This is a genomic window from Kitasatospora purpeofusca, assembly GCF_000718025.1.
Classification (GTDB): Bacteria; Actinomycetota; Actinomycetes; order Streptomycetales; family Streptomycetaceae; genus Kitasatospora; species Kitasatospora purpeofusca.
Genome location: NZ_JODS01000003.1, coordinates 1 through 228156 on the forward strand (window position 1 = coordinate 1; position 228156 = coordinate 228156).

General features: G+C 73.5%; 201 protein-coding genes, 4 tRNA genes and 2 pseudogenes (1 of these 207 only partly in view). 96 read left to right on the forward strand and 111 right to left on the reverse strand.

Going from position 1 to position 228156, the window contains the following annotated elements; all coding sequences use genetic code 11:
- A partial coding sequence (locus IF01_RS0106025; RefSeq protein ID WP_030392683.1) for a cold-shock protein occupies positions 1-180 on the reverse strand: 180 nt, incomplete at its 3' end.
- A 377-nt stretch (positions 181-557) separates the two neighbouring features.
- Here IF01_RS0106025 and IF01_RS0106030 point away from each other — a divergent pair.
- The 3 genes from IF01_RS0106030 to IF01_RS0106040 all read left to right on the forward strand — a co-directional run bounded on the left by IF01_RS0106030 (position 558) and on the right by IF01_RS0106040 (position 1900).
- Positions 558-782, forward strand: a complete 225-nt coding sequence (locus IF01_RS0106030) for a hypothetical protein (protein WP_030392229.1) — start codon at positions 558-560, stop codon at positions 780-782.
- 215 nt (positions 783-997) lie between these two features.
- Positions 998-1156, forward strand: a complete 159-nt coding sequence (locus tag IF01_RS47375) for a hypothetical protein (protein ID WP_208624287.1) — start codon at positions 998-1000, stop codon at positions 1154-1156.
- Between the two features lie 48 nt (positions 1157-1204).
- Positions 1205-1900: a 2-phosphosulfolactate phosphatase gene (locus IF01_RS0106040; RefSeq protein WP_030392230.1), complete on the forward strand. Its 696-nt coding sequence runs from the start codon at positions 1205-1207 to the stop codon at positions 1898-1900.
- 71 nt (positions 1901-1971) lie between these two features.
- Here the strand turns inward: IF01_RS0106040 and IF01_RS0106045 are convergent, their stop codons facing one another.
- The 4 genes from IF01_RS0106045 to IF01_RS0106060 all read right to left on the reverse strand — a co-directional run bounded on the left by IF01_RS0106045 (position 1972) and on the right by IF01_RS0106060 (position 5474).
- Positions 1972-2916, reverse strand: coding sequence for a hypothetical protein (locus IF01_RS0106045; protein ID WP_030392231.1), 945 nt, complete (start codon positions 2914-2916; stop codon positions 1972-1974).
- A complete protein-coding gene (locus tag IF01_RS0106050; RefSeq protein ID WP_030392232.1) occupies positions 2913-3434 on the reverse strand; it encodes a SigE family RNA polymerase sigma factor in 522 nt (173 codons plus the stop codon). The genes IF01_RS0106045 and IF01_RS0106050 overlap by 4 nt, the downstream gene beginning before the upstream one ends.
- A 144-nt stretch (positions 3435-3578) precedes the next feature.
- The gene (locus IF01_RS0106055) at positions 3579-4925 is read right to left on the reverse strand and encodes an FAD-binding oxidoreductase (protein ID WP_030392233.1); all 1347 of its coding nucleotides are present in this window, start codon (positions 4923-4925) and stop codon (positions 3579-3581) included.
- 165 nt (positions 4926-5090) lie between these two features.
- Positions 5091-5474 carry a VOC family protein gene (locus tag IF01_RS0106060; protein ID WP_030392234.1) on the reverse strand — a complete coding sequence of 128 codons (384 nt, stop codon included), beginning with the start codon at positions 5472-5474 and terminating at the stop codon, positions 5091-5093.
- 117 nt (positions 5475-5591) lie between these two features.
- Here IF01_RS0106060 and IF01_RS0106065 point away from each other — a divergent pair, with 117 nt between their 5' ends.
- The 7 genes from IF01_RS0106065 (at position 5592) to IF01_RS0106095 (ending at position 14080) form a co-directional block, all read left to right on the forward strand.
- Positions 5592-6299 carry a TetR/AcrR family transcriptional regulator gene (locus tag IF01_RS0106065; protein ID WP_244215448.1) on the forward strand — a complete coding sequence of 236 codons (708 nt, stop codon included), beginning with the start codon at positions 5592-5594 and terminating at the stop codon, positions 6297-6299.
- Between the two features lie 78 nt (positions 6300-6377).
- Positions 6378-6809, forward strand: a complete 432-nt coding sequence (locus IF01_RS0106070; protein WP_030392236.1) for a GNAT family N-acetyltransferase — start codon at positions 6378-6380, stop codon at positions 6807-6809.
- Between the two features lie 142 nt (positions 6810-6951).
- Positions 6952-7509, forward strand: a complete 558-nt coding sequence (locus IF01_RS0106075; RefSeq protein WP_030392237.1) for an SRPBCC family protein — start codon at positions 6952-6954, stop codon at positions 7507-7509.
- 121 nt (positions 7510-7630) lie between these two features.
- Positions 7631-9211: a class I adenylate-forming enzyme family protein gene (locus IF01_RS0106080; protein ID WP_030392238.1), complete on the forward strand. Its 1581-nt coding sequence runs from the start codon at positions 7631-7633 to the stop codon at positions 9209-9211.
- Positions 9208-10443: an FAD-dependent monooxygenase gene (locus tag IF01_RS0106085; protein WP_030392239.1), complete on the forward strand. Its 1236-nt coding sequence runs from the start codon at positions 9208-9210 to the stop codon at positions 10441-10443. The genes IF01_RS0106080 and IF01_RS0106085 overlap by 4 nt, the downstream gene beginning before the upstream one ends.
- Positions 10440-12668, forward strand: a complete 2229-nt coding sequence (locus IF01_RS0106090; RefSeq protein ID WP_078879777.1) for an FAD/NAD(P)-binding protein — start codon at positions 10440-10442, stop codon at positions 12666-12668. The genes IF01_RS0106085 and IF01_RS0106090 overlap by 4 nt, the downstream gene beginning before the upstream one ends.
- A complete protein-coding gene (locus IF01_RS0106095; RefSeq protein ID WP_030392241.1) occupies positions 12665-14080 on the forward strand; it encodes a nitrosuccinate lyase in 1416 nt (471 codons plus the stop codon). Before IF01_RS0106090 ends, IF01_RS0106095 begins: the two co-directional genes overlap by 4 nt.
- Positions 14081-14176: 96 nt before the next feature.
- Here IF01_RS0106095 and IF01_RS0106100 read toward each other — a convergent pair whose 3' ends face one another.
- The 8 genes from IF01_RS0106100 to IF01_RS0106135 form a co-directional block, all read right to left on the reverse strand.
- Positions 14177-15592 carry an aldehyde dehydrogenase family protein gene (locus tag IF01_RS0106100; protein ID WP_051754973.1) on the reverse strand — a complete coding sequence of 472 codons (1416 nt, stop codon included), beginning with the start codon at positions 15590-15592 and terminating at the stop codon, positions 14177-14179.
- A complete protein-coding gene (locus tag IF01_RS0106105; RefSeq protein ID WP_030392243.1) occupies positions 15592-16704 on the reverse strand; it encodes a phenylacetate--CoA ligase family protein in 1113 nt (370 codons plus the stop codon). Before IF01_RS0106105 ends, IF01_RS0106100 begins: the two co-directional genes overlap by 1 nt.
- A 17-nt stretch (positions 16705-16721) precedes the next feature.
- Positions 16722-17132, reverse strand: coding sequence for a YybH family protein (locus tag IF01_RS0106110; RefSeq protein WP_037779168.1), 411 nt, complete (start codon positions 17130-17132; stop codon positions 16722-16724).
- Between the two features lie 8 nt (positions 17133-17140).
- Complete coding sequence (locus tag IF01_RS0106115) at positions 17141-17944, reverse strand: arylamine N-acetyltransferase family protein (protein WP_030392245.1); 804 nt, start codon at positions 17942-17944, stop codon at positions 17141-17143.
- A 177-nt stretch (positions 17945-18121) separates the two neighbouring features.
- Positions 18122-20155, reverse strand: a complete 2034-nt coding sequence (locus IF01_RS0106120; protein ID WP_369826086.1) for an anthranilate synthase family protein — start codon at positions 20153-20155, stop codon at positions 18122-18124.
- Positions 20148-20921 (reverse strand): 2,3-dihydro-2,3-dihydroxybenzoate dehydrogenase, encoded by a 774-nt coding sequence (locus IF01_RS0106125; protein WP_030392247.1) that lies wholly within the window; start codon positions 20919-20921, stop codon positions 20148-20150. The genes IF01_RS0106120 and IF01_RS0106125 overlap by 8 nt, the downstream gene beginning before the upstream one ends.
- Before the next feature lie 167 nt (positions 20922-21088).
- Positions 21089-22264, reverse strand: coding sequence for a 3-deoxy-7-phosphoheptulonate synthase (locus IF01_RS0106130; RefSeq protein ID WP_030392248.1), 1176 nt, complete (start codon positions 22262-22264; stop codon positions 21089-21091).
- Between the two features lie 30 nt (positions 22265-22294).
- Entirely contained in the window at positions 22295-22912 is a 618-nt protein-coding gene (locus IF01_RS0106135) for a flavodoxin family protein (protein WP_030392249.1), read from the reverse strand.
- A gap of 304 nt (positions 22913-23216) precedes the next feature.
- Between IF01_RS0106135 and IF01_RS0106140 the strand changes: the two genes are divergently transcribed.
- Together IF01_RS0106140 and IF01_RS0106145 are read left to right on the forward strand one after the other, a co-directional pair.
- On the forward strand, positions 23217-24380 hold the full coding sequence (locus tag IF01_RS0106140) for a transaldolase family protein (RefSeq protein WP_051754974.1): 1164 nt from the start codon (positions 23217-23219) through the stop codon (positions 24378-24380).
- A gap of 394 nt (positions 24381-24774) precedes the next feature.
- Positions 24775-26877: a helix-turn-helix domain-containing protein gene (locus tag IF01_RS0106145; RefSeq protein ID WP_063764152.1), complete on the forward strand. Its 2103-nt coding sequence runs from the start codon at positions 24775-24777 to the stop codon at positions 26875-26877.
- Between the two features lie 73 nt (positions 26878-26950).
- Here the strand turns inward: IF01_RS0106145 and IF01_RS0106150 are convergent, their stop codons facing one another.
- The 3 genes from IF01_RS0106150 to IF01_RS0106160 all read right to left on the reverse strand — a co-directional run bounded on the left by IF01_RS0106150 (position 26951) and on the right by IF01_RS0106160 (position 30435).
- The gene (locus IF01_RS0106150; RefSeq protein ID WP_244215449.1) at positions 26951-28153 is read right to left on the reverse strand and encodes an IS701 family transposase; all 1203 of its coding nucleotides are present in this window, start codon (positions 28151-28153) and stop codon (positions 26951-26953) included.
- 186 nt (positions 28154-28339) lie between these two features.
- The gene (locus IF01_RS0106155) at positions 28340-29188 is read right to left on the reverse strand and encodes an NAD(P)H-binding protein (RefSeq protein ID WP_030392253.1); all 849 of its coding nucleotides are present in this window, start codon (positions 29186-29188) and stop codon (positions 28340-28342) included.
- 56 nt (positions 29189-29244) lie between these two features.
- On the reverse strand, positions 29245-30435 hold the full coding sequence (locus tag IF01_RS0106160) for an acyltransferase family protein (RefSeq protein ID WP_030392254.1): 1191 nt from the start codon (positions 30433-30435) through the stop codon (positions 29245-29247).
- 232 nt (positions 30436-30667) lie between these two features.
- On the opposite strand from IF01_RS0106160, the gene IF01_RS0106165 reads away from it, so the two are divergent.
- From IF01_RS0106165 to IF01_RS0106190, 6 genes are all read left to right on the forward strand, one after another.
- The gene (locus IF01_RS0106165; RefSeq protein ID WP_030392255.1) at positions 30668-31651 is read left to right on the forward strand and encodes an NADPH:quinone reductase; all 984 of its coding nucleotides are present in this window, start codon (positions 30668-30670) and stop codon (positions 31649-31651) included.
- Positions 31652-31718: 67 nt separating this feature from the next.
- Positions 31719-33179, forward strand: a complete 1461-nt coding sequence (locus IF01_RS0106170; protein WP_051754975.1) for an MFS transporter — start codon at positions 31719-31721, stop codon at positions 33177-33179.
- Positions 33180-33238: 59 nt separating this feature from the next.
- Positions 33239-34024, forward strand: coding sequence for an alpha/beta fold hydrolase (locus IF01_RS0106175; protein WP_030392257.1), 786 nt, complete (start codon positions 33239-33241; stop codon positions 34022-34024).
- Positions 34025-34225: 201 nt separating this feature from the next.
- The gene (locus IF01_RS0106180) at positions 34226-34792 is read left to right on the forward strand and encodes a hypothetical protein (protein WP_030392258.1); all 567 of its coding nucleotides are present in this window, start codon (positions 34226-34228) and stop codon (positions 34790-34792) included.
- Between the two features lie 169 nt (positions 34793-34961).
- A complete protein-coding gene (hrpA, locus tag IF01_RS0106185; RefSeq protein WP_375340971.1) occupies positions 34962-38951 on the forward strand; it encodes an ATP-dependent RNA helicase HrpA in 3990 nt (1329 codons plus the stop codon).
- Positions 38952-39097: 146 nt separating this feature from the next.
- Positions 39098-39171: transfer RNA gene (locus IF01_RS0106190), tRNA-Asp, on the forward strand.
- Positions 39172-39579: 408 nt separating this feature from the next.
- Here the strand turns inward: IF01_RS0106190 and bldC are convergent.
- Both bldC and IF01_RS0106200 read right to left on the reverse strand, forming a co-directional pair.
- The gene (gene bldC / locus IF01_RS0106195) at positions 39580-39786 is read right to left on the reverse strand and encodes a developmental transcriptional regulator BldC (protein WP_014137253.1); all 207 of its coding nucleotides are present in this window, start codon (positions 39784-39786) and stop codon (positions 39580-39582) included.
- A 542-nt stretch (positions 39787-40328) separates the two neighbouring features.
- Complete coding sequence (locus IF01_RS0106200) at positions 40329-41231, reverse strand: DUF8083 family protein (RefSeq protein WP_244215450.1); 903 nt, start codon at positions 41229-41231, stop codon at positions 40329-40331.
- Positions 41232-41518: 287 nt separating this feature from the next.
- Here IF01_RS0106200 and IF01_RS0106205 point away from each other — a divergent pair, with 287 nt between their 5' ends.
- Both IF01_RS0106205 and IF01_RS0106210 read left to right on the forward strand, forming a co-directional pair.
- Positions 41519-42634 carry a Glu/Leu/Phe/Val dehydrogenase dimerization domain-containing protein gene (locus tag IF01_RS0106205; protein ID WP_233290105.1) on the forward strand — a complete coding sequence of 372 codons (1116 nt, stop codon included), beginning with the start codon at positions 41519-41521 and terminating at the stop codon, positions 42632-42634.
- A 373-nt stretch (positions 42635-43007) separates the two neighbouring features.
- On the forward strand, positions 43008-43268 hold the full coding sequence (locus IF01_RS0106210; protein ID WP_030392262.1) for a DUF3073 domain-containing protein: 261 nt from the start codon (positions 43008-43010) through the stop codon (positions 43266-43268).
- Between the two features lie 246 nt (positions 43269-43514).
- Here IF01_RS0106210 and purM read toward each other — a convergent pair whose 3' ends face one another.
- The 3 genes from purM to IF01_RS0106225 form a co-directional block, all read right to left on the reverse strand.
- On the reverse strand, positions 43515-44600 hold the full coding sequence (gene purM / locus IF01_RS0106215) for a phosphoribosylformylglycinamidine cyclo-ligase (RefSeq protein ID WP_030392263.1): 1086 nt from the start codon (positions 44598-44600) through the stop codon (positions 43515-43517).
- A gap of 80 nt (positions 44601-44680) precedes the next feature.
- Entirely contained in the window at positions 44681-46264 is a 1584-nt protein-coding gene (gene purF / locus IF01_RS0106220; protein ID WP_030306023.1) for an amidophosphoribosyltransferase, read from the reverse strand.
- Positions 46265-46557: 293 nt separating this feature from the next.
- The gene (locus IF01_RS0106225) at positions 46558-47319 is read right to left on the reverse strand and encodes a diacylglycerol kinase (protein WP_244215451.1); all 762 of its coding nucleotides are present in this window, start codon (positions 47317-47319) and stop codon (positions 46558-46560) included.
- A 327-nt stretch (positions 47320-47646) separates the two neighbouring features.
- Between IF01_RS0106225 and IF01_RS0106230 the strand changes: the two genes are divergently transcribed.
- Together IF01_RS0106230 and IF01_RS0106235 are read left to right on the forward strand one after the other, a co-directional pair.
- The gene (locus IF01_RS0106230) at positions 47647-48930 is read left to right on the forward strand and encodes an adenylosuccinate synthase (protein WP_030392265.1); all 1284 of its coding nucleotides are present in this window, start codon (positions 47647-47649) and stop codon (positions 48928-48930) included.
- A 136-nt stretch (positions 48931-49066) separates the two neighbouring features.
- On the forward strand, positions 49067-49669 hold the full coding sequence (locus IF01_RS0106235) for a GNAT family N-acetyltransferase (protein ID WP_030392266.1): 603 nt from the start codon (positions 49067-49069) through the stop codon (positions 49667-49669).
- A gap of 140 nt (positions 49670-49809) precedes the next feature.
- On the opposite strand, the gene IF01_RS43600 is transcribed toward IF01_RS0106235, so the two are convergent.
- Complete coding sequence (locus IF01_RS43600) at positions 49810-50226, reverse strand: ATP-binding protein (protein WP_051754978.1); 417 nt, start codon at positions 50224-50226, stop codon at positions 49810-49812.
- A 185-nt stretch (positions 50227-50411) separates the two neighbouring features.
- Between IF01_RS43600 and IF01_RS0106250 the strand changes: the two genes are divergently transcribed.
- The 4 genes from IF01_RS0106250 (at position 50412) to metG (ending at position 53760) form a co-directional block, all read left to right on the forward strand.
- Entirely contained in the window at positions 50412-51308 is an 897-nt protein-coding gene (locus IF01_RS0106250; protein ID WP_030392268.1) for a helix-turn-helix domain-containing protein, read from the forward strand.
- A 2-nt stretch (positions 51309-51310) separates the two neighbouring features.
- Positions 51311-51511 carry a DUF397 domain-containing protein gene (locus IF01_RS0106255; RefSeq protein ID WP_030392269.1) on the forward strand — a complete coding sequence of 67 codons (201 nt, stop codon included), beginning with the start codon at positions 51311-51313 and terminating at the stop codon, positions 51509-51511.
- Between the two features lie 34 nt (positions 51512-51545).
- Entirely contained in the window at positions 51546-51737 is a 192-nt protein-coding gene (locus IF01_RS0106260; RefSeq protein ID WP_030392270.1) for a DUF397 domain-containing protein, read from the forward strand.
- 292 nt (positions 51738-52029) lie between these two features.
- Entirely contained in the window at positions 52030-53760 is a 1731-nt protein-coding gene (gene metG, locus IF01_RS0106265; protein WP_030392271.1) for a methionine--tRNA ligase, read from the forward strand.
- A 118-nt stretch (positions 53761-53878) separates the two neighbouring features.
- On the opposite strand, the gene IF01_RS0106270 is transcribed toward metG, so the two are convergent.
- Positions 53879-54367, reverse strand: coding sequence for a MarR family winged helix-turn-helix transcriptional regulator (locus tag IF01_RS0106270; RefSeq protein WP_341845476.1), 489 nt, complete (start codon positions 54365-54367; stop codon positions 53879-53881).
- A gap of 116 nt (positions 54368-54483) precedes the next feature.
- Between IF01_RS0106270 and IF01_RS0106275 the strand changes: the two genes are divergently transcribed.
- The 3 genes from IF01_RS0106275 to IF01_RS0106285 all read left to right on the forward strand — a co-directional run bounded on the left by IF01_RS0106275 (position 54484) and on the right by IF01_RS0106285 (position 55683).
- Complete coding sequence (locus IF01_RS0106275) at positions 54484-54867, forward strand: DMT family transporter (RefSeq protein ID WP_030392273.1); 384 nt, start codon at positions 54484-54486, stop codon at positions 54865-54867.
- A 51-nt stretch (positions 54868-54918) separates the two neighbouring features.
- Positions 54919-55239 carry a DMT family transporter gene (locus tag IF01_RS0106280; RefSeq protein ID WP_030392274.1) on the forward strand — a complete coding sequence of 107 codons (321 nt, stop codon included), beginning with the start codon at positions 54919-54921 and terminating at the stop codon, positions 55237-55239.
- A 105-nt stretch (positions 55240-55344) separates the two neighbouring features.
- Entirely contained in the window at positions 55345-55683 is a 339-nt protein-coding gene (locus IF01_RS0106285; RefSeq protein ID WP_030392275.1) for a DUF6087 family protein, read from the forward strand.
- A gap of 31 nt (positions 55684-55714) precedes the next feature.
- Here IF01_RS0106285 and IF01_RS0106290 read toward each other — a convergent pair whose 3' ends face one another.
- Positions 55715-56653: a class I SAM-dependent methyltransferase gene (locus IF01_RS0106290; RefSeq protein ID WP_030392276.1), complete on the reverse strand. Its 939-nt coding sequence runs from the start codon at positions 56651-56653 to the stop codon at positions 55715-55717.
- 29 nt (positions 56654-56682) lie between these two features.
- Positions 56683-57696 (reverse strand): NAD(P)/FAD-dependent oxidoreductase, encoded by a 1014-nt coding sequence (locus IF01_RS0106295; RefSeq protein ID WP_037779172.1) that lies wholly within the window; start codon positions 57694-57696, stop codon positions 56683-56685.
- A gap of 208 nt (positions 57697-57904) precedes the next feature.
- Here IF01_RS0106295 and IF01_RS0106300 point away from each other — a divergent pair, with 208 nt between their 5' ends.
- Entirely contained in the window at positions 57905-58963 is a 1059-nt protein-coding gene (locus IF01_RS0106300; protein ID WP_030392278.1) for an aldo/keto reductase, read from the forward strand.
- Positions 58964-58997: 34 nt separating this feature from the next.
- On the opposite strand, the gene IF01_RS0106305 is transcribed toward IF01_RS0106300, so the two are convergent.
- Positions 58998-59921: an NAD(P)-dependent oxidoreductase gene (locus tag IF01_RS0106305; RefSeq protein ID WP_030392279.1), complete on the reverse strand. Its 924-nt coding sequence runs from the start codon at positions 59919-59921 to the stop codon at positions 58998-59000.
- A 157-nt stretch (positions 59922-60078) separates the two neighbouring features.
- Here IF01_RS0106305 and IF01_RS49715 point away from each other — a divergent pair.
- A pseudogene (locus tag IF01_RS49715) lies at positions 60079-60288 on the forward strand (winged helix-turn-helix transcriptional regulator); the annotation flags it as partial.
- Positions 60289-60428: 140 nt separating this feature from the next.
- Here IF01_RS49715 and IF01_RS49720 read toward each other — a convergent pair.
- On the reverse strand, positions 60429-60851 hold the full coding sequence (locus IF01_RS49720; protein ID WP_030392281.1) for a DUF350 domain-containing protein: 423 nt from the start codon (positions 60849-60851) through the stop codon (positions 60429-60431).
- 176 nt (positions 60852-61027) lie between these two features.
- On the opposite strand from IF01_RS49720, the gene IF01_RS0106320 reads away from it, so the two are divergent.
- Genes IF01_RS0106320 through IF01_RS0106330 form a run of 3 tightly spaced genes read left to right on the forward strand, consistent with a single transcriptional unit; the run spans position 61028 to position 64531 of the window.
- Positions 61028-61429 carry a hypothetical protein gene (locus IF01_RS0106320; protein WP_341845477.1) on the forward strand — a complete coding sequence of 134 codons (402 nt, stop codon included), beginning with the start codon at positions 61028-61030 and terminating at the stop codon, positions 61427-61429.
- Positions 61430-61435: 6 nt separating this feature from the next.
- Positions 61436-62665: a glutathionylspermidine synthase family protein gene (locus IF01_RS0106325; RefSeq protein ID WP_030392283.1), complete on the forward strand. Its 1230-nt coding sequence runs from the start codon at positions 61436-61438 to the stop codon at positions 62663-62665.
- 51 nt (positions 62666-62716) lie between these two features.
- Complete coding sequence (locus IF01_RS0106330) at positions 62717-64531, forward strand: NHL domain-containing thioredoxin family protein (RefSeq protein WP_030392284.1); 1815 nt, start codon at positions 62717-62719, stop codon at positions 64529-64531.
- A 122-nt stretch (positions 64532-64653) separates the two neighbouring features.
- Here IF01_RS0106330 and IF01_RS0106335 read toward each other — a convergent pair whose 3' ends face one another.
- Positions 64654-65967 (reverse strand): M18 family aminopeptidase, encoded by a 1314-nt coding sequence (locus IF01_RS0106335; protein ID WP_030392285.1) that lies wholly within the window; start codon positions 65965-65967, stop codon positions 64654-64656.
- Between the two features lie 304 nt (positions 65968-66271).
- Positions 66272-68101, reverse strand: coding sequence for an acyl-CoA dehydrogenase (locus tag IF01_RS0106340; RefSeq protein ID WP_030392286.1), 1830 nt, complete (start codon positions 68099-68101; stop codon positions 66272-66274).
- Between the two features lie 227 nt (positions 68102-68328).
- On the opposite strand from IF01_RS0106340, the gene IF01_RS0106345 reads away from it, so the two are divergent.
- Entirely contained in the window at positions 68329-68835 is a 507-nt protein-coding gene (locus IF01_RS0106345) for an SseB family protein (RefSeq protein ID WP_030392287.1), read from the forward strand.
- A 141-nt stretch (positions 68836-68976) separates the two neighbouring features.
- On the forward strand, positions 68977-69936 hold the full coding sequence (locus tag IF01_RS0106350) for a pirin family protein (protein WP_030392288.1): 960 nt from the start codon (positions 68977-68979) through the stop codon (positions 69934-69936).
- Positions 69937-70012: 76 nt separating this feature from the next.
- Here the strand turns inward: IF01_RS0106350 and IF01_RS0106355 are convergent, their stop codons facing one another.
- The 3 genes from IF01_RS0106355 to IF01_RS0106370 form a co-directional block, all read right to left on the reverse strand.
- Positions 70013-70834 (reverse strand): protein phosphatase 2C domain-containing protein, encoded by an 822-nt coding sequence (locus IF01_RS0106355; protein WP_030392289.1) that lies wholly within the window; start codon positions 70832-70834, stop codon positions 70013-70015.
- Positions 70835-71180: 346 nt separating this feature from the next.
- A complete protein-coding gene (locus IF01_RS0106365) occupies positions 71181-71849 on the reverse strand; it encodes a TIGR03086 family metal-binding protein (protein WP_051754979.1) in 669 nt (222 codons plus the stop codon).
- Positions 71846-72763 carry an alpha/beta hydrolase gene (locus IF01_RS0106370; protein WP_063764153.1) on the reverse strand — a complete coding sequence of 306 codons (918 nt, stop codon included), beginning with the start codon at positions 72761-72763 and terminating at the stop codon, positions 71846-71848. Before IF01_RS0106370 ends, IF01_RS0106365 begins: the two co-directional genes overlap by 4 nt.
- A gap of 154 nt (positions 72764-72917) precedes the next feature.
- Here IF01_RS0106370 and IF01_RS0106375 point away from each other — a divergent pair, with 154 nt between their 5' ends.
- Positions 72918-73562, forward strand: coding sequence for a TetR/AcrR family transcriptional regulator (locus tag IF01_RS0106375; RefSeq protein ID WP_030392292.1), 645 nt, complete (start codon positions 72918-72920; stop codon positions 73560-73562).
- Positions 73563-73602: 40 nt separating this feature from the next.
- Here IF01_RS0106375 and IF01_RS0106380 read toward each other — a convergent pair whose 3' ends face one another.
- The 4 genes from IF01_RS0106380 to IF01_RS0106395 form a co-directional block, all read right to left on the reverse strand.
- The gene (locus tag IF01_RS0106380) at positions 73603-74943 is read right to left on the reverse strand and encodes an amidase (RefSeq protein WP_030392293.1); all 1341 of its coding nucleotides are present in this window, start codon (positions 74941-74943) and stop codon (positions 73603-73605) included.
- Positions 74944-74992: 49 nt separating this feature from the next.
- Complete coding sequence (locus tag IF01_RS0106385; protein WP_051740615.1) at positions 74993-75268, reverse strand: hypothetical protein; 276 nt, start codon at positions 75266-75268, stop codon at positions 74993-74995.
- A gap of 94 nt (positions 75269-75362) precedes the next feature.
- Positions 75363-76463 carry an allantoicase gene (gene alc / locus IF01_RS0106390; RefSeq protein WP_051754980.1) on the reverse strand — a complete coding sequence of 367 codons (1101 nt, stop codon included), beginning with the start codon at positions 76461-76463 and terminating at the stop codon, positions 75363-75365.
- Between the two features lie 59 nt (positions 76464-76522).
- A complete protein-coding gene (locus tag IF01_RS0106395; RefSeq protein ID WP_030392296.1) occupies positions 76523-77431 on the reverse strand; it encodes a LysR family transcriptional regulator in 909 nt (302 codons plus the stop codon).
- A gap of 168 nt (positions 77432-77599) precedes the next feature.
- Here IF01_RS0106395 and IF01_RS49725 point away from each other — a divergent pair, with 168 nt between their 5' ends.
- A complete protein-coding gene (locus IF01_RS49725; protein ID WP_030392297.1) occupies positions 77600-78595 on the forward strand; it encodes an LAETG motif-containing sortase-dependent surface protein in 996 nt (331 codons plus the stop codon).
- 103 nt (positions 78596-78698) lie between these two features.
- The gene (locus tag IF01_RS48095) at positions 78699-79757 is read left to right on the forward strand and encodes a hypothetical protein (protein WP_051754981.1); all 1059 of its coding nucleotides are present in this window, start codon (positions 78699-78701) and stop codon (positions 79755-79757) included.
- A 20-nt stretch (positions 79758-79777) separates the two neighbouring features.
- Here IF01_RS48095 and IF01_RS0106410 read toward each other — a convergent pair whose 3' ends face one another.
- On the reverse strand, positions 79778-80431 hold the full coding sequence (locus tag IF01_RS0106410) for an ATP-binding protein (RefSeq protein ID WP_030392299.1): 654 nt from the start codon (positions 80429-80431) through the stop codon (positions 79778-79780).
- A 228-nt stretch (positions 80432-80659) separates the two neighbouring features.
- On the opposite strand from IF01_RS0106410, the gene IF01_RS0106415 reads away from it, so the two are divergent.
- From IF01_RS0106415 to IF01_RS0106460, 10 genes are all read left to right on the forward strand, one after another.
- Complete coding sequence (locus IF01_RS0106415; RefSeq protein ID WP_030392300.1) at positions 80660-81493, forward strand: hypothetical protein; 834 nt, start codon at positions 80660-80662, stop codon at positions 81491-81493.
- A gap of 208 nt (positions 81494-81701) precedes the next feature.
- Positions 81702-82472 (forward strand): YcnI family copper-binding membrane protein, encoded by a 771-nt coding sequence (locus IF01_RS0106420; protein WP_037779175.1) that lies wholly within the window; start codon positions 81702-81704, stop codon positions 82470-82472.
- A 100-nt stretch (positions 82473-82572) separates the two neighbouring features.
- Entirely contained in the window at positions 82573-83253 is a 681-nt protein-coding gene (locus IF01_RS0106425; protein ID WP_030392302.1) for an SCO family protein, read from the forward strand.
- Positions 83250-83753: a copper chaperone PCu(A)C gene (locus IF01_RS0106430; protein WP_030392303.1), complete on the forward strand. Its 504-nt coding sequence runs from the start codon at positions 83250-83252 to the stop codon at positions 83751-83753. The genes IF01_RS0106425 and IF01_RS0106430 overlap by 4 nt, the downstream gene beginning before the upstream one ends.
- 179 nt (positions 83754-83932) lie before the next feature.
- Positions 83933-86014 (forward strand): copper resistance CopC/CopD family protein, encoded by a 2082-nt coding sequence (locus IF01_RS50890; RefSeq protein ID WP_279617251.1) that lies wholly within the window; start codon positions 83933-83935, stop codon positions 86012-86014.
- A 14-nt stretch (positions 86015-86028) separates the two neighbouring features.
- The gene (efeB, locus tag IF01_RS0106440; RefSeq protein ID WP_078879722.1) at positions 86029-87369 is read left to right on the forward strand and encodes an iron uptake transporter deferrochelatase/peroxidase subunit; all 1341 of its coding nucleotides are present in this window, start codon (positions 86029-86031) and stop codon (positions 87367-87369) included.
- A gap of 209 nt (positions 87370-87578) precedes the next feature.
- On the forward strand, positions 87579-88514 hold the full coding sequence (gene pheA / locus IF01_RS0106445) for a prephenate dehydratase (protein WP_030392306.1): 936 nt from the start codon (positions 87579-87581) through the stop codon (positions 88512-88514).
- Positions 88515-89058: 544 nt separating this feature from the next.
- The gene (gene serS, locus IF01_RS0106450) at positions 89059-90333 is read left to right on the forward strand and encodes a serine--tRNA ligase (RefSeq protein WP_030392307.1); all 1275 of its coding nucleotides are present in this window, start codon (positions 89059-89061) and stop codon (positions 90331-90333) included.
- Positions 90334-90387: 54 nt separating this feature from the next.
- The gene (locus IF01_RS0106455; RefSeq protein WP_030392308.1) at positions 90388-91236 is read left to right on the forward strand and encodes an HAD family hydrolase; all 849 of its coding nucleotides are present in this window, start codon (positions 90388-90390) and stop codon (positions 91234-91236) included.
- A 274-nt stretch (positions 91237-91510) separates the two neighbouring features.
- Positions 91511-93349, forward strand: a complete 1839-nt coding sequence (locus IF01_RS0106460; RefSeq protein ID WP_078879723.1) for an LCP family protein — start codon at positions 91511-91513, stop codon at positions 93347-93349.
- 70 nt (positions 93350-93419) lie between these two features.
- Here the strand turns inward: IF01_RS0106460 and IF01_RS0106465 are convergent, their stop codons facing one another.
- Positions 93420-94184 (reverse strand): sporulation protein, encoded by a 765-nt coding sequence (locus tag IF01_RS0106465; RefSeq protein ID WP_030392310.1) that lies wholly within the window; start codon positions 94182-94184, stop codon positions 93420-93422.
- A gap of 263 nt (positions 94185-94447) precedes the next feature.
- Between IF01_RS0106465 and IF01_RS0106470 the strand changes: the two genes are divergently transcribed.
- Entirely contained in the window at positions 94448-95188 is a 741-nt protein-coding gene (locus IF01_RS0106470) for a FadR/GntR family transcriptional regulator (protein ID WP_030392311.1), read from the forward strand.
- A 73-nt stretch (positions 95189-95261) separates the two neighbouring features.
- Entirely contained in the window at positions 95262-96536 is a 1275-nt protein-coding gene (locus tag IF01_RS0106475; protein WP_030392312.1) for a CynX/NimT family MFS transporter, read from the forward strand.
- A gap of 70 nt (positions 96537-96606) precedes the next feature.
- Here the strand turns inward: IF01_RS0106475 and IF01_RS0106480 are convergent, their stop codons facing one another.
- The 6 genes from IF01_RS0106480 to IF01_RS0106505 all read right to left on the reverse strand — a co-directional run bounded on the left by IF01_RS0106480 (position 96607) and on the right by IF01_RS0106505 (position 102290).
- The gene (locus IF01_RS0106480; protein WP_030392313.1) at positions 96607-97323 is read right to left on the reverse strand and encodes an ABC transporter permease; all 717 of its coding nucleotides are present in this window, start codon (positions 97321-97323) and stop codon (positions 96607-96609) included.
- A 91-nt stretch (positions 97324-97414) separates the two neighbouring features.
- Positions 97415-98332: an ABC transporter ATP-binding protein gene (locus IF01_RS0106485; RefSeq protein WP_030392314.1), complete on the reverse strand. Its 918-nt coding sequence runs from the start codon at positions 98330-98332 to the stop codon at positions 97415-97417.
- A gap of 26 nt (positions 98333-98358) precedes the next feature.
- On the reverse strand, positions 98359-99270 hold the full coding sequence (locus IF01_RS0106490; protein WP_030392315.1) for an ABC transporter permease subunit: 912 nt from the start codon (positions 99268-99270) through the stop codon (positions 98359-98361).
- Positions 99254-100300, reverse strand: a complete 1047-nt coding sequence (locus IF01_RS0106495) for an ABC transporter ATP-binding protein (protein WP_051754982.1) — start codon at positions 100298-100300, stop codon at positions 99254-99256. Before IF01_RS0106495 ends, IF01_RS0106490 begins: the two co-directional genes overlap by 17 nt.
- A gap of 120 nt (positions 100301-100420) precedes the next feature.
- Positions 100421-101308 (reverse strand): LLM class flavin-dependent oxidoreductase, encoded by an 888-nt coding sequence (locus tag IF01_RS0106500; protein ID WP_030392317.1) that lies wholly within the window; start codon positions 101306-101308, stop codon positions 100421-100423.
- A gap of 46 nt (positions 101309-101354) precedes the next feature.
- Positions 101355-102290: a serine/threonine-protein kinase gene (locus IF01_RS0106505; RefSeq protein WP_030392318.1), complete on the reverse strand. Its 936-nt coding sequence runs from the start codon at positions 102288-102290 to the stop codon at positions 101355-101357.
- Between the two features lie 86 nt (positions 102291-102376).
- Here IF01_RS0106505 and IF01_RS0106510 point away from each other — a divergent pair, with 86 nt between their 5' ends.
- The 5 genes from IF01_RS0106510 to IF01_RS0106530 all read left to right on the forward strand — a co-directional run bounded on the left by IF01_RS0106510 (position 102377) and on the right by IF01_RS0106530 (position 105303).
- Positions 102377-102922: an RNA polymerase sigma factor gene (locus IF01_RS0106510; protein ID WP_030392319.1), complete on the forward strand. Its 546-nt coding sequence runs from the start codon at positions 102377-102379 to the stop codon at positions 102920-102922.
- Positions 102919-103743, forward strand: a complete 825-nt coding sequence (locus tag IF01_RS0106515; protein WP_030392320.1) for a hypothetical protein — start codon at positions 102919-102921, stop codon at positions 103741-103743. The genes IF01_RS0106510 and IF01_RS0106515 overlap by 4 nt, the downstream gene beginning before the upstream one ends.
- A 94-nt stretch (positions 103744-103837) precedes the next feature.
- A complete protein-coding gene (locus IF01_RS0106520; RefSeq protein ID WP_030392321.1) occupies positions 103838-104521 on the forward strand; it encodes a hypothetical protein in 684 nt (227 codons plus the stop codon).
- A gap of 111 nt (positions 104522-104632) precedes the next feature.
- Positions 104633-104914: a hypothetical protein gene (locus IF01_RS41365; protein ID WP_051754983.1), complete on the forward strand. Its 282-nt coding sequence runs from the start codon at positions 104633-104635 to the stop codon at positions 104912-104914.
- Complete coding sequence (locus IF01_RS0106530; protein ID WP_030392323.1) at positions 104911-105303, forward strand: type II toxin-antitoxin system VapC family toxin; 393 nt, start codon at positions 104911-104913, stop codon at positions 105301-105303. Before IF01_RS41365 ends, IF01_RS0106530 begins: the two co-directional genes overlap by 4 nt.
- A gap of 25 nt (positions 105304-105328) precedes the next feature.
- Here the strand turns inward: IF01_RS0106530 and IF01_RS48100 are convergent, their stop codons facing one another.
- On the reverse strand, positions 105329-105505 hold the full coding sequence (locus IF01_RS48100) for a hypothetical protein (protein WP_157855171.1): 177 nt from the start codon (positions 105503-105505) through the stop codon (positions 105329-105331).
- Between the two features lie 186 nt (positions 105506-105691).
- On the opposite strand from IF01_RS48100, the gene IF01_RS0106540 reads away from it, so the two are divergent.
- On the forward strand, positions 105692-106534 hold the full coding sequence (locus IF01_RS0106540; RefSeq protein WP_030392324.1) for an HAD family hydrolase: 843 nt from the start codon (positions 105692-105694) through the stop codon (positions 106532-106534).
- 33 nt (positions 106535-106567) lie between these two features.
- Here IF01_RS0106540 and IF01_RS0106545 read toward each other — a convergent pair whose 3' ends face one another.
- The 16 genes from IF01_RS0106545 to IF01_RS0106620 form a co-directional block, all read right to left on the reverse strand.
- Positions 106568-107344 carry a phosphate ABC transporter ATP-binding protein gene (locus IF01_RS0106545; protein ID WP_199523273.1) on the reverse strand — a complete coding sequence of 259 codons (777 nt, stop codon included), beginning with the start codon at positions 107342-107344 and terminating at the stop codon, positions 106568-106570.
- A gap of 194 nt (positions 107345-107538) precedes the next feature.
- Positions 107539-108480, reverse strand: coding sequence for a class E sortase (locus tag IF01_RS0106550; RefSeq protein WP_030392326.1), 942 nt, complete (start codon positions 108478-108480; stop codon positions 107539-107541).
- On the reverse strand, positions 108477-110444 hold the full coding sequence (locus IF01_RS0106555) for a phosphate ABC transporter substrate-binding protein PstS (RefSeq protein WP_051754985.1): 1968 nt from the start codon (positions 110442-110444) through the stop codon (positions 108477-108479). Before IF01_RS0106555 ends, IF01_RS0106550 begins: the two co-directional genes overlap by 4 nt.
- A gap of 38 nt (positions 110445-110482) precedes the next feature.
- On the reverse strand, positions 110483-111793 hold the full coding sequence (gene pstA / locus IF01_RS0106560) for a phosphate ABC transporter permease PstA (RefSeq protein WP_078879725.1): 1311 nt from the start codon (positions 111791-111793) through the stop codon (positions 110483-110485).
- An 83-nt stretch (positions 111794-111876) separates the two neighbouring features.
- Positions 111877-112896 (reverse strand): phosphate ABC transporter permease subunit PstC, encoded by a 1020-nt coding sequence (pstC, locus tag IF01_RS0106565; RefSeq protein ID WP_030392329.1) that lies wholly within the window; start codon positions 112894-112896, stop codon positions 111877-111879.
- A gap of 165 nt (positions 112897-113061) precedes the next feature.
- A complete protein-coding gene (locus tag IF01_RS43610; RefSeq protein WP_051754986.1) occupies positions 113062-115797 on the reverse strand; it encodes a hypothetical protein in 2736 nt (911 codons plus the stop codon).
- A 333-nt stretch (positions 115798-116130) separates the two neighbouring features.
- Positions 116131-116730 carry a hypothetical protein gene (locus IF01_RS0106575; protein ID WP_030392331.1) on the reverse strand — a complete coding sequence of 200 codons (600 nt, stop codon included), beginning with the start codon at positions 116728-116730 and terminating at the stop codon, positions 116131-116133.
- Positions 116731-116866: 136 nt separating this feature from the next.
- Positions 116867-117928: a substrate-binding domain-containing protein gene (locus IF01_RS0106580; protein WP_030392332.1), complete on the reverse strand. Its 1062-nt coding sequence runs from the start codon at positions 117926-117928 to the stop codon at positions 116867-116869.
- Positions 117929-117973: 45 nt separating this feature from the next.
- Positions 117974-119014: a substrate-binding domain-containing protein gene (locus IF01_RS0106585; RefSeq protein WP_078879726.1), complete on the reverse strand. Its 1041-nt coding sequence runs from the start codon at positions 119012-119014 to the stop codon at positions 117974-117976.
- A 118-nt stretch (positions 119015-119132) separates the two neighbouring features.
- Positions 119133-120194 (reverse strand): PstS family phosphate ABC transporter substrate-binding protein, encoded by a 1062-nt coding sequence (locus tag IF01_RS0106590; protein ID WP_030392334.1) that lies wholly within the window; start codon positions 120192-120194, stop codon positions 119133-119135.
- Positions 120195-120571: 377 nt separating this feature from the next.
- Complete coding sequence (locus IF01_RS0106595) at positions 120572-120979, reverse strand: hypothetical protein (protein ID WP_030392335.1); 408 nt, start codon at positions 120977-120979, stop codon at positions 120572-120574.
- Positions 120969-121391, reverse strand: a complete 423-nt coding sequence (locus IF01_RS0106600) for a DUF1508 domain-containing protein (protein WP_030392336.1) — start codon at positions 121389-121391, stop codon at positions 120969-120971. The genes IF01_RS0106595 and IF01_RS0106600 overlap by 11 nt, the downstream gene beginning before the upstream one ends.
- A 253-nt stretch (positions 121392-121644) precedes the next feature.
- Positions 121645-123453, reverse strand: a complete 1809-nt coding sequence (locus IF01_RS0106605) for a sensor histidine kinase (RefSeq protein ID WP_078879727.1) — start codon at positions 123451-123453, stop codon at positions 121645-121647.
- Positions 123454-123516: 63 nt separating this feature from the next.
- A complete protein-coding gene (gene cydD / locus IF01_RS0106610; protein ID WP_030392338.1) occupies positions 123517-127056 on the reverse strand; it encodes a thiol reductant ABC exporter subunit CydD in 3540 nt (1179 codons plus the stop codon).
- Positions 127057-127060: 4 nt separating this feature from the next.
- Positions 127061-128086, reverse strand: coding sequence for a cytochrome d ubiquinol oxidase subunit II (gene cydB / locus IF01_RS0106615; RefSeq protein ID WP_030392339.1), 1026 nt, complete (start codon positions 128084-128086; stop codon positions 127061-127063).
- Positions 128087-128117: 31 nt separating this feature from the next.
- A complete protein-coding gene (locus tag IF01_RS0106620) occupies positions 128118-129668 on the reverse strand; it encodes a cytochrome ubiquinol oxidase subunit I (protein ID WP_030392340.1) in 1551 nt (516 codons plus the stop codon).
- Positions 129669-129964: 296 nt separating this feature from the next.
- Here IF01_RS0106620 and IF01_RS0106625 point away from each other — a divergent pair, with 296 nt between their 5' ends.
- On the forward strand, positions 129965-130786 hold the full coding sequence (locus IF01_RS0106625; protein ID WP_030392341.1) for a nucleotidyltransferase domain-containing protein: 822 nt from the start codon (positions 129965-129967) through the stop codon (positions 130784-130786).
- A 35-nt stretch (positions 130787-130821) separates the two neighbouring features.
- On the opposite strand, the gene IF01_RS0106630 is transcribed toward IF01_RS0106625, so the two are convergent.
- Complete coding sequence (locus tag IF01_RS0106630; protein WP_030392342.1) at positions 130822-132198, reverse strand: EF-hand domain-containing protein; 1377 nt, start codon at positions 132196-132198, stop codon at positions 130822-130824.
- Positions 132199-132295: 97 nt separating this feature from the next.
- Entirely contained in the window at positions 132296-133186 is an 891-nt protein-coding gene (locus IF01_RS0106635; RefSeq protein WP_030392343.1) for an oxidoreductase, read from the reverse strand.
- A gap of 57 nt (positions 133187-133243) precedes the next feature.
- Between IF01_RS0106635 and IF01_RS0106640 the strand changes: the two genes are divergently transcribed.
- A complete protein-coding gene (locus IF01_RS0106640) occupies positions 133244-133924 on the forward strand; it encodes a helix-turn-helix domain-containing protein (RefSeq protein ID WP_030392344.1) in 681 nt (226 codons plus the stop codon).
- On the opposite strand, the gene IF01_RS0106645 is transcribed toward IF01_RS0106640, so the two are convergent.
- From IF01_RS0106645 to hisC, 8 genes are all read right to left on the reverse strand, one after another.
- Entirely contained in the window at positions 133902-134513 is a 612-nt protein-coding gene (locus IF01_RS0106645; protein WP_037779177.1) for a Uma2 family endonuclease, read from the reverse strand. The genes IF01_RS0106640 and IF01_RS0106645 overlap by 23 nt on opposite strands.
- 69 nt (positions 134514-134582) lie before the next feature.
- On the reverse strand, positions 134583-136154 hold the full coding sequence (locus IF01_RS0106650) for a sensor histidine kinase (RefSeq protein ID WP_094745480.1): 1572 nt from the start codon (positions 136152-136154) through the stop codon (positions 134583-134585).
- 20 nt (positions 136155-136174) lie between these two features.
- The gene (locus IF01_RS0106655) at positions 136175-136930 is read right to left on the reverse strand and encodes a response regulator transcription factor (protein ID WP_030392347.1); all 756 of its coding nucleotides are present in this window, start codon (positions 136928-136930) and stop codon (positions 136175-136177) included.
- Between the two features lie 273 nt (positions 136931-137203).
- A complete protein-coding gene (locus IF01_RS41370; protein ID WP_051754987.1) occupies positions 137204-137860 on the reverse strand; it encodes a hypothetical protein in 657 nt (218 codons plus the stop codon).
- 16 nt (positions 137861-137876) lie between these two features.
- On the reverse strand, positions 137877-139088 hold the full coding sequence (locus tag IF01_RS0106665) for an ABC transporter permease (RefSeq protein WP_030392349.1): 1212 nt from the start codon (positions 139086-139088) through the stop codon (positions 137877-137879).
- A complete protein-coding gene (locus IF01_RS0106670; protein WP_030392350.1) occupies positions 139085-139843 on the reverse strand; it encodes an ABC transporter ATP-binding protein in 759 nt (252 codons plus the stop codon). Before IF01_RS0106670 ends, IF01_RS0106665 begins: the two co-directional genes overlap by 4 nt.
- Positions 139844-139917: 74 nt before the next feature.
- A complete protein-coding gene (locus IF01_RS0106675) occupies positions 139918-141426 on the reverse strand; it encodes an efflux RND transporter periplasmic adaptor subunit (protein ID WP_030392351.1) in 1509 nt (502 codons plus the stop codon).
- Positions 141427-141728: 302 nt separating this feature from the next.
- Positions 141729-142799 (reverse strand): histidinol-phosphate transaminase, encoded by a 1071-nt coding sequence (gene hisC, locus IF01_RS0106680; RefSeq protein WP_030392352.1) that lies wholly within the window; start codon positions 142797-142799, stop codon positions 141729-141731.
- 333 nt (positions 142800-143132) lie between these two features.
- Between hisC and IF01_RS0106685 the strand changes: the two genes are divergently transcribed.
- The 3 genes from IF01_RS0106685 (at position 143133) to IF01_RS0106695 (ending at position 146675) form a co-directional block, all read left to right on the forward strand.
- On the forward strand, positions 143133-144290 hold the full coding sequence (locus IF01_RS0106685) for a LacI family DNA-binding transcriptional regulator (protein ID WP_078879728.1): 1158 nt from the start codon (positions 143133-143135) through the stop codon (positions 144288-144290).
- 148 nt (positions 144291-144438) lie between these two features.
- On the forward strand, positions 144439-145650 hold the full coding sequence (locus tag IF01_RS0106690) for a metallophosphoesterase (RefSeq protein ID WP_078879729.1): 1212 nt from the start codon (positions 144439-144441) through the stop codon (positions 145648-145650).
- 326 nt (positions 145651-145976) lie between these two features.
- Positions 145977-146675 carry a hypothetical protein gene (locus tag IF01_RS0106695; protein ID WP_051754989.1) on the forward strand — a complete coding sequence of 233 codons (699 nt, stop codon included), beginning with the start codon at positions 145977-145979 and terminating at the stop codon, positions 146673-146675.
- 18 nt (positions 146676-146693) lie between these two features.
- Here IF01_RS0106695 and IF01_RS50895 read toward each other — a convergent pair whose 3' ends face one another.
- Positions 146694-147638 (reverse strand): LysR family transcriptional regulator, encoded by a 945-nt coding sequence (locus IF01_RS50895; protein ID WP_279617252.1) that lies wholly within the window; start codon positions 147636-147638, stop codon positions 146694-146696.
- Positions 147639-147746: 108 nt separating this feature from the next.
- Here IF01_RS50895 and IF01_RS0106705 point away from each other — a divergent pair, with 108 nt between their 5' ends.
- Positions 147747-148139 carry a VOC family protein gene (locus tag IF01_RS0106705; protein WP_030392357.1) on the forward strand — a complete coding sequence of 131 codons (393 nt, stop codon included), beginning with the start codon at positions 147747-147749 and terminating at the stop codon, positions 148137-148139.
- A 112-nt stretch (positions 148140-148251) separates the two neighbouring features.
- Here the strand turns inward: IF01_RS0106705 and thiC are convergent, their stop codons facing one another.
- Positions 148252-150024, reverse strand: a complete 1773-nt coding sequence (gene thiC, locus IF01_RS0106710) for a phosphomethylpyrimidine synthase ThiC (RefSeq protein ID WP_037779179.1) — start codon at positions 150022-150024, stop codon at positions 148252-148254.
- Positions 150025-150378: 354 nt separating this feature from the next.
- Between thiC and IF01_RS0106715 the strand changes: the two genes are divergently transcribed.
- The 7 genes from IF01_RS0106715 to IF01_RS0106745 all read left to right on the forward strand — a co-directional run bounded on the left by IF01_RS0106715 (position 150379) and on the right by IF01_RS0106745 (position 157797).
- Positions 150379-150585 carry an NfeD C-terminal domain-containing protein gene (locus IF01_RS0106715; RefSeq protein ID WP_030392359.1) on the forward strand — a complete coding sequence of 69 codons (207 nt, stop codon included), beginning with the start codon at positions 150379-150381 and terminating at the stop codon, positions 150583-150585.
- A gap of 194 nt (positions 150586-150779) precedes the next feature.
- Positions 150780-152336 carry an SPFH domain-containing protein gene (locus IF01_RS0106720; RefSeq protein WP_078879730.1) on the forward strand — a complete coding sequence of 519 codons (1557 nt, stop codon included), beginning with the start codon at positions 150780-150782 and terminating at the stop codon, positions 152334-152336.
- An 80-nt stretch (positions 152337-152416) separates the two neighbouring features.
- Entirely contained in the window at positions 152417-153430 is a 1014-nt protein-coding gene (locus IF01_RS0106725; RefSeq protein ID WP_030392361.1) for a 3-oxoacyl-ACP synthase III family protein, read from the forward strand.
- A complete protein-coding gene (locus IF01_RS0106730) occupies positions 153427-154167 on the forward strand; it encodes a glycosyltransferase family 2 protein (RefSeq protein ID WP_037779180.1) in 741 nt (246 codons plus the stop codon). Before IF01_RS0106725 ends, IF01_RS0106730 begins: the two co-directional genes overlap by 4 nt.
- Positions 154168-154223: 56 nt before the next feature.
- On the forward strand, positions 154224-155711 hold the full coding sequence (locus IF01_RS0106735) for a class I adenylate-forming enzyme family protein (protein WP_030392362.1): 1488 nt from the start codon (positions 154224-154226) through the stop codon (positions 155709-155711).
- Complete coding sequence (locus IF01_RS50900; RefSeq protein ID WP_063764154.1) at positions 155708-156874, forward strand: cytochrome P450 family protein; 1167 nt, start codon at positions 155708-155710, stop codon at positions 156872-156874. Before IF01_RS0106735 ends, IF01_RS50900 begins: the two co-directional genes overlap by 4 nt.
- Positions 156865-157797: an NAD-dependent epimerase/dehydratase family protein gene (locus tag IF01_RS0106745; protein ID WP_030392364.1), complete on the forward strand. Its 933-nt coding sequence runs from the start codon at positions 156865-156867 to the stop codon at positions 157795-157797. The genes IF01_RS50900 and IF01_RS0106745 overlap by 10 nt, the downstream gene beginning before the upstream one ends.
- Before the next feature lie 59 nt (positions 157798-157856).
- On the opposite strand, the gene IF01_RS0106750 is transcribed toward IF01_RS0106745, so the two are convergent.
- The 3 genes from IF01_RS0106750 to IF01_RS0106760 form a co-directional block, all read right to left on the reverse strand.
- Positions 157857-158057: a DUF5326 family protein gene (locus IF01_RS0106750; RefSeq protein ID WP_030305494.1), complete on the reverse strand. Its 201-nt coding sequence runs from the start codon at positions 158055-158057 to the stop codon at positions 157857-157859.
- A gap of 226 nt (positions 158058-158283) precedes the next feature.
- On the reverse strand, positions 158284-158952 hold the full coding sequence (gene tenA, locus IF01_RS0106755; RefSeq protein ID WP_030392365.1) for a thiaminase II: 669 nt from the start codon (positions 158950-158952) through the stop codon (positions 158284-158286).
- Positions 158953-158989: 37 nt separating this feature from the next.
- Positions 158990-159307, reverse strand: a complete 318-nt coding sequence (locus IF01_RS0106760; RefSeq protein WP_030392366.1) for a cupin domain-containing protein — start codon at positions 159305-159307, stop codon at positions 158990-158992.
- Between the two features lie 103 nt (positions 159308-159410).
- Here IF01_RS0106760 and IF01_RS0106765 point away from each other — a divergent pair, with 103 nt between their 5' ends.
- A complete protein-coding gene (locus IF01_RS0106765) occupies positions 159411-159785 on the forward strand; it encodes a phage holin family protein (RefSeq protein ID WP_030392367.1) in 375 nt (124 codons plus the stop codon).
- Positions 159786-159923: 138 nt separating this feature from the next.
- Positions 159924-160451, forward strand: a complete 528-nt coding sequence (locus IF01_RS0106770) for an NUDIX domain-containing protein (protein WP_030392368.1) — start codon at positions 159924-159926, stop codon at positions 160449-160451.
- Between the two features lie 72 nt (positions 160452-160523).
- Here the strand turns inward: IF01_RS0106770 and IF01_RS0106775 are convergent, their stop codons facing one another.
- The 4 genes from IF01_RS0106775 to pdhA all read right to left on the reverse strand — a co-directional run bounded on the left by IF01_RS0106775 (position 160524) and on the right by pdhA (position 166200).
- Positions 160524-162410 (reverse strand): globin domain-containing protein, encoded by a 1887-nt coding sequence (locus IF01_RS0106775; RefSeq protein ID WP_244215453.1) that lies wholly within the window; start codon positions 162408-162410, stop codon positions 160524-160526.
- Positions 162411-162641: 231 nt separating this feature from the next.
- Complete coding sequence (locus IF01_RS0106780; protein ID WP_030392370.1) at positions 162642-164048, reverse strand: dihydrolipoamide acetyltransferase family protein; 1407 nt, start codon at positions 164046-164048, stop codon at positions 162642-162644.
- Positions 164049-164053: 5 nt separating this feature from the next.
- On the reverse strand, positions 164054-165064 hold the full coding sequence (locus tag IF01_RS0106785; RefSeq protein ID WP_369826094.1) for an alpha-ketoacid dehydrogenase subunit beta: 1011 nt from the start codon (positions 165062-165064) through the stop codon (positions 164054-164056).
- Positions 165061-166200 (reverse strand): pyruvate dehydrogenase (acetyl-transferring) E1 component subunit alpha, encoded by a 1140-nt coding sequence (gene pdhA / locus IF01_RS0106790; protein ID WP_030392372.1) that lies wholly within the window; start codon positions 166198-166200, stop codon positions 165061-165063. Before pdhA ends, IF01_RS0106785 begins: the two co-directional genes overlap by 4 nt.
- A 164-nt stretch (positions 166201-166364) precedes the next feature.
- On the opposite strand from pdhA, the gene IF01_RS0106795 reads away from it, so the two are divergent.
- The gene (locus IF01_RS0106795; RefSeq protein ID WP_078879731.1) at positions 166365-166811 is read left to right on the forward strand and encodes an Lrp/AsnC family transcriptional regulator; all 447 of its coding nucleotides are present in this window, start codon (positions 166365-166367) and stop codon (positions 166809-166811) included.
- An 81-nt stretch (positions 166812-166892) separates the two neighbouring features.
- Here IF01_RS0106795 and IF01_RS0106800 read toward each other — a convergent pair whose 3' ends face one another.
- Entirely contained in the window at positions 166893-167477 is a 585-nt protein-coding gene (locus IF01_RS0106800; RefSeq protein ID WP_030392374.1) for a TetR/AcrR family transcriptional regulator, read from the reverse strand.
- A 289-nt stretch (positions 167478-167766) separates the two neighbouring features.
- Here IF01_RS0106800 and IF01_RS0106805 point away from each other — a divergent pair, with 289 nt between their 5' ends.
- The 3 genes from IF01_RS0106805 to IF01_RS0106815 all read left to right on the forward strand — a co-directional run bounded on the left by IF01_RS0106805 (position 167767) and on the right by IF01_RS0106815 (position 172570).
- Positions 167767-169035, forward strand: coding sequence for a putative hexosyltransferase (locus IF01_RS0106805; protein ID WP_078879732.1), 1269 nt, complete (start codon positions 167767-167769; stop codon positions 169033-169035).
- A gap of 173 nt (positions 169036-169208) precedes the next feature.
- Positions 169209-170909, forward strand: coding sequence for a phenylacetic acid degradation protein PaaN (gene paaN, locus IF01_RS0106810; RefSeq protein ID WP_030392376.1), 1701 nt, complete (start codon positions 169209-169211; stop codon positions 170907-170909).
- Positions 170910-171076: 167 nt separating this feature from the next.
- Complete coding sequence (locus IF01_RS0106815) at positions 171077-172570, forward strand: FAD-dependent monooxygenase (protein ID WP_030392377.1); 1494 nt, start codon at positions 171077-171079, stop codon at positions 172568-172570.
- Between the two features lie 64 nt (positions 172571-172634).
- Here the strand turns inward: IF01_RS0106815 and IF01_RS0106820 are convergent, their stop codons facing one another.
- Complete coding sequence (locus IF01_RS0106820) at positions 172635-173201, reverse strand: CGNR zinc finger domain-containing protein (RefSeq protein WP_030392378.1); 567 nt, start codon at positions 173199-173201, stop codon at positions 172635-172637.
- Positions 173202-173556: 355 nt separating this feature from the next.
- Between IF01_RS0106820 and IF01_RS0106825 the strand changes: the two genes are divergently transcribed.
- The 4 genes from IF01_RS0106825 (at position 173557) to IF01_RS0106840 (ending at position 178116) form a co-directional block, all read left to right on the forward strand.
- Entirely contained in the window at positions 173557-174579 is a 1023-nt protein-coding gene (locus IF01_RS0106825; RefSeq protein WP_157855172.1) for a hypothetical protein, read from the forward strand.
- A 200-nt stretch (positions 174580-174779) separates the two neighbouring features.
- Entirely contained in the window at positions 174780-175247 is a 468-nt protein-coding gene (locus IF01_RS0106830; protein WP_030392380.1) for a VOC family protein, read from the forward strand.
- A gap of 285 nt (positions 175248-175532) precedes the next feature.
- The gene (locus tag IF01_RS0106835) at positions 175533-176465 is read left to right on the forward strand and encodes a pyridoxamine 5'-phosphate oxidase family protein (RefSeq protein ID WP_030392381.1); all 933 of its coding nucleotides are present in this window, start codon (positions 175533-175535) and stop codon (positions 176463-176465) included.
- Positions 176466-176706: 241 nt separating this feature from the next.
- Positions 176707-178116 (forward strand): peptidoglycan-binding protein, encoded by a 1410-nt coding sequence (locus IF01_RS0106840; RefSeq protein ID WP_208624288.1) that lies wholly within the window; start codon positions 176707-176709, stop codon positions 178114-178116.
- A 58-nt stretch (positions 178117-178174) separates the two neighbouring features.
- Here IF01_RS0106840 and IF01_RS0106845 read toward each other — a convergent pair whose 3' ends face one another.
- Positions 178175-178939 carry a TrmH family RNA methyltransferase gene (locus IF01_RS0106845; RefSeq protein WP_030392383.1) on the reverse strand — a complete coding sequence of 255 codons (765 nt, stop codon included), beginning with the start codon at positions 178937-178939 and terminating at the stop codon, positions 178175-178177.
- Positions 178936-179586, reverse strand: coding sequence for a TetR/AcrR family transcriptional regulator (locus IF01_RS0106850; protein WP_051740593.1), 651 nt, complete (start codon positions 179584-179586; stop codon positions 178936-178938). The genes IF01_RS0106845 and IF01_RS0106850 overlap by 4 nt, the downstream gene beginning before the upstream one ends.
- A 103-nt stretch (positions 179587-179689) precedes the next feature.
- Between IF01_RS0106850 and IF01_RS43615 the strand changes: the two genes are divergently transcribed.
- Positions 179690-180346, forward strand: coding sequence for a hypothetical protein (locus tag IF01_RS43615; RefSeq protein WP_051754990.1), 657 nt, complete (start codon positions 179690-179692; stop codon positions 180344-180346).
- Between the two features lie 61 nt (positions 180347-180407).
- Here IF01_RS43615 and IF01_RS0106860 read toward each other — a convergent pair whose 3' ends face one another.
- From IF01_RS0106860 to IF01_RS0106880, 5 genes are all read right to left on the reverse strand, one after another.
- On the reverse strand, positions 180408-182555 hold the full coding sequence (locus IF01_RS0106860; protein ID WP_051754991.1) for an FUSC family protein: 2148 nt from the start codon (positions 182553-182555) through the stop codon (positions 180408-180410).
- A gap of 5 nt (positions 182556-182560) precedes the next feature.
- Positions 182561-183847: an HTTM domain-containing protein gene (locus tag IF01_RS0106865; RefSeq protein WP_157855173.1), complete on the reverse strand. Its 1287-nt coding sequence runs from the start codon at positions 183845-183847 to the stop codon at positions 182561-182563.
- A gap of 47 nt (positions 183848-183894) precedes the next feature.
- The gene (locus IF01_RS0106870) at positions 183895-184554 is read right to left on the reverse strand and encodes a DUF5819 family protein (RefSeq protein ID WP_037779183.1); all 660 of its coding nucleotides are present in this window, start codon (positions 184552-184554) and stop codon (positions 183895-183897) included.
- Between the two features lie 94 nt (positions 184555-184648).
- Entirely contained in the window at positions 184649-184954 is a 306-nt protein-coding gene (locus tag IF01_RS48105) for a hypothetical protein (protein ID WP_030392389.1), read from the reverse strand.
- Positions 184955-185004: 50 nt separating this feature from the next.
- Complete coding sequence (locus IF01_RS0106880; protein WP_063764156.1) at positions 185005-186165, reverse strand: rhodanese-like domain-containing protein; 1161 nt, start codon at positions 186163-186165, stop codon at positions 185005-185007.
- A gap of 266 nt (positions 186166-186431) precedes the next feature.
- Between IF01_RS0106880 and IF01_RS0106885 the strand changes: the two genes are divergently transcribed.
- Positions 186432-189224 (forward strand): ATP-binding SpoIIE family protein phosphatase, encoded by a 2793-nt coding sequence (locus tag IF01_RS0106885; RefSeq protein WP_078879780.1) that lies wholly within the window; start codon positions 186432-186434, stop codon positions 189222-189224.
- Positions 189225-189333: 109 nt separating this feature from the next.
- On the opposite strand, the gene IF01_RS48110 is transcribed toward IF01_RS0106885, so the two are convergent.
- Positions 189334-190101, reverse strand: coding sequence for a hypothetical protein (locus tag IF01_RS48110; RefSeq protein ID WP_157855174.1), 768 nt, complete (start codon positions 190099-190101; stop codon positions 189334-189336).
- A gap of 218 nt (positions 190102-190319) precedes the next feature.
- Positions 190320-192089 (reverse strand): phosphatidylglycerol lysyltransferase domain-containing protein, encoded by a 1770-nt coding sequence (locus IF01_RS0106895; RefSeq protein ID WP_051755023.1) that lies wholly within the window; start codon positions 192087-192089, stop codon positions 190320-190322.
- Positions 192090-192387: 298 nt separating this feature from the next.
- Between IF01_RS0106895 and IF01_RS0106900 the strand changes: the two genes are divergently transcribed.
- Both IF01_RS0106900 and IF01_RS0106905 read left to right on the forward strand, forming a co-directional pair.
- Positions 192388-193101 carry a response regulator transcription factor gene (locus tag IF01_RS0106900; protein ID WP_051740584.1) on the forward strand — a complete coding sequence of 238 codons (714 nt, stop codon included), beginning with the start codon at positions 192388-192390 and terminating at the stop codon, positions 193099-193101.
- Positions 193098-194237, forward strand: coding sequence for a sensor histidine kinase (locus tag IF01_RS0106905; protein WP_030392395.1), 1140 nt, complete (start codon positions 193098-193100; stop codon positions 194235-194237). Before IF01_RS0106900 ends, IF01_RS0106905 begins: the two co-directional genes overlap by 4 nt.
- Before the next feature lie 121 nt (positions 194238-194358).
- Here IF01_RS0106905 and IF01_RS0106910 read toward each other — a convergent pair.
- Positions 194359-194442, reverse strand: a tRNA-Leu gene (locus IF01_RS0106910).
- Positions 194443-194860: 418 nt separating this feature from the next.
- Here IF01_RS0106910 and IF01_RS0106915 point away from each other — a divergent pair.
- From IF01_RS0106915 to pknB, 6 genes are all read left to right on the forward strand, one after another.
- Entirely contained in the window at positions 194861-195736 is an 876-nt protein-coding gene (locus tag IF01_RS0106915; protein ID WP_030392396.1) for an FHA domain-containing protein, read from the forward strand.
- A 13-nt stretch (positions 195737-195749) separates the two neighbouring features.
- Entirely contained in the window at positions 195750-196286 is a 537-nt protein-coding gene (locus IF01_RS0106920; RefSeq protein ID WP_030392397.1) for an FHA domain-containing protein FhaB/FipA, read from the forward strand.
- Between the two features lie 53 nt (positions 196287-196339).
- Entirely contained in the window at positions 196340-198034 is a 1695-nt protein-coding gene (locus tag IF01_RS0106925) for a PP2C family protein-serine/threonine phosphatase (RefSeq protein ID WP_030392398.1), read from the forward strand.
- A 145-nt stretch (positions 198035-198179) separates the two neighbouring features.
- A complete protein-coding gene (locus tag IF01_RS0106930) occupies positions 198180-199649 on the forward strand; it encodes an FtsW/RodA/SpoVE family cell cycle protein (protein WP_078879734.1) in 1470 nt (489 codons plus the stop codon).
- Positions 199646-201103: a peptidoglycan D,D-transpeptidase FtsI family protein gene (locus tag IF01_RS0106935; RefSeq protein ID WP_030392400.1), complete on the forward strand. Its 1458-nt coding sequence runs from the start codon at positions 199646-199648 to the stop codon at positions 201101-201103. Before IF01_RS0106930 ends, IF01_RS0106935 begins: the two co-directional genes overlap by 4 nt.
- Before the next feature lie 300 nt (positions 201104-201403).
- Positions 201404-203566 carry a Stk1 family PASTA domain-containing Ser/Thr kinase gene (gene pknB / locus IF01_RS0106940; protein ID WP_063794943.1) on the forward strand — a complete coding sequence of 721 codons (2163 nt, stop codon included), beginning with the start codon at positions 201404-201406 and terminating at the stop codon, positions 203564-203566.
- Between the two features lie 266 nt (positions 203567-203832).
- On the opposite strand, the gene IF01_RS0106945 is transcribed toward pknB, so the two are convergent.
- From IF01_RS0106945 to IF01_RS0106965, 5 genes are all read right to left on the reverse strand, one after another.
- A complete protein-coding gene (locus IF01_RS0106945; RefSeq protein ID WP_037779186.1) occupies positions 203833-204657 on the reverse strand; it encodes a class E sortase in 825 nt (274 codons plus the stop codon).
- Positions 204658-204691: 34 nt separating this feature from the next.
- The gene (locus IF01_RS49765) at positions 204692-206050 is read right to left on the reverse strand and encodes a class E sortase (RefSeq protein ID WP_030392403.1); all 1359 of its coding nucleotides are present in this window, start codon (positions 206048-206050) and stop codon (positions 204692-204694) included.
- A 5-nt stretch (positions 206051-206055) separates the two neighbouring features.
- A complete protein-coding gene (locus tag IF01_RS0106955) occupies positions 206056-206718 on the reverse strand; it encodes an aminodeoxychorismate/anthranilate synthase component II (RefSeq protein WP_030392404.1) in 663 nt (220 codons plus the stop codon).
- 57 nt (positions 206719-206775) lie between these two features.
- Positions 206776-206955, reverse strand: a complete 180-nt coding sequence (locus tag IF01_RS0106960) for a hypothetical protein (RefSeq protein WP_030392405.1) — start codon at positions 206953-206955, stop codon at positions 206776-206778.
- A gap of 74 nt (positions 206956-207029) precedes the next feature.
- The gene (locus IF01_RS0106965; RefSeq protein ID WP_051740707.1) at positions 207030-207785 is read right to left on the reverse strand and encodes a DUF881 domain-containing protein; all 756 of its coding nucleotides are present in this window, start codon (positions 207783-207785) and stop codon (positions 207030-207032) included.
- Positions 207786-207905: 120 nt separating this feature from the next.
- On the opposite strand from IF01_RS0106965, the gene crgA reads away from it, so the two are divergent.
- The gene (gene crgA / locus IF01_RS0106970) at positions 207906-208154 is read left to right on the forward strand and encodes a cell division protein CrgA (RefSeq protein ID WP_030392407.1); all 249 of its coding nucleotides are present in this window, start codon (positions 207906-207908) and stop codon (positions 208152-208154) included.
- Positions 208155-208516: 362 nt separating this feature from the next.
- On the opposite strand, the gene IF01_RS0106975 is transcribed toward crgA, so the two are convergent.
- Positions 208517-209425, reverse strand: a complete 909-nt coding sequence (locus IF01_RS0106975; protein ID WP_094745481.1) for a rhomboid family intramembrane serine protease — start codon at positions 209423-209425, stop codon at positions 208517-208519.
- 286 nt (positions 209426-209711) lie between these two features.
- On the opposite strand from IF01_RS0106975, the gene IF01_RS0106980 reads away from it, so the two are divergent.
- The gene (locus IF01_RS0106980; RefSeq protein ID WP_149030320.1) at positions 209712-210452 is read left to right on the forward strand and encodes a DUF5324 family protein; all 741 of its coding nucleotides are present in this window, start codon (positions 209712-209714) and stop codon (positions 210450-210452) included.
- A gap of 93 nt (positions 210453-210545) precedes the next feature.
- Here the strand turns inward: IF01_RS0106980 and IF01_RS0106985 are convergent.
- The 13 genes and pseudogenes from IF01_RS0106985 to dnaA form a co-directional block, all read right to left on the reverse strand.
- Positions 210546-210618: transfer RNA gene (locus tag IF01_RS0106985), tRNA-Ala, on the reverse strand.
- Between the two features lie 191 nt (positions 210619-210809).
- Positions 210810-210938, reverse strand: coding sequence for a DLW-39 family protein (locus IF01_RS47395; protein ID WP_014137031.1), 129 nt, complete (start codon positions 210936-210938; stop codon positions 210810-210812).
- A gap of 256 nt (positions 210939-211194) precedes the next feature.
- The gene (locus tag IF01_RS0106995) at positions 211195-211587 is read right to left on the reverse strand and encodes a DUF6191 domain-containing protein (RefSeq protein ID WP_063764169.1); all 393 of its coding nucleotides are present in this window, start codon (positions 211585-211587) and stop codon (positions 211195-211197) included.
- A 140-nt stretch (positions 211588-211727) separates the two neighbouring features.
- A tRNA-Ile gene (locus tag IF01_RS0107000) sits at positions 211728-211804 on the reverse strand.
- Between the two features lie 16 nt (positions 211805-211820).
- Positions 211821-213215: an SAM-dependent methyltransferase gene (locus tag IF01_RS0107005; protein ID WP_030392411.1), complete on the reverse strand. Its 1395-nt coding sequence runs from the start codon at positions 213213-213215 to the stop codon at positions 211821-211823.
- A gap of 284 nt (positions 213216-213499) precedes the next feature.
- Positions 213500-214156 (reverse strand): DUF3566 domain-containing protein, encoded by a 657-nt coding sequence (locus IF01_RS0107010; RefSeq protein ID WP_051740578.1) that lies wholly within the window; start codon positions 214154-214156, stop codon positions 213500-213502.
- 236 nt (positions 214157-214392) lie between these two features.
- Positions 214393-216939 (reverse strand): DNA gyrase subunit A, encoded by a 2547-nt coding sequence (gene gyrA, locus IF01_RS0107015; protein ID WP_051740705.1) that lies wholly within the window; start codon positions 216937-216939, stop codon positions 214393-214395.
- Positions 216940-217061: 122 nt separating this feature from the next.
- Positions 217062-219083: a DNA topoisomerase (ATP-hydrolyzing) subunit B gene (gene gyrB / locus IF01_RS0107020; RefSeq protein WP_030392414.1), complete on the reverse strand. Its 2022-nt coding sequence runs from the start codon at positions 219081-219083 to the stop codon at positions 217062-217064.
- A gap of 261 nt (positions 219084-219344) precedes the next feature.
- Positions 219345-219866 carry a DciA family protein gene (locus tag IF01_RS0107025; protein WP_030392415.1) on the reverse strand — a complete coding sequence of 174 codons (522 nt, stop codon included), beginning with the start codon at positions 219864-219866 and terminating at the stop codon, positions 219345-219347.
- A gap of 173 nt (positions 219867-220039) precedes the next feature.
- Entirely contained in the window at positions 220040-221173 is a 1134-nt protein-coding gene (gene recF, locus IF01_RS0107030; protein ID WP_030392416.1) for a DNA replication/repair protein RecF, read from the reverse strand.
- Between the two features lie 61 nt (positions 221174-221234).
- Positions 221235-222131 (reverse strand): annotated as a pseudogene (gene gnd, locus IF01_RS0107035) (phosphogluconate dehydrogenase (NAD(+)-dependent, decarboxylating)); the annotation flags it as partial.
- A 195-nt stretch (positions 222132-222326) separates the two neighbouring features.
- Positions 222327-223457, reverse strand: coding sequence for a DNA polymerase III subunit beta (dnaN, locus tag IF01_RS0107040; protein ID WP_030392418.1), 1131 nt, complete (start codon positions 223455-223457; stop codon positions 222327-222329).
- Between the two features lie 952 nt (positions 223458-224409).
- Positions 224410-226305, reverse strand: coding sequence for a chromosomal replication initiator protein DnaA (gene dnaA / locus IF01_RS0107045; RefSeq protein WP_030392419.1), 1896 nt, complete (start codon positions 226303-226305; stop codon positions 224410-224412).
- 353 nt (positions 226306-226658) lie between these two features.
- On the opposite strand from dnaA, the gene rpmH reads away from it, so the two are divergent.
- The 4 genes in view from rpmH to yidC are tightly spaced (at most 18 nt apart) and all read left to right on the forward strand, a layout consistent with a single transcriptional unit that may run on beyond the window.
- Positions 226659-226796 (forward strand): 50S ribosomal protein L34, encoded by a 138-nt coding sequence (rpmH, locus tag IF01_RS0107050; RefSeq protein ID WP_030392420.1) that lies wholly within the window; start codon positions 226659-226661, stop codon positions 226794-226796.
- Between the two features lie 18 nt (positions 226797-226814).
- Complete coding sequence (gene rnpA, locus IF01_RS45285) at positions 226815-227243, forward strand: ribonuclease P protein component (RefSeq protein WP_078879736.1); 429 nt, start codon at positions 226815-226817, stop codon at positions 227241-227243.
- The gene (gene yidD / locus IF01_RS0107060; RefSeq protein ID WP_045938903.1) at positions 227240-227611 is read left to right on the forward strand and encodes a membrane protein insertion efficiency factor YidD; all 372 of its coding nucleotides are present in this window, start codon (positions 227240-227242) and stop codon (positions 227609-227611) included. The genes rnpA and yidD overlap by 4 nt, the downstream gene beginning before the upstream one ends.
- Positions 227608-228156: the start of a membrane protein insertase YidC gene (yidC, locus tag IF01_RS0107065; protein WP_030392423.1), read on the forward strand. It continues 621 nt past the right edge of the window; only the first 549 of its 1170 coding nucleotides appear in the window; it begins with the start codon at positions 227608-227610; its stop codon lies off the right edge, out of view. Before yidD ends, yidC begins: the two co-directional genes overlap by 4 nt.

Genomic DNA, 228156 nt, shown 5'->3' on the forward strand with positions numbered 1-228156 from the left:
CTGCGGGCCCTTCTGGCCCTGCGTGACGTCGAACTCGACCTTCTGGCCCTCGAGCAGCTCGCGGAAGCCGTTGGCGTTGATGTTCGAGTAGTGGGCGAACACGTCCGGACCGCCACCCTCCTGCTCGATGAAGCCGAAGCCCTTTTCCGCGTTGAACCACTTCACAGTGCCGTTAGCCATTTAAAAATCCTTCGAATGGGACGTCCGAAACTCACAGGTCGCGAGTTTCGCGTCGCCGCGATGATGACCCACCCGGGAAAAAATGGCCGGGTAACAAAATACGCCTGCGGTCAGAACCAGCAGGCGCACACAAAGTTCATGGGAACCACAACTGCAACTATCACGACTGTAGCAGGGTCCGCACCCCAACGGGGGAGTTCTCCTCGGCGAGTTCGCCGGCGTGGCTCCGGCCTGCGGCGCCGCCGGGCAGTGGCGCCCGCCGGCGGGCCCCCGTGCGCCCGGGGTGCGCACCGCGGGCCGCCTCCGGCGGCCAAGATCCAAAATATCCGGCGGATCAAGCCACCCGCTCCGCCGAAATCAAGCGCATACTGGCCAGGATGACGAATTCAGCCGCGCCCCGGCGCCACCTCCCCACCAGCCCCTTCCGTCGGGCTCCGGCCCCGCCGCCGCCCAAGGTATTCGCTGTCGGAGACCGGGTGACGCACGACGAGTACGGCCTCGGCCGCGCCATCGGTGTCGAGGGCGAACTCGCCGTTCTGGTCGACTTCGGCTCACGAACGGAGCGGATCACTGCACCCTTCGCCAAGCTCTTCCGGCTGTGACCCCTGGCGCCCGGTCGACTCGCACGCCGACCGGCGCGAGGGCGGACAGCCCTCGACCCCGCCCATCAGAAGCATGAGGACGTGCGGCGCCGGTTGACGCCGGTGCCGACGCCGCCCCGCCCCGGAGAGCCCGCTCTCCGGGCCTTCCGCATGTCCGGGACCGGTGGCGGACTGCGCTGACGAGCACTGCCCGGCAGACCCAGGAGACCGCGCGCATGAACCCGGAGCACTTCGCCCTCCTCGACGAAGCCCGCCGGAGCCGGCCCGACGGCACGAAGTACCACCGCCGCGAGGACATCGGGTTCGGCGAGAGCCTGCACATCCCCGAGCCGTTCGGCTTCGACCTGGTCACGGGTGACCTGCTGCCGTACTGACCCGAAAAGGGGTGGGCCGGGGAGGCGGGGGCCGCGATCATGGCGGGCATGGACTCCAGTTTTCTCGCGATCGACGAGGTGGCCGAGGTTCCGGCGGTCGCGGTCGTGGTCGATGTCATGCGTGCGTTCACCGTGGCCGCCTGGGCGTTCGAGCGGGGGGCCGAGAAGATCGTTCTGGCCGGGTCGCTGGACGAGGCGTTGGCGCTCAAGGCCCGGCGGCCGGGGTGGGTGGCGCTCAAGGACGGGGCGGCGGCGCCCGGGTTCGACGCCGTCAACTCGCCGGGACTGCTGCGGGACGTGGACCTCGGCGGGCGGACGGTGGTGCAGAAGACCACGGCCGGGACGGTCGGCGCGCTCGCGGTGAAGGACGCCCCGCTGGTGCTCTGCGCCGGCTTCGTGGTGGCGGGGGCGACGGCCCGGCTGCTGCGGGACCGGGGGTGCGGGAGCGTCACCTATGTGGTCACCGGCGAGGACGGGCGGGCCGAGGAGGACCTGGCGTGCGCCCAGTACATCGCCGGGAGGGCCGCCGGGGACGGGACGCACGCGGACGCGTACCTCCGCCGGGCCGCGGGGTCGCGGGCCGCCGCCGAGCTGGCACAGGGGGTGCGTGAGGGGGCTCATCCCGACGACGTCGCGCTCTGCCTGGAACTCGACCGGTTCTCCTTCGCCATGGTGGCGTCCCAGGAGGACTCGCTGACGGTGCTGCGGCCGGTCGCCGTGCCCGCCGCGCCCGCCGAGCTCTGACCACCACGCCGGCGGGCCCCGGGGAGCGAACTCCCCGGGGCCCGCCGGGTCGGACCGGGGTCAGCGGGCGGTCAGTTCTCCGCCCAGCCCTTCTTGCTGCCGATCAGGGAGCCGTCGGCCGCGTAGAGGCGGAGTTCGGCGGCGACGCCGCGCTTGGCGGCGCCGATCCAGCGGGCCTCGGAGTCGCCGAGGGACAGGATGGCGGGCTCGGCGGTGACGCCGTCGGCCCACTCGATCACGGCCCGGGCGACGCCCGGGGGCACCAGGCCGATGTCCACCTTGGGGACGGTGTACAGCGGGTCGTCGGTGCCGTTCTTGGCCTGGGCGCCGAACCAGAAGTGGCCGAAGTCGTCGTGCGCCGTGCGGTCCGCGTAGAAGAAGCCCACCGGAGTGCCGGGCGGCGCGACGAAGGTCTCGTCGGAGCGCGCGAGCCGCTTGCCGTCCTGGATGTAGTAGAAGACCACGTGGTCCGCGTCCGGCGTCCCGTACCGGGTGACGTACTCCTCGGTGGGCGCGGGCCAGGGGGAGCCGGCGTCGGCGTCCTCCTGCCAGATCAGCCGGGCCTGCTCGCGGATCCGCTCCTTGCCGGGAGCGGGCCACAGGGCCGCCCAGACGCTCCAGGGCTTGCCGTCCTTGGTGCCGGCGAGCACCTGGATCCGGGTCGGGACGAGCGGGTCGCGGGGGGCGCCCGGGGTCGCGGCGGGCCCGCCGGCGGCCGGGGACAGCACCGTCGACACATTCGCGCTCGACGCCACGACCGCGGTGCCGCCGGCCCGTCCGCCGAGCCCGCCGACTCCCCCGTTCACCGCCGCCACGCCGCCGAGGGCGGCGACCAGGGCCAGCGCCATCGCCCCGCCCAGGGACGTCCGCCGCCGGACCACCCGCCTCCGGCCGCCGGCCAGCACCGCCCCGTACGGCGCCGGGCCGGTCTCCATCGTCTCCACCAGCCCGGCCAGGGCCCGGGCCACCTCCTCGCCGCCCGCCACCCCGGTCGCCTGCGCCTCGTCGCGGTTCATGCCGCACCTCCGATGCTCGTCATGGTGATGAGTGAGGAGAGCTCGCGAAGCTTGGCGATGCCCTTCGACGCCTGGCTCTTGACCGTGCCCACCGAACAGCCCATGGCGGCGGCGGCCTGGGACTCGCTCAGGTCCTCCCAGTAGCGCAGCACCACCGCCTGCCGCTGGCCCGGCGGCAGGGTGCCGAGCGCCTCCAGCAGGGCGGCCCGCTCGTCCAGGCGGGCGAAGCCGTCCGGGCCGGTGCGGTCCGGCACGGCGTTGACCAGCTGCTCCGGGACCCTGCGCCGGAAGCGGCGGGCGTGCTCGTTGATGACGATCCGGCGCACGTAGGCGTACGGCTCGTCGGCCTTGGTGACCCTCCCCCAGGCGGCGTAGGTCCGCTCCAGTGCGGTCTGCACCACGTCCTCCGCGAGGTAGCGCTCCCCGGTCAGCAGGAACGCCGTTCGCATCAGACGTGGCCAGGCACCGGTCACGAACGCGTTGAACTCGGCGTCCCGCTCGGCCTTCTTGGCTCCCATGAGTACCTCCTCGTCCACCCAGAGCCCGTACCGGCCGCGAACCGTTGCCGGGGCGGTCCGCGGAGTGGTCCGCGAGGGCAGTCCGAACGGGCAGACGAGGAGGTCAGGAGCTTGGAGGCGAGAAGGCTACAGGGACCGGGCGGGTCAGCCGGCGGGCGGGATGTTGAAGTTGAGCCGGAAGAGGTTCCCCGGGTCGTACACCGCCTTGAGCTCGGTGAGCCGCCGGTGCACGGGCTCCGGGTAGGCGGTGCGCACGACGGCCGGGTCGGCGTCGTCCAGGCCGAAGAAGTTGGCGAGCGCGCCGCCGGTGGACCACGGGCGCAGCCGCTCGTGCAGGGCGGCGTGCGCGGTGCGCAGCCCCTCCAGCGGGACCGGGCCGATCATGCTGGTGGAGAAGGCCAGGTAGCCGGCGTCCCGGCCGCCGACGGCGTTCGGCACCGCGGGCTCGCGCGAGTAGGCGCCGCCCTGGAGCCGGAACTCCACGATCAGCGGGCTGTCGGCGTCCGGTCCGGCGAGTTCCAGGACGGCGTCCGCCGTCGCGGCGGTGAACTCGCGCAGGGCGGTGTTCCGGTCGTACGCGGGGTGCGCGAACGGCGGCTCGTGGTGGATCGTGCCGGCCTCGGTGAAGGGCAGCTCGCGGACGGTGTCGAGGAGCGGGGTGCCGAAGGCGCGCAGCGGCCGGACCCATTCCTCGCCCTGCTCGGCCGGGCCGCTCCAGGCGACCCGCAGCACGACGGCGTAGCGGCCGCGGATCGGCTCCGGTACGGCGTCGATGTCGGGGTAGCCGATCAGCTGGGCGGAGGTGGCGAGCTCCTCGGGGACGGTCCGGCTCCACTCGGCCCAGCCGTGCAGCGCGGCGGCGGCGGATTCGGCGGGGTAGTAGAGGCCGCCGCCGTAGAGGCCGGTGCAGGGGACGAGGTCGATCTCCATCGCGGTGACGATCCCGAAGTTGTCCTTGCCCCCGCGCAGGGCCCAGAACAGGTCGGGTTCGGTCGCGGGGCCGGTCTCGACCAGGCGGCCGTCGGCGGTGACGACCTCCAGTCGGCGGACGTGGTCGGCGGCGAAGCCGTGGCGGCGGCCGAGCAGGCCGATGCCGCCGCCGAGGGTGTAGCCGACGGCGCCGACGTCGGGGTTGGAGCCGCTCAGCGGGGCGAGGCCGTGCGGTGCGGCGGCGTCGAGCACCTGGCGCCAGCGGACGCCGGCGCCGACGGTGGCGGTCCGGGCGACCGGGTCGACGGTGACCTCGTCGAGGGCGGCGGTGTCGATCACCAGCTGGCCGTCGGTGGGGACGGAGATGCCGTGGCCGGTGGCGCGGACGGCGACGGCGAGGCCGTGCTCGGCGGCGTACCGGACGGCGGCGATCACATCGGCGGTGTCGGCGGCGGACACCACCAGCGCCGGGCGGTGGTCCAGCGCGAGGTTGTAGCCGGTCCGTCGGGCGTCGTACTCGTCGTCTCCCGGCCGGTGCACCGGCCCCTTGGTCTCGATCATGCGGGGAGGCTAACCCGCGCGGGGGCGGAGCAATCCCGTCCGTATCCGATCTCTGTCAGGTCGTCGGCGAACGGGTTCTGACGGACGGTCACGGATGCGGAACCCGGCCGCGGCCTCCCCCCGGGGGCCGCGGCCGGGCAGTCGTGGGCGCCGCGCCCGTGGGCGCTAGCGGCTGTCGCCGGAGGCGCGGGTCATGATCTCCAGGTTGTGGCCGTTCGGGTCCTCGAAGTAGGCGCCGCGGCCGCCGAACCAGTCGTTGACCCGACCGGCGTGGCGGTGGAACGGGTCGGCCCAGTAGGTGATCCCGCGGTCCTGGACCCGGCCGAGGATCTCGTCGAACTCCTCGTCGCCGACCAGGAAGGCGTAGTGCCCGGCGGGGACCGGCCCGTCGATCCGCATGACGTCCATCGCGACGTCGTTGGCGAGCCGGACGACGAGGAAGGGCTCGCTGCGCACGGGAGCGGCCAGACCGAGGATCTCGGTCAGGAAGCGCGCGGTCTCCTCGTCGTCCCGTGCCGGGACGATCGTGTGGTTCAGCTGAACGGCCATGGAACGCTTCCCTCCTGGGACTTCCGGACGTACCGACGAGCGTAGGACTTGAAGTCCGCTTCACGTCAAGCATGTCGTAAACTACACGATGTAGTGCACTGCAAGGAGGATTTCCCCGTGACCGAACAGCCCGCCCCGGCCGCGAGACCCGCCGCCCCGGACGCCGACCCGGCCGGCACCCCGGACGCCGCCCCGGCCACCGGGCGCCGCGGCATGCCGGAGAAGCGGGTGGCGATCGCCCGCGCGGCCCGCACCGTGTTCGGCCGCGAGGGCTTCACCCGCACCAGCGTGGACGCCATCGCCGCCGAGGCCGGCGTCTCCAAGCGGACCATCTACAACCACTTCGCCGACAAGGAGCAGCTGTTCCGGTCGGTGATCCTGGAGGGCGCCTCCACGGTGGCCGCCACCCAGGCGAAGATCGCCGACCGCCATCTGCGGAAGATCGTCGACCTGCGCACCGACCTCGTCGACTTCGGCCTGGAGCGGGTCGACTCGCTCACCACCTTCGCCGAGCACTGGGCGCTGGTCCGCACCATCGAGGCCGAGGCGCTGCACATCCGCCCGGCGGTGCTGGAGGCCTGGCAGGAGGCCGGCCCCCGGGAGACCCACCGGGTGCTGACGCACTGGATGGCCGAGTTCGCCGAGCGCGGGCTGCTGGTGGTGCCGGACCCGGCCGAGGCCGCCCGGATGCTCAACCTGCTGACCTTCCTCGCCGTCGCCCAGCCCACCTTCTACGGCGCACTGCCGATGCCGGCCGAGCGGATCGCCGAGGTCGTGGAGCACGGCGTGGCGGCGTTCCTCGCGGTGTACGGCGCACCGGCCTAGCCCGACCACCAGGGACAGCAGGACCAGCAGAACCACCAAGGCCGGCAGGACCACCACGACCGTCGGGGGGCACGGGAGATGGAACTCAGCTTCGTGGACGTCGGGCCGGACGGGCCCGCGCTGCTGCGGGACGTCGCACCGCTGCTGCTGGCGCTGCGCCCGGCGCTCGGGACGGACGGCTTCGCCGCGTTCGCGGCCGAGGCGCACGCCCAGGGGCTGGTGTTCACCGCCGCGTACGACGGGCGGCGGCGCTGCCTGGCGGTGGCCACCCACCGGGTGCTGGCCACCAGCCGGGGGCGGCTGTTCTTCGTCGACGACCTGGTGACCGCGCCGTCGGCCCGCTCGGCCGGGGTCGGCGGGCGGCTGTTCGCGGTGCTCCGGGAGCGGGCCGCGGCGGCCGGCTGCGTCCGGATCGAGCTGGACTCGGGGACGGCCAACCACGGCGCGCACCGCTTCTACCACGCGCACCGGATGGCGGTCACCGCGCTGCACTTCGGCCTCGAGCTCTAGGGACGGCGGGCCACCTCCTTAGCATCCGGCCGGTGGCCCCCGAACCGGTTCCGGGCGCGATGTGTCAGGTCCACGGCCGGACTTGACGGACCCGTCGGCACGCCTTTGACCCTCCCGCGGGCCGCCGCCCAGGATTCCGGCCATGGGAGAAAACACCGCAGAAAACGCCCCGCTTTTCCGTTCCCGGGCCGAGATCCGGATTTCCGCCACCCCCGACGAGATCTATTCGGTGATCAGCGACCTCCCGCGCTGCGGCGAGTGGAGCCCGGAATGCCAGGGCGGCAGCTGGATCTCCGGCGCGCCCGCCGAGGTCGGTTCGGTGTTCCGCGGCGAGAACCTGCGCAGCCCGGACGTGGTCGCCTGGGCGCCGGTGGTCCGCGGCACCTGGTACACCCACGCCGAGGTGGTCGCGGCCGAGCCCGGCCGGACCTTCCGCTGGGCCATGCGGGACACCGGCGGCCGCGCCCAGGACAGCGTCTGGGCCTTCGACGTGGCCCCCGGCGCGGAGCCGGACGCGGACCACAGCGTGCTGGTGCACCACTTCCGGATGGGCGCCGCCACCGAGGGCATCCGCGGCATCACCGCCGGGATGGACGAGGACGAGAAGCGCCGCTTCTTCGCCGAGTGGGGCGAGAAGGTCGCGGCCGACCTCGGGGTGACCCTGGAGCGGATCAAGCAGGTCGTCGAGAAGGACCGCTGAACCGGATCCCCCCCTGGAACTGAATCCGAAAAAGGCTCCTGGCACGAAGTCCCGGCGGCACATCCCCCGGGACGAAACCCCTGAAAGCACAGCGACCCTAATCCCACGAGAGGGCGGAACGGTGCTCCTTCAGCGCATTGCCAACCGGGGAATCCGACTGGGCACGCTCTTCGAGCGGGCCGCCGTCCGGAACGGCGCGAACGTGGTGATCCTCGACCACGACCTCGACATCGCCCCCGAGCTGGGCCGGCGGTCCACCGTCGCCGAGCTCGCCGACCTGGTCGACGACCACGCCTCCCGGCTGTGGGCCGCCGGGGTCCGACCGGGCCGCCGGGTGGTGGTCCACAAGTCGAACAGTTTCGACATCACCCTGCTCGCCTGCGCCACGGCCCGGATCGGCGCCGTCCCGGTGCTGCTCTCGCCCTATCTGGACGGCGCGACCGTCGCCGAGCTGGTCCGCCGCACCGACGAGCCGTTCCTGGTCACCGACGCGGTCAAGCTCGCCAAGGACCTGCCGGCCGAGGTCTTCGAGCTGGCCGCCACCGTCCTGCTGGCCTCCGGCAGCCACCCCGGCGCGGTCGAGCTGGCCGCCCTGGCCGGCTCGCCCCGGGTCGCGCCGGTCACCGCGCCGCCGGACCACCCGACCCTGATCACCCACACCTCCGGCACCACCGGCACGCCCAAGCTGGCCGTGCACACCGGCCGCACTCTGGAGGCCCGCTACCGGCCGCAGGCGCTCGTCCTGCGCCCGGTGGTCCCGGGCCGGGAGACCATCGCCATCCATGTCTCCTTCGTCCACTCCCGGCTGATCACCGCGCTGGCGATCTCGCTGTTCCGCGGCTTCCCGATCCTGGTGCTGGCCCACTCGGAGCCCGGGCACGTGGCCGAGCTGTTCGCCCGGCTGCGCCCCGGGATCCTGGAGGCCCACCCCAACTCCTTCATGGAGTGGGAGGAACTCGCCGGGGACCCGCGCCGCCCGCTGGCCAACGTCAAGCTGTTCTCCTCGACCTTCGACGCGATCCACCCCCGCACCGTGCGGACCATGCTCGCCGCCTCCGCCCGCACCGCGCCGGTCTTCGGCCAGCTGTACGGGCAGAGCGAGGTCGGCCCGGCGGTGGTGCGCTCGTTCTCCCGGCGGCGCGGCGCGGACGCGGACGGCCGCTGCGTGGGCATGCCCTTCCCCGGCTTCACCGACGTCCGGGTGGTGAGCCGCAACGGCCGGCCGCCGTCGGCGGAGAACCCCGGGTACATCGAGGTCCGCAGCGACGGCCGGATCGTCACCTACCTCGGCGAGCAGGCCCGGTACGACCAGCAGGTCGAGGACGGCTGGTGGCGGATGGGCGACGTCGGCTACCGCACCCGCTGGGGCTGTGTGCACCTGCTGGACCGCGAGGTCGACCTGATCGAGGGCTTCGGCTCCACCCTGGCCGCCGAGGACGCGCTGTTCGCCCGCCTCCCCCAGCTCGCCGAGGTGGTGATCGTCCCCGGCGCGGACGGCCGGGCGGTGCCGGTGATCTGCACCAAGGACGACCTGCCGGTGGCACCGGCCGCCTGGCGGGCCGCCGCGGCGGGTCTGCCGCCGATGGCCGATCCGGTGCAGTGGCGGCTGGGCGAGCTCCCGGCCACCGCCACCACCAAGATCAAGCGGCTGGAGCTGGCCCGCCGGCTGGCGGCCGCCGAGGACGACGGGCCGGTCCGGTGACGGCGCGCCACGACGCCCCGGCCACCGTCCTGGTGGCCGGCGGCGGGATCGGCGGACTGGCCGCCGCGCTGGCCCTCGCCCGGGCCGGCCACCGGGCGGTGGTCCTGGAGCGGGCGCCGGAGTTCGCCGAGATCGGGGCGGGCATCCAGATCGCGCCGAACGGCATCCTCGCGCTGGAGCGGCTGGGCCTCGGCGACGCCGTCCGGGCGGCCGGGGTGCACATGGCCGAACTGCGCTTCATGGACGGCGTCACCGGCGAGCACGTCACCAGCCTGACCCTCACCGAGCGCTACCGGCAGCGGTTCGGCAACCCGTACGTGGTGGTGCACCGGGCCGAGCTGCACGGGCTGCTGCTGCGCGCCTGCCGGGACGAGCCGCGGATCGAGCTGCGCGCCGCGACCGCCGTCACCGGCTACCGGCAGGACGCCGGGGGCGCCACCGCGCTGCTGGCGGACGGCGGCTCGGTGCGCGGCGACGTGCTGCTCGGGGCGGACGGCATCCATTCGGCGGTCCGCGCCCAGCTGGTCGGCGACGGCGAGCCGCGGATCTCCGGGATCACCGTCTACCGGGCGGTGGTCCCGATGGAGCTGGTCCCCGAGGAGCTGCGGCTGCCCACCTCGGTGACCTGGTGGACCGGCCCGCACTGCCACTTCGTCCACTACCCGATCGCCGGCGGGGCGTTCCTCAACCTGGCCGCCTCCCGGGACAACGGCGCCACCGAGGCGCTCGCCGGGGTGGCGGTGGACGAGGAGCTGGTCGGGGAGCAGCTGGCCGGTCTGACCGCGCCGAACGCCCGGCGGCTGCTGGCGCTCGGCGAGGGCTGGCGCTCCTGGGTACTGGTGGACCGGGACCCGGTGCGGCGGTGGACGGACGGCCGGGTGGCGCTGCTGGGCGACGCCGCGCACCCGATGCTGCACTACGCGGCGCAGGGGGCCTGTCAGGCGCTGGAGGATGCCGTTCTGCTGGGCGAGTTGATGGTCGAGACCACTGAACTCACCGGCACCCTTGCCAGGTTCGCCTCCGAACGGCAGGCTCGTACGGCGGCGGTGCAGCGTGCCGCGCGGGAATCGATCCGGCTCTGGCACCCCGCGGGCGAGGCCGCGCGGACCAGGAACCGGCTGCTCGGAGCGCTCTCCGAGGGCGACTTGCACGAGCGGGTGGCCTGGATGCACGGCGTCAAGACCTTTTCATCATCGGATGATCACAACTACGATTTCGAGCCGTGGGCATGATCGACAGTCACCTCCAGATCTGCGTCATCGGCGCGGGTCCTCGCGGTCTATCGGTGCTGGAACGACTCTGCGCGAACGAACGGTCCAGCCCCTCCGGGGCCACCGTCACCGTGCACGTGGTGGACCCGGCACCCCCCGGAGCGGGCCGGGTCTGGCGCACCGACCAGTCCCGACACCTCCTGATGAACACGGTGGCCTCACAGATCACCGTGTACACCGACGACAGCGTCCGGATCGACGGGCCCGTCGAACCCGGTCCCAGCCTGTACGAATGGGCGAAGTCGCTTGCCCCCGAGGGCAGTCCCGACCGGGACCCGGACCCGGCCCGGAACGGACCGGGCGGCAACGGACCGGGCGGCAACGAACCAGGCGTCCACGAACCGGCCGGCCGGGGACCGGACGGGCACGGACCGGGCGCCCCCGGCCGGCAGCCGGACGGCCCCGACGGGGCGGCCCTGGCCGAGGCCGCCGCCCTCGGGCCGAACACCTACCCGACCCGCGCCTTCTACGGCCACTACCTGCACGCCGCCTTCCGCGCCGTGGTCGCCGCCGCCCCGCCGACCGTGACCGTCCGGGTGCACCGCTCCCGGGCGGTCGCGATGGCCGACGCGCACGGCTTCCCCGGCGGCCCGCAGGGCGTCCGGCTGGAGGACGGCACCCGGCTGAACCGGCTGGACGCCATCGTGCTCGCCCAGGGCCACCTCCCCGCCCGGCCCACCCCGCGCGAGGCCCGCACCGCCAGCCTGGCCAGGATCCACCACCTCGACTACATCACCCCCGCCAACCCCGCCGACGTCCACGTCACCGCCCGCCCGGGCCAGAGCGTCCTGCTGCGCGGCCTCGGCCTCAACTTCTTCGACCACATGGCCCTGTTCACGCTCGGCCGGGGCGGCCGGTTCGAGCAGACGGACGGCGGCCTGGTGTACCGGCCCTCCGGCGCCGAGCCCCGGCTGTACGCCACCTCGCGGCGCGGCATCCCGTACCACGCGCGCGGCGAGAACGAGAAGGGCGCGTACGGCCGCCACCTGCCCCGGCTGCTCACCACCGAGGTGGTCGCCGAGCTGCGGGAGCGCACCCGCCGGGGCGGTCCGGTGCGGTTCGCCACCGACCTCTGGCCGCTGGTCTCCCGCGAGGTGGAGGCCGTCTACTACGGCGCGCTGCTCACCGCCCGGGCCCGCGGCGCCGAGCGCGAGGCGTTCACCGACCGCTTCCTGACCGCCGAGGACCCGGCCGCCGTGCTCGACGAGCACGGCATCCCCGAGGCCGACCGCTGGAGCTGGGACCGGCTCTCCCGCCCCTACGCCGGGCGGGAGTTCACCGACCGCGCGGACTTCCGCGACTGGCTGCTCGAGCATCTGCGCCAGGACGTCGCCGAAGCCAGGGCCGGGAACCTCAGCGGCCCGCTCAAGGCCGCCCTGGACGTGCTGCGCGACCTGCGCAACGAGATCCGGATGGCGGTCGACCACAGCGGCATCGCGGGCGACTCCTACCGGGACGACCTCGACGGCTGGTACACCCCGCTGAACGCCTTCCTCTCCATCGGACCGCCGGTGGAGCGGATCGAGCAGCTGATCGCGCTGATCGAGGCCGGGGTGGTGGAACTCCTCGGCCCCGGCACCGAGATCCGGATCGACCCGGTCGACCCGGCCTTCGCCGCGCACTCGACCGCCGTCCCGGGCCCGACGGTCCGGGCCACCGTGCTGGTCGAGGCCCGGCTGCCGGAACCCGACCTGCGGCGCACCGACGACCCGCTGCTGCGGCACCTGCTGGACACCGAGCAGTGCGCCACCTACCGGATCCCCGGCCCCGCCGGGACGGGCTACCCCACCGGCGGCCTCGCCGTCACCGAGCGGCCCTACCGACTGCTGGACGGCCGCGGCCGGGCGCACCCGCGCCGCTTCGCGTACGGGGTGCCGACCGAGTCCGTGCACTGGGTCACCGCGGCGGGCATCCGGCCCGGCGTCGACTCGGTGACCCTCGGGGACTCCGACGCCATCGCCCGGGCGGTGCTGGCGCTCTCCCCCGCGCCCGAGTGGCCGACCGCCGCGGCCGGGTCCGCCGGCTCGGCGGAGTCCACCGGGGCGGCCGGGCCCGCCGGGCCCGTGGTGACGGCCGAGCCCAGCGGACCGGCGGTGTCCGCCGGGTCCACCGGGTCGGGGCGGTCCAACGGCTCCGTAGAGTCCGCCGGGTCAGCCGAGTCCGAACCGAGAGGCGTCGTCGTATGACCGCACACCCCAGCCCGCCGGCCCCGGCGGAGCCCGACACCGGCCTGCTCTCCCCCGTCCGGGCCGGCACCCCGGTCGAGGCGGCCGTGACCGACCGCGCCTGGCTCCAGGCCATGCTGGACGCCGAAGCGGCCCTGGCCCGTGCCCAGGCCGGCCTGGGCACGGTGCCGCCCGCCGCGGCCGCCGCGATCACCCGGGCCGCCCGGGCCGAGCGGTTCGACGTCCGCGAGCTGGCCCTGGCCTGCCGGGAGACCGCCAACCCGGTGGTCGGCCTGGTCCAGGCGCTGACCCGGGCGGTGGCCGCCGAGGACCCGGCCGCCGCCGAGTACGTGCACCGCGGCTCGACCAGCCAGGACATCCTGGACACCGGCGCCATGCTGGTCGCCGCCCGGGCCCTCACCCTGATCCGCGCCGACCTCGGCCGCACCGCCGACGCGCTCGCCGGCCTCGCCGCCGAGCACCGGGACACCGTGCTCGCCGGGCGCACCCTCGCCCTGCACGCGGTGCCCACCACCTTCGGCCTCAAGGCGGCCGGCTGGCGCCGACTGGTGCTGGACGCCGACCGCCGGCTCGCCGCCGTCCTCGCGGACGGGCTGCCGGTCTCGCTGGGCGGCGCCGCCGGCACCCTGGCCGGCTACCTCGAGTACGCCCGGCTGGACGGCCCCGACCCGGAGGTGGACGCCGGCGACTACCTGGACCGGCTGCTGGACGCCTTCGCCGCCGAGACCGGGCTCGCCCGGCCGGACCTGCCCTGGCACGCGCTGCGCACCCCGATGGCCGACCTCGCCGCCGCGCTGGCCTTCACCGCCGGCGCGCTCGGCAAGATCGCGGTGGACGTGCAGTCACTGACCCGCACCGAGGTCGGCGAGGTGGTCGAACCGGCGGTGGCCGGACGCGGCGCCTCCTCCGCGATGCCGCACAAGCGCAACCCGGTGCTGGCCACCCTGCTGCGCAGCGCCGCCCTCCAGGTCCCGGTGCTCGCCGCCGGACTGACCCAGTGCCTGGTCACCGAGGACGAGCGCTCGGGCGGCGCCTGGCACGCCGAGTGGCTGCTGCTGCGCGAGTGCCTGCGGCTGGCCGGCGGCGCCGCGCACACCGCGGTCGAGCTGGCCGCGGGGCTGGTGGTCCGGCCGGAGCGGATGCGGGCCAACCTGGAGCTCACCGGCGGCCAGCTGGTCTCCGAGCGGATCGCCGCCCGGCTGGCGCCGAAGCTCGGCAAGGCGGTGGCCCGGCAGCTGCTCACCGAGGCCTCGCTGACCGCCGACCGGGAGGGCCGGCCGCTGGCCGAGGTGCTCGCCGAACAGGACGGGCTGGAGGGGCACTTCACCGCCGCGGAGATCGCGGAGCTGTGCGACCCGGCCGGGTACACCGGCATGGCCGGCGCCCTGGTGGACCGGGCGCTGCGGCACTGAGCGAGCCCGGGAGAACGGAGCGGGGACCTCGCGGGCACACGCCCGCGAGGTCCCCGTCCGGGCCGACCCCGGACCAGCGCCGGTCCGGCCGCTGCTTCAGTCCCGGATGACGGTCTTGGTCCGCATCAGGAACTCCCCCAGGTAGCCGTCGTGCGGCACCCCGGGCCGGATCCAGTACGTCGGGTGGTCGCCCCGGTAGACGTTGCTGATGCTCGGCTCCCGGAGCAGCCGGTCGAACAGCGCGTCGTCCCCGGTGAGCGCGGTCAGCACCAGCGAGTTCCGCAGCGGCGCCACCCCCGCCTCCGGCGTCCACGGCGCCACCCAGACGCAGGGGAAGGCGAGTTCGACGCCGGTCTGGTCGGCGTCCGGCCGGTCCAGCTGGTGCACGGCCGGGCGCAGCACCGCGCTGCCGTCGCCGAGTTCGGCCACCACGCCGTCCCCGCCGAGCCAGGCCCTGGTGCCGGCCGCCCGGCGCAGCAGGTACGCCTCGATCGCCCGGGCCTCGGCCACCGGCTGGACCGAGAGCACCGCCTTCTCGTCCTCCGGCGGCAGGCTCGGGATCCCGGCCAGCCGCTCCGCGATCGCCCGGGCCAGCGGCGCCGGGTCGCCCTCGACCAGCACGGCGGTGGCGTTGATGCAGGCCACGCCGCCCTGGTGGGCGATCGAGTCGACGATGGTGTCCAGGTGCTCGCGCCAGTCGGTGTCCCGGGTGACCAGGATCTTGGACCGGCCGGGGCCCTGCGGCAGCACGGTGCTGCCCGCGTACTTGCGGACCACCTCGTCGCCGCCGTAGACCATGCCCAGGTCGGCGCCGGCCAGGATCTCGTCCGCGGCCTCGTGGTCGGTGGGCAGCAGCATCACCTGGTCGGCGGCGAAGCCCGCCAGCCGCAGCGCGGTGACCAGCCGGTGCGGGGTGAGCGGCTCACGGCGGGAGGGGCGGACGGCGACCCGGTAGCCGAGTGCCAGCGCCTCCAGCCAGAGCCCGTGCGGGCCGGGGTGGTTGCCGGCCGCGTGGACGGCGAAGACCTCGCCGCGACGGGTCCAGACGGCGCTGCCGTCGAGGGTGGCGCCGTCCCGCCAGTCGCTCACCGCGCCGGCCGGGCGGGCCCGGTAGGCGGACCAGCCGGCCTTCTCGGCCGAGTCGGCGATGGCCCGGGTGGCGTCCCGGACGACCGTGATCGGCACCCCGGAGACCCGGGCCACGGCGCGCTCGTAGGACGGGAAGTCCAGGCCGTCGATGGTCTCCGAGGTGAAGATCCGGCCGGCCCGGGCCAGCGCGGCGAAGCGCTCCTCGGCCGGCAGCGACTCGGCCGCGTGCAGGGCGCGCATCGCCCGGGTGACGAACAGCTTCGGGACGAGGCTGAGTTCGGCGAACGGCGCGCCGGTGACGTCGGTCACCTCGGTGCGGCGCCGGGCCCGGAACGGCTCGCCGGGGCCGAGCGCGTCCAGTTGGAGCAGCGGCTGCTGCGCGGGCGGCTCGGACTGTGCGGGCGGCTGCGCGGGCTGCGTCATCAGTACACCCCCTCGATCACGGTCTCGTTGTCGAACTCCTGGACCGGGGCGATGTCCGCCACCGCGTCGCCGAGGTGCCCGGGCAGCGCGGCGATCCGGGTGCCGTGGTCGCGCTCCAGGTTGTTGGGCATCAGCAGGCTCTTGGACACGTGGTGCATGACCACCTGCCCGCGCTCGCCGTACTCCACCGTCCGCCCGGTCTCCGGGTCGATCACGCCGAAGCTCATGTACGGCGAGTACGGGTCGTAGACGCAGGGGTCGTCGTCGGTCAGCCCGTGCCGCTCGCTGGCGTTGCCGAGGATCATGGTCGAGCCGTAGCCGCTGTAGAGCACGGCGTTCGGGAAGACCTCGGTGCGGTAGAGGTGGCGGGTGTCCGGGTCCATCTGGGTGCCGACCCAGTTGATCGCCCGGATCTTCTCGCCGACCAGCTTGGCGAGGCCGTCGCGGCGGGCGATCCGCTCCAGCACCGGTGGGGTGCACATCAGCACGCCGATGTCCTGGGTCTCCAGCAGGTACGCGACCTGGTCGACGATGTGCTCGGCGTACGCGCCGGCCTCGGCGCCCTTGCCGTCGGCGATCAGCCGCTTCACCCAGCGCGGGTCGAGGTCGACGGTGAAGGACAGGCCGCCGCGGTAGGCGGTCTGGGCCTTGATCACGTCGCCGACCATGTGCGGGCCGGTGGGGGCGACCACCAGCCAGTTGACGCCCTGCGGCACGCCGTGGCCGTCCAGTTGGGCGCTGGACCAACCGAGCAGCCGGTCCAGCCAGTCGCGCAGCAGCACGATCCGCTTGGGCGCGCCGGTGGTGCCGCCGCTCTCGTAGACGCCGACCACCTCGGGGCGGTCGCCGTAGCCGCGCGGGATCAGGTCCTCGACCCGGGCGGTGCGCAGTTCGCCGGCGAGGTTGGGGAACTTGGCGAGGTCGGCGTGGGTGCGGACCTCGGTGAGCGGGTCGAAGCCGAGGCCCGCGGCCCGGGCCAGCCAGAACGGCGAGCCGGTCTCCGGCGAGAAGTGCCAGCGCATCGCGGCGCGCAGGTACTCGTCGGGGTCCGGCACGGCGTCGAACGGCAGGTCGAGCAGCGGGTCGGCGGCGGGGTTGGCTGCAGCAGGCACAGCGGTCCTTCCTCGGGTCAGCGGGCGGTGCCGGGCGGGTTGTCGATCGCGTAGCGCCAGCGGCCGTCGGCGCCGCGCCGGGCGACGTCGGTGGCCGTGCCCTCGTCGCGGAGCGGACCGTCCGGGCCCTCGCCCTCGATCAGGTAGTCCCCGATCAGCAGCGCGAGGTCCCCGGCCACGTAGCACTGCCGGACCTCGATCCGGATCGGCAGGCCGAAGGCGAGGAAGCGGCCGGTGGCGGCCCGCCGTTCGTCGCCGGTCACCACCTCGCCGGGCGCGTTGACGAAGACGGCGCCGGGCTCGAAGAGCCGCTCCACGGCCTGCGCGTCACCGGCGTTGAAGGCCGCGGCGAAGACCAGCGGCAGTTGGGCCGGGTCGGTGGGCGGCAGGCCGGCGTCCGGGCCGGTTCCGGTCGTGGGAGTGGTCATGGCGGGGCTCATCCCGTCTGGACGGCGGCGGTGACCCCGCCGGACGGCTGGTCGGGCAGCCGGTCGAGGCTGAACCCGAAGTGGGTCTTGTACGCCTCCAGGACGGCGTCGTCGGTGCCGAACTCCTGGGTGCCGCGCTCTCCGCCGGCCACCGTGGAGAGCTGGTTGCCCTTGAGGGTGATCCGGCCGTCCTCGGTCCGCAGCGAGCAGAACACGTCCTGCAGGAACGGGGATTCGGGCGCGGTGCGGTACCACCAGAGGGTCGGGCGGAAGTCCTCGATCCGCACCGGGCGGTCCTCCAGCCGGTACAGCGGCTTGCCGTTGAGGAACACGTCGAAGCCGCCGCCCTCGACGTCGGCCAGCCGGTACTCGCCGTCCGGGTCCTGCTGGACCTCGCGCGAGGCCAGCCGCAGCGGGTGCCGGCTGTTGCGGCCGAAGCCGGTGTCGACCAGCCACTGCTCGCCGTCGACGGTGACCCGCAGGGCGAGGTGGCACAGGGCCGCGCCGAGGGTGCCGCCGGGGCGGTGGACCCGGCCGGGGAGGATCTCCACCTGGTAGCCGAGGGCGGTGAGCAGGAACGAGAGGGCCGGGTTGACCTCGTAGCAGCCGCCGCCGCGGCGCTGCCGGACGATCTTGTCGAGGACCTGCTCGTCCATGTGGATGGGCTCGTCGAGGTGGTAGCCGAGGTTCTCGAACGGCACGGACAGCACTTGCCGTTCCTGGAGGTGGGTGAGCGCGGCGAGGTCGGCCCGCTCGGGCCGTTCGGCGCCGATCCGGGCGAGGTACGCGTCCACCATGGCGTCGTCCAGCACGGTGATCTCCTCTTGTCGGGTTCCGGTGGTCCGGTGCTGCGGTGGTTCGGTGGTCCGGTGGTCCGGTGCTGCGGTACTGCGGTGGTCAGGTGTTGCGGTGGTCCGGTGCTGCCGCCGGGTTTTCCGGCTCCGGTAATCCTTTTCCGGATGGAACGGTTGTGGGACGTGTACAACCCGTCAGGGGAATTCGGGAGCCCCGGGCGCTATTCGAACGGAGTCCGGCAATCCGAGCGCGTGAGCGATCAGATCACCGGTGATCCGGACTCCGCCGAGGGTGAGCACCGACTCGGCGTGGAACTGCACCGAGGCGAAGCCCGGCCCGCGCAGCGCGTGCACCTCGCCGGTCGCGGCGTCCCCGGCGACCCGGACCGCGCCGCCGCCGGGCGCCTCGAACTCCGCCGGCCCGCCCGGGCAGGCGTCCCACACCGCGGCGAAGGTGTTGTAGAAGCCGACCCGCTCGGCGGCACCGAACAGGTCGACCGAGCGCTGCACCCCCTGGTTGGGCACCGCGCGGCGGACCAGCGGCAGCCCCAGCTCGGCGGAGAGCACCTGGTGGCTCAGGCAGACCGCCAGGAACGGCCGCCGCGCGTCCAGCAACTCCCTTGCCGCCGTGCGCAGATGGGCGATCTTCGGATGGGAGGTGTCGCGCGGGTCGCCCGGACCGGGCCCGAGCACCACCAGGTCGGCCCCCTCGCGCGAGTACGGCTCGTCGAACCGCCGCACCACGACCTCCGGGCCGAGCGCCCGCAGCTGGTGGCCGATCATCGCGGTGAAGGTGTCCTCGGCGTCCACCACCAGCACCCGCAGGCCCGCCAGTTCGGGGCGCGGACGGGCCCGTCCGGACACCTCGGCGAGCCAGAAGCCGGACAGGTCCCGGTTGCGCCCGGCCAGGGCCGCCCGCACCTCGGGGTGCGCGGCGAACCCGCCCCGGCGGCCGTCCACCGGGGTGGACGACCCGGCCGCCCCGGCCCCGCTCGCGGCGAGCAGCCCGGCCGCCTTGGCGCCGGTCTCGGCCACCTCGGAGCGCGGGTCCGAGTGCCGCACCAGGGTCGCCCCCACCCCGATCCCCAGCCGGCCGGTGGCCGGGTCGATGTCGGCGGTGCGGATCAGGATCCCGGAGTCCAGGGAGCGCCCGCCGGCCGTGTCCCGGCCGATCAGCGCGGCCACCCCGCTGTAGTAACCCCGGCCCCCGGGCTCGTACTTGGCGATCACCCGGGCGGCGGACTCCAGCGGGCTGCCGGTGACGGTGGGCGCGAACAGGGTCTCGCGCAGCACCTCGCGCGGGTCCCGGGTGGTCCGGCCCTCGATGAAGTACTCGGTGTGCGCGAGCCGGGCCATCTCCTTGAGGTACGGGCCGACCACCCGGCCGCCGCCCGGGCAGATCCGGGCCATCATCTTGAGTTCCTCGTCGAGCACCATGCAGAGCTCGTCGGTCTCCTTGCGGTCCGCCAGGAACTCCAGCAGCCCGTCCAGCTCCGGCCCCTGCTCCGGGTAGCGGTAGGTGCCGCTGATCGGGTTCATCACCGCCCGCCCGCCGTGCACGCTGATGTGCCGCTCGGGCGTGGCGCCGACCAGGGTCCGCTCCCCGGTGTGCACCAGGAAGGTCCAGTAGGCGCCGGTCTCCCGCTGGAGCAGCCGGCGGAACAGGGTGAGCGCGGCGGCGGTGGTGTCCCCGCCGACGGCGGCGACGAAGGAGCGTTTGAGCACGAAGTTGGCGCCGGTGCCCTCCCCGATCTCCTCGGCGAGCACCCGGCGCACGGTCTGCGCGTACTCCTCGTCGCCGATGTCGAAGGCGCCGCCGGTCAGGTCGACCGGGCCGTCGGGGAGGCGGTCGAGCAGCTCGGCGAGCGGCAGCTCGGACTGCTCGGTGACGGTCAGCGCGAGCAGCGGGGTGCCGTCGTCCGGCGCCTCGAAGCCGCGCTCGGCGATCTGCCGGTAGGGGACCAGGACGAGCAGCTCGTGCCGCTCGCCGCCGGGCCGTTCGCCACCGGAGGGCGGGGCCGCCGCCGGCAGGTCGGCCAGTGGCAGATCGGCCAGCGTGGCAGGCGCCGACACCTCGCCGAGCAGCAGCTCGACGACCCCCGGGCCGGTGGCCTCGGGCCGGTGCAGCAGCGCGAACGCGGGCGGCCGGGCGGCCAGCACCCGGCCCAGCGGGTCCAGCGGGTCCAGCGGGTCCAGCGGGTCCAGCGGGGAAGGGGTCGCGTCACGCACCGAGCCCGGCACCCCCGTCCACCGTGAGGTCGTGCAGGGTGATGTGACCCGCCTCGTCGGACAGCAGGAAGGCGACGGCGTACGCGACGTCCTCGGGCCGGGCCAGCTTGCCGAGCGGGATGCCGACCTTGAAGGCGGAGGGCACCCCGGCGACGGTGGCGGCCCGGCCGTCGACGCCGTCGGCCCACATCCCGCTGAGCATCGGGGTGTCGGTGGAGCCGGGCGCGACCACGTTGCAGCGGATCCCGTAGCGGGCGACCTCCAGGCCGAGGCTCTTGGTGAAGTGGGTGGCCGCCGCCTTGGAGGCCGCGTAGGCGGCCATCTCGGCGCGTGGGGTGAGGCCCGCGTTGGAGGCGACCGTCACGATCGCGCCCCGCCGGCGCGGGATCATCCGGTGGACCACCGCCCGGGAGACCCGGAAGACGCCCTCCGCGTTGATCGCGAAGGTGGTCCGCCAGTCCTCGTCGGTGAGGTCGCGGACCTCGCCGAGCCGCAGCACACCGGCGTTGTTGACCAGGTGGTCGATCGGGCCGAGCTCCCGCTCGGCGGTGTCGACGGCGGCCTCGACCGAGGCGCTGTCGGTGACGTCGGCGGGGACGGCCGCGACCGTGAGGCCCTCGGCGGCCAGCTTGCCGGTGAGTTCGGCGAGGCGGTCGGCGTCCCGGTCCACGGCCGCGACCAGCGCGCCGCGAACGGCCAGCAGCCGGACCACGGCGGCGCCGATGCCGCCCGCCGCGCCGGTGACCAGTGTCACCTTGTTTCTCATGTGCGGACCTCCCTGGGGGACGCGGACCAACAGCTCGGGCCGCGGGTGGGTTGGGGGTGGTGCACGGGTCGGAACGGGATGGTGCGAGCGGTGCAGGGAGTACGGGACGTGCAGGCGGTGCAGGGCATGAGGGGCGTACGCGGCCCGGGCGGCCGCGCGCCCGGCGCTCAGGCGCGCCAGGCGGACACCACCGCGAGCGCCTGGCCCGGGTTGAGCCGCGGGTCGCACAGGCTCGTGTACTTGTCGCCGACCCGGGCCAGCCCGGCCGCGTCGTCGGCGCACTCGGTCACGTCGTCGGGGGTGGTCTCCAGGTGCAGGCCCCCGGCGGCGGCACCCTCCGCCCGGACCGCCCGCTGGAACGCCTCGACCTCCCGGACCAGGTCCGGCACCAGCCGGGTCTTGAGCCCGTCCGGCCCGGCGACGGTGTTGCCGTGCATCGGGTCGCACAGCCAGACCACCGGGTGGCCGGCCGCGTGCACCACCCTGACCAGGCCCGGGAGGACCTCGGCGACGCGGTCGGCGCCGAGCCGGGCGATCAGGGTGAGCCGGCCGGGTTCCCGGCCGGGGTCGAGCAGGGCGCACAGCCGCAGCAGCTCCGCCGGGGTGGTGGTCGGACCGACCTTGCAGCCGACCGGGTTGACCACCGAGGCCAGCAGGGCGACGTGCGCGCCGTCCGGGTCCCGGGTCCGCTCGCCGATCCACGGGAAGTGCGTGGAGGCCAGCAGCGGGCGGCCCCGCGCGTCCCGGCGCAGCAGCGGCAGCTCGTAGTCCAGCAGCAGTGCCTCGTGGCTGGCCCACACCGGCGGACAGGCGACGGACGGGTCGCCCGGGGCGAGCCGGGACAGGTGGTCCAGCACCCGGCGGGACGCCTCGTAGCCCACCGCCAGCCGGCGCGGATCGGGGGTGCGGCGGACCGGGTCGGGTTCCGGGCCGTTGACCAGGTGCCCCCGGTAGACCGGGAGTTCGACGCCGTCGCAGAGCTCGGTGGGGCTGGAGCGGGGCTTGGCGAACTGGCCCGCGATCCGGCCGATCCGGAGCACCGGGCGGTGGGTGGTGAGCTTCAGCCGCCCGGCCAGCAGGTCCAGCAGCGCGGCCTTGCGGGCGGTGTCGCCGGCGGTGCACTCCTGCGGGTCCTCGGCGCAGTCGCCGGCCTGGAGGACATGCGCCTCCCCCCGCGCGACCCGGCCGAGCAGGGCCCGCAGCCGGTGCACGTCGGCGGCCGCGACCAGCGCCGGACGGTCGGCCAACTCCTTCTTCGCGGCGGCGAGTTCGTACGGATCGGGCCAGTCCGGCTGCTGCCCGGCGGGGCGGTCGGCGAGCTGTCCCAGGAGCAGGTGGTCCACTGACGTCTCCCTCCCGGACCGGCGGGGCCCCTACTGGTCGGCGAGGCCGCCGAGCAGTCCGGCCACCCGGACCACCCGGCGGGCCTGGAACTCCACGGCGGCGATGTTCTCCTCGTGCACCTGGCCCGGCACGTTCCGGGACACCGCGCTGGCCCCGTACGGATTGCCGTTCTGCGGGCGGAACAGCACCGGGTCGGTGGAGCCGGTGGCCAGGATCAGCGAACCCCAGTGGCAGAAGGCGTTGTGCAGCGCGAGGATCGCCGTCTCGTGGCCGCCGTGCGGCGCGGAACCCGAGGTGAACGCGGACACCGCCTTGTCTGCCAGCCCGCCCGGGATCGACAGCGGCGCCGTCGCGTCGACGAACCGCAGCACCGGCGCGGCCGGCAGGCCGAACCGCACCGGGGTGCCGATCAGGATGCCGTCCGCCCAGGCCAGGTCGTCGATCGTGGCCACCGGGACGTCCGCGGTGCGGTCCCGCAGCTCCCGCGCGGCCTCCTCGGTGCCCGGTACATAGGTGTCGTCCGGCAGGTCGGCGATCCGGCGCAGCCGCACCTCGGCGCCCGCCTTCCCGGCGGCGTCGGCCGCCGCCCCGGCCAGCCTGGCGACATTTCCGGTGGAGGACCAATAGATGACGGCAATGGTGGTCACAGCGGTGAACTCCTCGGTGACGTGGGCGCGTTCCACTGATCGTTGACCGTGGACGGCCGACCGGCCAACGGAGTTCCCGGCACTACGTCAGGTGGGGCCGCACTCCATCAAATACTCGGCGGCCAGTTCTCCGGGCACCCCGCAATGACCATGCCCGGCATTGACCCCCGCCCGGCCGGGCATTGACCCGGAGCCGACCTGACATTGACCGGGGCACTCACTTTTCCGGGCACGAATTGCTGCCTATCCTCGGCCACGGCACCGTTTTCGGTCCGTCACAGAGCCGAGGAGCAGTGATCCCGCAGTGAAGAAACCGCCGGCCGCCGACCCCAGAACCGGAGACCTGCGGCCGCTGATCGCCGAGGGTGTCTCGCCCTGGCTGGACGGGATCAACCGCGGCCTGGTCACCTCGGGCCTGCTCGGCCGGCTGATCGACCGCACCGGTCTGCGCGGCGCCACCACCAATCCCGCCCTGCTGACCGGACCGATGCGCCACGACCCCGTCTACGCCGAGCAGTTGGCCCGGCTGGCGGAGCACCACGTCTCCCCGGAGGGCTCGGTCTGGGCCGCCACCGTGCACGACCTGCGGCTGGTCTGCGAGGAGTTCCTCGGCGTGCACCGCGCCACCCACGGCCACGACGGCCTGGTCTCGGCCGACCTGGACCCCCGGCTGGCGCACGACGCCGCCGCGACCGTCGCCGAGGCCGTCGAACTGGCCCGCGCGGTGGACCGGCCCAACCTGCTGGTCAAGATCCCGGCCACCGCCGCCGGCCTCACCGCGATCCGCGACTGCGTCGGCCGCGGACTCGGCGTGCACGCCACCGGGCTGTACTCGGTACGGCGCTACGGGCAGGTGGTGGACGCCTACTTCGACGGCCTGGAGCAGGCGCTCGCGGCCGGCCTCCCACTGGCCGCGATCGCCTCGGTGGCCTCGCTCCCGGTCGGCCGGGTGGACCGGGAGATCGACCGGCGGCTCGCCGCGACCGCCGGCCCGGACGCCGCCGCGCTGCGCGGCCTCACCGCCCAGGCGGCGGCCCGGCTGATGTACCGGGCCTACGAGGAGCGGCTCGGCGACGGCCGCTGGCGCACCCTGCGCGCCTCCGGGGCCCGCCCGCAGCGGCTGCTGTGGACCGACTCGGCGCTGGGCGGGGCCGCCGCCCAGGCCCGGTACGTGGCCGGGCTGGTCTCCTGGGGCACCGCGCACGCGATGACCAGGCCGGTACTGGACGAGGCGGTCCGCAAGCTCCGGCTGGAGGGCGACACCCTGCTCGGCCAGTACGAGGCGGCCCGGGCGGTGCTGGACCGGTTGGGCCGGCTCGGCATCGACTACGGCGCGGTCGCCCGGCGGCTGGAGGAGCAGAGCGTCCCGCTGCTGGTCGACCACTGGCTGCGCCTGCACGCCGCCGTCGAGGGGCGCCCGGCCGCCCGGCCCGGCGATCAGGAACCGGCCCGACTCCCCCTCCGCTGAACCCGACTTCCGTTCTGTCGAATCATCCTGATGATCCGTCACTGGCGCACCAAGGGCCCCGCCCGGACGGCCCGGACCTGTTCTTGACGGGAACAACCGCCCCCGCATACCTTCCGGATTGCAGGCCGTCACGCACTCCTTCCGTTCACGGGGTCCGGGCGCGTCTCGTGGATCCAGCCCGGACGAGGCCGCGGCGTCGGGGTGCGTGCACCGCAAGGCGGAGGTAGCGGCACCTCCCGGCCACCGGGCTGGGGGCGGAGCCGCTGCGATGGGGGCACCTCCCGGCCGCAGGGCCGGGGCGCGCGTGCCCTGGGGGTACCTCCCGGCCGACGGCCGGGGGAGCGTCGCGGACCAGGGCCGATCCACACGACACGCCCCAGGGGGAGGGAAGGTCATGACGCGACGGTCCGCCGACTCAATCGCGTTCAACGTCCTGGAACTGCTGGCCAGCGAGGCTCCGGCCGCCCAACTGGCGGAGCTGGTCGAGCAGGCCCGGCGGAGCTGCGAGTCCGCCCCGGAGCGGGAGGCGATCTGCCGGATCGAGCAGCTCGGCCTGTCCATCCGCTCCCGGTCCCAGCAGCGGCGCCGCCGCGAGGCCGGGCTGGCCGCGCTCGCCGACACCGCCCGCGACCTGGCCCTGCCCTACGAACTCGACAGCCTGCTGCGGGTGATCACCCGCCGGGCCCGGCTGCTGCTGGGCGCCGACCTCTCCTGCCTCACCACCGCCGAACCGGCCGGCGGCGACAGCGCCCCCGGACCGGTCCGGATCCGCACCACCGACGGCCCGAGCGCCTCGCTGCGGGTCGGCCTGGCCGTCCCCGACGGCTTCGGCCTGGGCGGCGGCGTACCGGCCGACCCGGGACCGTTCTGGACCCCGGACTTCCTCGTGGACGAGCGGATCCGGCGCAGCCCGGTGGTCGACGGGGCGATCCGCGCCGAGGGGCTGCGCGCCGTGATGGCCGTCCCGCTCGGCCACCGCGCCCGCCCGTTCGGCACCCTGTACGTCGCCGAACGCGCGGTGCGCTACTTCACCACCGACGAGATCTCGCTGATGGCCGCGCTCGGCGACCTCGCCGGGGTGGCGATCGAGAAGGCCCGGCTGCTGGAGCGCGCCGCCCGGACCGCCCCCGCCGCGGCGACCCCGGCCCGCAACGACGACCCGGCCGCCCCGGCCGGCGCCGCCGACCCGGCCGCCGAACTCGCCGAGGCCCACCGCGCCCTGGTCGACCTGGCGCTCTCCGGCCGCGACCCGCACGCCCTGGTCCGCGACGCCGGCCGCCGGCTCGACCTCGGCCTGCGGGTGTACGCGAGCGACGGCACCGTGCTGGCCTCGACCGGCGAACTGCCCGAACTCGACGGGCCGACCGTGGTCGCCACCGCCGTCGACACCCATGCGGCCGGCCGGCCGGTCCGGCTGGCCGGGCCGCTGTGGGCGGCCCCGGTCCGGGCCGGCTCCACCGATCTGGGCACCCTGCTCGCCCGGCCGACCGGCCGGCGGGCGGACCTGGCCGCGGAGTTCTGCCAGAGCATCGCCCAGGCGGTGGCGGTCGCCCTGCTGCTGGAGGGCCAGCGCTCGGCCGCCCCGGTCCGCCTGGTGGGCGACGAACTGCTCGACGAACTGCTGAGCAGTCCGCAGCGCCCGCCCCGCCAGCTCGACGTCCGGGCCCGCCGGCTCGGCATCGACCTGTCCGCGGCGCACGTCCTGGTGGTCGCCCGGCCCGAGGGCGAGGCCCAGGGCAGGACCGCGACCTGGGCCGGGCTGTACGCCCACCGGATGAGCGGCCTCAAACGCGTCCACAACGGCCGGGCGGTGCTGCTGCTGCCCGGCAGCGACCCGGGCCGGGCCGCCCGCGCGGTCGCCGAGGAGCTCACCCCGCTGCTCGGCCTGCCGGTGACGGTCGGCGCGGCCGGGCCGGTCAGCGATCCGACGTCGGTCTTCCACGGCTACCAGGAGGCGCTGCGCTGCCTGGACGCGATGACCTCGCTGGGCGCGGTCGGCCGTGCCGCCTCGGCCCGCGAACTCGGCTTCGTGGGCGTCCTGCTGGCCGACAACCACGATGTCGAGGGGTTCATCGAGTCGGCGGTCGGCCCGGTGCTCGACTACGACCGGCAGCGGCTGACCGAGCTGACCCGCACCCTCCAGGCCTGGTTCGACACCGGCAACAGCCCGACCCACGCCGCCCAGCGGCTGCACGTCCACCCCAACACGGTGGCCCGCCGGCTGGAGCGGATCGGCGAACTGCTCGGCCCGGACTGGCTGAAGCCCGAGCGGTCCTTCGAGATCCAGCTCGCGCTCCGGCTCAGCCGGGTGCGCCGCACCCTGCTCGACCGGGTCGCCCGCGCCGACCCCGGCCGTCCCGGGGACGCGGCGGGCGACCCGACCGGCGATCCGACGCGCGACCCGACGCGCGACCCGACGCGCGACCGGTGGGGCGGTCCGACCGGCAGCCCGACCGACCGCCCGGACCGGACCGACCGGACCGGCCCCGCCGGCTGACCCCGCCGCGCCGCTACAACCGGACAGCACCCCGGTACAGCCGGTCGGCATCCCGGTACAGCCGCTCGCCACCTCAGTACAGCCGGTCGTCGCCGCGGGCCAGCACCGCGACCGCGTGCGCCGCCGAGGCCAGGGTGATGTGCCGGTGCCAGCCGCCGAACGAGCGGCCCGCGAAGTCCCGCACCCCGACCCGGTCGGCGGTCCTGGTGAAGTCCAGGTCCACCCGGTCGGACAGCCGGGCCAGCCGCACCAGCGCCGCCACCGGCAGGTCCACCAGGTCGGTGAGCCACAGCTCGGCCGGCCAGCGCCCGCCGGCCGAGCCCATCCCGAGCAGCAGCAGCTCCCCGCCGCCGCGCCGGCCCCGGCCCTGGCGGGCGGCCCCGGGCCCGGCCGGACGCACCCGGACGGCGGCGACCAGTCCGCCGCGCAGCTCGCCGGACGGGTCGGACCAGACCACCGGCCGGCGCAGTTCCCGGGCCGCGGTGAGCAGTTGGCAGGCGGGCCCCGGTCCGGCCGGGTGGCCGGGCAGCGGCGCGACCGGCCGCAGCGGGAACGAGCCGGAGATCCGGGCCAGCATCGGCAGCCGCTCGCCCCGCATCCGGCGCACCAGCCGCAGCCCGTCGGCGTCCCTGGCGTCCGCGACCACCGGGCGCACCGGCAGCCCCCAGCGGGCCGGCAGGCCGAGCACCGCCTCCAGGGCGCAGTCGCCGAGGCTCTCCGCGTCGACCTCGTCGGGTATCAGCGCCTGGCTGCGCCTCGGCGCGTCCTCCAGCCAGGTCCGCGGCAGGTGCAGCCGCCAGTTGACCGGGCCGCTGAAGCTCTCCGACGCGGCCCAGACGCCCACCGCCTGCTGGGCGTTGAGCACCTGGCCGAGGGCCGGGATGAAGCGGCGGTCCACCCCCACCGAGTGGTCGCCGGCCTTGGGGACGACCATCGGCCGCAGCACGTAGGCCTGCGGCGGGGCGATCCGGGCGAGGTGCTGGGCCAGTGCCTGGCGGACCGGGCCCCAGTCCCAGGTGGAGCTGGTGATGAAGTGGTGCAGGCTCTGCTCGGCGGCCGGGCCGCCGACCACCGTGGCGATGTTGCGGATCGACTTGCGTCCGCGTGCGCCCAGCAGCCCGCGCAGGTACTGGGCGCCCTTGCGCCGCTGGTCGCTGCGCGGCAGCGAGGCGAACAGCACGCCGCACAGCTCCTTGAGCAGCACCTCGTGCGAGGCGTCGAGCAACTGCGCGTCCTCCGGCGGAGCCTGGGGGTCCGTCGGCAGGGTTCGGGTCATGGCCGGGCCGCTCATCGGTCCCCCTCGAATGGCGGATGACTGCGCCGTGCTCACGCTAGGGCGCGCGCGCCGCTCCGCTAAGGTGCGCGGCCCACCCGTCCGGCGCGGACGGTGGTGGCCCGGCCACCGGGGTCCCGACCGCCGGTGCGGCGGGTCCGGATTCCGGTGTGCCGGGCCGGTGCCCGGTCAGGCGGTGAAGTCGGCCACGTGGTCGCGGGCCCACTCGGCGAAGGTCCGGGCGGGGCGGCCGGTGAGCTGCTCCACCGTGTCGGACACCTCGGTCGGGACGCCGTCGGAGTTGGCCCAGTAGCCGACCACCGCGTCCATCACCCAGATCGGGACGATCGGGGCGAGGGCCTCGCGCGCCTCGGCGTCGGTCAGCTCCTCGAACTCCAGCGGTCGCCCGAGCGCCTCGGCCAGGTCGGCGAGCTGCTCGCGCTGGGTGATCGACCGGGGGCCGCTGATGAAGTACGCCCGGTTCTCGTGACCCTCGCCGGTGAGCGCCGCCACCGCGACCGCGGCGATGTCCTTCTCGTGGATCGCGTCGCTGTGCGACTCGGGGTACGGGAAGCGGATCCGCCCCTCGGCCCGGATCGACTCCGGCCAGCCCCACATCAGGATGTTGGTGGCGAAGTTGTGCGGCCGCAGGAAGGTGTACGCGATCCCGGAGGCGAGGACGGCGTCCTCGACCGCGCGGTGCATCTCCACGATCGGCTTCTGCACCGGGAAGGCGTCCACCACGGTCTGCGAGGAGAGCACCACGACGTGCCGCACGCCGGCCTCCCGCGCCGCGGCGAGGAAGCCCGCCGTGCCCTGCGGCACCGCGTAGAGGAACACCTTGTCGACGCCGGCCAGCGCCGGGCCGTAGGTGTCCGGGTCGGTGAGGTCGAGCGCCGCGGCGTCGACCGGGGCGGGCGGTGCCAGCTTCTCCGGGGTCCGGGCTCCGGCCCGGACGTCGGCGCCGGCCGCCAGCAGCTGCGCCAGCACCTCGGCGCCGACCTGGCCGGTCGCCCCGGTGACGAGGATCTTGCCCATGGGTACGGCTCGCTTTCGAAGGTGGGAGGTGGGAGGTGGGAGTCAGGAGGTGGGACTCAGGAGGTGGGAGCGGGGCCGGCCGGCTTGCGGCGCGGTGAGGAGAACCGCTTGGTGATCGGTGCCTCGACCAGCCGGTAGAGGATCCAGGAGAGCAGCACGGTGACGCCGATCGCGAGCAGCAGCAGGCCGATGCCCTCGGGCGTCGAGTACAGCTTGGTGCCGAGCAGGTCGCGCATCTCGGTCAGCACGATGAAGTGCAGCAGGTAGAAGGCGAAGGAGATCTCCCCGAGCCAGGTCATCGCCCGGTTGCGGAAGGGCGTGAACCGGCCGTCCCGGTCGGCGATCGCGGCGGAGGCGACCAGCAGCGCGATCGGCACCACGGTGGTGACCCGCTGCGCGTACAGGTAGGGCACCCAGCGGGTGGCGACGTAGCCGGCCACCAGGAGCAGGCCCGACCACACCATGCCGATGTCGCGCCAGCGGCCGGAGCGCACCGCGAGGGCGACCAGGATGCCGAGCGCGAAGTCCAGCAGCCGCACCGGCGGGAGCACGTAGGAGAACCAGTACTGCACCACCGAGGAGTCGTAGCCGCCGGGGACGCCCGGGGTGTCGGGCAGCACCAGGTAGGCCAGCGCCGGGGTGGCGACGATGGCGGCGACGGTGCCGCCGATCCAGAGGAACAGCCGCTCCGGCCGGATCCGCCGCAGCGCCCGGTGCAGCAGCGGGAAGGAGAGGTAGAAGACCAGCTCGGCGCCGAGCGACCAGCTCGGCGGGTCGACGCTGAAGTAGGTGTTGAAGTCGGGTATCCAGACCTGCAGCATCAGCAGGTTCAGGACGGCCGTGCGGACCGGGGTGTAGGAGCCCGCGAAGAAGATCATGGCCAGCGCCCAGGCGACCACGTAGTTCGGGACGATCTTGACCATCCGGCGCCGCCAGAAGCCGGTGGCGGTGTCGCCCGGGCGGGCCGACCAGGTGAGCACGAAGCCGCTGAGCACGAAGAAGAACGCCACCCCGAGGCCGCCGGCCTGGTCGGCGAGGTCGACGAAGCGGAACTCGGTGCTGTCGTCGGCGAAGAACCGCAGGGTCGGGATCGGCAGGGCGGCGTGGTACGCGAAGACCGCAAGGGCGGCGGGGAAGCGCAGGCCGGTCAGGGACGGCAGACGACTGGCGGAGGGCTGCGTCGTCCGCGCTCCGCTCCCGCCGGCGGGTCTCGGTCCCGGCTGGGCGAGGAGTCGGTCGGTGGCCATGTGGTTCCGTCCTTGGGTGTCGAGCGGTGGGTCGGACCAGTAGCAGGCCGTCCCGACCCGGAGGCCAAGTAAACTACTCCGTGCAGATGAGAGATTGCACCGATCGGTGTAGCATCTATGTCAGGTCGGGGGACACCCCGTCCCCGTCCGGCTTTCCGCCCGAGACCAGGGAGTTGACGAACGATGCCGCGATCCGCCGCCGCCCGTCCGCGCCTCCCGCAGGATCGGCCCCATGCGTGCAGCGTTCATCCCGAGGCTCGGACCGGCGTCGGACATCCGCTACGGCGAGGTGCCCGAGCCGGTCCCCGGGCCCACCGATGTCCTGGTCGACGTGGCCGCCGTCTCGGTCAACCCGGTCGACACCTTCGTCCGCTCGGGGCTCTTCCGGACCCCCCTGCCCTTCCCGTTCGTGATCGGCCGGGACCTCGTGGGCACCGTGGCCCGGGCCGGCCCCGGCGCCCCCCGCTTCGCCCCCGGTGACCGCGTCTGGACCAACAGCCTCGGCCACGACGGCCGGCAGGGCGCGGCAGCCGAACGGGCCGCCGTCCCCGCCGACCGGCTCTACCACCTGCCCCCCGGCGTGGACCCGACGACGGCCGTCGCCGTGGTCCACCCCGCCGCCACCGCCCACCTCGCCCTGTTCACCCACGGCGGGCTGCGCACCGGCGAGACCGTGCTGGTCGGGGGCGGCGGCGGCAACGTCGGCGGCGCCCTGATCGTGCTCGCCGCCGAGGCCGGCGCCCGGGTGGTCACCACCGCGCGGCCCGCCGACGCGGAGCACTGCCGGGCCCTCGGCGCCACCGAGGTCCTCGACTACCGCGCCCCCGACCTGCCCGACCTGGTCCGCGCCGCCTGCCCCGGCGGCATCGACCTCCACCTCGACACCTCCGGCACCAACGACCTCACCACCGCCGTCGACCTGCTCGCCCCGCGCGGCCGGATCGTGCTGCTCGCCGGCGCCCGCTCCCGCCCCGAACTGCCCGCCGGACAGCTCTACATGAAGGACGGCTCGATCCGCGGGTTCGTCATCTCGCACGCCTCCGGCGCCGAACTCGCGGACGCGGCGGTCACCGTCAACCGGCTGCTCGCGGCCGGCCGGCTGCGGCCCCGGGCCCTGGAGGTCCGGCCGCTGAGCGCCGCCGCCGAGACCCACCAGCGGCTGGAGAAGGGCGAGTTGAACGGCCGCCGGGTGGTCCTGACGACGCCCGGCCGGTAGCCGCCGAACGCCACAGCTACGCCGCCCCGTCCCCCGTCCGCTCCCCGACGCCCCCGAAAGGCTCCCCATGTCCCCGTCCGCCGACGCCGAGCAGACCGCCGGGCCACGCCGTTCGGGCCTCCTGCTGGCCCTGCTGGCGTTCGCCCAGTTGATCGTCTCGATCGACTACAACATCGTCTACGTGGCGCTCCCGGAGATCGGCAGCGGCCTCGACTTCTCCGCCCAGAACCTGCAGTGGGTGGTCAGCGCCTACGCCGTCGCCTTCGGCGGCTTCCTGCTCTTCGGCGGCCGCGCCTCCGACCTGTTCGGCCGCCGCCGGATGTTCGTGCTCGGCCTGCTGCTCTACGCCGGCTCCTCGCTGCTCGGCGGCCTCGCCAACACGCCCGGCCTGCTGATCGCGGCCCGCGCCCTCCAGGGCCTCGGCGGCGCCTTCCTGTTCCCCGCCACCCTCGCCCTGGTGGTGCTCAGCTTCACCGAGGGCCGCGAACGCAACCGGGCGCTCTCGGTCTGGGCCGCCGCCGGCGCCAGCGGCATGATCATCGGCTCGCTGGCCGGCGGGGTGCTCACCCAGGCCTTCGGCTGGGAGGCGGTGTTCTACGTCAACGTGCCGCTGGCCGGCGGCGCCGCGCTGCTCGCCCCCCGGCTGATCGGAGCCGACGGACCGCGCGACGGATCCCGCTCGTTCGACCTGCCCGGCGCGCTGACCGCCACCGCCGGGGCCACCCTGGTGGTCTTCACCCTGGTCCAGGGCCCCGCCTCCGGCTGGACCTCGCCGACCGTGCTCACCACCGCCGTGCTCGGCCTCGGACTGCTCGCCGCCTTCGTCGCGATCGAGTCCCGGACCGCCGACCCGCTGATGCCGCTGCGGCTGTTCCGCAACCGCAACCTGTCCACCGGCGTGCTGACCACCTTCCTGTTCATGGCCAGCTTCGGCACCCTGCTGTACTTCCTGACCGTCTACTTCCAGACCGTGCACGAGTACAGCGCGCTGCGCACCGGCGTCGCCTTCCTGATCCCGATGGTCTGCGGCTTCGTCGGCTCCATGCTGGGCGGCCGGCTCGCCACCCGGTTCGGCGCCCGCAACACCCTGATCGCCTCCTACCTGCTCGGCGCGATCGGCACCGCCGCGACCGCGCTGACCATGGCGCCGGACGGCAGCTACGTCGCGCTGCTGCCCGGCCTGGTCGTCCTGAGCCTGTGCCAGGGCGTCATCTTCACCACGATGTTCTCCGCCTCCGCCACCGGCGTGCACCCCTACGAGCAGGGCATCGCCTCCGGCATCGTCTCCACCGGCCAGCAGGTCGGCAGCGCGGTGGGCCTCGGCATCCTGGTGGCGATCGCCAACGCCGGCACCGACGGCCTCACCGGCGAGGCCCTCCGCTCCGCCACCACCGACGGCCTGCGCACCGCCGTCCTGGTCGCCACCGGTGGCATCGTCGCACTCGTCCTGGTCGCGCTCGGCTTCGAGCGCGCCCCCCACCGGGCCGCGGCCGCCGCCGAGAACGCCTCCGCCAAGAGCCTCGCCTGACCCCGACGCTCCCCCGCACCTCCCCCCGCCCCTTCCCCACTCCCGAGGAGAACCACGTCATGCCCTTCGTCGCCAGCCCCAGCGCCCGCGTCTCCTACACCGTGGAGGGCTCCGGCCACCCGCCGCTGGTCTTCGTGCACGGCACCGGCTTCGGCGCCGGGGGCACCTTCGGCCACCTCACCGGCGACTTCACCGACAGCCGCACCGTCCTGCTGCCGGACTTCGCCGGCTGCGGGGACACCGAGGACGACGGCCGCGAGCTGACCCCCGAGCTGCTGGCCGAGCAGATCGCCGCCGTGATCGAGGCGGCCGGCGACGGCCCGGCCGACGTGGTCGGCTTCTCGCTCGGCTCGGTGGTCGCCGCGACCCTCGCCGCGCTCCGCCCGGAGCTGGTGCGCAGCCTGGTCCTCACCGCCGGCTGGAGCCGCCCGGACGACGCCTACCTGCGCAACCACATGACCACCTGGCGGGCCATCAGCGGCGACGCCGAGGCCTTCGGCCGGTTCGGCACCCTGACCGCGTTCAGCCGCGACCACCTGAACTCGCTGGAGCCCGACGCGCTCGAGGGCATCATCAAGGGCAACGAGCCCACCGAGGGCGCGCTGCGCCACATCGACCTCAACCTGAGCGCCGACATCCGCCCGCTGCTGCCCCGGATCACCGCCCGCACCCTGGTGATCGGCTGCACCCAGGACGCCACCGTCCCGGTCGGGCTCTCCCGCGAGCTGGCCGACGCCATCGCCGGCAGCACCTACGCGGAGATCGACAGCGGCCACGTGGTCGTCTACGAGCAGGGCGCCGAGTGGTCCCGGCTGGTCCGCGAGTTCGTCCTCCAGGAGGGCTAGAGCTTTGCCGAGGCGACTTTGCAAAGAGTGACTTTGCAAAGTCCTGGCGCACTTTGCAAAGTCACCTCGGGGCTTTGCAAAGTGCGCGCGGGCACCTCCCCGGTCCCGCCGCGGCACCGCCCCGGCACCGCCCGGTCCCGCCCCCGGTCCCGCCCGCCCCGGGTGCCGACGCCTCGTCACCCGGGTCGTAGGGTGCCCGCCGTGGACGAACTGATATTCCGGGGGCGGGACCGCTACCGCCCGTCCTGGTCGCAGCTGGCGATCGTGCTCGTACTGCTGGTCGCCCAGGGGTTCGCGGCCCTGCACGGGCTCGGCACGGTGGGCTTCCTCTGGCTCGCCGGCTGCACGCTGGCGCTCTCCGCCCTGGGCCTGTGGGTCACGGTCCGCAGCTGGAGCCGGGTCGGCCCCGAGGGCATCACCATCTGCTGGGGCTTCGGGCGCGGCCGCACCTACCCCTGGGACCGGATCCGCTGGATCGACGTCCGCACGGTCGACGCCCAGGGCGGCACCACCTCCCAGGTGCGGATGTTCATCGCCAACGGGCGGCGCCGGACCCTGCCCGGGCTGCTGCACAGCGACCTGTACCCGTCCCCGGACTTCGACGAGCAGTTCCACCGGGTCCGCAACTGGTGGGAGCTGAACACCGAGGCCTCGGCCCGGGTCGAGCCCGGGCGGCGGTTCCGGGACCGGATCACCGTGACCGTGGCCGCCGTCCTCGCCACCCTGGTCATCGCCGCCGTCGGCGCCGCCGTGATCTTCCTCCGGTAGCCGCGCCGACCGGGCCCCTCACCCACCGCGACCGCCCCGATCCGGACGGTTCCCACGGCGTGCCGGACCGCCGTTGGCAGCGGACGGGCGTCCCCTGTGACACTGGAGGCGCTCGAAAACCGAGGTGCGCTCCGCCGCCCCTCCTTGCGAACCTAGAGGGATGCCCGCCGTGAGTTCTCCCGCAGTCCAGTCCGCCGCCGAGCCCGCCCGGAGCGAGGCGCCCGGCATCGGCGAGCTGGCCGCGCGCCTGCCCGAGCTGACCCTGCGCGACCAGGTCCGGATCGGCCGCCGACTGGACGGCGCCCGCCGGGTCCGCAAGGACGAGGCCCGCGCGCAGATCGCCGCCGAGATCGCCTCCGACATCGACAAGGCCGAGCTGCTGGTCGAGCGGCGGCGCGGCGCGGTGCCGGAGATCCGGTACCCCGCCGAGCTCCCGGTCAGCCAGAAGAAGGACGAGATCCTCGCCGCCGTCCGCGACCACCAGGTGGTGATCGTGGCCGGTGAGACCGGCTCCGGCAAGACCACCCAGATCCCCAAGATCTGTCTGGAGCTGGGCCGCGGCGTGCGCGGTCTGATCGGCCACACCCAGCCCCGCCGGATCGCCGCCCGCACGGTGGCCGAGCGGGTCGCCGAGGAGCTGGACAGCCCGCTCGGCGAGGCGGTCGGCTGGAAGGTCAGGTTCACCGACCAGGTCGGCCCGGACACCCTGGTCAAGCTGATGACCGACGGCATCCTGCTCGCCGAGGTCCAGACCGACCGCGAGCTGCGCCAGTACGACACCCTGATCATCGACGAGGCGCACGAGCGCAGCCTCAACATCGACTTCCTGCTCGGCTACCTCAAGCAGCTGCTGCCCCGCCGTCCCGACCTCAAGGTGATCATCACCTCGGCGACCATCGACCCCGAGCGGTTCGCCCGGCACTTCGGGGACGCCCCGATCGTCGAGGTCTCCGGCCGCACCTATCCGGTCGAGGTCCGCTACCGCCCGATCGTGGACGAGGACGAGGACGGCGACACCGACGAGGTCGACCGCGACCGCGACCAGATCCAGGCGATCTGCGACGCCGCCGTGGAGCTCCAGGCCGAGGGGCCGGGCGACATCCTGGTCTTCCTCTCCGGCGAGCGCGAGATCCGGGACACCGCGGACGCCCTCGACAAGCTCAGGCTGAAGCACACCGAGGTCCTGCCGCTCTACGCCCGGCTGAGCTCGGCCGAGCAGCACAAGGTGTTCCAGCGCTCCTCCTCCCGCCGGATCGTGCTGGCCACCAACGTCGCCGAGACCAGCCTCACCGTCCCCGGCATCAAGTACGTGATCGACCCGGGCAGCGCCCGGATCTCCCGGTACAGCCACCGCACCAAGGTCCAGCGGCTGCCGATCGAGGCGATCAGCCAGGCCAGCGCCAACCAGCGCAAGGGCCGCTGCGGCCGCACCTCGGACGGCATCTGCATCCGGCTCTACTCGGAGGAGGACTTCCTCTCCCGCCCGGAGTTCACGGACGCCGAGATCCTGCGCACCAACCTGGCCTCGGTCATCCTCCAGATGACCGCCGCCGGCCTCGGCGACATCGCCGCCTTCCCGTTCCTGGACCCGCCGGACTCGCGCAACATCAAGGACGGCATCAGCCTGCTGCACGAGCTGGGCGCGCTCGACCCGGCCGAGAAGGACCTCCGCAAGCGGCTCACCCCGCTCGGCCGCAAACTGGCCCAGCTCCCGGTGGACCCGCGGATGGCCCGGATGGTGCTGGAGGCGGACCGCAACGGCTGTGTCCGGGACGTCATGGTGATCGCCGCCGCGCTCTCCATCCAGGACCCGCGCGAGCGCCCCGCCGAGAAGCGCCAGGCCGCCGACGAGCGGCACCGCCGGTTCAGCTCCGAGAGCTCCGACTTCCTCGCCTTCCTCGCCATGTGGCGCTACGTGCGCGAGCAGCAGCGCGAGCTCTCCTCCTCCGCGTTCCGCCGGATGTGCAAGGCCGAGTTCCTCAACTACCTGCGGATACGGGAGTGGCAGGACATCTACTCCCAGCTGCGCACGGTCGCCAAGCAGCTCGGCGTCACCATCGAGGAGGCCCACGAGGACGCCGAGCCGGACGCGGACCGGATCCACCAGTCCCTGCTGGCCGGCCTGCTCTCGCACATCGGCCTGTTCGACGTGGAGAAGCGGGAGTACGGCGGCGCCCGGGGCGCCCGGTTCGCGGTGTTCCCCGGCTCCGGCCTGTTCAAGAAGCCGCCGCGCTGGGTGATGTCGGCCGAGCTGGTGGAGACCTCCCGGCTCTGGGCCCGGATCAACGCGAAGATCGAACCCGAGTGGGTCGAGCCGCTGGCCGCGCACCTGGTGAAGCGCAGCTACAGCGAGCCGCACTGGGAGAAGAAGTCCGGGGCCGTCCTGGCGTTCGAGAAGGTCACCCTCTACGGGGTGCCGGTGGTCGCCGCGCGGAAGGTCAACTACGGCCGGATCGACCCGGAGCTCTGCCGCGAGCTGTTCATCCGCAACGCCCTGGTCGAGGGCGACTGGGAGACCCACCACCGCTTCTTCGCGGAGAACCGCAAGCTGCTCGGCGAGGTCGAGGAGCTGGAGAACCGGGCCCGCCGCCGCGACATCATGGTCGACGACCAGACCCTGTTCGAGTTCTACGACGGCCGGCTGCCCGAGGACATCGTCTCCACCCGGCACTTCGACGCCTGGTGGAAGAAGACCCGGCACGAGCAGCCCGACCTGCTCAACTTCGAGAAGTCGATGCTGATCAACGACGCCGCGGGCGGCGTCACCGAGGCCGACTACCCGGACCACTGGGTGCAGGGCAAGCTGCGGTTCGTCCTGACCTACCAGTTCGAGCCGGGCAGCGACGCGGACGGCGTGACCGTCCACATCCCGCTGCCGGTGCTCAACCAGGTCACCGCGGAGGGCTTCGACTGGCAGATCCCGGGCCTGCGCGAGGAGCTGGTGACGGCCTGGATCAAGTCGCTGCCGAAGGCGGTGCGGCGCAACTTCGTCCCCGCCCCGGACTTCGCCCGCGCGGCGCTGCGCGAGCTGAGGAACCACCAGGAGCGCCAGGAGCCGCTGCTGCCGGCCCTGGAGCACATCCTGAAGCGCCTGACGGCGGTCACCGTGCCTCCGGAGGCCTGGGACGAGGAGCGGGTCCCGGAGCACCTCAAGGTGACCTTCCGGGTGGTGGACGGGCGCAAGAAGCTCGCCGAGTCCAAGGACCTGGAGGAGCTGCGGCTGCGGATGAAGCCCAAGCTGAAGGAGACGCTCTCCTCGGCGGCCTCCGGCCGGGGCATCGAGCAGTCCGGGCTGACCGCCTGGCCGGCCGGGCTGCCGGTGCTCCAGCGGACCTTCGAGCAGCGTTCCCGGGGCCATTCGCTGCGCGCCTACCCGGCGCTGGTGGACGAGGGCGAGTCGGTGGGCGTGAGGCTGTTCGACACCCCGGAGGCGCAGCAGCGGGCGATGTGGGACGGCACCCGGCGGCTGCTGATGCTGTCGACGACCTCGCCCGCGAAGTCGATCCAGGGCCGGCTGGGCAACCAGGCCAAGCTGGCGCTGTCGTACAACCCGCACGGCTCGGTCCCGGCGCTGTTCGAGGACGTGGTGGCCTGTGCGGCGGACCGGCTGATGGCCCGGGCGGGCGGGCCGGCCTGGGACGAGGCGGCGTTCGCGGCGCTGCGGGACAAGGTGCGGGCGGACCTGTACGACCTCTCGGCGGACACCACGCTGAAGACGGCGACGGCGCTGATCGCCTTCCACAAGGCGACGACCCGGCTGAAGTCGGTGAGCAGCCCGGTGCTGCTGAACGCGGTGAACGACATCCGGCTGCACCTGGCCTCGCTGGTGCACCCGGGCTTCGTGACGGCGACCGGCTGGCAGCGGCTGCCGGACCTCAAGCGCTATCTGCTGGCGGTGGACCGCCGGCTGGAGGCGCTGCCCAACCATCCGCAGCGGGACGCCCAGCAGCTGCTGAAGGTGCAGCAGGTCCAGCAGGCCTACGGGGAGCTGCTGGCGGCGGTGCCGGCCGGGCAGCAGCCCTCGGCGGAGGTGCTGGCGATCCGCTGGATGATCGAGGAGCTGCGGGTCAGCTTCTTCGCCCAGTCGCTGGGCACCCCGTCGCCGGTGTCCGAGAAGCGGATCCTGAAGGCCATGGAGGCGGCCAGGGCCGCGCTCTGACCCCTCGGCCTCCCTCCGGCCCGCCTGAGCTGCGGACGGGCCGGAGGGGGCGCCCGGGAGCCGGTTCGACCTGGGGGCCCCGCATGGGCTACAGTCTGTCTTGTTCGCAGCGCGGCAAGCGAAGCGGACAGATCAGGAAACACTCTGGTCCTGTGGAGCAGTTGGTTAGCTCGCCACCCTGTCAAGGTGGAGGTCGCGGGTTCAAGTCCCGTCAGGATCGCCGTAGCCGAGAGGCCCGGAACCGTTTGGTTCCGGGCCTCTCGCGTTTCACCGGCCCCTCCTCTATCCCGGAGTGGGCCCGGATCACAAGTGAACGCCCGCGTGACGGTCGTCACGTACCCCTTTCGGGAACCGACCGTTCGGGCACCCTTCCCCCAGCCCGCTAATTTAATATGTAAAATTGTACTGTTATTCACAGTAAATCCCCCCCACCTCCCCACCATCGAATCGTTATCCGGAGTTCAACATTCCGGTGGATCGCGCGAGTACGACAGTCGATCCGACGACCGGTGCGGCCGGTTCGACAGAGCTGTAGAAGAAGTGCGCGGGCACAGAAAAAGGGGCTGCTTACCGGACCCGGCGGAGTCCGGTAAGCAGCCCCTTTCGAAGAGCCTTGAGCGAGGCTCTGTCAGGCCTCGGTTCGCTGGGCCGGAATACCGGCCAGCAGGGCGCGCACCTCCGCCTCACGGTATCGGCGGTGCCCGCCCAGCGTGCGGATGGACGTGAGCTTGCCGGCCTTGGCCCAGCGCGTCACGGTCTTGGGATCCACACGGAACATGGTGGCGACCTCTGCCGGCGTCAGCAGAGGTTCGGCATCGGGGGTACGAGCGGTCATGAGCGGCCTCCTCGGGAGAACCGAACCAGGGCGGTTCTATCCTTCAAATTCTGCACCTTGGCCCGCGATGCCCGAAATGGCATAGACGGGCCGAGTCGGTTATAGGACGAACGGCTTGTCCTGGTGTCTACAACTACACCATCCGTCCAGCCCTATCGACCAAACCGCCAAAATTGACCCCTCACGGGTTCAAGGCCGACGGATGGCGATGGACCACCCCATAACGGGCAGTCACCTTATAGTGACATTCGGTTACGAGAGGACCAGACCCGCCGTTTTCCCGCAAAGCGCACATCGACTCCAGAACCACCCAAAAGTGGGCACGCTCGCGTGAAGTTGGGCTGGTTGTCCCATTTTTGCACATAGGGGTAAGTTCGCGTCAACGGTGAGTAGTGTCACGTTCGGTAGGTATTGACCCGAACCAGGACCTTGGTCATGCGGCTCGGGCCGTAGGACTCTTACAGTCTTACAAGTACCACCGACACCCCCACCGGCCAGCGATGACGCCGCCTCGGCCCGGCCCTCCCACCGGCCCCGGCCGCTCAGTTGGCGTGGCGCAGCGCCAGCACCCGCCGCCAGCGCACGGTCAGCGCCTCGTACGCGCGCAGCGCCTCCGCCGTGTCACCCGCCCGCAGCGCCCGCAGCCCGTCCTCGAGCTCCCCCGCCGAACGGTCGGCCAACAGCCGCTCCGGCCCCAGCAGATGCACCAGCCCCCCGTAGTCCAGTTCCACCAGCGACCGCGGATGGAACTCCTCCAGCCATCGCCCGACCTGCTCCGCCCCCCGCACCAGCTCCCCTTCCGGCACCGCCTCGCGCAGCGCCCGGTACGCCCGGGCCACTCGGCGGCGCGCCTGCGCCATGGGCGTCAGATAGAACAGTGACGCCCCGTCCCCCCGTTCCCCTTCCTCACCCTTCTCCCCCCTCTCTGCGGGAACGAAGCATCGATCCTCGTCCCCGAACGGGAGGAACCAGCGCACCGGCACCTCCCAGCGGTTGGTGAGGATCCACGGCCGGGCGTCCGGGTGCTCGGCCCGCCAGCGCTCCCGGTCCGCCTCCGCCACCTCCCGAGTGGCCGGCGGCAGCGCGGTGTCCAGCAGCGCCACCGGCGCCGCCGCCCGCAGCTCCTCCAGCGCCTGCCAGGTGCGCAGCCTGGTCGCCCAGGGGCAGACGTACAGCACCCCGTCCACCAGCCGGACGAAGGCCCGCTCGGCCTCCCGGTCCGGCAGCGCCCGCGGGGTCCGGCCGATCAGCTCGGCCAGCGCCGAGCGCTGCTCCGCGAGGGCCGCCGCGGCCACCGAGCGGCCCGCCTCGGGCGCGTCGGGACCGTGCTCCGCCGCGTAGGCCTGCCAACGCGCCCGCTCGGGCTCCGGGTAGGCGGCCAGCGGCTCGTAGACCCGCAGGTGCGCGGCGTAGGGCGGCAGCACGGAGGTACGGACGACGGTCACGTCCTGCATCGTCCCACGCACCCCCCGCCGCCCGGGAGCAGTCGGTCGGACCGGTCCGGTGACGGCCCGTTCGCGGACGCACCCGAAGTGCGCGAACGGGCTGATGGCGGCCCTGCCGTCCCAGCATCCGGACAGTGGTACCGAGCTTCGCCAAGGGGGCGGACCGGCGGGGCCCGCGCGACTACGCTTCGCCTTAGGCGCCCGCACCACCGCAGCGGGCCTCGAATACTGGAGTCACCACAGTGACCGACGTACAGACCGCCGCCACCACGCACTCCGCACCCGGCGTGCTCGGCAGGATCTTCGGCAACTCCCAGGACGGCGCCACCGGCGACGGCCACGAGCAGGTCGTGCTCTGCCACGACCGCTCCTCCGGACTGAAGGCGATCATCGCCATCCACTCCACCGCCCTCGGCCCGGCCCTCGGCGGGACCCGGTTCTTCCCGTACGCCTCCGAGGAGGCGGCGCTGGAGGACGCGCTCAACCTGTCCCGCGGCATGTCCTACAAGAACGCGCTCGCCGGCCTCGACCTCGGCGGCGGCAAGGCCGTCATCATCGGCGACCCGAACAAGGTCAAGAACGAGGCGATGCTCCGCGCCTACGGCCGCTTCGTCGAGTCGCTGCGCGGCCGCTACATCACCGCCTGCGACGTGGGCACCTACGTCCAGGACATGGACGTCGTGGCGCGCGAGACCGAGTTCGTGACCGGCCGCTCGCCCGAGAACGGCGGCGCCGGGGACTCCTCCATCCTCACCGCCTTCGGCGTCTTCCAGGGCATGCGCGCCTCCGCCCAGGCCCGCTGGGGCCAGCCGACCCTGCGCGGCAAGCGCGTGGGCGTCGCCGGCGTCGGCAAGGTCGGCCACTACCTCGTCGGCCACCTGGTCGCGGACGGCGCCGTCGTGGTCGTCACCGACCCCTTCGAGGCCGCCGTCAACCGCGTGCGGGCGGCCCACCCGGAGGTGGAGGTCGTCGCCGACACCGCCGCGCTGCTCCAGGCCAAGCTGGACGTCTACGCCCCCTGTGCGCTCGGTGGCGCCCTGACCGACGACACCGTGGCCGCGCTGGGCGAGTTCGGCACCTCGGTCGTCTGCGGCGCCGCGAACAACCAGCTGGCCCACCCGGGCGTCGAGAAGGACCTCGCCGACCGCGGCCTGCTCTACGCCCCGGACTACCTGGTGAACTCCGGCGGTGTCATCCAGGTCGCCGACGAGATCGACGGCTTCAACTTCGAGCGCGCCAAGAACAAGGCGACGAAGATCTTCGACACCACCCTGGAGATCTTCACCCGGGCCGCCGCCGACGGCGTGCCGCCGGCCGTCGCGGCCGACCGTCTCGCGGAGAAGCGGATGCGCGAGATCAGCGCGCTGCGCTCGGTGCTGCTGCCGGCCGCCCGCCGGGGCTGATCCGGATCGGTGTGCGCGGGGGACGGCCGGGTGCCGTCCCCCGCGCATCACAATGTGGAACCGGATTCTCGATTCTGCCTCCGATCGGGTGATCCGAAGCCCCCCTAGGGGGGATAATCGATCCGGGAACAACGGACCCGAGACACCTCCGGACAGCGTGCAGAAAGCCGCAAAACCTCCCCTGACCTGGGACGACCTGGTCGCGGGTGCGGCCGGTGCGCGCCACGTCACACTGACGACGTACCGTCCAGCGGCAGAAACAGGTACCGTTAATGCTCCAAGGGACGGTCCTCCCCATTCGGGCAGGCCGCTCTTGATCATGAACACGTGTCAGACTCGGGGCCGTGAGCCCCATCGTTGAGGGGGTCGACCCATGGGGCGCGGCCGGGCCAAGGCCAAGCAGACGAAGGTCGCCCGCGAGCTGAAGTACAACAGCGGCGGGTTCGACGCCAATCGTCTCTCCAGCGAGCTGGGCGTATCGCCCTCCACCTCCCCGATCGAGCCGGAGCCGATCGAGGAGGACGAGGAGGACGACGATCCCTACGCGGAGTACGCGGCTCGTTACGCCGATGACGACGAGGACGACGACGCCGAGTCGGGTACCGGGCCCTCCCAGGCCCGCCGTCGCGCGTAGTCTCCCAGTCTGACCGGACCGGCCAGGTGCCCAGTGCGCCAGGCCGGTCTTTCGGCGTTCCCGCACCCTCCCGGGCGGCCCCGCGGCCGCCTTCGGGGCGACCTGCCCGGAGCCGGTGGTCCGGCCCGGCAGCCCGCGCGGAGGCCCCTCCCGAGGACACTGCCCCAAGCCCCGCCCGAGGACCCTGTGCGAAGGCCCCGCCGGCCGACTGCCGACGGGGCCTCCCCGCGTTCACGTGCGCCGTGCTCAGCCGGCCACGAAGCCCTCGTAGGCGTTGTAGAGGGCCGCGCCGTCCGTGTGCTCGGCGGTGCGGTCGACGATGTCGCCCAGCACCCAGGACTCCACGCCGCGGTCCTCCAGGACCGACAGCACGGTGTCCACCGAGTGCGCCGGGACGACCGCGACCATGCCGACGCCCATGTTGAGCGTCTTCTCGATCTCCAGGGTGGCCACCTTGCCGACCTCGGCGACGGTCCGGAAGACCGGCAGCGGGGTCCAGGTGCCGCGGTCCAGGCGGGCGTGCAGCCCGGCCGGGATCACCCGGGCCAGGTTGGCCGCCAGGCCGCCACCGGTGACGTGCGAGAAGGCGTGCACCTCGGCGGCCCGGATCAGCGCCAGGCAGTCCAGCGAGTAGATCCGGGTCGGCTCCAGCAGCTCCTCGCCGAGGGTGCGGCCGAACTCCTCGACCTTGCGGTCGAGCTTCCAGCCGGCCTGGTTCAGCAGCACGTGGCGGACCAGCGAGTAGCCGTTGGAGTGCAGGCCGGAGGCGGCCATCGCGATGACCACGTCACCGGCCCGGACGCGCTCGGCGCCCAGCAGCGCGTCCGCCTCGACCACACCGGTGCCGGCGCCCGCGACGTCGTACTCGTCCGGCCCGAGCAGGCCCGGGTGCTCGGCGGTCTCGCCGCCGACCAGGGCGCAGCCGGCCAGGGCGCAGCCCTCGGCGATGCCCTTGACGATCGCGGCGACCCGCTCCGGGACGACCTTGCCGACGCAGATGTAGTCGGTCATGAACAGCGGCTCGGCGCCGCAGACCACGATGTCGTCGACGACCATGCCGACCAGGTCGTGGCCGATCGTGTCGTGCTTGTCCATGGCGGCCGCGATGGCCACCTTGGTCCCCACCCCGTCGGTCGCCGAGGCCAGCAGCGGCCGCTCGTAGTTCTTGAAGGCGGAGACGTCGAAGAGGCCGGCGAAGCCGCCGAGACCGCCGACGACCTCGGGGCGGTTGGCCTTCTTCACCCACTGCTTCATGAGCTCGACGGCGCGGTCGCCCGCCTCGATGTCGACGCCGGCGGCGGCGTAGGTGGCACCGTTCTGGTCGGTAGTCACTGCTGTGCGGCCCTTTCGGGTCTGTGGTGGGGGACGGAACAGCGGTGGGGTCCCGGATCGCGGGACCCCACCGAGGGTTCTTACGGGCGGCGCAGCGCGTCGGCCGCGCCCGCCCCGCCGAGCAGCGACTGGACGCCGTCCAGGTCGCTGCCGCTGGTCGGCTTGCCGCGGACCGCGGGGGCCTGCTGGCCGCCCTTGATCTCGGCCTCCAGCAGGAGCTTGCCGAGCAGCGCCGGGTCGGGCAGCTCCATCGGGTACTCGCCGTCGAAGCAGGCCCGGCAGAGCCGGTCCTTCGGCTGCTTGGTGGCCTCGATCATGCCGTCGATCGAGATGTACGAGAGCGAGTCCGCGCCGAGGGTGCGGCCGATCTCCTCGATGGTCATGCCGTTGGCGATCAGCTCCGCGCGGGTCGCGAAGTCGATGCCGAAGAAGCACGGCCACTTGACCGGCGGGGAGGAGATCCGGATGTGGACCTCGGCCGCGCCCGCCTCGCGAAGCATCTTCACCAGCGCGCGCTGGGTGTTGCCGCGGACGATCGAGTCGTCCACGACGACCAGCCGCTTGCCCTGGATGACCTCGCGCAGCGGGTTCAGCTTCAGCCGGATGCCGAGCTGGCGGATGGTCTGGCTGGGCTGGATGAAGGTGCGGCCCACGTAGGCGTTCTTCACCAGGCCGGAGCCGTAGGGAATCCCGCTGGCCTCGGCGTAGCCGATCGCGGCCGGGGTGCCGGACTCGGGCGTCGCTATCACCAGGTCGGCCTCGACCGGGGCCTCCTTGGCCAGGCGACGGCCCATCTCCACGCGGGAGAGGTGCACGTTGCGGCCGGCGATGGAGGTGTCGGGGCGGGCGAGGTAGACGTACTCGAAGACGCAGCCCTTGGGCTTGGCCTCGGCGAACCGGGAGGTCCGCATGCCGTTCTCGTCGATGGCGATGAGCTCGCCGGGCTCGACCTCGCGGATGAAGGATGCGCCGCAGATGTCCAGCGCCGCCGTCTCGGAGGCGACGACCCAGCCGCGCTCCAGCCGGCCCAGGACCAGCGGGCGGATGCCCTGCGGGTCGCGGGCGGCGTAGAGCGTGTTCTCGTCCATGAAGACGAGCGAGAACGCGCCCTTGACCTTGGGCAGGACGACCTTGGCCGTCTCCTCGATGGAGAGGTCCGGGTGGCCGGCGAGCAGCGCGGTCACCAGGTCGGTGTCGTTGGTCGCGGCCGAGCGCCCGGAGCGGGAGACGTGCTCCTCGCCGGGGAGTTCGGCGACCATGGCCGCCAGTTCGGCGGTGTTCACCAGGTTTCCGTTGTGCCCGAGGGCCAGCGAACCGTGGACGGTCGCCCGGAAGGTCGGCTGGGCGTTCTCCCAGACCGAGGAACCGGTGGTCGAGTAGCGGGCGTGTCCGACGGCGATATGCCCGTGCAAGGACCCCAGGGAGGCCTCGTCGAAGACCTGGGAGACGAGTCCCATGTCCTTGAAGACGAGAATCTGGGAGCCATTGCTCACTGCGATGCCCGCGGATTCCTGACCGCGGTGCTGCAGGGCGTAAAGGCCGAAGAACGTGAGCTTGGCGACCTCCTCGCCGGGAGCCCAGACACCGAAGACGCCGCAAGCGTCCTGGGGGCCTTTCTCACCGGGAAGAAGATCGTGGTTGAGTCTTCCGTCACCACGTGGCACGCCTTCGAGTCTAGGACAGTCGGCCCGGCCTTCCGGACCCCGGGCGGCCGCTGTCGCGCGGGCCGCTCCGGGTAACGCGCGTAGACAAAACCCCTTACCGGGCCCGGATTTCGGCGCACCCGAATTCGGCGGCGTCGCGCTTGCCCTTGTGGTTCGCGCCCGTTGGCGTGTTCCGCGGGCGGCGGGCGCTTCGCCCGGCGTTGGTCCGCCGTTCGCCCAACGTGAGCCTGCTCACCCGGCGCCGCGCGCCGCACGGACGGCCCAGGGGCGGGGCGGGGGTGACTCAGGGCCAGCTACGGGGTGTCCTGGGTGACGGGCAGCAGCAGGCCCCAGCACCCGGCGTGGACCGTCCAGGTGCGGGCCCGCACCGGGCCGACCGCGCGGCCGTCCGCCTCGTAGCCGAAGCCCCGGCCCGCCACCGAGATGCTGGCCGCCCGGGCGCGCAGCAGGGCGCCCGGCGCGCGGACCACGATCTCCATCACGCCCTCGCCCGCGGCCGCGCCGGAGGGCAGGGTCACCTGGACCACCCGGACCGGCCGGTGGACGTCGGCGAGCAGCCGGCCGTCGGCCTCGACCCGCAGCCGGGCGCTGTGCTCGCCGCGGGCCGGCTCGATCCGCTCCGCCCGGCCGGAGGGCCCGCCCCGGCCCGTCCGGGTGCTCCCGCCGGCCCCACCCGCGTCCTCCGGCCCCGTGCGCACCCCGGTCGGCTCCGGGGTGAGTGCGGTCGCCTGCTCGGCCGCAGCCAGTTTCGCCCATAGCGAACGCCACCCGCCCGGACGGCCCACCGCACGCCGCGTCCCGCCGCCCGAGATCCGCACCCCGCCGAGCGCCACCCCGCCGCCGTCGTCGACCAGCAGGTCCAGCTTCCGGGCCGTCCCGGTCAGCACCGCGCGCGCCGCCGCGACCGGCGCGACCGGCACCCCGAGCGCCCGGGCCGCCGCCAGCTCCTCCGGCCGGCCGACCGGGACCAGGCCCACCGGGTCGGCGCCCAGCTCGCGTTGGCGGTACAGCGCCTGGAGCACCCGCTGCAGCGCGAGGTCGGAACCGATCACCACCGGTCGCCTCCGACCCCGGTGCGAAAGCACCCGATCGAGCTCGGAAGGCGTCTCCGGACAGGCCACCTTGACGTCCGTCCCACCGGAGAGAACGTCCTTCGCGATCCGCACCGACTCCCCGTCGGACTGCCGGGCCGCCGGGTCGAGGAGCAGGAGAAGCGGCTCCGGGCCGCCGGTTGCGGGCGTGGACAGGGACGACACAACCGGTCCTTCCTCAGGTAATCTCTCGGTGCAAGAGCCCCTTGCGCTATTGCGCCAGGGGCTTCGTCTATCTCGGGGCAGACTGCGGCCTACGCAGGATGCCCCAACCGGAAGGGGTGTACGCCTGTGCCGGCACTCGTGCTCGTTGGCGCTCAGTGGGGAGACGAGGGCAAGGGGAAGGCGACCGACCTCCTCGGCGGCTCCGTCGACTACGTCGTTCGCTACCAGGGCGGCAACAACGCCGGTCACACGGTGGTCATCGGCGACCAGAAGTACGCGCTGCACCTCCTGCCTTCCGGCATCCTCAGCCCGAACGTCACGCCGGTCATCGGCAACGGCGTCGTGATCGACCCGGGCGTGCTGCTCTCCGAGCTCAGCGGGCTCGACGAGCGCGGCATCGACACCTCCAAGCTGCTGATCTCGGGCAACGCCCACCTGATCACGCCGTACCACCGCACCCTGGACAAGGTCACCGAGCGCTTCCTCGGCAAGCGCCGGATCGGCACCACCGGCCGCGGCATCGGCCCGACCTACGCGGACAAGATCAACCGCGTCGGCATCCGGGTGCAGGACCTCTTCGACGAGTCGATCCTGATCCAGAAGGTCGAAGCGGCGCTGCACGACAAGAACCAGCTGCTGGTCAAGCTCTACAACCGCCGCGCCATCCCGGCCGACCTGGTGGTCCAGGAGTACCTCGGCTACGCCGAGAAGCTCCGCCCGTTCCTGGCCGACACCACGCTCGTCCTGGACGAGGCGCTGAAGGCGAACAAGGTCGTCCTGCTGGAGGGCGGCCAGGGCACCCTGCTGGACGTCGACCACGGCACGTACCCGTTCGTCACCTCGTCGAACCCGACCGCCGGCGGTGCCTGCACCGGTGCCGGCATCGGCCCGACGAAGATCGACCGGGTCATCGGCATCCTGAAGGCGTACACCACCCGCGTCGGCTCGGGCCCGTTCCCGACCGAGCTGCTCGACGCGGACGGCGAGGCGCTGCGCCGGATCGGCGGCGAGCGCGGTGTCACCACCGGCCGTGACCGCCGCTGCGGCTGGTTCGACGCGGTGATCGCCCGCTACGCGACCCGGGTCAACGGCCTCACCGACTTCTTCCTCACCAAGCTGGACGTGCTGACCGGCTGGGAGCAGATCCCGGTCTGCGTCGCGTACGAGATCGACGGCAAGCGCGTCGAGGAGCTGCCGTACAACCAGTCGGACTTCCACCACGCGAAGCCGATCTACGAGAACCTCCCCGGCTGGACCGAGGACATCAGCGGGGCGAAGACCTTCGCCGAGCTGCCGAAGAACGCCCAGGCGTACGTGAAGGCGCTGGAGGAGATGTCGGGCGCCCCGATCTCCGCCATCGGCGTCGGCCCGGGCCGGTACGAGACGATCCAGATCAACTCGTTCGTCTAGGCCTCACGGCTGGGCCTCACGGCTTCCCGAGCAGGGCCCCGCGGGTTCTCCCGCGGGGCCCTGCTCTTGGTCTCGGATGTTTGCACTAAGGCAATAATCCATTGCATCTAGTGCAGTCACGCGTTACCTTTCGATCATGACCGCGAAGCTTCCCTCCCCCACCACCCTCACCGGCCGCCACGTCCGACTGGAGCCGCTGGACCGCCGCCACCTGTCCGACCTGTGGGCCACCGTCGGCCCGGACCCCGAGGTGTGGCGCTGGGTCCCGTTCAGCGCGCCCACGTCGGAGGAGGAGTTGGGCGCGATGCTGGACGTCCGCCTCGGCGAGGTGGCGGCCGGGAGCGCGGTGAAGTTCGCCGTGATCGAGCTCGCGAGCGGGCGGGCAATCGGCGTCACCGGCTACTACGCGTTCCACGCGGGGGACGAGCTCGTCGAGATCGGCGGCACCTGGTACGCGCGGTCCGTGTGGCGCACCGCCGTCAACACCGAGTCGAAGCTGCTGCTGCTCACCCACGCCTTCGACGACCTGGGCATGGGCCGGGTGTTCTGGAAGACCGACGCGCTCAACGACCGCTCGCGCAACGCGATCCAGCGGCTGGGCGCGCAGTTCGAGGGCGTCCACCGGCGCGAGAAGCGGCGCGCCACCGGCGTGTGGCGGGACACCGCGTACTTCTCGATGCTGCGCGAGGAGTGGTCGGCCGCGAAGGGCCGGCTGGAGCAGCGGCTCGCCGCGGGCTGAGCGCTAGGGTGCGTCCTCCCGCGGCGCCAAGTCCCCGCCGCCGGTGCGTCGTTCCCTCGGCTGACGGGTCGCGATGATCTGCGCCACCACCCCGACGAAGACCACCGACACCAACAGTCCCGTCAGCAACACCACGGCCATCAGCGATCGACCGCCGCCACGGCCCAGACCGCCTTGCCGCACACCCCGATGAGTTCCACACCCCAGTCATCGGCCAAAGCGGCGACGAGGTCAAGCCCCCGCCCACACGTTCGAGCCACATCCGGCTCGGGCCTGGCGGGCGCGGTGGTCGATCCGTCGGTGACCGCGATGTAGAGGCGCCCGCACCGGAGTTCGAGCGTGACGCTGGGTGCCCCGTCGCCGTGGAGCAGGGCGTTCGCGAGGAGTTCGGAGAGGATCAGGCAGGGTCCGTCCGGATCGGCGCCGGTCGCCGTCAGCATGTCCCGCAACAGCCGCCGCACCACCCCCACCGTTTCGAGGCTCGCGGGCGGGAAGAGATCGACCCGAAATTCGCGGTCGGGGTCGGCGTCGAGAGGGCGCAGGAGTGGAAGCAACATCGACTGTCTCCAGTCCAGTTGAGAGAAACTGATCAACCATCAGTGACCAGTGCACTACTCAAGGTAGGCTCAGGCCTTCATTAGTGCAACCACACGAATGGGTGATCCTGCGGATCTGCCCTCAGCGGCTGGCGCGGACCCACCCGTGCGCGCAACACTGCCGGTGCCACGGGAAGGAATGGACTTTGGCCCTGCGAGCGCACATCAGCGAGCGGCAGCGACGGTACGGCACCGAGATCCGCCGACTCCGACTGGATGCCGATGTGCCGGTCCAGGTCGCGGCAGCCCACATTGGGATCCGTGGTCCCCAGCTGAACCACATCGAAGCCGCCCGCACCGGCCTCGACGAGGAACGCTTGCGATCGCTCGCAGCCTTTTATGGCTGCACGGATGAGGAGTTTCTCCGCACACTCGCCGCTATCGGAGCCAGCGACGGCAAGGGCTGGTGGAGCCGGCACAAGCGGAAGGTCCCCGACTTCGCCCTCGACCTGGCCGAGCTCGAACACTGGGCCACGGCGGCCTACCTCAATTACGAGACCTTCCTCATTCCGGGCATGCTCCAGACCGAGGACTACATGCGCCAGCTGTTCGGGACCGGCGAGACCCCGCTCTCGCCCGAGGAGATCGCCAACACGGTCCGTTTCCGTCTCGAACGCCAGCAGATCCTCGACACCTCGACCGTGTTCCACTTCGTGGTCCACGAGGCCGCACTACTGATGGCGTTCGCCGGGCGCCATGTCATGCGGAACCAGCTGGCCCACCTCTTGGCCGTGGCGGAGAAACCCAACGTCACGGTCCAGGTCTTCCCGTTCAGCGTCAGGGCGACGCCGCCGTACAGCGGTCCTTTCCTCATCACCGAACCGGCCGCACGCACCCTCTCGACCGTGCTCATCGACACGCCAGGAGTTCCGATCTCCTACGCCCAACCCGAGACGGTCAACACCTTCCGGGGTCGTTTCGACGCCCTCAGCCGACTCGCGCTGGGCCCCGGGAGCGCGGGCACGTCCGCGCTCCCGGACTCCGAACGGGATTCCTGGGGAGTGATCCAACACATCAAGCACGGACTGGAATTGGAAAGGTAGTCATGCCGCGCACCTGGCAGAAGTCGACCAGCAGCTCACAGGACGGCGGGAACTCGGTAGAGGTGTCCACCAACGCCGAAGGGCTGGTCGAGATCCGCGAGTCCGACGCCCCCGAATCGATCGTCACCACCACCCCCACCAAGTTCGCGCTCTGGCTCGAAGGCGTCAAGCGCGGCGAGTTCGACCACTTCACCCACGCCTGACCCACCGACCGAACCCCGAAGGAGCCCGACCCCCATGGACACCACCTGGCAGAAGGCCGCCCCCGGCGGCGAGGGCGAGGACGCCCTCGAAATCCGCACCGTCAACGGCATGGTCGAACTCCGCGACCCCAAGAACGACGCCATCATCGTCCGCACCACCCCCCGCAAGTGGGCCGCCTTCGTCCTCGGCGTGAAGGCCGGCGAGTTCGACCACTTCGTCGCCTAGCAACCCCCTCCTCCCGTAGCCCCCTCGCACCTCGCGAGGGGGCAACGGCCGCGCAGGAAGTCGGCCCGTCCGACTTCCTGTGCGGGTAGGGGTGCTTGGGGGCCCCGGGGAAATGGGGGCGAAGGGGTGGGGGCGGCTTGGATAGGATTGCGCAGCCCACAGTGGAACGTCGCTCTGGCCGGCCGACCGGGAGTCGGCGACTGTGCCCGGATCCCGCCGCCTGCCCAGAGCCTGCGCCTGTCACGGCACTCCGGGACAGGGGTGCGTGCGGGAGAAATCGGAGCATCCGAGGATGGCTCGGCACCTGATCACCAGCGCCCTTCCGTACATCAACGGTATCAAGCACCTGGGCAACATGGTCGGGTCCATGCTGCCTGCGGACGTCTACTCGCGGTACCTGCGGCAGCGCGGCCACGACGTTCTCTACATCTGCGCGACCGACGAGCACGGCACGCCGGCCGAGCTGGCCGCGCAGGAGGCCGGGCTGCCGGTGGCCGAGTTCTGCGCGCGGGCGCACGAGCAGCAGAAGGCGGTGTACGACGGCTTCCGGCTGTCGTTCGACCACTTCGGCCGCAGCTCCTCGCCGCAGAACCGGGAGATCACCCAGGAGATCGCGCGCGAGCTGCACGCCAACGGCTTCATCGAGGAGCGGGCGATCCGCCAGGTGTACTCCAACACCGACGGCCGCTTCCTGCCGGACCGCTACATCGTCGGCACCTGCCCGCACTGCGGCTACGACAAGGCGCGCGGCGACCAGTGCGAGAACTGCACCCGGGTGCTCGACCCCACCGACCTGCTGGAGCCGCGTTCGGCGATCAGCGGCAGCGCCGACCTGGAGGTGCGGGAGACCACGCACCTGTTCCTGCTCCAGTCGAAGCTGACCGGGCAGGTGGAGGACTGGGTCGCCGCGCACGCCGACGAGTGGCCGGTGCTCGCCTCCTCGATCGCCCGCAAGTGGCTGACCGAGGGCCTCCAGGACCGGGCGATCACCCGCGACCTGGAGTGGGGCGTGCCGGTGCCGGCCGATGTGTGGCCGGAGCTGGCGGCCTCGGGCAAGGTCTTCTACGTCTGGTTCGATGCCCCGATCGAGTACATCGGCGCGACCAAGGAGTGGTCGGACGCGGCTCCGGCCGGCGAGCTGCGGGACTGGAAGTCCTGGTGGTACGAGGCCGACGAGACCGTCCGCTACACCGAGTTCATGGCCAAGGACAACGTCCCGTTCCACACCGTGATGTTCCCGGCGACGATCCTCGGCTCGCGCCGGCCGTGGAAGAAGGTCGACTACGTCAAGGCCTTCAACTGGCTGACCTACTACGGCGGGAAGTTCTCCACCAGCCAGAAGCGGGGCATCTTCACGGACGTCGCGCTGGAGCTGCTGCCCGCCGACTACTGGCGCTACTTCCTGATGGCGCACGCGCCCGAGTCGGACGACTCCAGCTTCACCTGGGACCTCTTCGCCTCCGTGGTCAACAAGGACCTCGCCGACACCCTCGGCAACTTCGTCAACCGGGTGCTGACGTTCAGCCGCAAGCGGTTCGGCGACGAGGTGCCCGCCGGGCACGCGGCGGGCGAGGCCGAGGAGCGGCTGGGCGCGCAGATCGCGGAGCTGCTGGCCGACTACGAGACCCAGCTGGAGGCGCTCAACTTCCGCAAGGCGACGCAGAGTCTGCGCGCGCTGTGGAGCGCGGGCAACGCCTACCTGGACGAGAAGGCGCCCTGGCTCCAGGTGAAGACCGACCCGGAGGCGGCGGCGCTGACGCTGCGCACGGCGATGAACCTGATCCACCTGTACGCGGTGGTCTCCGAGCCGTTCGTCCCGACGGCGGCGCAGGCGATGCGCGAGGCGTTCGCGCTGCCGGCCGACGCTCCGGCGCGCACTCTCGACTGGGTGGACGCGGCCGGGGCCCGGGCGCTGGACGCGGTGCCGGCGGGGACGCCGTTCACGGTGCCGCCGGTGCTGTTCGCGAAGATCACGGACGAGGACCTGGCCGCCTGGTCCGCCCGCTTCGGCGGCGGGGAGTAAGCACGGAGCAGTAGCGCAGGGCACGACCGCTCGGCCGTCCCTCCCGTTCGCGGGGGAGGCGGCCGAGCCGCGTTTCCGGGGCGGCGGAGCGGCGGCGGGGGCCGGCCTCGGCCCGGGCTCAGCCCAGGGCGCCGCGCGCGGCGCCGAGCAGCGGAGCCAGTTCGGGGGCACCGACGGCGGCCTCGTCGAGGGCGCCGGTGAGGGCCTCCTCGTAGGTGGCGCGGGCCTCCCGGTGGCGGGTCCGGCCGGCGTCGGTGAGCACGGTGTAGACGCCGCGCTTGTCGTCCGGGCAAAGGTCCCGGTAGGTGAAGTCGGCGGCACCGAGGCGGGCGACCAGCCGGGTCACGGAGCTCTGGTTGAGACCGAGGCCGGTGGCGAGCTCCTGCATCCGCAGCTCGGACTTGGGCGCCTCGGCGAGCAGGCCGAGGGCCCGGTACTCGGAGAGCCCGAGGCCGTGCCGCCGTTGCAGGACGGTGGCGAGCCGGCCCTCGACCTGGGCGTGCAGCGCGGTGAGCCGGTTCCACATCCGGGCGTCGGCCGCGCCGTCGGGAGCCTCGGACGGGGTGACCTCGGGGCCGGGGCCGGGGTCGGACGGGGTGGTGGGCACGGGGGTCCTCCCTTGCCGGGCTGGGTGGTTGACACAAGCTTACTTGTACATGCATGCTCTTGCCCAGCAGAAAGTGCTTGCACATACATGCAACAACTACTCGGGGGGCTCGTCCCATGGCCTGGATCCACCTGCTCGTCGCCGCCGTCTTCGAGGTCGTCTTCGCCCTCGCCACCAACGCCACCCATGGCTTCACCGAACTGGGCCCGTCCCTGCTGACGGCTGCCGCGGCCGCCGGCGGGATCTTCTTCCTCAGCCTCGCGCTGCGCACCCTCGACGTCGGCGTCGGCTACACCGTGTGGACCGGCATCGGCTCGGTCGGCACGGTCGTCCTCGGCACGCTGATCTTCGACGAGGAGATGAACGCCGGGAAGGCCCTCGCCTTCGTCCTCGTCATCGGCGGGGTGCTCGGCCTCAAGCTCGCCGACCGGCTGAGCAGCCGCGGCGCCTCCGCACCGACCGCCGCACCCGCACCCGTGACCGCGTCCGCGTCCGCCTGAATCGCTCTCCGACCCTCCGCACCGGCATCCCCACCAAGGAGTTGAACCGTCATGGCCTGGGCCTACCTGGCAGTCGCCGTCGTCTTCGAGATCGTCTTCGCACTCGGCACCAACGCCACCAAGGGCTTCACCCGCCTCTGGCCCTCCGTACTCACCCTGACCGCCGCCGCGGGCGGCATCTACACCCTGAGCCTCGCCCTGCGCACCCTGGACGTGGGCGTCGGCTACACGATCTGGACGGGGCTCGGCTCGATCGGCACGGTGGTGTTCGGCGCGCTGATCTTCAAGGAGCGGATCACCCTGCCCAAGCTGGTCTCCTTCGCCGCGATCATCGCCGGCGCGGTCACCCTGAAGCTCTCCTCCGGACTCTGATTCCCCTCCACCGGAGGCGTTTTCACCCGATCGTGGAATCGCCCGGCCGGGGACGGATCCGCAAGACTGGCCGTCCCCGACCGACACCCGAGGGAGGCGCGGACGATGGACGCCGAGGAGGGGTCACCGGCCGAGCAGCCGCTGGCCGAGTGGTACGCCGAGCGGGCGCGCCGCCGCCGGGCGCCGGGGACCAGGGACGCGATCACCCTCACTCCCGGCCCCCGGCGCGCGGCGCACCTCTTCCAGGACGTGCCGCGCCTCGTGGTCGAGTGGGACGGCCACGCCTGGCAGCCGGTCGCGGTGGCCGAGAACTACGCCGAGGCCTGCCCGTTGATCGTCCGCCCCGGGGCGGACGCCGTGCCGGGGCCGGTGTTCCCGCAGGCGGACACTCCGGTGCCGCTGCTGCGGAAGGGCACCGGACGGCACCGCAAGCCCGACCGGTGAGGCACCGCCCGAAGGCCCCGCCGAGGAATCGCTAGCGGTCGGCGGCCGCCCGGGCGGTGTGGACGGTGATCGCGGTCAGGTAGAAGGCGTCCGACCGGGCCAGGATGCCGGTGGGCGCCTCCCGGTCCAGCAGGGCGTCCAGGACCGCCCGGTCCTCCGCGTCCAGCTGGGTGTCCAACTGCTCGCGCCGGCGGGAGAGCTGGACGTGCAGGAACTCGCGGGCCGCGGTGTCCAGCGGGGCCGGACGGTCGACCAGGAAGGTCCGGGTGCCGCTCGGCACGAGTCCGGCCTCGGCCAGCATGGCCGGCCAGTCCTCCACCACCGCGACCGCGCCGGGCGTGGCCTCGCGCATCTGCGCGAACACCTCCTCGTGCGCCGCGTCCAGCCGGGCCTGGAGACCGGGACGGCCGAGGCCGAGGTCGCGCGGGAGGTACCGGGCGGGCAGGCCGCGCTCGGCGACGGCCAGCAGGCCGCCGGGGCGCAGCGTCCCGGCCAGGGCGGTCAACGCGGCCTGCTGGTCGCCGAGATGGTGGATCGCGTTGCCGGACCAGATCAGCTCGGCGCTGCCCAGGGTGCCGAAGTCCTCGGGAAGTTCGGCCTGCCGGGTGCCGACGCGGCCGACCGAACGGACCCGGGCCCGCTCCAGCAGGGCGGCCGACTGGTCGACCGCCACCACCTCGGCGGACGGGAAGGCGTCAGCGAGCAGTCCGGCGATCACCCCGGGTCCGCTGCCGACGTCGAGCACCCGCTGGACGGGGGTGCCGTCGAGCAGTCCGCGCAGCCAGTGCGCGGCCTCGGTGACGGCCGGGGACTGGAGGTCGGCCTCGCGCTCCAGGTGGACGGCGAGGGCGTCCCAGTCGAAGTCGCCGTCGTGGCCGTGGTCGTGCCCGTGCTGGTGGTGGTCGTGGCCGTGCTGCTGGGCGTTCTGCTGCCCGTGCTGGTGGCCGTGCTGGTGGGTGTGCCCGGTCATCGGGTACTCCGTTCCTTCGAGGTGGGTGGTCACCGCGCCGGTGCGGCGACGGCGGCGGTGCTGCTGGTGCTGTCGGCGGTGACGGCGGCGAGCGCGCGCTCGGTGTCCTCGTCGACCAGGTCGTGGTTGAGCGCGATGGCGGCCGCGGACCCTGCCCCGGCGGCGGTGATCACCTGGGCGCGCGGGTCGGCGAGGTTGCCCACCGCCCACACCCCGGGTACGCCGGTGCGGCCCGTCCGGTCGGTGACGACCCAGCCCTGCGCGTCCCGGTCGCAGTCCAGGCCGAACAGCGGGGCGTCCCGGGCCACCAGGTGCGGAGCGAGGAACAGCGCCTCGCACGGAACGGCCGAGCCGTCCGCCAGTTCGACGCCGTTCAGCCGGTCGTCGACGACGGCCACCCGCGCGACCTCGCCCCCGACCACCCGGACGCCCCGGGCGCCGAGCCTGGCCCGGTCGTCCGCGGAGATGTCCAGGGTGTGCGCGAGCAGGACCACGTCCGCCGACCACTGCCGCAGCAGCAGCGCCTGCCCGACCGAGCCCGGGTCGGTGCCGAGCACGCCGAGCGGCCGGTCGCGCACCTCGTAGCCGTGGCAGTAGGGGCAGTGCAGCACGTCGCGGCCCCAGCGTTCGGCCAGGCCCGGCAGCTCGGGGAGCCCGTCGCGCAGACCGGTGGCGACCACCACCCGGCGGGCCCGCAGAGCTCGGCCGTCGGCCGGGTGGACGTCGAAGGCGGGGCCACCGGCGTTCGGCACCGGCACGATCCGGTCCACCAGGCCGTCGAGCAGATCCACTCCGTAGCCCCTCAGCTCGGCCCGGCCCGCCGCCAGCAGCTCCCCCGGCGGCACGCCGTCGCGGGTGAGGAAGCCCCGCAGGTGCGCGGCCGGGGCGTTGCGCGGCTGCCCCGCGTCCACCACGGCCACCCGGCGGCAGGCCCGGGCCAGGACCAGGGCCACGCTCAGCCCGGCGGCGCCACCGCCGACCACCACCACGTCGTAGCCGCCCTCGGCGGCCCGGACGCGCACGTCGCTGTGTGTGTCGCTCATCGCGATCACCTCCACCGCCAGGCTGCGCCGAGCACCGCCCGGGAGGCAACTTTCGTTGCTGTTTCAGCAACACCCCTCGCCCTGCGGAGTGAAGTGCCCCTTGCGTTCGAGCGCACTCCAACTCCTAAGGTCGGCACGGCCGACTCGGCACGTCGGACCTCGGCGCGGACCCCCCGCGCCCGCGACGGCTGCACCAGGAGGAACCACCATGCGCTACCGCGTCCTCGGCGGCACCGGCATCGAGGTCAGTACCTACTGCCTCGGCACCATGATGTTCGGCGCCATCGGCAACCCCGACCACGACGACTGCGCCCGGATCGTGCACGCCGCGCTCGACGCCGGCATCAACTTCGTCGACACCGCCGACATGTACTCGAAGGGCGAGTCCGAGGAGATCGTCGGCAAGGCCCTGGAGGCCCGCGGCGACCGCGACGACGTCGTGCTCGCCACCAAGGTGCACTTCCCGATGGGCGAGGGCCGCAACCGGAGCGGCAACTCCCGCCGGTGGATCGTCCGCGAGGTCGAGGAGAGCCTGCGGCGGCTGCGCACCGACCGGATCGACCTCTACCAGGTGCACCGGCCCGACCCCGGCACGGACATCGAGGAGACCCTCGCCGTGCTCGGCGACCTGGTGCGGGCCGGCAAGATCCTCGCCTTCGGCTGCTCGACCTTCCCCGCCGAGGAGCTCGTCGAGGCCCACCACGTCGCGGAGCGGCGCGGCCTGCCGCGATTCCGGACCGAGCAGCCGCCGTACTCGCTGCTCGCGCGCGGCATCGAGCGGGACGTCCTGCCGACCGTGCGGCGGCTCGGCATGGGCGCGCTGACCTGGTCGCCGCTCGCCTCCGGCTTCCTCACCGGCCGCTACCGCAAGAACCGGCCGATCGACATGGCCACCGGTCGCGCCGCCCTGATGCCGGCCAGGTTCGACCCGGCGCTGCCGGTGAACCAGGCCAAGCTGGACGCCGTCGAGGAGCTGACCGCCGTCGCCGAGGGCCTCGGCCGCACCCTGCCCGAACTCGCCCTGGCCTTCCCGCTCGCGCACCCGGCGGTGACCTCGGCGATCATCGGCCCGCGCACCCTGCCCCAGCTGGAGGCGGCCCTCAAGGGCGCCGACCTCGTCCTCGACGACGCGGCCCTGGACCGGATCGACGCGATCGTCCCGCCCGGCACCAACGTCTACCACCCGGACGGGGTCTGGCAGCCCCGCGCGCTCACCGAACCGGCCCTCCGCCGGCGGCCGGAGGCCGACCGCCGGGCGGCCGACTGAGCACCGGAGGGAGCGTCCGGGGGCCAGCCCCCGGTCACCCGCGCAGCAGGTCGACCACTCCGGTGAGGTCCTCGGCGCCGTGGCGGGCGTCGGCCACCAGGCGACGCTTCATCAGGTCGAAATAGGGCGTGAGCAGTTCGGCGCTCACGCCCTGCTCCTCGGCGGTGCGCAGGAAGGTCGGCACGCCCGCCACCTGCATGGCCAGATCGGAGACGACGCCCTCGGTGTAGTCCCCCGCCGCCAGCTGCCGCGCCGTGGTGGCGACCGAGCCGGTCATCGCGGTGAGCCAGGAGGAGAGCAGCGGCGCGAACGCGACCGGGTCGACCGACTCCTCCCGTACCAGCGCGAAGGCGTGCGCGACTCCCGCGAACATCCCGTACATCGCGCTCAAAAGGGCCACGTCGTGCAGCGCGGCGAAGCCGGCGTCCTCGCCGACATAGCGGGTGCCGGCCGGGACGGCGAGGACCTCCCGGTGCTCCTCGAACAGCTCCCGCGAGCCGCTGTAGAACACGTACGGACCGGCCTGCGGGACGCCGATCATCGGCGGGACGGCCATGATGCCGCCGTCCAGGTAGCGGGCACCGCGGTCGGCCGCCCAGGCGGCCCGGGCGCGGGCCGTGCCGGGGGTGCCGGTCACCAGGTCGACGATGTCCTTGCCGGTCAGGTCGACACCGGCCAGGGCCTCCCCGACCGACTCGTCGTCCAGCAGGCAGACCACCACCAGCCGGTTGGCGGCGACCGCCGCGGCCGGGGTGGCGGCGGTGATGGCGCCCTTCGCGGCGAATGGTTCGGCGCGGGCGGCGGTGCGGTTCCAGACCGTGAGCGGGTGCCCGGCGGACAGCCAGGCGTCGGCCAGCGCGGCGCCCATCGCGCCGAGGCCGAGCAGGGTGAGCGGGGCGGGAGCGGTGGTTGCGGAAGGGGTGGATCCGGGACGGGTTGCGGTGTCGTTCGTCGTCATGCCGACCAGGCTCGTCGCACACCCCGGAGGTGCTCAAGTACGCACTTGGGAGTGGGTGGTTACCCTGAGGTGAGCGAGCAGGTCGGCGGAGGGGCGGGGGCAGGACGTGGCGACCAGACCGAGGCCCGGCGCGTACGTGTGCGGGATCGATGCCGCGATGGACGTGATCGGCGGCAAGTGGAAGGTGCTGATCCTCTGGGCCCTGGGCGAGCGGCCGAGCCTGCGCTTCGGCGAGCTGCGCCGGCACGTCCCCGGGATCACCGAGAAGGTGCTCGCCGCCCATCTGCGCGAGCTGGAGGCGGACGGCATCGTGCACCGCGTCTCCTACGACGAGGTGCCGCCGCGGGTCGAGTACTCCCTCACGGCGGCCGGGCGGCGGCTCAACGAGGCGCTGGCCCCGCTGGGCGCCTGGGGCCGGGAGCACGTGCTGGACGGCGCCGCGGAGGCATCCAGCTCCGCGGAAGGCGCCGCGGAAGGCGCTGCGGACCCGTCCGCCCCCGCGGAAGCTCAGGCGATCGAGGCCGACACGATCGCCGCCACCGCGAGGTTGCAGCTGGCGGTCACCCAGACTGCCGGGTGCGGCTCCGGGTCGACCAGGATCGCGCCCAGCTTGCCCGGCGTCAGCACGTCCACCACCCAGAACGCGACGGCCATCAGCACCAGGCCGAGCACCCCGAAGCAGCCCGTGGAGACCAGGCCCTTCCCGAAGTCCTCGTAGGTGTAGAGGATCGCGGTGAAGACGATGCCGCCGATGCCCAGCAGCGCCGAGCTGAGCAGCACGGCGGCGTTGCGGTTGCGCTCCACCCAGATCTGGTGGCCCAGCCGCCCCGGCGTGAGGGCGTCCACCAGCAGGATGCCGAGCAGCAGCAGGACGACGCCGACGCCGCCGAAGGCCGCCGCCGCGCCGAGTCCGTGCAGGATGTCGTTCATGGGTTGTCCAGCCCCCCGGGTCCGTGTCTCAGGTCGCTCCTCGTGGACCGGGCCGCCCGCGTGGGGGCCGGTCCCGCGGTCAAGGATCGGCAAAAGATAACGCATCGGGGCCGGACCGGGCCGGGGAACCGGGGTCCCTCCCGTACCGTCGCGGCCCACGCGTACCATCGGTCGCCATGACGCAGCCGCCGCCCGACAGCCCCGCCCCGAGACCGGACACCGCAGGCTCCGCCGGGCCCGGCACCCCGGCCGGCCCCGGCACCCCGGCCGGCCCCGGCACCCGCCGCCGCTCCGGCTTCGTCGCCCTGGGCATGGTCGGCACCCTCGCGCTCGCGCTCTCCGGCTGCTCGTCCTCCTCCGGCGGCAACCCGCCGAGCCGCTGCGTCGACCCGACCACCCTCAAGGTCCTCGACAGCCACTCCTGCTCCGGCGGCAAGGCCGCCGGAGCCACCGCCGGCCGCTGGTACTACTGCGGTTCCGGTGCCACCAATGCCGTCGGCGGCACCTTCGACAAGGCCGCCACCAAGCGCGGCGGCTTCGGCTGCCCGGCCGGCTCCAGCGGCTCCGGCGGGGGCTGATCCGCCGTGCGCCGCCGTACCGTCGAACCCCGCCCGGACTGGCTGACCACCGTCGAGGGCCAGGGCCTGATCTACGCGATGTGCTCGGACCCCTGCAACCAGGGCGGCCCGCACGCCTACTGGGACGAGTCCGCGTACTACGAGTTCTCGCTGCCCGAGGTGGAGGCGCTGGAGGAGGTGGTCGAGGAGCTGCACACGATGTCGCTGGCCGCCGCCGCCCACGTGGTGCGCACCGGCCGGTTCGCCGAGTACGGCATCACCGACCCCCGGCTCGCCGCCGCCGTCACCGAGTCCTGGCACCGCCGGGACGAGCAGCCCTCCCTCTACGGGCGGTTCGACCTCGCGTACGACGGCACCGGCCCGGCGAAGCTGTTCGAGTACAACGCCGACACCCCGACCTCGCTGATCGAGGCGGCCGGCCCGCAGTGGTTCTGGATGGAGGAGCGGTTCCCGCACGCCGACCAGTGGAACTCGCTGCACGAGCGGCTGGTGGCCGCCTGGGCCCGGCAGAAGCACCTGCTGCCGTCCGGTCCGGTGCACTTCGCGCACTCGCGCGGCGACACCGAGGGCGAGGACTGGATGACCACCCTCTACCTCCAGGAGTGCGCCGAGCAGGCGGGCCTCGAAACGGTCGGCATCGCCATCGAGGACATCGGCTGGGACGGCCTGTCCGGCCGCTTCGTCGACCTGGAGCACCGCTTCGTCCGCTCCGCGTTCAAGCTCTACCCGTGGGAGTGGCTGGTCGCCGACGAGTTCGGCGAGCAGCTGCTGGACGTCGTCGACCTCGGCGGCTCCACCGGCTCCACGCTGTGGATCGAGCCGGCCTGGAAGATGCTGCTCTCCAACAAGGCGCTGCTGGCCGTCCTCTGGGAGCTGTACCCGGGGCACCCCAACCTGCTGCCCGCCTACCTGGACGGCCCGCGCGAGCTCGCGGACCCGGACGGCCCCGGCTACGCCGCCAAGCCGCTGCTCGGCCGGGAGGGCGCGGGCGTGCGGATCGTCGAACCGGGCGGCCGGGAGACCCGGCTCGCCGACTGGGCCGGCGACCCGGACCGCTACGGCGCCGAGGGCCACTGCTACCAGCAGCTGCACCCGCTGCCCGACTTCGACGGCAACCGCCCGGTGCTCGGCACCTGGGTCGTCGACGGCGAGGCCGCCGGCCTCGGCATCCGCGAGACCGACGACAGCCCGATCACCCACCAGGGCGCCCGCTTCCTCCCGCACCTCATCGTCTGAATCCTCGGACGCACCGGAATGCGGACGGCGGCGGTGCTGTTTGATTGGCTCATGGCATCCCGTGCACGTGTACGCGCCCCCGAGCTGGTCGGGGCAGGCGGTTGGCTCAACACCGGTGGCAAGGAGCTCACGCTCGCCGACTTCCGGGGCAAGATCACCGTCCTGGACTTCTGGACCTTCTGCTGCATCAACTGTCTTCACGTCCTCGACGAGTTGCGGGAGCTGGAGGAGAAGCACCGCGACACCGTGGTGATCGTCGGCGTGCACTCCCCCAAGTTCGTGCACGAGGCCGACCACCAGGCCGTGGTGGACGCGGTCGAGCGGTACGAGGTGCACCACCCGGTGCTGGACGACCCGGAGCTGGTCACCTGGAAGCAGTACGCGGTGCGGGCCTGGCCGACGCTGGTGGTGATCGACCCCGAGGGGTACGTGGTCGCCCAGCACGCCGGCGAGGGGCACGCGCACGCGATCGCCCGGCTGGTCGAGGAGCTGGAGGCGGAGCACGCGGCGAAGGGGACGCTGCGGCGCGGCGACGGCCCGTACGTGGCGCCCGAGCCGACCGCCGGGGACCTCAAGTTCCCGGGCAAGGCGCTCCGGCTGCCGAACGGCAACTTCCTGGTGGCCGACTCCGGGCACCACTCGCTGGTCGAGCTGGAGGCGGACGGCGAGACCGTGGTCCGCCGGATCGGCGACGGCGTGCGCGGCCTGGTGGACGGCACCGCCCCACGGTTCAGCGAGCCGCAGGGGCTCGCGCTGCTCCCGGCCGGCTCCGCGTACGACGTGATCGTCGCCGACACCGTCAACCACGCGCTGCGCGGCGTCCGGCTCGCCGACGGCGAGGTGACCACCCTGGCCGGCACCGGTCGGCAGTGGTGGCAGGGCTCGGCGACCGAGGGCGCGGCCCGCGAGGTCGACCTCTCCTCGCCGTGGGACGTCGCCTGGTTCGACGGCCGGGTCTGGATCGCGATGGCCGGCGTGCACCAGCTGTGGGCGTACGACCCGGCCGCCGGCACGGTCGGCGTCGCGGCCGGCACCACCAACGAGGGCCTGGTCGACGGCCCCGCCGCCGAGGCCTGGTTCGCCCAGCCCTCCGGCCTGGCGGTGTCGGCGGACGGCGAGCGGCTCTGGGTCGCGGACTCCGAGACCTCCTCGCTGCGCTGGGTTTCACGTGAAACCAAGGAGGTGCACAGCGCCGTCGGCACCGGCCTGTTCGACTTCGGGCACCGGGACGGCGCGGCCGAGCAGGCGCTGCTCCAGCACCCGCTGGGCGTCACCGTGCTGCCGGACGGCTCGGTGGCCGTCAGCGACACCTACAACCACGCGCTGCGCCGCTACGACCCGGCGAGCGGCGAGGTCAGCACGCTGGCCACCGATCTGCGCGAGCCCTCCGGCGCGGTGCTGGTGGACCAGGACATCGTGGTGGTCGAGTCCGCCCGGCACCGGCTGACCAGGCTGCGGCTGCCCGAGGAGGCGGTCCGGGTGGAGGCGGTGGCGCACCGCACCCGGCGGGCCGCGACCGAGGTGGCGCCCGGCGTCCTCCAGCTGGACGTGGTGTTCCGGGCGCCGACCGGCCAGAAGCTGGACGAGCGCTACGGCCCGTCCACCCGGCTGCTGGTCAGCGCCACCCCGCCCGAGCTGCTGGTCTCCGGGGCGGGCGCGGACTCCGCGCTCTCCCGTGAGCTGGTGCTCTCCGCCGAGGTGACCGAGGGCGTGCTGCACGTCTCGGCGATGGCCGCCTCCTGCGACGACGATCCGGCGATCGAGTACCCGGCCTGCCACGTCCACCAGCAGGACTGGGGCGTGCCGGTACGGCTCACCGCCGACGGCGCGCGCCGGCTGCCGCTGGTGCTGGCGGGCATGGAGTGACCCGCGCCTGAGGGCCCGCGCCACGACCCGCGCGCGGAAGTCCGCGCCACGACCCGCGCGGACGCGGAAGGGCCCGGCGAGCACGCGCTCGCCGGGCCCTTCCGCGTGCCGGGGGGAGGGGCTCAGCCCTCCAGGAACGCCTTGATCGCGCTCGCCAGCAGGTACGGGTCCTCCGCGCCGCACAGCTCGCGCGCCGAGTGCATGGACAGCGCGGCGATGCCGCAGTCCACGGTCTGGATGCCGAGGCGGGCCGCGGTGATCGGGCCGATCGTCGTCCCGCAGGGCATGGCGTTGTTGGAGACGAAGGTCTGCCACGGCACGCCGGCCTTCTCGCAGGCCGCGGTGAACACCGCCCGGCCGACGCCGTCGGTGGCGTACCGGTTGTTGACGTTGACCTTGAGGATCGGACCGCCGTTCGGCATCGGGTGGTGGCCCGGCTCGTGCCGCTCGCTGTAGTTCGGGTGGACGGCGTGGCCCATGTCGGAGGACAGGCAGACGGTGCCGGCCAGCGCCCGGGCCCGGTCCTCCAGGCCGCCGCCGCGCGCGTACACGCTGCGCTCCAGGACGTTGCCGAGCAGCGGGCTCTGCGCGCCGGTGTCCGACTCGCTGCCGGTCTCCTCGTGGTCGAAGGCGGCCAGCACCGGGATGTACGGCAGGGCCGCGCCCTCGGTCTCGGCCGCGGTGGCCACGGCGGCGAGCGCGGCGGTGGCGGCGTGCACGGAGAGCAGGTTGTCCAGGCGCGGACCGGCCAGCAGCTCGCGGTCCCGGCCCAGGTACGAGGCGGGCTGGACGTCGTGGGTCATGAGGTCCCAGCCGCTCACCTCGGCCGGGTCGACCCCGGCGCGCTCGGCGACGTACTCGATCAGCGCGCCCTCGTCGACCGGCCCGAGGCCCCAGATGGGCGTCAGGTGGCGCTGCTTGTCGAGCTTCATGCCCTCGTTGACCTGGCGGTCCAGGTGGATCGCCAGCTGCGGCACGCGCAGCAGCGGCTCGTCCAGCTGGACCAGCCGCCGGCTGCCGTCGCGCAGGGTGATCCGCCCGGAGAGGCCGAGGTCCCGGTCGAGCCAGGTGTTGAGCGGGACACCGCCGTAGATCTCCACCGCGACCTGCCGCCAGCCGGCCGTCCCGGTGTCGGGGATCGGCTTGACCCTCAGGTTGGGCGAGTCGGTATGGGTGCCCACCACGCGGAACGGTGTCTCCGGGCCCGCGCCGGCCGGCACGTACCAGGCGATCAGCGCGCCGCCGCGGACGACGTACCGGCCGCCGGCCACACCGTCCCAGGCGTCCGTTTCCAGTACCTGCCGGAAACCGGCTTTCTCCAGCCGCTCGGCGGCGCTCGCGACCGCGTGGTAGGGCGATGGCGAGGTGCCGAGGAAGGCGATCAGGTCATCGGTGTGCGTCCGGTCGAAGAAGGCCTGGCGGGCGGCGGTCGACATGCTGCTCCTGGGTCGAGGGAGGGCCGAGGCCGAATGGGAATCGGCTTCGCACCTTGAGCATATGCCCGTACACGGACATGACACTCGGAGCATCCCAACGGATGCAGAACGCAGACAGAAACGTGAACTGACGGGATCTGACGGCCCGCCGGGCCCTTCTCGGGCGCCGGCCGGGCCCCTCGGAGCGCCCTGCCGGACCACCCCCGGGACCGCCGGAGGACCCGGTCGCGGGTACACCGAAGGGCCCGGTCGAGGACCGGGCCCTTCGGTGCGAGGGTGGGTCAGGCAGTCGGTGCGGGCGGCGTCAGAACGCCCCCTCCGCCAGGTCCATGATCTCGTTGTCGATGCCCTCGGCGATCAGGCGCTGCGAGGCGACCGTCGGCAGGATGTTCTTGGCGAAGAAGCGGGCGGCCGCGACCTTGCCCTGGTAGAACGGCACGTCCTTCTCGGAGGCGCCGGACTCCAGCTTGGCCAGGGCCACCGCGGCCTGGCGCAGCAGCAGCCAGCCGACCACGACGTCGCCGGAGATCATCAGCAGGCGGGTGGTGTTGAGGCCCACCTTGTACATGTTCTTGACGTCCTGCTCGACCGAGGAGAGGTCGGCGAGCAGCTTGCCGACGACGGCCTCCAGGTCGCCGGCGGCCTTGGCGAGCAGCTCGCGCTCGGCGGCCAGGGCGTCGCCGCCCTCGGCGGAGCCGAGGAACTTCTGGATCTGCTCGGACAGTGCGGTGAGCGCCTGGCCGCCGTCCTTGACGATCTTGCGGAAGAAGAAGTCCTGGCCCTGGATGGCCGTGGTGCCCTCGTAGAGGGTGTCGATCTTGGCGTCCCGGATGTACTGCTCGATCGGGTACTCCTGCAGGTAGCCGGAGCCACCGAAGGTCTGCAGGGACTGGGCGAGCTGCTCGTAGGACTTCTCCGAGCCGTAGCCCTTGACGATCGGCAGGAGCAGGTCGTTGAGGCGCTCGGCGGCGGCGTCGTGCTCGCCGCGCAGCTTGGCGGCCATCATGTCGTCCTGGACGGACGCGGTGTAGAGCACCAGGGCGCGCATGCCCTCGGCGTACGCCTTCTGGGTCAGCAGCGAGCGGCGGACGTCCGGGTGGTGGGTGATGGTGACGCGCGGGGCGGTCTTGTCCAGGAACTGCGAGATGTCGGCGCCCTGCACGCGCTCCTTGGCGTACTCCAGCGCGTTCAGGTAGCCGGTGGAGAGGGTGGCGATGGCCTTCGTGCCGACCATCATCCGGGCGAACTCGATGATCTTGAACATCTGGCGGATGCCGTCGACCTTCTCGCCCAGCAGCCAGCCCTTGGCCGGGTGCTTGGCGCCGAAGGTCATCTCGCAGGTGTTCGAGGCCTTGAGGCCCATCTTGTGCTCGACGTTGGTGGCGTAGGCGCCGTTGCGCTCGCCCAGCTCGCCGGTCTCCCAGTCGAAGTCGAACTTGGGGACGATGAACAGGCCCAGGCCCTTGGTGCCCGGCTTGCCGCCCTCGGGGCGGGCCAGCACCAGGTGGATGATGTTCTCGGACATGTCGTGCTCGCCCGAGGTGATGAAGCGCTTCACACCCTCGATGTGCCAGGAGCCGTCCTCCTGCTTGATCGCCTTGGTGCGACCGGCGCCCACGTCCGAGCCGGCGTCCGGCTCGGTCAGGACCATGGTGGAGCCCCACAGGCGGTCGGTCATCCGCTGGGCGACCTTGAGCTGCTCCTCGGTGCCCTCCTCGGCGACGACGCCGGCGAAGGCCGGGCCGGAGGAGTACATCCAGACGGCCGGGTTGGAGCCGAGGATCTGCTCCGCGAAGGCCCAGATCAGCGAGCTCGGGGTGACCTGGCCGCCGATCGACTCCGGGATGCCCAGGCGCCACCACTCGGCGTCCATGTACGCCTGGTAGCTCTTCCTGAACGCGGCCGGGACGGGCGCGGTGTTGGTCTCGGGGTCGAACACCGGCGGGTTGCGGTCGGTGTCGATGAAGGACGCGGCGAGGTCGTTCTCGGCCAGGCGCGCGATCTCGCTCAGGATGTTCTTCGCGGTCTCGACGTCCATGTCCGCGAACGGTCCGGTGCCGTACACCTGCTCGCGGCCGAACACCTCGAAGAGGTTGAACTCCACGTCCCGCAGGTTGGACTTGTAGTGACCCATGGCCGTTTTCTCCGGTTCGTCGCTTCCGGGAGACCGCCGCGTTCGGGCGCCCCGTACCCACCAGTAGGCCTCATGATGCTACCCAGCGGTAACTTGTTTCAAGCCCCAGCCGGTGAATCCCTCGTGGATTCCGCTATGAACGTGGTCACGTCCCACAAGCCGGGACGGCCACTCCTTGTCAGGATCGACGCCCGCACGGGTGGCCGCGCTCCCGATAGCCTGTCCGTGTGTACGGCTATGACCAGAACGCATACCCGGGCGACCCCTACCAGCAGGCGGGGCCGCAGCCGGGCATGAACGGCATGCCCGGCCCCGGCCCCGGCCCGTACGGCGAGCAGCCACCGGGGGCGCAGCAGTCCCTCTACCCGGAGCCCTCGCCGCCGTCCCTGGCGGACGCCGTCCGGGCCTTCACCACCGGCTCGATGGCGGTGGAGGACTTCCAGGCCATCTTCATCACCTCCAAGGTGCACTGCCCGCGCGGTGACCGGCCGGGCTTCCTGGCGCTGCACAACACGCCGACGCCGGTGATCCCGATGTTCAGCTCGCTCAAGGAGCTGCGGCGGTACGCGGGCAAGGAGTCCAAGTACTTCACCGTGAGCGGCGCCGAGGTCCTCGACCTGCTGCCGACCGGCTACGGCTTCGCGCTGGACATGGAGGGCGAGCACCGGATGGTGTTCGACGCCAAGGCGGTCGAGCAGATGGTCGACTTCACGATGCGCCGGATGTACGGCTGACCGACGATGGGCCGGGGGCCGCCCGGCCCCGCCGTCCGGCCACCCGTACTCACTTGGTTCAAAATTCAACTTGCTTCTAGTTGAGGATTGAACTAATCTCGTGGACGTAGGCCAGAGGAACATCCCCCGAAGGAGGCCGACATGCCCGCCGTGACCGTCGACAACCCGCTGACCCTCCCGCGCGTCACCACCCCGGACCCCGCCGTCACGAGCGCCCGGCCGGTCCTCACGGTGGCCACCGCTCCCGAGGGCTTCGAGGGCGAGGGCTTCCCGGTCCGCCGCGCCTTCGCCAAGATCAACACCAAGTACCTCGACCCGTTCATCATGATGGACCAGATGGGCGAGGTGGACTACGCGGCCGGCGAGCCCAAGGGGACCCCCTGGCACCCGCACCGCGGCTTCGAGACGGTCACCTACATCATCGACGGGACCTTCATCCACCGGGACTCGCACGGCGGCGGCGGCACCATCACCGACGGCGACACCCAGTGGATGACGGCCGGCTCCGGCCTGCTGCACATCGAGACCCCGCCCGAGTCGCTGGTGCGCTCCGGCGGCCTGTTCCACGGCCTCCAGCTGTGGGTGAACCTGCCCGCCGCGGACAAGATGATCGCCCCCAAGTACCAGGACATCCGCGGCGGCAGCGTCAAGCTCCTCAGCACCGAGGACGGCGGCGCCCTGCTCCGCGTCATCGCCGGCGACCTGGACGGCCACCAGGGCCCCGGCAGCACCCACACCCCGATCACCATGATCCACGCCTCGATCAGCCCCGGCGCCCAGCTCACCCTGCCCTGGCGCCCCGACTTCAACGCCCTCGCCTACGGCCTGGCCGGCAGCGGCACGGCCGGCACCGAGCACCGCCCCTTCCACCGGGGCCAGGCCGTGGTCTTCGGCGACGGCGGCTCGATCACCCTGCGCGCCGACGGCAAGCAGGACTCCCGCGACAGCAACTTCGAGGTCGTCCTCCTCGGCGGCCTCCCCATCCGGGAGCCCGTCGCCCACTACGGCCCGTTCGTCATGAACAGCCACCGCGAGCTCCAGCAGGCCATGGAGGACTTCCAGGCCGGCCGCCTGGGAACCATCCCCGCCGACGGCCACTGAGCACGCGTACAAGGGGAGTGGCGGAGCCGGGTTCCCGGCTCCGCCACTCCCCTTGTGCGTTGCCCGCGGACGGGCCCTACAGCAGCGCGTAGAGGGCCGAGGCGTCGTCGTGGGCCTTGCCGCGGGGCCAGCGTTCGCAGGTGGCGTCGGTGCGTTCGACGGCGCGGACCTGGGCGATCAGTTCGGCCGGGCCGGACTCGCCGAGCAGGCGCAGGGCGTCGCCCCAGCTGCCGAGGCCGAAGCGGTCGGTGAAGCGGGCCGCGCCGTCGGAGAGGGCGGCCACCGCGCGCAGTCCGGCCAGCGGGACGAAGCCGGTCTCGGCGTGGGCGGCGGCCCTGGGGCTGGCGGCGGCGATCCAGGGGCCGGTGCCGGAGTTCCGGACGGCGCGGACGGCCAGCGTGTACTCCAGGTGCAGGGCGGCCCGTTCGGCGGAGCCGGGCACCGTCGACCAGACCTGCCGGCGCAGCTCCTCCCCGCCGGGGAAGCGCTGGTTGTCGCCGATCACCCGGGGCGGGCCGTCCGCCGGTTCCAGCACCAGCAGCGAGTCACCGAGCACCAGGTACTCCAGCGAGGCGCCGTGCCGACGGGCGGCGACCACCATCGCGGCGGGCGTGTTGGGGTGGGCGAGGTCGCAGCGGCCGCCGTGCAGGGCGGCCGTCTCCGCGATGGCGTCGGCCAGGCACTCGGCGATCGAGCGGTCCGGGCGGTCGGTGAGCCGGGCCAGCAGGTGGACCCCGAGTCTGCGGACGTACCAGGCGGTGCCGTGGCGGCACCCGGACTCCAGGCCGGTCGGCGAACTCGAACCGTCGAGGAGGACGAGTGCCTCGGAGGTGGCCGCCGCGAAGTCCTCGCTCTCGCGGTCGGGCCGCCGTGCTTCCCCTGCGAGCTGTACCTGCATCCCGACAGTGTGCGCGCCGGGTGCGCCGCGCGCCCAGACCCGTGCACGCGCCGCGCCGCACGCTCCCGGTGGCAGCGCGGGTGATCCGGCCATACCGTCGGAGCACGAGTGGACATTTCGGCCGATCGGGGCCGTCCGGGTTTGGGATCACCTTCGGGGGATCCTCGCCCCCGGCGCTGACGAGGGCGAGGAGCGAGAGATGTTCTGGCAGTTCATCGTGCTGTTGGTCGCGACGATCGGCTTTCCGACCGCCACCCTGCTGTTCCTGATCGGCGGACCGCGCTTCCCGGACGAGAAGCGCGGCGACTGACAGCCGCTCTTTGCAAAGTGGCCACTTTGCAAAGTCCTATCGGGACTTTGCAAAGTCTGTCCGGCCGGCACCTTCCGGATCGGACCGGGCGGCCGCCGACCAGGACGGGTCGCGGCCCAGCAGGGCGAGCGCGCGGGCGAACGGCCCGGTCCCGTCCGGCGCCGCCCGGACGGCCGCGAACGCCCGCCCGGGCCCCCGCGCCCCGGCGGTGGCCGGGACCGCCCCGGCCACCGTGAGCAGCGCCCCGACCAGCGGCGGTTCGGCCTCGACCGCCGCCACCAGCCGGGCCGGCGAGCCCAGCGCGGCCGCCGCGTCCCAGGCGTGCACCAGGGTGTCCAGCAGATGGAAGCCGACCGCCCGGTCGAGCGGGAACGGCCCGCCGTCGCCGATCTCCGGCAGGTGGAGCGGGGCGGGCTCCGCCGCCGCGCCGGCGGTGGCGAGCGCGGCGGTCAGCTGCTCCGCCGACCGCCGGAACGCGCCCGCCGGGTCGCCCTGGACCGGGACGTCGCGCCAGCGCGCGAGGTCCGCCCCGGCCCCGAGGGCGGCCGCGGCGAAGCCCCGGTGCTGGCCCACCGCGTGCTCCAGCAGCCGCCGCAGCGGCCAGCCCGCGCACGGTGTCGCCAGCACCAGCTGCTCCGGCTGCACGGTGTCCACCACGGCGGCGGCCAACTCCAGGGAACGGGTGTGCAGTTCGAGGAGTTTCATACCGCGCCCACCGTCGTCCCCGGTCCGTCCGCGACCCGGCGGCCGGGGCCCGCCCCGGAGTCGGCCCCGGCGGCCAGGAAGCCCGTCACCTGGTCCAGCACGGTCGGCTCGCCGAGGATCCGGCGGTGACCGAGGCCCCGGGTGGCCAGCAGTTCCAGCCGCTCCCCGTACGCCGCCCGGAGCCGGTGGGCGTGCGAGAACGGGACCACGTCGTCCTCCTCGTCGTGCGCGACCAGGATCGGGAGGTCGATCTCCCCGGGCTCGCGGGCGGCGTCGAAGTGGGTGCGGATGTCCGCCACCCCGGGGAACATCGCGCCGCTCGCCTCCCGGCGGCGCAGCTCCCGCTCCACGGTGGCGTTCAGGCCCAGCCGCTCGCAGAACGCGGTCGGCAGCCAGGAGAGCTCGGAGGCGCCGGAGAAGGCGACCAGCCGCTCCGCCCGCAGGCCCTCGCGCAGTGCCAGGAAGGCCGCGTTGACGCCCAGCGAGTGGGCGACCACCGCCTCGAAGCCGCCGTACTGCTCCTGGAGCCGCAGGGCGACGGTCCGGTGGTCCAGCACGGTGGCCCTGCGCCCGCCGGAGTCGCCGTGCCCGGGGGCGTCGTAGCCGACCGCGGTCAGGCCGAGCTCGCGCAGCCGGGGCACCAGGTGCGCGAAGCGGGAGGCACGGGAGCGCCAGCCGTGCATCAGCAGGACGGGCCGGGCGCCGTCGCCCCAGCGGTGGACGACCACCCGCACGTCCCCGTGCCGGAGCGTCCCGGTGACGGCCCGGTCGTGGACCTCGCGCTCGCCGGGGCGGAGCCGGCTGCGGCGCAGGGGGTGGCGGTAGAGCTCGAAGGCGGCGCGACCGGCGAGCCGGGGGGCGGCCAGCGAGGCGGTGTTCAGGGTGGTGCGGATCAGTGCGACGGCGGGGTCCATGCGGAACTCCTGTGGGTGCCGAGGGGCAAGAGAGCCGAACTGGGCGAGATATTAGCACGACCGTTCGTGCTGTTTTCAGATCGGAGGACGCTCCCCGCTACCCTGGCCCCACGGACGGAAAGGCCGGGGAACGGCCGGAGGACTGGGGTGAACGGTGGCCGCATCGACCACGGACGGACGGGTGCAACGCGGCGAGGAGACCCGGCGGACGGTCCTGGGCCGGGCCGTCGCGATCGCCTCGGTCGAAGGGCTGGACTCGCTGTCGATCGGCCGGCTCGCCACCGACCTCGGCCTGAGCAAGAGCGGGGTCTTCGCCGGCTTCGGCTCCAAGGAGGAGCTCCAGCTCGCCACCGTCCGGGCCGCCCGGCGGATCTTCGCCGACGCGGTGCTCGCACCGGTCCGCGACGAGCCCCCCGGCCTGCGCAAGGTCCGGCTGCTCTGCGAGTCCTGGCTGGCCTACTCGCGCGCCCGGGTCTTCCCCGGCGGCTGCTTCTTCTACGAGGTGAACGCCGAGTACGACGCCCGGCCCGGCCCGCTGCGCGACGTCCTCGCCGCCAACTGGCGGGAGTGGCACGCCACCGTGCTCGGCCTGGTCACCGAGGCCCTCGACACCGGCGAACTGCGGCCCGACGCCGACCCGGAGGACATCGCCTTCACCCTGATCGCCCTGCTGGAGAACGCCAACCCGCAGGCCCTGCTGTTCGACGACGACACCCCGTACGACCGGGCCCACCGCGCCGTGCTGCGCCGGCTGCGCTCGGACGCCACCGACCCGGACGGGCCCGCGTTCACCGCCTGAGGCCCGGCGCCCATCACCCCGGGGCGCACCCGGTCCCGCCTCAGGCGCCGTCCAGCACCCGCTCCAGGACGGCAGCCAGCGCCAGCAGCCGCTCGTCCGCCCCGGCCTCGCCGACCACCTGGAGGCCGAGCGGCAGCCCCGCCGCCGTCACCCCGGCCGGCAGGCTGAGCGCGGGCAGTCCGGCGAAGCTCCACGGCAGTGACATCACCGCGCTGCCGGTGCTGTCCAGCCCGAGCGGGGCCGGGCCGGTCGCCGAGGGCGCCAGCAGCAGGTCCACCCCGGCCCGCTGCCGACGTTCGGCGAGCCGCTCCCGGAAGGCCGTCCGGGCACGCAGCGCGGCCGCCCGGTCGGCCGGGTCGACGGTCCGCCCGTGCCGGATGCTCGCCGCCGTCTCCGGCCGGTAGAGGTCGCCGAAGCGGGCGAACCAGTCGGTGTGGCTCGCCGCCATCTCGAAGCGGTTGACCGTCTGCGCCTGCCGCTCCAACTCCTCGAAGTCGGGCAGCAGATCGAGCCTGCGGACCGTCAGCCCGCGGGCGGCCAGCAGCGCCAGCTGCCGGTCGAACGCCTGTCGCGCCTCCGGTCCGGCCCGGTCCAGGTACGGGCCCACCGGGACGCCGAGCACGGGCGCCCCGTCCGCCCACGCCCCTCCGCCCGCCCCGTCGTCCGGCCCGGCCTCGTGGTCCCAGTCGTCGCACAGCAGCGGGGCGGCCAGCGCGGCGCCCGCCAGATCGGCGGTGAACAGGCCCACGGTGTCGAAGCTCGGCGCGTTCGGGAGCACGCCCGCCGTCGGGATCCTCCCGAAGGTCGGCCGGAAGCCCACCACACCGCAGTAGGCGGCCGGGCGGACCACGGAGCCGATCGTCTGGGTGCCGATCGCCAGCGGCACCAGTCCGGCCGCGACCGCCGCCGCCGAACCGCTGCTGGAGCCGCCCGGGGTGTGTTCGGGGCGGTGCGGATTGCGGGTCCGGCCGGGCGCGCTGCCCGCGAACTCGGCGGTCACGGTCTTGCCGGCGACCAGCGCGCCGGCCGCCCGCAGCCGGTCCACCACGGTGGCCTGCGGCCCGGCCAGGACACCCGGGGGCAGCAGCGAACCCCCGTGCGTGGGAAGGCCGTCGACGTGCACGGTGTCCTTGATCCCGACGGCCACCCCGTACAGCGGCGGCGCCTGCGCCGGGTCGGGATGGCGGGCGACCAGCGCCCGGGCCTCGGCCTGCAGCCGGTCGGCCCGGCCCGGTTCGGGGACGAAGGCGTGGATCAGCGGGTCCACCTGCTCGATCCGGGCGCAGAGCCGGTCGACGTGGACGGCCGGGGTCGGCACACCGGCCCGCAGCGAGGCGGCCTCACGGACGAGCGAGCGGGGCCGGACCAGGGACTTGTCCATGGCGCCCACGGTAGCCCCGGGCCCTCCGGGAGCGCGCCGCCGCCCCGGGTCAGCCCGTCGGCCAGCCGGCTTCCGGCTGCTCGCCGGGAGGTCCCGGCCGGTGCTCGTCCCCCAGGTAGGGGGACTCGCGCAGGACATAGGCGCCGCAGGTGTGGCAGCAGAGCTCGGGGGTGTGCCCCCAGTCCGTCGCCTCCCGGGCGGGCGCCGCCGCGTCGATCTCCCGGCCGCACATCGCCGCGTCCTCGCCGCCTCGGACCATGTGCCACAGCCGCACCCCGGCGGACGCGCCGCCGGCGCCGAACTCGGCCCGCATCTGGTGCATCATGCCCCCATCGTCCGGCGGGCCGCCGGACCCGGCAAACGGAGCGCGGCCCGCCGGGCGGCCCCGGGTCGGACCGGGGCCGCCGGACGGGACCGGGTCAGACCAGCCCGCCGTACAGCCGCAACCGGGCGATCCCGCCGTCCGGGAAGACGTCCAGCCGGACATGGGTGGCCGGGCGCGGGGTGTCGACCACCAGCCGGTGCACGGCGTCCGGCTGGAGCCGGGTGCGCGGCACCAGTTCGAACCAGGCCTCGGGGTCGGCGCCCTGCTCGTCCCGGCCCGACAGCGCCGCCCAGCCGGCCGCGTTGCCGACGTAGTAGCCGGTGTCGACCTCCACCGCCCGGACCGCGCCCCGCCCGGCCAGCCGCAGCCGGACCCAGTCGTGGCCGTCGTCGCGGCGCCGCCGGTTCTCCCAACCGTCACCCATCGCACCGGACTTGCCGGGCAGGGCGAGGTTGACCGGGGAGGAGAAGAAGCGGTCCGAGGCGTCCTCGACGGCGCCGCCGTTCTCGACCGCGGCCAGGTCGAAGGTGCCGAGCGCGGCCAGCCAGGCCGGATCCGGACGGGCCTCGCCGTGCACCCGGAAGCGGGCTATGCCGCCGTCCGGGAACTGGCTGAGCCTCAAGTGCGTGAAGCGTCGGCCCCCTTCGACGGCGAAGCCGTTGGCGGCGTGGCCGCGCACCGGGGAGCGGGGGACCAGCGGATGCCACTCGGTCTCCGGGGACAGCAGCTCCTCCGGGCCCGGGGTGCCCGGGAGTTCGGCACCCTCGACGCCGATCTGCTGCGGGTGGTTGCCGCGGAAGTGCGCGGTGTCGACGACCACGCCGTGCACAACTCCCGGCACGCCCAGGCGGATCAGCGCCCAGTCGCGGTCCTCGGCGGTCGGGTGCGGGTGTCCGGCGCCGGTGCCGCGCCGCCGCCTGGTCTCCCAACCGTCCATGATCTGGCCCTTGTTGCCGAAGGTGTGCGGGCGGAACTCGGCCGCGCCCGGCAGCAGCAGGTTCTCCCGCTCGGCGAACAGCTCGTCGTTGGCGGCGACGACCGCGCCGCCCAGCCGGCGGTCGGCGAGGTCGACCAGGCCGGTGAAGGGGAACTCGGCGGAGCGGTAGTCGGCGTAGGGGTTGCCGCCCCCGTACGGCGGGGCGTCGGCGTCGGACAACTGGTCGGGACGGGGGCCTGAGTTCCGTTCGGTGGTCATGCCCCCACCCTCACGCTGCGCAACCGCTCAGGTCCATCACAAAGAACTGAGCGAACCGTTCAGTTCGGCTGAAGGGTCTCGGCGACGGCCGTCAGCTCCGCCAGCACCCGGCGCAGCGGAGGCGTCCGCTCCGTGCCGGCCCGGACCGCCGCCACCACCCGGCGGGTCGGCAGGTCCGCCGGCAGCGCCCGGACGACCGCCGCGCCGCCCCGTCCGGCCGAGGCCAGCCGCGGCACCAGCGCCACCCCCAGTCCGGCCGCCACCATCGCCAGGATCGCGGTCCAGTCCGCAGCGGTGTGCGCGCGCTCCGGGGTGAAGCCGGCCTGGGCGCAGGCCGCCGTGGTGATCTCCCGCCAGGGCCCGGCCGCGCCGTAGATCCACGGCTCCGCCGCGAGGTCCGCCAGCCGCAGCCCCGGCGTCCCGGCCAGCGGGTGCCCCGGCGACAGCGCGACGTCCAACGGGTCGCTGAGCAGCTCCGTCTCGACGAATCCGGGGCCCCGGCCGACCGGTCCGACGGCCAGCGACAGCGCCAGGTCGACGTCCCCCGCCGCCAGCAGCCGGACCGCCTCGTCCGCCTCGGCCTCCACCACCCGCACGGTCAGCCTCGGCGCGGCCTCGCGCAGCCGGGCCACCGCCGGAACCAGCAGCCCGGTGATCGCGGTGGCGAAGGCCCCCACCCTGACCTCGCCCGCCTCGCCGTGCAGATAGCCGGCCAGCTCGGCCTCGGCCCGCTCCAGCTGTCCGAAGACCACCGCCGCGTGACGCAGCACCAGTCGGGCCGCCGGGGTCAGCCGCACCCGTCGGCCGTAGGGCTCCAGCATCGGCGCGCCCACCTGCCGGGCCAGCGCCGAGATCTGCTGCGAGACCGCCGAGGGGGACAGATGGAGCCGCTCGGCCGCCGCCGTCACCGTCCCGCACTCGTCGACCGCCCGCAGCACCCGCAGCCGCCTCAGGTCCCACTCGCCCACCGCACCCATCGCGCCAGGGTAGGCCGTCGCCGAACGCATTCCGGGCCCCCGGGGGCGGACACTTCGCCCACCCTCCGATATGGTGCCGCTCCTGCGACGCGCCGGTGATCACACCAAGGCGCCAAGTCGCCCATATTCGGACAGACTTCATCAAGCTGGAGCAAGACCGTGCGCACTTCCCGCCTTCTGGCCGCGTCCACGCTGATCGCGCTCTCCCTCGGCGCGACGGCCGGCACGGCCACCGCCGGCGCCGCCGCCGTCTCCCCGGCCCCGACCACGGCGGCCCCGACCAGCGCGGCTCCGACGACCGCGGCCCCGACCACGGCGGCCCCGAGCGGCTCCCCGAACGCCGGCGGCACGCCCACGGCGCCCACCTCGCCGAACCCCTCCACCTCGCCCAGCGCCTCCACCTCGCCGTCGGCCACCGCGACGAAGCCGACCACCCACCCCACTCCCCCGGCACCCACGTTCACCAACCGCTGCCAGGGCGGCGTCCACGGGGGTGACAACCTCAAGACCACCGGCACCGGCCTCTGGGGAACCACCCTGGTCAAGGGCGGACCGGCCCAGGAGGTCCAGGTGACCTTCGAGAACACCACCGGTGTGGACCTCGCCAAGTTCTCGTCCAGCATCTACATCACCGACAACGGGAACGAGCGTCCACTGGACTGGCGGACCGACTTCTTCACCGTCCAGCTCCGGCTGCCCGGCTCGGACTGGAAGCCGGCCGAACTGGTCGACCGCGCCATCAACACCGGGACCCACAAGATCGCCAAGGGCGAGAAGCTCACCATCCAGTTCCGGATCGCCGCCAACACCGCCCCCGTCGGCGACTACGGCGGCACCGTGGGCGGTGGCTCCGAGGCCTTCGACAACACGCCGGACCTCCCCAAGCCCGCTTCCACCCTGCCGAACAGCTGCACCCACTACGGCAACTACTACGAGGGCGACTTCAAGGTGGCCGACAAGTCCTCGTCCACCACCGCCGCCGCCACCCCCCTCAAGGCGACGGCCTCGCCGTCCGCGGTGAGCGGCCCCCACCTGGCCGACACCGGCTCCAGCTCCAACACCCTGCCGATCGCCCTCGGCGGTGCCGCCGTGCTCGCGGCCGGTGCCGGGACCCTGTTCGTGCTGCGCCGCCGCAAGGCCGGCGCGCACAGCTGACGCTCCACCGCCGGAACGTCCGAAGGGTCCGTACAACCGTGCGGACCCTTCGAACGTCCCCCATGCGCAAGCGGTTTCGCCCGACCTTCACCGGAGCTCCCCTGTGCGCACTTCCCGCCTGGCGGCCACCGCCACCCTGTTCGTCCTGACCGGCGGCGTACTGGCCGGCGGAACCACCGTCGCGGCCGCCGTCGACGGCAGCCCGTCGCCCTCGGCGAGCGCGACGGCCGAGCCGACGGCGACCGCCACCACCACGGCGACGGCCACGGCCACCACCGGTGAGCCCACCCCGACCGCCTCCGGCACGGCGACACCGTCGGCCTCCGACACGCCCTCGGCCACGCCGACCTCCGCGGCCCCCGGCACCGCGACCGCCACCCCGTCGGCCACCTCGACCCTGCCCGCCGGCTGCGAGTCCGAGTACCAGGTCGCGATGCCGACCCACGCCGTACCGACCGCGGCGACGCTGGTCAGGGGCGGCCCGCCGCAGAACCTCGCCTTCTCCTTCTACAACAGCAGCGACACCGTGCTGACGGACTTCCGGATCACCTACCGGATCGAGGGTCCACAGGGCAGCGCCCCGTTCAAGCCCCTGGTGAGGATCCAGGGCGGCCCCTTCACCCCGGTCGAGCCGAACGACGGCACCGGGACGACCGCCATCGGCTCCTTCCAGGTCCCGGCGCACGAGATGATCACCGCCGAGCTGCAGTTCGCCGACGGTCCGGGCCCGGTCCCCGGGGACTACGGCGTCACCGTGGCCGGTACCTCGGAGGTACTCCCGTACGGGGTGGGCCCGGTCAATGTGAAGTACCGCTGCAACCGGCTGCTCGGCTCGCTGACCAGCAAGCTCACCCTCACCGAGCCGGCCCCGGTCACCACCGCCCCGACCGTGGGCGGCTCCCCGACGGCGTCGGCGACGCCCACCACGAGCACCTCGCCGACCGCGTCGCCCTCACCCTCCGCCACCGCCGCGGGCACCACCCCCGGCACCCCCGGCGGCGACCCGACCGGCCCCCGGCTGGCCGGCACCGGCGCGAGCTCCGGCAACGTGCCGCTCGCCGTCACCGGCGTTGTGGCGATCGCCCTCGGCCTCGGGGCCGTCGTCGTCGCCCGCCGCCGCAACCGGACCGCCACCGCCGCCACCCCCACCACCCGCGACTGACCCCGGCCCGCCCGCCCCGGCTACGAGGCCCGGCGCAGCAGCGCGCCGTCCTGCCACTTGAGGATCTTGTCGAAGCTGACGATCGCCCCCCGCAGCGGATGGTTGCGGAGCTGGACGTGGTCGGTGAGGGCGTGGATCAGGAAGAGGCCCCGGCCGGACTCCGCGGTGAGGTCGGGCAGGGCGTCCAGGTCCACCGGCCGGAAGGTGGGCACCGGGTCGGCGGCGGGCGGCAGGACGTGGGTGTCGTACGGGCGGCCGTCGCGGCGCGGGCGGTGGGCGGTGAGCAGCGAGGCCGGGACGGTGGCGCGGCCGCGCCGGGCCCGGCGGCGGGGCTGCGCCCGGCCCGCCGGTCGGGCGGGCGGTGCTGCGGGGACGGCGGCGGGGGCCGGACGGCGGGCCGGGCGGTCGGGGCAGGGCAGGCCGGGACCGGAGTCGGTCACCTCGATCCGCAGCAGGTCGCCGCTGATCGAGGCGGTGACCTGGTAACCGTCGTCGGGCCGCCCGCACGCGCCGTGCTCGACCGCGTTGGCGCACGCCTCGCTGAGGGCGACGCCGAGATCGTGGGCGATCTGCGGATCGACGCCCGCGGTCGCCATCGCGCCGAGCAGTATGCGGCGCGCGAGCGGCACGCTGGCCGGGTCGCGCTTGAGGTGCAGAGTCCACCAGATGTCCACGGGAGGTCCCTCCTGGCTGCGGCTCCACATATAACGAGGTATCTCCGGGTGGTGCGGAGGTGAACCGTGCCGAGGGCCCGCTACCGCCCGTTCGGCGGATGGACGGGGGGACAGGCATGTGCCGAGCAGCGCACACCGGGGGCCGTGCGCGGGGCCGAACGGGGCATTCGTAGGGATTTCCCACCCTGCCGATCCGGTGGGTGTGGGCGATGAGATGATGTCCCGGCCATGAATGCCCCAGCCGCCGCCCCGCACCCGGGCGCCCCCGCACCGGACGCGCCGGTGGGGGCCGCCGCCTGGGACCTGCGGCTTGCCCGGGCGGTTCCGTTCGCCCTGGTGTGCACGCTGATCGCGGCCGCGGGGCACGCGTTCGCGGCCGGCGGCGAGGTCGCCCTGCCCACGCTCGCGGCCGGGTTCGCGGCCGTACTGGTGCTCGCCACCGTGCTCGGCGGGCGGGAGCGCTCGCTCGGCGCGATCGCCGGGGCGCTGGGCGCGGGCCAGTTCGGGCTGCACCTGCTCTTCCACTCCTACGGCGGCCACGCGGCGGCCGGCGCGCACCACCACGGCGGCCCGCTGGGCTCCGGCCCGCTGACGCTGCCGCAGGTGGCCAGCCGGCTGGTCTGCAACGAGGCCCGCCCCGGCACCCTGCTCGGTCTGCCCGGGAGTCCGACCGCCGAGCAGGTGGTGGCCGGCGCGGGTCTGGACCCGCAGGCGTACGCGGCCGCGCCCTGGTGGCAGGGCGGCGTGCTCGGGATGACGCCGGCGATGCTGGCGGCCCACCTCGGCGCGGCGCTGCTGGCCGGCTGGTGGCTGCGGCGCGGCGAGGCGGCGCTCTGGCGGCTGGTGCGGATCACCGCCTCGGCCGCGCGGAACCGGGCGGCAGAGCCGCTGCGGACGGCGTGCGCGCTGGCCGCGGTGCTGCTGCGCGGTCTGCTCGGCCTGCCCGGCGGACCGGTCCGCCGGTCCCGCGGCCGCGGCGGGGACGACCCGCTGCCGACCGGTGCCGTGCTGCGGCACAGCGTGGTGCGGCGCGGGCCGCCCCTCGGGGCCCTCGCGTACTGACCCGCCCCCCGTGTCCCCGGTGTCCCCCCACCGGTACCGGTCCGGCGGCGGTCCGGAGTACGCGGCGCCGTGCCGCGACCGCCCGATCCGTGCGGTCCCGCGGCCTCCTCCCCCCACTTCTTCCCCCGCCGCGCGGCCCCGCCGAGGCACGGACCCCTCCGTGCCCGGGAGCGGGCCTGCCGAGCCTCCGAACGGAGACACGAACCCCATGCGTTCCCTTCCCGCCCGTCGTACCGCCGCCGTCGCCCTCGCCGCCGCCGCCTCGGTGGTGGCCCTGGCCGGTCCCGCCTTCGCCCACGTCACCGTAAACCCGGGCAGCGCCGAGCAGGGCGGCTACACCGCCGTCGACTTCCGGGTCCCGAACGAGAACGACGCCGCCGGCACCGTGAAGCTGGAGGTCAACCTCCCGCTGGACCACCCGCTGGCCTCGGTCCGCACCCAGCCGCTGCCGGGCTGGACCTCCACCGTCGAGAAGGCCAAGCTGGACAAGCCGATCAAGGTCCACGGCAACGACGTCAACGAGGCCGTCTCCAAGATCACCTGGACCGCCGACGCCGGCGTGAAGGTCGCCCCCGGCCAGTTCCAGGAGTTCCGGGTCTCGCTCGGCCCGCTGCCGACCGACGCCGACTCGCTGGTCTTCAAGGCCCTGCAGACCTACGACAACGGTGACGTCGTCCGCTGGATCGACGAGGCCAAGGACGGCCAGCCGGAGCCGGCCAAGCCCGCCCCGGTGCTGAAGCTGACCAAGGCCACCTCGGCCGACGGCCACGGCGTGACCGCCTCCGCCACCCCGTCGGCCGCCGCCGACGGCCACGGCAGCGGGCACGGCGACGCGGCCAAGAGCGACGCCGCCTCCGACGACAAGGCGAGCGACTCCACCGCCCGGGTGCTCGGCGTGGTCGGCATCGTGGTCGGTGTGATCGGCACCGCCGTCGGTGTCCTCGGCCTGCGCCGCCGCAACGGCGGCTCGGCCTCCTGATCCCAGCACCGGCGGGGCCGCGTCCGGCACCCGTCGCGGCCGCGCCCGCGTCCCGGGCGCGGCCCCGCCGGTGATCCACCGCACACGATCGGACCCTCCCATGCCCCGCTCCGCCCGTACCCCCCGCGCCGCCCGCCTGGCCGGGGCCACCGCCGTCGCCCTCGCCGCCGCGCTCGCCCTGACGGCCTGCGGCTCCTCCGGTTCCGAGACCGCCGGCCCCGCCAAGGTCGTCCAGCAGAAGACCGACTCGCCCTACGAGGGCACCGTGCTCGGCAAGCACTTCGACAAGCCCGACCTCCAGCTGACCGACACCTCCGGCCAGCCCTACGACCTGCGGCAGAAGACCGGCGGCCGGACCACCCTGCTGTTCTTCGGCTACACCAGCTGCCCGGACGTCTGCCCGACCACCATGGGCGACATCGGCGTGGCGATGAAGAAGCTCACCCCGGAGGAGCGGCAGAAGGTCGACGTCGTGTTCGTCTCCACCGACCCGCAGCGCGACACCCCGCAGGTGCTGCGCGCCTGGCTGGACTCGATGGGCAGCGACTTCATAGGCCTGACCGGGGACCTGGCCAAGGTGAAGACGGCCGCCAAGGCGCTCGGCATCCTGATCGAGGACCCGGTGACCAACCCCGACGGCACCGTCACCTCCACCCACGGCGCCCAGGTGCTGGCCTTCCTGCCCTCGGACGACAAGGCGCACGTGCTCTACCTGAGCGGCACCGAGGTGAAGACCTTCGAGCACGACCTGCCGCTGCTCGCCAGGGGAGTCGCGGCATGAAGGGCACCCTCGGCTTCCGCCGGACGGCGCTGGCAGGGGCGGTGCTGGCGACGGCACTGGGCGGCGGCGCCTTCCTGGTCGCCTGCGGGGCCGGCGGCCAGGACGGCGGCGGAGCCTCCGCCGGCGGGGCGGCCCGACTCAGCGTCGCCGACTCCTACATCCCGATGCCGCCGGCCGGCGGCATGGCGGCCGGCTATCTGACGGTGCGCAACGAGGGCGGCGAGGACGACGAGCTGGTCAGGGTCTCCAGCCCCGGCGCCTCCTCGGTCACCATGCACCGCTCCACCGCCAGCACCATGGAGCAGGTCGAGAAACTCGACGTCCCCGCGCACGGCGCGCTGCAGCTCGCCCGGGGCGGCACCCATCTGATGATCATGGGGTGGCAGAAGGCCCCGGTCCTGGGTGACGAACTCGAACTCGACCTGACCTTCACCCGCACCGGCACCATCTCGGTCAAGGTGCCGGTCAAGGAGCTCACCTACCGGCCCGGCCAGCAGTAAGGGATCGCAGGATGCTGATGGGACGGACGCCGAAGGCACGGCCGGCAACGGCGCGGGCGGCGACGACGACAGTACGGACGACACGGACGACCGCGGCGCGGGCGACGGCGGCTCGGACAGCGACGGCTCGTTCAGCGACGGCGCGGCTGCTGGGACGGCGGACCGCCGGGCTGCTCGGCGTGCTCGGCGCCGTCCTCGCGCTGCTGCTCGCCGGCGCCGGACCGGCCTCCGCGCACGCCGCCCTGCAGTCCACCGACCCGGCGCAGAACGCCGTCCTGCCCGTCGCGCCGCAGACCGTCACCCTGACCTTCAGCGAGGCCGTCTCGCTCTCCTCGGACTCGGTGCGGGTGCTCGACCCGGCCGGCCGGGCGGTCGACTCGGGCAGCCCCGCGCACGCCGACGGCAAGGACAACACCGCCCGGGTCGGGCTCGGCTCCGGACTCGCCAACGGCACCTACACCGTCGCCTGGCGAGCCGTCTCGGAGGACTCGCACCCCATCGGCGGGGCCTTCACCTTCTCGATCGGCGCGCCCTCGGCCACCACCGTCTCCACCACCGCCCTGCAGAGCGCCGAGGCCGACGGCCTGGTCGCCGCGCTCTACGGCACCGCCCGGACGGTCGCCTACGCGGCGTTCGCGCTGCTCGCCGGCGCGGCCGGCTTCGTGCTGCTCTGCTGGCCGGCCGGGGCGTCCCGGCGCCCGGTGCAGCGACTGCTGATGACCGGCTGGGTGGCGCTGCTGGTGTCCACCGTCGCGGTGCTGATGCTGCGCGGACCGTACGAGCGGGGCTCGGGGATCGGCAAGGCCTTCGACCTGTCGCTGGTCCGGACCACGCTGGACGAGCGGATCGGCACGGCGCTGGCGGCCCGGCTGCTGCTGCTCGCCGCGAGCGGGGTGTTCCTCTCCCTGCTGGTCGGTCAGCTCGGGCTGCCGCAGGGCGCCGGTGCGAAGGCCGCCGCGAACGGCGGGGCCGGTACGGCCGGGGCCGGCAGGACCGGACCGGGGACCGCCGGGGCCGGGGCGGACGGCGATCCGGAGGAGGCCGAGCTGCGGGAGCTGGAGCGGCGCGCCGCCGAACGCCCGCAGCGCGAGGCCCGGCTGGGCCTCGGGGTGGCCGGACTGGTGCTGGCCGTCGCGCTCTCGGCGACCTGGGCCGGCGCGGACCACGCCTCGGTGGGCATCCAGGTCTGGCTGGCGCTGCCGCTCGGCATGCTCCACCTGGTCGCCATGGCGCTCTGGCTGGGCGGCCTGGCCGCGATGCTGGTCGGGCTGCGCGAGGGGATCGGCGCGGAGGTCGCGGACCGCTTCTCGAAGATCGCGTTCGGCGCCGTCCTGGTGCTGGCCGGCACCGGCGTCTACCAGTCCTGGCGCGGCCTCGGCAGCTGGGGCGCGCTGACCGGCACCGACTACGGGCGGCTGCTGCTGGTGAAGACCGGCTGTGTGATCGCCATGCTCGGCGTCGCCTGGATGTCCCGCACCTGGCTCGCCCGGCTGCGCGCCACCCCGGAGGAGGCGGCCGAGGTCGTGCCGGAGCCGGTCGCGGTCGCCGCGACTCCCGGCCCCGACACCGCGTCCGAGACCGTTTCCGGCGCTGCCTCCGATGCCGCTTCCGACAGCGGCGCGGACACCGAGGACCCGGTCCGCCGGGCCCAGCTGGCCCGTCAGCGGGCGGCCCGGGCGAACGCCGACCGGGACCGGGGGCTCACCCCGACCCGGGCCGGCCTGCGCCGCTCGGTGCTGGTCGAGGCGGCGGTCGCGGTGGCCGTCCTGGTGGTCACCACCCTGCTCACCAACTCCCCGCCCGGACGGGTGGCGGGCGAGGTCGCGGCCGCCGCGGCGAACGGCGCCGCCACGACGTCCGGCGGCACCTCCGGCGGGACCACCGGTGGGGCGCCCGCCCCGCAGACGGTGCCCGGCCGGACCGTGGAGCTCAAGCTCCCGTACGACACCAAGGGCCGGACGCCGAACGCCAAGGGCACCGCGACCGTCACCCTCAACCCGGCCGGCACCGGGTCGAACGAGGTGCACCTGAAGCTGGACGGCGCGGACGGCTCGCCCGTCGAGGTCCCCGAGGTCGAGCTCGCCTTCACCCTGCCGGACCGCGACCTCGGCCCGCTCACCGTCCCGCTCACCACCGAGGGCACCGGCCGCTGGACCGGGACGGCGCAGCTGCCGCTCGCCGGGAACTGGGTGGTGTCGGTGGTGATCAGATCCTCCGACATCGACCAGACCACGGAGATCAAGCAGCTGAAGATCGGATAGGGCGGACCATCCCCATGGAGAGCAGCACCAGCACCAACGCCGACAGCACCAGCACCGGCACCGACAGCGCCGCCGGGGACACCACCGACGGGGGCAGCACCGGGGGCCGTGCCCCCGGCCTGACCCGGCGGACGCTGCTGGGCACCGCCGGGGCCGGCCTGGTGGTCGGCGCCGGGGCCGGGGCCGCGACGGCCCTGACCGTGGAGCGGCGCGACCAGAGCCCGCCCAGGGCGGCGACCGGGGCGGGCCCCGGTCTGGGGCTCGCCGCGGTGGGATTCCACGGCGAGCACCAGGCCGGGATCCTCGAACCCCAGCAGGCCCGGGTCCAGCTGGCCGCCTTCGACCTGGCCGGCGGGGTCGGCCGGGACGGCGTGCGGGCGCTGCTCCGGCGCTGGTCGCGCACCGCCACCCGGATGGCGGTGGGCGAGCCGGCCGACGAGTTCGAGAACCAGATCGCCCTGGACGCCGGGCCCTGCTCGCTCACCGTCACCTTCGGCTTCGGCGCCACCCTGTTCGACCGGACCGGGCTGGCCGACCACCGCCCGGCCGGGCTGGAGCCGCTGCCCGCCTTCCCGGCCGACGCGCTGGACCCGGCCCGCGGCGACGGCGACCTGTTCGTGCAGATCGGCGCCGACGACGCCCTGGTCGCGGTGCACGCGCTGCGGGTGCTCCAGCGCCAGGCGGCCGGGACCGCGGCGCTGCGCTGGCAGATGTCCGGCTTCGCCCGGACGCCCGGCGCCACCCCGAACCCGATGACCGGGCGCAATCTGATGGGCCAGGTCGACGGCACCAACAACCCCCGGCCGGACGAGGACGGCTTCGCGGCCAAGGTGTTCGTCGCCGCCGGGGGCGAGCAGCCGGCCTGGCTGGCGGGCGGCTCGTTCCTGGTGTTCCGGCGGATCCGGATGCTGCTGGACAACTGGGAGGCGCTGCCGGTGGACCGCCAGGAGCGGGTGATCGGACGGCGCAAGTCGGACGGCGCACCGCTCGGCGCGGCCGCCGACGCGGGCGAGCGCACCCCGGTGGACCTCGCCGCGCAGGCGGCGGACGGGTCGCTGGCCGTGCCGGCGGACGCGCACATCCGGGTCGCGGCGCCGGCCGCCAACGGCGGGGCGGCCATGCTGCGGCGCGGGTTCTCGTACCACGACGGCCTGCTGGCCGACGGGTCGCCGGACGCCGGACTGCTCTTCCTGGCCTTCCAGTCCGACCCGCGCAAGGGGTTCACCCCGGTGCAGCGCAAGCTGGCCCGGGGCGACGGGCTGTCCCGCTTCCTGCGGCACGAGGCGAGCGGGCTGTACGCCGTCCCGCCGGGGGTGTCGCCGGACGGGTACGTCGGGCAGAGCCTGTTCGACTGATCCGCCCGTCCGGGCGACCGGGCCGTCCGGGCCGTGCGACCTGCCCGGTGGGCCCGGTCCGCCCGGCGCGTGACCGCCCGCCGTCCACCGGTCGTCCGGTCTCCTCCCACGGAGCGGGACGCGACCACGGGCGGCGCCGGGAGTGGCTAAGGTGGCTTCTTTCGGCGGTCCGCCGAACTCCCGTCGGTCCCGTTCCCCTTGGAGGCGTCATGTCGGCCACCCGCTACACGTACCTCGGGCCGGCCGGGACCTTTACCGAGGCGGCCCTGCGCACCCTGCCGGAGGCGGCGACCCGGGAGCTGGTGCCGATGTCCTCGGTGCAGCTGGTGCTGGACGCGGTGCGGGGCCGCGAGGCCTCGGGCGCGTTCGTGCCGATCGAGAACTCGGTCGAGGGCGCCGTCACGGCCACCAACGACGAACTCGCCTCCGGCGTCCCGCTGATGATCTACCGCGAGGTGCTGCTGCCGATCACCTTCGCGCTGCTGGTGCGGCCGGGCACCGGGCTGGCGGACGTCAAGACCGTCACCAGCCACCCGGTGGCGCAGGCCCAGGTCCGCCGCTGGCTCGCCGCCAACCTCCCGGACGCGCACTGGGAGTCGGCCGCCTCGAACGCCGACGGCGCCCGGCTGGTCGCCGAGGGCCGGTACGACGGGGCGTTCGCGGGCGAGTTCGCGGCCCCGATCTACGGGCTGGACCCGCTGGTCAAGGACATCGTGGACGTGCAGAGCGCGACCACCCGGTTCGTCCTGGTGGGCCGCCCGGGCCGGGTGTCCTCGCCGACCGGGGCGGACAAGACCTCGATGGTGGTCTGGCTGCCGGACGACCACCCGGGCGCGCTGCTGGAGCTGCTCCAGGAGTTCGCGGTGCGCGGGGTCAACCTGATGCGGATCGAGTCCCGCCCGACCGGGGAGGGGCTCGGCAACTACTGCTTCCTGATCGACTGCGAGGGGCACCTCAGCGACCGCCGGGTCGGCGAGGCGCTGATGGGCCTCAAGCGGATCTGCCCGCAGGTGCGGTTCCTCGGCTCCTATCCGCGTGCCGACCGGCAGGTGTCCGGGCACCAGCGGCCCGGCACCTCGGACGCGGATTTCGGTGCGGCCGCGGACTGGCTCTCCCGTTGCCTCGACGGGCGCGGGGACATCTGACGGGCGCGAGAACGGCTCCGGACAGCCGAGGACCGTTGACGACGGCCGAGGACATCCGGGGGACATTCGCCGTCCACTTGTCCTTTTGAAACCGTTTTCTGCACCGCCGGGCGGTCGTCCACAGGGCGGCCGCCCCGGCCCCCGGCTTGTCCACAGGGGCTTCCACTGTCCACAGGCTCGAGTTATCCACAGGCTTGGGGACGAGTCGACAAACCGGTATAGCCACTGCGCACATCGGTCGGATCATCGGTTTGCGTCGCAGAGATGACTAATCGGACCAGAGTCACCCGGGTGTCGGCAAATCACCCGTCCGAGTGCTTCAATTCCCTCACCCGGGAAGGTCAAATAAGGTTTCAAACCCGAATTCCATGGTTCGTTCCGCAGTCCACCGGCGCCGCCCCACGATCCACAGCCCCGGCCGGGAGCCTGTGGATAACCCGGGTTGGGATCGTTTCCCACAAGAGTTATCCACAGGCTGGGGCGAGTTATCCCCAGGGGAAAACCGGTACCGGTGGACGGGCCCCCGCCCGGTAGGCTTGGCCCCGTGATTGACCTTCGCCTGCTCCGTGAGGACCCTGACCGAGTGCGCGCCTCGCAGCGCGTCCGTGGCGAGGACGTCGACCTGGTCGACGCCCTCCTCTCCGCCGACGAACGCCGCCGGTCCTCGGGCACGCGCTTCGACGAACTCCGCGCCGAGCAGAAGTCGCTCGGCAAGCTCGTCGCCAAGGCCCAGGGCGACGAGAAGGCCGCCCTGCTCCAGCGCACCAAGGAGCTGGCCGCCGAGGTCAAGGCCGCCGACGCCGAACAGGGCGAGGCCAAGGACGAGGCCGAGCGCCTGCTCCGCTCGCTGGCGAACCTCATCGACCCGGCCGCCCCGGTCGGCGGCGAGGAGGACTTCGTCACGCTGGAGGAGATCGGCACCCCGCGCGACTTCGCCGCCGAGGGCTTCGAGCCCCGCGACCACGTCGAGCTGGGCCAGTTGCTCGGCGCGATCGACACCGAGCGCGGTGCCAAGGTCGCCGGTGCCCGGTCCTACTACCTGACCGGTGTCGGCGCGCTGCTGGAGCTCGCCCTGGTCAACATGGCGATCGCCCAGGCCACCGCCGCCGGCTTCGTGCCGATGATCACCCCGGCCCTGGTCCGCGCCGCCGCCATGGACGGCACCGGCTTCCTCGGCCAGGCCGCGGAGAACGTGTACTACCTGGAGGACGACGAGCGCTACCTCGTCGGCACCAGCGAGGTCCCGCTCGCGGCGTACCACATGGACGAGATCCTCGACGCCGACAAGCTGCCGCTGCGCTACGCCGGCTACTCGTCCTGCTTCCGCCGCGAGGCCGGCACCTACGGCAAGGACACCCGCGGCATCATCCGCGTCCACCAGTTCGAGAAGGTGGAGATGTTCGTCTTCACCACCCCCGAGGACGCCGAGAACGAGCACCGCCGCCTGCTCCAGTGGGAGAAGGACTTCCTCAACGCGCTCGAACTGCCCTACCGGGTCATCGACGTCGCCTCCGGCGACCTCGGCGCCTCGGCCGCGCGCAAGTTCGACATCGAGGCCTGGGTCCCGACCCAGGGCAAGTACCGCGAGGTCACCTCGACCTCGAACACCACCGAGTACCAGGCCCGCCGCCTCTCCATCCGGATGCGCGAGGACGGCAAGGTCCGCCCGCTGGCCACGCTGAACGGCACCCTGGTCGCCGTTCCGCGCACCATCGTGGCGATCCTGGAGAACCACCAGCAGCCCGACGGCTCGGTCGTGGTCCCCGAGGCGCTCCGCCCCTACCTCGGCGGCCGCACCGTGCTGGAGCCGGTCAAGTAGCACCGGCCCCGCCGGTCCGCAGTGAAGAAGCAACTCCCGGGAGACGCACGGCCCATGAGCACCACCAGCCCCAGCCCCGTCTCCCCCTCGGACGGTGGCGGCCTGCCCTTCAAGCTGGTCGCCACCGACCTCGACGGCACGCTGCTGAGCAGCTCCGAGACCGTCACCGCGCGCACCCGCGCCGCGCTGGCCACCGCCACCGCGGCCGGGGCGCTGCACATCATCGTCACCGGCCGCTCGGCCACCTGGGCCCGCCCGGTCTTCGACGAGATCGGCTACCGGGGCATAGCGGTCTGCGGCCAGGGCGCCCAGGTCTACGACGCCGGCGCGCACAAGCTGCTCACCTCGCTCACCCTGGACCGCCGGGTGGCCGCGCTCGCGATCGAGAAGATCGAGGCCGAGGTCGGCCCGCTGGCGATCGCCGCCAACCAGGACGGCCTGGAGGGCGACGTCCTGGCCGGCCCCGGCTACCGGCTGCAGATCGGCTCCGAGCTGCCGGTCGTCGAGGTCCCGCCGTCCGAGCTGCTCGCCTCCCCGATCAGCAAGCTGTACATACAGCACCACGAACTCGGCGACGACGCCCTCGCCGAGGCCGCCCGCAACGCGGCCGGCGACCTGGTCGGCGTGGTGATGGCCGGCGCCGGTGTGGTCGAACTGCTGCCGCTCGGCCTCTCCAAGGCCACCGGGCTGGCCGTCGCCGCCCGTCGGCTCGGGGTGACGGCCGCCGACACCATCGCCTTCGGCGACATGCCCAACGACGTGCCGATGTTCGGCTGGGCCCGGCACGGCGTCGCGATGGCCAACGCGCACCGGGAGCTGCTCGCGGTGGCCGACGAGGTCACCCTGAGCAACGACGAGGACGGCGTCGCCGCCGTGCTGGAGCGCCTCTTCCCCGCGCTCTGAATCCCCGCGCTCCCTCCGCGCCCGACCCCGAACTCCCACGACCCCGGTGCCGTACCCGCGCCGGGGTCGCGGTGCGTCCGCCGCACGCCGGGGTGAACCCGCCCGCGCCGCCCGCCGGTTCAGCCGTTGGAGTGACCGTGCGGCGGCCCGGTGCGGCGAACGCCCGGGTCGGCGGGGGTGCGGCCCGGTTCGGCCGGGTTCGGCGGCCGGGCGGCGGCGGAAGAGTTTGTATGCTCCCAGGGTTGCCCGCTTCGGTCACTGAGAGGTGCGCGCCATGTCAGTCCAGTGGGACGGGAGCCCGCCGGATCCGGCGGGGCGGGGGCGCGCCGACGGCGGCGTCCGGACCGACGACGCGGTCCGGACCGAGCGGCCCGAGGACGGCCCCGGACGGCTCCCGTCGCCGCGCCCCGGCGGCCGGGCCGAGGCCCGCAGGGCCGCCCGCGACCGCGCCGACCCGGTCCGCCCGGGCCGGGGCGGGACCGCCGAGGGCGGTCGGACGGCCACCCGGGCCGCCCGCCGGGACGCCCCCAGGGAGCCCCGCGCCGAAGCCCGGGGCGGCGGCGCCGGGAACGGGAGGCGGACCGCCGCCGCCCCGGGTTCCGAACGGGACGGCCGCAGCGGCGCCCGACGGCTGATCGCCTGGTCCGTGGCCGGGGTGCTGGTGGTCCTGGCCGGCGCCGGCGGCGCGGTGTACTACAAGCTGAACGGCAATCTCCGCTCCTTCGACGCGGATGCCATCTCCCCGGACCGCCCGCCCGAATCGGCCGCCGACGCGCACGGCAACCGGCCCGTCAACCTGCTGCTGATCGGCTCCGATTCACGCTCCGGGAAGAACAGCGACCTGGGCGGCGGCGACGAGACCGGCGCCCGCTCGGACACCACGATCCTGCTGCACGTGTACGCGGACCACCGGCACGCGGTCGGCATCTCGATCCCGCGCGACGCCCTGGTGACCGTGCCCCGGTGCAAGCTGCCGAACGGCAAGTGGACCCGGGAGCAGCCCGCACAGATGTTCAACTCGGCCTTCTCGGTGGGCAATTCCGAGACCGGAAACCCGGCCTGCACGCTGAACACGGTGGAGCGGCTCACCGGCATCCGGGTGGACCACACCATCGAGGTGAACTTCGAGGGCTTCGCCGCGATGACCGGCGCCGTCGGCGGGGTCGACGTCTGCCTGCCGAACGACATCCACGAGGGCAACATCAACCCCAACCTGGGCCGGAAGGGCAAGGTGGTGCTCGCCAAGGGCCGCCAGCGGGTCTCCGGGCAGCAGGCGCTGGACTACGTGCGGCTGCGGCACGGTATCGGGGACGACTCGGACGTCGGCCGGATGAAGCGTCAGCAGGCTTTCCTGGCCTCCTTGCTGGCGAAGATCAAGAGCAAGGGACTGAGCCCCGGCACCCTGCTGCCGCTGGCCGACGCCGCGACCCGTTCGATGACCGTCGACCCCGGCCTGGACTCGGCCGCCAAGCTGGTGGACTTCGCGCTGACGCTGAAGGGCATCGATCTGCACGAGGTCAAGTTCCTGACCACGCCCTGGCGCTACTCCGGCGCCCGGATCGATCTGGTGCACCCGGCGGTCGACACCCTGTGGCGGACCCTGCAGGCCGATCGGACCATCGACGGCCAGGACGCCACCGGCCAGCAGGAGGCCGCGGGCGAGCCGACGCCCACACCCACGCCCACACCGACACCGAGCGCCGAGCCCTCCCCGGCGGTCGGCGCCGACGGCGCGCCGATCCGGGTCACCGTGTACAACGCCACCAACGCCGCCGGCCTGGCCGCCCGGGCCGCCGAGACCCTGCGGGCGGCCCGGGTCACCGTCGCCGGGACGTCCAGCCGCGGCACCGCGCGGGCGACCACCACGGTCGAGTACGGCACCGGGCAGCGGGCCGCCGCGGAGAAGGTCGCCGCGCTGTTCCCGGGCGCCGCGGTGGCTCCGGGGCAGGCGGCCGGGATCAGTCTGCGGCTCGGCCGGGACTACGCGGCGGGCGGTTCCGCCTCGCCGACCGCCACCGGCCCGGCCGGCAGTCCGGCCCCGCTGCCCACCGAGGTGGTCAGCGAGGCCAGGTCGGGCGACGACGACATCTGCAGCAACGTCTCCTACGGCTGATCCCGGCCCCGGACCGGTGCGGCTCCGAGAGCGGGGCCGCGACCGAACCCGGGGCCGGGGCCGCGCGGCCTCAGAGCGCGGCGCGGATCCAGCCGTCCACCAGCGCCGTGAGGTCCTCGTCCGCCTGGCCGTGGCCGACCACATGGGTGCGGATCACGTCCCCGCCACCGCCGAACAGGCCGCCCCGGCGGTCCGCCTCCAGCACCACCTCGACCTTGTCCGGGGTGGTCACGAAGCTGACCTCCAGCGAGTTGCAGGAGTGCGCGTACTGCGGCGCCGCCGAGTACTCGATCTCCTGGTAGAAGGGCAGGGTCTGCCCGGTGCCGCGGATGTGCCCGGCCTCCAGGTCCGCCGCGCGGAACCGGAAGCCCAACTGGAGCAGGGTCTCCAGGATCCGGTGCTGCACCGGCAGCGGCTCGACCTCCAGCGGGTCCGAGTCGCCCTTGTCGAGCGCGCCCGCGATGTCGACCTCGGTGCGCACACCGAGCTGCATCCCGTGCAGGCGCTGCCCGGCGACGGCGGTGACCGGGGTCTCCCACGGCACCTGGACGGAGAACGGGATCGAGCGGTTCTCGCCCGGCGCCAGCTTCAGCGGCGCGGTGACCGAGAACCGCGCGAACGGGTAGAGGCCGGTGCTCTCGCCGTCCTCGTGCTCGATCTCCACCCGGGCGACCAGGGTCAGCGTGATCCCCCGGATGTCCGCCTCCACCGTCCCGCCGGTCAGCTCGACCGTGCCGGCCATCGTCCCGCCGGGCCGCACGACCGGCGTGCTCAGGACGGTGTCGACACCGGGACCGCCGACGCCCAGGGCACCGAGCAGCTTCTTGAACACCATGCGGACGTTCTCCTCGCATCAGGGGGTGTGGACCGGGCCCGTCCTCCCGGATCCTTCCGGGGCGGTCCGGAGCGCCGGTCGTCCGGAGGAACGCCAGGCCGCCGCGGACGGTTCCCGGGCCGTTCATCCCCAGTTGTAGGATGACCGGGCAAGCAGTTGTAGGATGACCGACGACCGAGCCTCGACACACCGGGCGCTCGACCGCCACGCCCCGACGCACCACACCTCGACCACCGAGCCCGACAGACCGGGAGGAGCCCGCCATGAGCAGCGCGCACAGCGGCAACGACACGCTGCAGACCGCCGGGCGGCGCTCCCTGGTGGACACCGCGATCGACCAGCTGCGGGAGCAGCTGAGCAGCGGCGTCTGGCCGGTCGGCTCGCGGATCCCGACCGAGCACGAGCTCGCCGAACGCCTCGGGATCGGGCGGAACACCGTCCGCGAGGCGATCCGGGTGCTGGTGCACGCGGGCATGCTGGTCTCCCGGCAGGGCGAGGGCACCTTCGTCCGCTCCACCAGCGACCCGGCCGCCGTACTGCGCGGGGTGCAGCGCTCCGGCGTGCGGGACGTCCTGGAGGTCCGGGCCGCCCTGGAGGCCGAGGCCGCCCGGCTGGCGGCGCTGCGGCACACCCCCGAGGACATCGTCCGGATGCGGGCCGCGCTGGCCCGCGAGGCCGAGGTGATCGCCTCGCACCCCGAGCGGGCCGGCCGCGAGGCCACCGTCGAGCACGACCTGGAGTTCCACACCGCCGTCGTCGAGGCCGCGCACAACCCGGCGCTGACCGAGGTGTACCGCTACTTCGGCGCCTCGGTGCGCGAGTCGATGCGGACGGCGTTCGGCGACCACGACATGCCCGAGGTGGTCGTGGCGACCCACGCGGCACTGGTCGACGCGATCGAGAGCGGCGACCCGGACCGGGCCGAACGGGCCTGTCGCGAGCTGCTCGCCGAACCCACCGCGGCCGTCGAGCAGCTCCTCGCCGCCATCGCCGCCCGGAAGTGAGCGGGCCGAGGCCCCCCTTCCGTTCCGTCCGCCTGCCCGGACGCACTCCGAATCCCACGAAAGAGCACCACCCATGGCCGTCACCCGTGCCCAGCAGCCGGTTGTCACCACCGCCGTCCCGCTCCCCGTCCGCTCCCGGCTCGCCCACCCCGCGCTGCTGCTGACCGGCATCCTGCTGGTCGCCCTGAACATGCGCGCCTGCCTGGCGGCGGTGTCGCCGATGGTGGGCGAGATCCAGCGCTCCTTCGGTCTCTCCGCCACCGCGAGCGGACTGATCACCACCGTGCCGGTGCTCTTCCAGGGCGTCGGCGCGCCGCTCACCCCCCGGCTGACCCGGCGGTTCGGCACCGAGCGGGTGGTGCTGGGCGCGGTGCTGGTGCTCGGCGCCGGAGTGCTGCTGCGGGTGCTGCCCTCGGTGGCGGCGCTGTACGCCGGGTGCGTGGTGATCGGGGTCGCGATCGCCGTACTGAACGTCTCGATGCCCGGCCTGGTCAAGCGCGAGTTCCCGGACCGGGCCGCCGCGATGACCGGCGTCTACTCGACCACCATGCTGGTCGGCGCGACCATGGCGGCCGGTCTGTCGGTGCCGCTGGAGCACGCGCTCGGCGGTGGCTGGGAGGCCTCGCTCGGCGCCTGGTCGCTGCTCGCGCTGGTCGCGGCGGTGGCCTGGCTGCCGCAGGTGCTGCGGGCCCGGGCGGCCCGGGACGGCGCGGGTGCCGTCGGTGCCGTCGGTGCCGTCGGTGTGACCAACCCGCCGGTCGCCCCGGTCCGGCCGATCCAGGGGATCTGGCGCTCGCCGCTGGCCTGGCAGATCAGCCTGTTCATGGGCATCTCGTCGCTGCTGGTCTACACCCTGGTCGCGTGGATGCCGACGATCCTGGCCGACCACGGGATGGACCGCGGCGAGGCCGGTCTGGTCTTCGCCTTCTCCAACCTGGTCCAGGTGGCCGGCGCCTTCCTGGTGCCGCTGTTCGCCGGGCGGATGACCAACCAGCGGGCGCTCGCCGTCGCGATGGCCCTGCTCAACGCGGTCGGCATCGCCGTCCTGCTGATCGCCCCGGTGCCCGGCGCCTGGGTGGCGGCCGTCATCCTCGGCGTCGCCCAGGGCGGTTCGCTCGGCCTCGGCCTCGCCTTCATCGTGCTGCGGACCGACAGCGCCGCCGGCGCCGCCCAGCTGGGCGGGATGTCGCAGGCGGTCGGCTACCTGGTCGCGGCGGCCGGACCGGTCGGGGCGGGCGCGCTGCGCCAGGCGACCGGCGGCTGGACCACGGTGCTGGCGCTGATGCTGGTCCTGACCGGCGTGGTCGCCGTCGCCGGCTGGGGCGCCGGGCGGGACCGCACCCTCTGACGCGGACGGAACGGCCCGCACGGCTCGGTGAGCCGTGCGGGCCGTTCGTACGTGTGCTCCGGGAGGTGTCCTACTCCTCCGAGGCCAGGGTGAGCCCGGCCAGCTTCACCGAGGCGAGCACGGTCGCCGCCACCGCGACCACCAGCAGCAGCACGACGGCCGCGCCGAGCGAGACCACCGAGGTGAGCGAGCCCTCGGCGGCCACCGACTCGGCCACCGCCATCCCCCACTGCTGGATGCTCAGCTTGCGGGCGCCCTCGACGAAGTTGCCGATCACCGACTCCCACACCAGCGCGTACGCCAGCCCGGCCACCACCGCGTGCCGGGTCACCACGCCGAGCAGCAGGAACAGCGCGCTGTACGCGGCCCCGGCGACCAGCGCGGCGGCCGTGTAGGCGAGCGCCAGGCCCTCCTTGGTGCCGTACATCAGCAACCCGGACAGCAGCATCGGCACCGCCGAGAAGGCCCAGGTGATGCCGATCGCCACCGTCAGCTTGGTGGTGATGATCTTCCAGCGCGGCAGCGGCTTGGCGAGCAGGTAGACGATCGAGCCGTCGTCGATCTCGGTGGCGATGGCGCCGGTGCCGACGACCAGTCCGAGGATCGGCAGCAGGGTCCCCAGACCGAGCTTGCCGAGGATGTCGACGACCAGGTCGTGGTGGTTCCCGCTGGACGCGGCGGCGAACGCCGAGACGAGCAGCAGCAGGACGGGGACCACCAGCAGCAGCAAGCCGCGGCGGCGGCCGAGCAGGCCGCGCAGCGTCAGCCTGGCGACGGTCGGGTTCATGGTGGGTCGGCCTTCCTGGGGTTCCTGGTCCTGGTGAGGGGTGCCGGTCGGCGGGCGGCGGCATCGGCGGCCCGGGGGCCGGGTGCCGGGGCTACGCGGAGACGAGGTAGGAGAACACGCTCTCCAGCGACTCGTCCGCCGGGGCCACGGTGTACAGCCGGATACCGGCCCGCTGGGCGACCTGCGGCAGCAGGGTGGTGAAGCCCTGGAAGTTCACCGCCTGGATCCGCAGTGCCTTCTCCTGCCAGTCCAGCTCGATGCCGGCCGTCGAGGGGTCGGCGATCAGCGCCGACGCGAGCTTGCGGTCGTCGCTGGAGCGGACCAGGTAGCGGTGCGGGCGGTAGGTCATCAGCCGGCGGATCTTGCGGAAGTCCCCGGACGCCGCGTGCCGGCCGGCCACCACCACCTCGATGTGCCGGGCCAGCTGCTCGACCTCCTCCAGGATGTGCGAGGAGAACAGCACCGTCCGGCCGTCCGCGCCGAACCGCCGCAGCAGGTCCATCAGCTGGAGCCGCTGGCGCGGGTCCATGCCGTTGAACGGCTCGTCGAGCAGCAGCACCGCCGGGTCGTGGACCAGCGCCGAGGCCATCTTGACCCGCTGTTTCATGCCCTTGGAGTAGGTGCCGGTGCGCCGCTCCTGGGCGTACTCCATCTCGACCAGGGCGAGCGCCTTGCGGGCGGCGGCGCCCGGGTGGGGCAGGCCGTGCAGCTCGGCGTTGGCGAGCACGAACTCCCAGCCGGTCAGGTAGTCGTACATCGACTCCCGCTCGGGGACCAGGCCGATCTGCCGGTACACCTCCTGGTTGCGCCAGATCGGCGCGCCGTCCAGGGTGACCGTGCCGGTGGACGGTGCCAGGAAGCCGCTCATCATGTGGATGAGGGTCGACTTGCCGGCGCCGTTCGGGCCGAGCAGGCCCGTGATGCCGGGGCCGATCGACATGCTGACGTCGTTGACGGCGACCACGTTCCCGAACCAGCGGGAGACCTTGTCGATGGTGATGGTGGCCATGACGCCCTCTCAAACGCTCGAAAGATTCAAATGCTTCGGTAGCGGCGCAGCAGCAGCCGGTACGAGCCGGCCACCATCGCGACGGCGACCAGGGTGAACACCAGCAGGCCGAGCCCGCCCGGAGCGTGCATCCGCTCCGGGCCGGTGCCGAGGTCGAACAGCTCGTTGGTCAGGCTCTCCACCAGCCCGCCCGGCGACAGCAGCACCGCCCACTGCGGGTAGGTCGGCAGCGGCTCGTCGAAGCCGACCGTGGTGGTGGCCAGCCCCACCACGACCCCGACCACCGCGGTGGTCACCGCCAGGTAGCCCATGATCGCGGCCACCCCGAAGCCCCGCCGCGGCGTGGTGGCGGCGATCACCACCGCGACCGAGGTCGGCACCAGGGCGTACAGCACGGCGGCCGTCAGACCGTAGAAGAAGTGCGCGGTCTGGTCCCCGAACTTCAGCCCGACCAGCAGCGAGCCGATGTAGAGCACCAGCAGCGGCGCGAGCATCAGCAGCAGTTGGGCGCAGGCCATCGCCCCGAACTTGGCCCGGACGTAGTCGGTGCGGGTGATCGGCCGGGAGAAGTACAGCGGCACGGTGTGGTGGCGCAGGTCCCGGGAGAACAGCACCGGCGCCTGCGAGGCCAGGAAGATCGAGACGACCAGCCCGATCGCGCTCAGGTACTGGGCGTAGTCCACCGGCAGCTTGTCGACCCCGGTGACCACGGCGACCGCGACGATGATCAGGGCGGGCACGGTGGCCACGCCCAGCACCAGCATCGGCAGCACCTTGGACTTGCCGGACCGCCCGAGGCCGTACGCGGCGCGCAGGCTCTGGGTGAACAGCGAGCGGGCGGCGTAGCCCCGGCCGAGCCGGGGCCCGGTGTAGCCGCGGTAGCCGATGTCGTGGATGACGCCGGTGTCGGCCGGGCGGAACTCAGGAGGCAGCGACATCTGCGGTACTCCCCTCGTTCTCCGTGGTCCGGGTGCTGTCGGTGCTGGCACTGCTCTCGGCGCCGTCCGCGTTCGCGGTGAACAGCTCCGCGACCCGGTGCCGCCGCTGCTCCAGCCGGACCAGGCCGAGACCGAGCCCCGCGACCGCGTCCCGGATGGCGTCGTAGGTCTCGTCGCCCGCCAGCCGGACCAGCAGGATCCGCGGCCCCTCCGTCTCCACCGACAGGCCCGCCGCCACCAGCCGCGTGCGCACCGCGGCGCTCGCGTCCAGGCCGTGGTCCTCCGGGTGGTCCGTCACCTCGACCGCCAGGGTGGCCGTCGCGCCGGTGAAGGAGGCGGTCGACGAGGAGCGCAGCAGCTTGCCGCCGTCGATGACCACCAGGTGGTCGCAGGTGCGCTCCAGCTCGCCCAGCAGGTGGGTGGTGACCAGCACCGAGATGCCGAAGTCGCTGTACACGCGGCGGATCAGCGCCAGCATGTCGTCCCGGCCGACCGGGTCCAGCCCGTTGGTCGGCTCGTCGAGCAGCACCAGCTTCGGGTCGTGCACCAGCGCCTGCGCCAGCTTCACCCGCTGCTTCATACCGGTCGAGTAGCCGCCCATCGGGCGGTACCGCTCCTCGTACAGGCCGACGTGCCGCAGCGTGTCCGCCGTCCGCTCCCTGGCGGCGGCGGCCGGCAGCCCGGCCATCCGCGCCATGTGGACCACGAACTCGGTGGCCGAGACGTCCGGCGGCAGGCAGTCGTGCTCCGGCATGTAGCCGACCTGCTCACGGATCGCCGACCCCTGGGTGGCGATGTCCAGCCCGAGCACCCGCCCGGTCCCGGAGGACGCCGGGGAGAGCCCGAGCAGGATCTTGATGAGTGTGGACTTGCCGGCGCCATTGGCTCCCACCAGACCGACCACCCCGGGCTCGACCTCAACGGTCAGCTGATCGAGGGCAGTCACCCGGGGGAACCTCTTGGTGAGGCCGTCCGTCTTGATGACAGTGGACACAGGCTCAACGTAGTGCGCGTGTGCCCTTGTGAACATGGGCTGCGATGACGAGCCCGCCTGCAACTCCGGGATGACACCGCCCCGCCCGTCCCCTAGGGGCCGGCTCCTCGGGACCACGGCCGCGGGCGGCCCGGCACCGCCCGCGCGCCGCTCCCCTCAGCCCAGCTGGGCGAGGCCCTCGGTGGCGATCCGCTCGAACACCGCCAGGTCGTTGGCGAAGATCGAGTCCGGCACCGGCCAGTGCACCACCAGCTCGGTGATCCCCAACTCCCGGTACGTCCCGGCCCAGTCCACGAAGGCGTCCACCGACTCCAGCGGCTTCTCCGCCGTCGAGCCCTGGAGCAGCACCTTCTCCAGCTCGCCGGCGTCCCGCCCGCGTGCCTCGCAGGCCGCCGTCAGCTTCGCGATCTGCTGCGCGACCACGCCGGGCGCCTGCTCCACCGGCACGTCCGCCGGGCCCTTCGGGTCCCCGTACGTCACCCAGCCCTGCCCGAACTCGGCGGCCAGCCGCAGCCCGCGCGGGCCCGTCGCCGCCACGTAGAACGGCACCCGCGGCGACTGCGTGCAGCCGGGGATGTTCCGCGCCTCCACCGCCGAGTAGTAGGCGCCCTCACGCGTCGTCGCGTCGTTGGTCAGCAGTTCGTCCAGCAGCGGCAGGAACTCCCCCAGCCGGTCCGCCCGCTCCTTCGGCGACCAGGCCTCCTGGCCCATCGCCGTCGCGTCGTACCCCGTCCCACCGGCGCCGATCCCCAGCGTCAGCCGCCCGCCGGACACGTCGTCCAGCGTGATCAGCTCCTTCGCCAGCGTCACCGGGTGCCGGAAGTTCGGCGAGGTCACCAGCGTCCCCAGCCGGATCCGCTCGGTCGCGGTGGCCGCCGCGGTCAGCGTCGGCACCGATCCGAACCACGGCTCGTCCCGGAACGACCGCCACGACAGGTGGTCGTAGGTGTAGGCGGCGTGGAAGCCGAGGTCCTCGGCCCGCCGCCAGATCTTCTGCCCCTCGCTCCACCGGTGGATGGGGAGGATCACCGTACTGAGTCGCATGCCGTCGACCCTACGGGAGCCGTCGGCGGCCGGCCCCCCGTCGGACTCAGCGCCGCAGCCAGCTCAGCAGGGTCGTCGCCGTGAACACCGCGACGGACGCCAGCCAGACCGCGCGCGGGGTCAGCCGGACCGTGCGCGGGGTCGGCCACCCGCGGCCCTCCTCCGGGGGCCGGGGCTGCGGGGCCGGAGCCAGCAGCGCGTCCGCGAAGGCCCGGGCGGTCGGCGGCCGGTCCGCCGGCTCGACGGACATCGCGGCCCGCAGCAGCAGGGCGACGTGCGGGGGGAGCTCCGCCCCGGCCGGGAGCTCCGGCAGCGTCGAGGCGGTCGGCCGGTCGGTCATCATGGCCGTGGCGCGCCCGCCCGGGCCGAACGGCTTCTGACCGGTCAGCAGCTCGTAGGCCACCACGGCCAGCGCGTACACGTCGGCCCGGCCGTCGAACCCACCGGTCTGGAAGGCCTGTTCCGGTGCCATGTACGCGGGCGTGCCCGTGGTCACCGTCAGCCCGGACGCGTCGGCCAGTTGCTTCGCGCTGCCCAGGTCCGCCACCAGCACCGCGGCCGGCGCGGGGTCGGTGGCGAGCAGCAGGTTGGACGGCTTGACGTCGCGGTGCACCACACCCGCCTCGTGCAGGACCTGGACCGCGTGGGCCGCCTCCGCGGCCAGCCGCAGGGCCTCCCGCGGCTCGCACTGCCCGACCCGGTCCGCCAGGGTGCCGCCGCGCACGAGGTCCATGACGAAGTAGGGCCGGTCCTCCTGCACCCCGACGTCGTGCACCCGGACCACCCGCGGGCTGGCGATCCGGCGCAGCAGTCGCGCCTCCGCCAGGAACCGCTCGCGCACATCGGCGTTGGCGGCCCAGTTCTCGGCCAGCACCTTCACCGCGACCTCGGTGTCGAGCTCCGGGTCGTAGGCCTTCCAGACCGTGGCGAAGGAGCCGGCCCCGAGCCGCTCCAGCAGGAGGTAACGGCCGAGCTTGCGCATGTGGCAGCATTCTGCCGGAGTCGGGGGGAGTGCGGAACTCCTCTTCGGCGGACGCGATACCGGGCGGGACGGAACGGGGGATCCGGGTGTTCGAGGAAGGTGAGCCGGAACGGCTCGTGGCGGCCGCCCGGGCGGGCGACCCGGGGGCGATGGAGTACCTGCTGGCCAAGCTGCGGCCGGTGGTGCTGCGCCGCTGCTCGCGCTTCCTGCCCCACCACGCCGACGCGGAGGAGGCCGCGCAGGACGCGCTGCTGTCCATCAGCACGCACCTGGGCAAGTACGACGGCCGGGGCTCCTTCCAGGGCTGGGTGACCGTGATCGCCTCGAACGCCGCCCGGTCCACCTACCGCTCGATGCGCCGGCGCGCCGAGGACAGCCACGCCGACCTCCCCGAGCATGTCGACCCGCGCACCACCAGCGTCATCGCCGGGACCAGGCTCGACGTGATGGAGGCGCTGGCCGCGCTGGAGCAGCAGCACCCCGCGCTGGTGGAGTCCTTCGTGCTGCGCGACCTGGGCGACCTGACCTACGCCCAGGTGGCCGAGCAGTTGGACACCCCGATGGGCACGGTCAAGGACCGGATCCAGAAGGCCCGCCGCTTCATGCGCGAACGCCTGGTCACCGGTCCGTGAACGGCGGTCCCGCGGCGGGCGGCGGCGGCCACGCCGTGGTCCGGACCCGGTCCGCCGTCGCCGCCCTGGTGGCGGCCGCCGTGCTCGGGCTGGCGACCGGCCGGTTCGTCCTGCCGCCGCCCGCCGGCGGGGACGCGGGCCCGGCGGGGCGGTCGGCTCCCGCGACGACGACGCCCGGCTCGGCCTCCGTTTCCGCCTCGCCGACCGATGCTCCCGGTGCGCCAGCGACACCCGGTGCGCCCGGGCCGGTGACGACCGCGAACCTGCTGGAACCCCTGGCGTTCCGCCCGGAGGTCGCCACCGGGCGGATCCACGTCACCGACCGGTACGGCGACGGGTTCTACGCCAACTCGGCCTGCAGCGGCGAGAAGACCCTCACCCAGACCCTCGGCGTGCCCGGCGCCCACTTCCGCGGACTGACGACCAGCCTCCGCACCGACCCGGACGACCCCACCTGGGCGACCGACAAGGTCGACCAGGTCGCCCGCGAGGTCGTCGCCGAAGCCCCGAGCCCGTCCCTGGCGCAGGACTTCACCGAGCGCCTGCTGCAGGAGCAGGTGACCTGCCAGGAGCAGCCGCCGGGGCACTGGGTCTACGGAAGGACCACGACGGTGCGGTTCGCCCCGGACGTCACCGCGAGCTGGATGGGCACCTACGAGGGCCTCCTCAACACCACCGGCAGAGCGCCGGAGGTCGAGGAGCCCTGCGGCGGCGTCGCCGTACTGCGCAACGGCAGCCACTACGGGGTGCTGGAGGTCCACACCTGCCTGGGGACGGCCGCGATGGACCGCGTCGTCAGGACCGCTCTGTCACGGCTCTGAAACAGCCGGCCAGGGATCCGACTTTCCCGACCCCGGCGGCATCTCCCCGGTTGTACGAGGACGCAGCGGGCGTCCCGACCACCAGGGGGACCAGATGACCGAGAACCGGGCCGTCCAGCAGAAGTCCGTTCGCCGCAACCGGGTCGCCGCCGCGGCCTGCGTCGCCGCCGCACTGATCGCGGTCAGCGTCGTCGGCACCCGGTCGGCCACCGCCGACGGGGCCGCGCCCAGCGCGACGGTCGCCGCCCAGCCTGCCGCCGTCACGGCCCCCGCGCCCGGACTCGGCTCCGCCGCCCTCGTCCAGAGCGAGGACCAGGTCCAGCAGGGCCTGGCCCCGGTCGGCGCGACCGTCGCGCTGACCGGGCGCCAGGGGCTGTCCGCGTGCTCCGGCGAGCAGACGATGCGCGACCTGACCAAGGGCCGGGCCACCGCGTACGCCTCCGTGACCTGGACCTTCGCCACCGACGGCCTGCTGATCGAGTCGGCCGCGAGCGCCCCCACCGGGCCCGTGGCCGCCACCTGGGAGCAGCAGCTCGTCGCGCTCGTCCAGGACTGCCAGCACGAGCCCGCCGGCCACTGGTACTACGGCGCGGCCCACACCCTGACCGCCGCCGGCGGCACCGCCCACTGGTACCCCTCCTACAACGGCGACGGCGCCGCCAGTGGCGGGGTCGCCGTCCTGCGCAGCGGCACCCGGGTCGCCCTCGTCGAGCTCACCGGCCCCGCAGCCTCGGTCGAAGGCATCACCACCGCGGCGCTGAAGCGCCTCGCCCCCTGAACCGGTGGCCCCGCCCGCGCCGGCGGGCGGGGCCGCCTTCCTCCGTGATCCTCCAGCGACAGCGGGCGGGAGGACCCGCATCGATCACACACGGTGTAATACACTTCTGCCATGGACTCCTCCCGCGCCGGCAAGACCAGAGTCACCAGCGTCTCCCTGCGCGCGGAGACCTTGGAGGCGATCCGCGCGCGGGCGGGGAAGCAGGGTGTCTCCTCGTACATCGAGGAAGCCGTCCAGAGGCAGCTCCAGCGCGAGGCCGTCGACGAGTACATCGCGGCCGCCGAGGCCGAGCACGGACCGGTCGACCCGGCCGAAGTGGCGGCCAGGGCCGACCGCATCCGTGCGCACCACGCCGCCCGTCGCGGAGGCGACGCTCCGGCGGACGCCGCGTGAGCGGCACCCTCGTCCTCGACAGCGAGGCGCTCTCCAAGCTCTCCCGCAGGCACCGCGACATGACCGTGTGGCTGGACGTCGCCCGCACGCTCGATCTCCTGCTGGTGACCAGCGCGGCCACGCTCGTGGAGGCACGCGACCCCAAGGTCCCCCAGGCGGCGTTCGACCACGCCGTCTCCCTGACCAAGGTGCGACCCGTCACGGAAGAGATCGCCCGTGCCGCGAGCAAGCTGCTGGCAGCCGAAGGGCTGCACGGGCACAAGTACGCCGTCGACGCGATGCTCGCGGCCACCGCCCACCTCGAACACGGTGACGTGACCGTCGTGACGAGCGACCTCGACGATCTGCGCCGGCTGTGCCACCCGCGCGTCGCGGTCGAGGAGATCTGACCCGGGACCCGCAGCGCCCCCTGCTTCAGGGGTGCGGCCGCTGGGCGGGGAGGCGGACGGGGTGGGCGGGGGTGGTGCGGCGGGCGAGCTCGGCGAGGGTGTCGAAGAGGATGTCGCCGATCAGGACCGGCTCGCGGGAGGGCGGCGGGGCGTCCTCGGGGGCGGTCGGGGGGCTCTCGTCTCGGACCTGGCGAGTTGGCATGGCTCTTCCTGCCGACGGGGTGGCCGAGGGGAGTCCTGCCCGGTCGGGGGCGGTGGGACACCCCGGGGGCGGGGTGATCGGCCGGAAACCGGTGCGGCCGGGGCCGAAACGTGCCGCAAAGATCGATCCGGGGCCGGGCCGACCACCCCGGTGACCTCGCGGCGGTGCGTGGGCGAAGATGGGTCGGTGACCACACCGCGCACCGCTCCCGCGATCCGGCTGATCGCCACCGACCTGGACGGCACCCTGCTCTGCTCCGGCGGCACCGTCACCGGGCGCACCGCCGCCGCCCTGGCCGCCGCCGAGGCGGCCGGGATCCAGGTGGTGTTCGTGACCGGCCGTCCGCCGCGCTGGATGCAGCAGGTGAGCGCGCACATCGGCGGCCACGGGGTGGCGATCTGCTCGAACGGCGGCGCCGTGGTGGATGTGCGCCGCGGCGAGCTGCTGGAGTCGTTCCCGCTGGGGGAGGCGGAGGCGCTCGCGGTGGTCGGGCGGCTGCGGGCCAAGCTGCCGGGCATCGCGTTCGCCTTCGAGTACCCGGCCGGGTTCGCCCGCGAGCCCGGCTACGAGGTCCGGATGTGGGGGCAGGACGAGAACCACCCGGTCGGTCCGGCGGAGCGGCTGCTGGGCGAGGGCGGGCCGGTGCGCGGGCTGTTCAAGCTGCTCGCCAAGCACCCGGACCTGGACCCGGACAAGCTGCTCGGCGAGGCCAGGGAGGCCGCCGGGGACCTCGCCGAGATCACCCGCTCGGCGCCGATCCCGCTGCTGGAGATCAGCGCGCCCGGCGTCACCAAGGCCAGCACGCTGGCCCGTTGGTGCGCCGGGCGGGGGATCGGCCGGGACGAGGTGGTGGCCTTCGGCGACATGCCGAACGACCTGGAGATGCTGGCCTGGGCGGGTACCGCGTACGCCGTAGCCAACGCCCACCCGCAGGTGCTGGCGGCGGTGGCGCTGCACACGGTGAGCAACGAGCAGGACGGCGTCGCCGCGGTGCTGGAGGAGATCCTCCGGCACCGCGGCGACGAGTAGGCGAGCGGGCGGGCGTGCGAGCGGGGCCGACGGTTACCCGAAGCGGCCGTTGACGTAGTCCGAGGTCCGCTGGTCGCGCGGGTGGTGGAAGACCTGCTCGGTCGGCCCGTGCTCGACGATCCGGCCCGGGGTGTCGTGGGTCGCCAGGAAGAAGGCGCAGCTCTGCGAGACGCGCTGGGCCTGCTGCATGTTGTGGGTGACGATCACGATGGTGAGCTGACCGCGCAGCTCCGCGATGGTCTCCTCGACCCGGCGGGTGGAGGTCGGGTCGAGCGCCGAGCACGGCTCGTCCATCAGCAGGATGTCCGGCGAGACGGCCAGCGACCGCGCGATGCACAGCCGCTGCTGCTGGCCGCCGGAGAGCGAGCCGCCCGGGGCCTCCAGCCGGCCGGCCACCTCGTCCCAGAGGCCGGCCTGGCGCAGGCTGGTCTCCACCAGGTGCTCGCGCTCGTCCCTGGTGACCTTGATGCCGGCGAGCTTGAGCCCGCTGGCGACGTTGTCCTTGATGGACATCGCCGGGAACGGGTTGGGCCGCTGGAACACCATGCCGATGCGGCGGCGCACCTCGGCCGGACGGCGGCCGGGGCGGTAGACGTCGTCGCCGTCCAGCAGCACCTCGCCGGAGAGCGCGGCGCCGCGGACCATCTCGTGCATCCGGTTGAGGATCCGCAGATAGGTCGACTTGCCGCAGCCGGACGGTCCGATCAGGGCCGTCACCTCGCCGGCCGGCATGGTCAGCGAGACCCGCTCCAGCACCTTGCGGGCGCCGAACCAGGCGGAGACCTCGCGGGTCTCCAGCCCGGCCAGCACGGACTCCTCGGGGTAGCCCTGGTAGTGCGCGTCCTGCGGGTAGAGCAGCTGCTGCCCGTCGTGTCCGACGTAGTCGGCGCCCGCGGGGACGGCGGGCAGGGTGATCGTGGTCTCGGCCGGGTCGCCCGGCCCGTGGCTGGGCGGTACGTCGGTCATCGGTGCATCCGTCATCGGTACGGTCCTCCGGGCGCGCGTCAGTAGAGATTGGGCAGCAGGGCGGCGGCGTTCTCGTAGACCGCCCAGAGCAGCGCGCCGACGACCGGCGCGAGGCTGAGGTAGGCGGCCGAGCGGTGCCAGTACCGGGCCAGCACGACGACGGCGACCACCGCGCCGAGCAGTCCCAGCGTCCACAGCTGCAGCGCGGCCAGCGCGCCCTTGTCGGCGGCCAGCGCCTTGTCGTACGGCACGGTGGCGGGGCGCCCGCCGGGGTTGACCACCGGGTCGCCGTCCAGCCGGGCCCCGATCATCACCGTGGACTCCGGGATCCAGTTGGAGTCGCTGGTCACCAGCACCAGCCGGTTGCGGACCGGGTCGACGATCGGGTGGTCCTGGTCGCCGTACACATTGACGGTGTAGGTGAACTTGCCCTGGCCGGTGGTGGCCTCGATCCGGTCGCCGACCCGCAGCTTGTTCAGCTCGCCGAACGGCGCCCCGAAGGTCGCCCCCCGGCCGAACAGCACCGCCACCCCGGTCTGCCCGGGCAGCGCGGTGTCCCGGCGGTGGCCGGGGCCGCGCATGAGGTCCCGGCCGGTGGTGCCCTCCACCACGACCACCTGGTGCAGCCCGATCGCCGGGATGTCCAGCAGCGCGACGGGGGACCCGTCGGCGGCCTTGCCGGTCGGGGCGGTCGCCTTGCCGAGCTGGTCCCGGAAGGACTTGTAGGCGGTGGACTGGAAGTGCTTCTGCTGGACGTGCGACAGCGTGAACAGGTAGCCGACGAAGCCCATGGTGAGCGCCGCGAGCAGGCTCACCGCCCAGGCCGCCTGCAGGAACCTGATCCGCTTGGCGCTCCGGCCGGAGCCGTCCGACCCGGCCGGAGCGGTCTCCGGGGCCGGGGCGGCGGGCGGTGCCGCCTCCGCCGGGGACGGCGCGGACGGCGCCGTCCCGGCGGGCTTCTCCAGGGCGGGCGCCGTCATGACCGGCCGCCCGTCTGCGAGCGCCGGCGCAGCAGCCGGCGGCCGAGCAGCGGCGGGACGATGACGACGGCGAGCAGTTCGAGCGCGGTCAGCGTGCTCAGGGTCCAGTCCTCCGGGCGGCCCGCGACCTCGACCACGTCGGCGGCCACCTCGGTGGCGGTGCCGCTGCCGCGGCCGCGTGCGACCACCTGGCCGGTCTGCGGGTCGACGACCTCCTCGACGCCCTGGCCGTCGGTCCCGTCGGCCGGCGCGTTCGGGTCGGTGCCGGCGGCCGGGGCGTTGGGGTCGGTCGCCACGGCGCCGCCGTCACCGCCGGTGCCGCCCGTGGTGCCGGCCCCGCCGGTGGTACCCGCGCCGCCGGTGGTGCCGGTGGAGCCGGTGGTGCCGGTCCCGGTGGCGCCGGGGGTCTTGGTGGTGCCGGTGCCGCCGGTGGTGGTCTTGCCGGTGGTCCCGGTTCCGCCGCTCGTCGCGGCACCGCCGCCCGAGGCCGCGCCGCCGGAACCGCCGGTCGCCGCGCCGCCCGAGGCCGCGCCGCCGGTGCCGCCGGAACCGCCGGTGGCCGCGCCGCCGGAGGTGGAGCCGCCGGTGCTGCCGGAGCCGCTGGTCGGCTTGCCGTTGACGATCTTGCAGTCCAGCGCGGTGCCCTTGGCGTCGCACTCACTGGGCAGCGGGGCGCTGTCCAGGATGGTGAGCTGGCCCGCCGCGTTGAGGGTCGGGTTGGCGCAGCCGGCCAGGGTGTCCGGGTTGACGGTGCTGGCGTTGCCGGGGATGTGCTGGGTCTGCAGCAGACCGCCGCGGACCAGACCGCGCGGGATGGGCGAGTAGCCGAGGTCGTCCGCCTCGCCCTGGCCCTGGCAGAGCACGTAGGACAGGAAGCGGCTGAGCGCCGAGCCCTTGTCGTTGCTGAACTTCGGCAGTGCCTGGAGCGAGTTGCTGCGCGGCACGATCAGGTAGCTGTAGCTGGACAGCGGGTACGAGCGCTTGTCGGCGTTGGTGTAGACGCCGTCGAGGTTCTGCTGGAGGTAGTTCGGGTCGTCCGGAGAGGTGCTGTCGTCGACGCCGCGGATCTTGGCCGCGGTCAGCGCGACGGCGACGTTGGAGGCGGTCGGCAGGGTGTAGTAGCCGGCCGGGTTGAGGACCTTCACCACCGGCCAGTCGCTGCGCTTGGCGAAGGCGTACTCGTCGTAGCCGATGGTGCCCTCGCCGGAGGAGGCCTTGATGTAGCCGGCGACGACGTCGGAGCCGCTCTGGGCGGTCATCCCGGGGGATGCCGGGAAGAACTCGGTGTACTCGCCGCAGGTGACGCCGTTGACGGACTTGCAGTACTCGTCCCACTGGGCGGGGAAGGAGTGGCTCATCCACCGGGTGAACTGGGCGGTGGCGCCGGAGCCGTCGGAGCGGACCACCGGGGTGATCTTGAGGTTCGGCAGTGCCTTGCCGTAGTCCGCGGTGATCTTCGGGTCGTTCCAGTTGGTGACCTTGCCGGTGAAGATGTCCATCAGGGTCTGCGGGGAGAGCCGCAGGTCGCGGACCAGCTTCCCACCGACCGTCAGGTGGTACATCATCGCGGTGCCGCCGGCCGTGATCGGCACGTAGGAGTAGCCGTAGACGACCCTCTCCACGCCCGCCTGGCCGGACCCCTGGGTCGCCTGGTTGGCACCGGTGTCGATCCGGGTGCGGAACGGCACGTCGGAGGCGCTGAAGTCGTTGCGCCCGGTGTTCCAGTCCTGGCGGCCGACGGCCGAGCCGACGGCGTTGAAGTCGATCTGGATCCCCTGCGGGCCCACGTCCTGGCGCCACTGGTCGATCGCCGGGAAGGCCCAGCTGGAGCCGCTCGCGGTGAGCGCGACGGCCGCGTGCGCCGGGGTGGCCTGGCCCAGGAGCATCGAGCCGGCCGCGAGCAGGGTGGACAGCAACACGCCGAACAGGCGCGTCAGGGGGCGGCGTGCGGCCTCCCGCGACATGGGAACTCCTCTGGTGCGGAGGGTGGTTGTTCGGAACATCAGTGCTCCCCGGTGGCGACGGCCGACCGGAACGGCGCGGCGGCGGACGGCCGGACGGCCGGATCGGCGGGTGCGGCCACGGATGCGGCGACGGGGGCCGCCCCGAAGGACGGCGCGGCGGGCCTCGGGACGGCGGCCTGTCGCTCGGCCCGGGCCATCCGACGCTTCTGCCGGCGGCTCATCTCTCCGGCGGCCCGGCCGCCGAGGATGCGGGCGGTGACGAACAGGATCAGCACCACCGCCATCAGGGTGAGTGCGGCGGCGAAGGCCCGCGCGACCATCTGGTCGACCGGCAGCTTGACGTAGCTCCAGATGTAGAGCGGCAGCGAGATCTGGTGGCCCTCGAAGGGGTTGGCGTTCATCCGGGAGGTGAAGCCCGCGGTCAGCAGGACGGGCGAGGTCTCGCCGACCGCGCGCGCCATGCCCAGCACCACGGCCGTCACCAGGCCGCGCTTGGCGGTCGGCAGGACGACGTTCCACACCGTCCGCCACTGGCTGCCGCCGAGCGCGTAGGACGCCTCCCGCAGGGTGCCGGGGACGAGCCGGATGACCACCTCGGCCGCCCGGGTGACGATGGGCATCATCATCACCGTCAGCGCCAGCGAGGCGGCGAACCCGCTCTTGTCGAAGCCGAAGGTGAGGATGACGATGCCGAGGATGAACAGGCCGGCGACGATCGAGGGCAGCGCGGTCATCGCCTCGACCAGGGTCCGCACCGGGCGGGCCATCCGGCCGCCCACCTCGGACATGAAGACGGCGGCGGCGATGCCCAGCGGCACGGCGAACAGCGTGGCCAGGCCGAGCTGTTCGAGCGAGCCGACCACCGCGTGGACCGCTCCGCCGGAGGTGATCGGCGACAGCGAGGCGGTCCGCTCCATCGTCTCGGTGAAGAAGTTCCCGTGCTGGGCGGCCTCGTAGCCGCGCGAGGCGACGTAGCCGATCTGGTCGGCGATCAGGCCGAGCACCAGCGCACCGGAGCTCCAGGCCACCACGGAGACCAGGCGTTCCCGCACCATCAGCCCGCCCCACTGGAGGCGTCCCAGGCCGTAGTAGCCGACCAGGAAGAGCAGGTACCAGCAGAGCAGGAAGCCGAGCGCGCCGCTGAACGGCAGCACCCGCTCGTACAGCACCCAGTCGAGCCCGAGGGATCCGACGAGCGCGCCGAGGACGGTGAACACGTCCTCGCGGGTGACTCCACCCAGTTTGAGCTTCCGTTCCGGGCCCGTGGCCACCGGTTCGGGGGCGGAGCCCGGCGTCGGCGCGGCGGTCGGCGCGGGCGCCTCGGCGGGCGCCTTGTCCAGGGTGGTCATCGGTGCGTCCCTTCACGGCGGCGGAGCGGTGGCAGCGGCCGGGGCCGGGGGTTCCGGCCGCGGGTTCTCGTAGCGGCCATGAATCAGTCCGCCGTCGCCGCGCCGGAGCGGGAGCGGTTGATCACGAAGCCCGCGCCCACGTTGACCAGCAGGGTGAGCGCGAACAGCACCAGACCGGCCGCCATCAGCGCGGACAGCGACAGCGAGTCGGACTCGCCGAACCGCAGCGCGATCAGGGCGGAGATCGAGTTCCCGCCGTTCTCCAGGATGTGCGTCATCGGCCTGAAGCTCGGCGAGATGATCAGCGCGACGGCGATGGTCTCGCCCATCGCGCGACCGAAGCCGAGCATCACCGCGCCGATCACACCGCCGCGACCGAACGGCAGCACCACGGTGCGGACCATGCCCCAGCGGGTGGAGCCCAGCGCGAACGCGCCCTCCCGCTCGCCCTGCGGCGCCTGCGAGAACACCTCGCGGCTCAGTGAGGTGATGATTGGGATGATCATCAGGGAGACCACCACGCCCGCGATGAAGGTCGAGGAGGTGTACGAGGTGCCGATGTCACCGGTACGCACCTTGAGGAAGGGGATCGCGTCGCCGACATGGTTGCTCAGCCAGCGGGAGAGGCCGATGATCCGCGGCTGGAGGAAGAACAGGCCCCAGAGGCCGTAGACGATGCTGGGGATGGCCGCCATCAGGTCGACCAGCGAGATCAGCGCGGCCCGCAGCCGGACCGGCGCGTACTCGGAGATGAAGATCGCCGCCGCGAGCGCCACCGGAACGGCGATGACCAGGGCGATGAGCGCGATCAGAATGCCGTTCGGCAGCACCGCGGCGATACCGAAGTTGTGGGCCTGGGTCTGCCACTTCTGCTCGGTGAAGAAGTCGAGGCCCACCGCCTTCAGCGCCTCGGCGCCGCGCAGGATCAGGAAGAAGGCGATCAGCCCCATGATCGCGAAGACCGAGAGGCCTGCCGTCCGCAGCAGGCCGCGGAACACCCGGTCGCCGTTGGTGGCGGGGGCGGTGATGGTGCGGGGTACATCGGGATCGGGCTGGCGTGGAGCCTCGGCGTAGGGTGCCGCGGGCTCGGCGGCGGCTGTCATGGTCTGCTCTCCGGCGCGCTCGGTGGAAAGTGCTCGGTCCAGGGATCGGTGGACGGGGGCCGCCGCCCCGGCGCGGAGCGCCGGGACAGGGGTTCCCGCCCCCGGGAAGGGGACTCGGCGGGGCCGGGACAGCGGCCCCGCCGAGTCCTCACCGTCGGGGCGGTGTCAGGGACGGCGGCGGATGCGCGTCCACGCGGTGCGGGCGGCTCCGGCCGCCCGCGCACCCGCGGCGGTGCCGCCCAGCAGGAGCGCGGCCGGACCGCCGACCAGCAGCACCGCGCCGGCGATCAGCGCGATCGGCAGCAGCAGCCGCGCCCCGCCGGACCGGTCCGGCGCCGGGGAACCCGCTGCCACCGGCGCCGCGGCCAGCGGCCCGGCGCTCTGGCCGGGCGTCGCGGTGGCGCCGGGGCCGGCAGCCTGCTTGGCCGGCGTACCCGCCGTGGCAGCCGTACCGCCGGCGGTCGTGCCGGTGCTGCCCGTGGTACCGGTGGTGCCGCCGGTGGTGCCGAGGCCGCCGCTGCCGGAGCTGCTGCTCCCACCGGTGGTGCCCGAGGTGCCAGAGGTGCCCGAGGAGCTCGTGCCGCCGGTGTCGGTCACCGAGGAGGTCCCGGAGGTCGTGCCGGACGTCGTCGCGGAGTTGTCCGTGCCACCGGTGCCACCGGTCGTACCGGTGCCGCCGGTCGTACCCGTGCCGCCCGAGGTGCCCGTGGCACCCGTGCTGCCCGAGCCGCCGGTGGTCTCACCGGTGGAACCGCCGGTCGTCCCGGCCGAGGTGCCGCCGGTGCCGCCCGAGGTGCCGGAGCCGGGCTCCGACGGGTTCTCCCCGCCGCCCGGCTCGACCGGCGGCTTCTGGTTGCCCGGCCACTTGCCGTCCTGCGCCTGGACGTGCGCGATCGCCTCCTGGGCCTGCGTCCGCTGGTCCTTGGTCAGCGCCAGGAAACCGTCCGGCAGCCGGCCCGGCTCCACGCCGTAGAGCTGGCCGGTGGTGGTGACGGAGTTCAGGAACTTGGCGACCCCGGCCTTCTTCTCCGCGGAGAGCCCGCCGGTGGGCGTCATGACGTACTGGACCACGGTCAGCGGGTAGGCCCGCTGCTCCTTGGAGTACGCGCTGCCCGACTGACCGTAGGGCAGCAGCTGGATACCGGTCGCGGCGTCCACCGGCATGGTGTTGACCGCCGCGAGGAGCGAGTCGCGGGACGGCGACACGAATGCGCCGGCCTCGTTCTGGAGCGCCGCCTCGGAGAGGCCGTAGGCCTTGGCCTGCCCACTGTCCACGATCGCGAACAGCGAGCGGGTCCCGAACGGCTGGGACCCGTAGCCGGGGTGGGTGCCGTCGGCCATCGGCGCCGCCTGCTTCGCGGTCACCACACCGTCCTGCAGATCACGGAGCACCTTGTTGAGACTGGTCTGCAGCGGGTTCCACTCGTACTGCTTCCAGTGCTTCAGGTGCTCGGCGATCGGGGGCTGCCCCGCCGGCTGGACCGCGCCGGTGTCGTCCTCCCGGACGAACTGGTCGATCGGGTAACCCTGGAAGGTCGGCACCATGTAGTGGGGGTTGACCTTGGTGCCCCACGGGTCCGGCTCGCCCGCCATGAACCGCGCCGCCGTGGGATCGCTCGCGATCCACGAGGTCAGCCGGACCGTCAGGTCGGTGGCCGTGCCGAGCACGATCGGCAGCGTGTACTCCGGACCCCGGCAGGGCGGCCACTTCAGGCCGCTCGACGCCGGAAGCTGGTTCAGCTGCTTGAACTCCTCGTCCTCGAAGATGCAGAAGGGGTTGCCGTCCACCGACTCCATCTTCAGACCCGGTGCCCGGTAGGTCTGCGTCAGCATCTTGGCCACCAGCCGGGCGTTCAGCCGCATGTCGCGGATCTGCCGGCCGGCCTCCTGGTCGTCCACCCAGAAGACCACCGAGATGCCGGTGGTCGCCAGGGGTGTGTAGACGTACGGCCGCTTGGGCGCCCCCGTGTCCGGGAGCGCGGTCAGACCGAGGTCCACCCGGGTGCCGTTGAGGAAGGACTGGCGGGCCTGCGGCTCGCCACCACCGGAGGAGTACTGGACCCCGAGCGGGGACTTGTCGAGGCAGAGCCCGGTGATCCACTGCTGCATGGCCCGGTTGGCCATCTCCAGACCGGCGGCGACGACATCGGCGGCCACCGTGCCGCACTCGTCCGGCGTGGGCGCGAAGTTGATCCCGACCACGGCCCGCTGCGCCCAGGCGCACATCTCGCCCGCATGCGCGCCGGTCGTCGGGTTGTCGGACCCGTCGATCACGAAGTCCGAGGCGGTGTTGAAGACGCCGTCGAGGTCCAGCATGTGCTCGTTGCAGTCCGGGACACCGCCGCGCATGCCGTAGAGGTCGTTCGCGTCCCCTCCGTAGTTGGGGACGACCGCGATGGAACACGGGTGGGTGGCGTCGCAGTTCAGGGACGGGCTGAGACGCTTCGAGCGCACCTCGAACGCCGCGGTGCCGGAGCCGTCCGTCCCGGTGACCGAGATCCGCATGTTCGACGGGAGGTCCGGCTCGTTCACACCGGCGGGCAGCACGGGCTGCTCGAACCCGAGCTCGGGGTTGCCGCCGTACAGCGAACTGCCGTAGCAGTCGGTGATCTTGGGGTCGAGGCCGCGGCACTGGTAGATCCGCACCGGGTAGAGCACCGTGCTGGAGCGCTGCTGCACGGACTTCGCCGGCCCGCCGCTCAGGTCCACGCTCGGGGTGAAGCCGCTCCAGGAGACCTGGATCACCTGGTCCGTGAGGCTCTCCGTCTGGGAGACGGTGACACTGCCCTCGTCCCCGTACTCCGGGACCTGCCCCGGACGCCAGACCTTCGGCCCCTTCACCGTGACCGACGAGGCCGCGTGCGCCTCGGTCACACCACCCAGCCCGACCGGTACCGTCACCAGGGCACCCACCACGGCCAGGACAAGGGTCAGCGAGGGTAGTCGCCGACGCCACCGCCCTCGCTCTCTCGGTTCGGGTACGCGGAATCTCATGACTGGCACCTCCGGGATTTGCGAACCGCCCCGGAGGGCGGAACGAGGGAATGGTCGCGCTCAGGCTGACGGCTCCGGCTGCCTACTATTCGGCCAGCTCTACATGGCCGGATCAGGTCGACCGGATGTACGAGACGACAACGCGACGACTCCGTACCGGAGTTGGGAACTCCGCATGCGGGCGAGCCCGCGCCTGGGCGCGGGCTCGCCGTCATGCGGGAACAGTCGACTGACGGAAAGTCAGCTGGCGGGGGTGAAGTTGATGGCGAGCGAACCCACCGACTGGCCGCCCTTGAAGAACGAGGTCTTGAGCTTGGTGTCCAGGTACTGCGCACCCGCCGGGTCCACCTGGAGGTCGGTCGAGGTCAGGGTCTGCACACCGTTGGCGCGGGAGACCTGGCTGTCGCCGGCCGGGTCCAGCAGCGCCACCGGGGAGGTGCCGCCGACCGGGACGCCGGTGATCTGCCAGTTGCCGACGCTGAAGTGCAGCTGCTTGAAGGTGGCGCTCTTGCCGGTGAACAGGTTGATGAAGAGCAGGCCGCCACCGAGGTCGATGTCGCCGTAGTAGGCGGGCAGGTCACCGGAACCGCCGGTCACCGGGAAGGTGGTGGTGATGCCGGTGGTGCTGTCGTACGCGGGGTCGGCGGTCGGCAGCGGGATGACGACGATGCCGTTGAGCGCCTGGTCCTTCAGGAAGGTGGTGCTGGAGGTGACCACCGCGCTGCCGGTGGCCGCCGTGGCCGCCGGGGCCGCGTCGGCGACAGCCGCACCGCTCATCCCGGTAACGGCGAGAACGACGGCGGCACTGGTCGCGGCGAGGCGGGCGCGGGTACGGGACATGCTGTACTCCTTGGGAGAGGTGACAGTGGTGCTGGGTGGTGCAGACGGCAGCCGTGTGCGGCGCCGCCTCGACGGCCTGCCGGTCCACGCGATGCCCGGCGTGGACGACCGGCCGAAGTTCTCGGATTCCCCCGGATCAGGCGCGGCTCACGCTTCCGCAGGCGTTCTTCGGAAGCGGGATGAAGCCGTAGTCCGCGATGGCCGCGGCGCCGGCGGCGTTCGTGCAGATCCAGCCCTGGGTCCCGAAGATCGCCTTGAGCGCCGCGGCGTGAGCGTCGCCCGCGTCCCAGTCGGCGCGCCGGACGACGTTGTTGACCACCCGCCCGTAGGTGGTGCCGGCGAAGGCGAGGCTGACCCTGCCGAGCGCCGGATCGATCGGCGCGATCCCGTTGATGCTCCGGATGGTCATCGGTCCCGCGGCGTCCGCACCCGAGGCATGTCCCCGGTACACCTGGCCGGCGTAGTGGCCGACGGAGTACGGGAGGAGGACGTCGTCGTCGTCGAGCCACGGGTCGGTGCCCTGGTCCTCGATCTGATCGGTCCTACTGACCACGCAGGCGCCCGGCACCAGGTCCGTGCCCTGGTTGACCGTGCGCAGGAAGTGGGCCCGGACGGACGAGCCCACGAACGGCAGCCGGGGCTTGATCGTCGCGTCGGGCAGCGTCGGATCGATCTGCCGCCAGTTGGTGACGGTGCACTCGTAGATGTTCTTGAGCTGGGCGGAGGTGAGGTTCGCCGGCGCGTGGCCGGATCCCTTCGCGGCCCAGGACACCGCGTCCTTGGCAAGTGCGACGAAGTTGTTCGCCGAGGTGTCCTCCGGATAGGCGCGCGGGCTGCGCTCCACCCTGGCGAAGTCCACCGTCGCACTGGTGGTGTTCAACAGCGCCCGGAGCCCGGCCTCGGCGCCCAACGGCCGGGCGATCGCCGCCGCCCCGCTCTTGGGCACGATCGGTGACGACCCGACCGCGTCCCAGCTGTACAGCCGCGGCGAGGTGGTGTCGCCGTTCCCGGCGAGAAAGGCGTTGTAGTCCTGCGAGAGCCGGTTGAGCAGCGCCGCCGAGGAGTGCCCGCCGACCCCGACGATGTCCGTCGCGGCGGGAGTCCACGGATCGGCGACGGCCGGAGCGCCGCCGATCCCGACCGCCGACGAGAGGGCGAGAGCCGTACTCGTCAGCAGCCTGACGATGGCCTTGCGCATGTTCAAGGTCCTCCGGGAAGTCGCCGGCCGCGGCCGGACGGTGGGTCAGCTGTGGGTGCTGGAGCCGCAGGCGGCGAGCGGCAGGGTCAGGAAGCCGTGGGTCTTGATGAGCACGGTGGCCACGGAGTTGCGGCAGATCCAGCCCAGGTTGCCGAAGACGTTGCGCAGGGCCTGGCCGTGGGCGTCGGTGGCGGTCCACTCGGCCTGGCGCACCACGTCGTACAGGACCCGTCCGAAGGCGGTCGCGGCGAACGCCGCGTTGATCGTCTGAGCGGTCGTGTTGACCGGGGCGATGCCGTTGACGTTGCGGACCGTGAGCGGGCCGGGCGCGTCGGTGGTGGTCGCGCGGCCGTAGTAGACCTGGCCGACGTAGTGCCCGACCGAGTAGGGGAACACCACGTCGGGGTCGTTGAGGACCGGGTCGGTGCCCTGGTTCTCCTGGGGGCCGGTGGTCACGCACGGCCCGGGGATCGGGTTGCCGATCGCGGCCAGGAAGAACGAGCGCGTTCCGGAGCCCGCCGTCGGGAGGAAGGGCTTGATCGTCGCGTTCGCCAACGAGGGTTCGATCTGGCGCCAGTTGGTGACCGTGCAGCTGTAGATGTTCCTGAGCTGGGCCGCGGTCAGATTGGCCGGGGCGTGGCCGCCGTTCGTCGCGGTCCAGGACACGGCGTCCTTGGCCAGGGCGACGAAGACGTCCGTGGTCGGGTCCCCGCCCTGCGGGCCGCGGTCGGCCCGGACGAAGTCGATGCCGGCGGGGAACACCGAGTTGAAGGCGGCGAGACCGGTGCCGACGTCGTAGGGGCGGACGATCGCCGGGGCGCCCGCCTTGGTGGTGATCGGCGAGGGACCGGTCGAGTCCCAGCTGTAGAGCCGGGGCGAGGTGGTGTCGCCGAGCCCGGTCAGGTACGAGTTGTAGGCGGCCGAGAAGGCGTTGAACAACGGCCCGGTGGTGTGCGAGCCGACCCCGACGATGTCCTGGGGCTGCGGCAGTACGGGCGGGTCGGCGAGAGCCGGGCCGGCGGTGGCGGCCGCCAGCGAGCCGGCGAGTGCGACGACGGCGAGCAGCTTGCCCATGGTCCTGCGCATCGTTCCTCCTGCTGTGCTGGGGGAGCCGTCCGGTGGGCCGGCGGCCACGGGCGCGAGCCCGTGACCGCCGGTCGGTGCAGTTGGTGCGACGTGCGGTCGGTGCGAGGTGCGGGGTGGATCAGATGTGGATGGTGGAGCCGCAGGCGCCGTTCGGCAGGGCGAGGAAGCCGTAGTTCTTGACGATGGTGGAGCCGGCGCCACCGTTGGTGCAGATGAAGCCGCCGACACCGAAGATCGCGCGCAGGGCGGTGGCGTGGGCGTCGCCCGCGTTCCAGTCGGCGCTGCGGACGACGTTGTAGACCACGCGGCCGTAGGTGGTGCTGGCGAAGCCGGACGCGATGGTCTTGTTGACGGTGTCGACCGGCGCGATGGTGTTGACGCTGCGGACGGTCAGCGGGCCCTGGACGTCGCTGCCGGAACCCTGGCCGTAGTAGACCTGGCCGACGTAGTGCGCGACGGAGTAGGGAACGACGGCGTTGATGTCGTTCAGGGCCGGGTCGCTGCCCTGGTTCTCCTGGGTGCCGGAGGTGACGCAGGTGCCCGGGACGACCGGGGTGCCGCTACCGATGGTCTTCAGGAAGAAGGTGCGGGTGCCCGAGCTGGTCTGCGGCAGGAAGGGCTTGATGGTGGCGTTGGCCAGCGAGGGGCTGATCTGCTGCCAGTTGGTGATGGTGCACTCGTAGATGCCCTTGAGCTGGGCGGTGGTCAGGTCGGCCGGGGCGTTGCCACCGTTCTTCGCGGCCCAGGACACGGCGTCCTTGGCCAGGGCGACGAACAGGTCGGTGGTCAGGTCGCCGGTCTGCGGGGCGCGCGAGGAGCGGGCGAAGTCGACCGTGGCGCTGGTGTTGGCGCCCAGGGCCGTGATGCCGGCGCCGGAGCCGTTCGGGCGGGCGATCGAGGTCGCACCGGTCTTGGTGGTGATCGGGGAGGAACCGGTCGCGTCCCAGCTGTACAGACGCGGGGAGGTGGTGTTGCCCGCGGCGGTCAGCGCGGCGTTGTAGCCGACCGACAGGCCGTTCAGGACCGACTGGGTGGTGTCCGAGCCGACACCCACGATGTCCTGCGCGGCCGGCAGGGTCGGCAGGGTCGACGGGTCGGCGACGGCGGTGCCGGCGGCGACGGTGGCGACCGAGGTGGCGATGGCGGCGATGGCGAGCAGCTTGGCAGCGGTCTTGCGCATGTTCCTCTTCCTCCGGTGGGAGAGCAGTACATCGCTGTGCCCGGGTACTGGTGGTCAGTTCCCGGGGCCGGTGGCCACGTCCGCGGTGGCCGCTCCGGCAGTGCCGATCCTGTCGGTCGGCCCGGTTCCGTCGGAAGGGCCGACCGGGGCCGCCGCCGATTGTCGATTTCTCGGTTCGGAGAGGTTTAGCGACAGGTCAGCCCGGCCGCGGAGGGTGGGAAAGTCGCAGGTGGGAGGCCGGTGACGTTCTTCTCCAGGTGGCGACTCGGGGGGTTGCCGGAAACCTGGGCTTCACCGGAAGAGGGGGAAGGGCGGTTCTGGTGCCGGGCCAGCACGAACAGCCGCCCGAAGGCGGCTGCTGGACGGCGGACGGGCCGTCAGAACGGCCAGCTGTCCTCCCGGCCGGGGCGGCGCGACTCCTGCCCCAGGCGCTGGAGCCCGGACAGGAATCCGGTCACGCCGGCCTGGCACTGGTCGCGCCGGAGGTAGCCCCGGGCGCTGCGGGCCACCGGCCCGGCCGCCTCGGCGGCGCCCGGACGGGTGGTGCGGAGCGGCAAATACGCCGTCCACACCCAGAGGCGGGCCTCGGACTGGCCGACGGAGCACCGCAGTGCGGTCCGCTCGATGATCAATTCACGGACCGCGTCGGCGAGTTCCTGCTCGTTGCGATAGGTGCGCACGCCGACGCCGAGCTGTCTGCCGTTCGCCGCGCGCAGCGCCCAGGACAGCGAACGGTCGCCGACCGGGACGGAGAGCAGGCGCGGCCCGCGTCGCTCAGCGGACATCGGTGGTTCTCAACGACGGCCCCCGCTCCATCGGTTCGGGACGTTCGAGGGCCGGCTGTTTCGCCAGCAGCACCACGAAGCGCCGAAAGGCGTTCTGACAGGTGGCGTAACGCTCGTAGGCACGGCTGGACCGCACCTCCGGAAGGTTGCGGGTGCCCGGGACGACCCAGACCCACCCGATGCCGTCCCGGACGTGCGTGATCCGGGCGGTGAGCCCGTCCGCGACGACCCGTAAGCCGTCGAAGCCGCGCTCCGCCTCCGCCGCCGTCTCGTACGCGGCCGCGGTGACCGCGACAACACGCCCGTTCGGCGCCTTCAGTTGCCAGCGGTACCGTCCGTCCGGTGCCCGTTCGGCCCGGAATCCCCCTCGACCTGCCCCTGCTGCGGTGTGACCGCGGCCAGACGCGTCCACTGCTCCCCCACGGTCCGGTTTCTCTCCGAGACGGGAGTAAAGCTATGTGTGCACACGAGAGCGCCGGAAGGCCACGAAATGCACAACTTTCTCCGTTGGCCGCGAAGTTCTCTCTCGTTAAACTTTCACCGACTGCACACCTTCCGCGCGCCAAGCACTCCCGCTGCCGCTGCGCGTCGTTCACCAACCGTTCGAGAATGTCCCGAGTCGCCCCGACCATTCCGACGAGCGGTCAGCCACTTCCGACGGGCACTCAGAGCCGCGCCGTCCAGCGCACCCGGGTGCCCCGGCCGTGCGGCCCCGGCTCGTGCCAGGCGTCCCCGCCGAGCGCCTCGGCCCGCCGGGTCAGGTTGCGCAGGCCGCTGAGCCGCCCGCCCTCGGGGATGCCGACGCCGTCGTCGGTGACGGTCAGCAGGACCCCGGGGCGCCCGCCCCGGTCCAGCGACTCCGGGTCGCCGCCCACGGGCCGGCCGTCGTCGTCCAGGTGCACGGTGGAGTCGACCTCCACGCCGACCCGGGAGGCCCGGGCGTGCCGGGCCGCGTTGGAGAGCATCTCCCGCAGGGCCGCGAGCAGTTGACGGCCGGTCTTCTCGCCGACCAGGCTCTCCACCGGACCGACGAAGGAGACCGAGGGCTTGAAGCCGAGCGCCGCCGCGGCCTGGCTGCACTCGCGCAGCACCCGGGTCCGCAGGGTGTCGGGCGCGTCGCCGTGGTCGTCGTGCTGGAGCGCGTAGATGGTGGTGCGGACCTCCTGGATGGTGGCGTCCAGTTCGTCGACGGCCTCGCCGACGCGGACCTTCACCTCGGGGACGACGGCCCGCCGGGCGGCCCCCTCCAGCATCATCCCGGTGGCGAAGAGCCGCTGGATGACCAGGTCGTGGAGATCGCGGGCGATCCGGTCGCGGTCCTGGAAGACCGCGAGCCGCTGCTGGTCGCGCTGGCCCTCGGCCAGCCTCAGCGCCAGCGCGGCCTGCGAGGCGAAGGTCTCGGCCAGCTGCTTCTCGCCGTCGGTGAACGGCAGCGCCCCGCGCGGACGCCAGACGCACAGCCCGCCGAGCACCCGGCTGGCCGCGACCATCGGCACGGCCAGCGAGGGGCCGAAGCTTCGGGCGAGCCGGATCACCACGGTCGGATCGGTGGACATGTCGTCCAGGTGGACGCTCTCGCCCGCCAGCAGTCGGGCGGCGAAACTGTCCGGCGGCAGCAGTTCGCCGCGCACGAACTCGGCCGCCTCCCCGGAGGCGTGGGCGACCCGCATCTGGCCGTCCACGGTCGGCAGCAGGATCATGCCGAGCGCGGCGTCCGCCAGCTCCCGGACCTGCTCGGCGGCGATGGTCAGCGCCACCTCCGCCTGGTCGGTGGACAGCAGCGCCGTGGTGACGGCGGCCGCGCCGGCGATCCACCGCTCCCGGCGCAGGCCCTCCTCGTAGAGCCGGGAGTTCTCGATCGCGACCCCGGCCGCGGCGGCCAGGGCGTGCACCACCTGCTCGTCCTCGGGGGTGAAGGCGCCGCCCCCGCGCTTCTCGGTGAGGTAGAGGTTGCCGAACACCTCGTCGCGGATCCTGATCGGCTCGCCGAGGAAGGTCTTCATGCCCGGGTGGTGCGGCGGGAAGCCGAAGGACCGCGGATCCGCGCCGAGGTCGGTGAGCCGCAGCGGCTCGGGGCGGTCGATCAGCGCCCCGAGGATGCCCCGGCCCACCGGCAGCTCGCCGATCTCGGCGGCCACCGCGTCGTCGATCCCGACATGGATGAAGTCGGAGAGCCCGTGGCCGTTGGGGGCGATCACCCCGAGGGCGGCGTAGCGGGCGTCGACCAGCTCGGCGGCGCCGGTGGCGATCCGGTGCAGGGTCGCGTGCAGGTCCAGGCCCGCCCCGACCGAGACGACCGCCTCCAGCAGCCGCTGCATCCGGTCCGTGACGGCGGCGGCGGACTGCAGCCGTTCGGCCACCTCGGTGACCAGGGTGTCCAGCCCGAGCGACGAGATCTCGGGCACGCGGTGCGGAGCCTGGTCGGGCTCCGGCTCCGAGGCGGCGAAGGAGGGCAGGTCTGGCGTGGAGTCCATGTCGTTGAGCGTAGTTTGTACGGTTTTCGGCGGTAGGAGCGACGCGACGGACAAGGGCCCGGGCTACCCGACCGCCAGCGGCAGACCCTCCGCCTCCCGCAGCCCCTCCGCCTCCCGCAGACCCTCCGCCTCGAGCTCGCGCTCGCGCATGGCGCGCAGCCGCCCTTCGGGCCGGGCCAGCAGCTCCGACCAGCCGCCCCGCTCGACCACCCGGCCGGCCTCCAGGACCAGCACCTCGTCCACCGTGCCGTCGTCCAGTCCGGCCAGCCGGTGGGTGATCAATACGGTGCTGCGCCCGGCGGTGGCGGCGAGCAGGTCGGCCGTGAGGGCGTCGGCGGTGGGCAGGTCGAGGTGCTCGGCGGGCTCGTCCAGGACCAGCACCGGGAAGTCCGCGAGCAGGGCCCGGGCCAGCGCCAGCCGCTGCCGCTGGCCGCCGGAGAGCCGGGCGCCGTGCTCGCCGACCATGGTGTCCAGCCCGTCCGGCAGGCTCTCGGTGAAGTCCAGCAGCCGGGCGGCGGCGAGCGCGGCCCGCAGCTCGTCCTCGGCGGCGTCGGGCCGGGCGAGACGCAGGTTCTCCCGGAGCGAGCTGTCGAAGACATGGGCGTCCTGCGCGCAGAGCCCGACCACCCGGCGGACGTCCTCCCCCGCCAGCGCCCGGCTGTCCACAGCCTGTGGACGACCGGCCGCGAGCACCACGCTGCCCGCGCGCTGGTCCAGGAAGCGCAGCAGCGTCTGCGCGAGCGTGGTCTTGCCGGAGCCGGACGGGCCGACCACGGCGATCCGCCGACCGGGCCCGAGGTCGAGGTCCACCCCGGCCAGCGCGTCCGCCGACTGCCCGGGGTGGCGGGCGGTCAGGCCGCGGACGGCGATCGGCAGCGGCTGCCCCGGCAGCGCCGCCGGCTCCGCGGGCTCGGCCACGGCCTCCGGCGCCTCCAGCACCTCGGCGAGCCGCGCCGAGGCGGCCAGGCTGCGCCGGCGGGCCTGGACGGCGGCCGGCATCCCGGTGACCGCCTCGAAGGCCGCCAGCGGGGTCAGCACGACCACGGCCAGGCAGACCGGGGCCAGCGCGCCGGACGCCACGCCGCGCAGCCCCACGGCCGCGGCGGCGGCCACCGTGAGGCCGGTGAGCAGGGTGATCAGCCCGGTGCCGAGCGCCGCGGTGGCGGCCGAGCGGGCGGCCAGCCCGGTCAGCGTCGCGTCGGCGGCCCGGACGGCGGCCAGCCGGCCCGGCAGCGCGCCGGCCACGGTGAGCTCGGCGGTGCCGCTGAAGGCGTCCAGGACGGCGGTGGCGAGCCGCCCGCGCGCCGGGGCCTGCCGCCGCTCGGCGTCGGCCGACCAGCGGTCGGCCAGCACCGGCACCACCAGTCCGGCGAGCAGCAGCCCCAGCCCGAGCACCAGCCCGGCGGCGGGCAGGAAGGCTCCCATGGCGAGCGCGGCGGCCGCGGACACCACCACCGCCACCGCGGCCGGGAGCCGCCAGCGCAGGTAGTGGTCCTGGACGGCGTCGACGTCGGCGACCAGCCGGGAGAGCAGGTCGCCCCGCCGGAACGCGGGCAGCGCGGCCGGGGCGAGCACGGCGAGCCGGCGGTAGACGGCGGCGCGCAGGGTGCCGAGGGTGCGCAGCACCGCGTCGTGCGAGACCAGCCGCTCGGCGTAGCGGAAGACGCTGCGGCCGATGCCGAAGGCGCGCACCGCGGTGACGGCCATCATCAGGTGCAGCACCGGCGGCATCTCGGAGGCCCGGGAGATCAGCCAGCCCGAGGTGGCCATCAGGGCCACGGCGCAGCCGAGCGCGAGCGCGCCGAGCAGCACCGAGAGCGCCAGCCGGGGGCGGACGGCGCCCGCGGCGGGGGCCGGCCCGTCCCGGTCCGGCGCCGGCGGTGTCGGACGCCCCCGGTGGGCGAGCACCGGGACGGCCGCCGGGGCGACGGGGGGAGCGGCCGGGCCGGCCAGCCGGACCCGCCGGTCGGCGGCGGCCAGCAGCGCGGGCCGGTGCGCGACCACCAGTACGGTGCGCGCCGGGTCGGCGGCCAGCGCCCGGACGGCGTCGACGACGGCCGCCTCGGAGGCGCCGTCCAGGTTGGCGGTGGGCTCGTCGAGCAGGACCAGCGGGCGGTCGTCGGCGAGCAGCACCCGGGCGAGCGCGAGCCGCTGGCGCTGACCTGCGGACAGTCCGGCGCCGTCCTCGCCGAGGCGGGTGCCCAGGCCCTGCGGCAGCCGGTCGACGAAGTCGAGGGCGTGCGCGGAGCGCAGGGCCGCGCGCTGCTGCTCCTCGGTGGCGCCGGGCCGGTGCAGGGTCAGGTTGTCGGCGACGGTCCCGGCGAACAGGTGCGGGTGCTGCGGCACCCAGGCGATCTGCCGCCGCCAGCTGTCCGGCTCCAGTTCGGCCAGGTCGTGGGTCCGCCCGTCGGCGGCGGTGATCCGGACCGTCCCGGCGGCGGGCGCGGTGAGGCCCAGCAGGACGCCGAGCAGGGTGGACTTGCCGGCTCCGGAGGGCCCGGTGAGGGCGACCGTCTCGCCGGGGCGCAGGGTGAGCGAGGCGCCGTCCAGGGCGGGCGCGCCCCGGCCGGGGAAGGCCACCACGAGGCCCTCGGCGGTGAGGGCGGCCCCGGCCAGGGCGGGCGCGGGGACGGTGCCGCGCGGCGGCAGCGGGGTCTCCAGCACCTCGAAGATCCGGTCGGCGGCGGTGAGGCCCTCGACGCTGGAGTGGTAGAGCGCGCCGACCTGGCGGATCGGGAAGTAGACCTCGGGGGCGAGGACCAGGATCAGCAGCCCGGTCTCCAGGTCGAGGGTGCCGTCGACCAGCCGGAAGCCGACGGTGACGGCGACCAGTGCGACCGAGAGGGTGGAGAGCAGTTCCAGCGCGAAGGAGGAGACGAAGGCGATCCGCAGGGTGCGCAGGGTGGCCCGGCGGTAGTCGGCGGTGATCCGGGCGATGGTGGCGGCCTGGGCGCGGGCCCGGTTGAAGACCTTGAGCGTGGGCAGTCCGGCGACCACGTCCAGGAAGTGGTGCGAGAGCCGGGAGAGCCCCTCCCACTGACGGTCCATCCGGGCCTGGGTGGCCATCCCGATCAGCACCATGAACAGCGGGATCAGCGGCAGGGTGCCGGCGATGATCGCGGCCGAGGTGACGTCGGCGCCGACGATCCGCAGCAGCACCGTGGCCGGGACGACCACGGCGAGCGCCAGCTGCGGCAGGTAGCGGGCGAAGTAGTCGTCGAGCGCGTCGACGCCCCGGGTGGCCAGGGTGGTGAGCTCGCCGGTGCGCCGGCCCGCCAGGTAGGCCGGGCCGAGCGCGGTGGCGTGGTCGAGCAGCCGGCGCCGCAGGGTGGACTTCACCCGGGCGACGGACCGGTGCGCGACCAGTTCGGTGAGCCAGCCGACCAACCCCCGACCGACCGCGGTGAGCGCCAGCAGCGCCAGCGGGGTGCCGAGGCCGCCGAGCCCGGTCCGCTGCTGGAAGCCGCGGACCACGAGTTCGGCGATCAGGCCCGCCTGGGCCACCACCAGGGCCGCGTTCGCCGTCCCCAGCAGGACGGATCCGGCGAGGAAGACCCGGGTGGCGCGGGCGTGGCGGAGGAGTCGGGGGTCGACCGGCTTCATGGCCTCAGCCCTGGTCGAGCGCGGCGGCCGGGTCGTGCCCGGGGATGTGCTGGACGCCGATCCGCTTGCGGAACACCCAGTACGTCCAGCTCTGGTAGAGCAGCACCAGCGGGGTGAACACGGCGGCCACGATCGTCATCAGCTTGAGCGTGTACGGCGAGGAGGCCGCGTTGGTCACGGTCAGGCTCCACTCCGGGTTCAGGGTGGAGGGCATGACGTCGGGGAAGAGCGCCAGGAAGAGCATCGCGACGGCGGCCACGATCGTCGCCCCGGAGAGGACGAAGGCCCAGCCCTCGCGGGCCGCCCGGTTGGCGAGGAGCGCGCCGACCAGGGCGAGCACCGCGATCACCAGGGCGGCCAGGCTCCAGCCGTTGCCGTTGTCGGCCTGGGTCCAGATCAGGAAGACCGCCGCCAGCGCCGCGGCCGCAAGTCCCGCCTTCAGGGCCGCGGCCCGGGCCCGGTCGCGGATGTCGCCGACCGTCTTGAGCGCGGCGAACACCGCGCCGTGGAAGGTGAACAGGCTGAGCGTCACCAGGCCGCCAAGCAGCGCGTACGGGTTGAGCAGGTCCCAGAAGCCGCCGACGTAGTTCTTCTGGGCGTCGATGTCGACGCCGCGGACGATGTTGGCGAAGGCGACGCCCCAGAGGAAGGCCGGGACCAGCGAGGTCCAGAAGATCGCCTCCTCCCAGTTCCGCTGCCAGCGCGGTTCGGGCCGCTTGGCCCGGTACTCGAAGGCGACGCCGCGCACGATCAGGCAGACCAGGATCAGCAGCAGCGGGATGTAGAAGCCGCTGAAGAGGGTCGCGTACCAGTCCGGGAAGGCCGCGAAGGTGGCGCCGCCGGCGGTCAGCAGCCAGACCTCGTTGCCGTCCCAGACCGGGCCGATGGTGTTGATCAGCACCCGGCGCTCGGCGGTGTTCCGGGCGAGCGGCTTGGTGAGGATGCCGATGCCGAAGTCGAAGCCCTCCAGGAAGAAGTAGCCGATCCAGAGAACGGCGATCAGGACGAACCAGACGTCGTGAAGTTCCATGGTGTGTCGTTCCCGTCGATCCTCGGTGGCCTCAGTAGGCGAAGGCGAGCGGCTTGTCGGCGTCGTCGCCGGAGGCGGGGCCGCGCAGGGTCGGGTCCTCGGTGGGCGGCCGCTCGTCGGTGACCGGTCCGGCCTTGGCGTACTTGACCAGCAGCTTGACCTCGACGACGGCGAGGACCGCGTACAGCGAGGTGAAGGTCGCCAGGGCGCCGATCTGGGTGCCGATGCCCACGTTGGGCGAGACGGCGCTGGCGGTGGTCATCAGTCCGAAGACCGCCCAGGGCTGCCGGCCCATCTCGGTGAAGATCCATCCGAAGCTGTTGGCGATCAGCGGGAAGCCCATGGTGAGGATGCCGATCCGCCAGCTCCACTTGGTGAGGAAGGGGCCCAGCTCCCGTTTCGGGGTGAGCATCAGCCTCGGCACCTCGGTGTCCCCGGTGCGGAACTCCGGTGCGAGGAAACGCTTCTTCCTGGTGGTCCAGAGCCCGATCACCCCGGCCACGAAGGAGGTCATCCCGAAGCCGATCATGAGGCGGAAGCCCCAGTAGGTGACGAAGATGCTCGGGATGTAGTCCTTGGGGTCGCCGCCGTACTTGGCGGCCTCGGCCTGGGCGGTGTCGTTGATGCCGGGGACGGAGGAGCTGAAGTCGCTGTTGGCGAGGAAGGACAGTATCCCGGGGATCTCCAGCTCCACCGAGTTGTGGCCCTTGCTGACGTCGCCGACCGCGAAGACCGAGAACGGCGCCGGCGCCTTGGTGTCCCAGAGCGCCTCGGCGGCGGCCATCTTCATCGGCTGCTGGCGGAACATCACCTTGGCGAGCGAGTCGCCGCTGAGCGCGGTGCCCAGGCCGAAGACCACCGCGAGCACCAGGCCGAGCCGCAGCGAGGTCCGCATCACGGCGACCTTCGCCGGGGCGGCGGCGGCGCTCTCCGGCTTGCGCTTGGCCTTCCAGAGGTGGAACGAGGCGATGCCGACCATGAACGCCGCGCCGGTGAGGAAGGCCGCGGTCAGGGTGTGCAGGACGACGGTGACGGTGGTGTCCTGGAACAGCACCTTGGCGATGTCGGTCAGCTGGGCCTTGCCGGTGGCCGGGTCGATCGTGTAGCCGACCGGGTGCTGCATCCAGGAGTTGGCCGCCAGGATGAAGTAGGCGGAGAGCACGGTGCCGAGCGCGACCATCCACATGCAGGCGCAGTGCAGCTTCCGGGGGAGCTTGTCCCAGCCGAAGATCCACAGGCCGATGAAGGTCGACTCGAAGAAGAAGGCGATCAGCGCCTCCATCGCGAGCGGGGCGCCGAAGACGTCGCCGACGAAGCGGGAGTAGTCGGACCAGTTCATGCCGAACTGGAACTCCTGCACGATGCCGGTGACCACGCCCATCGCGATGTTGATCAGGAAGAGCTTCCCCCAGAACTTCGTGGCGTGGAAGTACTTCTCCTTGTCCGTCCGCACCCATGCGGTCTCCAGCCCCGCCACGATCGCGGCGAGGCTGATGGTGAGCGGTACGAAGAGGAAGTGGTAGACGGTGGTGATGCCGAATTGCCATCGCGCGATGGTTTCGTGAGCGATTGCCAGTTCCACGTCGCCCTCTCTCCAACCGACCTCGTTCGAGGTCACATTTCGGACAAACTTCATCTATAGCCGGGGACCGCTGCCCAGGTGTGCATGCTTGCCCGCTTGTGAACGTGAACACGTTCACAAGCTCAGTATCCACCACCCTTACGCGGTGGGAGCGGGCGGGGTGGGGTTCTACCGGCGGCGATGCCGTGCGCACAGTCTGCGAAGCGGGTCACCGGGCCACAACGAGCAGCCGGGAAGGTGGGACAGGAAATGTGGACGGTACGTAGCATTGACACCTACTGCCCTGACAGAAAGGCATGTTCACCGTGCACGCGATCATCGAAGCCATGGCCGACCGGCTGGCAGGGGTGCCGGGCGTCGTCGGCGTCGTGCTCGGCGGCAGCCGGGCCCGGGGCGAGCACACCCCCGGCTCCGACTGGGACCTCGGCCTCTACTACCGGGCCGGCCTCGACCTCGACGCCCTGCGCGACCTCGCCGGCCCCGGCGTCGAGGTGGCCGGACCGGGCGGCTGGGGCCCCTGGGTCGACGGCGGCGCCTGGCTGGACGTCGAGGGGCTCGGCAAGGTCGACTGGATCCTGCGCGACCTCGACCGGGTCGACCGGGTCCGCGCCGACTGCCTCGCCGGGCGCTACGAGGTGGGCGTCCAGGCCGGCCACCCGCTCGGCTTCTGGTCGCCCTGCTACGTCGGGGAACTCGCCCTCGGCGTCGTCCTGGCCGACCCGACCGGGGCACTGACGGAGCGTCGGGCCGCGTACGCGCACTACCCGGAGCCGCTGCGGGCCGCGCTGACCGGCAGCACCTGGGAGGCCGGCTTCCTGCTCGACGGCGCCGCCAAGGGCGCGGCCCGCGGCGACACCCTGTACGTCGCGCTCTGCCTCGCCCGCGCCGTGGGCGTCCTGGTGCAGGCGCTGTACGCGGCCGACCGGCGCTGGTGCCTCAACGAGAAGGGCGCCCTGGCGGTGGCCGAGACCCTGCCGACCGCCCCGCCCGGCTTCGGCCCGCGCGCCCGCGCCCTGCTCGCCGCCCCCGGCGGCGACCCGGCGACCCTCACCGCCACCGTCGCCGCCGCTCGCGGCCTGGTCGAGGACACCGAGGCGGCCCTCCGCGAGGCCCGGTAGGGCCGGGCCGGCGCTTTCGTCGGGCCCGGCAGCCGTCAGGCCCGGCCGAGCAGCTGGGTGCCCGGCGCGGAGGGGGCGCGGGCGGTGAAGTAGTCCACGAAGCCGCGCAGGAACTCCGCCGCGGTGATCACACCGTCCCCGTCGGTGTCCAGCTGCCGGAATCCGTGCGAGAGTTCGGCCGGGTGCACCCGGCGGCCGTCGAACAGCACCCGGTACTCGGCGAAGTCCAGCAGGCCGTCCCCGTCCGCGTCGGCCGCCTCGAACACCGCCCGGAGCGCGGGCAGCAGCCCGCGCTCCAGGTACGCCGGGTCGCGGTCGCAGCCGGCCAGCGTGGCGGCGACGTACTCGGCCCGGGTCACCCGGCCGTCGCCGTCGGCGTCCATGCCCGCCCGCAGCTCCTCCCACCAGCGCTCGAAGGCGTCGTACACCCGGGCCTCCCCCTCCTCGGAGAGCTCCAGCTGCCAGCACACGTTGTGCGCCATCGCCCGGAGGTCGTGGGCGGTGAGATGGCCGTCCCCGGTCTGGTCGAGCACCTCCCGGAAGAACCGGTCCAGCCGGGGCGGCCGGGTGTCCTGCCGCGCCGGCCGCCGGGGCCGGGACGGGGAGCCCGCCCCGGGGGCGCGGTAGCGGTGCCGGTCCGGCAGCCGGGTGACCACCACCCGGGCCCCGCGGTGCAGCAGCAGCGAGAGCAGCCGCCCGCGCCGGGTGGGCACCAGGCCGAAGCGCTCGCGGAAGACCGCCGGGAGGTCCGCCACGGTCAGTTCGGCGGCCAGCCGGCCGGCCACCGCCCGCAGCGCCCGCCAGCCCACCGGGCCGAGGAAGCGCAGCCGGCGCGGGCAGGGCGTCCCGTTCAGCAGGTCGAACAGCAGATGGCGCGCCGTCTCCGTGAACTCCAGCTGCTCGACCACCGTCCGGTGCAGCCGGCCGCGCAGCTCGGCCGCGGTGGCGGGCAGCTCCCCCGGGGGCAGCCCGAACACCGCCGCGATCCCGGCGAACTCCCGGTACGAGGACTCGAGTTCCTCCGCCGTGTACGGCTCGCCGCTCAGCTCCCGCATCGCGACGACGCTCTCGAAGAGGGTGAGCAGCACCCAGGCCCGGGCGGCCGGGTCCCGGGCGTCGTAGCCGCGCCCGTCCTCGGCGGTGCCGCCGATCCGCCGGTGCGCCCGGTCGAGCCGCTGGACCTCGCGCCAGAGCTGCTCCTCGTCGGCCTGGAACAGCCGCCGCCCGCTGGCCATGGTGTGCTCGACCCGGCGCCACGGGTGGCCCCGGTAGGTGGAGTGCTCGGCCATCCCGGCCGCGACCACCGGGTGGGCGGCCTGCAGCACCACCAGCCGCCAGGCGACCAGCACGATCCGCCACTCCGAGAGGTCCCGCCGGAAGGACGCCCCGGAACCCGCTGCTGACGCTGCCATCCGGACCGCTCCTGGGAGTTGGGGAACCTTCGGGTACGGGCGGGGCCCTTCCCGGCGGACCGGCGGGGAAACCAGGAGCGGAATTCATCGGACAGTCCTACTTGTCGGACACCGTCAGCTTCTCCAGCTCCGCGAGGTCCTCGGCGTCCAGCCGCAGCGCGGCGGCGGCGATGTTCTCCTCCAGGTGCGCCGGCGAGGAGGTGCCCGGGATCGCCAGCACCGACGGCGAGAGCGCCAGCAGCCAGGCCACCATCACCTGGGCCAGGGTGGCGCCGTGCCGCTCGGCGACCCGCAGCAGGGCCGGGTGCTCGGGCACCCCGGTACCGCCCAGCGGGTAGAACGGGACGAAGGCGATGCCCCGCGCCGTGCAGTGCGCCAGCAGCCGGTCCTGCTCCGCCGTGCGGTCCAGCACGCTGAACTTGTTCTGCACCGTCACGACCGGGGCGATCGCCTCGGCCTCGGCGAGCTGGGCCTCGTTCACATTGCTGACGCCCAGGTGCCGGATCAGGCCCTCCTCGCGCAGCTCGGCCAGCGCGGCGAAGGGCTCGGCGATCGAGGACTGACTGGGCATCCGGCGCAGGTGGACCACGTCCAGCCGGTCCACCCCCAGCTCGCGCAGATCGCGGTGGACGGCGGCGCGCAGGGCCTCCCGGTCGGCCGGCTCCAGCCAGCGGCCCTCCGGGTCACGGCCCGGGCCGACCTTGGTGGCGATCACCAGGCCGTCCCGGTAGGGGTGCAGGGCCCGCCGGATCAGGCCGTGGGCGGAGACCTCCCGGAAGAAGTAGAACCAGGCGGTGTCGATGTGGTCGACGCCCAGCTCGACGGCCCGGTGCAGCACCCGGACGCTCTGCTCGGGGTCGCAGGCGGGCCCGTGCCAGTCGCGGGAGGGCAGCTTCATCGCGCCGAAGCCCATCCGGGACACCGGCAGGTCGCCGCCGAGGAGGAAGGTGCCGGCGGCGTTGGCGGGGAGTGCGGGAGTCGTCGTCATGGCCCCAAGCCTCGGCCCGGCTCGCCGCGGCCCCGACCGATCTGGCAGTTTGCTGCCATGAGCACCGATCGGATCATCACCCTGCACGGCGAGCAGGAGCTCGTCCAGCGGGCCGGGCACCTCTTCGTCGCCTCCCGCGAGGAGTTCCTGGTCGCCGCCACCGATCTGATGACCTTCTCCGCGGGCGTCAACGCGGCCTTCCGGGAGGGGAAGCGGCCGCACGTCGTCCCCGGCCTCACCATGCGCAAGCTCTACAGCCGCCGGGCCCTCGCCGACCCCGAGTCGCTCCGGCGGCTGCGGCGGATCGCCGCCTCCGGCATCGAGATCCGGATCTCCGACGGCCCGATAGCCCGGGAGGCGATCGTCATCGACCGGCGCACCGCGATCCTGGCCGGCGCCCCGGTGCGGGGAGTGCACACCTACACCGTGGTCCAGGCGCCCGAGGTCGTCGACGGCGTGCGCTCGCTGTTCCGCGCCACCTGGGAGACCGCCACCGCCCTCGCCGACTGCGCCGCCCCGCCGCCCCCGCTCACCGAGCAGGCTCGCGACACCCTGCGCGCCCTCTCCGCCGGCCACACCGACGAGACCGGCGCCCGCCTCCTCGGCGTCTCCCTGCGCACCTACCGCCGCCGGGTCGCCGACCTCATGGCCACCCTCGGCGCCTCCTCCCGCTTCCAGGCCGGCCTGCTCGCCCGGGACCTCCTCCGGGAGGAGGTCACCCCCGCCGCTCCCCGGTGATCCCGGGCCCGAACACGAACCCCTTGGCGGGGCCCTCAGGGACCACGGCGTCCTCGCCGTAGGGGGTCCGGACCGAGGACGCGTAGGCGCCGCGCTCGGGGTCCGGTCCGGAGAGGACGGTGACGGCGCCGCCGTCGTCGTAGTCGTCGATGATCACGTAGACGGGGATGCCGGCGGTGGCGTAGGCGCGGTGCTTGAGGACGAGGTCGCGACGGCGGTTCTCGCTGCCCGGCGACACCGTCTCGACCACCAGGACCACACCCGAGGCGAGCACTCCGAGACCTTCGGGGTGCTCGATCCCGTGGATCTCATCGGGTGCGACAAAAAGGTCGGGAACGGCGACCTTGAGTCCGTGAACGACACTGCCGGCGTAGGCCGGCCCCCAGCCGCTGTCCTGGAGGCGGTCGCACAAGGCACGGAACACGCGCTGGTTCACCTGCATGTGGCGCAGGTCCCCGACGGGGGTCAGCACGATGGCACCTTCACCGATCTCCGCGTGGAATCCCTCGGGCACCTCCAGTGCGGCCCGGGCTTCCCAGAGCCGTTGAGCCACCCACGTGGGTTCGTCGGGCGCCTTACCGGGGTTCATGGCCGCACACTCCCATGCCGATGCCGAGATACCGGGGTGAACGAAGCGGATTCACCCGATCGGTGGGTTTCAGCGCTGGTGGGGGAGTTCCAGGCGGAAGGTGGCGCCGGTGCCGGGGGCGGTGTGGAGGGTGAGGGCGCCGCCGTGGGCGTGGGTGAGGGCGGTGGCGATGGCGAGGCCGAGGCCGGCGCCGCCGCGCTGGTCGTTGCGGCTGCGGGAGGCGTCCACCCGGTAGAAGCGGTGGAACACCAGGGCGGCCTGGTCGGCGGTGAGGCCGGGGCCGGAGTCGGCGACCTCCAGCAGGCAGAGGCCGCCCTCGCGGCCGACCCCGATCCGGACCGGGGTGCCGGGCGGGGTGTGCTTGACGGCGTTGCCGACCAGGTTGGTGACCACCTGGCGGAGCCGGGCCTCGTCGCCGAGCACGGGCGCCGGGCCGGGCGGGCCGCCGCCGGCCGGGCCGGTGAGGGCGACCGGGCGGCTCGGGTCGAGGGCGGTGAGGTCGTGCAGGGCGTCCGCGGCGAGGGTGCGCAGGTCCATCGGCGCGAGGTCGAGCGGGCGCTCCTCGTCCAGCCGGGCGAGCACCAGCAGGTCCTCGACCAGGGTGCCCATCCGGATCGCCTCGTTCTCGATCCGGCCCATGGTGCGCCGGACGTCGGCCTCGGCGGGCAGGGCGCCCATCCGGTACAGCTCGGCGAAGCCGCGGATCCCGGCCAGCGGGGTGCGCAGCTCGTGCGAGGCGTCGGCGACGAACCGCCGCATCCGGCCCTCGGACTCCGCCCGGGCGGCGAAGGCGGCCTCGATCTGCGCCAGCATGCCGTTGAGGGCGATGGAGAGCCGGCCGACCTCGGTGTTCGCCGGGAGGGCCGGCATCCGGTGCGAGAGCTCGCCGGCGGCGATCAGCTGGGCGCCCTCCTCGATCCGGCGCAGCGGCCGCAGTCCGGTGCGGACGGCGAAGAAGCCGAGCGCCGCGATCACCAGCAGGACGACGCCGCCGATCGCCAGGAAGGCGGTGCGCAGCCGGTTGACGGTGGTGTCGATGTCCTCGCGGGAGACGGCGACCATCACGTAGGCGGCGCTGGGCGCGGGCGCGGCGAAGACGCTGGCCGGGGCGCTCGGCCGCTGGACCGGCAGGACGATCGCCCGCCAGCTGGCCCGTCCGCGCCGGTCGGGCAGGTCGACGGGGGTGTCGGCGCCGACCGCGGCCGGGTCGAAGCCGTCCAGCTGCGGCGCCGGGTCGTTCTCCGACATCGGCTGGCGCACCACGAACTGCACCTTGCCGTCGACACCCAGGTACTGGACCAGGTACTGGCTCGGCAGTGCGGCCAGTAAGGGGGTGGCCCGCTTGCCGCCGAGCGAGGGCTGCTGCTTGGGCTCCGCCCAGCTGTTGCGGGTCGGCGCGCGGCGGGCCAGCGGTTCGCCGAAGCGTTCCAGCTGCTCGTCGAGCCGCTGGACCAGCTGGTGGCGGACGGTGCCGAGCACCACGGTGTCGCTGACCACCAGGCCGGTGGTGACCAGGGCGAGCACCAGCACCAGCAGCCGGGCGCGCAGCGACAGCCGACGCAGCGAGAGCCTGCCGAGGCGGCAGCCGAGCGGTCGGGCGGAGGGGCGCGCGAAGGCGCGGCGGGGGAGCGGGAGGGGCATCGGGGCGGCGGGGTCCGGGGTCAGCCCTGCGGGGGGCGGCGCAGGGCGTAGCCGATGCCGCGCACGGTGTGGATCAGCTTGGGCCCGTGGCTGGGCCCGGAGTCGAGCTTGCGGCGCAGGTAGGAGATGTAGGACTCGACGATCGAGAGGTCGCCGCCGAAGTCGTAGGCCCAGACGTGGTCGAGGATCTGCGCCTTGGAGACCACCCGGCCGACGTTGGCCATCAGGTAGTGCAGCAGCTTGAACTCGGTCGGGGAGAGCGCGACCACGACGCCGCCTCGGGTGACCTCGTGGGCCACCGGGTCGAGCACGAGGTCGGCGACGATCAGCCGGCCGTCCTCGGCCGGTCCGCCGGAGCGGCGCAGGATGGCGCGGATCCGGGCGATCAGCTCCTCCAGGCTGAACGGCTTGGTGACGTAGTCGTCGGCGCCCGCGGCGAGCCCCTGGACCTTGTCCCCGACGCCGTCCTTGGCGGTGAGGAAGAGCACCGGCAGGTGGTCGCCGGGGTGGCCGTGGCCGGGGCCGGCGATGAGGCCGCGGCTGGTCTGCTCCCGGAGCCGCTCGACGACGGTGAAGCCGTCGAGGTCGGGGAGCATCACGTCCAGGACGACCAGGTCGGGGCGGTCGACGGCGATCAGTTCCAGCGCCTCGGCGCCGCTGGCGGCGGAGGCGACCCGGAAGCCGGAGAAGCGGAGCGAGGCGGACAGCAGCTCGCGGATGTTCGGTTCGTCGTCGACGACGAGCAGGTAGGCCTCCCCCTGGCCGCCGTTGTTCACCGCCGAAGTTCCTGTCGACACAGTGCCTTGCACGGGGGTTCCGCCTCCCGGTCGGACGATGGCGTTCAGCTTGAGGCTAGCTCGGGGAGGCTAAGGGCCATCGATGAATGTTGGATTAACACCTTATCGGGCGGTTTTGTACGGACGGACCCCCAGGTCGGGCCTCGATGGTGTGCGTACCGCCCCGACAGTACTCCGGCGCAGGTCGGCGGGGGGATGCGCGGCCCGGCCCCCGGAGGAGATCGGGCCGGGCCGCGCGCGTACGGCGGCCGGTCAGCCGCCGGACGGGTTCCGGGTGGCGCCTGCGCCGGCGCCGCCGCCGAAGCCGCCTCCCCCGAAGCCGCCGGCGGCGGCGCCCTCGACCAGCTGGGTCGCGGCGTAGCCCCCGTCGGTCGGGGTGCCGACCACGGTGACGCTCTGGCCGGGCTGGAGGTCGCCGACCTTGCCCTCCTTGTTGAGCTGCACCTTGGTGGAGTCGCCGGTGGTCACCTTGACGGTGTTGCCGCTGGCGTCGGTCAGGTAGACGGTGGTGCCGTCCACGGCCTTGACCGTGCCCCGGGTGAAGCCGCCCTGCCCGCCGCCCTGGCCGCCGGTGCCCTGCCCGCCCTGGCCGCCGCCGTTGCGGCGGTTGCCGTTCTGGCCGGCGCCGGTGCCGGTCGCCCCCGGGCGCGGCTGCTGCGCGCCGCCGCCCGCGGCGACGGTCCGGCCGGAGGTCCGCTCGGGGGCCTGGTCGCGCTGGTACCAGACGCCGCCGGCGAAGGCGGCCGTGGCGATCACCGCGGCGGACAGCACCAGCGGCACCCAGGGCAGCCGGCGCCGCGGCGGCGCGGCCAGCTCGGCGGTGACGTCCCTGCCGTCCGGCGCGGTGGAGAGCAGGACGACCTGCTCGGCGGGGGTGAACGGAGCGGACGGCTCGATCTCGTTGCTCATGGTCTGCGGTCCTTGGTCACTCGTGCCGGAGGGCGTCGATCGGGCGCAGCGAGGCGGCCCGGTTGGCGGGGTAGCTGCCGAAGAACAGGCCGATGGCGACGGCGATCCCGAAGGCGCCGAGCACCGATTCGGGGATCACCACCGGTTCGATGCCGACGATCCTGAAGTGCGAGCCGGCGATCCCGGCCAGCACGCCGAGTCCGGCGCCCACCACCGACAGCAGGGTGGCCTCGGTGAGGAACTGCCCGAGGATGACGCCGCGGGGGGCGCCGAGGGCCTTGCGGATGCCGATCTCCCTGGTCCGCTCGGTGACGGTGACCAGCATGATGTTGGTGATGCCGATCCCGCCGACCAGCAGCGAGATCGCGGCCACGGCGCCGAGCAGCACGGTGAAGGTCTTCGTGGTCGACTCCCGGGCGCTGAGCAGCGAGGTCTGGCTGCTGATCCGGAAGTCCGCCTTGGTGGGGTCGGCGATCGCGTGGGTGCCGAGCAGGATCCGGGTGATCTCGGACTGGGCCTGCGCGGTGCTGTCCGCCGAGGCCGCCTGCACCATGATCTGGTTCACCGAGCCGAAGCCGGTGAAGGCGTTCTGCACGGTCGGCAGCGGCGCGACCAGCACGTCGTCCGGGTCGGTGAACCCGGTGCCGCCCTTGGCCCTGAGCACGCCGACCACGGTGAACGGGGTGCCGCCGACGACGATCTGCCTGCCCACCGGGTCCGCGGTGGCGAACAACTGCTTGGCGGTGGTCGCCCCGAGCACCGCCACCTTGCGGGAGGCCAGCACGTCGTCCTGGGTGAAGTACTCGCCGTGCTCGACCTTCTGGTTGGCGGTCTCGAAGTACGCCGGGTAGGTGCCGACGATCGAGCCGGGGCTGTACGAGATGTCCCCGTTCAGCGCGGTGCCGGCGGCGGTCACCACCGGCGCCACCGAGCGGACGGCGTGCGGGTCGGCCTCGGTGGCCAGCGCCTTGGCGTCGGCGACGGTCAGCTTCTTGGCGCTGCTCGCGGAGCGCGCGCCGCCGAAGGAGGAGCCGGACGTGACGGTGAGCGAGTTGGTGCCGAGCGAGGTGATGGACTCCTTGACCGCGACCGAGGAGCCGTTGCCGACCGCCAGCAGCAGGATCACCGAGGCGACGCCGATCAGCACCCCCAGCATGGTGAGCGCGGAGCGGACCTTGTTGGCGACCAGGCCGCCGGCCGCGAAACGGAGGGTCTGCCAGAGGATCACGCCGGCACCCCCGCCCGGTGCAGCGCGGGCGGCGGCCCGTCCACCGGAGCCTGCCGGAGGTCCGAGACGATCATGCCGTCCACCAGCCGCAGCACCCGCTTGGCGTGCCGGGCGACCTCGTCCTCGTGGGTGATCAGCACGACCGTGCGGCCGGTGGCGTTGAGGCCGTCGATCAGCCCGAGCACCTCCTCGGTGGAGCGGCTGTCCAGATTGCCGGTGGGCTCGTCGGCGAGCAGCATCGCGGGCGCCGTGACCAGCGCCCGGGCCACCGCGACGCGCTGCTGCTGGCCGCCGGAGAGCTCGTTGGGCCGGTGCCCGGACCGCTCGGCCAGGCCGACCAGGGAGAGCGCGGCGAGCGCCCGCCGGCGGCGTTCGGCGGCCCGCACGCCCGCGTAGGCGAGCGGCAGCTCGACCTGGGCGAGCGCGGTGGTGCGCGGGACGAGGTTGAAGGACTGGAAGACGAAGCCGATCTTGCGGTTGCGCACCAGGGCGAGCTGCCCCTCGTCCAGGTGGCCGACGTCGATGCCGTCCAGCAGGTAGCGGCCGCCGGTCGGGACGTCGAGGCAGCCGAGGATGTTCATCAGCGTGGACTTGCCGGAGCCGGAGCTGCCCATCACGGCGACGAAGTCGCCCTGCTCGATGTCCAGGTCCACGCCCAGCGGGCCCCCGGTGGCGGGGTCGTCCGGGCCGCGCAGCGCGTGCACGGTGGCGTCGCCGTGGCCGTAGGACTTGGTGAGGCGGCGGATCCGGATCACCGGGGGCGGTGTGTCCGGGCGGTCCGGCCGTACCGGGCCGGGGCCCGGCCGGGCGGGGAGGGCGCGGCGGGCCATCAGCGGCCACCGCCCCGGGCGGCGCCCGCGCCGCCCGCGGCCGCACCGCCGCCGATCCCGGCCACTCCCGCACCCGCGCCCGCGCCGCCGCCGTTGCGGCCGCCCTGGCCGCCGTTGGCGCCCGGGAAGGAGCCGTTGGGGAAGCCGTTGGACCCGCTGGTGGAGGCCAGTTCGACCTTGTCGCCCTCGTTCAGCCCGGTCAGCACCTGGACCGTGGTGTCGCCCTCGACCCCGACCTCGACGGTCACCCGGTCGGTCGTGCCGTCCTGGTGGACCACGGTCGCGGTACGGCTGGAGCCGGTGCCGGACAGCGCCGAGGTGGGCAGCGAGAGCGCGTTGTCCGCCTCCCCGGTGACCACCGAGACGGTCGCGCTGAGGCCGGTCCGCAGCTTGCTGGTGTCACCGGAGATCTGGAGCGTCGCCGAGTACTGCACGGCCGCCGAACCGCCGCCGGAGCCGCTCACCGGCAGCGGGCTGACCGACAGCACCGACGCGTTGAACCTGCTGTCGGACTGCGCGTTCAGGGTGACGGTGGCCGCCTCGCCCTTCTTGAGCTTGAGCGAGTCCAGCTCGGAGAAGTTCGCGGTGACCTGCATGCCGGTCGGGTTGGTCAGCACGATGAAGCCGCTGGGGGCGGTGGCGGAGCTCCCGGTCGACTTGGTGCCGCCGGTGGAGGACCCGCCGCCGGTCGCGCCGACCGTGTCGCCCGCCTTGGCCGCCACCGAGGCGACCGTGCCGTCCACCGAGGCGGTGAGCGTGGTGCCGGCCAGCGCCGTCTGGGCGTTGGAGAGGTTGGCCTGCGCGGTGGCGAGCTGCTGCTCGGCCTGGGCGACCGCCGCCTCGTCCACCTTGGTGGTGGAGATGGTGGTGGTCTGCGGCTCGGGGACGGCGACCGGCGCCGCCGGGACGGTGGCCTGCGCGGACGGGGCGGTCTGCCCGGACGGGTCGGCCGCGGGGGCGGACGCGCTGCTCCCGCCCGCCCCCCGGCTTCCCGTACCGCCGGTGCCGCCGGTGCCGTTCGCGCCGGAGGTACCGCCGCCGGACGAACCCGAGGAGCCCGAGGAGCCCGACGAGCCGTTGGCCTTGGCCGGCAGCTGCTGGACGGTCGTCGTGGTGACGCCCGCCCTGGCCTTGGTCAGATTGACCGAGGCGGTGTTGAGCGCCGCCTGCGCGGCGTCCACCTGCTGCTGGGCGGCCGTGGTGTCGACGGTGGCGAGCACCTGGCCCTTGGTCACCTGGTCGCCGACGGCGACCTTGACCGCGGTGAGCCGCCCGCCGGTGGTGAAGTCCTGGGCGGCGTCGGTGGGCGAGGCCAGGGTGCCGGTTCCGGACACCGTGGCCAGGACCGTGCCCTTGGTCACGGTCGCCGTGCGGGCGGGGGCCTTGGCGGCCGTGGTGCCGGAGCCGTCGTCCAGCACGGTGTACGCCAGGGCGGCGGCACCGAGCAGGGCCACACCGAGCGCGGAGTTGACGAGGACGGCACCTCGCCGTCGCGGGAACACCTTCATGGCGGACAGCTTCCCGGGGCGCTCTTGCACCGTCCTGGGCGCCGACTGGGAGAAGGCTGACCGGTCGAACCGGGCATTTGCCGCGCTCCGCCCGCCACCGGGACCGGCTTGGCCGGTTCCCGACGATCCGTTGACCGTTCTCCCAGCCGTCTCCCAGAAAACCCCAGGCACTCCTGATCGTCCGCGGGCCGTCCCGGGCCTTGGCAACGGCACGGGAACGGCCCCCGGAACGCGCCGCGGCGGAGCCGGGCGGCCGGTACGGGCCGCCCCGCTCCGCCGCGGGGCCGGACTGCGCGCGGGGGCTACAGCTCCTTGCGGAACGCCTCCGCCACGGCGAGGAAGATCGAGTTGCCCTCGACCTCGCCGATCGAGATCCGCACGCCCTCCGGGAACGGCCGGACGATCACCCCGGCGGCCGCGCACGCGGCCGCGAAGTCCTGCGAGCGCTCGCCCAGCTCCAGCCAGACGAAGTTGGCCTGCGAGTCCGGGATCTCCCAGCCCTGGGCCCGCAGCCCGGCCACCACCCGGGCCCGCTCCTCGACCAGCGCGTCCACCCGGACCATCAGCGCGGCCTCGGCCCGCAGCGAGGCGACGGCGGCGTCCTGGGCGATCTGGACGACGCCGAACGGCACCGCGGTCTTGCGCAGCGCGTTCGCGACCGGCTCGTGCGCGACCGCGAAGCCGACCCGCAGCCCGGCCAGGCCGTAGGCCTTGGAGAAGGTGCGCAGCACGCAGACGTTCGGGCGGTCCCGGTACAGGTCGAGGCCGTTGGGCACCTCGGGGTCGCGGATGAACTCGATGTACGCCTCGTCGACGACGACCAGCACCTCGGCCGGGACGGCGTCCAGGAAGCGCTCCAGCTCGGCGCGGTGGATCACGTTGCCGGTGGGGTTGTTGGGGTTGCAGACGAAGATCAGCCGGGTCCGCTCGGTGATCGCGGCCAGCATCGCGTCCAGGTCGTGGTCGCCGCCGGCGGTGAGCGGCACCGGGACCGGGGTCGCGCCGGCGACCTGGGTGATGATCGGGTAGGCCTCGAAGGAGCGCCAGGCGAACATCACCTCGTCGCCCGGGCCCGCCGTGGCGAGGATCAGCGACTGGGCGACGCCGACCGAGCCGGTGCCGGTGGCGATGTGCTCGACCGGCACGTCGAAGTGCTTCGCCAGTTCGGCGGTCAGCTCGGTGACGGCCATGTCCGGGTAGCGGTTGAGCTTGCCGGCCGCGGCGACCGCCGCCTCCAGCACCCCCGGGAGCGGCTCGTAGGGGTTCTCGTTGGACGACAGCTTGTAGGCGTCGGGGCCTGCCGGCTTGCCGGGCTTGTAGGTGGGAATGCCGTCCAGGCTCGGCCTGAGGCGGGGGCCCTGTGCTGCGGTCACGGTCGGTCTCCTTCTGTCTTTCCGCTGCGTTCGCCCGCCACGGTCGGGTTCGCCGCCGTGCCCGGGCAGCCGGAACGCGTGCGGTTCCACCCCGGTCGGGTGCCCTGAACGATACCGATCGCACTCACCCGTAGGGGTGAGATGCCCGGTCGGGTTACAGACGCGGATCAGCCATTCTGCTGGGTTCCTTTGGCACATGTCCGAGGTAAACCAGCTGGTTTCGTACGGGGATCGAAGGGGCGCACACGGGCTCACTCACGGAGAAACGTATCTCCACAGGCTCCCAATGCGCCGGTCACAGACCCTTGTCAGGAGCCATACGATCGGTCCGCCATGACAGCAGCAGCCAACCAGAGCGGTCGGCGGCCCACCACCTCACGGCGTCTGGAGCGGGCCGGCATCCGGGATGTGGCAGCAGCCGCCGGAGTGTCGATCACCACCGTCTCCGACGCGCTGAACGGGAAGGGCCGCCTGCCCGACGAGACCAGAAGCCGGGTGCGCGAAGTCGCCGAGCGCCTCGGATACCGCCCCTCGGCGGCGGCCCGCACCCTGCGCACCGGACGGTCCGGCCTGATCGGGCTGACCGTCACGACCTACGGCGAAGAGCCGTTCACCTTCACCGAGTTCGCCTACTTCGCCGAGATGGCCAGGGCCGCCACCAGTGCCGCCCTGGGCCGCGGCTACGCCCTGGTGGTACTGCCCGCCTCGTCCCGGCACGACGTCTGGGGCAACATCGCCCTGGACGGCACCGTGGTGATCGACCCGCCCGACCAGGACCCGCTGGTCAGCGAGCTGTACCGGTCCGGCGTGCCGGTGGTCAGCGACGGCAAGCCGGGGAACTGCCCGGTCACCGCCTGGGTCGACAACGACCACGAGGCCGCCGTGCTCGGCATCCTCGACCACCTCTCCGAGGCCGGCGCCCGCCGGATCGGCCTGCTCACCGGCACCAGCACCGACACCTACACCCGGCTCTCCACCGAGGCCTACCTCGGCTGGTGCGCCAAGGTCGGCCAGGAGCCGGTCTACGAGACCTACCCCGCGCACGACCCGGCCGCCGGCGCCGTCGCCGCCGACCGGCTGCTCGCCCGCCCGGACCGGCCGGACGCCGTCTACGGCCTGTTCGACCCCAACGGCACCGACCTGCTCGCCGCCGCCCGGCGCTACGGCCTGCGGGTGCCGGACGACCTGCTGCTGGTCTGCTGCAGCGAGAGCGACGTCTACGCGACCACCGAGCCGCCCATCACCACCCTGTCGCTCAAGCCCCGGCGGATCGGCACCACCGTGGTGAACCTGCTGATCGACGCCATCGAGGGCGTGGACTCCGGCACCGGCGTGGACATCGCCCGGCTCTTCCCGCCCCGCTTCCGCACCGCCGGCACCGGTCCGCCGCCCGGCACCCTGATGCCGACCGAGCTCATCGTGCGCGCCTCCTCGCAACGGCGGAGCCCGCGCACCACGGTCAGCCCGCCCCGCCCGCCGGGTGAGGTGTGACGCCCGCGACCGCACCCCAGCCGGCTGTGGTCTGGACCATGCCGAGTCGGGACAAAACGGACCTGACGGACCGCCCGGCTGACGCTCCGGAGGATTGGATACCCACCAGGTGACGACGCCGGGAGAGTGGTCTTCCTATGATGGGCGAATGACACCCGAGGACCGCTTCCCCGGGCCTGAACACCCGGACTCAGGCCCACGCCACCAGCCGGACCTCGACGTGCTGCCGTACGGCACCTATTACGAACCGGACCCCAACGGGGGGTACTCCGCGACCGGCTACGAGGCCGAGACCTACAGCGGCTACGGCGGCGCCCGGTACCTCGAACAGCACTGGCCGGCCACCGGGCCCGATCAGGGCCACACCGTGCACGCCCAGAACGGCCCCCACGAGCAGGCCGGTTACGAGCCCACCCTGCCGGACCACCCCTCCCCCGCCCACGGCGGCCACCCGGGCCCGCAGAGCGACGACCCGCCGACCATCGAGCTCGGCCCCCCGCTCGCCGAACCCGGCCAGCCCTACCACCCGTACCCGGCCCCCGGCCCCGGCGAGCCCCCCGGCCCGCTCTACGTCGTCGGCGACGTGCACGGCTACCTCGACGAGCTCCGCACCGAGCTCCGCCACCAGGGCCTGATCGACGCCGACGGCCACTGGTCCGCCGGCCGGTCCCGGATCTGGTTCCTCGGCGACTTCACCGACCGGGGCCCCGACGGCATCGGCGTCATCGACCTGGTCATGCAGCTCGCCGCCGAGTCCGCGGCCGCCGGCGGCTACTGCCGGGCCCTGATGGGCAATCACGAACTGCTCTTCCTGGGCGCCGCCCGCTACGGCGACGAGCCCGTCCAGTCCACCGCCGGCACCGCCTCCTTCCTCGCCGCCTGGCGGCTCAACGGCGGACAGCAGAGCGACCTGGAGCGCCTGGAGGCGCACCACATCAGCTGGCTCTCCCGGCTCCCCGCCATCGCCCTGGAGGACGGCCACCTGCTGCTGCACTCCGACACCACCGCGTACCTGGAGTACGGCGAGTCCATCCCCGAGGTCAACGACGCCGTCCACGACCTGCTCGCGGACGAGGGCGTCGACGAGTGGTGGGACTGCTTCCGCCGGTTCACCAAGCGCTTCGCCTTCCGCGGCGACTCCGGCCCGACCGCCGTCCGCGAGCTGCTCGACACCTACGGCGGCACGCGCGTCGTGCACGGCCACAGCCCGATCCCGTACCTCACCGGCGCGGTGCACGCCGACGACGGCATGCCGCCGCACGTCCCGGGCCCGTACGTCTACGCGGAGGACCTCGCCGTCGCCATGGACGGCGGGGTGACCATGGAGGGCCGGCTGCTGGTCTCCCGCCTGCCGATCTGAACCACCGGCGCGGCGACCCCGGGGCCGGACCGCACGCGGTCCGGCCCCTCCGCCGTGCCGGAACACCCTCCGCCGCCCGGAAACAGCCTCGCCGCCCCGGAACACCCTCCGCCCACGGCAGGTGACGGACCGTCGACCGAACGCGCGTTCCCGGCGCCCGCGCGGTCGCGCACGCGCATCCAGGGGCGCGAAATTCCGGAAAGCCACTGTCGACCCGGCCGCACCCACCCCTACCATCGGGGACACACCACACCCGGCCGCCCCACCGGCGGCCCGACTCCGCGCCCCGCCCCGTGCACGTCGGGACGGAGAGCGCGGGGGTCCGCATGAACGGGGTCCCCATGAACGACGCCCCGCACCTGCTCGCCGAGGACCGCCCGGACTTCGAGCGCCTCCTCGACGCGGCACTGCGCGACGACACCCTCCGCACCGTCCTGCGCGCCCCCGGCGCGCCACCCTCCGACGACCTGCGCGCCGACGCGCTCGCCTCGGCCGACCGCGTCGCCGCCCCGGCGGCCACCGAGTACCAGCACTACCTGCGACTGCGCGAGAACCTCCGCGCCACCCCGCCCGCATTTGGCGAACCCACCGCGCCCGGACTGCTCACCCAGCTGCGCTCGGCGAACGGCGGCGCCGGACTGCTCCCGGTGCTCACCGTCCTCACCCCGATCCTCGCCTGGACGGCCGCCCTGGTCCTGCTGCTGCTCGGCTACGCGCTGCGGGCCGCCGACGCGGACAGCGCCCTGGCCCGCTCCCTGCTCACCGCGGGGTGGCTCGCCCTCGCCGCCGGGGTGGCCGCGATGGCGGTCGGCATCGTCGGGCTGATCCTCACCGCCCTGCGCGACGGCTCGGCCCCGCCCACCGTCCCCTTCCCGCCGGGCACCGACCCCGAGCTCGCGGCCGAGCTCGACGACGCCCGGCGGGACTGGCAGCGCGCCCTGCGCGAGCGGGCGCTCGTCCCCCACCTCACCGCCGCCGCCCGGGCCGGCAGCGCCCCGGCCCTCACCGGGCCCGACGACAGCTGACCGGGACACTCCGCACGGTCAGGGCGCGGCCGACGCCGGGGCCGCTGCCGCCGAGCCGGCCGCCGATTCCGCCACCGAGTCGGCCGCCGCCCGGACGAACTCGCGGACCCGCTCCGTGGTGTTCCCCTCCCGCCAGACCGGACCGCGCTCGATCAGCGGGGCGTCCTCGATCGGCACATAGGCGAGGTCCGGACGCGGGTGGTACCGCAGCGAGAGCTCGCCGACCGGCAGCACGCCCCGGCCCAGCGCGACCAGTGTCAGCATCTCGGAGAAGGTCGCGCCGACCGGTCCGGGCTGCACCGGCCGCCCCGCCGGGGTCCGGTCCGGGGTGCGGTCCCGCTTGAAGGCCGCCGAGGTCACGGCCGGGTACTGCACCACCGGGTGGTCGCCCAGCACCTCCAGCGACACCGAGGCAGCCCCCGCCAGCGGGTGCCCGGCCGCCACCGCGAGCACCCGGCGCTCGGTCATCAGCACCGGGCCGTTCGCCATCCCGTCGAACGGGAAGGCGGCGATCAGCACGTCCACCGAGCCGTCCAGCAGGCTGGACCGGGTGTTCGCCAGCTGGGCCTCGCGGACGTCCACCCGGCAGTCCGGGTGCCGCTCGTTGAACAGCGCGACCGCCCTGAGCAGCACCGGCGCCGTCCCCTCCCCGAGGAACGCCACCCGCAGCTCACCGGCGACACCCCGGTTCGCCTCGGCCGCCCGGCGCACCGCCACCGTGATGCCGGCCACCAGCGGCGCCAGCTCCTCCGCCAGCCGCAGGCCCACCGGGGTGATCCGCACCGACCGGCTGGTGCGCTCGAACAGCGCACCCCCGAGCCGCCGTTCGAGCTGCCGCACCACCTGGCTCACCCGGCCGGTGCTGAGCCGCAGGCGTTCGGCGGCGCGGCCGAAGTGCAGCTCCTCCGCGAGCGTCAGGAAGACCTCGATCTCCACCCGTTCCAGCACGTCCGCCCCCTCCACCGTTTACTCCGCCTCAATGATCGTTGACCGATGCCGTCTTGATGACACCGGCCGCCTGGCGGATCGTGGAACACGTCACCGGCAGCACCCCTCCCGACTGGAGCCACCATGACCGCCATCCGTGTGAAGGCCTTCGACCACCTCGTGCTCAACGTCCGCGACATCGAGCGCTCGCTGGAGTTCTACGGCGGCCTGCTCGGCCTGGAGCCGGTCCGGGTCGAGGAGTGGCGCGCCGGCAAGGTCTCCTTCCCGTCCCTCCGGGTCACCCCCGAGACGATCATCGACCTGATGTCCCGCCCCCGCGGCGAGTCCAACGTCGACCACATCTGCCTCACCGTCGACCCCCTCGACTGGCAGCAGGTCATCGACGCCGGGATCTTCAAGGTCCTGGAGGGCCCCGTCCCCCGCTACGGCGCCCGCGGCAGCGCCACCTCCATCTACGTCCAGGACCCGGACGGCAACACCGTCGAGCTCCGCTGGTACCCGGAGGACGCGGCCTGACCGGCACCGCCCCCGGCCGGACGGCGGGCGCGGCAGCGCCGCACGCGAGCACGGGTGCGCCGGGCCGGGAGGCCCCCTCCACCCCCCGGTCCGGCGCACCCGTGCGGCGTGCTCAGTCCGCCAGCGGCAGGTAGACCCGGTTGCCCTGGGCGGCGAACTCCGCCGACTTCTCGGCCATCCCGGCGAGCGCGTCGGCCCCGTAGCCGGACTCGACGGCGCTCGAACCGTCGCCGTGCTCCTCGCGGATCTTCTGGGAGATCTTCATCGAGCAGAACTTCGGACCGCACATGGAACAGAAGTGGGCGGTCTTCGCGGGCTCGGCGGGGAGGGTCTCGTCGTGGAACTCGCGGGCCGTCTCCGGGTCGAGGGCCAGGTTGAACTGGTCCTCCCAGCGGAACTCGAAGCGCGCGTCGGAGAGCGCGTCGTCCCAGGCCTGGGCGCCGGGGTGGCCCTTGGCCAGGTCCGCGGCGTGGGCGGCGATCTTGTAGGTGATGACGCCGGTCTTCACGTCGTCCCGGTTCGGCAGGCCCAGGTGCTCCTTGGGCGTGACGTAGCAGAGCATCGCGGTGCCCCACCAGGCGATCATCGCGGCGCCGATGCCCGAGGTGATGTGGTCGTAGCCGGGCGCGACATCGGTGGTGAGCGGGCCCAGGGTGTAGAACGGGGCCTCGTCGCAGATCTCCTTCTGGAGATCCATGTTCTCCTTGATCTTGTGCATCGGGACGTGGCCCGGGCCCTCGATCATCACCTGGACGTCCTTGGCGCGGGCGATCCGGCCCAGCTCGCCCAGGGTCTGCAGCTCGGCGAACTGCGCCTCGTCGTTGGCGTCCGCGATCGAGCCGGGGCGCAGGCCGTCACCCAGCGAGAAGGTGACGTCGTAGCGCGCGAGGATGTCGCAGAGCTCCTCGAAGTTGGTGTAGAGGAAGTTCTCCCGGTGGTGCGCCAGGCACCAGGCGGCCATGATCGAACCGCCGCGCGAGACGATGCCGGTCTTGCGGCGGGCGGTCATCGGCACGTAGCGCAGCAGCACGCCCGCGTGCACGGTCATGTAGTCGACGCCCTGCTCGCACTGCTCGATGACCGTGTCCCGGTAGACCTCCCAGCTGAGGTCCTCGGCCCGGCCGTCGACCTTCTCCAGTGCCTGGTAGAGCGGCACGGTGCCGATCGGCACGGGGGAGTTGCGCAGGATCCACTCACGGGTGGTGTGGATGTTGCGGCCGGTGGAGAGGTCCATGACGGTGTCGGCGCCCCAACGGGTGGCCCAGGTCATCTTCTCCACCTCCTCCTCGATCGAGGAGGTGACCGCGGAGTTGCCGATGTTGGCGTTGATCTTCACCAGGAAGTTGGTGCCGATGATCGCCGGCTCGACCTCGGGGTGGTTCACGTTGACCGGGATGACGGCGCGGCCGAGAGCCACCTCGTCCCGCACGTACTCGGGCGCCAGGCCCTCGCGCAGGGCCACGAACTCCATCTCGGGGGTCACGATGCCGCGCTTGGCGTAACCGAGCTGGGTGACCGCGGCGTCGCCGCGGCCGCGCAGCGGACGGCGCGGGCGGCCGGGGAAGACCGCGTCGAGGTTGCGGAGGTTCCCGCCGCGCGGCGAGGTGTGCTTGATGCCGTCGTCCTCGGGGCGCGCCTCGCGCCCGTCGTACTCCTCGACGTCGCCGCGCTGGCGGATCCAGGAGTCCCGCAGCGCGGGCAGCCCGCGCCGGACGTCGGGCTCGTAGGCCGGGTCGGTGTACGGCCCGGAGGTGTCGTACAGCGGGACGGTCTTCTCGTTGGTCAGCACGACCTCGCGGTACGGAACGCGCAGGTCGGGACGGGACCCCTCGCGGTAGGCCTTGCGCCAGGCGGGGGTGGGGTAGCCGGTGCCGGCGCTGGTCACGGCGGCGCCGTGCCCGGACGGCGACTGGGCAGACTGCGGCTGTGCCTCAAAGGTGGTCAACGGACCTTCAACTCCCTACGCCGGCATTACCCGGTCAGGTTCCTGCGGTCGACGCAGCCTCCGGTCCGTCGTCCGACGTCCCGTTCAGCGCCCTCTCAGCCCGGTGCTCCGAGCTCCCGCGTCCGCAGGCGGTGTTGCCCGCGCATGACGTCCAACACCGTAGCGAGCCGACCGCCGGAGGTCCAGAGGGGGTCGGCGCGGGAGAACGGCGAGGTCCGGCGGGTGAACGGTGGGGCGCGGAGGCCTCCCGGCGGGCAGACTGGCTTCGGAGCCGACGAGTCGAGGGAGGCCGACGTGATCGGGAGCACGGGGCGGGTCACCGGAGCGGTGGGTGCCGGGCTGGTCGGCGAGGTGATGGTGCACGTCCCGGAGCGGCGGGGCGCCGAGGCGTTCCTCGCCTACCTGGCCGTGCCCGGGGACCGGCTGGTGGTGGGGACGCCGGTGGTGGTGATCGAGTACCAGCCGCCGCGGACGGTCTACGTGGCGCCGATCGGGCCCTGACGCCCGGCCGGCCGTCGGGCGCTCCGCCGGTCGGCCGGGTCGTCCACCGGTCGACCGGCCGGCCTGTGACGATCCGCGGACCCTCCCGTGACGACCTTGTGACGGTGCGTCACGTCACTTCCCTTTCCCTGCGACCCACCCGGGCGGACAATCCATTTCGGCGCATCTCCTGCGCCGGAAGGGGGAGTTGAACCATGGGACTCGTCATCGCCGGGGCGGTCGCCGCGGCCGTGGTGGTCATGATCACGCTCTTCAAGCTCATGTGGCGGGTGGCCGAACCGAACGAGGCACTGATCATCTCCGGTTCCCGCCACCGCACCGAGGGGGTCGGTGACGGGCTGGGCTTCCGGATCGTCACCGGCCGGGGGACCCTCGTCACGCCGGGCCTGCAGGGCGTCCGGCGGCTCTCGCTGGACCTCAACGAGGCCGAACTGAACGTCGAGTGCGTCACCACGCAGGGCATCCCGGTCCGGGTCAAGGGCGTGGTCATCTTCAAGGTCGGCGACGACGACGTCTCCATCGCCAACGCCGCCCGCCGCTTCCTGGACCAGCAGAAACTGATCAGCCAGCGCGTCCACAACGTCTTCGCCGGACACCTGCGGTCGATCGTCGGCGGACTCACCGTCGAGGACATGATCCGCGACCGCGAGCGGCTCACCGGCGAGACCAGGGCCGCCTCCGGACTGGAGATGGAGAAGCTCGGGCTGATCATCGACACCCTGCAGATCCAGGAGATCATCGACCCGACCGGCTACATCAAGAACCTCGCCATCCCGCACGCCGCCGCCGTCCAGCGGGACGCCAGGATCGCCCAGGCCGCGGCGGACCGGGTCGCCACCGAGGCCGAACAGGAGGCCGCCGCCCGCAAGGCCGAGGCCACCCGCAACAGCGAGATCCAACAGGCCTCCTACCAGGCCGAGATGGACACCGCGACGGCCCGCGCCCGGCAGGCCGGACCGCTCGCCGACGCCGCCTCCCGGCAGGAGGTGGTGGTCCAGGAGACCCGGGTCGCCGAACTGGAGGCACGGCGCAAGGAGCAGCAGCTCCAGATCGACGTGCGCAAGCCCGCCGACGCCCGCGCCTACGACACCCGCACCACCGCCGAGGCGGCCCGCGACGCCCGGATCTCCGCCGCCCAGGCGCAGGCCCAGGAGACCGAACTGGCGGCCGCCGCCGAGGCCGGCCGAGTGCGGATCGCCGCCGAGGCCGACGCCGATGCCACCCGGGTGCGCGGACTGGCGCAGGCCGAGGCGACCACGGCCACCGGGCGGGCCGAGGCCGCCTCGGTCGAGGCCCGCGGCCTGGCCGACGCCGCCTCCGCCCGGGCGGTCGCGCTGGCCAGGGCCGAGGGCATCAAGGCCCGGGCCGCCGCCCTCGCCGAGAACCAGGAGGCGGTGGTGGCCCAGGAGTTGGCCGAGCAGTGGCCGCAGATCGTGCGGGCCGCGGCCGAGTCCTTCGGCAATGTGGAGCACATGGTGCTGCTCAACGGCGCCGACGGGATGGGCGAGCTGTTCGCCAAGGCGCTCGCGATGGGCGGCACCGGGCTCGGGCTGGCCCGGCAACTGCTGTCCACCGTCGGCCCGGACGGCGCTCCCGGCGCTGCCGCTCCCGCGGCCGGTGCTCCTTCCGCCGGTGCTCCCGCGGCCGCGGCAACCGTCTCCGTCCCGGTACCGGTGGACGCCGTGCCGGCCGGATTCCTCCCCCGCGACGGCGCGGACCGCCGCGAGGACGAGGAGTCCGAGCAGGACTGACCCGGTCCGAGTAGCCCGGCGGCGCCCGCCTGAGTACCCGTACTCAGGCGGGCGCCGCCCGTCCGCCGCACGATGGGGCCATGCACCCAGCAGCCACCGCGCGGATCGGCATCACCGCCGTCGGATCCCAGCTCCCCGCCCGCCGACTGACCTCCCGGCAGCTCCAGGACGAGATCACCGCCGGCGGCCGGCTGCGCCTGCCGGAGCGGACCTTCGAGAAGGCCACCGGCATCGTCACCCGGCACTTCGCGGCCGACGGCGAGTACGCCTCCACCCTCGCCCTCGGCGCCGCCCGGCGCGCCCTGGACAGCCGCGGCCTGGACCCGCTGGACATCGACCTGCTGCTGTTCGCCTCGGCCACCCGGGATGTCGCCGAACCGGCCACCGCGCATCTGGTGCAGTCCGAACTCGGCTCGCGGGCACACGCGTTGGACGTCAGCAACGCCTGCAACAGCTTCCTCAACGGGATCGACCTGGCCCGTTCGACGATCCTGGCCGGCCGGGCCCGGCGGGCCCTGGTGGTCACCGGCGAGACGCCCAGCCGGGCGATGCGGCGGGACCCCGGCGGGGCGGAGGAGTTCCGCGCGGGCTTCGCCGGCTACACCTTCGGCGACGCGGGCGCCGCCGTCGTGGTCGAGGCGGTGGAGCGCGGCGGCATCCTCGACGTGGAGACCGAGACCGCCTCCGAGCACTGGCGGACCGGCGGCATCCCGGGCGGCGGCTCGCGCCACCCGCGCGGCGACGAGTACAGCTACTTCCGCGGCGGCGGCACCGAGTTGCGCGGCGTCTTCGAGAAGATCGGCCTGGACATCCTGACCCGGGTGGCCGCCCGCACCGGCCTCGGCTGGGAGGACTACGCCCGGGTGCTGGTGCACCAGGTGACCGTCCCCTACCTGGAGCGCTTCGTGGAGGCCACCGGGGTGCCGGAGGAGAAGCTGGTGGTGACGGTGCCCGAGCTCGGCAATGTCGCCAGCGCCACGATCGGGATCCAACTCGACCGAATACACGAGGAGTTGGACCCTGGCGACAAGGTACTGATGCTGGGCCTCGGCGGCGGCGTGAGCCTGATGGCGATGGTCTGGGAGGCGTCGTGACCGCGCTCTGGGTGGTCGTCCCCGCCTACCGGGAGGAGGCCAGGATCACCGCCACCCTGAACGCCCTCGCCGCCCAGCGGGACCTGGAGTTCACCCTCCTGGTCGCCGACAACGGCTCCACCGACGGCACCGTCGGGGCCGTCCGCGCCTTCGCCGCCCGGGCACCCTTCCCGGTCGAGGTGCTGGTCGAGCCGGAGAAGGGCGTCGGCTCGGCGGTCGACACCGCGTTCCGGCACGCCATCGCGCACGGCGCCACCCTGATCGCCCGCACCGACGCCGACTGCCTGCCCGCCCCCGGCTGGACCGCCGCCGCCCGGGCCGCGCTGGTCGACGGCGGCGGACTGGTCTGCGGCCGGGTCACCGCCCGCCGGGACGAGCACGGACCGGCCGGACGCGCCGTCTTCCTGGTCCTGGTCGCACTCGGCGCGTTCTTCGGCCGGATCCGGCCCGCGCACCACCGTCGGCACGGCTACCTCACGCCGTACCGGATGCACGCGGGCAACAACATGGCGATCACCGCCGAGCTGTACCTGGCGGTCGGCGGCATGCCGCGCCGCCCCTCGCCCACCGACCGGCTGTTCATCAACCGCGTCCGCCGGCACACCACCGCGATCACGCACCGCCGCGACATGGTGGTGCAGAACTCCACCCGCCGGATCCGCGCCTACGGGGTGCTCGGCACCGCCCGCTGGTACCTCGAACGCGGGCCCGGCACCCGCGCCGTCGACGTCCGCTGACCGCTGACCGCTGACCGCCCGAAGCTCACCACCCGCCGCAAACCCGAGGACACCCCGTGCTCGACCGGCTCGCCCACGACCTGCGCACCCGGCACCCCGACCGCCCCGCCGTCCTGACCCACACCCGGCTCGGCGGCACCCGCGTCCGGATCCGCCGGGGCGAACTCGCCGCCCTCGCCGACACCTACGCCGTCGCCCTGAACGCCCGCGGCCTCGGCGAGGACACCACCCTAGGCCTCGCCCTGCGCCCCGGCCCGCGCGCGCTCGCCGTCATGCTCGCCGCGCACCGGCTCGGCCTGCGCATCGCCGTCCTCGACCCGACCGCGGGCCCCGACGTCCTGGCCGCCCGGCTCGCGCTGGCCCGCCCGGACCTGGTCCTCGCCGACGCCGCCGCCCAGGCGGTGGCCGGCTGGGCCCGGCCGCTGGCCCGCCGCGCCGACCTCGCCCTGCCCCCGCTGGAGGTGCTCGGCCCGGTCGCCACCCTCGGCCGCCGACTGCCCGGCTGCGCACCCCGGCTGCGGGTCGGACGCTTCGGCGCGTCGGTGCCGAGCATCCCCGGCTCCGACGCACCCGCGCGCGACACCGACGCCGTCATCGTCTTCACCTCCGGCACCACCGCCCGCCCGCGCGCCGTGGTGCACTCCCGGGGCGGTCTGGCCGCCGGTCTGCGCACTGTCGGCGAACTGGTCGACCCGCGCCCCGGCTCCGTCGTCCTGGGCGGCACCTTCTTCGTGCTCGTCCCCGCATTGAGCGCCGGGGCCGCGGTCGCCCTGCCGGCCCGCGAACCGGCCGCGCTGGCCCGCCAGCTCGCCCGGCTCACCCCCGCCCACACCTACCTCACCCCGCCCCAGCTGCGCGCCGCGCTCGGCGCCGGGGCCCGGTTCACCGGCCGGGTCTGGACCGGCTCGGCACCCGCCGACGCCACCCTGCTCCGCCGGGTCAAGCAGGCCGGGGCGGAACAGGCCTGGGGCGTCTACGCGCTCACCGAGCTGTTCCCGGCGGCCGCCGTCGAGGAGGCCGAGAAGAGCGCCTTCACCGGGCCCGGCGACCTGGTCGGCACACCGCTGCCGGGTGTGCGCACCTCGCTCGCGCCGGACGGCGAACTGCTGCTCGGCGGCCCGGGCGCCCGGCACCGCTACCTCGGCGAGGAGCCCGACCCCTGGGTGCGCACCGGCGACCTCGCCACGCTCGACCCGGACGGCCGGATCGTGCTCGGCGGGCGGCTCAAGGACATGGTGCTGCGCCGCGCCGAGAACATCTATCCCGGTCTCTACGAACCGTCCCTGCACCTGCCGGGCGTCGAACTCGCGGTGCTGGTCGGCGTCCCGGACGGGGACGGCGACGAACGGCTGGTCGCCCTCGTCCAGCCCTCGCCCGGCACCGACCCGGGACGGCTGCGCGCCGCGCTGGCCGGACCGCTGGCGCGGATGGGCTCGGCCCGCCCGGACGCGGTGCTGTTCGGCCGGGTGCCGCTGGCCGGGCGCTCCCGCAAGCCGGACCGCGCGGCGGCAGCCGCCCGGTGCGCCCGGGAGCTGGCCGGATGAGCGGGAACGCACGCGCGGCGGACCACTCGGCACCGGTACCGGCCGTGCACCGGGCCGCCCGCCGCCGGGACCGCCGGGTCTATCTGCGCAGCCACCCCCTGCTGTTCGCGCTGCTCGCGGCCACCCGCCGCCGCCCGGTCGCCCGGCTCGGCCGCACCGTGCTGGTGCACGACGCCGAGGCCTACCGCACCGCGCTCACCCGGATCCCGCTGGACCGCACGGCACCCGGTACCACCGGCGGGGCCGCCGCCGAACTCACCTCCGGCGGACTGCTGTTCGACCAGGACGGCGCCGAACACCGGTCAGCCAGGCGCGCGTTGGCGGTCGAGCTGGACGCCTCGGCGGTGGACCGGATCCGCCCGTCCTGGCAGGCGGTGCTCACCGCGCGGATCCCCGCGCTCGCTACCGGCGATCTCGAACTCGTCTCCCTCTCCAGGGAGTTGGCCGGAGTCACGGCCGCCGCACTGACCGGGACGGCGGCCTGCCCGAGGACTCTGGCCGGTGCCGCCACCGAGGCCGCCGCGGCCGCCGCCCGCGACCACCTGCCCGGCCTCCGCCCGCCCGGCGCCGCGCGGACGGCCGCCGCCCGGGCCGCCGAACTCGCCGCGCTGCTGCCCGACGCCCGGGACGCCATGGTCGCGGTCGCCGCCGTCAACACCAGCGTCGCCGCGCTCCCCCGGGCCGCCGCCTGGTGCGCGGACGCCGGGCTGTGGTCCTCGGCCGACGCCGCCGGCGCGCCCGCACTGGCCGCCGAGCTGCTCCGGCTCACCGCACCCTCGCCGCTGCTCCCCCGGGTGGCCGCCGCCGACGCCGTGCTGGCCGGGCGACGGGTCCGGGCCGGGGACCGGCTGGTCCTGGTCGCCCGGCACGCCGCCGGGGCGCACCGGTCCGCGGCCTCCCCGGGACCCGCCGCCACCCAGGCGGTGTTCGGCGCCGGGCCGCACGCCTGCCCGGGCGCCGGGGTGGCCCGCGCCCTGCTCGCCGAACTGCTGCTCGCGCTCGCGCCGTACCGGCCGGTGGTCGTCCGGGCCCGGGTCGACCGGCGGGCCGCGCTGCCCGGCTGGGCCGAACTCACCCTGCGCGCCACCCGAAGCCCCGAACAGCACCTCACCGGACCACGCCCCGCCGGACCAGGACCCACCGAGGAGACCCGATGCGGATAGCCGTCACCGGCGCGAGCGGCTTCTGCGGCTCCCACGTCGTCCGGGCCGCCCTCGCCGCCGGTCACGAGGTGCTCTGCCACGGCCGCCGCCCCGGACCGGCCGGCCGCCACGTCCCCTGGGACGCCACCGCCGGGGAGCCCGACTTCACCGGCGCCGACGCGATCGTGCACTGCGCCGCCGCCGTCGCCGACCTGCCCCGGGGCACCGGGGCCGAGGCCGCCCAGCACGCCGTCAACGTCGCCGGTACCGAACGGCTGCTGCGGGCCGCCGGGGACCGGCCGCTGGTCTGGGTCTCCAGCGCCAGCGTCTACGACCCGAGGGCCGACCGCGGCTCCGTCGGCGAGGACCACCCCACCGAGGCCGGGCAGCTCAACGCGTACGGGCGCACCAAGGCCGCCGGCGAGCGGCTCGCCCTCGCCGCGGGCGCCGTGGTGCTGCGCCCGCGCGCGGTGTACGGGACCGGCGACCCGCATCTGGTGCCGCGGCTGCTGGAGCGGGTCCGGCGGGGGCGGCTGCTGCTTCCCGGCGGCGACGTGCGGCTCAGTCTCACCGCGGTGCAGAACCTCGCCGACGCCTGTCTGTCCGCGGTCGGCGCGGGCCGTACCGGCGACCGGCCGTGGACGCCGGTCGCGTACAACATCGCCGACGCCCGCCCGTACCGGCGCGACGAGGCGGTCCGCGCGGTGCTGGCCGCGCACGGCGTGACCGCGCGGATCCACCATGTGCCGGCCCCGCTGGCCCGGCTGGCCGCCCGCAGCGGGCGGCTCCCCGGTCTGACCCCGTACGCGGTGGACCAGCTCTCCCGCGACGTCGTGCTGGACCTCACCCGCGCCCGTACCCAGGGCTGGCGGCCGCACCGGGACCTGGACGCCTTCCTCCGCGAGACCGGCGCAGGCGCCGCCCGTCCGGCGTCCCGCCCGTGAACGCCCGACGCCCGCGCCCCCGGGGGAGGGGACGCGGGCGTCGGGGCAGGTCCGGGGCGCTAGTTCCTGGCGGCCTTCTTGACCAGGATCACCACGGCGGCGGCGATACCGACCACCACCAGCGCCTTGACGGCGAAGGCCAGCAGCGCGCCGACCACACCGAAGACGAACATCAGCAGGTTCCACGCCAGGATCAGTACCAGTACCGGAACAACGATGTTCCGCACCCACGAGGGCAGCGACTTCCAGAGCTCAGCCATGTCCGTTCCTTCTCTCCCCTTGGGGTCGGCTGCCGTCCGGTGCCGCATCCCGCTCGCTTTCGTACTTCGATCGTACGGCGGCCGGAGGGACGGAACGAGGGCCAACGGCCCCGAGAGAACCCGGAGATCACCCCGACCCCGGACCCCGGGTGAACCCGGCCCCGACCTCGGGGAACGACCCCCGACCCCGGCCCGCCCCCACCTCGTGGACGCCCCGCCGCGGGCCTCAGACCGGCCAGGACTCCCGGCGCCAGGCGGCGTCCCAGAACATCCACTCGTACCGGGAGGTGGTGACGAAGTGCTCGACCACCCGGCGCCGCTCGGCGGGGGAGATCTCCTCGCCGAGCCGGTCGGTCAGCGCCAGCACCCGCCGCACCACCGACTGGAACGCCTCGTCGCCGTAGGTGGCGATCCACTTCGCGTAGAGCGGGTCGGGGGAGCCCTCGGCGAGCAGCCGCTCGCCGACCCGGGCGTAGATCCAGTAGCAGGGCAGCACGGCGCCGACCGCCTCCGCGAAGGAGCCGCCGTAGACCGTGGCGAGCAGGTAGCTGGTGTACGCGCGGGTGGTCGGCAGCACCGGTTCGGCGGCGGCCTGCTCCGCGGTGTCGCCGAAGGCGTCCAGGAACTCGGCGTGCATCCCCTGCTCGGCGGCCAGCGCGCCGATCGCGTCGTCCGCGAAGGCCCGCACCTCCTCCTCGCCCGGGGCCCTGGCCGCGCAGACGGCCAACGCGCGGGCGTAGTCGCGCAGGTAGTGCGAGTCCTGCACGACGAAGTGGCGGAACGCCTCCCTCGGCAGGGTGCCGTCGGTGAGGCCGGCGATGAAGGGGTGGTCGAGGATCTCGGCGTAGACCGGCTCGATCGCCGCCCAGAGTTCTTCGGTCAGGCTCAGGCTCATGCCCCGACCCTAACCGGCCGTCCGCCGCACCCCAGGTTCAGTCCTCGGGCGGGGAGAACACCACCAGTACCCGCAGTTCCTCGGTGATGTGGTGGAAGCGGTGCGGGGTGCCGGCCGGCACGTAGACGACGGTGCCCCGGCCGACGGTGGCGGTCTCGTTCCCGACCGTCAGCTCGGCCCGGCCGCTGATCACCTGGTAGATCTCGTCCTGGGCGTGCGCGGTCTGGGTGTCGGTGTCGCCGGGGGCGAGCGCGTAGAGGCCCGCCGACATCCGCGGCTCCCGCAGGAAGCGCAGGTACGCGCCGTCGTTGGCGGCGCGCTCGGCGTCCAGGTGGTCCAGTCGGAACAGCTTCATCGGGGAGCACCCCTTCTCGTACGGACCTCGAACCACCGGCATTCAACACCACCGGGCCGCCCGGAGCGGCGTCACCCCTTGACCGACCTGGGACGCTGGCCCCATGAAGGGTTTCGTCATCAAGACACTGATCAACGCGGCGGCCATCTGGGTCGCCGCCTGGATCGTCCCCGCGATCACGCTCACCGGGGACGACTGGAAGCACAAGACGCTCACGGTGGTCGCCGTGGCGCTGGTCTTCGGCGTGGTCAACTGGCTGATCAAGCCGGTGGTGAAGTTGTTCTCCCTCCCCCTGTTCATCCTCACTCTCGGCCTGTTCACCTTCGTGGTGAACGCGTTGATGCTGTGGCTCACCTCGTGGGCCTCGGACAAACTCGACCTCGACTTCCACGTCGACGGCTTCTGGGCCGCGCTGTTCGGCGCGCTGATCGTCAGCCTGGTCTCCTGGGGCCTGAGCCTCGCCCTCGACGAGGACTGAGCGCGAGGGCCGAACGCGAACGCCCTCGCCCCGCCCCGCCCCGCCCCGCCCCGGACGGACGCAACCGGGGCGGGGCGCGTTTCGGCCGGTCCGGGCTGCGGGAGACTCCCGCACAACGCTCCAGCCCCGGAGGTCGCCATGCGCACCCCACCCCGCCCCGTCGTCAAGCGCACCGCCCGGGCGATCGTGCTGGAGACGAATCCCGACGACCCTTACGGACCGGCCTCGCTGGTCCTGATCAGGCGCACCCGCCCCGGCGCCCCGCACCCGTACTGGATCACGCCCGGCGGGGGTGTCGAGCGGAGCGACCGCACCGTGGTCGAGGCCCTGCACCGCGAGGTGGACGAGGAACTCGGCGGGAAGGTGGTCGACGTGGTGCCCGCCTTCGTGGACACCATCAGCCACACCCACCACGACGACGGCAGTCTGCTCCACCCGCACGGGGTCAAGGTGCAGCACTTCTTCGTCTGCCGGCTCGCCTCGATGGACCTCGACCGTCGGCACGGCCCCGAGGTGGACGAGCCCAACGGCGACTACGAGGTGGTGCGGGTCCCGTTCACCCGCGAGGGCGTGACCTCGGTCAATGTGGTGCCGCCGGCCCTGCGGGCCTATCTGGCCGCCAACATCGAGGGCGTCCGCGCCCTGCTCGCCCCCGACCTCGGCTGACGGTCCTCGGTTGACGGTCCTCGGCCGGCCGTCCTCGGTGCGACCGGGCGGCTCACGACGCCGTGGGGCGGCTCACGGCGCGGCCAGGTCGCCGACCAGGTCGTGCCGGATCCGCTCGGCCGGCAGCCCGGCCCGCAGCAGCACCCCGCTCGTCCGCCGGACCATCGCGGGCGGGCCGGACAGATAGGCCGTCCGTCCGGTCCACGGCCCGAACCGGGCCACCGCCTCCGGGAGTTCGCCCGCGAGCAGGCCCGCGGCGGCGGCCTCCGCCGTCCCGGCGCCGGGGCCGGACAGCACCGCGCGCACGGTCAGCCAGCGGTGCCGGTCCGCCAACTCCCGCAGCGCCGCCAGCTCGTACAGCTCGGCGGGGGTCCGCGCCCCGTGGAACACCTCCACCGAGCGGCCCCCGGCGCCGCGCCCCGCGACCTCCTCGACGAGTGCCCGCAGCGGCGCGATCCCGGTGCCACCGCCCACCAGCAGGAGGTCGCCGCCGTCGGTGTCGTCCAGGGTCATCCCGCCGACCGCCGGGCCGAGCCGCAGCACGTCCCCGGGCGCGGCCCGGTGGACCAGCGCGTTGCTCACCCAGCCCGCCTGCACCGCCTTGACGTGGAAGGTCAGCAGACCGTCCGGCCGGGGCGCGGAGGCGAACGAGAAGTGCCGCCAGACCCGGGGCCACCAGGGCGTCTCCAGGCTGGTGTACTGCCCGGCGCGGTACGGGTAGGCCTGGTCCGGGCGGACGGTGAGCACCGCGACGTCCGGGGTCCGGCGCTCGTGCGCCACCACTTCGCCCCGCCACCAGGGCGGCGAGGTGCGGGCGGCCTCCTCGGCGGCCTCGATCATGATCGAGGAGACCAGCCGGTACACCCGGCGCCAGGCCAGCTCGGTCTCGGCGTTCCACCGGCTGCCGGCGTACTTGGCCAGCGCCGCCACCAGGCATTCGCCGACCGGACCGTAGTGGCCGGTCAGGGTGCCGTAGCGGCGGTGGCCCCGGCCCAGCGCGCCCAGGTGGGCGCGCAGCCCCTCCGGGTCGCCGGCGCTGCGGGCGGCCGTCAGCAGGGCGCGGAACAGCCGGTCGCGCTGGACGTCCATGGCGGCCGGGAAGAGCGCCCTGATCTCGGGGTGGCCGAGGAAGATCAGCGCGTAGAAGTGCGCGGTGGCCCGGTCCGCGACCGGCTCGACGACCGCCAGGCTGGTCCGGATCAGCTCGATGTCCCGGGCGGTGGGCGGTAGTTCGGCGGCGTCGCGGGGCTCGGTCACCGCAGCCGGCGGCGGGGCCTGCGACGTGTCCGCGACCGGCGGAGCGACCGGTGCGGCGTCCGGTGAAGCGTCCGGCGACGCGGCGCCGTCGAGGGTGCGCAGCGCCCAGGCGCGGGACCACTGGTCGCCGGGTCCGGCCCAGTTGAGCCCGGGTGCGCTGGTGAACAGCGGTTCGATCACGGGGATGCCGGGCGCCGACGCCGCTGCGGGCGGGGCGGGGACGGCGGGCGGTTCGACGGGCCGAGGGGGGACGACGAACGGCGGCGGAGCGACGGGCGGCGCGGACGGCGGCGTCGGGACCACCGGCCGGACGGACTGCACCGGCACCACGGGCTCCATCGGCACCACGGGCAGGACGGGCTCCATCGGCAGGACCGGCCCGGTCACGATCGGCCCGGCCACGACCGGGGCGGCCACCACCGGCCAGGGCACCACCGGCGCCGGCTCGACCGGTCCGAACACCGGTGGCAGGTCCGGCGGAACCGGCGGCGCCGAAGGCTCCGCGGTCGGCGGGGCATCCACCACGGCATCCACCACGGTGTCCAGCACAGGGTCCGCCCCGGCATCCGGCGCGACGCCCGGCACGCCGTCCGGTACGCCGTCCGGTACGACGCCCGGCACGGCCTCCGGCAGGCCGGGCACGGCCGAGGCCGCCGCCGAGCCGTGCCCGGTACGGACCAGGAGTGTCCTGCGGGACTTCACCGCAACGTTTCGAGTACCCAAGAGAATCGTTTCGCCTCCGGCCGGCCTACGCCACCACCTGGCTTGTCTCTGTTGACGCCCAGGAAGCGTGGCATGCCCGAAGTGCTCATCCGACAAATAGCGTGAAGCCCAGACACCCGCCCCCCGGACGCGCTACTCTCCCCGCCGCGCTCGCCCTGGGTGGCGGTTCCACCACCCAGGGCGAGCAATGCCGCCGATCGGAACGGGGATTCAGAGCCGCCGCAGCAGCACGCCCGGCTGCTCGACACAGTCCGCGACGAACCGCAGGAACCCGCCCGCGGTACCGCCGTCGCAGACCCGGTGGTCGAAGGTGAACGACAGCTGGGTCACCTCGCGCACCGCCAACTCGCCCTGATGGACCCAGGGTTTGGCGACGATCCGGCCCACCCCGAGCATCGCCGCCTCCGGGTGGTTGAGGATCGGGGTGGAGCCGTCCACCCCGAACACCCCGTAGTTGTTCAGGGTGAACGTGCCGCCGGTCAGCTCGGCCGGAGCGATCGCCCCGGTCCGCGCCGCCTCGGTCAACCGGGCCAGCTCCTCGCCGAGTTGCTCGGTGGTGAGGCGCTGCGCGTCCCGCACGACCGGCACGACGAGGCCGCGCTCGCCCTGGGCCGCGAAGCCCAAGTGCACCGCCGAGTGCCGCAGGATCCCCGAACCGTCCGGGGTCACACTGGAGTTGAGGTCGGGGAAGCGCTCGAGCCCGACCGCGCAGATCCGGGCGAGCAGCGCCAGCACGCTCACCTTCGGCCCCGGTACGGCGTTCAACTGCCTTCGCAGCGCCATCAGTTCGGTGGCGTCGGCGTCCACCCAGCAGGTCGCGGCGGGGATCTCCCGGTGGCTGCGGCCGAGCTTCTCGGCCACCGCCTTGCGCAGCCCGCGCAGCGGGACCACGGACCCGGCGCCGGAGGGCACCGCCCCCGCCGGCGCGACAGCCGGGGCGGCGGGCGCGACAGTAGGCGCCACGGCGACCTTGGCCGCGACCGCCCGTTCGACGTCCGCCCGCATGATCAGGCCGTCCGGCCCGCTCCCGGCGACCGCCGCCAGCTCCACGCCCTGCTCCCGCGCCAGCCGCCGCACCAGCGGCGAGATCACCGCGGGCACACCGCCCGCGACGACCGGCACCACCGCGGTCACCGGCTCCGGCTCCGGGGCCGGAGCCGGAGCAGCCACCGGGGCCGCGGGAGCCACTACCACCGGAGCAGCCACCGGGGCCGAGACCCGGGTCACCGCAGCCGAAGCCCCGCCGACCCCGACCCGGCGCCGCCGTCCGCCCCGGTCCGGCTCGGCGACGCCGTAGCCGACCAGCGGCCGTTCGACCTCCGCCGCCCGCTCCACCACCGGCACCGCCGCGAGCGGCCGCTCGCCCTCGCCCGGCGACACCGCGACCGTCACCAGCGGCGCGCCGACCAGGACCTCCTCACCGACCGCGCCGAACAGCGCCGTCACCACCCCGCCGTAGGGACAGGGCACCTCGACCACCGCTTTGGCGGTCTCCACCTCCACCACCGGCTGGTCGATCGCGATCACCTCGCCGACCTCGACCAGCCAGCGCACGACCTCCGCCTCGGTGAGTCCCTCACCGAGGTCGGGCAGGGTGAACTCGCGCACGACGGGCATCATCCTCAGTCCTCCCACTGCAGCCGGGCGACCGCGTCCAGGATCCGGTCCACCCCGGGCAGGTGGTGGTGCTCGAGCATCGGCGGCGGGTACGGGATGTCGAAGCCGGTGACCCGCAGCACGGGCGCCGCCAGGTGGTGGAAGCAGCGCTCGGTGACCCGGGCGGCGATCTCCGCGCCGGTGCCGCCGAAGCCGCCCGCCTCGTGCACCACCACGGCCCGGCCCAGCGAGCGCACCACCCGGCAGACCGTCTCGTCGTCGAACGGCACCAGGGTGCGCAGGTCCAGCACCGCGAGGTCCCAGCCCTCGGCCTTCGCCACCTCGGCCGCCTCCAGGCAGACCGGCAGCGAGGGGCCGTAGGTGATCAGCACCGCGGAGGTGCCGGTCCGGCGCAGCGCGGCCCGCCCGATCGGCTCGACCGGGGCGGCGGGGTCGAAGCCGTCCTTGCCCCAGTACATGCGCTTGGGCTCGAGGAAGACCACCGGGTCGTCCGAGGCGATCGAGGCCCGCAGCAGCCCGTAGGCGTCGGCCACGGTGGCGGGCGTGACCACGTGCAGGCCGGGGGTGGAGGCGTAGTAGGCCTCGGAGGCGTCGCTGTGGTGCTCGACGCCGCCGATGCCGCCGCCGTAGGGGATCCGGACGGTGATCGGCATCGGCAGCCGGCCGGCGGTGCGGTTGCGCATCTTGGCGACGTGCGAGAACAGCTGCTCCAGCGCCGGGTAGGCGAAGGCGTCGAACTGCATCTCGACCACCGGCCGCAGCCCGTACATGGCCATGCCGACGGCGGTGCCGAGGATGCCCGCCTCGGCCAGCGGGGTGTCCAGGCAGCGGTCGGGGCCGAACTCGGCGGTCAGTCCGTCGGTGATCCGGAAGACGCCGCCGAGCGCGCCGACGTCCTCGCCGAGCATGTGCACCGTCGGGTCCTCGCGCATGGCGTCGCGCAGCGCCGTGTTGAGCGCCTGCGCCATGCTGGCGGTGCGGGCCGGGGCGGCGGGGGAGACAGCGGTCGTCATCAGGGCTGCACCTCGGCCTCGGCGGCCAGTTCCTCGGCCAGCTGCGCCGCCTGCTCGCGCAGCTGCGGGGTCGGCTCGGCGTACACGTGGGCGAACAGGGACATCGGGTCGAGCTCGGGCTCGGCGTGGAACTCGGCGCGCATCCGGGCGGCGAGCGCCTCGGCCTCCTCGGCCGCGTCCCGGACCAGCTCGTCGTCCAGCACCCGGAGCTCGCGCAGTGCGCGCTCCATCAGCAGGATCGGGTCGTGCTCCCGCCAGGCCTCGACCTCGGCCCCGGTCCGGTAGCGGGTGGCGTCGTCGGCGTTGGTGTGCGCCTCGACCCGGTAGGTGAGCGCCTCGACCAGGGTCGGGCCGCCGCCGGTGCGGGCGCGCTCGACCGCCTCGGCCAGCACCGCGTGCACGGCGGGCGCGTCGTTGCCGTCGACCAGCCGGCCGGGCATGCCGTAGCCGACGGCCTTGTGGGCCAGGGTCGGGGCGGCGGACTGCGCGCTGAGCGGGACGGAGATCGCGTAGCCGTTGTTCTGGACCAGGAAGACCACCGGTGCCTGCAGCACGGCGGCGAAGTTCAGGGCCTCGTGGAAGTCGCCCTCGCTGGTGCCGCCGTCGCCGAGCATGGCCAGCGCGACGGCCGGCTCGCCGCTCAGCCGGGCGGCGTGCGCCAGCCCGACCGCGTGCGGGCCCTGAGTGGCGAGCGGGGTGCAGAGCGGGGCGGTCCTGGTGGCCCTGGGGTCGTATCCGGTGTGGGCGTTGCCGCGGAGCAGGGTGAGGGCCTCCAGGGGGTCCACGCCGCGGGAGACCACGGCGAGGGTGTCGCGGTAGCTGGGGAAGAGCCAGTCGCGCTCCTCCAGCACCAGGGCGGCGGCGACCTGGCAGGCCTCCTGCCCGGTCGAGGCGGGGTAGACGGCGAGCCGGCCCTGCTTGGTGAGGGTGGTGGCCTGCTGGTTGTAGCGGCGGCCGACGACCAGGCGGCGGTACAGCTCGCGGAGCAGCACGGGGTCGTACTTCTCCAGCGCGGGCGTACCGAGGACGCGGACCGGAGCGGGGTCCGGGAGCAGCGGGGCCGGGTCGGTGCGGGGGGCGGTGGCCCCGGGCAGCCAACCGGGCACGGCCGTGTGGTGTCTGTGGTCGAGAACGGTCATCTCGGGGCACCTCCAGGGGTGGCGGGGGCTCCCTACCGATTGTTCGGTCGTCTGTTCATCTTGACCAGAAGCGTGCGAAGGTGGTGGACAATCGGCCCGGGTGGCGGTCGACTGGTGGCATTGCGTCCAATCGTCAGGGGTGGGGGGTCATGTCGGCTGAACAGATGTCCAGACTCGACCGGGTCGACCGGGCGATCCTGCGGCTGCTGCAGCAGGACGGCCGCGCCTCCATCCGGTCGGTGGCCGAGCGGGTGCACGTGTCCCGGGCGAACGCGTACGCCCGGATCTCCAGGATGGTCGAGGACGGCGTGATTCGCGGCTTCACCGCCAGGGTGGACCACGAACGCGCAGGTCAGGGGGCTTCCGCCTACATCACCCTGAAGATCGTGCAGAACTCCTGGCGGACGGTTCGGGAGCAGTTGCTGGCTCTGCCGGGGGTCGCGCACATCGCCCTGGTCGGCGGTGACTTCGACGTCCTGCTGCTGGTGCACACGGCCGACAACCACGCCCTGCGGGAGCTCGTGCTCAACCGCATCCAGTCCATCCCGCAGGTGCTCGGCACCCGCACCATGCTGGTCTTCGAGGAGACCGACCAGGTCCCGCCGGACTGACGGCGGGGCCCGGAGAACCGCCCTGCCGCCCTGCCGCACCCGAAGACCCGGGGACCCGGGGACCCGGGGCCGGGGACCGCCCTACCGCGCCCGGAGGCCGTCGAAGGCCAGGTGCACCACCGCGTCGGCGACGCCGTCGGCGCCCTTGAGGCCCGGCCGGTACCACTCCACGATCGAGTTGATCATGCCGAAGAGCAGCCGGGTGGCCAGCCGCGGCTCGACGTCCGCCCGCAGCGCCCCGTCCGCGACGGCGGCCCGCAGCAGCTCGGCCACCTGGTGGTCGAAGTCCCGGCGGCGCTCCAGCGCCCACTGCTCGGTGGCCGTGTTGCCGCGCACCCGCAGCAGCAGGGTGACGTAGGGCAGCTCGGCGAGCAGCACCTCGGCGGTCCGCCGCACCACGTGCTCCAGCCGCTGCACCGCCGGCCCCTCGACCGCGCCCGGCTCGGCCAGGATCCCGAACAGGCCGTCCAGTGCCCGCCCGACGGCCAGCCGGAGCAGCTCCTCCTTGCCGCGCACGTGGTGGTAGATCGAGGACTTGGAGATCCCGGCCGCGCGCGACAGGTCCTCCATCGAGGTGCCGTCGTACCCGCGCTCGTTGAACACGTCGACGGTGACCGCGAGCAGGGACTCCACGGTGTAGGCGGTGCGCGGGGTGTGATCGGCCATTCCCCGAGTATCCCCGCCCGCCCCGCCCCGACGGCGCCCGGGGTGACCTGGTCCACACCAAACCCGGGAGCCAGACCCCTGGGCGTGTCGTCCGGATCGCGCCAGGCGGTCGCCGCCGGGGCACGCACCTCGACGGCTTCTCGTCGGTCGCCGATGCTCCGCATGGGCTCCCTCCTCGGCGCCGCCGATGCACGCACCCCAACGACGCCCACTTATCCGACGCGATCCGAACGACACGCCCTAGACTCGGCGGACGATCCGTCCATGGCCGAGCAGGTGGGGAAGTCGCATGAGCGCAATACCGGCAGTCGAATCCGATCTGCCCGAACAGCGCAGCGGCGTCACCACGACCGAGCCCGCCCTCGACTGGCGCGAGCGCGCCCGGGACCTCGTCCTGCGCTTCGGCCCGGCCGTGTGGTGCTACGCCGTCCTGAAGCTGGTCGGCTTCACCGTCTTCATGAAGCTGCTCTCCTTCTCCGGGGACTACCTCAAGAAGCATCCCCGCTTCGGCGGCGGCGCCAACCCCTGGGACGTACTGGCCAGCTGGGACGGCTGGTGGTACCAGCAGGTCGCCCAGTTCGGCTACCACCCGGCGCTGGTGAGCGTCCCCAACGGCGTCCCGGGCTTCACGATCGAGCAGAACTCGGCCGCCTTCTTCCCGCTCTACCCGGGCCTGATGCGGCTGGTCTCCGAGGTGAGCCCGTTCGGCCTGTACGGGGCCGGGATGATCGTCTCGGTGGTCGCCTCGCTGTTCGCCGCGGCCGGCATCTACGCCGTGGTGGACCGGATGGCCGGCCCGCGCGCCGGTGTGATCGCGGCCGGCCTGTGGGCGATCGCCCCGGGTTCGGGCGCCGAGTGGGCGCTCTACTCGGACTCGCTGTTCATCGCGCTGGCCGCCTGGTCCTGCTACTGCGTGATGACCAAGCAGTGGGTGGCGGCCGGGGTGCTCACCCTGGTCGCGGGCCTCAACCGGCCCACCTCGGCGGCGCTGATCGGCGCGGTGGGCCTGGCCGCCCTGGTGGAGCTGTACCGGCGGGAGAGCGGGGTGGCGCGGCCGCTGACCGCGATGCTGCTGGCCCCGGTCGGCCTGCTCGGCTACGTCGGCTGGGTGGGCTGGCGGATGGGCGAGTGGGGCGGCTACTTCACCCTCCAGCACGACGCCTGGCTGCACTACTTCGACTGGGGCCAGGGCACCTGGGCCGCGCTCCGCGGCGTGCTGCTGGGCCGCAACGACTACCCGTTCGCCTGGCACACGGCCGACATGCTGGCGACGCTGATCGTGCTGAGCCTGCCGGCGCTGATCGTGCTGCTGTTCCGGCTGCGCCCGCCGCTGGTGCTGACCGCCTACACCCTGGCCACCATCGTCTCGGTGCTCGGCAGCCTGGGCATCTTCGGCAACACCTCGCGCTACCTGCTGCCGGCCTTCCCGCTGCTGATCGCGCTCGCGGTGGCGATGCGGAAGCTGAGCTGGCCGGTGCTGGCGGCGGTGCTCGGCTTCGGGGCGGTCGCCTCCGGCTGGTACGGCGGGTACGTGATCTTCGAGCTGGGCATCCCGTAACCCCTCCGGCCACCCGCCGTCCCCCGGGGGCGCGTCCGTTTCGGACGCGCCCCCGCCGTTTTCGCCCGCCCCCGTCGCGCTCCGGCACTCCGTTCCCGTTCGCCCTCTTGAGCCGACCGATCGTTCGGTTACTCTGTGACGTGTCCCGTCCTCCCCTCTGAGGAGCGCACACCATGTCCGCAGCGGTCACCCACCCCCTCGTCGCCGAACTCGTCGAACGCCACCGGGCCACCCTGGCGGCCGCGGTCGACGCCGCCGCCAAGCGCGACTACTGGTCGCCCTACCCCGAGTTCCCGAAGGCCTACGGCGAGAGCGCCGCCGCGGACGGCCTGGCCGCCTTCGAGGCCCTGCTGAACCAGCCGTTCGAGCTGCCCGGCCACCCCGCCGACGGCGACCAGGTGGGCGGCGAGGTCTCCCCGTACGGCCTCGAACTGGGCATCGGCTACCCGCACGCCGGACCGGACGCCCTGATCGCCGCGCTGAGCGCCGCCCGCCCGGCCTGGGCCGCCGCCGGCCCGCTCGCCCGCGCCGCGGTCTGCCTGGAGATCCTGGCCCGGATCAACGCCCGCTCGCACGAGTTCGCCAACGCGGTCATGCACACCACCGGCCAGGCCTACGCGATGGCCTTCCAGGCCGGCGGCCCGCACGCCCAGGACCGCGGCCTGGAGGCCGTCGCCTACGCGTACGCCGAGCAGACCCGGCTGCCCGAGAGCGCCGGCTGGACCAAGCCGCAGGGCAAGCGGGACCCGCTGGTGATGACCAAGGAGTTCACCGTCGTCCCGCGCGGCCTGGCGCTGCTGATCGGCTGCAACACCTTCCCGACCTGGAACGGCTTCCCCGGCCTGTTCGCCTCGCTGGCCACCGGCAACCCGGTGCTGGTCAAGCCGCACCCGCGGGCCGTGCTCCCGCTGGCGCTCACCGTCCGGATCGCCCGCGAGGTACTGGCCGAGGCCGGCTTCGCCGCCGACCTGGTCTGCCTCGCCGCCGAGCACGAGGGCGGCACGGTGGCCAGGACCCTGGCCGTCCGCCCCGAGATCAGGCTGATCGACTACACCGGCTCCACCGCCTTCGGCGACTGGCTGGAGGAGCACGCCGAGCAGGCCGAGGTCTACACCGAGAAGGCCGGCGTCAACACCGTCGTCGTCGACTCCACCGACGACTACAAGGGCATGCTGAACAACCTGGCCTTCTCGCTCTCGCTCTACAGCGGCCAGATGTGCACCACCCCGCAGAACCTGCTGGTCCCGCGCACCGGCATCGACACCGACCAGGGCGCCAAGTCCTACGACGAGGTGGTCCACGACCTCGCCGCCGCCATCGAGGGCCTGCTCTCCGACGACGCCCGCGCCGCGGCCGTCCTCGGCGCCGTGGTCAACCCCGGCGTGCTCCAGCGCTCCGCCGCCGCAGCCGGCGGCGAGTACGGCGAACTCGCCCTCGCCCCGAGGGCCGTGGAGCACCCGGAGTTCCCGGGCGCGACCGTCCGCACCCCGGCGCTGGTCAAGCTGGACGCCGACAAGCCGGACGACCGCGCCGTCCTGCGCGCCGAGTGCTTCGGCCCGGTCGCCTTCGCCGTCGCGGTCGAGAACACCGCCGCCGCCGTCGAACTGCTGCGCGACACCGTCCGCACCCAGGGCGCGATGACCGCCGCCGCCTACACCACCTCCGCCGAGGTCGAGTCCGCCCTGGTCGAGGCCGCCCTCGACGCCGGCGTCTCGCTCTCCCTCAACCTCACCGGCGGGGTGTACGCCAACCAGACCGCCGCCTTCTCCGACCTGCACGGCACCGGCGCCAACCCGGCCGCCAACTCCGCCTACTGCGACGGCGCCTTCGTCGCCAACCGGTTCCGCACCATCGAGATCCGCCGCCACGCCTGAGCCGTGGCGAACGGTCGGCGCCACCCTCCGGTGACGCCGTTCCTCCGGTCCCCGGCCACGCGCCGGGGACCGGAGATTCACAACGTCACTCCCGGGAAGCGATGATGGGGGCCGGGGAAACGCCACACACGGCGTCCAGCCGCTGTTCGAGCACCGGGAGCTGACACATGACCGAGAAGCAGACCGTCACCGACGTCATCGTGGTCGGCGCCGGGCCGACCGGCCTGCTGCTGGCCGGCGACCTCGCCGCCGCCGGCCTGGGCGTCACGGTGCTGGAGAAGCGCGCCACCGAGTCCAACCTCACCCGGGCGTTCGCCGTGCACGCCCGCACCCTCGAACTCCTCGACGCCCGCGGCCTCGCCGACGACCTCATCGCCACCGGCCGCCCGGTCGAGGCGCTGAAGGCCTTCAACCGGGTCCGGATCGACCTCGGCCACCTGCCGACCCGCTTCCCGTTCGTCCTGCTGACGCCGCAGTACCACACCGAACGACTGCTCCACGAGCGGGCGGTGAAGGCCGGCGCGACCGTCCTGCGCGGCGCCGAGGTCACCGCCCTGCGGCAGGACCCGGACGGCGTCACCGTCGAAACGGTGCGCGACGGCGCCACCACCACCCACCGGGCCCGCTACGCGGTCGGCGCCGACGGCGTCCACTCCACCGTCCGCGACCTGCTCGGACTGCCGTTCCCCGGCGAGTCGGTGGTCGACTCGGTGCTGCTCGCCGACGTCCGCCTGGAGCGCGAGCCCGAGGACGGCATCGCCGCCGGCGCCGACGAGAACTGCTTCGCGCTGCTGGTCCCGTTCGGCGACGGCTGGTACCGCGTACTCGCCCGGGACCGCGCCGAGCAGGTCCCGGACGGCACCGCGCCCGGGCCCGAACTGCTCGCCGACATCACCCGCCGCGCCCTCGGCGAGGACTACGGACTGCACGACGTCCGCTGGAGCTCCACCTTCCACAGCGACGAGCGGCAGGTCCCCGACTACCGCTCCGGCCGGGTGTTCCTGGCCGGCGACGCCGCCCACTGCCACTCCCCGGCCGGCGGCCTGGGCATGAACACCGGCCTCCAGGACGCCGCCAACCTGTCCTGGAAGCTCGCCGCCGTGCTGCGCGACCGGGCCGACGACACCCTGCTCGACAGCTACCAGGCCGAGCGGCACCCGGTCGGCCGGGCGGCCCTGCGCGCCTCCGGCGCGATGATCCGGGTCGCGCTCGCCCAGTCCGCCGCCACCCGGGCACTGCGCGGGGCGCTGGTCCAGGTGGCCGGGCGGGTCGACGCCGTGGCCGACCGGGGCGCCCGCACCGTCTCCGGCCTCGGCATCTCCTACCCCGCGCCCAAGGACGCCCACCCGCTGGTCGGCAAGCGGGTCCCGGACCTGCGGCTGACCGGCCTGGAGCCGCCCCGCGAGGACGGCCCGGCGTCCCCGGAGCGGCTCTACGAGGCGCTGCGGGCCGGGAAGTTCGTCCTGGTCAGCAATGACGAGGTGGCGGCCGCCGACCCGTGGCGGGAGCACCTGGTCACGGTCGCCCCGGCCGACCCGCACGGGAAGCTGCGCGACACCGTGCTGCTGATCCGCCCCGACGGCTACGCGGCCTGGGCCGCCGTCGACCCCGGGGCCGGAGAGCTGCGCGCCGCCCTCACCGAATGGCTCGGCGAGGCCTGAGCCGTCCGCACGGCCCGTCGGCGAGGCCCGGGGGAGCGACGCCCTCCCGGGCCTGCCCGTCGGGCTACAGCCGCGCCTTCTCGTAGTGCCGGGCCGCCTTGGCCCGGTTCCCGCACACGGCCATCCGGCACCAGCGGCGCCGGCCGTTCTGCGAGGTGTCGAAGAAGTGCAGGATGCACGCCTCGTGCGCGCACTTCTTGATCCGCCCCGGCCCCTGCGCCAGCAGCCCCAGGAAGTCGTCCACCACCAGCCAGGCGGCCAGCCACTGCGGCTCGTCCACCTCGACCAGGTCCACCGGCCCGGCCGCCGAGGCCTCCCGCCGGACCCGCCCGTGCCGCAGCACCGCGTCCAGCCCGGCCAGCGCACCGGCCCCGGGCAGTCCGCCCGCGTCCAGCTCCCGGACGGCCGTCCTGACCGCCTCCCGGGTCTCCAGCAGGGCGGCGAGCCCGGGCCCGTCCGCCGCGCAGCGTCCGGCCAGCCCGGCCGTGGAGAGCCAGATCGCGTGGCCGTCCGGCTCGGCGAGCAGGTCGTTCACCGGCTCACCGGCCCACCGGGTGTTCAGCAGGTCGAGCGCGAGCGGCTCACCGAGCAGCGGGCGCGGGTCCCGCGGGTCTGCTGTCCACTCGGTCATCGGCGCTCCCTCGCTCTCGGCCGTCTCTCTCCCGGCCGTCTCTCTCCCGGCCGGTTCGCCCGCTCCGGGCCGGTCCCCGAGTCTACGTCGGGCCCTCGTCCCGGAGCCCCTGGCCGGAACCTGCCGCCAACGGTCCGGAACGCACCACCCGGCCGGGAAGAGGTCCGTGTGTTTCCGCACTGTTTCAAGATCGCTAACCCTGCGGTACACCGCCCGTGACCACTGTCATACGCACGACTGATGACGTAGCCTCTCGACCGTGCATAGGGTTCCCCACAGCTCGGCGAGGCCGTTGACGGCGCGTTCCGGCGCCGTTCCGGGTCTGCCGCACCCGCTCGGTGGGGAAGGTAACCACATGGCCTCACAGCATCCCCAGGACGCCCGACTCAGACTGGTCGGGCCGCGCCCTGACGCGGCCGCGCCCGCACCCCGGCCGCCCGTGCCCCCGCTGTCGCCCGCGCCGACGCCGGGGCGTCCCAGCCCCACCGGCGGCTTCGCCGACACCCTGCATGTGGCGATCGAGGCCAGCGGCCTCAGCCTGGACCGGATCCGCGCCGCCCTGGCCCAACGCGGCGTCAGGGTCAGTGTCACCACGCTGAGTTACTGGCGGCGCGGCCGCAGCCAGCCCGAGCGGGCCAGCTCGCTGCGCGCCGTCCACCTGCTGGAGGAACTCCTCGGCCTGCCGCACTCCACGCTGTCCGCGCTGCTCGGCCCGCCGCGCCCGCGCGGCCGCTGGGCGGCCAGTGCCGGCGCCAGCCACCTGCGGCTGGAGGACGTCTGGCCGGGCGAGCAGCAGATCGCCGACGTGTTCGCCGAACTGGACGCGCCGCCGGCCGGCGAACTGGAGCGGCTCTCGGTCCACGACTCGTACTTCGTGGACGCCGACCGGCGCGGCAACCTGCTGAGGATGCGCCAGGTGGTCCGCGCCACGGTGTCCGGGGTGACCCGCTGCCTGGTGGTGCACAAGGCCGACGAGGAGGCGACCGGCTGTCCGGAGATCACCGGCGTCCGACACGGCCGGCTCGGCCGGGTGCGCCGCCGCCCGGACACCGGCCTGATCGTCGGCGAGGTGATGCTGGACCGCCCGCTGGGCCTCGGCGACAGCACGGTCTTCGAGTACGAGGTCGAGATCCCCTCCGGCGGCGCCCAGACCACGGAGTACAGCCGCCGCTTCGCCACACCGGTGCGCGAGTACGTGCTCCAGGTCCACTTCGACCCGGCGACCGTGCCGGTGCACTGCGAGCGCTACGACCGCGACCCGGGCGCGGACGTCGACCGCCGCCGCGAGCAGCTCTGGATCGGTGCCTCGGCCAGCGCCCAGATCCTCGCCCCCGACCAGCAGCCGGGCCACATCGGCGCCCGGTGGGAGTGGGAGTAGCCGCACCCCGGCCCGGCGCCCCCGCGCCCGCTCCTCCGCACCCCGTCCTCCCATATTTGTCATGGCACAGCCATGCTCGGAACTTCTAACCATTGGAACCACCAGTACTGGTTGACCTCCCTCAAGGCTAACCGCTAACGTCGTCAGTGACGGTTAGAAAGTGGCGCCGCGGGGCGCCCCGACCACGGGAGTGACCAGGCATGTCCGGCACCATCAGCAGCACCCTGCAGACCGGCCACGTGGGCCTGAACGTCACCGACCTCGCCCGCTCCACCGCCTTCTACCGGCGCGTCCTCGGACTGGAGCTGGTCGCGGAGGGCACCGACCCGGAGCGCCGCTACGCCTTCCTCGGCCGCGACGGCCGCCCGGTGCTCACCCTCTGGCAGCAGAGCGAGGGCACCTTCGCCACCGCCGCCCCCGGCCTGCACCACCTCTCCTTCCAGGTCGACTCGCTCGACGAGGTCCGCGCCGCCGAGGCCCTGCTGCGCGAGCTGGGCGCCTCCTTCGCCTACGACGGCGTCGTCCCGCACCGCGAGGGCGCCGCCTCCGGCGGGATCTTCTTCACCGACCCCGACGGCATCCGGCTGGAGATCTACACCCCGGCCGGCGTCGACGAGACCGGCGCCGAGGCCCCCACCGCCTCCGCCCCGACCTGCGGCTTCTTCTAACAACTCTTTGCAAAGTGGCACTTTGCAAAGAGTTTCCGGGACTTTGCAAAGTGCCACCGGCGCGGACGTCGCGCCGCCGCGACGTCCGCGCCCAGCGGCATCCACCAGCACCATCCACCAGCGATGTCCGCCGGCGACATCCGCGGGCGCCGGGACTGCACGGACGGGGCCGGCAGGTCGCCCGGCCCCGCGGTGGACGCCGTGGACCCAGCACTTTGCAAAGTCCCGCCGGGACTTTGCAAATACCTCCAGGACGTACCGCCCGACCCGAGGGAGGCACCCGTCATGACCGCCACCGGCACCCCCTACCACCCCGGCGAACGGGCCGTGCAGGCCCGGGCCGGCCGCATCGACCGGGCGGACCACTCCGGCCGCGCCGTCGGCAGTACCGTCCCCGCCGTGGCCGCCCGCTTCCTGACCGAGCGGCGGATGCTGGTGGTCGGGGCGGCCGACACCGACGGCCGGCTCTGGGCCACCCAGCTCAGCGGACCGGCCGGCTTCCTGCGGGCCCCCGACGAGCGGACGGTCACCGTCGCCGCCCACCCGGCCGAGGCCGACCCGCTGGCCGCCGCCCTGGCCCGCCCCGCCGAGGTCGGCACCGTGGCCCTGGACCCGGCCGCCCGGCGCCGGATGCGGGTCAACGGCCGCTCCGTGCCGGACGGCCGGGGCGGTCTGGTGATCGCCGCCGAGCAGGTCTACGCCAACTGCCCGAAGTACATCCAGCGCCGCCACCCGGTGGACCGCCCCGGGGCCGGCACCCCGCGCCGGGTGGCGGCCGGGCCGCTGCTGAGCACCGCCCAGCAGCTGCTGGTGAGCACCGCCGACACCTTCTTCGTCGCCACCGCCGGCCCGGACGGCCGGACGGACGCCTCCCACCGCGGCGGCAACCCCGGCTTCCTGCGGGTACTCGGCCCGGACCGGCTGCGCTGGCCCGACTACGCGGGCAACAACATGTTCATGACCCTGGGCAACCTGGAGTTCGACCCCCGGGCCGGACTGCTCGTCCCGGACTGGGAGACCGGCGGCGCGCTGCTGATCACCGGCGAGGCCAGGACCGACTGGTCCGACCCGGCCGCCGCCGGTCTGCCGGGAGCCGAGCGGGTGGTCGACCTGACCGTCACCGGCGTCGTCGAACTGGCCGACGCCACCCCGCTGAGCTGGACCGAGCCCGAGTACTCGCCCGCCAACCCGCCCTCCTCCGCACGCTCCGTCAGCTGACGGCCGGACAGTCCGACGGACCGACAGCACGGCTCCGGCGACGACCACTCGCCCCGCCCCCGCGCCACGCCCGGGATACCGAACGACCGTCACCCGCGCGGAGCATCCCACCGCGCCGACCAGGTGTCCGGTTTGGGACTTTGGTCCGGACGACACACGGTGTCGCCCTGGGAAGGAACGTGCTGTCGCGCCGTCAGCGGCCCGACGGACACCCTCCCCCACCAGGAGAAAGAGGCGGAGCATGACCAGAACCGGCCGACCGGCCCCGTTGCCGCGGTCCGACCTGCTGGAGTCCGACCTGCCGCGGTCCGACCTCCTGCGGTTCGACGAGGTCGAACCGCAGGACGACTGCATATGCGGGGGCTGCTCCGCCCGCCGCCGCGCCCGGCTGCACGCCGCACCGGTGCACGAGGGCGGCCACGCCGCGGCCCGCAGCCTCCGCCGCCGGGCCGCCGTCCTGATGGCCGCCGCCGGCACCGCCCTGGGCGGCGGCGCGGTCGGAGCGGCCACCGCGGCAGCCGCCCCGGCCCCGACCCCCGGCGGCCCGGCCGTCCCCCGCGCCGACACCCCGCAGGGCGAGGTCGGCGGCCTCTACGGCGAATCCGGCGCCGACGAACGGGCGGCCGCCGCGCAGCCCGTCACCCGGGCCTCGATCATCGAACGGGCGCAGCGCTGGGTCGACCAGAAGGTCCCGTACAGCATGAGCCGCTACTGGTCGGACGGGTACCGCCAGGACTGCTCCGGCTTCGTCTCGATGGCCTGGGGGCTCGGCAGCAGCCAGACCACCTGGACCCTGCCGGACTTCGCCGAGCGGATCACCAAGGCCGAGCTCCAGCCCGGTGACGTGCTGATCCACAACGACCCGGCCAGTCCCCGGAGCGGCTCGCACGTGACCGTGTTCGGCGGCTGGGCGGACTCCGCCCGCACCCGCTACGTGGCGTACGAGCAGACCTCGCCGGGTGCCACCAAGCGCGCGACCCCGTACGCCTACTGGTCCAACTCGGCCACCTACGTCCCGTACCGCTACAAGGCGCTGACCACCGGCGGGAGCAGCAGTGACAGCGCCGCGGCCGCGGCCTTCCCGGGGGCGGACAAGTTCGGTCCGGGTGCCGACAACGCCTTTGTCACCAGGCTGGGCGAGATGCTGGTGCGGCGCGGCGGCGGCCGGTTCTACACCGAGGGGCCGGGGCCGCGCTGGAGCGAGTCGGACCGGCGGGCCACCGAGGCGTTCCAGCTCGCGCAGGGCTGGCGCGGCGGCGAGGCGGACGGTGTTCCGGGCAAGGACACCTGGGACTACCTGGTGAACGGCAAGGGCCGGGACATCGACGGTGCCGCTCCGCTGCCCCCTCCGCCGCCCTCACCGCCCTCCCCGCCGTCCGCGTCCCTGCCGGCCGAGGGCGCCGACATCCGGGAGACGGCCTTCCCCGGCCCCGGCGCCTTCGGCCCGGGCGCGGCGGGCGAGCAGGTCGAGCTGCTCGGCGGTCGGTTGGTCGGCAAGGGCTTCGGCGAGGCCTACACGGAGGGACCGGGCCCGCGCTGGACGGATGCCGACCGGAGCAATGTGCGGGCGTTCCAGGAGTCCATGGGCTGGAGCGGCGCCGAGGCCGACGGCTACCCCGGACCGGACACCTGGAAGCGGCTGTTCTCCTGACCCGACCGACCCGACCGACCCGACCCGACCTGACCGGCCCGACCCGCCGTGCCGACCGTCAGACCGCCCCGCCGGGCGGGCGCCCCGACATCCAGTGGAACAGCCCCATCGCCACACTGGTCGCCAGGTTGAAGCTGGAGACCCCGGGCCGCATCGGCACCGCGACCAGCCGGTCGGCCCGCGCCCGCAGCTCCGCCGAGACGCCGTGCCGCTCGGTGCCGAAGGCGAGTACCGCGTCGTCCGGGAAGGCCGTCTCCCGGATGTCGGTGCCCTCGGGGTCCAGGACGTGGAGCGGCCCGGCCGGCAGCTCCGGCAGGGTCAGCCGCTCGACGGCGGTGGCGAAGTGCAGGCCCGCGCTGCCGCGGAGCACGGCGGGGTGCCAGGGGTCCAGTTCGCCGGTGGTGACCACGCCGGCCGCGCCGAAGCCGGCCGCCAGCCGGATCACGGCGCCCACGTTGCCCAGGTTGCGCGGGCTCTCCAGCAGGACGACGGGCGCCGGGCGGGGCCGGACGGCCAGCGCGGCGCGGTTGGCCTCGGTGGTGGGGCGCACGGCGAGGGCAACCACTCCGGTCGGGCTCAGCCGGGGTGCGAGCGTGCGCAGCGCGGCCTCCGGGAGTTCGACGGCCAGCGCGTCCAGCGCGGGGGCGACGTCCGGGGCCAGTTCGGCGGCCAGTGCCAGCAGCGCGGCGCGGTCGGCGGTCAGCACCTGCCGGACGGCGCCGCCGAACCGCAGTGCGTGCTTCAGCGGGTGGAAGCCGTCCAGCAGGACCGCGCCCGGCTCCTCGGCGCCGGTCCGCCAGGCGCGCAGCAGTTCCTCGTTCATCCGGCCCACTCTGCCACCACGGGTTCGCCCGGACGGCCGGCGGCGGCGATCACCTGGTCGAAGGTGAGCGGTTCGCCGGGCTGCTCGTCGGACGCTCCGGGCCGCAGCCCGGCCAGGGCGAGGTCCAGGTGTCGGTGGACGAGCGTGCCGTCGGCGTCGAGTGCGGCCAGCCCGCCCGGGAGGGGGCGGGAGACCCGGACGCAGAGCAGTACGAGGTCGCCCATTCCGACGTCCGGGCGCAGTCGGCCGGTGTCCTGGGCGGCGCGCAGCAGTTCCCCGACGGCCGTGACCGCGCCGGACCGGGCGGTGGCCAGTTCCTCGTCGACGACCAGTCGTTCCAGCAGGACGACGATCGCCGCTCCCATCCGCAGGTCGGCGGCGGCGTGCACGAAGCGGCGCAGCGCGCGGTAGGGGTCCGGTTCGTCCTCCCGGGCCCGGACGGCCGCGGCGGCGAGCCGGGTGAGGAGGTCGGTGACCAGGGCCCGGACGAGCGCCTCCCGGTCGGGGAAGCGCCGGTAGAGGGTGCCGGGGCCGACGCCGGCGCGGCGGACCACCGCGTCGAGGGGGGCGTCCGGGCCGCGTTCCAGGAACACCTCGCAGGCGGCGTCCAGGATCCTGCGCCGGCTGCGTTCCGCGTCCGCTCTCATCGCCCGCCCTTAACCGGAGGAATTTTCTCCTCCTATGCTACCGTCCAGCGAGACGGAGAAATTCTCTCCGTTTACGCGGGGCACCCTTCCGAGGAGCGACGCCATGACGACCACCGCACCACCGGTCATCCGCACCGACATCGACGGCACCGGGCACGACCGCCCGGCCGTCCTCGCCTGGGAGCTGGACCGCTCCCGGGCCGCCCTGCGGCTGCTCAAGCAGCGCCTCGGCGACGACCGCGTCCGCGAGCTGCTCGCCCCCGACACCGCCGCGGCCGACGCCGCGATGGCCGGCTGGCTGCGTGCCTCCGACGGCCGCTGGCGCGCGGCCGTCACCGAACTGACCGCCACCGGCATCGACGCCGGGACCTTCCTCGGCTGGTGGCAGGGCCGGTTGCGGGCTCCCGACCGGGACGCCCTGCTGGCCGCCAACCCCGAGCACTACCTGGCCGACTCCGGCGGCGGGACGGTCGAGATCATCGAGACGGTCGGCGCCGGGCCGCTCCGCTTCCACCTCCGCTTCCACCCCACCCCGGCGACCCCGGAGTACCCGGTCCGGATCGGCGGCACGGGCCACCTGGCGGACGGCTCCGAGGTGCTGCGGGTGATGCACGAGTTCGCCGACTCCCCCCGGGGGCTGCGGATCCGGCTCACCGTGGAGTTCCCGGCCGCGGCCCCGGTCGAGCTGTCGACCGGTCACCAGTGGCACTTCGCGTGCGAGTTCGCCAACTGGCTGGAGGCGGCGGCGACAGCCTCCTGACGACGGCCCGGCCCAGCACCACAGGCACCGGCACAGGGCACAGGCGCCGCACAGACTGCCTCTAACGACCCGTCGGCTCCAGCTCCGGCCGCCCGGCGGAGCCCACCGTGCCGCCGCCCCGCAGCGCCCGCTCCAGGTCCTTCAGCGCCTGCAGCAGCAGCCTGGTCCCGGCCCGCACCACGTCCCGCTGCACCCCGGGCGGCGCGTCGGCGAGCTGCCGCTCCAGCCGTTCCTGGGCCTCCCGGACGGCGCCGAAGTCCACCGGCTGCCCGGTCAGCAGCGCGCCCGCCGCCAGCGCGGTGGCCAGCCGCAGTTCCTCGGCGAACTCGGCCGCCCCCGGTACCGGCTCGGCGTCGGGCCCGGGCAGGTGGGCCTCCAGCAGGACGGCGACCCGTCCGAGGTGGCCGACCGCCGCCCGGGCCCGGTCGAGCTGGCGGCGGCTGACCCCGGGCAGGCCGGAGGCGTGCCGGCCGGGTTCGGCGTCGGCCCGCTGCATCGCCTGGAGCAGTTCCGAGCGCGCCTCCCGGGAGTCCAGCAGCGCCCCGCGCACCTCCCGTCCGCGCGGTGCGGCCGGCCGCTCGTAGACGGCGATCACCTCGGCCGTGTACCGCCCGGCGGCGGCCAGCCACTCGGCCAGCCGCTCGCCGAGCCTGGCGGTCTGCCAGGTGGGGAAGAGCGCGTAGACGAGCAGGGCGAGCGAGCCGCCGAGCAGGGTGAGGCCGACCCGTTCGACGGCGGTGACCAGCGGGTTCCCCTCCTGGAGCCCGAGCAGGAAGACGGCGTAGGAGGAGATGCAGGCGGTGACCACGGCGTAGCCGGTGCGGAAGGCCAGGTAGGCGCCGCCGATCGAGAGCACGGCGAGTGCGGCCAGCACCCACTCACCGGGCCGCGCCAGCTGCACCACCAGGGTGGAGACCGCCACCCCGACCGAGGTCCCGGCCAGCCGGGCCACGCCCCGGCTGTAGGTCTGGGCGAAGTCCGGTCGCATCACCATGGCGGCGGTCATCGGCGCCCAGTAGCCGTGCTCGAAGCCGACCAGCCGGGCCAGCAGATACGCGGCGGTGACCACTCCGGCCAGCCGGACGGCGTGCTGGAAGACGGCCGAGTGCGGCCGGAACTGCCGCCGTACCGCGCGCAGCGCCGTCGGCAGCATCCGGATCAGCGGCGGTTTGCGCAGCGTCCCGCCGGGCTGGACGTCGGGGGTGTCGATGGTGTCCTCGGCGCCCCGGTCGAGCGCGTCGGCGGCGCCGCGGAGCAGCCCGGCCAGTCGGCGGGCGGCGCGGCGGGCGGCGCCGCGCAGTTCCGGGCCCTCGGTCCGGGCGACCAGGGTGAGGGCCGGGGCGGAGGAGGGCAGCCGGAGTGGGTCGCCGGTGCGGATCGCCCGGGCCAGGGCGTCCATCGCCTCGGCGGCGGCGGCCAGGACCTCGCGGGCCCGGTCGCGTTCGGGGCCTTCCTCGGGGGCGCCGACCTTGGGGTCGGCGATGGCCGCCAGGGTGGGCCTGATGCGTTCGGCGAGGCCGCGCAGGCCGCGCAGCCCGGGCGGGCGGTTGCGGTCCTGCCAGGGGGTGAGCGCGGCGGCGTGCCGGGCCGTCATGAACGGGGCCGGGTCGATGTGCGCGGTCGGGTCCTGGCGCAGCCGGCGGGCGTAGTCGGCGAGTTCGGCGTAGGTGTCGGCGAGCGCCTCGCGCTGGGCGGTCCAGCTGCCGATCGGCCAGACGGTGATGACCAGTGCCTGGACGATGCCGCCGAGTGCGCAGACCAGTCCGTGGCCGAGCGCGGTGAGCGGGCTGACGGGCAGCTGGACCACGATCAGCATCACCGAGAGGGTGTTGGCGGCGACGATGCCGGCGGTCGGTCCGATCGCCCAGGTGAGTCCGGCGCCGAAGGCCCAGACGGCGAGCAGCACCGGGAAGGCGCCGGGGATCCCGACGGCCAGGTAGCCGAGGAAGGTGCTGATGCCGAGTCCGGTCCCGGCGGCGACGGCGAGGGTGGCGCGGGGCCGGAAGCTGCGCTGGAAGGTCGCGGTGCCGGCGATGAACGCGCCCATCGCGGCGGAGGTGGCGAGCCGGGCGCCGCCGATGGCCAGGGTCGGGAACAGCACCAGGGCGACGGCGACCGCCCCGCGCACCGCCCGTTTGGGGTCGGTGAGCGCCCGGTCGACGGTCAGTCCGGTCCGCGCGGTGTCTCGAAGTGCGGCGAACCAGGACATAACGGTCAGCTTAGTGGTGCCCTCCGCAGCCGGATCCGCGCGACCCGCGCCCCGGCCCAGCACAGCGCCGCCGTCGGCAGGAAGACCGCGTCCGCCGCGATCATCGCCAGCGAGAACACCGGCAGCCCGAGCAGTACGGCGATCCCGACGTGCTCCGCCATCATCACCACCAGCAGCGCGTTCTTGACCCTCCGGTCGACCAGCGTGAACGGGAAGCCGACCTGGAGCAGCACCGTCCCGTAGGAGATCAGGAACACCGGCAGCAGCGCGCCGCCGACCAGCCCGGACAGTGCGGGCCAGGGCGTGAAGTAGTCCAGGTGCAGCGGGTAGTAGAGCGCGGTGCCGTCCTGCCAGCGCGAGCCCTGCACCTTGTACCAGCCGGCCGTGGCGTAGATCAGCACCACCTCGACGGCGATCACCAGCATCGCGCAGTTGTGCACCATGGTCGCGAGCGCGTCCAGCACCGCCCGGGTCTCGCCCTCGGGTGCCAGCCGCTCGGCCAGCCACCACAGCCCGGCCACCGCCCACAGCCCCCAGAACAGCGGCGCCCAGCCGACGTACGGGAACCCGGGGGTCGTCCAGTCCAGGCTGGCCCCGGAGAAGCCGCCCAGCTGACAGACCAGCAGCAGCGCTCCGAGCAGCGTCCAGAGCGGCACCCCGCTCCGCCCGGAGTCCCCCCGGCGGGCGTCCAGCGACCACACCTCGGCGCACCGGGTGAAGACCAGGTAGATCGCCATCAGGTGGACGATGTTGTCGCCGCCGTCGCCGAGGAAGACATTGCGGTTCTGCAACGACAGCACGGTGACCAGGAACAGCACCGTGCTCGCCCTGGTCCGCCAGCCGAGCAGGACGGCCAGCGCGGCCAGCACCGCCAGGTGGTAGACCAGCTCGAACCAGAGCCGTCCGCCGAACCAGGGCAGCACGGTCAGCGCCCCGTTGTCGGCCAGCAGCCGCTGGGCCAGGTCGGCCGACCAGGGCGAGGTGTCGCCGTACAGCAGCCGCCGGTTGGGCCACTCCCGCAGCAGGTAGGCCAGCCAGACCAGTCCGAAGCCGATCCGCACCGTCGCCGCCTGGTACCGCCCCAGCACCTGGCCGGTGAACACCGCGACCGCCCGCCGGGCGAGCCCGGCCGGCCCGGGCCACCGAACACGGGCGGGCGCGCCGGGCGCCTCCGGGCCGGGCTGCCGGGGGATCCCGGCCACCACCACCGCCGCCGCCAACGCCGCCCCGGCCGCGTCCCCGGACGTCCCGGCCGTACCAGCCGCGGCAGCCGCCTCGGTCACGTCAGTCACATCGGTCACATCGGTCACTTCGCCCGAGCCGCCGGGCACCGCCGCGCTCACCGCAGCCCCCGCAGGTCCCCGGCCTTCACCGGCCACCACGGCAGCTCCCGCACCTTCGGCGCGGCGGGCGCCGCCTCCTCGCTCCACGCCGGCGGCGCGACCGTCGTACTGGTCACCCGCAGCTCGACCGCCACCACCGGCCGCCCGTCCACGCTCGGGCCGATCCGCTGCACCGCGATCCGCTTCAGGTACTCCTCGGCGAGCGTGCCGCGCGGATTGGTCGTCGACTCGTCCTGGGCGCTGTGCGAGCCGTCGTAGAAGTCCCACGCGCGCCGCAGCAGGTTCTGGTCCGCGTGGCTGGGCGCCGGATTGCCCCGGATCGCGGCGATGTCCTGCGCGGTCAGCCCGACCCACTCGTGGACCCGCGCCTCCCCGTCCGGTGTTTCGGTGCGCACCCGGGCGTCCACGGCGATGTTCTGCTGCAGCGGATTGGGCGCGAACAGCTTCCAGTTCTGTTCGAACTCCGGGTAGATCAGGCCGTCCACCTGCTCCCGGTACTCCCGGGACAGCGAATTGGCGGGCGCCACATGCAGGAAGACCGCGCCGAGGAACAGCCCGGTGGCGCCGGTCAGCAGGGCTCCCGCCGCGCCCAGGACGACCCGCGCGGGCGCCGACCAGGGCCGGCGGACGGGCGGCGGGTCCGTACTCTCGGCCATGAACTCCCCCGGGGACGGGTGGGGCCGGCACCGCGCCGGCCCGGTCGCGCGCCCATCCTGCCCTACTCCCCGGGGCGGACGGATCCCCCCGGCCTCAGCCGATCCGCTCCGGCGCCGGCCCCGGCTCCGGCTCCGGCACCGCCTCCTGCGCCGCGAGCAGCGCCCGCCGCCGCCGGCGCAGCACCGGCACCGCGATCAGCAGCAGCAGCCCGCCGACCGCGGCGGCCGCGATGGCCGCCACCGAGTGGCCGGCCGCCAGCAGCAGCTGGCCGGCCACCTCGACCACCAGCGCCGACCCCGACACCAGCAGCACCGAGCGCCGCAGTGCCGCGAGCGCCGCGGCGACCTCGGCCGGCACCTCCTCGGCCCCGGCCGACCGCGTCCCGCTCTCCCCGCTCATGCTTCCCCCCGTCGTTCGCTCCCCCGAGAAACGCCCTGCAGAAGGACGCCCTACAGGACGAAGGCGTCCTGCCCGCCGCTGCTCACCATCGGGCGGCCGGCGCCGTCCCAGGCGTACATGCCGCCGTCGACGTTGACCGCCTCCCGGCCGTTCTGCACCAGGTACTGGACGACCTGCGCGGAGCGCCCGCCGACCCGGCAGAGCACGTACAGCTTCTCGTCCGGCAGCTCGCCGAGCCGGGCGACGACCTCGCCGATCGGGATGTGCAGCGCGCCCGCCACGTGTCCGGCGTCCCACTCGTCCTGTTCCCGGACGTCCAGCAGGGCGGCGTCGGCGGGCACGGCGGCGGCGTCGATGGTGGGGATCTGCGCGAACATCGTCTGGTTCTCCTGGGCTTCGGGATCGGCGCCGTCATTGTCCCCCACCGGACGGCCGCCGAGCAGCCCCTCCAGCTCGGCCTGCTGGGCGGCGGCCCTGGCCAGCAGCTGCTCGGCCAGCTCGGCCAGCAGCCCGTCCGGGTCCTGCGGGGCCAGCGCGAGCAGCTCGCCCATCGCGCTGCGCTCCAGCCGGACCTGCTCGGCGGCCAGCTCGCCGATCCGCCCGGTCAGCCACTCCAGCCGGCGGCGCAGCCAGCCCAGCCGGTCGGGGGAGTCGGCCGCCGGCGCGGCCTCGGGTGCGGTGGACCACTCGGCGGACAGCGCCTCCAGGGCGCCGGTGTCGCCGTACGCGTAGGCCTCGTTGACCCGGGCCAGGAACGCCGCCCGGCGCTCCTGCTCGGCCGGGTCGGTGGACAGGTCGGGGTGGGCCCGGCGCACCAGCTCGCGGTAGATCCGCTGGGCGTCCCGGCCGGGGCGCACCCGGACCGGTGCGGGCGGCGGCGGGGCGTCCTCCTGCGCCTGGACGCTGTCGAACAGCGCGTCCAGGTCCGGCATGTCGTCGACCCGCTGCCGGGCCTCGTGGGCCCGCCGGAGGTCCTCCGGGAGCCCGGTGCGGGCGGCCACGGCCTCGGCCAGCAGCGCGTCCAGCTCGTCCAGCCGGGCGTAGAGCGGACCGAGCAGCTGGTGGTGGATCAGCGCGAAGTTGTCGATCTCGACGCGCAGTGTCCGCACGTCGACGTCCATGGTCAGCCAGGCGAGTTCGGCGGCCTCGACCCGCTCCTCCAGCTCCCCCTGCTGCGGATCCGTCCAGCGGACGGGGATCTGCGCGGTCACCTCTGGCCTCCGTCTCCTGCGGTCCGGTGCGGGGCCGGCCGGGCCCGTGCTGCGACCCTACCGTCCGGGCCGGGCCCGGCCTGCGGGCCGGACGGGGAGTGCGGAGGGGCGCACGGCGTGTGACACGCAACTGATACCGAGGAATCTCCCCGTTTCGCTATCGAGTCCCGGCCCGTCCGTGCTTCGCTGGTATCCGCACAGCATGCCTTCCTCCGGAGAACCGGCCGTCTCCAGGCGTGGCGGCCAGGCGGGAGCAGACCGAATCCATGGTGGACGACCCAAACTCCACACCGCGTCCGACGGGCACCGCTCCGGAGCCCGGCACCGCACCGGGCGACCAGTCCTCGGGGGTGGTCGCCCTGGTCCGGCTCGCCGTCGTGCTGGTCGACCGCGAGGGGCGGATCGCCCAGTGGAGCCGGGCCGCCGAGGAGCTGTTCGGACACCGCGCCGAGGCCGTCCACGACCGGCCGGCCGCCGGCCTGCTGCCCGCCGCCGAGCCGCGCAGCGTGCCGGGACAGGCCGGGCCGGGTGCCACCGGCCGCCGCCGCGACGCCTTCACCACCCTCGCCGAGCTGACCTCGGACGGCGCCGCCTGGGCCGGGCAGCTGCCCGTGGTCGACCGCGAGGAGCACCTGCGGGACGTGCTCTGGTGGGCCTACCCGCTGGAGGTCCCGACCGGCCGGCTGCTGGCGCTGGCCGCCGACGCCCGCCCGCTGCGCTCCGCCGGACCCCGGCTGGCGCTCGGCGAGCGGCTGCTGCCGTTCGCCGCCGCTCCGGGCGCCCTGGGCGGCTTCCACCGGCTCTCCGCCGCGCTGGGCGCCGCCGGCCGCCCGGTACCCGGGACGCTCGCCGCCGTACTGCCCGGCACCGCCGAACGCCGCGGACCGCTGCTGGCCGCGCTCACCCGGGCCGGACTGCCGGCCCTGCGGCTGGACCCGAGCACCGTGCTGCCGCTGCACCCGGCCGACCCGGCGGCCGGCACCGCCCACGCGGCGGCCGGCATCGGCCGCCGCTACCCGACCGCGCAGCAGCGCACCGCCCGGCTCGGCCCGCCGGCCCCGCCCGAGCCGTCCGCGCCCGGACGCCGTCCTGCCGCCGCCCCGACGCCCGCTCCGCTGCCCGCCCAGCGCGAGGCCGCGGCCGCACCGGCCGCCGCGGACCGGGCCGCCCGCTCCGACCGTCCCGGGGGCGAGCTCACGGCCGGCGGCGTCCCGGCCCCGCCGAGAGGAGGCACCACCATCGAGCAGACCGCCGTCGGAGCGTCCGCCAACGGACACCGGCTCCACCCGGGCGACCCGGCGCCGCCGACCGCACCGACCCCCGTCCCCGTCCCAGTCCCCGTCCCCGTCCCCGCGGCCCCGCCCGGAGCGCCGACCGGCCGGTTCGGCCCGTTCCTGACCAACGGCCACGCCGGCGAGCAGCTGGCCCTGCTCAACGAGGTCGGCGGCAAGGTCGGCACCACCCTGGACCTCGGCTTCACCGCCCACGAGCTGTGCCGGGTGCTCGTCCCCCGGGTCGCCGACTTCGCCTGCGTCGACCTCGTGGACGGCCTGATCTCCGACTCCGAGCTGCCCGCGGCCCGCCCCGACGACGACACGATGCTGCGCCGGGTCGCCCTGGCCCGCAACGAGTCCGCCGGCCAGTGGGACCACGTGCTCGCCGAGGGCTCGCTGGTCGCCATGCCCCGCCGCACCCCGCCCGGCATGGCACTCCAGCTGAACCAGCCGGTGCTGGTCCCGGTGGTCACCCGGGACGTCGCGGTCGACTACGCCGCCGCGCTCGGCGGCCCCGAGCTGGTCCCGGTGGTGTCCGGCCGCTCGATGCTGGTGGTGCCGCTCTCCGCCCGCGGCACCGTGCTCGGCATCCTCAAACTGCTCCGGCTCCCGGACCGGGACCCGTTCGACGAGGGTGACGCCGCGACCCTCAAGGAGCTGGCCGCCAGGGCCGCGCTGTCGCTCGACAACGCCCGGCTGCACCGGGCCGAGTCCCGGGTCGCCACCACCCTCCAGCGCTCGATGATCCCGACCCGCCCGCCGCAGATCCCCGGCGTCCAGATCGCCCACCGCTACCTGCCCGGCGACTCCCGGGCCGAGGTCGGCGGCGACTGGTTCGACGCGATCCAGCTGCCCGGCAGCCGGGTCGCGCTGGTGGTCGGCGACGTCATGGGCCACGGCATCCACTCGGCCGCCGCGATGGGCCGCTTCCGCACCGCGATGCAGACCCTGGCCGCGCTCGACCTGCCGCCCGGCCAGCTGCTGCGCCATCTGGACAACCTGGCCCACAAGCTCGGCGACGACCATCTCGCCACCTGCCTGTACGCGGTCTACGACCCGATCAACCGGACCTGCGAGCTGGCCAGCGCCGGCCATGTGCCACCGGTCCTGGTCCACCCGGACGGCACCGGCGAGCTGCTGGAGATCCCGGCCGGCGCCCCGATCGGCGTCGGCGGGGTGCCGTTCGTCGCCAAGACCATCGACGTCTCGGACGGCTCGATGCTGGTGCTCTGCACCGACGGACTGGTCGAGGTGCGGGGCGGTGACATAGGAGCGGGGCTGGCCGCGCTCTGCGGCAATCTGATCGACCCCCGGCAGAGCCCGGAGGAGGCCTGCGACGTGGTCCTGGACCGGTTGCACTCCGACGACCGCAAGGACGACGTCGCGCTGCTGGTGGCCCGCTTCGACGGGGTCGCGCCGAGCGAAGTCGCCACCTGGGACCTCACCGTCGACCAGCGCGAGGTCGGCCGGGCCCGCGCCCTGGTCCGCGAGCAGCTGGCCGCCTGGCACCTGGAGTCGATCGGCGACACCGTCGTGCTGCTGGTCAGCGAGCTGGTCACGAACGCGGTCCGGGTGGCCCGGGACCGGGTCCAGCTCCAGCTGATCCGGGTGGACAAGCTGCTGGTCGAGGTCAGCGACGACAACCACAACCTGCCGTCGCTGGAGCCCGCCGAACAGCTCGGCGAGACCGGCCGCGGCCTCACCCTGGTCACCAAGCTCGCCGAACGCTGGGGCACCGCCCGCAAGGCGGTCGGCAAGGTCGTCTGGTTCGAACTGCCGCTCTGAACACCCCGCACACCGCACGCAGCGAAGCCGTGCAGCCGTGCAGCCGTGCACGACAGGAGCCCGCGGACCGGACGGTCCGCGGGCTCCTCGTCCGTACTGTTCGGCCCCGCTACGGCACGGCCGCGCCGGCCGGGGTGCGGCGGCGGACGTCCGCGGCCGCCGCCTCCAGCGAGGCGGTGGCCGTCGACACCACGGCCGCCGCGCCGACCCCGGCCAGCACCCGCGGCCAGAAGTCCCCGAACACCTCCACCGAGACCGCGATCAGCAGCGCCGCTATCACCGCGACCACATGCTCCATCCCGGCCAGGTTCGGCAGCACGATCGCCTCGCCGACCATCGTCGCCACGACCAGCCCGGCCGTGAACCAGGCCCGGCAGCGGAACGCGATGCAGATCGCCAGCGCCACCACCGCGGCCGAGGGGCCGGTGTCCCGCACGTGCGCGACCCACTTCGGGAAGCCGAAGACGTGGTCCGGGCCGATCGCCACCCCGACCCGGGCGAACAGCGTCCCGGCGATGGTGCAGGTGTAGGCGACCACCAGGGTCAGCTTCCGGCCGAGCACGATCTCGGCGATGCCGAAGACCACGAAGACCTGCGCCAGCGCCCCCCACACCGGCAGGTCCAGGGCCGGCACGTACAACGACAGCGGCGTGCGCAGCAGCGAGACGTCCAGCGGCAGCGCCGCCTTGACGACGCCGATCCTGGTGACGAAGTGCTCGCCACCGGGAAGGTGCTGGACGATGCTGAACAGCAGGATCAGGCAGGTCGCCGCGGTGGCCAGTGGAACGGCCGCGAACTTCTTCCGCGCGACCTGCTCCCGGACCGTCCCGAACAGCGCTCCCCACTCGGCGACAGCGGCCTCTTTGGCAATAGCCACCGGCCCCTTTCGCACGCCCCCCGCGTGGGTCCTCCGCATCACAACCGGTTCTCCGATTCCCCGTTGGCGCAAGCGCCCTCTCGACTACCTCCACATTAGAAGCCGGTTAACGAATCCACATCGGCAATTGTGCGGATCCGAGTCATCCTCCAGGGGGAGAAACAACCATGAGATCCCCCCGGACGGCGGCCCGGCTCCCTCCGCCCCCCGGCGGAGGGCTACCCCTTCCCGTCCTGTGCCGCCACCGGCACCCGGGGCTCCGCGCCGGACGGCCCCTGGTGCCGGCGACGGAACAGCGCGGGCAGGCTCGGCGCGGTGATGAAGCCCTCGGCCCGGGCACTGGCGATGCCGATCCGCGGAATCTCGCTGCTCTTCTCGAACAGCAGATAGCGCGGCTCCCAGATCGGCCGGTACTTGGCGTTGGCGCGGTAGAGCGATTCGATCTGCCACCAGCGAGAGAAGAAGCCGAGTACGGAGCGCCAGAGCCGCAGCACCGGTCCCGCCCCGAGCTTGGAGCCCCGCTCGAAAACGGAACGGAACATGGCGAAGTTCAGCGAGACCCTGGCCAGGTTCACCTCACGGGCGCGCTGCAGGAGTTCGATCACCATGAACTCCATCAGGCCGTTCTCGGTGTCCCTGGCCCGGCGCATGAGGTCCAGCGACAGCCCGTCCGCACCCCACGGCACGAAGCTGAGCAGGGCCTTCAGCTCGCCCTCGCCGTCGTGGCACTCCAGCATCACGCAGCGCCCGTCGCCCGGGTCGCCGAGCCGGCCCAGCGCCATCGAGAAGCCGCGCTCGGTCGCGCCGTCGCGCCACTGGTCGGCCTTGGCCACCAGCTCGGCCATCTCGTACTCGGGGATCTCCTCGTGCCGGCGGATCCGCACCGTGTAGCCGGCCCGCTTGACCCGGTTGTACGCCTGGCGCACCACCCGCATCGCCCGGCCGTCCAGCGAGAACTCGTCGAGTTCGACGATCGCCTCGTCACCCAGCTCCAGCGCGTCCAGCCCGTGCCGGGCGTAGATCACCCCGGCCTCCTCGGAGGCGCCCATCACGGCCGGCGCCCAGGCGTGCTCGCGGGCCTCGGTCAGCCAGGCGTCGATCGCTCCGGGCCAGGCCTCGGGGTCGCCGATCGGGTCGCCGGAGGCCAGCGAGACGCCGCCGACCACCCGGTAGGTGACCGCCGCCTTGCCGCTCGGCGAGAACATCACCGCCTTGTCCCGGCGCAGCGCGAAGTAGCCCAGCGAGTCCCGCTCGCCCTGCTTCTCCAGCAGCCCCCGGAGCCGCTCCTCGTCCTCGACGGTGAGCAGCTCCGTGTTCCGCGGGCTGCGGAAGGCCACGTACAGGACCAGCAGGAAGAGCACCGCGCCCATGGCGTTGATGACCGCGTTCACCCAGGTCGGCGCGTCGATGACGGAGCGCAGGTGCTCGGAGGGGGTGATGGTGATCATCCGGCCGACCGAGTAGCGGAACATGTCCCAGAAGTCGGCGGCGCCGTGCAGGTTGTTGGTGAGGGCGACCAGGGCAGCGCCGACCACGCCGCCGAAGCCCAGGCCGGCCACGAAGGTGGCGGCGGCGGTCTTCGGGTTGGAGCTGTCGCCCTTGGAGGTGAACTCCTTCCGGCCGACCAGCAGTGCCAGGACGAACCCGCAGGTCAGCACGGTGGAGACATAGTTCAGCGGGTGCTTGGTGAAGCCCCCGTCGGGCAGCGTCATGGCGAGCAGGTAGAGCACCGCGAACAGGCCGGCCAGCGCGGTGTTGAAGATCCACGCGGCCCGCTTGCGGCGCCGCATCGCGATCGCCAGGAAGACCGAGAGCACCGCGCTGCTCAGCCCGGCGGTCATCAGGTACGGCGTGAAGTACTCGCCCTCGTTGTGCGTCTCGACCTGGTCGCGGAACGGCGCCAGGAGCACGGTGACGAGGTTCAGCAGCGCGATCAGCCGCAGGTACCAGACGGTCGCCGTGGCGGCGCGCGGGCGCCAGCGCGCCATGAGGGCGCCGGACCCGGACCCGGATCCGGTGGGGGAGGTGGACGGCTCCGGCTTCACAGTGGACGACACAGCTCAATTCCAAACGATCAGATGGTGGGCCGCATCCGCACGCGACCCGGCCGGCCACCCACCCCGGCCGCGGACCGACCGTACGGCAGCCGATTCCAATCGTTCCCCACCGCCGGTGAGAATCGCGTGAACCAGGTAGCGGATTCACACCCCCGCCGTTCGGCGGGGGTTGCTCCAGGAGGCCGGGCCCGGCGAAGCCGCCGGTCAGGCCCTACTCTCGATTCCAGTCATGCGGACCGGCCCGACCCGTCCGCCGAACCGAGGAGTGACCATCACCACCACCCGCGTGCTGATCGTGGACGACGAGATCCTGGTCCGGTCCGGGCTGGGCCTCATCGTCGGCTCCGCCCCCGACCTGGAGGTGGTCGGCGACTGCTCGGGCGCGCAGACCGAGGAGTACGTCCGGCGGCTGCGTCCGCACGTGGTGCTGCTGGACATCCGGATGCCCGACCTGGACGGCATCTCGGTGCTCCGCCGGCTGCGGGCGCTGCCCGATCCGCCGGCCGTGGCGATGCTGACCACCTTCGACACCGAGGAGCACATCGGCACCGCGCTGCGGGCCGGCGCCTCCGGCTTCCTCCTCAAGGACACCGCCCCGGACCAGTTGGTGCACGCCGTCCGGGTGCTCGCGGCGGGCGGCAACATCCTCTCCCCGACCGTGACCCGCACCGTGATCGGCGGCTACGTGGACGGCGGCGGCCCGGACGCCGAGGCGGCGACCCTGGCCCGCACCCTGACCGGCCGGGAGCTGGACGTGCTGGCGCTGCTGGGCGAGGGCCTGTCCAACGCCGAGATCGCCGACCGGCTGTTCCTCGGCACCGGCACGGTGAAGGACCACATCAGCGCGATCCTCGGCAAGCTCGGCGCCGCCAACCGGGTCCAGGCGGCCGTCGTCGCCCACCGGGCCGGACTGGTCCGGCCGAAGCCGAGCGACGGGGCATGAGCGACCCCTCTCCCGCACGACGCCTTCCGGCCGGGTTCACCGCGCCCTGGCTGATGATCCTGCTGCCCGCCGTCTACTCCCTGGTGGACGCCGCCCTGGTGGCCCGCGGCGCCCCGCTCTGGCAGACCCTGCTGTCGGTCCTGGCCGCCGTGGCGCTGCTGTGGCGGCGCCGCTTCCCGGTCACCGTGCTGCTGCTGACGATGCCCGGCAGCTATCTCGACGACATCTGGCTCGCCCCGATCACCGCCGTCTACACGGTCGCGGCCGAACGCCCGCACTCCCGGGTGGTGATCCCCTGCGCCTCGCTCTTCGCGCTGGTGGAGTTCTTCCACTGGCCGCTCTCCGAGCAGTCCTTCGAGCCGACCCGGGACACCGCGCTGTACGCCATCCAGTCCGTGATGCTCGCGGCGGGACCGGCCGCCACCGGACTGCTGTCCCGGACCAGGCGCGAGCTGGCGGCCCGGCTGGACGAGCTCACCCGGGGCCAGGCCCGGGAGAGCCGGCTGCTGGCCGACCGGGTGCTCAGCGAGGAGCGCGGACGGCTCGCCCGGGAGATGCACGACGTGGTCTCGCACCAGGTCAGTCTGATCAGCATCCAGGCGGGCGCGCTCCAGGTGTCCACCACCGACCCGGCGGCCTCGGGTGCCGCGGCGACCATCCGCGAACTGTCCGTGCGCACCCTGGAGGAGCTGCGGCAGATGGTCGGCGTCCTGCGGGCCGGCGGGCCGAGGACCGGCGCGCCGCTGGCCCCGCAGCCCAGGCTGGCCGATCTGCCGCGGCTGATCGAGGAGAGCGGACTGGCCGCCGACACCGAGCTCGCCCCGGGCGACCGCCCCTGGCCGGAGGCGGTCGAGCGGGCCGCCTACCGCACCGTCCAGGAGGCGCTCACCAACATCACCAAGTACGCGCCGCAGGCCGCGGTGCACGTCCGGATCCGGGCCCGGGGCCGGCGGCTGCGGGTCGAGGTCCGCAACGACGCCCCGCCGGTCCGCCCGGACCGGATCCTGCCCGGCGGCGGCCACGGCCTGGTCGGCCTGCGCGAACGCGCCCAGCTGCTCGGCGGCTCGCTCGACGCCGGCCCGACCGCGGACGGCGGCTTCGAGGTCCGCGCCGACCTCCCGGCGCCCTCGTCCTGAACCGGGGCGGCCCTGCCGGACCGGGGCCGGCGCCCGGGAAGCCGCAGCCGGTGCCGGTGCCCGGTCCGGCACCGGGGAACAAAAAAGCCCCGCAGATCCGAAGATCTGCGGGGCTTCGCTGTGCGCGAGGGGGGAGTTGAACCCCCACGCCCTTTCGGGCACTGGAACCTGAATCCAGCGCGTCTGCCTATTCCGCCACCCGCGCATGGGTGTTTTCACCGCTTGCCGGTCGATCAGCCGATCCGCTCGGTACCATGTGGCCTTCGCGTTTCTTCGATCGGGCCGCCCGGTGGGCGCCCCTTCCGACATGCAAAACAGTAGCACGACCTGCGGGTCACCTCCGAATCCGTTCCCGGGGGAGGCGGAGCGCATCCGAACGGATGCCCGGCGAACAGGCGAGCGAGGGATGGCGGGCCCGCCGGGCGGGTAGCCCTGGCATGCTGCCGCCCGCATGCGTCACCCTGTGTGTCCGAGCCCACCCCCGGGCACCACGTGGTCCGGGAACCGTACGGATGGCCCCGGCGTGGATACGATCAGTACGGAAGTACCGCAAGTAGGCGCGACCGGCTCCCCCCGGAAACCGGTCGGCAGGCAGGCGAACGAACCCTGGAAGGGGGTGCCCCATGGGAGTGCTGAAGAAGTTCGAGCAGCGACTTGAGGGTCTCGTCAACGGCACCTTCGCCAAGGTGTTCAAGTCCGAGGTCCAGCCCGTGGAGATCGCCGGAGCGCTGCAGCGCGAGTGCGACAACAACGCGAGCATCTGGAACCGCGAGCGGACCGTCGTGCCCAACGACTTCATCGTCGAACTCAGCCCGCACGACCACGAGCGGCTGAGCCCCTACTCCGGGCAGCTGGGCAACGAGCTCGCCGGCATGGTCCGCGAGTACGCCGAGGCCCAGCGCTACACCTTCATGGGCCCGCTCCAGGTGAACCTGGAGAAGGCCGACGACCTCGACACCGGCCTGTACCGGGTGCGCAGCCGCACCCTCGCCGCGGAGGAGCCGCAGCAGCAGGCCCCCGCGCAGCCGACCCAGCCCGGCTACGGCCGTCCGCCGGCCGCTCCGGCCCCCGGCGCGCCGTGGCAGCAGGGCGGCGCCCAGTACGCCGCGCCCCCGCCGCCACCGGCCGCGCCTCCCGCGACCCCGCCCGCGCCGACCGCTGCCGCCGGCCCCGCCGGCGGCAATGTGCGCCCCTTCCCGGGCGCCGGCCACGGCACCTCGACGCGCCGCTGGATCGAGGTGAACGGCGCCCGCCACCAGATCTCCGGGAACGCCTGCGTACTGGGCCGCTCCACCGAGGCGGACGTCCGCATCGACGACCCCGGGGTGTCCCGCAAGCACGCCGAGATCCGCCCCGGAACCCCCTCGATGGTGCTGGACCTGGGGTCGACGAACGGCATCGTGGTGGACGGGCAGCACACCCAGCGCGCTACGCTCCGCGACGGCTCTCGAATCGTCGTGGGCTCCACCACCATCGTCTACCGACAGGTCGAAGGGTAGAGCGGGCGCGGTTATGTCAGAACTGACCCTCACGGTCATGCGGCTGGGCTTCCTGGCCGTGCTGTGGCTGTTCGTGATCGTCGCGGTCCAGGTGATCCGCAGCGACCTCTTCGGAACCAGGGTGAACCCCCGGTCCTCCCGCCGGGGCGGCGGTGCCACCGCGGCGGCGCCCGCGGCCGGCGCGGCCGGGCGGGCCCCGCAGGGCCAGCCCCCGGCCGGCGGTCCGCCGACCCAGGGCGGCGGGCGCCGCCGCGGCGCCCCGACCCAGCTGGTCGTGGTCCAGGGCTCCCTGGCCGGGACCACCGTCGCGCTGCAGGGCCAGACCATCACGCTGGGCCGGGCGCACGACTCCACCATCGTGCTGGACGACGACTACGCGTCCTCCCGGCATGCCAGGATCTATCCCGACCAGACTGGGCAGTGGACGGTGGAGGATCTAGGCTCCACCAACGGCACCTATCTGGACCGTCAGCGCCTGACCGCGCCGACCCCGCTCCAGCCGGGCATGCCGATCCGTATCGGCAGGACCGTCATCGAACTGCGGAAGTAGTAGCGCATGAGGGACAGCATCCCGTCCATGACCCAGAGGGGGGCACAGGTCGCATGACCCTGGTGCTGCGCTTCGCCGCCGGCTCCCACAAGGGACTGATCCGGGAGGGGAACGAGGACTCCGGCTACGCCGGCCCGCGGCTGCTCGCCGTGGCCGACGGCATGGGCGGGGCGGCGGCCGGTGAGGTCGCTTCCTCCGAGGTGCTCGGCTCGATCGTCCGCCTGGACGAGGACGTGCCGGGCGCCGACCTGCTGACCCTCCTCGGCGACGCGGTCCAGGGCGCCAACGACCGGCTCCGGCAGATGGTCGAGGAGGACCCGCAGCTCGAAGGCATGGGCTGCACCCTCACCGCGATGCTGTGGACCGGCCAGCGGATGGGCCTGGTCCACGTCGGGGACTCCCGCGCCTACCTGCTGCGGGACGGCTCGCTGGTGCAGATCACCCAGGACCACACCTGGGTGCAGCGGCTGGTCGACGAGGGCCGGATCACTCCGGAGGAGGCCGAGACCCACCCGCAGCGCTCGCTGCTGATGCGCGCGCTGGACGGCCGGGGCCAGGTCGAACCGGACCTGTCGATCCGCGAGGTGCGGGCCGGCGACCGCTATCTGATCTGCTCCGACGGCCTCTCCGGCCCGGTCAGCCACCAGACCCTCCAGGACACCCTGGGCAGCTACTACTCGCCCGAGCAGACCGTGCAGGAGCTGATCCAGCTCGCGCTGCGCGGCGGCGGCCCGGACAACATCACCTGCATCGTCGCGGACGTCCTCGACGTCGGCGCCACGGACACCCTCAGCGGCCGTTTCAACGACGTGCCGGTGGTGGTCGGCGCGGTCGCCGAGACCCCGCCGTCCTCGACCGCCGCGGACCAGTCGATCCGCGACACCCCGGCCGGCCGCGCCGCCGGACTCGGCCGCGGCCCGCAGGGCGCCTTCGGCCCCGCCGAGGGCTACGGCGCCGGCCACCCCGACGCCGGGTTCGGCCCGGCCGGCGGCTACGAGGGCGGCTACCCGGAGGGCGGCGCCGCCGATCCCTCGGTCCACGGGACCGAGGACTACGACGACGACGCGCGCCGGCGGCCCCGGCGCAAGAACCGGGCGCTGGCGTTCTCGCTGGTCGGCCTGGTCACCGTGGGCCTGCTGGGCGCGGGCGGCTTCTTCGGCTACCAGTGGACCCAGAGCCAGTACTACGTCGGCGCCGAGGGCGACCACGTCGCGGTGTTCCAGGGCGTGAACCAGAGCCTGGCCGGACTGAACCTGTCCTCGGTGCACACCCCGTACAAGGACATCGAGCTCAAGTACCTCCCGCAGGACCAGCGCACCCACGTCACCAACACCATCTCGGCGAGCAGCCTCGGCGACGCCGACGACAAGGTGAAGAAGCTGGGCGAGCAGGCCGCGTTCTGCCGCAAGGTCTCCGACGTCCGGGCCGCCGGCGGCCTGACCGCCCCGGGCGGCACCCCGGCGACCGGCCAGCCGACCCAGCAGGCCGCCGCCGGGACGGTGGCGACGCACGCCGGGTTCGTGACGGCGACCACCGCGCCCAGCCCGTCCTCGACCGGACGGGCCCCGGCGGCCGGCGTCCCCACGACCACTCCCAGCCCGACCACTCCGAGTCCGAGCACGCCGAGCACCACCGCCCCGGCCCCCGTACCCAGCCAGGGTGCCGCGGCCCCGGCGGCCCCGCAGAGCGACCTGCCCGGCCTGAGCGACGAGGAGCGGCAGCGCGCCGACTCCTGCCCGAAGCCGTGACGGACGCGACCCCCCGACATAGGCCCGCCCCGCGCGGGCCCGTCCGGCCGTCGGGGAGCGGCCGACCCATGAGTGAGCGAAGCGACAGAGCCATCGAGAAGCGCGTGTGGGCGGATGCCCCGGCCGAGCGGAGCGAGGCGGGAGCATGAGTACCTTCGATGTGAGCAGCGACCCGAACAGCCGGTCCGCCGGCGTGCCGGCCGACCGCGCGTCCTCGCGGCGCCGCCGCAACACCACCATCTCGCCGCAGGCGACGCCGAACCGGCGCAACACCGAGCTGGCGATGCTGGCGTTCGCGGTGCTGCTGCCGGTCCTGGCCTACGCCAACGTGGGCCTGGCGATGGACGACAAGCTGCCCGCCGGGATGCTCGGCTACGGCCTGGGCATGGGCGCGCTCGCGCTGATCGCGCACCTGCTGATGCGGAAGTTCGCGCCGTACGCGGACCCGCTGATGCTGCCGATCGCCACCCTGCTGAACGGGCTCGGCGTGGTGATGATCTGGCGGCTGGACAAGGCCGGCCCGCTGCTGCACAACAACTTCCCGGCCGCCTCCAACCAGCTGATGTGGTCGGGCCTGGGCATCGCGTTCTTCATCGTGGTGATGGTCTTCCTGAAGGACCACCGGGTCCTGCAGCGCTACACCTACATCTCGATGGCGGTGGCCCTGGTGCTGCTCGCCGCGCCGGCGTTCTTCCCGGAGCGCAAGGAGGACCTCGGCGCCAAGATCTGGATCCGGATGGGCGCCTTCTCGATCCAGCCCGGTGAGTTCGCCAAGATCATCCTGACGGTGTTCTTCGCCGGCTACCTGATGGTCAAGCGCGACGCCCTGGCGCTGGCCAGCCGCCGGTTCATGGGCCTGTACCTGCCGCGCGGGCGCGACCTCGGCCCGATCATCGTGATCTGGCTGCTCAGCCTGCTGATCCTGATCTTCGAGAACGACCTCGGCTCGTCCTTCCTGTACTTCGGCCTGTTCGTGGTGATGCTCTACGTCGCCACCGAGCGGACCAGCTGGATCGTGGTCGGCCTGCTGATGTCGATCGGCGGCGCGGTCGCGGTGGCCTCCACCGCCAGCCACGTCAAGACCCGTATCGACGCCTGGCTCAACCCGATGGCCGCCTTCGAGCCGAAGCACCCGCAGGGGGCCACCGAGCAGATCGGCCAGGCGCTGATGTCCTTCGGCTCCGGCGGGGTGACCGGCTCCGGCCTCGGCCAGGGCCGCTCCTGGCTGATCGACTTCGCCGCCAAGAGCGACTTCATCCTCGGTTCCTTCGGCGAGGAGCTCGGCCTCACCGGCATGATGGCGATCTTCATGCTCTACGCCCTGCTGATCCAGCGCGGTCTGCGCACCGCGGTCGCCGCCCGCGACCCCTTCGGCAAGCTCTTCGCGGTCGGGCTCTCCTCCGCGATGGCGCTGCAGGTGTTCGTGGTCGCCGGCGGTGTCACCGGCCTGATCCCGCTGACCGGTATGACCATGCCGTTCCTCGCCCAGGGCGGGTCCTCGGTGGTCGCCAACTGGGCACTGGTCGCGATCCTGCTGAAGATCAGCGACAACGCCCGCCGTCCCGGGGTGGAGCCCACCCCGACGCCCGAGATCCAGGGGGGCACCGCCTCGTGAACAAGCCGATCCGCCGGGTCTCGATCTTCTGCCTCGTGCTGATCCTGGCCCTCATGGTGCGCACCAACTGGGTCCAGGGCGTGCAGGCCGACGCCTGGGCGGGCAACAAGTACAACAAGCGGCAGGTCTACGACCGCTACGCCTACCCGCGCGGCAACATCATCGTCGACGGCCAGCCGATCACCCAGTCCACCTTCGTGGACGGCCTGCGCTACAAGTACAAGCGGTCCTGGACGGACCCGCAGATGTACGCCCCGGTCACCGGCTACTCCTCGCAGGCCTTCGGTGCCAGCCAGCTGGAGCAGCTGGAGGACGGCGTCCTCTCCGGCAGCGACGACCGGCTGTTCTTCCGCAACACCCTGGACATGCTGACCGGGGAGCAGAAGCGCGGCGGCGACGTGGTCACCACGATCAACTCCAAGGCCCAGAAGGCGGCCTTCGAGGGGCTCGGCAACAAGAAGGGCGCGGTCGTCGCGCTCGACCCGAAGACCGGCGCGATCCTGGCCCTGGTCTCCACGCCGTCCTACGACCCGGCGAGCTTCGCGGGCAACGAGTCCACCGACTCCAAGGCCTGGACCGACCTCAACGCCGACCCCAACAAGCCGATGCTCAACCGGGCGCTGCGCGAGACCTACCCGCCCGGCTCGACGTTCAAGCTGGTCACGGCCTCGGCGGCGTTCGAGAACGGCCTCTACCAGAACATCGACGACCAGACCGCGACCCCGGACCCGTACACCCTGCCGGGCACCAACTTCGTGCTGAAGAACGAGTCCGACCGGGAGCAGTGCGGCAACGCCACGATCAAGTCCGGCATGGACCAGTCCTGCAACACCGTCTTCGCCAAGATCGGCGCCGACCTCGGCAAGGACAAGATGCGGGTGCAGGCCGAGAAGTTCGGCTTCAACAGCACCGTGGACACCCCGATCCGGTCCGAGAAGAGCGTCTTCCCGTCCAACTCCACCCCGGACGGCACCGCCCAGGACTCGATCGGCCAGCACGACACCCAGGCCACCCCGCTGCAGATGGCGATGGTCTCCGCGGCGATCGCCAACAACGGCTCGCTGATGCAGCCGTACCTGGTCGCCGAGGAGCGCTCCGCCTCGCTGACCACCATCTCCAAGCACAGCGAGAAGCAGTTCTCGCAGCCGATCAGCCCGGCCACCGCGCAGAAGATGCAGGACCTGATGGTCTCGGTGGTCGAGAACGGCACCGGCAAGAACGCGAAGATCCCGGGTGTCACCGTCGGCGGCAAGACCGGCACCGCCCAGCACGGCGAGGGCAACGCGGGCCTGCCGTTCGCCTGGTTCACCTCCTACGCCAAGGCCTCCGACGGCCGCACGGTCGCGGTCGCGGTGGTCGTCGAGGACGGCTCCAACAACCGTGACGGCATCAGCGGCGGCCGGCTGGCCGCGCCGATCGCGAAGTCCGTGATGCAGGCCGTCCTCGGCAAGTGACGGGAGCCGGGTCGGGAGCCGGGTCGGGAGCCGTGACGGGAGCCCGCGGCGGGTGAGGGAAATGTCACGATCGGCGCCCCCGGTCCGGATACCGGTCTGATATCGGCCTGCGGCCGACTCGGGTCCGGTACGGTCCGACCGGTAGCGTGTCCGCAGCAGCGGGTGTACCCGTTGCCGTCCGTGCGGTGCCGAACCGGTCCTGACCGCAGAACCATCCGGGGCCCGGACGGCGTCACAGGGAGCGTGCGGGGACACCTACGTCACTAACCTCACCGGCGGGTGAGGGAGAGGGTCGCAACTATGGAAGAGCCTCGTCGCCTCGGCGGCAGGTACGAGCTCGGCGGCGTCCTCGGGCGCGGCGGCATGGCCGAGGTGTACCTCGGCCATGACACCAGGCTCGGCCGCTCCGTCGCCGTGAAGACGCTCCGGGCCGACATGGCCCGCGATCCGTCCTTCCAAGCCCGATTCCGCCGCGAGGCACAGTCCGCGGCGTCGCTGAACCACCCCGCGATCGTCGCCGTGTACGACACCGGCGAGGACTACATCGACGGCATCTCCATCCCGTACATCGTGATGGAGTACGTCGAGGGGTCCACGCTGCGGGAGCTGCTGCACTCCGGCCGCCGGCTGCTGCCGGAGCGCGCGCTGGAGATGACCATCGGCATCCTCCAGGCCCTGGAGTACTCCCACCGGGCCGGCATCGTGCACCGCGACATCAAGCCCGCCAACGTCATGCTCACCCGCCAGGGCAACGTCAAGGTGATGGACTTCGGCATCGCCCGGGCGATGGGCGACGCCGGTATGACGATGACGCAGACCTCCGCCGTCATCGGCACCGCCCAGTACCTCTCCCCGGAGCAGGCCAAGGGCGAGCAGGTGGACGCCCGCTCCGACCTCTACTCCACCGGCTGCCTGCTCTACGAGCTGCTCACGGTGCGCCCGCCGTTCGTCGGCGACTCCCCCGTCGCGGTCGCCTACCAGCACGTCCGGGAAGAGGCGCAGCCGCCGTCCGTCTTCGACCCCGAGGTGCGTCCCGAGGTCGACGCGATCGTGCTCAAGGCGCTCGCCAAGGACCGCGACTACCGCTACCAGAGCGCCGACGAGATGCGCGACGACATCGAGCGCTTCCTCGACGGCCTGCCGGTGGCCGCCGCCCAGCAGGCCGCCGCGTACGGCATGGGCGCGGCCGGGTACGGCTACGACCAGAACGGCTACCCGCAGCACGACCCGTACGGCCAGACCAACCTGCTGCCGCAGCAGGTCCCCGGCGGTCCGACCACCGTCCTGCCGCAGGCCGCGCCGGCCGGCTACGCCGCCCAGCCGCAGCAGGGCTACGACGACGGCTACGGCCAGACCTACGCCGGCGCCCCCGGGGCCGGTGGCAACGACGGCTACGACGACGGCTACGGCCGCGGCGGCCGGCGCGGCGGGGAGCAGCCGAAGAAGAGCAACACCTCCTGGATCGTGCTGGCGGTCGCCGCCGTGCTGGTCCTGGTCGGCACCTTCTTCGTCGCCCAGGCGATGTTCGGCAACAAGAAGGGCGAGGACAAGAAGGAGGCCGTGAAGATCGCGGCCCCAGGCCTCGTCGGCAAGACCCTGGCCGAGGCGAAGGCGCTCGTCGCCCAGGCCGGTCCCAAGCTCGTGGTCACCGAGGGCGACAGGATCGCCTGCCCGGACGCCAACGTGAAGAAGGACCAGGTCTGCACGCAGAACCCGACGGCGGGCAACCAGCTCGCCGAGGCCGGCACGATCACCGTGCAGTTGTCCTCGGGTCCGGCCAAGACCCCCGTGCCCAACGTGGTCGGCAAGTCCAAGGAGCAGGCGGTCAAGGCGCTCGCCGACGCCGGCTTCACCAATGTGACGACCGACTACAAGGACGACGACAACGCCCCGCTGGACCAGGTGCTCAACCAGGACCCGGCCAGTGGCGGCGCCGACCCGACCGCCCCGGTCAAGCTGACCGTGTCGCAGGGCAAGGCCAAGATCAACGTTCCCAGCGTGCTCGGCCAGCAGAAGGAGGCCGCCGAGGCCGCGCTGACCGGCGCCGGCTTCCAGGTGGACTCCTCGAAGACCCAGGTGACCAACGATCCCACCAAGGTCAACACGGTCGCCTCGCAGAACCCGTCCGGCGGCAAGCAGCCCGCCAACACCAAGATCACGCTGACCATCTTCAAGGCACCGGAGAAGGTCTCGGTCCCGCCGCTGGTGAACGTCCCGCTCAAGGACGCCAGCAAGACCCTCCTGGCCATGGGCCTGCAGTACACCGTCGTCCAGGGTCCGCAGGACCCGAACGCGATCGTGACCGCCTCCAACCCGGCGGCCGGCACCCAGGTGGACCCGAACACCTCGGTCGGGCTGATGACCAAGGCGGTGGATCCGCCCAAAGGGAGCGACCCACCGACCGTCCCCGGGATCCCCGGCCTCCCCACCCCCAGCAACACCAAAGGGGGACCCAACAACTAAGCCCTGGTTCCCCTGGTTCTGAGCCCCTCGGGGCCGAACCGACCGGCTGAGTTGTTTCCCGGCAGTGAGCCCGAGGGCCCGTCGACACCGCGTCGACGGGCCCTCGGGCGTTCACGGGGCCGGCGGAGGCCTGCGGGAGGCCCGTGGGAGGCCCGTGGAGAGGCCGGAGGGCTGCGGAGGCCCCGCAGAGGGCCGCGGAGGGCCGCGGAGGGCCGCGGAGACGCGTGGAGGCCCCCGGGGCGTCCCCGGGGGCCTCCACGACGGCCTCAGCGCTGCCGCAGCTCCGCGGGCGGAGTGCGCGCGGCGTCGATGTCGTCCACCCGCACCAGGCTGCCCCAGACCGCCATCCGGTAGCGCGAGGTGTAGACCGGGGTGCAGGTGGTCAGCGTGATGTACCGGCCGGGAGCGGTGTAGCCGGAGCCCTTCGGCACCGGGGCGACGATGCCGGTGTCGTACTTGGAGGTCTCCGGCAGGGTGCTGTCGACCCGGTAGACGTACCACTTGTCGCGGGTCTCGACCACGATCGCGTCGCCCTTGCCGACGGCGTCGAGCTCGTGGAACTTCGCCCCGTGCCCGTCCCGGTGCGCGGCGAGCGCGAAGTTGCCGGACTCGTCCCAGGGCATCGCCGAGCGGTACGGCTGCTCGTACACCCCGGCCACGCCCTCGGCCAGGGTCGCCGTGTCGGTGCCCATCCGGATCATCACCTGGTAGTCCCGGCCCATCGCCGGGACGTGCAGGAAGCCGATCCCGTCACCCGCCGCGTAGGACGGCCCGGTGCCGCCGGCGGCCGCGGACGGCCCTGCCGACGGGCCGCCGGACGGGGGAGCGGCCGGGGCTCCCGTCGCCCAGGACTCGCGCAGGTGGTCCGAGGCCGCCGAGGCGGAACGGTCCGCCAGCACGTCGGTCCACCACAGCGAGTAGGTGACGAACAGGCCGAGCACCAGCCCCAGGGTGATCAGCAGCTCGCCGACGACGCCCAGGACGGCCAGCGCCCAGCCGCCCCGTCCGCGGCGTCGCCGGGGTCCGACGCCGGGCTCCGGCTCGGACGACGGAGCGGCCTCCTCGGCCGCCGGCTCGGTCCCCTGGGTCACGTCTCTCCCTCTGTCGTCGCCCGCCCGCCCGTGGTCAGCCCCCCGCGAGGGCGGCCGGCTTGCCCTGGCTGCGCGGCCTTTCCTCGATCATCTTGCCAAAGACGATCAGGCGCGCCTTGGAGCTGAACTCCGGGGTGCACGTGGTCAGCGTGATGTACCGGCCCGGACCGCTGTACCCGGCGCCGTTCGGCACCGGCTTGATCACGCTCACATTGGACGGCGGCGTCTCCGGGATCCCGCCGGTGACCTCGTAGGTGTAGTACGCGGTCGCGGTCTCCACCACGATCTTGTCGCCCTTGCCGAGCTGGTTGATCCGGCGGAACGGCTCGCCGTGCGTGTTGCGGTGCGCGGCCAGCGCGAAGTTGCCCGCCTTGTCGGCCGGCATGCCAGTGCCGGAGTAGTGCCCCACCAGGCCCTTGTCGAGCACGGGGGCCTTGGCGGTGCCCTCGGCGATCGGGAACTTCTGGCCGAGCTTCGGCAGGTGGATGATCGCGAAGCCCTTGCCGGGCTCGAAGACCTCCGGTTTGGCCGGGTCGGGCGCCGGCTGTCCCGGCGCCGGGGCGCCCTGGGCCGGGCCCGCGTCGAACTGCTGCTCCAGCCGGTTGCGGGCACCGTCGGCGGCCGCGTCGGCCTGCACATTGGTCCACCAGAGCTGGTACGAGACGAAGAGCAGCATCACCAGGCCGAGGGTGATGCACAGCTCGCCGAGGAACCGGGCGAAGACCACCGCCGCCGGCTCCTTGGCCCGGGGCGCGGCCGTGGCGGGACCGCCCGCCCGGCGCCGGCCGCGGCCCTGCGCGGCACGGCGGCGATCGGCCCGGCCGCCCGGGGCGGGCGGCTGCCGTTCACCGGCCACGGCCGCCATGGTGACCGTCTCGGCGGCGGCGAGCACCGTCCCGGCCGGGTCCGGCGCCGACAGCGCCGCCTCGGCCGGCACCGGCGCGACGGGCGGCGCCGCCTGCTCGTAGACGCCCCAGCCGTCCTCGGCCCCGGGCTGCGCCGGCCAGGCCGTGTTCGCGCCGGAGCCGCCGTCGCCGCCCCGGCCGTGGTGGACCGGCTCGGCCTGGTACGGGTCGTAGGACTGGTACTGGCCCTGCTGCGGCTGCTGGGGCTGCTGGCCGTACGGGCCCGGCTGGGGCTGCTGCCCGTACTGGCCGTACTGGTCCTGCTGCGGGTAGGCGCCCTGCTGCGGGTACGGCCCGGCCGCGCCCTGCGGGTACTGCTGCGGGGACTGCTGGTACGGGCCCCCCTGGAGGTGCTGCTGCCCGTACGGGTCCTGCGGCTGCCCGTACGGGTCGTGCTGCTGCTCGAACTGCCCCCCGGCGCGGTACGCGTCACCGCCCTGCGGGTCCGCCCCCGGCTGGTATCGCCCCTCCGGACGCACCGCGGTCACGCCGCTCAGCCCCGGCCGATCACCGGGGCGAGCCCGGCCGACCGGTCGACGGCGAGCGGGTAGCCGCACTGGGCCAGCCAGTTGGCGAGCATCCGGTGACCGCCCTCGGTGAGCACCGACTCCGGGTGGAACTGCACACCCTCCACCGCGAGCTCCCGGTGGCGCAGCCCCATGATCACGCCGCTGCCGGTGCGCGCGGTGACCACCAGCTCGTCCGGCACGGTGGCCGGCTCGACCGCCAGCGAGTGGTACCGGGTCGCGGTGAGCGGCGAGGGCAGGCCCGCGAACACGCCGCCGTCCTCGTGCTCGACCGGCGAGGTCTTGCCGTGCAGCAGCTCCGGCGCCCGGCCGACCACCGCGCCGTAGGCCACCGCGATCGACTGCAGTCCCAGGCAGACGCCGAACACCGGCAGGCCGGCCCGCGCGCAGTGGTGCACCATCTCGATGCAGACGCCGGCCTCCTCCGGGGCGCCCGGGCCGGGGGAGAGCAGCACCCCGTCGAAGCCCCGGTCGCCGTCGCGGCGCACCGCGTGCTCGACGGTCACCTCGTCGTTGCGGACCACCTCGCAGGTGGCGCCGAGCTGGTAGAGGTACTGGACCAGGTTGAAGACGAAGCTGTCGTAGTTGTCGACGACCAGGATGCGGGGCTGGGTGGGCCGGGAGGTCATGGGCGCGCGTTCTCCGAGGGGTGCGGGGACCGGGACGGGACGGGGCGGGTCGTCGGGTCAGCCGACGGCGCCGTCGCCGTTCCCGTCCACTGTGACGTCACCGAAGGGGAGCAGCGGTTCCGCCCACGGGAAGACATAGGTGAAGAGGAGGTAGACCAGTCCCAGCACGAGCAGCACCGAGATGGCGGCCTTGACCAGGATGTTCCCCGGCAGATGACGCCAGATCCAGCCGTACATGGTGCTCCCTCGACGTATTGGACTGGGGTCAAGAGTAGACCCGGCCCCCGGACGCGGTCCGGTGCACCGGTGCGCTACTGGCCGGTGGCCGAGCGGAGGTCCGCCGTGCCCGAGTAGCCCGGCAGGGCGAGGTCGCCGCTCTCCTGCAGCTTCCAGCCCAGGCCGTAGGCCTGCACGTACTTCTGGTACGTGCGGATCGAGGGGTCGGTGTCGACGGCGGCGCGCAGCGCGTCGGTCCGTCCTACCGCCCTGACCACGTAGGGCGGGGAGTAGACCCGGCCCTGGAGCAGCAGGGTGTTGCCGACGCAGCGGACGGCGCTGGTGGAGATCAGCCGCTGGTCCATCACCTGGACGCCCTCGGCGCCGCCGCGCCAGAGCGCGTTGACCACGGCCTGGATGTCCTGCTGGTGGATGACCAGGTCGTTGACGTCCGGCTCGCGCACCCCGGGGACGCGCGAGGTCGCGTTCGGCGGGGCGTCGTTGAGGGTGACGGTGAGGCCGGGGCCCTGGAGCGGCTCCAGCGCGGCGGCCTGTTCCAGGGCGCTCAGCCGGGCGGCGTCGGCCGGGCTGCCGCCCTGCTGCTCGGTGAGCCGCTGGGAGCGGTCCTGGAGGTCGGCGAGCTGGGCCTGGGACTGCTGGTTCTGGGCGCTGCGCTGGCGTATCACGTCGGAGAGGCTGAGCAGCGAGTTGTCGGTGCGCAGATCGGTGCCGCGGGCGGTCTGCGCGCTGATGTAGAAGAGCAGTCCGGCGAGCGCGAAGACGGCGCAGGTCAGGGCACGTCCGACAATTCGGGTGCCGGAGGCGCGGGTAGGGCCGGGCCGAGGGGGAATCGACAAATTAGGCACCGTACCCTTATCTCCTTCGGACCCGCCGAGCCACTACGCTAACGGACGCCGCCACACCACCGTGAACCCCTGCGCGGTCACAGCGCATCGACAGGAGAGCTCCTCGTGCCGAAGTCCCGACTCCGCAAGAAGTCCGACTACACGCCGCCGACCACGGCGACGGTGAAGATCAGTTCGGGCCGCGGCTGGGTTGCCCCCTTGATGCTGGCGCTGTTCCTGATCGGTCTGGTCTGGATCGTCACCTATTACGTGACGAGCGGCAGCTGGCCGGTCGAGAGCTGGCGGAACTGGAACATCCTGGTGGGCTTCGGCTTCATCGCGGCGGGCTTCGGCGTCTCCACCCAGTGGAAATGACGTCCGGGCCCCGGCCCTGAGTTCCTCCACCGCCGCCCCGGCACCGTTCGTCCCCGGGGCGGCTTCGTGGTGCGCCCGAACGGCAGTGCGGAGCTCCGGGCTCCGCGGTTATCCGCTTATCTCGTTTATCCACATGGTTATCCACACTGGGGAAAAGTCCTGCGGGCCTGTGGATAACTTGCGCCGGGGGCGCTTTCCACACCGCCGCGCGCCCTCCCCCGAATGCCGGATACGCACAGCGGGACGCGCGTAGAACAATCGTCCGCACCCACCGGTCGGCACCGCCTGTGCACAACCCCGTACCCGCTGTGGACAACCGTGCGGCCGTCGTACCCGCGCGCGCACCGTCCGGCGGCGCCGGATCACCCGCCGTAGGCGGCCATCCCGGCCAGGAGCATCACCAGCACCAGGCCCGCCACCCCCGCCAGCGTCAGCCCCTGCACCGCCCCCCGGTGGGCCCGCGGGGCGTACATCAGGCCGGCCGCGGTCAGCATCCCGGCGACCAGCCCGCCGAGGTGGGCCCGCCAGTCGATGCCCTGCACCGAGAAGGTGACGATCAGGTTGAACACCAGCAGCGCGACGATCGGCCCGAGCGGCGCCCGGACCCGGCGGTACAGCACCACGGTCGCGCCCAGCAGGCCGAAGACCGCGCCCGAGGCGCCCAGCGACCGCATCGAGTCGCCGGCCACCAGGAACGCGAAGGCGCTGCCGGCCAGTCCGGAGAGCAGGTAGAGGGCGAGGAACCGGATCCGCCCCAGCGCGGCCTCCAGCTGCGGGCCTAGCACCCAGAGCACCAGCATGTTGGTGGCGATGTGCCAGGGCGCGGTGTGCAGGAAGACGGCGGTCAGCAGCCGGTACCACTGGCCCGGGCCCTCGGCGACGCCGTTGGTGAAGGGGTAGGACGCGTCGGGGGCGAAGCTGCGCAGTTCGAGGTCGTAGGCCAGCCACGGCGTGAGCACGTAGGCGGCCAGGACGAACACCACCAGGTTGACGCCGATCAGCGCCTTGGTGACCAGGGGGTCGGCGCCGGCCGGACGCCCGCCGAACCGGGTGGTCGCCCTCCTGACCTGCCGGCCGCCCTCCTCGACGCACTCGGGGCAGTGGAAGCCCACCGAGGCGTTCACCATGCACTGCGGGCAGATCGGCCGGCCGCAGCGCGAACAGCCGATGCCGGTCTCCTGCTCGGGGTGCCGGTAGCAACGGGCCGGCCCGTGCCCGCCCTCGGGCCCCGGAGTCCGGTCGATCGGCGGCCTGGGCTCGTCCGGGAGCATCGGCTATCCCCTTCTGCCACGACTTGCTGCGACGACACGTGCGGGCTCCCGACGGGGACCCGCCGGAACCGCCAGCCTACTGCTGCCGTACCCGCGCCCGACCGGCCCACTCACCCCCGCCCCGCCCGGTCTCCCGCCCGGTGTCCCGCCCCGGCACTCCGCGCGGCGGCCCGCACCGGTGCCCCGCGTACGGCCCACTCCGGCATGCCGTCGGACGAATACGGATGCATGATCAGCATTCAGGTGGATATGTGCATATAGGACGCCACCAGGAGGAGAGACTCTCGTGACCCGTTTGGACTCGGCCCGTGAGACGGCCGGCAACTTCGCGGACAACGCCCGGCAGCAGGCCTCCCAGGCCGCCCACACCGCGCGCGTCCAGTACGACCGGCACATCGCCCCCCAGGTCGGTCACGCCTTCGCCAGCCTGCCACCGGAGGCCCAGCAGAACGCCCTCAAGGCGCTGCACCGCGCCCAGGAGAAGGCACTGGCCGCCCGCCTGTCCGCGTCCCGCGCCGCCGACCAGGCCCGCTCCACCGTCGCCCCCAAGGTCGTGCAAGCCGTCGAGGAGGCCCGTGCCGCCGTCGTCCCGGTGGCGCAGGAGGCCCAGATGCGCGGCGCCGCCGCCCTGACCGCGATGCGCGGCAACGTCACCTCGGCCGAGATCGGCGACCTCGCGGCCCGCAACGCCCGCCGGTCCTGCCGGAGCGGCTGGGCCACCGGCCTGGCCGTGGCCGGCGTGGTCGCGATCGCCAGCGGCCTGGTCGCCTGGCAGTGGTGGCGGCACCGCAGCAACCCGGAATGGCTGGTCGAGCCGCCGTCCGCCGCCTCCGCCGGTCCGGTCGGCGCACACGCCTCGGGCACCGGCGGCAGCACCGTGAACGGCTCGGCGGAGACCCCGGCCGGAGTCTCCGCGACGGAGGACCGGCCCGGACCGGACCCGGCGCGGGAGCACCACGACCGGCCCGCCGCGGCCCCCGGCGAGGACGACCGCCCCAAGCCGCACGATCCGCGCAAACCGCACTGAGCACTGGGCGAACAGCAACGGAAAAGCCCGGCGGCCGCCGACCCGAGGTCGGGGCGGCGGCCGCCGGGCCGTCCACGCGCGGTGGACACACTGTGGAGCTTAGGAGACTCGAACTCCTGACATCTGCCTTGCAAAGGCAGCGCTCTACCAACTGAGCTAAAGCCCCGGGGCGGCACCCTGCGTACCACCGGGCACTAGCGTACCCGGTTCCGGCACGAATCCGGTGCCCGGTTCCGGCGCTACCGCCGTGCGGGGCCGGGAACGTCCGGCCGACCCGGTCACCCGACCGGGCCGACCGGCCCTGGAGGCACCGTCCGGCGCCTCCGAAGACTGTCGATCGTCAGATCGTCCGGGGCCTCAGCGACCGGCCGGGACCGGGTCGGTGGCCTCGGTCCACAGGTCCTGCTCGGCGCGGTCCGCCTGGACCTGACGGTAGACAAAGAAGCCGCCGAGGGCGACCAGGGCGACCAGGAGAAGCTTCTTCACCGCGGGACCTCGTCCTTCTTGCGTTGACGGACTCAGCAGCCGTGCGCCGATCGATCCGATCGGGCCGACGAGTCCATGGTTTGTTACGAGCACGAACGGGCTGTCGGCTGGCCGGACTGCCCTTGCGGCCGATGATACACACCGGTGTCCCAATCGTGACCAGCCACCGCTGCCTCCAACCGACCCGTCCGGTCGGAGGATTGACGCCACACCTCCTGTCGTACGTTCCGCCCGGCGCAGACCCTCCGCAGGGCCGTCACCGTTCCTGCCCGAGCGACCGCGGCACCGGGCCGGAAGCCCGCCCGGGAGCGGGCGCGGACGCCTCGGCGGCAGGCCCGGACGCCGTCGGCGCCACCACCACTGCCCTACCGCCCGCGAGGTCCACCCTGGTGCGCGGCGGCGCACCCTCGCCCTCCTCGTCGCGCAGCATCAGACTGCTCTGCCGCTCGTCGAGCTGGTGCTGCTTGCCGGCCGCGAACTGCGCGTGCAGCTGCTCGAAGCCGGTCGCGGATATCTGTCCCTCCCGGCCGGTCCCTCGCCAGGGCACCAGCCGCGACCGGCGCGCCCGCAGGGCCAGCTGGTCGACGAAGGACAGCGCCACCAGCACGCAGACCAGCCCCGGAATGGTCATCGCGAAGACCATCGCCATGTGCGCCACCGCCTCGTCCGTCGGAAGCCGCCGGGCAGTCCCGGCCCCGCCCGGTACAACCCCCGGGCGGGGCCCGTGGTTCCGGCTCCGGACCGGGAAAACGCCGAAGGGCCCGGAGCGATGCTCCGGGCCCTTCGCGGTGGTGGGGCTAACAGGACTTGAACCTGTGGCCTCTTCCTTATCAGGGAAGCGCTCTAACCGTCTGAGCTATAGCCCCTTGCCGCACTGAAAGATTAGCGGACCGATCGCCGATCCCCCAAATCCGATACGCCCGGCCCTCCGCCGGGGCCCTCCGGGACGGGCAGGTCGGAGGCGGTGCCCGGGGCGGCCAGCCATTCGGCGCGGGTGGCGGGCAGCCGGGACGCGCCGTCCGCGCCGGTGCGGACCGCCAGGATCTGGTTGACCCCGATCCGGTTCTCCTCGAAGGCCAGCGCGGAGGCCGCCATGTAGAGCCGCCAGACCCGGGCCCGGCCGCGGCCGACCAGCCGGACCGCCTCCGTCCAGTGCGCCTCCAGATTGGCCACCCACTCACGCAGGGTCAGCCCGTAGTGCTCGCGCAGCGACTCGACGTCGCGCACCTCGAAACCCGCCGCCTCCAGCCGGGACACGGTGGAACCGACCGGGGACAGCTCGCCGTCCGGGAAGACGTAGCGGTCGATGAACGGGCTGGGGCGGTACGGCTCGCCGGGGCGGTCCGGCCGGCGGGCGATCTGGTGGTTGAGCAGCCGGCCGCCGGGCGCCAGCAGCCGGTACAGGTGCTCCGCGTACACCTGGTACTGGGCCTCGCCGACGTGCTCGGCCATGCCGACGCTGGAGATCGCGTCGAACGGGCCGTCCGGGACCTCCCGGTAGTCCTGGAGCCGGATCTCCACCCGGTCCGCGAGACCCGCCTCCTCGACCCGCCGGCGGGCCAGCTCCACCTGCGCCGCGGAGATCGAGACCCCGACCGCCGTCACCCCGTAGTGCCGGGCCGCGTGCAGCACCAGCGAGCCCCAGCCGGAGCCGACGTCCAGCAGCCGCATCCCGGGCCGCAGTCCGAGCTTGCGGCAGATGAGGTCCAGCTTGGCCTCCTGGGCCGCCTCCAGACTCCTGGCGGCCGGCTCCCAGTACGCGCAGGAGTAGACCATCGAAGGGCCCAGCACCAGGGCGTAGAAGTCGTTGCCGACGTCGTAGTGGTGGTGGATCGCGGCCCGGTCCCGGCTGCGGCTGTGCGCCCGCCCGCGGCCGTCCGGCGCCTCCTCGGCCGGCGGGGCCGGCTGAGGGCCGATCGCACCGGCCCGCAGCAGGGCCCCGGCGGCGCGGCGGCCCCTGATCCCCAGCACGTCACCGGCGCCGAGCCGCAGCCGGCGCACCTCCGGGAGTTCGGCGACGTGCGCGACGGCGCGCAGCACCTCGTACAGATCGCTGCCCGGGGCGACGTCGAGGTCGCCCGCGACATAGGCGCGGGCCAGGCCCAGCTCGTTCGGCCGCCAGAGCAGCCGGCGCAGCGCCCGGCGGTTGCGCAGCACCAGGGTGGGCGCCCCCGGCGGGCCGGCGGTGCTGCCGTCCCAGGTCTGCAGCCGCAGCGGCACCGTGACCCCCAGCAGCCCGTCCAGGGCCTCGACCAGTCGCCTTGCGAGCTCCGCCACCGCGCGCCTCCGTCCTGCTGTGCCTGTCCGGCCGTACCGGTCCCGACCGGTGGGTCCGAATGGGACCGGGAGGCCTGCGGCGACCGGGAGACGCGGAACGGGCTGACCCAGCTAAGCCCACCACCCACCCGACCCGTCCGGGTGGCGCGCCGCGCGCCGCGGCTGTCACCCGAAATGCCGACGGGCCCCACCGGCTGCAACAGCCGGTGGGGCCCGCTGATTCCGCTCCTGGACGGAAACGCCCCGTGCGGGGCGGGAACTGAGCCCGGGTCACGCCCGGACGGTCAGTCCTCCTCGGCCAGGGTGAGCTCGATGCCGCCGGTGAAGCCGGCCGCCGCGTTGTAGATGAACGCCGAGAGCGTGGACAGCGCGGTCAGCAGCACCACGTCGACCACGGCGATCAGCGAGGTGAAGGTCATCACCTTGCCGAAGCCCACGTAGTCCATCAGGTTCAGGCCGCCGCCGTTGGTGTCCGAACCGGTGACGTCCTTCAGCGTCTTGGCGAGCGAGTCGAAGACGCCGAGCGAGTCCAGCGTCATCCACAGCACCGCGGCCGCCACGATGATGATGATCCCGACCGCCAGCGACAGCAGGAAGCTGACCTTCATGACCGACCACGGGTCGGCCTTGGTCACCCGCAGCCGGGCCTTCCTGGTCCGTCCCAGACCGCCCGAGGCCACCGGCGGGGCGGCCGGACGGCGGGTGCCGCCGGCCGGCGTGCCGCCGGGCGGGGTCGGGCCGCCGCCGACCCGGGTGCCCCGGGGCGGGGTCGGCTGCCCCTTCGCATAGGTGGTCGGCTGCGAGAACCCGCTGCCGCCACCCGCCGGTGCACCCGGCGGCGGGGCCGGCTGGCCGCCGTACCCCGCGCCCTGGCCCGCACCGCCGACCGGGGGCATCAGCGAGGTGGACGCGGCCGGGTGCTCGGCCGGCGGCTGAGGCACGCCGTACGCCCCGCCGCCCTGTGCTGCGCCCGGACGGCCGCCGGTGGCTCCTCCCGCAGCACCCGTGGCTCCACTCACTGGTCCTCCCGCACTTCCCACCAGGGCGGCCGCACCGCCCTGCTTCGTCACTCGTCATCCAGCGCCCGGCGGGATTGCCCGGTACTGGTCGTCGGCCGGTACCGGCACGTCGCGCACGAATGCACGGACGTGACGGTACCGGCCGACGCGGTACGAGGTCAGGCCTGGGCGGTCTGCTCGCCCGGCGCCGTTCCCGTACCCTCGGCCACCTCGGTGGACCCGGTGGCCTCGATGGCCACCTCGTCCTCGACCGACTCCTCGTCCTCGGCCTCCGCGTTGCGGGCCATGCCCACGACCGCATCGCGCTTACCGAGGTTGATCAGTTGGACGCCCATGGTGTCACGTCCGGTTTCACGAACCTCGGAAACCCTCGTACGGATCACCCCACCGGACAGGGTGATCGCCATGATCTCGTCGCTCTCGTCCACGACGAGGGCGCCGACCAGCGAGCCCCGGCCTTCGACGATCTTCGCCGCCTTGGTGCCGTAGCCGCCGCGTCCCTGGACACGGTACTCGTCCACACCGGTCCGCTTGGCGTAGCCGCCGTCGGTCGCGGTGAAGACGTAGGTGTCCGGGCGGACCACGTTCATCGAGAGCAGTTCGTCGTCCTCGCGGAAGGACATGCCCTTGACGCCCGAGGTGGCGCGCCCGGTCGGGCGCAGCGCGTCGTCGGTCGCGGTGAAGCGGATCGACTGCGCCTTCTTGGAGACCAGCAGCAGGTCGTCCGCGGCGGAGACCAGCTCGGCGCCGATCAGCTCGTCGTCCCGGCCCTCGTCGTCCTGGCGCAGGTTGATCGCGATCAGACCGCCGGAGCGCGGGGAGTCGTAGTCCTTGAGCGGGGACTTCTTCACCAGGCCGGCCCGGGTGGCGAGGACGAGGTAGGGCTTGTCCTCGTAGGTGCGGACGGCCATCACCTGGGCGATGTGCTCGTCCGGCTGGAAGGCCAGCAGGTTGGCCACGTGCTGGCCGCGGGCGTCGCGCCCGGCGTCCGGGAGCTCGTAGCCCTTGGCGCGGTAGACCCGGCCCTTGTTGGTGAAGAACAGGATCCAGTTGTGGGTCGTCGTCACGAAGAAGTGGTCGACGATGTCGTCCTGCTTGAGCTGGGCGCCGCGCACGCCCTTGCCGCCGCGCTTCTGCGAGCGGTAGAGGTCGGAGCGGGTGCGCTTGACGTAGCCGCCGCGGGTGATCGTGACGACGATGTCCTCCTCGGCGATGAGGTCCTCGATCGAGAGGTCGCCGTCGGAGGGGATCAGGGTCGAGCGCCGCTCGTCGCCGTACTTCTCGACGATCGCGGTGAGCTCCTCGGAGATGATCTCGCGCTGGCGGACCGGCGAGGCGAGGATCGCGTTGTACTCGTCGATCTTGCGCTGCAGCTCGTCGTGCTCGTCCATGATCCGCTGGCGCTCCAGGGCGGCCAGCCGGCGCAGCTGCATCTCCAGGATCGCGTTGGCCTGGAGCTCGTCGATCGAGAGCAGCTGCATCAGGCCGCTGCGGGCGGCGTCGGCGCTGGCCGAGGCCCGGATCAGCGCGATGACCTCGTCGATCAGGTCGAGGGCCTTGAGCAGGGCGCGCAGGATGTGGGCGCGCTCCTCCGCCTTGCGCAGGCGGAAGGTGGTGCGCCGGACGATGACCTCGACCTGGTGGTTGACCCAGTGCCGGATGAAGGCGTCGAGCGACAGCGTGCGCGGCACGCCGTCGACCAGGGCCAGCATGTTGGCGCCGAAGTTGGTCTGCAGCTCGGTGTGCTTGTAGAGGTTGTTCAGCACGACCTTGGCGACCGCGTCGCGCTTGAGCACGACCACCAGGCGGGTGCCGGTGCGGGACGAGGACTCGTCGCGGACGTCCGCGATGCCGGCGACCCGGCCGTCCTTGACCAGGTCGGCGATCTTCAGCGCGAGGTTGTCCGGGTTGACCTGGTACGGCAGCTCGGTGATGACCAGGCACTGGCGGCCCTGGATCTCCTCGACCTCGACCACGGCCCGCATGGTGACCGAGCCGCGGCCGGTGCGGAAGTAGTCGTTGATGCCGCGGTGGCCGACGATCAGCGCGCCGGTGGGGAAGTCCGGGCCCTTGATCCGCTCGATCAGGGCCTCCAGCAGCTCCTCGTTGGAGGCGTCCGGGTGCTCCAGCGCCCAGAGCGCGCCGGAGGCGACCTCGCGGAGGTTGTGCGGCGGGATGTTGGTGGCCATGCCGACCGCGATGCCGGTGGCACCGTTGACCAGCAGGTTGGGGATGCGGGCCGGCAGGACGGTCGGCTCCTGCGAGCGGCCGTCGTAGTTGGCGGCGAAGTCGACGGTCTCCTCGTCGATGTCGCGCATCATCTCCATGGCCAGCGGCGCCATCTTGCACTCGGTGTAGCGCATGGCGGCCGCCGGGTCGTTGCCCGGGGAGCCGAAGTTGCCGTTGCCGTCGACCAGCGGCATCCGCAGCGACCACGGCTGGGCCAGCCGCACCACGGTGTCGTAGATCGAGGTGTCACCGTGCGGGTGGTAGTTGCCCATCACGTCGCCGACGACGCGGGCGCACTTGTAGTAGCCCTTCTCGGGGCGGTAGCCCCCGTCGTACATCGCGTACAGCACCCGGCGGTGGACCGGCTTCAGGCCGTCGCGCACCTCGGGCAGCGCCCGGCTGACGATCACGCTCATCGCGTAGTCGAGGTACGAGCGCTGCATCTCGGTCTCGAGCTCGACCGGCTCGATGCGCATGGTCGCCGTGGTGGCGGCCTCGGGAGTCTCGGGCTGCTCGCCGTCGGGACGGTTGTCGTCGACCACTGGTGGTCAGTTTCCTTTCACGCGGACTGGTACGTGCGGGGCCTGCGGGGCAGGCGTCACACGTCCAGGAAGCGGACGTCCTTGGCGTTGCGCTGGATGAAGGAGCGGCGGGCCTCGACGTCCTCGCCCATCAGGACCGAGAACAGTTCGTCGGCGCGGGCGGCGTCCTCCAGGGTGACCTGGAGCAGCAGGCGGTGCTCGGCGTCCATGGTGGTGACCCGGAGCTCCTCGGCGTTCATCTCGCCGAGACCCTTGAAGCGCTGGATCGCGTCGTCCTTGGGCAGCCGGCGCCCGGCCTCGACGCCCGCCGCGATCACGGCGTCGCGCTCGCGGTCGGAGTAGGCGTACTCGAAGTCGTCCTTGCCCCACTTGATCTTGTACAGCGGCGGCATCGCGAGGTACACGTAGCCCGACTCGACCAGCGGCCGCATGAAGCGGAACAGCAGGGTCAGCAGCAGGGTGCGGATGTGCTGTCCGTCGACGTCGGCGTCGGCCATCAGCACGATCTTGTGGTACCGCAGCTTGGACTCGTCGTAGTCCTCCTGGATGCCGCAGCCGAAGGCCGAGATCAGCGCCTGGACCTCGGTGTTCTGCAGCACCTTGTCGATCCGGGCCTTCTCGACGTTCAGGATCTTGCCGCGGATCGGCAGGATGGCCTGGGTGCGCGGGTCGCGGCCCTGCTTGGCCGAGCCGCCGGCGGAGTCACCCTCGACGATGAAGATCTCGCACTCGGACGGGTCCTTGGACTGGCAGTCGCTGAGCTTGCCCGGCAGCGAGGCGGACTCCAGCAGGCCCTTGCGGCGGGTGAGGTCGCGGGCCTTGCGGGCGGCGACGCGCGCGGTGGCGGCCTGGATGGACTTGCGGATGATGTCCGCGGCCTCGTTGGGGTTGCGGTCCAGCCAGTCGTTCAGCTGCTCGTGCACCACCCGCTGGACGAAGGTCTTCGCCTCGGTGTTGCCGAGCTTGTCCTTGGTCTGGCCCTCGAACTGCGGCTCGCCGAGCTTGACCGAGATGATCGCGGTCAGGCCCTCGCGGATGTCCTCGCCGGAGAGGTTGTCGTCCTTCTCCCGGAGCAGCTTCTTGTCCCGCGCGTAGCGGTTGACCAGGCCGGTCAGCGCGGCGCGGAAGCCCTCCTCGTGGGTACCGCCGCCGTGGGTGTGGATCGTGTTGGCGAAGGAGTAGACCCCCTCGGTGTACGAGGAGTTCCACTGCATGGCGACCTCGACCGAGATCGCCTTGTCCTTGTCCTCCGCCTCGAAGTCGATCACCGAGGGGTGGATCACCTCGCCCTTGCGGGAGTTGAGGTGGGCGACGAAGTCGGCGATGCCGCCGTCGTACTTGTAGGTGACGGAGAGCGGCTTGCCCTCCTCGTCGACGTGCTCGGGGCGCTCGTCGGTCAGGGCGATGGTCAGGCCCTTGTTGAGGAACGCCATCTCCTGGAAGCGCCGGGAGAGCGTCTCGAAGGAGTAGACCGTGGTCTCGAAGATGTCCGGGTCGGCCCAGAAGGTGACGCTGGTGCCGGTGCGCTCGGTGGCCTCGTGCTGCGACAGCGGGGCGGTCGGCGCGCCGACCTTGTACTCCTGCGTCCAGCGGTGGCCGTCGGTGTGGATCTCCACGGCGAGGCGCGTGGACAGCGCGTTCACCACCGAGACGCCGACGCCGTGCAGACCGCCGGAGACCGCGTAGCCGCCGTTGCCGAACTTGCCACCCGCGTGCAGGACCGTCAGCACGACCTCGACGGCGGGCTTGCCCTGGCCCGGCATGATGCCGACCGGGATGCCTCGGCCGTTGTCGACCACACGGACTCCGCCGTCGGCCAGGAGCGACACGTTGATGGTGTCCGCGTGCCCGGCCATCGCCTCGTCGACGGAGTTGTCCACGATCTCCTGCACCAGGTGGTGCAGGCCGCGCTCGCCGGTGGAGCCGATGTACATGCCGGGGCGCTTGCGGACGGCGTCGAGGCCCTCCAGCACCTGGATGGCGCTGGCGTCGTACGACCTCTCGGCCTGGTCGGTCTGGTCTGGGATCTGGCTGGGGTTGCCGGAATCGGCCACGAAGCGCCCTCTCTGGCACAGCACGGGCCGCACATCCCCGCTCCCCTACGGGCGGGCGTGCGACCACGGCGTTTCGACTCGGTTGCCACTAGCAACAGTGTTTGCCCTTCAGTCTACCGGTACGACTGACATCGATGGGCGTTTGGCAGCCTCTGAGGGCAGAAATGCCGCCCTGAATCCCCTCGGGACATGTCCCGATACTCGCCCGGGGGGCTCAGAGCGCCTGGAAGGGCCGTCAGGGGTTCCGGAGGATTACGGTCCGCTCCTTCCCGGCACCCTCCGGGGTCACCCCCAGGTGTCACCCGGCCCCTTGCTGCCGGGAGCGCGCAGCCGGCCGTAGCCCCGCACCGGGGCGGCCGGGCCGAGCACCTTGATCGTGCGCACCGTGCCGTGGCCCAGCTCGTGGTTCAGGCGGGCCACCAACTGCCGTGCCAGCCAGCGCAGTTGGGTCGCCCAGGCGGTGGAGTCGCACTGCACGGTGAGCACCGCCGCCTCGTCGTCGTAGGCGGTCGGGGTGCAGTGCGCGGCGATGTCGGGCCCGACGATCTGCGGCCAGCGGCCCATCACCCCGCCGACCGCCGCCGAGGACTCCCAGCCCCGCTCGGTCAGCAGCCGGTTGAGCGCCGCCCCCAGCGGCACCGGGTCACGACCGTCCGAGCGGGCCCCGCTGCGCAGGCCGGTCCGCTTCGCCTCGCGCTTCTCGCGGACCTGCTCACCGCGCTGGCGGGCCTGCGCCCGGGCCGCCCGCAGCGCCGAACGCGCCAGATCGGCACCGGTCGGCCCGGGGTGCTCCGCCGACTCGCTCACGGCGATCTCCTTATCCCCACCCTGTGGACAACGGTGAGCCGTCCAGCGTACGGGAGCCGGACGGGCCCGGGCGGCGCGGGTGGGTGTCGTGGGGAGCCGTCCGGGACCGGCCGCGGCGGCCCTCGGCGGGCGGGGGAGACCCGCGTGGGGCCGGGGTCAGGCGGAGGGCGGGGTCAGGCGGTGACGCGCTGGACCGCGCCGTCGGCGACCGTGTACCGGGCCCCGGCCAGCGCCTTCGGCACGTCCTCGGCGACCGCCGCGGTGACCAGCACCTGCTCGCCGCCGGCCACCAGCTCGGCCAGCCGGTCGCGGCGGGCGGCGTCCAGCTCGGCGAAGACGTCGTCCAGGATCAGCACCGGCTCTCCCCCGTCCGAGCGCAGCAGCTCGTACGAGGCCAGCCGCAGCGCCAGCGCGAACGACCAGGACTCGCCGTGGCTGGCGTAGCCCTTGGCGGGCAGCGGGCCGAGCTTGAGCACCAGCTCGTCCCGGTGCGGGCCGACCAGGGTGATCCCCCGGTCGACCTCCTGCTTGTGGACCGTCCGCAGGGCCTGGAGCAGCTGCTCCTCGGCCTCCTCGCGGCTGGTCGGCAGCTCGCCCTCGAAGGAGCTGCGGTACTCCAGCGCGGTGTCGCCGCCGCCCGGCGCGAGCTGCCCGTAGGCGGCCGAGACCAGCGGCTGGAGGGACGCCACCAGCTGCAGGCGGAAGGCGGTGAGCTCGGCGCCGGCCCGGGCCAGATGGCCGTCCCAGACCTCCAGGGTGGAGAGGTCGGCGCCCTTGCCGCCACCGGCCCTGCGGGCCATCGCGGCGGTCTTCAGGAGGGCGTTGCGCTGCTTGAGCACCCGCTCGTAGTCCTGCCGGACCCCGGCCAGCCGGGGCGCGCGGGCGGTCAGCAGCTCGTCCAGGAAGCGCCGGCGCTCCCCCGGGTCGCCCTTGACCAGGGCGAGGTCCTCGGGGGCGAACAGCACGGTGCGCAGCAGGCCCAGCACATCGCGCGGGCGGACGTTGTCGGAGCGGTTGATCCGGGCCCGGTTGGCCTTGCCCGGAGTGATCTCCAGCTCGACCAGGGTGGAGCGCCCCCGGTCGACCACCGAGGTGCGGATCACGGCGCTCTCGGCGCCCAGCCGGATCAGCGGGGCGTCGGTGGCGACCCGGTGGCTGCCCAGGGTGGCGACGTAGCCGACCGCCTCGACCAGATTGGTCTTGCCCTGGCCGTTGGGGCCGACGAACGCCGTCACGCCCGGGTCGAGGGGAACCTCGGCCCGGGCGTAGGAGCGGAAGTCGGCGAGCGACAGGTGCGCGACGTGCATGGCGGTGGACTGCGCTCGCCTTCTGTGGAGAAGCCTCGGGACCTGTGGAGAAGCTTCGGGACTACTTCGACTCGACCGCGTGGCCGCCGAACTGGTTGCGCAGCGCGGCGATCATCTTCATCTGCGGCGAGTCGTCCTGACGGGAGGCGAAGCGCGCGAACAGCGAGGCGGTGATCGCCGGCAGCGGGACGGCGTGGTCGATCGCGGCCTCGACGGTCCAGCGGCCCTCGCCGGAGTCGGCGGCCCAGCCCTTGAGCTTGGCCAGGTGCTCGTCGTCGTCCAGGGCGCGGACGGCCAGGTCGAGCAGCCAGGAGCGGATCACGGTGCCCTCCTGCCAACTGCGGAAGACCTCGCGGACGTCGGTCACCTCGGGGGCGGCCTCCAGCAGCTCCCAGCCCTCGGCGAAGGCCTGCATCATCGCGTACTCGATGCCGTTGTGGACCATCTTGGCGAAGTGGCCGGCGCCGACCGCGCCCGCGTGCACCGAGCCGAAGTCGCCCTCGGGCTTGAGCGCGTCGAAGACCGGCTTGGCCAGGGCCACGTGCTCGGCGTCGCCGCCGTACATCAGCGCGTAGCCGTTCTCCAGGCCCCAGACGCCGCCGGACACACCGCAGTCGACGAAGCCGATGCCCTTGGCGGCCAGCGCCTCGGCGTGCTTGATGTCGTCGGTCCAGCGGGAGTTCCCGCCGTCGACGACCACGTCACCGGGGGACAGCAGCTCGGACAGCTCGTCCACGGTGGCCTGGGTGGCGGCGCCGGCCGGGACCATGACCCAGACGACGCGCGGGCCCTGCAGCTTGGAGACCAGCTCCTGGAGGCTCTCGACGTCGGAGATGTCGGGGTTGCGGTCGTAGCCGATGACGGTGTGGCCGGCGCGGCGGATCCGCTCGCGCATGTTGCCGCCCATCTTGCCGAGACCGATGAGGCCGAGCTCCATAGCCAAATCCTTACCTGTGGTGACGTCTCTGCGGGCGGCGCCGTTGCCGCGCCTCCTTGAGCCTACGTGCTGGAGCGCGGGCGCCTCCCCGCGATCGGGGCCGACCGGGGGAGGCTTCCACAGGTTTGTTCACAGGGCTGTGGGCGAACGGCCCGGCGGACCGGAAGCCGGCCGGTGCGCGGACCCGGCCGGAGCGTCCGGCCGGGTCTCCCGGGCTCAGCCGGAGAGGCGGACCGGCATGATCAGGTACTGGTAGGCCTCGTCGGCCTCGGCGTCCACCGCGGCCTTGCCGCTGAGCAGCGCGGGCTTGGTCGGGGTGGTGAAGCTCAGCTGGGCGAAGGGGGAGTCGATGGCCTTGAGGCCCTCCTCCAGGTAGCCCGGGTTGAAGGCGATCGAGATGGCGTCGCCCTCCAGGGAGGCGTCGATCCGCTCGGTGGCCTGGGCGTCGTCGCCGGAGCCGGCCTCCAGGGTGAGCACGCCCTCCTCGAAGTTCAGCCGGACCGGGGTGTTGCGCTCGGCCACCAGGGAGACGCGCTTGAGCGCCTCCAGGAAGGGCTGGGTCTGGATCGCCGCGATCGCGTTGAACTCGGTCGGGAAGAGGCTGCGGTACTTGGGGAACTCGCCCTCCAGCAGCCGGGTGGTGGTCCGCCGGCCGGCGCCCTCGAAGCCGATCAGGCCCTCGCCCGCGCCGCCCGAGGAGAGCGCGATGGAGACGCTGTCGCCGCTGCCCAGGGACTTGGCGATGTCCTGCAGGGTCTTGGCCGGGACCAGGGCGACCGCCGAGATGTCGGACTGCTCGGGCTTCCACATCAGCTCGCGGACCGCGAAGCGGTAGCGGTCGGTGGCGGCCAGGGTGATCCGGTCGCCCTCGATCTCGACCCGCACACCGGTGAGCACCGGCAGGGTGTCGTCGCGGCCGGCGGCCACGGCGGCCTGGCTGACCGCGGAGGCGAACACGTCGCCCGGGACGGTGCCGGTCGCGGTCGGCATCGCCGGCAGGGCCGGGTACTCGTCCACCGGGAGGGTCGGCAGGGTGAACCGGGAGCTCCCGCAGACCACGCTGACCCGCTGGCCGTCGGTGGAGATCTCCACCGGCCGGTTGGGCAGGTTGCGCGAGATGTCGTTGAGCAGCCGGCCGGAGACCAGCACGGTTCCGGGCTCCTCGATGTCGGCCTCCAGCCCGACCCGGGCCGAGACCTCGTAGTCGAAGCCGGACAGGGCCAGGCTGCCGTCCTGCGCCGTCAGCAGCAGGCCGGCCAGCACCGGCACCGGCGGCCGTGCCGGGAGGCTGCGAGCAGCCCAGGCCACCGCCTCCGCGAGGACGTCACGCTCCACCCGGAACTTCACCGGTAACCGCCTCCTGGATCGAGCGCTCCCGCTCGCACGTCTGGTTCTTCTGATCTTGGTCTTCGCCGCGGCTGTCCACCGAGCTCCGCCGCTCCGCTTCCAGTCGCCGAGGACAGTCTGACGTACTCCACCGACAGACGGGGCAGACGGGCGGAAGCAACTCGAACGGATGTCGGGGCCCGGTTGTCCACAGATTTCGAGCCCACCTGCTTTTGAGCAAGTCGATGGGTCTATAGGTGTAGTGGTAGTAGTAGGGCCTGTGGAAACCGTGGATAACCCTGTTTTAGCAGGTCAGGCCCGGTTTTTTGTCCACAGGACATGTGGATGGCGGCTGTGGACGAACACGGCCCGCTGTGGACGGCGGAGCGTTACCCACAGGGCACGCTGGGTATCCACAGGTTATCCCCAGCTCCGTCCCCAGATCCGGCCCCGGTTATCCACGGGCCCCGGTCAACTTTTCGTGACGCCTTTCACACCTGGGTATGAACGTCCGCAGAAGGTTGTCGAACTGTGGACACAGCTGTGGACAACCTGGGGACAACCCCCTCTTCCTGGGGACAACCGGTGGACAACCCGGACGGCCCAGTGACGGGCCGCCAATTGTCCACAGCCTGTGGATAACCGTTGTGCACAAGTCCACAGGCACCTGACCTGCGCGGAAGAGCGTAGCGGCGGCCGCCCTGTGGAGGAATTCTGGATAACTTCCGGCCATCGGCCCTGTGGACAGTGGAGAACCCGTCCGGCCTGTGGATTTCGGCCTCGCACACCCCGGGCGTTCGAATCCCTGGTCAGATGTTCGGTGCGGGCGGCGGACTGGCGGAGCGTCCGTCACCGGCATCCCTGCCCCGCCGGTCGGCGACGCACACCTGTGGATATGCCGAAAGGGCGTCAGGATCGCTCCTGACGCCCTTTTCCGGCCATCCGGCACCCGTCCCCGCGGACGGGCCGGAAGTCAGCTCTTGATGCGGTTGGTGAGCTCGGTGACCTGGTTGTAGATCGAGCGCCGCTCCGCCATCAGCGAGCGGATCTTGCGGTCCGCGTGCATCACCGTGGTGTGGTCGCGGCCGCCGAACTGCGCGCCGATCTTCGGCAGCGAGAGGTCGGTCAGCTCGCGGCAGAGGTACATGGCGATCTGGCGGGCCGTCACCAGCACCCGGCTGCGCGAGGATCCGCAGAGGTCGTCCACACCGAGGCCGAAGTAGGCCGCGGTCTGCTGCATGATCACCTGGGCGGTGATCTCCGGCCCGGCGTCCTCGTCACCGCCGGGGATGAGGTCCTTGAGGACGATCCCGGCCAGCTCCAGGTCGACCGGCGCCCGGTTGAGGTTGGCGAAGGCGGTGACCCGGATCAGGGCCCCCTCCAGCTCCCGGATGTTCCGGGTGATCCGGGACGCGATGAACTCCAGCACGTCGGCCGGGGCGTTGAGTTGCTCCTGGATCGCCTTCTTGCGCAGGATCGCGATCCGGGTCTCCAGCTCCGGCGGGGTGACGTCGGTGATCAGCCCCCACTCGAAGCGGTTGCGCAGCCGGTCCTCCAGCGTGGTCAGCAGCTTCGGCGGCCGGTCGGAGGAGAGCACGATCTGCTTGTTGGCGTTGTGCAGGGTGTTGAAGGTGTGGAAGAACTCCTCCTGCGTGGACTCCTTGCTCGCCAGGAACTGCACGTCGTCCACGAGCAGGATGTCCATGTCCCGGTAGCGCTTGCGGAAGGTGTCCGCCTTGCCGTCCCGGATCGAGTTGATGAACTCGTTGGTGAACTCCTCCGAGGACACGTACCGCACCCGGGTGCCCGGGAAGAGGCTGCGCGAGTAGTGCCCGATGGCGTGCAGCAGGTGGGTCTTGCCCAGCCCGGACTCGCCGTAGATGAAGAGCGGGTTGTACGCCTTGGCCGGGGCCTCGGCGACCGCCACCGCCGCCGCGTGCGCGAAGCGGTTGCTGGCGCCGATGACGAAGGTGTCGAAGAGGTACTTGGGGTTCAGCCGGGCGGCCGGCTCGTCCTTGCGGGACCCGCCGGCGGGCGGTGCGCCGGGCGGCGGGGGGACCCCCGGTACCGCCGGCCGGTCGGTGGCGCGCTCGGCCGGAGCCCTGTCCGGGCGCTGGGCGGGGCGCCCGCCGGGACCGCGGCGGCCGGAGGCGGTCCGCGGGTGCTCGCCGGGGCCGGGGCCGTAGGCGCCGCCGAAGAGGTCGCCCTGGGTGGTCGAGGACGGGGGCAGGGCCCTCGGCGCGGGCCGGTCCACCGGCTCGTCGGGCTCGCGGTAGCCGGGCTGCTGCTCCTGGTAGCCGGGCCAGACCTGGCCGGCCGCCGGGCTGCCGTAGGGCGCGGGGCGCTGCTCGTAGCCGCCGGTGTCGTAGCGGGGCCGGTCGTAGTCGGACTGGTAGGGGCGCGGGTAGCCGGGGCCGCCGTAGTGGCCCTCGTCCTGCCCTTGGCGCTCGTCCTGCCGCTGCCGGTCGTCCTGGCGGTGCCGGTCGTCGTGCCGACGGCGGTCGTCGTGCCGGTCGTCCGGCTCGTCGTGATCGTCGTGGCCGGAGGGGCTCGGGTACGGCTCCACGGGTGCCTGGGCGGCGGGAGCGGGCATGTTCGGCATCGCGTTGGCGTCGACCATCACGGCGATCCGCACCGGGCGGCCCAGCTCGCGGGAGAGCGCCTCGGTCAGCTGCGGCAGCAGCCGTCCCTCCAGCACCTGCTTGGCCCGCTCGTTCGGGGCCGCCAGCAGGGCGGTGTCGTGCATCATCCACATCGGCTGGGTGCGCTCCACCCACTGCTTGTCCATCTCCCCGATGTCCGGGTCGCCGACCAGCCGCTCTACGACTCTCGCCCAGACCGGGACGAGGTCGCTGTTGACATCAGCCACTGGTGCACGCTTTCCAATGAACAAACCAGACAAGTCCTGCAACGGTAGTCAGCGAACAGAGCGGGATCAAGTCGTTGTCCACAGGCTGTGGGCAAACCGCCTCCAGGCGGCTGGTTTGACCCTCGTGCCCCGTCCCGCGTACCGTAACCAGGTCGAGTTGTCGATGGCCGCTGCCGCATGTCCGCGGGTCCTCCCGCTCCATAAGGCGCGCAGCACGGGCGCCGTGGATTGCCCCGAACCCCAGCCGAACTGGGGTGATGGGCCGGATTTCCGTAATCGGGGAGATCACGCGGACGCACGGTGACGGCCAAGCGATCACCCGTCATCCTACGATTCACCTCAGGAGCCCCCGAGTGAGCAAGCGCACCTTCCAGCCGAACAACCGTCGTCGCGCGAAGACCCACGGCTTCCGGCTGCGTATGCGTACCCGCGCCGGCCGCGCCATCCTGGCTGCCCGCCGTGGCAAGGGCCGCACCAGCCTGTCCGCCTGATCCGCACCAGAGTCTGCTGTGCTGCCCTCCGAGAATCGGCTGCGGCGGCGCCAGGACTTCGCGACCGCAGTCAAACGCGGTCGTCGGGCCGGTAAGCCCCTACTGGTCGTCCATCTCGCCAGAGAGGACGGCTCCGGGGACCACACCGACCGGACCAGCGACATCCGCCCGCACGTCGCCGAGGGGACTCCTTCGGCGCGTGCGGGTTTCGTCGTGAGCAAGGCCGTCGGCCCGGCGGTCACCCGCAACCTGGTCAAGCGCCGGTTGCGGCACCTTGTCCGTGATCGTCTGTCCCGGCTGCCCGCCGGTAGCCTGATAGTGGTGCGTGCGCTGCCTCCGGCCGCGTCCGCCTCGTACCAGGAACTCGAACGTGACCTGGACGCGGCGCTCAAACGGCTGCTCAAGGCCGAGCATGCTGTTTCGGCGCCGACGGGAGCAGGTCGATGAAGTACCTGCTGATGGGTCTGATCAGGGTCTACCAGTGGACCATCAGCCCACTGCTCGGTCCGGTGTGCCGCTACTACCCCTCCTGTTCGCACTACGGCTTCGAGGCCGTGCGGACGCACGGAGCGGTGAAGGGCGGCGCACTGACCGTGTGGCGCATCCTGCGCTGCAATCCATGGACGCCCGGTGGGGTCGACCATGTCCCGCCGCGCAAGCATCCGGTGTGGCACCGCCGGCTGCGGGACCGGCTGAAGGGCCGGTCCGCCGCCGACCAGCCGGTGATCATGCCCCCCGCCGGTCCGGACCCAGAGGGCCCGGCGACCATTGGCCCAGTGGGGCCGATCCCAATGTCCAAGGAGCCTGACCGGTGACCTTCTCCTTCCTCAACCCCCTGTACACAGCGGTGTCCTGGATCATCGTCCAGTTCCACTCGCTGTACAGCCACGTTTTCGATCCGAACGGTGGTTGGGCCTGGGGTCTGGCCATCGCGTCGATGGTGGTCGTCATCCGGATCTGCCTGATCCCGCTCTTCGTGAAGCAGATCAAGGCGACCCGGGCCATGCAGGCGATCCAGCCGAAGATGAAGGCCATCCAGGAGCGGTACAAGAACGACCGCCAGCGCCAGTCCGAAGAGATGATGAAGCTGTACAAGGAGGCGGGTACCAACCCGTTCTCCAGCTGCCTTCCCATCATCGTGCAGGCGCCGTTCTTCACCGCGCTCTACGGCGTGCTCGCCAAGGTCGCCGACGGCAAGCCGATCGGCGTGATCGACGGCACCCTGCTGGACAGCGCCCAGCAGGCCCACATCTTCGGTGCCCCGCTCTCGGCGACCTTCGTCGGCAGCAGCGAGGTCAGCGTCAAGATCGTCGTCGCCGTGATGATCGTCCTGATGTCGCTGTCGCAGTTCATCACCCAG

What these genes read in the sequence shown, in the direction of transcription:
- IF01_RS0106030 (WP_030392229.1), top strand. Translation starts at nt 558, where the DNA reads ATGACGAATTCAGCCGCGCCCCGGCGCCACCTCCCCACCAGCCCCTTC.
- IF01_RS47375 (WP_208624287.1), top strand. Translation starts at nt 998, where the DNA reads ATGAACCCGGAGCACTTCGCCCTCCTCGACGAAGCCCGCCGGAGCCGG.
- IF01_RS0106040 (WP_030392230.1), top strand. Translation starts at nt 1,205, where the DNA reads ATGGACTCCAGTTTTCTCGCGATCGACGAGGTGGCCGAGGTTCCGGCG.
- IF01_RS0106045 (WP_030392231.1), bottom strand. Translation starts at nt 2,916, where the DNA reads ATGAACCGCGACGAGGCGCAGGCGACCGGGGTGGCGGGCGGCGAGGAG.
- IF01_RS0106050 (WP_030392232.1), bottom strand. Translation starts at nt 3,434, where the DNA reads ATGGGAGCCAAGAAGGCCGAGCGGGACGCCGAGTTCAACGCGTTCGTG.
- IF01_RS0106055 (WP_030392233.1), bottom strand. Translation starts at nt 4,925, where the DNA reads ATGATCGAGACCAAGGGGCCGGTGCACCGGCCGGGAGACGACGAGTAC.
- IF01_RS0106060 (WP_030392234.1), bottom strand. Translation starts at nt 5,474, where the DNA reads ATGGCCGTTCAGCTGAACCACACGATCGTCCCGGCACGGGACGACGAG.
- IF01_RS0106070 (WP_030392236.1), top strand. Translation starts at nt 6,378, where the DNA reads ATGGAACTCAGCTTCGTGGACGTCGGGCCGGACGGGCCCGCGCTGCTG.
- IF01_RS0106075 (WP_030392237.1), top strand. Translation starts at nt 6,952, where the DNA reads ATGGGAGAAAACACCGCAGAAAACGCCCCGCTTTTCCGTTCCCGGGCC.
- IF01_RS0106090 (WP_078879777.1), top strand. Translation starts at nt 10,440, where the DNA reads ATGATCGACAGTCACCTCCAGATCTGCGTCATCGGCGCGGGTCCTCGC.
- IF01_RS0106095 (WP_030392241.1), top strand. Translation starts at nt 12,665, where the DNA reads ATGACCGCACACCCCAGCCCGCCGGCCCCGGCGGAGCCCGACACCGGC.
- IF01_RS0106100 (WP_051754973.1), bottom strand. Translation starts at nt 15,592, where the DNA reads ATGACGCAGCCCGCGCAGCCGCCCGCACAGTCCGAGCCGCCCGCGCAG.
- IF01_RS0106110 (WP_037779168.1), bottom strand. Translation starts at nt 17,132, where the DNA reads ATGACCACTCCCACGACCGGAACCGGCCCGGACGCCGGCCTGCCGCCC.
- IF01_RS0106125 (WP_030392247.1), bottom strand. Translation starts at nt 20,921, where the DNA reads ATGAGAAACAAGGTGACACTGGTCACCGGCGCGGCGGGCGGCATCGGC.
- IF01_RS0106145 (WP_063764152.1), top strand. Translation starts at nt 24,775, where the DNA reads ATGACGCGACGGTCCGCCGACTCAATCGCGTTCAACGTCCTGGAACTG.
- IF01_RS0106150 (WP_244215449.1), bottom strand. Translation starts at nt 28,153, where the DNA reads ATGACCCGAACCCTGCCGACGGACCCCCAGGCTCCGCCGGAGGACGCG.
- IF01_RS0106155 (WP_030392253.1), bottom strand. Translation starts at nt 29,188, where the DNA reads ATGGGCAAGATCCTCGTCACCGGGGCGACCGGCCAGGTCGGCGCCGAG.
- IF01_RS0106160 (WP_030392254.1), bottom strand. Translation starts at nt 30,435, where the DNA reads ATGGCCACCGACCGACTCCTCGCCCAGCCGGGACCGAGACCCGCCGGC.
- IF01_RS0106165 (WP_030392255.1), top strand. Translation starts at nt 30,668, where the DNA reads ATGCGTGCAGCGTTCATCCCGAGGCTCGGACCGGCGTCGGACATCCGC.
- IF01_RS0106170 (WP_051754975.1), top strand. Translation starts at nt 31,719, where the DNA reads ATGTCCCCGTCCGCCGACGCCGAGCAGACCGCCGGGCCACGCCGTTCG.
- IF01_RS0106175 (WP_030392257.1), top strand. Translation starts at nt 33,239, where the DNA reads ATGCCCTTCGTCGCCAGCCCCAGCGCCCGCGTCTCCTACACCGTGGAG.
- bldC (WP_014137253.1), bottom strand. Translation starts at nt 39,786, where the DNA reads ATGACCGCTCGTACCCCCGATGCCGAACCTCTGCTGACGCCGGCAGAG.
- IF01_RS0106210 (WP_030392262.1), top strand. Translation starts at nt 43,008, where the DNA reads ATGGGGCGCGGCCGGGCCAAGGCCAAGCAGACGAAGGTCGCCCGCGAG.
- IF01_RS0106235 (WP_030392266.1), top strand. Translation starts at nt 49,067, where the DNA reads ATGACCGCGAAGCTTCCCTCCCCCACCACCCTCACCGGCCGCCACGTC.
- IF01_RS43600 (WP_051754978.1), bottom strand. Translation starts at nt 50,226, where the DNA reads ATGTTGCTTCCACTCCTGCGCCCTCTCGACGCCGACCCCGACCGCGAA.
- IF01_RS0106255 (WP_030392269.1), top strand. Translation starts at nt 51,311, where the DNA reads ATGCCGCGCACCTGGCAGAAGTCGACCAGCAGCTCACAGGACGGCGGG.
- IF01_RS0106260 (WP_030392270.1), top strand. Translation starts at nt 51,546, where the DNA reads ATGGACACCACCTGGCAGAAGGCCGCCCCCGGCGGCGAGGGCGAGGAC.
- metG (WP_030392271.1), top strand. Translation starts at nt 52,030, where the DNA reads ATGGCTCGGCACCTGATCACCAGCGCCCTTCCGTACATCAACGGTATC.
- IF01_RS0106275 (WP_030392273.1), top strand. Translation starts at nt 54,484, where the DNA reads ATGGCCTGGATCCACCTGCTCGTCGCCGCCGTCTTCGAGGTCGTCTTC.
- IF01_RS0106280 (WP_030392274.1), top strand. Translation starts at nt 54,919, where the DNA reads ATGGCCTGGGCCTACCTGGCAGTCGCCGTCGTCTTCGAGATCGTCTTC.
- IF01_RS0106285 (WP_030392275.1), top strand. Translation starts at nt 55,345, where the DNA reads ATGGACGCCGAGGAGGGGTCACCGGCCGAGCAGCCGCTGGCCGAGTGG.
- IF01_RS0106290 (WP_030392276.1), bottom strand. Translation starts at nt 56,653, where the DNA reads ATGACCGGGCACACCCACCAGCACGGCCACCAGCACGGGCAGCAGAAC.
- IF01_RS0106295 (WP_037779172.1), bottom strand. Translation starts at nt 57,696, where the DNA reads ATGAGCGACACACACAGCGACGTGCGCGTCCGGGCCGCCGAGGGCGGC.
- IF01_RS0106300 (WP_030392278.1), top strand. Translation starts at nt 57,905, where the DNA reads ATGCGCTACCGCGTCCTCGGCGGCACCGGCATCGAGGTCAGTACCTAC.
- IF01_RS0106305 (WP_030392279.1), bottom strand. Translation starts at nt 59,921, where the DNA reads ATGACGACGAACGACACCGCAACCCGTCCCGGATCCACCCCTTCCGCA.
- IF01_RS49720 (WP_030392281.1), bottom strand. Translation starts at nt 60,851, where the DNA reads ATGAACGACATCCTGCACGGACTCGGCGCGGCGGCGGCCTTCGGCGGC.
- IF01_RS0106320 (WP_341845477.1), top strand. Translation starts at nt 61,028, where the DNA reads ATGACGCAGCCGCCGCCCGACAGCCCCGCCCCGAGACCGGACACCGCA.
- IF01_RS0106330 (WP_030392284.1), top strand. Translation starts at nt 62,717, where the DNA reads ATGGCATCCCGTGCACGTGTACGCGCCCCCGAGCTGGTCGGGGCAGGC.
- IF01_RS0106335 (WP_030392285.1), bottom strand. Translation starts at nt 65,967, where the DNA reads ATGTCGACCGCCGCCCGCCAGGCCTTCTTCGACCGGACGCACACCGAT.
- IF01_RS0106340 (WP_030392286.1), bottom strand. Translation starts at nt 68,101, where the DNA reads ATGGGTCACTACAAGTCCAACCTGCGGGACGTGGAGTTCAACCTCTTC.
- IF01_RS0106350 (WP_030392288.1), top strand. Translation starts at nt 68,977, where the DNA reads ATGCCCGCCGTGACCGTCGACAACCCGCTGACCCTCCCGCGCGTCACC.
- IF01_RS0106355 (WP_030392289.1), bottom strand. Translation starts at nt 70,834, where the DNA reads ATGCAGGTACAGCTCGCAGGGGAAGCACGGCGGCCCGACCGCGAGAGC.
- IF01_RS0106365 (WP_051754979.1), bottom strand. Translation starts at nt 71,849, where the DNA reads ATGAAACTCCTCGAACTGCACACCCGTTCCCTGGAGTTGGCCGCCGCC.
- IF01_RS0106370 (WP_063764153.1), bottom strand. Translation starts at nt 72,763, where the DNA reads ATGGACCCCGCCGTCGCACTGATCCGCACCACCCTGAACACCGCCTCG.
- IF01_RS0106380 (WP_030392293.1), bottom strand. Translation starts at nt 74,943, where the DNA reads ATGGACAAGTCCCTGGTCCGGCCCCGCTCGCTCGTCCGTGAGGCCGCC.
- IF01_RS0106385 (WP_051740615.1), bottom strand. Translation starts at nt 75,268, where the DNA reads ATGATGCACCAGATGCGGGCCGAGTTCGGCGCCGGCGGCGCGTCCGCC.
- alc (WP_051754980.1), bottom strand. Translation starts at nt 76,463, where the DNA reads ATGACCACCGAACGGAACTCAGGCCCCCGTCCCGACCAGTTGTCCGAC.
- IF01_RS0106415 (WP_030392300.1), top strand. Translation starts at nt 80,660, where the DNA reads ATGAATGCCCCAGCCGCCGCCCCGCACCCGGGCGCCCCCGCACCGGAC.
- IF01_RS0106420 (WP_037779175.1), top strand. Translation starts at nt 81,702, where the DNA reads ATGCGTTCCCTTCCCGCCCGTCGTACCGCCGCCGTCGCCCTCGCCGCC.
- IF01_RS0106425 (WP_030392302.1), top strand. Translation starts at nt 82,573, where the DNA reads ATGCCCCGCTCCGCCCGTACCCCCCGCGCCGCCCGCCTGGCCGGGGCC.
- IF01_RS0106430 (WP_030392303.1), top strand. Translation starts at nt 83,250, where the DNA reads ATGAAGGGCACCCTCGGCTTCCGCCGGACGGCGCTGGCAGGGGCGGTG.
- efeB (WP_078879722.1), top strand. Translation starts at nt 86,029, where the DNA reads ATGGAGAGCAGCACCAGCACCAACGCCGACAGCACCAGCACCGGCACC.
- pheA (WP_030392306.1), top strand. Translation starts at nt 87,579, where the DNA reads ATGTCGGCCACCCGCTACACGTACCTCGGGCCGGCCGGGACCTTTACC.
- IF01_RS0106455 (WP_030392308.1), top strand. Translation starts at nt 90,388, where the DNA reads ATGAGCACCACCAGCCCCAGCCCCGTCTCCCCCTCGGACGGTGGCGGC.
- IF01_RS0106460 (WP_078879723.1), top strand. Translation starts at nt 91,511, where the DNA reads ATGTCAGTCCAGTGGGACGGGAGCCCGCCGGATCCGGCGGGGCGGGGG.
- IF01_RS0106465 (WP_030392310.1), bottom strand. Translation starts at nt 94,184, where the DNA reads ATGGTGTTCAAGAAGCTGCTCGGTGCCCTGGGCGTCGGCGGTCCCGGT.
- IF01_RS0106470 (WP_030392311.1), top strand. Translation starts at nt 94,448, where the DNA reads ATGAGCAGCGCGCACAGCGGCAACGACACGCTGCAGACCGCCGGGCGG.
- IF01_RS0106475 (WP_030392312.1), top strand. Translation starts at nt 95,262, where the DNA reads ATGGCCGTCACCCGTGCCCAGCAGCCGGTTGTCACCACCGCCGTCCCG.
- IF01_RS0106480 (WP_030392313.1), bottom strand. Translation starts at nt 97,323, where the DNA reads ATGAACCCGACCGTCGCCAGGCTGACGCTGCGCGGCCTGCTCGGCCGC.
- IF01_RS0106485 (WP_030392314.1), bottom strand. Translation starts at nt 98,332, where the DNA reads ATGGCCACCATCACCATCGACAAGGTCTCCCGCTGGTTCGGGAACGTG.
- IF01_RS0106490 (WP_030392315.1), bottom strand. Translation starts at nt 99,270, where the DNA reads ATGTCGCTGCCTCCTGAGTTCCGCCCGGCCGACACCGGCGTCATCCAC.
- IF01_RS0106495 (WP_051754982.1), bottom strand. Translation starts at nt 100,300, where the DNA reads ATGTTCACAAGGGCACACGCGCACTACGTTGAGCCTGTGTCCACTGTC.
- IF01_RS0106500 (WP_030392317.1), bottom strand. Translation starts at nt 101,308, where the DNA reads ATGCGACTCAGTACGGTGATCCTCCCCATCCACCGGTGGAGCGAGGGG.
- IF01_RS0106505 (WP_030392318.1), bottom strand. Translation starts at nt 102,290, where the DNA reads ATGCGCAAGCTCGGCCGTTACCTCCTGCTGGAGCGGCTCGGGGCCGGC.
- IF01_RS0106520 (WP_030392321.1), top strand. Translation starts at nt 103,838, where the DNA reads ATGACCGAGAACCGGGCCGTCCAGCAGAAGTCCGTTCGCCGCAACCGG.
- IF01_RS41365 (WP_051754983.1), top strand. Translation starts at nt 104,633, where the DNA reads ATGGACTCCTCCCGCGCCGGCAAGACCAGAGTCACCAGCGTCTCCCTG.
- IF01_RS48100 (WP_157855171.1), bottom strand. Translation starts at nt 105,505, where the DNA reads ATGCCAACTCGCCAGGTCCGAGACGAGAGCCCCCCGACCGCCCCCGAG.
- IF01_RS0106550 (WP_030392326.1), bottom strand. Translation starts at nt 108,480, where the DNA reads ATGACGGCGCCCGCCCTGGAGAAGCCCGCCGGGACGGCGCCGTCCGCG.
- IF01_RS0106555 (WP_051754985.1), bottom strand. Translation starts at nt 110,444, where the DNA reads ATGTCGCGGGAGGCCGCACGCCGCCCCCTGACGCGCCTGTTCGGCGTG.
- pstA (WP_078879725.1), bottom strand. Translation starts at nt 111,793, where the DNA reads ATGACCACCCTGGACAAGGCGCCCGCCGAGGCGCCCGCGCCGACCGCC.
- pstC (WP_030392329.1), bottom strand. Translation starts at nt 112,896, where the DNA reads ATGACAGCCGCCGCCGAGCCCGCGGCACCCTACGCCGAGGCTCCACGC.
- IF01_RS0106575 (WP_030392331.1), bottom strand. Translation starts at nt 116,730, where the DNA reads ATGTCCCGTACCCGCGCCCGCCTCGCCGCGACCAGTGCCGCCGTCGTT.
- IF01_RS0106580 (WP_030392332.1), bottom strand. Translation starts at nt 117,928, where the DNA reads ATGCGCAAGGCCATCGTCAGGCTGCTGACGAGTACGGCTCTCGCCCTC.
- IF01_RS0106585 (WP_078879726.1), bottom strand. Translation starts at nt 119,014, where the DNA reads ATGCGCAGGACCATGGGCAAGCTGCTCGCCGTCGTCGCACTCGCCGGC.
- IF01_RS0106590 (WP_030392334.1), bottom strand. Translation starts at nt 120,194, where the DNA reads ATGCGCAAGACCGCTGCCAAGCTGCTCGCCATCGCCGCCATCGCCACC.
- IF01_RS0106595 (WP_030392335.1), bottom strand. Translation starts at nt 120,979, where the DNA reads ATGTCCGCTGAGCGACGCGGGCCGCGCCTGCTCTCCGTCCCGGTCGGC.
- IF01_RS0106605 (WP_078879727.1), bottom strand. Translation starts at nt 123,453, where the DNA reads ATGGACTCCACGCCAGACCTGCCCTCCTTCGCCGCCTCGGAGCCGGAG.
- cydD (WP_030392338.1), bottom strand. Translation starts at nt 127,056, where the DNA reads ATGAAGCCGGTCGACCCCCGACTCCTCCGCCACGCCCGCGCCACCCGG.
- cydB (WP_030392339.1), bottom strand. Translation starts at nt 128,086, where the DNA reads ATGGAACTTCACGACGTCTGGTTCGTCCTGATCGCCGTTCTCTGGATC.
- IF01_RS0106625 (WP_030392341.1), top strand. Translation starts at nt 129,965, where the DNA reads ATGTTCACCGTGCACGCGATCATCGAAGCCATGGCCGACCGGCTGGCA.
- IF01_RS0106630 (WP_030392342.1), bottom strand. Translation starts at nt 132,198, where the DNA reads ATGGCAGCGTCAGCAGCGGGTTCCGGGGCGTCCTTCCGGCGGGACCTC.
- IF01_RS0106635 (WP_030392343.1), bottom strand. Translation starts at nt 133,186, where the DNA reads ATGACGACGACTCCCGCACTCCCCGCCAACGCCGCCGGCACCTTCCTC.
- IF01_RS0106640 (WP_030392344.1), top strand. Translation starts at nt 133,244, where the DNA reads ATGAGCACCGATCGGATCATCACCCTGCACGGCGAGCAGGAGCTCGTC.
- IF01_RS0106645 (WP_037779177.1), bottom strand. Translation starts at nt 134,513, where the DNA reads ATGAACCCCGGTAAGGCGCCCGACGAACCCACGTGGGTGGCTCAACGG.
- IF01_RS0106650 (WP_094745480.1), bottom strand. Translation starts at nt 136,154, where the DNA reads ATGCCCCTCCCGCTCCCCCGCCGCGCCTTCGCGCGCCCCTCCGCCCGA.
- IF01_RS41370 (WP_051754987.1), bottom strand. Translation starts at nt 137,860, where the DNA reads ATGAGCAACGAGATCGAGCCGTCCGCTCCGTTCACCCCCGCCGAGCAG.
- IF01_RS0106675 (WP_030392351.1), bottom strand. Translation starts at nt 141,426, where the DNA reads ATGAAGGTGTTCCCGCGACGGCGAGGTGCCGTCCTCGTCAACTCCGCG.
- IF01_RS0106685 (WP_078879728.1), top strand. Translation starts at nt 143,133, where the DNA reads ATGACAGCAGCAGCCAACCAGAGCGGTCGGCGGCCCACCACCTCACGG.
- IF01_RS0106690 (WP_078879729.1), top strand. Translation starts at nt 144,439, where the DNA reads ATGACACCCGAGGACCGCTTCCCCGGGCCTGAACACCCGGACTCAGGC.
- IF01_RS0106695 (WP_051754989.1), top strand. Translation starts at nt 145,977, where the DNA reads ATGAACGGGGTCCCCATGAACGACGCCCCGCACCTGCTCGCCGAGGAC.
- IF01_RS0106705 (WP_030392357.1), top strand. Translation starts at nt 147,747, where the DNA reads ATGACCGCCATCCGTGTGAAGGCCTTCGACCACCTCGTGCTCAACGTC.
- IF01_RS0106720 (WP_078879730.1), top strand. Translation starts at nt 150,780, where the DNA reads ATGGGACTCGTCATCGCCGGGGCGGTCGCCGCGGCCGTGGTGGTCATG.
- IF01_RS0106725 (WP_030392361.1), top strand. Translation starts at nt 152,417, where the DNA reads ATGCACCCAGCAGCCACCGCGCGGATCGGCATCACCGCCGTCGGATCC.
- IF01_RS50900 (WP_063764154.1), top strand. Translation starts at nt 155,708, where the DNA reads ATGAGCGGGAACGCACGCGCGGCGGACCACTCGGCACCGGTACCGGCC.
- IF01_RS0106745 (WP_030392364.1), top strand. Translation starts at nt 156,865, where the DNA reads ATGCGGATAGCCGTCACCGGCGCGAGCGGCTTCTGCGGCTCCCACGTC.
- IF01_RS0106750 (WP_030305494.1), bottom strand. Translation starts at nt 158,057, where the DNA reads ATGGCTGAGCTCTGGAAGTCGCTGCCCTCGTGGGTGCGGAACATCGTT.
- tenA (WP_030392365.1), bottom strand. Translation starts at nt 158,952, where the DNA reads ATGAGCCTGAGCCTGACCGAAGAACTCTGGGCGGCGATCGAGCCGGTC.
- IF01_RS0106760 (WP_030392366.1), bottom strand. Translation starts at nt 159,307, where the DNA reads ATGAAGCTGTTCCGACTGGACCACCTGGACGCCGAGCGCGCCGCCAAC.
- IF01_RS0106765 (WP_030392367.1), top strand. Translation starts at nt 159,411, where the DNA reads ATGAAGGGTTTCGTCATCAAGACACTGATCAACGCGGCGGCCATCTGG.
- IF01_RS0106770 (WP_030392368.1), top strand. Translation starts at nt 159,924, where the DNA reads ATGCGCACCCCACCCCGCCCCGTCGTCAAGCGCACCGCCCGGGCGATC.
- IF01_RS0106780 (WP_030392370.1), bottom strand. Translation starts at nt 164,048, where the DNA reads ATGCCCGTCGTGCGCGAGTTCACCCTGCCCGACCTCGGTGAGGGACTC.
- pdhA (WP_030392372.1), bottom strand. Translation starts at nt 166,200, where the DNA reads ATGACCGTTCTCGACCACAGACACCACACGGCCGTGCCCGGTTGGCTG.
- IF01_RS0106795 (WP_078879731.1), top strand. Translation starts at nt 166,365, where the DNA reads ATGTCCAGACTCGACCGGGTCGACCGGGCGATCCTGCGGCTGCTGCAG.
- IF01_RS0106800 (WP_030392374.1), bottom strand. Translation starts at nt 167,477, where the DNA reads ATGGCCGATCACACCCCGCGCACCGCCTACACCGTGGAGTCCCTGCTC.
- IF01_RS0106805 (WP_078879732.1), top strand. Translation starts at nt 167,767, where the DNA reads ATGAGCGCAATACCGGCAGTCGAATCCGATCTGCCCGAACAGCGCAGC.
- paaN (WP_030392376.1), top strand. Translation starts at nt 169,209, where the DNA reads ATGTCCGCAGCGGTCACCCACCCCCTCGTCGCCGAACTCGTCGAACGC.
- IF01_RS0106815 (WP_030392377.1), top strand. Translation starts at nt 171,077, where the DNA reads ATGACCGAGAAGCAGACCGTCACCGACGTCATCGTGGTCGGCGCCGGG.
- IF01_RS0106820 (WP_030392378.1), bottom strand. Translation starts at nt 173,201, where the DNA reads ATGACCGAGTGGACAGCAGACCCGCGGGACCCGCGCCCGCTGCTCGGT.
- IF01_RS0106825 (WP_157855172.1), top strand. Translation starts at nt 173,557, where the DNA reads ATGGCCTCACAGCATCCCCAGGACGCCCGACTCAGACTGGTCGGGCCG.
- IF01_RS0106830 (WP_030392380.1), top strand. Translation starts at nt 174,780, where the DNA reads ATGTCCGGCACCATCAGCAGCACCCTGCAGACCGGCCACGTGGGCCTG.
- IF01_RS0106835 (WP_030392381.1), top strand. Translation starts at nt 175,533, where the DNA reads ATGACCGCCACCGGCACCCCCTACCACCCCGGCGAACGGGCCGTGCAG.
- IF01_RS0106840 (WP_208624288.1), top strand. Translation starts at nt 176,707, where the DNA reads ATGACCAGAACCGGCCGACCGGCCCCGTTGCCGCGGTCCGACCTGCTG.
- IF01_RS0106845 (WP_030392383.1), bottom strand. Translation starts at nt 178,939, where the DNA reads ATGAACGAGGAACTGCTGCGCGCCTGGCGGACCGGCGCCGAGGAGCCG.
- IF01_RS0106850 (WP_051740593.1), bottom strand. Translation starts at nt 179,586, where the DNA reads ATGAGAGCGGACGCGGAACGCAGCCGGCGCAGGATCCTGGACGCCGCC.
- IF01_RS43615 (WP_051754990.1), top strand. Translation starts at nt 179,690, where the DNA reads ATGACGACCACCGCACCACCGGTCATCCGCACCGACATCGACGGCACC.
- IF01_RS0106860 (WP_051754991.1), bottom strand. Translation starts at nt 182,555, where the DNA reads ATGTCCTGGTTCGCCGCACTTCGAGACACCGCGCGGACCGGACTGACC.
- IF01_RS0106870 (WP_037779183.1), bottom strand. Translation starts at nt 184,554, where the DNA reads ATGGCCGAGAGTACGGACCCGCCGCCCGTCCGCCGGCCCTGGTCGGCG.
- IF01_RS48105 (WP_030392389.1), bottom strand. Translation starts at nt 184,954, where the DNA reads ATGAGCGGGGAGAGCGGGACGCGGTCGGCCGGGGCCGAGGAGGTGCCG.
- IF01_RS0106885 (WP_078879780.1), top strand. Translation starts at nt 186,432, where the DNA reads ATGGTGGACGACCCAAACTCCACACCGCGTCCGACGGGCACCGCTCCG.
- IF01_RS0106895 (WP_051755023.1), bottom strand. Translation starts at nt 192,089, where the DNA reads ATGGCGCGCTGGCGCCCGCGCGCCGCCACGGCGACCGTCTGGTACCTG.
- IF01_RS0106900 (WP_051740584.1), top strand. Translation starts at nt 192,388, where the DNA reads ATGCGGACCGGCCCGACCCGTCCGCCGAACCGAGGAGTGACCATCACC.
- IF01_RS0106905 (WP_030392395.1), top strand. Translation starts at nt 193,098, where the DNA reads ATGAGCGACCCCTCTCCCGCACGACGCCTTCCGGCCGGGTTCACCGCG.
- IF01_RS0106915 (WP_030392396.1), top strand. Translation starts at nt 194,861, where the DNA reads ATGGGAGTGCTGAAGAAGTTCGAGCAGCGACTTGAGGGTCTCGTCAAC.
- IF01_RS0106920 (WP_030392397.1), top strand. Translation starts at nt 195,750, where the DNA reads ATGTCAGAACTGACCCTCACGGTCATGCGGCTGGGCTTCCTGGCCGTG.
- IF01_RS0106925 (WP_030392398.1), top strand. Translation starts at nt 196,340, where the DNA reads ATGACCCTGGTGCTGCGCTTCGCCGCCGGCTCCCACAAGGGACTGATC.
- IF01_RS0106930 (WP_078879734.1), top strand. Translation starts at nt 198,180, where the DNA reads ATGAGTACCTTCGATGTGAGCAGCGACCCGAACAGCCGGTCCGCCGGC.
- pknB (WP_063794943.1), top strand. Translation starts at nt 201,404, where the DNA reads ATGGAAGAGCCTCGTCGCCTCGGCGGCAGGTACGAGCTCGGCGGCGTC.
- IF01_RS0106955 (WP_030392404.1), bottom strand. Translation starts at nt 206,718, where the DNA reads ATGACCTCCCGGCCCACCCAGCCCCGCATCCTGGTCGTCGACAACTAC.
- IF01_RS0106960 (WP_030392405.1), bottom strand. Translation starts at nt 206,955, where the DNA reads ATGTACGGCTGGATCTGGCGTCATCTGCCGGGGAACATCCTGGTCAAG.
- IF01_RS0106975 (WP_094745481.1), bottom strand. Translation starts at nt 209,425, where the DNA reads ATGCTCCCGGACGAGCCCAGGCCGCCGATCGACCGGACTCCGGGGCCC.
- IF01_RS0106995 (WP_063764169.1), bottom strand. Translation starts at nt 211,587, where the DNA reads ATGGCGATGGTCTTCGCGATGACCATTCCGGGGCTGGTCTGCGTGCTG.
- gyrA (WP_051740705.1), bottom strand. Translation starts at nt 216,939, where the DNA reads ATGCGCATCGAGCCGGTCGAGCTCGAGACCGAGATGCAGCGCTCGTAC.
- recF (WP_030392416.1), bottom strand. Translation starts at nt 221,173, where the DNA reads ATGCACGTCGCGCACCTGTCGCTCGCCGACTTCCGCTCCTACGCCCGG.
- yidD (WP_045938903.1), top strand. Translation starts at nt 227,240, where the DNA reads ATGAAGTACCTGCTGATGGGTCTGATCAGGGTCTACCAGTGGACCATC.